This is a genomic window from Dermacoccus sp. SAI-028 (assembly GCF_004346775.1).
Classification (GTDB): Bacteria; Actinomycetota; Actinomycetes; order Actinomycetales; family Dermatophilaceae; genus Dermacoccus; species Dermacoccus nishinomiyaensis.
Genome location: NZ_SMFS01000001.1, coordinates 2640685 through 2868423, shown reverse-complemented (window position 1 = coordinate 2868423; position 227739 = coordinate 2640685). Strand labels below are relative to the sequence as shown.

Sequence of the window (227739 nt, the reverse complement as noted above, 5' to 3'; positions counted from 1 at the left end):
AACGCCTACAACATCTCCGAGACGGCCGGCACGTGCCCACTGCCGCACAAGGTCGCCGCCTACGACCCGGAGACGGGCGGCGCGGTGCGCGACGGGAACGGGCGGCTGCGTCAGGTCAAGGTCGGCGAGGCGGGCCTGCTGCTCGCCAAGGTGACGAAGGCCCAGCCGTTCGACGGGTACACCGACGACGACGCCACCGAGAAGAAGCTGCTGCGCGACGGTTTCAAGGACGGCGACTGCTGGTTCATCACCGGCGACCTCGTGCGCCGGCAGGGGCTCAACCACGTGGCGTTCGTCGATCGGCTCGGCGACACGTTCCGGTGGAGGGGCGAGAACGTCGCGACGACGGAGGTCGAGGCGGCCCTCGAGCGGCTGCCGTTCGTCGAGGACTGCGTCGTCTACGGCGTCGAGGTGCCCGGCTGCGACGGGCGAGCCGGCATGGCCGCCGTCGTGCTGCGCGAGGGCGAGCCCTTCGACGCCATGGCGGCCGTCGCGCTCAACGAACGCCTGCCGAAGTACGCGGTGCCACTGTTCGTGCGCGAGGTCGATTCGCTCGAGCACACCTCGACGTTCAAGTCGCGCAAGGTCGAACTGCGCGACGCCGGGTTCGCCGGCGTGGGTGACGACCGCGTGTGGGTGCTGACGCGTGACGGCTACGTGCCCTTCTACGAGAGCTACCCCGAAGACGTCGCAGCAGCGCGTCAGCCGTGAGGGGTTGAGCTTCGCCGTCGGCCGGCCATGAGGTTGTGCGGCAGCCGTGAGGGGTTGAGCTTCGCGTAGGCGTGGTTGTTCGGCGTGGTGGTTCAGCGTGTCGGGCGTCAGAACGATGCGGTGGCGAGCTTGACGGCGAACAGGCAGAAGGCCGTCCCCGCGGCGAGGTGTGCGCCGGCGACGACGCGCGGGCGTCCTGCGACGCGGTGGCCGAGCCGCGAACTGATGGCGATGACGGCCGCGAGGTAGGTGAGGCTGATGATCTGCATGATGACGGCGAGCACCCCGAAGTTGACCCACAGGTGCGGATCGCCCGGCGTCACGAACTGCACGAAGAACACGGCGAAGAACAGGATCGACTTGGGGTTGAGCATGCCCGTCGCGATCGAGAGGCGGAACGGGGACGTCGCGATGCCGGCGTCATCGGGGGCCGCGCCTGTGTCGATGGGGTTGAGCGAGTCGTCCGTGGCCTCGGCGCGCGTCAGCGCTCGATGTTCGCGCAGCAACTGCACCCCTCGGCGCAGCAGACCGAACCCGAGATAGACGAGGTAGGCGCCGCCGACGAGCGTCAGCGCGCGGAAGAACAGCGCCCCGCCCGTCAGCAGCGTGCCCGCGCCGGCGACGGCCGCGATCATGAGGATGCTGTCGCTGATGAACACACCGGCGGCGGCCTGCCAGCCGGCGCGTCGCGATACCTGCGCGGCGCTCGTCGCGACGAACAGCGAGTTCGGCCCGGGCAGCAGGATTGGTTGTGACAGCTTGGTCTGGCCCCGTTGTGACGGCTTGATCTGGCCCCGCGTGCGACTTGCCGGGGTGTTGACGGTCTGAACTGGCCCCACCCCTTCACGCTGGTCCCCATCACTGGGAACCAGTCGCGAGGGCAAGGGAGCCAAGATGGGGTCACGAGTGCAGCTGTACGCCGACATCCGCCATGACGCGCGAGTGGAGGGTCTGTCCATCCGCGAGCTCGCGCGCAAGCACGGGGTACATCGCCGCACCGTCCGCCAGGCACTCGCCGCTGCCGAACCCCCGCCCCGCAAGAGGCCGGTTCGTACGGCACCGCGTCTGGACCCGTACAAGCCGGCCATTGACGAGATGCTGCGCTATGACCTGACTGCGCCACGCAAGCAGCGTCATACCGCGACCAGGATCCTGGCCCGGCTACGCGACGAACACGGCGCCACGGACCTGTCGTACTCGACGGTGCGGGACTACGTGCGGGTCCGGCGCGCGCAGATCGATCTGGAGGCCGGGCGTCGGGTGGAGGCGATGGTGCCGCAGGACCACGCCCCCGGCGCGGAGGCCGAGGTCGACTTCGGCGAGGTCTACGTCATCCTCGACGGCGTCAAGACCAAGTGCCACATGTTCGTCTACCGCCTGTCCCACTCGGGCAAGGCCATCCACCGCGTCTACCCGACCGGCGGGCAGGAAGCCTTCCTCGAGGGACACATCGAGGCCTTCCACGCCCTGAGCGGCATCCCCACCCGACACATCCGCTACGACAACCTCACCTCCGCCGTCGTGCAGGTCATCCACGGCGGCGACCGGCTACGCGACGAGAACGAACGCTGGGTGCTGTTCCGCTCCCACTACGGCTTCGACGCGTTCTACTGCCAGCCAGGCATCGACGGCGCCCACGAGAAAGGTGGCGTCGAGGGCGAGGTCGGCTGGTTCCGCCGCAACCACCTCACCCCCATGCCCGAGGTCCCCAGCCTGGACGAACTCAACGACAAGATCCGTGCCTGGGAACACGATGACAACACCCGCCGCATCACCGGCCATGCGAACACGATCGGGCAGGACTACCACGCCGAACTCGACCACCTGGCGCCGTTGCCGGCCGAGGACTTTGACCCTGGCCTGATCCTCCACCCGCGCGTCGATCGCTCCGCCCTGATCACCGTCCGCATGGTCAAGTACTCCGTCCCCGCACACCTGATCGGGCAACGCGTCCGCGTCAGCCTGCGGGCCTCGTGCGTGGTCGTCTTCGAAGGTCGCACCATAGTGGCCACCCACCCACGCCTCGGCACCCGTGGGGTGACCCGGGTCGAGCTGGACCACTACCTAGAAGTCCTACGCCACAAGCCCGGTGCGTTCCCAGGCTCCACCGCCCTGGCCCAAGCCAGAGCGGCGGGGGCATTCACCGCAGCCCACGACGCGTTCTGGGCCGCAGCCCGCAAGACCAGCGGTGACGTCGCAGGCACCCAAGAACTCATCGACGTGCTCCTGCTCCACCGCTCCCTCCCCGCCGAGGCGGTGATCGCCGGCATCACCAGCGCCCTGTCGGTCGGCGCGATCAGCCCCGACGTCGTCGCCGTCGAAGCCCGCCGCCACGCCACCACCCACACACCCATCCCTACCACCCCGACCAGGCGGGGGACGGTCGTGAACTTGCCACCACGACGCCCCACCGACCCGCACCAGGTCATCGCGCACCTGCCCGAGGACACTCGACCCCTGCCCACCGTCACCGCCTACGACGAACTCCTGCGTCGTCGCCAACCCGACCCCGCCCCGGTCTCCGCCGAGGTCCACCATCACACCCAGACAGGAACCCCATGACCACCAGCTCCAGCAGCCGCCAGGGCGGTCTTCGCCCCCGTCACGGCCTCACCGAGCAAGCCGCCCAGGCCGCGATCGACCAGGCCTGCCGCCGGCTGCGACTGCCCACCATCCGCTCCGTCGTCGACGACGCCGTCGCGGCCGCCACCAAGGAACAACTCACCTACCAGGGCTTCCTCGCCGAACTCCTGCTGGCCGAGGTCGACGACCGCGACCGGCGCTCCACCCTGCGCCGCATCAAGAGCGCCGGCTTCCCCCGCGACAAGTGGCTCGCCGACTTCGACTTCACCGCGAACCCGAACATCAACCCCGCCACCATCAACGAGCTCGCCACCGGTGACTGGATCCGCCGCGGCGACCCGCTGTGCCTGATCGGGGACTCCGGCACCGGCAAATCCCACCTACTCATCGCGCTCGGCACCGCCGCCGCCGAACAGGGCTACCGCGTCCGCTACACCCTCGCCACCCGGCTCGTGAACGAGCTCGTCGAAGCCGCCGACGAGAAACAACTCACCAAGACCATCAACCGCTACGGCCGCGTCGACCTCCTCGTGATTGATGAGCTCGGCTACATGGAACTCGACCGGCGCGGCGCGGAGCTGTTGTTCCAGGTCCTCACCGAGCGGGAGGAGAAGAACGCCATCGCGATCGCGTCCAACCAGTCCTTCTCCGCCTGGACCGACACCTTCACCGACCCCCGCCTGTGCGCAGCGATCGTCGACCGTCTCACCTACAACGCCACCATCATCGAAACCGGCACCAACTCCTACCGCCTCGCCCACACCCACGCACGGCATCTGTGATGGGGTGAACAACGACCGGCTGGGCTCTTGGGGTCAACGGCGGCGACGAAGCCGCAAGGAATTGGTGATCACGCTGACCGAGCTGAGGGCCATGGCGGCTGCCGCGATGACGGGCGACAGGAGCCAGCCGAAGGCCGGGTAGAGGGCGCCAGCGGCCAGCGGGATGCCGACGACGTTGTACACGAACGCGAAGACCAGGTTCTGGCGGATGTTGCGCATCGTGTCGACCGACAGGTCGCGGGCCTTGACCAGGGCAGCGAGGTCGCCGCCGAGCAGGGTCACGTCGGCGCTCTCGATGGCCACGTCGGTGCCGGTGCCCATGGCCACACCCACATCGGCCGCGGCAAGGGCGGGGGCATCGTTGACGCCGTCGCCGGCCATGGCGACGGCGTGGCCCTGGGCCTGCAGTGCCTGCACGTGGCCGTGCTTCTGGTCGGGCAGGACGTCGGCGACGACCTGGTCGATGTGCAGCTCGTCGGCGATGGCCCGGGCAGTCGTGGCATTGTCGCCGGTGAGCATGACGACCTTCATCCGGCGCCGACGCAGGTCCTCGATCGCCCGCGCGGTGGTCGCCTTGAGCGGGTCAGCGATGGCCATCACACTGGCCGGCCGGCCGTCGACGGCCACGACGATCGCGGTCGCACCACGACGACGGTAGGCCTCCACCACGGCGTCCAGGCCATGGGTGTCGACCTGCTGGCTGCCCAGGAAGGCGGGGCTGCCGACGAGCACGCGCTGGCCGTCGACGGTGGCGCTGACACCGCCACCCGGGTGGGCGGCGAAGGCGCTGGCTGCCGGCACCGTGCGTCCCGTCTGGCGGGCAGCATCGACCACGGCCCTGGCGAGCGGGTGTTCGGAGCCGGCCTCCACAGCCGCGGCGAGCAGCAGTGCCTGCGCGTCGTCACGTCCGTCGACGCCCTGCTGGTCGACCAGGCTGGGGCGGCCCTGGGTGAGGGTGCCGGTCTTGTCGACGACGAGGGTGTCGACCTTCTGCAGTCGTTCGAGGGCCTCGGCGTTCTTGACCAGCACGCCCTCGCTGGCGCCGCGCCCCACCCCGACCATGATCGACATTGGCGTGGCCAGGCCCAGCGCGCACGGGCAGGCGATGATCAGCACGCTGACGGCGGCCACGATCGCGAACGGAAGCCGCGGCTGCGGGCCCATGGCCAGCCACAACCCGAAGGTGGCCAGGGCGACGGCGATCACGACCGGCACGAACACCGCCGAGATCTTGTCGACCAGTCCCTGGATCGGGGCGCGGGACCGCTGCGCCTGGGAGACCAGGTCGACGATCCGGGCCAGGGTCGAGTCAGCGCCCAGACCAGTGGCCTCCACCACCAGGCTGCCGCCCTGGGTGATCGTGCCGCCGATGACCCGGTCACCGGGGCTCTTGTCGACCGGTACCGGCTCGCCGGTGATCATCGACTCGTCCACATACGCGTGACCATCGACCACGGTGCCGTCGGCCGGCACCTTCTCGCCCGGCCGCACCCGGCACCGATCGCCCAGCTGCAGCTCGGCGGCCGGCACGTCGGTCTCGGTGCCGTCGGCCCCGATGCGGTGCGCGGTGGCCGGTGACAGGTCGAGTAGGGCGCGGATCGCGCCGGAGGTCTGGTCGCGGGCCCGCAGCTCGAGGACCTGGCCGAGCAGCACCAGGGTGATGATGACTGCCGCGGCCTCGAAGTAGGTGCCGACCCGGCCGTCCATCACCCGCATCCCGGATGGGAACAGCCCTGGCGCCAGCACCGCGACCACGCTGTACAGCCACGCGGCACCGACACCCAACGACACCAGGGTGAACATGTTCAGGTGACGGCTGACCACCGACTTCGCGCCGCGCACGAAGAACGGCCACCCAGCCCACCACACCACTGGCGTCGACAGGGCGAGCTCGAGCCACGGCGCGACGCTGCCGGGCAGCGCACGACCCAGCACCATGGGCACCATCACCATCGCCACCAGCGGCACGCTCAGCACCGCCGCCACCCGGAACCGGCGACGCATGTCGACGAGCTCCTGGTTCGGGCCTTCGTCGAGCTCGGCCAAGACCCGCTCCAGCGCCATGCCACAGATCGGGCAGTCACCGGGGCCATCGCTGCGGACCTCGGGGTGCATCGGGCAGGTCCAGTCCCCTGCAGCGACCGCACCGGCCACCACCGCCGGCTCGCCCATGGGGTGCTGGTGATCGGTCGGGTGGTCGTGGTGCTGGGCGGCCGGCGCGTCCCCGCCGCCGGCGGGTTGCAGGAACATCCCGCACTTGGGGCAGCGTCCCGGGTGGTCGCTGGTCACCTCGGGGTGCATGGAGCACGTGTAGTGGGTGGTGTGGTCGTGGGTGGCGGTGGCGGTCGGGTGGTTCATGGGGTGCTCCTCGAGACGGTACTGCCGGTGGATGGCGGGGCGGTGGTCAGTGCTGGGAGCCGTGATCCATCATGCGCATAATCAGCCATATCATGAGCATGCAGCCGATGGCGGGCACGAGGGCGGCCACGACACCGCCGGCGGCGAGGCTGGCACGTCCGGCCCACAGGTAGCCGACGACCACGAGCAGCATCGGGGCGCACATCAGCAGGTGCATCCAGTGGTGGGACTTGCCGTGCTGGTGGGCCGCGCCGTGCTGGTGGGTGGTGCTGCTGGGGTCCTCGTCGGTCATGGGGCCGGTCAGGGGCTGGCGGGGGTCCTCGCCGAAGGGACTGCTGCACGGATAGGTGACATGTTGGTCATGCGGCCTGGGTGGCCGCTGTGGTCATGATGGTCTCGTACTCGATGGGGGTCAACTTGCCGAGGCGGGCTTGGCGTCGTCGGCGGTGGTAAGTCCGTTCGGTCCAGGTGACGATGGCCAGCCTCAGCTGGTCGCGGGTGTCCCAGGTTCGGCGGTCCAGGACGTTCTTCTGCAGGAGTGCGAACCAGCTCTCCATGGCGGCGTTGTCCGCGCTCGAGCCGACTTGTCCCATGGATCCGAGCAGGTCGTGCCGGGACAGGGCGCGCAGGTACTTGCGGGACCGGAACTGGGACCCGCGGTCGCTGTGGACGATGCAGCCGGCCACGTCGACGCCCGCTCGGGCGCGGGTGTCCACGGCGTGTTCCAACGCCTGCACGGCCAGGCGGGCCTTCATCCGCGAGCTGATGGAGTACCCGAGGAGCCGGTTGGACCACACGTCCTTGACGGCGCACATGAACACCTTGCCCTCACGGGTGCGGTGCTCCGTGATGTCGGTCAGCCACAGCTGGTTCGGGCCGGTCGCGGTGAAGTCACGCTGGACGCGGTCATCGTGCGCCGGCGGGCCGGGCCGGCCCTTCTTCGCGCGCTTCTTCCCGAACACGCTCCACCACGCGTTGCTCGAACAGATCGCCCACGCGGTGCGGTCGCACATCTCCTGCCCGGCGTCGCGGGCCTCGTCAGCTAGGAGGCGGTACCCGAACTCCGGGTCGTCACGGTGTGCATCGAACAACGCGTTCGCGCGGTGCGCTTCCACCCAGTCGGCGTCGGTCACGGGGTTGGCCAGCCACCGGTAGTACGGCGCCCTGGCAAGTTTCAGGACCCGGCACGTCACCGTCACAGGCACCCTGATCGGGGCATCCTGGGCGGCCAGCTCACGGACGAGCGGGTACATCATTTTCCCGGCAGGTTCGCCTGCGAGAGGTACGCCGCAGCGCGGCGTAGCACCTCGTTCTCTTGCTCGAGCAACCGGATCCGACGGCGAGCCTCACGCAACTCACCAGAGTCGCTCACCGCGGCGGCGGGTTTGTTCCCGTCCTGCCGGTCAGCGATGGCGATCCAGTTCGTCAGGCAGGACTCCGAGATCCCGAAGTCCTTCGCGATCTCCTTCAACGTCGTCCCGGCCTCACGAGAGCGAGCGACCTCGATCACGTTCTGGCGGAACTCCTTGGGGTACGGCTTGGGCATGGTGCACATCCTCTCCTGCGGCACCGAACGGCACCACAGAGTCGATGTCACCTATCCGTGCAGCAGTCCCGAAGGAGCGGGGGGTCTGGTCGGGGCTGGTGTACATGGCGTGTCCTTGTCTGCTCGGGGAAGGGGTTTTCCTTCCACTTCCACGGTGACGGGGCGAGGTCAATGCGCCCCCGAGCTTTGGTGAAAGTCTGGTCAAGACCTGCAGACGGTGATGGTGCGGTTGTCGCAGGGGGCAGCCGCACCATCAGTGCAGGCTTGAGTGGCCGGCATCGGCCGGGGCATGTCAGTAGCGCAGGGTCGTCATCATGCCGAGTTCTGCGTGGTAGATGTTGTGGCAGTGCAGCATCCAGGTGCCGGGGTTGTCGGCCTGCAGGTCGGCCTCGACGGTCTCCATCGGGCGAATCAGGACGGTGTCCTTGCGCAGCCCGGCGCTGCCGGGCAGGGCCCAGGTGTGGCCGTGGATGTGCATGGGGTGGGCCATCATCGTCATGTTCGTCATCCGCAGCCGCACGCGTTGGCCGCGGCTCACGGCAAGTGGGGTGTCCTCGCCGAAGCGTTTGCCGTTGAGGCCCCACGCGTAGGGCTTCATCTGGCCGTTGAGTGCCACATCGAGGGTGATGTCGGGCTTGCGGTCGCGCAGTCGTGCGCTGTCGGCGGGCTTGAGCTGGGTGGTCAGCAGGGCCTTGCCGTCGAGTTCTGCGACGCGGGTGTCCGGGGTCGGTACGCTGCCGGAGCCGGTGCGCACGATGGCCCGGGCCGGGGTGCCCTTCTTGCCCTCGGGCGCGGCCTGCAGCACGAACACGCCGTCGCCCAGCGTGATGGTCGCATCCAGTCGTTCTCCCATCGCGAGGTAGACGGCGCTGGCCTCGGTGGCGGTCACGGGGAAACCGTCGGTGTGGGTGACGGTGAGTCGATGGCCCTGCAGGGCGAGCTTGAAGATGGTGTCGGAGGAGGCGTTGATGACGCGCAGTCGCACCTTCTGCCCGGGCTTGGCGGTCAGGGTTCGGGGTGCGGCGGGGACGCGGCCGTTGACGAGGTAATGGGGGTATGTAACGTCGCCGGCGTCGCCCAGGGGGGACATGCCGTGGTCCATGCCGCCCATGTCGTGGTTCATGCCGCTGGACACGGTGCCGTTCTGGGCCTTGAACGCGGCGAGGATATCGTCGGGAGAGGTGCCGACACCGTCGGTCCAGTCGTCCAGGGTGATGACCCATTCGTGGTCGTAGCGGCCGGGTTCGGCGGGGTCGTCGATGACTAGCGGCTCGTACAGGCCGCGGTCGATCTGCACCCCGGTGTGGGGGTGGAAGAAGTAGGTTCCCGGGTCGGGGGCGACGAACTGGTAGGTGAAGCTGCTGCCGGCCTCGATGGGTTGCTGGGTGACGCCGGGCACACCGTCGCTGGCATTGCGCAGGGCGATGCCGTGCCAGTGGACGGAGGTGCTGGTGGGCAGCTTGTTGTCGACGCGCACCTGCAGCAGGTCACCGGCGCGGGTCCGCAGGACGGGGGCGTCGAGGGTCTCGTCGTAGGCCCAGGTCCTGGCCGTGACGCCGCCCAGGTCGAGGGTGACCGGCCGGGGCGTGAGGACGTGGTTGACGGTCTTCGTGCCGGGGGCGGCGGCCAGCGGGGTCTGGCTTGGGATCGTCAGCGGGGAGTTCGGCGCGGCGGGTGCTGCGGCCGGGGTGTTCTTGGCGTCGCAGGCGCTCAAGGCCCCTGCCGCGGCCAGACCGAGACCGGTGAACAGGACGTGGCGGCGGGAAAGTGTGTTCATGTCCTCGAGCCTGTCGGGCGCGGATAAAGCCCCCGGCAAGGGTTGGTCAAGATCTGGTCAAGAAGTCACGGTGGGCAGTGCCAGCGCGAAGGTCGCGCCGTGGCCGGGGCCGTCGCTGTGGCCGGTCAGGTCGCCGCCGTGGGCGCGGGCGATGGCGCGGGAGATCGCCAGGCCGACACCGGTGCCGCCGTCGACATCGCGGGTGCGGGTGTCCTGGACACGGTAGAAGCGTTCGAAGACGTGGGTGAGGGCCTCGGTGGGGATGCCGACGCCGTTGTCGATGACGCGGACCACGGCCCGGTCGTGCTCGTGTCCCATCGTGACCTCGACCCGGTTGCCGGCCACCGTGTGTTGCAGGGCGTTGCGCAGCAGGTTGTCCAAGACCTGCCCGATGCGGGCGGCGTCCACGTCGACGCGCAGGCCGAGGACGCTCTGGGCGTGCAGCGTCACCCCGGCGGCGTCGTGGGCGTGGCGGGCTGCGGCGACGCTGGCCGTCACGACCTGCGCGAGGTCCTGGTGGCTCAGGGACAGCGGGATGCGGCCTTCCTCGGCACGCGACACCTCGGAGATGTCGGCGGCCAGGGCGGCAAGCCGCTGGTTCTGCCGCAGCAGGATCTCGACGGTTGCGGGGGTGAAGTCGACCACACCGTCCTGCAGTCCTTCGAGGGTGACCTGGGTGGCGGCCAGCGGGGTGCGCAGCTCATGGCCCAGGTCGGTGAGCATGCGTCGTCGGGTCTGCTCGGTGGAGGCGATCTGGCTGGCCATGTGGTTGAAGGCGTTGGCGACCTGGGCCAGCTCGGGGCTGGCCGAGGTCATCGTGACGGGTTGGTCGTAGTGTCTGGCGGCGACCTGTTGGGCGCCGTCCACGAGGGCTTCGACCCCCCGCGACAGGTTCCGGTTGAGGACGGTGGCGACCCCGAGGGCGGCGAGCATCGCGGTGCCCAGACCCACGGCCAGTGACACCAGGCCGGCGTCGTGGAAGGCCTGCTGCGCGTGCTCGACGACGTCGGGCTGGGCGTGGCCGGCTTCGTGCATGTGCATTCGGAACCATGCCGGGCCGACCAGCAGGGCCGTCAGCACCATGGTGGCGGCCATCGCCGCCACCACGGCCATCTGGGTCCACAGCAGTCGGCGTCCCCAATTGCCGCGCGGGTTGGGCGGCATCACTGCCCTCGGCCCATCCGGTAGCCGACGCCGCGCACCGTCTGCACGAACCGAGGCTGGGAGGGGTCGTCACCGAGCTTCTTGCGCAAGTGCGCGATGTGCACGTCGACCAAGTGGTCGTCGCCGACCCAGTCCTCGCCCCACACGGCGTCGGTGAGCTGGCGGCGGTTCAGCACCCGGCCGGGGTGTTCGGCCAAGGCCTGCAGCAGGTCGAACTCGGTACGGGTCAGCTCCACCGGTGAGGCGTCGAGCTCCACCCGACGAGACGACTGGTCCACGGTGAGGGCGCCGATGCGCAGGACCGAGGCCGTGGTGCCCGCACCGCCGGCGCGGGGGCGCCGCAACAGTACTTGGATGCGGGCCACCAGCTCGCGCGGGCTGAACGGTTTGGTCATGTAGTCGTCCGCGCCGACCGACAGCCCGATCAGCTTGTCGACCTCGTCGGCGCGGGCCGTGAGCATCAACACGTAGCAGTCGCTAAAGGTGCGCAGTTGGCGGCACACCTCCACCCCGTCCATGCCCGGCAGGCCCAGGTCCAGCACCACCACGTCGGGGGCCGTGGCCCGGACAAGGTCAAGCGCGACCAGCCCGTCGCCGCAGGTCTGGGCCGACATGCCGGCCCGCTCGAGGTAGTTCTTCACCGTGCCCGACAGAACCGGCTCGTCGTCGACGACCAGGACACTCGGCGCAACCGCAGCAGACGCGCTATTCATGACACCACCTCACCACGAACCCGGCCGGGGATCACTTCGACGGTGCGGCACTGGGCATCATCGTCGAGTGGTCCATGCCCGTCATGCCACCCATGTCGTGGTTCATGCCCGGCATGCTGACCATGTCGTGCTGCGTTGAGGCGGGTGCCGTCGGCGTGTAGCCCATGACGGCAGGGTCGAGCATGCCGAAGATCATCGCGACGTGGGCCACCACCAGGAACACGGCCACCATCGCCACGTGCAGGCGACGGCGCCCGGCCTCGCTGCGACCCAAGAGTCCGGCCTCCAGCAGGCTGATCACCAGTAGCGGCAGGCACCGGCCAGGTAGGAAAGGACAGCGATCACGTCCGCGGGGCCACGCCAGCCGCCGTGGACCGTCAGCGGAACCACGGCAGTGAGGAGCAGGTGCTGGCCGATGAACACCCACACCGGACCCGCCAGCAGCCCGGCCCAGTGACTCACCTTCGTCACCCATCCCGGCGCCGGCCGATCACCGCGACGAGCCAGCAGCATCACCAGCTCGGTGATCGCAAGGGTTTCGGCCAGCACCACCGGAAGTGCCATGAACAACAGGAGGTTCCACGGCTGCCGTACGGCCAGCAGTCCCATGTAATGGGTCATCGGCATCCCCTCCATGCCCGACCCCGAGGTCAAGTCAGGGGCGATCAGGGCCAAGGCGGCAGCTGCGAGAGTGCCGACACCCAGGGCAAACAGCGGCACTGTACGGGAGGAGTTCTCGTTCGAGGTCGTGGCCACAAGCCTCGAAGCCCCACATCGAGGCCCGGGCAAGGGAATGTGAAGATTCGGTCAAGCCGGTCTCCGGGTAGACATGGGGCCAGAACAGACCGTCACCATGGGGCCAATCGAAGTTGACAGAGCCACAGGATGATGAGCACCGCGCCGAGGGAGAACTGCGCGAGCTGGGCGAACGTCAGCGTCACGCGCGCTCGACGGACGCCTCACCCGCGCCGAGATCGCGGATGGCGGCGCGCTGCGCGAGGCGGTGCTCGCGACGGATCTGCGCGGCGCGGAAGCGGCGCTTCTCCTCCTCCGTCACCGGTTCGAGTGTCGGCACCTGACGCGGCCTGCCCGACTCGTCGACGCCGACCATGACGAGGAACGCCGTCGCGACGTGGACCGGGGGCGTGCGATCGTCCCACCGTGTCGTCTCGACGCGCGCGCCGACCTCCATCGACGAACGACCCGCCCAGTTGACCTGCGTCTTCACCGTCAGCACGTCACCGACGCGCACCGGGGCCAGGAACAGCATCTCGTCCATCGCGGCCGTGACGGCGGGGCCCTGCGCGAAGCGCGCCGAGACGGCGCCCGCGGCGTCGTCGACGAACTTCATGATGTTGCCACCATGGACGGTGCCGAGCAGGTTCGTGTGCTGGTTGCCCATGATCTGGCTGAGGACGAGTTGTGTGTCGGAGGGAGCGGTCATGACCGCCATTGTCTCGCAGGATCTCAGCGGTTCGTGACGAGCCCGGCGCCCTCGAGGTGGGTGAACTCGTTGAACGTCAGCAACCGAGGGCCGTGACGATCGATCGTGATGCGCGTGACGCCCGTGTTGACCGCCGCGAGGGTGAAGTGCTTCCACGCGTCGAGGCTGCCGCCGGCGGTGAGGTGAGCCGCCGTCCAGCACACCGGGCCGGCCGACGTCACGACGACGACGTGCTCGTGCGCGGCGTCGACGAGATCGTCGAGCGCCTCGTTCGTGCGCGAGGTGAACTGCTCGAAGCTCTCCGGGTACTCGTGGTCGTACTGGCCGCCACTCCAGCGATCGACGGCCTTCTCGAACGTCTCCTCGAACGCGATGCGCGGACGCAACGTACGCACCATGTCGGCCTTCAACACGAGCATGTTCTTGTACGCCGGTTTGTACGCTGTCAGGAGCGCGCGATGATCGAGCTCGTTCCAGCGCTCGTCGAGACCACGCGCCACGACGCGCGGGGCATGCGCGGCGATGATGGCGTCATCAGGCTGTTCATCGGGTTTCGGGTGAGGGGGCTTGCCTCTGGAGGGTTTTCTCGGCGCGTGTGTGGCGGCGTCCTGGGTGCTCTCCAGGTGTTGCGCTCGGTCTGTTTCTCGGTCGCTCGACGCCGGGGCGGGCGGCGTGGCCGGCGCCTCCGATTCGTCCGCGCGGGGGTGAGCGGGCGTCGTCACGTGTGTGGGTTCGGTGGCGGGGACGTCGTCGAGATGCCAGCCGGCGCCCGCGGCGATCTCGGCGAGAGTCTGACGGTGGCGCTTCATCGAACCACTGACGATGAGGCTCGGTGCGACGCCGTGCGCGGCGAAGTGCTTGCCGAGCAGATACGCCTGCTCGTGGCCCGTCTCGGAGAGGTTGTCGTAGTCGGACTTGCCGAAGGACGCCTGCCCGTGGCGCACGAGCCAGACCGAACGCGTTTCCATGGACCAATCTTGCCGCACCACGTGCTACCCGCGGGTAGCCTTTCGTCGTGCATTCCACGACCGCCCTCGAGGCCACCGTCACGACCACGAGCGGGCTCACGAGCCACGTCACCTTCATTCCCGTCGACGACCCGGCGGCGCCCGTCCTCGTCATCCGACCGGCGTTCGGGGCGCCCGCGTCGTACTACCGGCACCTGACGCAGGCGCTCGCCGAGGCGGGGCTCGCGAGCCTCGTCGTCGAGTACCCGGGGCGGGAGACGCGCGACGGAATCGGGCGCGAGACGACGTACGGCTACGACGCGCTCGCGACCGGGGTGCACGAGAGCGTCGTGACGCACGTGCGCGAGCTTCGGCCCGACGCCCCGGTCGTGCTGCTCGGGCACAGCCTCGGCGGGCACGTGTCGATCTTCGCGGCGGCGCTGCACCCGGATGGGCCGGCCGCGGTCGACGGCGTGATCCTCGCGGCGTCGGCAAGTCCCTACTGGCGGGGGTACGGGGCGCCCGGCAGGGTGCGCTCCTTCGCGGGGACAGCGCTGATGGCGACCGTCGCGCGCGCCGTCGGGTACTGGCCGGGCGACCGGCTGAAGTTCTGGGGGCGCCAATCGCGGGTGCTCGTGCAGGACTGGTCGCGGATGGCGCGTACCGGGCGCGTGCGTCCGTCGGGGGCTCAGATCGACTACGAGGCGGCGTTGGGGGCCTATGGCGGGCAGGTGCTCGCGATCTCACTGCCGAACGACTCGTTCGCACCCGTCGGCGGGCTCGAGCAGATGCTGCGCTGGGTGCCTAAGGCGCGCGTGACGCGCTGGCACTCGCCGGACGATCTCGGGCACATCCAGTGGGTGCGCCGCAACGCCGACGTCGTGCCCGTCATCGCTGCGTGGGTCGAAGAAAATATCGCGGCTCGGTGACGGGGTGCGTGATGGGTGTTGACGCCTGGCGGCGGGGGTAGTTGCACGAGTCATGTGCATCTGCACGTGGAATGTGCGGCACATTCCTCGTGCAGATGCGCAGAAGTCGTGCAGCTAAAAACTGCGATTGCGTCCGGTCGATGACGAAGCGTGCAGGTTCCAGATCCGACGAGCGACGTCGACGTACTGCTCGCGTGGGCCTGCGGTGGAGGGTGTCTCTGGTTCGGCGGCGCTCTCGCCATCGCTGTCGAAGCAGTGGACGAACGTCGCGTGGACGAGGGTGAGGACGTCGTCCGGGCTCGTGCACGCAGGCAGTCCCGAGGCGATGTACTCGGCCTCGGCGTTGAACTCGTCCGACGGCGCGCCGATCTCGGCGAGCCCGAGGAGGTTTGCGGCGTCGAGGATCTCGCTGATGCGGGGTGCCACCGTCGAGCCCAGCAGGCGCGCCGGGATGACGTGTGGCTCGCCCTGTTCGCGCGTGACGCGCCAGGCCACGCCACCGGGTTTCTCGGTGACGGCGTAGGTGGAGGTGCCGTACTCGGTGTCGCGGTGCCAGACGAGCGCAACGCCGTCATCGGCGGCATGGCCGTCGGGCAGGGCGCCGTCAGCGACCCACCGCCGGTACTTCTCGGCGCGGCCCAGTTCACCGAACAGGTGGGGGCACGCGCTGCCGGGGAGAAAGCCGAGGCCGTCATCGAGGGGTGCGAGTGGGCCGAACGAGTCGGTCGACGACGCCTCGAACCAGCAGTTCATGCCGGCGCTGATACCGGCCAGGACGGTGCCGTTCGCCGCGGCTTCGCGCAGGAGGTCGGGCAGGCCGTGCGTGCGCCAGATCGCGAGCAGGTTGGCCGTCGACCCACCGCCGACGTAGACGACGTCCTGGGTGAGGACGTGGCGGGGGTCGCAGGTCCAGTTGGCGTTCGCGGACTTGGTGAACAGCGACAGGACGCTCGTCTCGGTGCGCCCGGCGAAGGCTTGCTCGAACTTCGCGGCGTAGCCGAGGTCGTCGCCGCTGGCCGTGGGGACGAAGCAGACGCAGGGACGCTCGGCGCGCGTCAGCTCGAGGATGTGCTCGTCGATCGGCGTGACGGCGCCCTCCTGAGAGAAACCCCCGCCGCCGAGGGTGACGATCGTGCCGGTGAAGTTCGTCATCCCTCGATTGTCGCCGAGGCGATGCGTGGTGGCGACAGACTTTCAGTCGGTGGGGTTTGGTCTGCCGTCGGGTGTGGGTGTGGGTGCGGGGCGCCGGTCCGTCGTCGTGACTCGCCGTCATGGGTCGTGGAGCTCGTCGCTCTGGGCCCAGCTTCCGGCGTGGTTGAGGACGACGGTGAATGTGGACGAAAATCGCCGATGGGTACGAGAATCGCAGGTGAGCACACGCGTCGCCGGCGTGGATCGTGAGATGCCGGGGTGAATGCGACGGCTCGCACTCACCCCGGCATCTCACGCCCAGGCCCGACCGGCGTTCACGCGACGGGTAGGGCGCTCCCGTCATGAACGGAAAGCGCGGCGCGGCTCAGGCCGCAGCCTTCGCCGGAGCGTGCGAACCGTGCGGCGCCAGCGAGTTGGCCGGCTTCGTCAGGGGCTTCGGGGCCACCTTCGCGTGGTGCTTGCCGACCGGCTTGGCCTTCGGCAGCGCCTTGTTCGCGTCCTTGCCATGCGGCTTGGGTGCGGCCTTCGCGTGAGCAGGCTTGGGTGCAGTCTTGCCATGCTTCACCGTCGCCGGCTTGGGCTGCGGCTTGGCCTTCTCACCCGGCTTGCCGTGCTGCGCCGGGGCGGGCTTGCCGTGCGCCTTCGCCTTGCCCGGGTGCGCCGCCTTCGTGCTCGCGGTGCTGCTCTTCGAGTTGGACACGCTCGTCGTCGTGCTCGAGCTGTTGCCCGTCGAGCTGGACGCGCTCGACGCCTTCGTGCTCGTGGACGTCGTCGTGCCCGACGTGGCGCTCGTGCTCGGCGAGGTGCTCGTCGACGAGCTGGAGGTGCTCGTCGTGGGCGCGCTCGTCATGCTCGACCAGCAGCTGCTCGAGGCGGCCCAGGGCGACGTCCCGGCCTGGTTGTAGAGCTCGAGGGCGGCGGCGTCCTGCACCGACGCGGGCGCCGAGGCGGCCGTCGTGTAGCCGGCGGCGGCCGACAGGCCCTTCCACGTCGAGTTCAAGAACTGGTAGGCGCCCGAGGCGCCACTCGAGGCGTTGACGGCCTGGTAGTTGCCGCCGCTCTCACAGGACTTGATCTTGGCGAGCACCGATGACGCGGACGACGAGGACGTCGACGTCGCGGCGCTCGCGGTGGAGGCCAGGCCCGCACCGGCGACGCCGACGAGCGCGATTCCGCTCGCGAACGTCATGGCGCGTTTGCGCTTCTGCTTGGGTGCGGCGTCCGTGATGTCGTGCGAACGGATCGGGTCGGTGGTGGCGTCGAAGTGGGTCATGACTGTTCCTCTCGTCGGTCTGTTGACGTCATCCACCGTGCCGACGCTTCGTTGCGGGCGGCTGACGCGACTCTGACGGCGACGAAACGTTGTGAGCCTGCTGTGAGGCGTGCCGTCATCGCATCCTGTCGACGGGCGGCGGCTCTGATCGCTTGTGGTGCAACAGTTTTCGACAGAAGCACCGCGTCGCGGCGAGCCGCCGGGCGAGGGTCCGTCGGTGCCTCAGAGAGGGCGCGTGACGGCCGGTGTTCTTATCGAAATCAAAGGCGAGGTTCTTAGCGTCGCCGTCATGAAGGCACTCATCGTCGACGAATCCGGCCGCACGTCGGCACGTCTGCAGCCGGCGCTCGCGCAGGAGGGGTACGTCGTGCAGGCGGCCTCTCAGCGCGGCGAGGCGCTGTGGTTGGCGAGCGAGGCGGAACCCGACGTCATCGTCATCTGCAGCGCCCGACCCGGCACGCACGACGTCCCCGTCGTCACCGCCCTGCGCGGCGACGGCGAGCGCGCGCCGATCCTCGTCATGGCTCGCCGCGGCGAATCGGCCGACCTCGTCGACGTGCTCGACGCGGGCGCCGACGATGTCGTCACCTCACCCGTGCCGTTCGCCGAGGTCGCCGCGCGTCTGCGAGCTCTGACGCGCAGGGCCCCGCACCTCGTCGAGGACGAACTGCGCGTCGGGACCCTCCGTCTGGACCGCGCGGCGCGCGTCGCCGTCAGGACGCTCGACGACGCCGCCACGGGTGACGCCGGCATCGATCAGGCCAGCATCGGTGACGCCCTTGCCGAGCCGGGCGGGGCCACCACCCGCGACGTGGTGAGCGGCGCGCAAGGGGGTGATGTGGCGATCGACCTCACCGCCCGAGAGTACGCCGTCCTCGAACTGCTCATGCGCAACGCGGGGCACGTGGTGTCACGCGCGCGCATCGTCGACGACGTCTGGGGCGGGCTCGATGCGGCGACGTCGAACCTCGTCGACCAGGTCGTCAGCCATCTGCGGCGCAAGCTCGACCGCCCGTTCGGTCGCCACGACATCACGACGGTGCGTGGCGTCGGCTACCGCATCGTCGACTCAGCCGCTCAGCTCGACGGTGTCGTGCGACGCGCGTCCTGACGGGCCCCACCCCCGGCCTGCCCGGGCAGCACGACGCCCCCGTCAGGACAAATCCTGACGGGGGCGTCACCGGCACGACACATCGTGCCGCGAGGTCTTACGTGGCCCAGCAGCTGGAGCTGGCGGCCCAGGGGGAGGTGCCGGCCTGGTTGTACAACTCGAGGGCTGCGGCGTCCTGCACCGACGCGGGCGCGTACTTGGCCTTCGAGTAGCCCTTGGCCGCGGAGAGGCCCTGCCACGTCGTGTCGAGGAACTGGTAGGCGCCCGAGGCGGTCGACGACGGGTTCTGCGCCTGGTAGTTGTTCGAGCTCTCGCAGAACTTGATGGCGGCGAGCGTGCTCTGCGCGCCCGAGCCGTTCGCCGCGGAAGCGGTGCTCGCGAGGCCGGCTCCTGCGGTGCCGACGATGGCGACTGCGCCGGCCAGGGCGGCGGCGCGGTGACGGATGTTCATGGTCGAGTGCGACATGTGGCGTCTCCTCGGAAGGCGTGAGCGGGCACGAAGTGGTGTTGCTCCGTGCGGGTTCTTCACCTGTCTAATGACCGAGCCCCGGCCCGCCGCAAACGCGCGACGCCCGCCGAGCCGTGGCTCGACGGGCGTCACCCGGGAAAAGCGTTGCGTCAGCGCGATGCTCGGCGACGCATGACGAGCGTCACACCCGCCGCGGCGAACGCGAGCGCGGCAGCGCCCGCCAGCGCGCCGGTGTTCGACGACGGCGCGACGCGGTCGGTCTGGACGACGGGGCCGGCCGGCTTCGACAAGGCGTGGGACGTGCCCGGCTTGTGCGGCATGCCGCCCGGCACCTGCGGCATGCCGGACATGCCCATGAGCGTGGTGAACCAGGCGTCCCACTGTGCTTCGGACGCGTTGGCCGACGGCGGCTTCGGCAGGCCCAACATCGTGGCGACCTTGCCGGCCCACGCGTCGTACTCGGCGTCGGAGGCGTCCATCGCGGGCAGCGCCGGCAGGCCGAGCAGCTTCACGACGGCCTTGACGTACGTGTACGCCTGCTCGTCCGTGGCGTTCTCACCCGGGAAGGGCGGCAGGCCGAGGGTCTTCGACGCCTGCTGGAACCACGCCTCGATCTGCGCGTCCGTGGCGTTCTCGCCGGGGAACGGCGGCAGCTTGGCAGCCAGCTGCTCGATGGTGGCGGGCATCGTCGGCTTCGGGGCGGGCTGCTCGGCGAGGGCCGGAGCGGCGAACGAGACAGCGACGAGCGCGGTGCCGAAACCGGCGGCGACGCGGGAGGTGAGTGACACGTGAGTCACCTTTCGATGAAGGCCCGCGAGGCTCGGTCTCGAGCAGATCGGGCATGCACAGCCCATTATGAGCTACTTCACAGGGTGGCGGCGACTCGGCGAGCTGTGCGCTCAGCGGATACGCGAACTATCGCGCCCAGTCGCGACGGCAACGTGCGGGTTGGATGCTCCCGCGCGCTCACACGCCCGTCCGACGGAGCGTGCGAACCCGCACTCCCGTCGAGACAGGACGTGCGGGTTCGTCGAGGGGCAGAGGCGATCAACCGGCGCGGTAGGCGGCCCATTCGTCACGTGTCGGGACTGCGAGGACGCAGATGTTCTTCCACGTCGAGCCGAGCTGACGCCCGAATCGTCCCGTGTTGTACGGCAGGCCATAGCGTTCGCAGATCTCGCGCACCTTGGGGGCGACCTCGATGTAGCGGTTGCTCGGCAGGTCGGGGAAGAGGTGGTGCTCGATCTGGTGGCTGAGGTTGCCCGTCAGCGTGTGAAACGTGCGGGTGCCGGAGATGTTCGCCGAGCCGAGCATCTGCCGGATGTACCAGTCGCCGCGCGTCTCGCCGTCGATCATGCGTTCGTCGAAGGTGTCGACGCCGTCGGGGAAGTGACCGCAGAAGATGACGGCGTGCGCCCAGACGTTGCGCAGCGCGTTCGCCGCGACGGTGCCGCCGAGCGCGCGCAGCGCCGTCGAACGGAAGTTCGTCGGTCGTCCGAGGGCCTTGCCGACGAGCGCGCCGACGGTGGCCGCAGCGAGCGGCGTCGCGACGTAGTCCTTGGCGACCATCGCGATGGCCTTGTCGCGCAGCGCCGCGATGTCGGCCATGACGGCCTCTCGCGACTTGTACCCGGCCTTGTACTGATCCCACTCGATGTCGTAGCTCGCGATGCCCCATTCGAACATCGGCGCGAGCACGAGGTTGACGAGCGGGTTCGCGAGGTCGCGCGGCTTCCACGGCTGGTCGTCGCTGACGCGCAGGATGTTGTAGCCCACGTCGCGGTCCTTGCCGATGACGTTCGTCCACGTGTGGTGCAGGTCGTTGTGCGTGTGCTGCCAGCCGCGGGCGGGCGCGACGAAATCCCACTCCCACGTCGTCGAGTGGATGTCGGGGTCGCGCATCCAATCCCACTGCCCGTGCAGGACGTTGTGGCCGAGCTCCATGTTGTCGAGCACCTTGCCGAGCGCGATGAGGCCGACGCCGGCGCTCCACGCGATCTTCGAGCGGCTGCCGATCATGCAGACGCGGCCCGCGAGTTCCGTCGCACGCTGGATCTTCACCATGCGCTTGACGTACGCCGCGTCCTTCGCGCCGCGCTCGGCGAGCACCTCGTCACGGATCGCGTCGAGTTCGGCGCCGAGGCGTTCGACGTCGTCGTCACTGAGGTGCGCGGCCGTCGGCGGGCGCACGGCGAGGTGGCCGTGCGTCGGCAGGACGCCGGTGCGTTTGTCGGGCTTCGCGGCCGCGCGGGCCGTCTTCGAATCGGCGGCGCCGGGCTTGAGGGCGTTGAGGACGGATGTCATGAGCTGAACTCCTGGTCGGGTTCGTTCTCGCCGGATGGGGAAAGAGGACGTGAGGTGGCCGCGCGTCCGGTCAGCGCGGAGTGACGGGGCGTCGAGGGGCTGACGCCGCAGCGGGATCGTGCGCTCAGGGCGGGCGCGTCGGGTCGGCGGAATGCGCCGTGGGTGGTCATGGTGACGTCATCACTACTCACGCGTCGAGGTGGACCGGGCCCACGGCGGCGCTGATGCAGGTCTGGATGAGTTCGCCCTCGTCGGAGCACAGTTCGCCCGACGACAGATTGCGCACGGTGCCGCTGACGAGCGGCGTCAGGCAGGTACGGCAGATGCCCATGCGGCACCCGGACGGAAGCAGGACGCCTGCGTCCTCGCCGACCTCGAGCAGCGTCGTGTTGCCCTCGGCGTTCGCCTCCTTGTCGGACTTCTCGAACGTGACGACGCCGCCGCGCGCGTCGGGGTCGGCGAACAGGGTCGGGGCGAAGCGTTCGACGCTCAGCTCGTGCGGCAGATCCTCGCTGTGCCAGAGGCGTTCGGCGTCGTCGAGCATCTCCTGCGGCCCGCAGACGTACGTCTTGCGGCTGCGCCAGTCGGGGCAGAGCGTGTCGAGGTCATGGGTCGTCGCGAGATCGAGACGGCCTTCGTGCCCGGTGAAGCGGTGCACGAGCGTCAGGCTGTGGTGTGCGTCGTTCATCTGCGTGAGTTCGTCGAGGAACAGCGTCTCGTCGGAGTTGCGCGAGGAGTGGATGACGACGACGTCCGCGTCGCGCCGCTGCGGCAGCAGGGTGCGCAGCATCGACATGACGGGCGTGAGGCCGCTGCCCGCCGTCAGCATGAGCAGGGGGCGCGGGCCGGAGGGCAGGAGGAAGTCGCCCTGCGGCGGAGCGAGGAACAGCACGTCGCCGGGCTCGGTGTGGTGCACGAGGTGGCTCGAGACGCGCCCGACAGCGGTGACGGTGATCGCCGGGTCGTGGCCCTCGGCGGTGACGAGGGAGTACGAGCGCCAGTTGCGCACCCCGTCGATCTCGACGCCGATGCGCGCGTACTGGCCGGCCTTGTGCGCGTCCCACGTGCCACCGGGCGTGAACTCGATCGTCGCCGAGTTCGCCGTCTCATGGCGCACGGCGGTGACGACGCCGCGCAGCTGACGGCTCGAGACGAGCGGGTTGAACAGGCGCGCGAACTCCTGCGGCGGCGCCGGCGTCGTGAACACCTCGGCAGCGCGCCACGCGGCGCGCTTGAGCAGCGAGCCGCGGCGCGGGGTGCCTGACGAGCGGGCAGGGCGCGGTGGCAGAGCGGAGTTCACTCAGACATTGTGCCTCTCACAACTGACAAAAGCTTCCGCCGCCGGGGTGAGCAGCTCTGGGACCTTCGTCTCTGCGGACGAACTGGCGGGTTCGGTGGGGCAGCGGCGAGGGCGTGGCTGACGGGGTGCTCGGCGCTCGCCGACCCCGGCGCGATCTTGTGTCATCAACGCGTGAAATGGCGCGCGTTCATGACACAACATCCAGGAGGCTTGACGAGATGACGAACGTTCACCCTCGCAGATCGCGAAGTCATCCCCTCATGGCGCCATGCCACCGTCCTCGGTGATGGGATCGCCATCAGCGACATGACGTAAAGCGGTCTGTGGTGGGGGACCCTCGTCAACTACGCCAGGATCGGGAGGAGGCAGTCGACCTCGCCTTCACGTCGATAACTCTCGATCTGCGGACGGGACGAGTCGTGATCTGCCGAGCCGAAGAGGACGTCGAACGCCTCGCCGATGTGCCCGTAGACCTCCGGCGCTTCACCTCGTAGGCGCAGCCGAAGGTAGGCGCCACCCGGGATCGTCGTCTCGTCCAGACCCAGCGAATTTGCGGCGTCGCGATCCAACCGAATCGAGCACATGCGGTAGATGTGCGATCCGCCGTAGACGAGGCCCATCATGCGTCGTCCCCTCAGGGAGTCGAAGGCGTGCTCGAAGTCGGGCCACCCGGCTTGGATGCTCGGCAGGTCGAGGGGAACATCGCGGCTGAGCGCGGGAAGATCCTTGAGGTTGATGACATCGATCCTGCCCAAGGCGTGGCGTTCTGGGTAGTCGCTCATGCGCCAGGTCCAGCCAAGATTTTGGAAGGTTTTCAAGTGTTCGGAGCAGTCAGGCGACGCCGGCCCGCAGGGATGGGCCGTCGAGCTCGACGTGCTGTACGTGCTGGAGCCCAACCGCGACGGCACCCCGTACGGTGGTGACCGCCCCGCCGGCTGACCTGCGCGCCGTCAGCGACCGGTGCGAGCCCGCCACTCACGACGCGTCTCGCCCGGGCGCGGGGCGCTGTCGTCGTCGGAGGCGCTGACGGCGGTTGCTTCGGGCGTCTGGGGGGTCGCCGTACCGGAGGCCGGCGGTTGGTTCGGCGTCTCGGTCGACGCGCCAGGGACGTCGGTGCGTGCGGCACCGGAGGTGGGCGCTTGGTTCGCCGCGCGTGACGGCGCACCGGGCGCATCAGTCGCGTCGGGGGTGTCAGTGGTGTCAGCGCTCGCGGCATCAGCGTTCTGGGGGCGTCCGCTCTGAGAAACACCCATCGACTCGCCCGCTTCGTCGGCGCCGGGCTCGACCACGTCAGGCTCGGTGGGCAGTTCGCGTCGGGCGTCGAGGGCGTCCTCGGTGGAGGTTTCTTCGCGCGTGGAGGGCGTGGGGACCGGCTTCGGGCGCAACCCGGCCTCGGGGTCACCGCCCTTCCACGCTGCGTGCTCCTCGGTGGTGCGCACGACGCCGTCCTCGCCGAGGACGAGGCCGTCGGGCAGATCGGGGGCATCCATCGGCATGACGTCGTCGGGGGAGTGCGAGTGCGGGTCGCCGTCACGGAACGTCGGGCCGACGCGTTCGGCGGGGGAGTCGTACGCGGCCGACGGGTCGTCGAGACCGTGCGCCGGGAAACCGGCGAGCAGCTCGACCTGACCGACCGTCACCGACCCCGGTGCCGGCACGCCGTCGAGGGGGACGGGCGTGCACAGGTCGATCTCGCCGCACACCGTCGCGATGCGGGAGACGAGGAACTCGTGGCCCGTGACGGAGTTCGTGCGGATCTCGGCGAACTGGACGGTGCCGCTCAACGTCGCGAGAGGCAAATCGCTCGACGTGGCGGGCAGGAACGTCTCGATCTCCATCGGCGGCGGCCACGGCAGACCGAACTGCTTGACCTCGGCCGGCGGCTCACCTTCGACGCCGGGCATCGCACTGCGGGGCGAGTCGAAGAAATCCTCGACCGTCGCGAAGAACTCGGTGTCGACACCCATCGCGACGAGCGCGACGCGCCCCACCGCGGCCCAACCGACCGTGTACCGGTTGTTCGGCACGACCGTGAACGGGTCGAGCTCGAAACCCGAGACGTCCGTCAGCGTCACCTGCGCGAGACCGTTCTCGAGCGGCGTGATGCCGCGGTACGGAGTGCGCACCGGCGTGTCGAAACCAGGGCGCGCGTACTGCGCCGTGCGGTCGAGCAACAGCATCGCGCCACTCGAGTCGACCCAACGCGTCGTGCTCGACAACTCGTGCGCCGGCGCACCCTTGTCGCGCGCCAGGGCGGCCAGGGCAGCGGGGTCGGTAAAACCGATGCACGCGACAGTTGAACTCATGGGCGTAACGGTAGGCGAGCAGGTGGCCCCTCGCCACTCTCGCGGGGCGTTCGATCGCGTCGCGGCATGTGGTGGCGCGGTGCGGCCCGGCGCGGCACGCGGACGACGCGGTGCGCGGGTGGCATCGACGTCGGCCGGACCTGCGAGGCAGGCCTGCCATGCGGGCTGCGTCGAGATCGGCGTCAGGTCGGGCTTGTCGGGCCCGTCAAGACAGGACGGTTGAGGCGTGTTCCGCGGACGTGACGACGATGCCGTCCTCGTCGCTCCACAGATGGTCGCCGGGCGTGAACGTGGCGCCCCCGAACGTCACCGGAACGTCCTTCTCGCCCTTGCCGTCCTTCGCCGACTTGCGCGGGTTCGTGCCGAGAGCCTTGGTGCCGAGGTCGAGTTTCGCGACGGCGGCGCTGTCACGGATGGCGCCGTTGATGATGACGCCCTCCCACCCGTTCGCGACAGCGGCCTCGGCGATCATGTCGCCCATCAAGGCGCTCTCGACGTTGCCGTCGCCGTCCACGACGAGCACCTTGCCCGCGCCCGGCGAGTTGAGTGTCTCCTTGACGATCTGGTTGTCGCGGAAGCACTTGATCGTCACGATCGTGCCGTTGAACCGCGCGCGTCCGCCGTACTGAGTGAACTGGGTGGAGCACGAGTCGAGCGCGTCGCCGAGCTCGTCATAGAGGTCGGCGGTGGCGATGTCGGCCATGAGAGGCGTCCTTTCGTCGGGTTCGAAGGGCATGCAGGTCCACGCTATTTCGCGAGGACGCCCCATGGGGCGTCGCGGGCCGCGGATCAAGACGAGGCGCGGCGGTGACGGCCGGGGTCGGAGCGATGAAGGGTGAAGGTGGACGAAGATCGCAGAATCGGGATGCTGTCGGCGCGCGGGCGGCGCCGGCCGTTGGATGGGGTGGGGCTCGGGATCAGGTCGGATCGGGTCGGGTCACGTCAGCCCTGGGTGCGGCGCTCGCGGCGATAACGTCCCGGGGGCATGCCGACGAGGCGCGTGAACGTGCGGTTGAACGCGGCCTGGTCGGAGTAGCCACAGCGGTCGGCGATCTGCGCCAGCGTCAGCTCTTTGGCGGTGAGCATCTCGCGCGCGGCGTCGATGCGTGACGACAGGACCAGTTGGCGCGGCGACCGTCCGAACACGCGGCGCGAGCGTCGCTCCAGCGTGTCGACCGAGCATCCCGCGACGCGGGCGAGATCCTGCGACGTCACCGGCTGGTCGAGGTGCGCGTCGATGTAGGCGCGCACGGCGCCGAGCGACGTCATCGCCGGGTCGTCCTCGGCGGCCTCGCCGACGTCCTGCGACATGCTGGCGATGCCGACGACACGCCCCGCCTGGTCGCGCAGCGGCATCTTCGCCGTGATGTGCCAACGAAACGGCCCGCCCGAGGCGCGGATCAGCTCGAGCTCGTTGAACAGCGGCTTGCCGGACGACAGGACACGCGCGTCCTGCTCCTCGTAGCGCTCGGCGAGCTCCGGCACGAACAGTTCGGCCGCGCGACGCCCGACGACGTCACCGCGCGAGCGCTTGTTCGTGCGCTCGACGAACGTCGGGTTGACGGCGAGGTAGCGACCGTCCGCACCCTTGACGCAGAACATCGTGCCCGGCAGGTGATCGACCATTTCGAGGACGGCGGGTCCGAGCGCGCCACGTAGGGCGTCGAGCGTCGGTGCCGTCGTCATGAGGGAAGGGTAGCGGGCGTGTCGGCACCGCCAGGCCCACAGACCTCGCCAGCCCCACAGGTCCCTGGGTCTTCCCGTCCCGCCGGCGACACGAACCGTCACGACGAGCCGTTCTGGCCGATACCCGCGGCGAGGCTGCGGCAGGCGGGCAAGACTTTAGCGGTCAGGAGGGGTTTGACTGGTGGTATGAGCCAGATCACTGACGCACCCCGCACCCCGGGCGCCACCACCGTCGACACCACCCCGTCCGACGACGCTGCGACGTTCGCCGAACTGCACGAACTCGTCGAGGACGCCGTCGCCCTCGCGAACCGTTGGAGCGACGCGACCGAGGCCGGCCAGACGAAGGCCGAGAAGCGCACGAGCGACCAGCTCGGCGCGCTGCTGCGTGACGAGAAGGGCCTCGACCTCGCGGTGAAGTTCGTCGACCGCGTCGCGCGCCCCGAGGACAACACGGCCGCTGCGCGCGAGCTCGCGCGCCTGTCGTCGAACGAGGCGACCGGGTTCATGGGCAAGCTCGACGCGAAGCTGCTCGGCCTCGGTTCCCGCCTCGCGACGACGATGCCGCCCGTCGTCGTGCCCGCGGCGCGCACGCGTCTGCGTCAGCTCGTCGGCCACCTCGTCGTCGACGCGAGCGACCCGACGCTCGCGAAGCACCTCGCCAAGGCGCACGCCGACGGCTTCCGCCTCAACATCAATTTGCTCGGGGAGGCCGTCCTCGGTGAGGCCGAGGCCGCGCGTCGCACCGAGGAGACGCGCAAACTGCTCGCGCGCGACGACGTCGACTACGTCTCGATCAAGGTCAGCTGCCTCGTCTCGCAGATCTCGACGTGGGACGCCGAGGGCACCGTCGAGCGCGCCCTCGAGCGGCTGCGTCCGATCTACCGCGTCGCGAACGGCACGGCGAGCGACGCGTCGTCGCCATCGTCGAACACCGGTGACGCCAACGCCGACGCAGGCCAGCCGGGTGGGGGCGCCGCGAACGTCAACCGCGGCGACATCAAGAAGAAGTTCGTCAACCTCGACATGGAGGAGTACCGCGACCTCGACCTGACGATCGAGCTGTTCACGCGCCTGCTGTCGGAGCCGGAGTTCCACGACCTCGAGGCGGGCATCGTCCTGCAGGCCTACCTGCCGGACGCGGTGCCGGCGCTCGAGCGTCTCATCGCGTTCGCGAAGGAGCGCAAGGCCAACGGTGGCGCGGGCATCAAGGTGCGTCTCGTCAAGGGCGCGAACCTCGCGATGGAGCGCGTCGAGGCCGAACTGCACGACTGGAAGCAGGCGCCGTACACGTCGAAGGAGGACGTCGACGCGAACTACCTGCGCTTCATCGAGCGCGCGACGCGCCCCGACGCGATGGAGGTGTGCCGCCTCGGCGTCGCCTCGCACAACCTGTACGACGTCGCGATGGCGCACCTGCTCGCCGAGAAGCGTGGCGTGAGCGAGCACCTCGACGTCGAGATGCTGCAGGGCATGGCGCCGTCGCAGGCCCGCGCGGTGAAGGCCGACGTCGGCACCGTCCTGCTCTACACGCCCGTCGTGAAGCGCGAGGACTTCGACGTCGCCGTCTCCTACCTCATCCGTCGCCTCGAGGAGAACGCGGCGGAGCAGAACTTCCTGCACGCCATGTTCAGCCACGACGAGGGTGCGGCCGAGCGTCACAAGTACGTGCGTGACGGCCTCGTCGGCACCGGTGCGCTGTCGGCGATGCAGGACCAGGAGCGACGTTTCCGTGAGTCGATCGACGCGATCGCCTCGACGCCCGTCGGCCCGCGACGCTCGCCCGAGCGCGCGCCGATCGGCGACTTCTTCGAGAACACGCCCGACTCCGACCCGGCGCTGCCCGCGGTGCGCGAGTGGGCGCGTGAGGCCGTCACGCGTCAGCCGGCGCCGCTGACGTCGCCGCAGCTCACGTCGCGCGAGATGGTCGACGACGTCGTCGCGCGCGGCGTCGCGGCGCAGGCCGGGTGGGCCGGACGTTCCAACGCCGAGCGTGCCGCGCTGCTGCGTGAGGCGGCGCGGGAGATCGAGAAGCGTCGCGGTGATCTCGTCACCGTCGCGGCCGCCGAGGGGGGCAAGACGATCGACCAGGTCGACCCGGAGATCTCCGAGGCGATCGACTTCGCGCGCTACTACGCTGACCGCTGCGAAGAGTTGGTCACCGGAATGGCTTCTGACGGAGCACGATTCGAGCCTCACCGCCTCACGCTCGTCACTCCGCCGTGGAATTTCCCCGTCGCCATCCCGATCGGTTCGGTGCTCGCGGCGCTCGCGAGCGGATCGGCCGTCGTCATCAAGCCGGCACCGCAGACGGTCGGCTGCGTCGAGGTCGCGATGGAGGCCCTGTGGGCTGCGGGCATCCCGCGCGACGCCGCGCAGGTCGTCCGCGTCGAGGAGGACGACAACGGCCGCGCGCTCGTCGCGCACGACGACGTCGACACCGTCATCCTCACCGGCTCGATCGAGACGGGTCGCCTGTTCGCCGGGTGGCGCGCGCGTCACGCCGGTGGGCCGCGCGTGTTCGGTGAGACGAGCGGCAAGAACGCACTCGTCGTCACGCCCGCCGCCGACCTCGACCTCGCCGCCGCCGACCTCATGAAGTCGGCGTTCGGGCACGCCGGGCAGAAGTGCTCGGCTGCCTCGCTCGGCATCCTCGTCGGCTCGGTCGCGACGTCGAAGCGGTTCCGTGAGCAGCTCGTCGACGCCGTGAAGTCGCTGCGCGTCGGCTGGCCGAGCGACCTCGGCACGACGATGGGCCCAGTCATCGAGCCGCCGTCGGGCAAGCTGCTCAAGGCGCTGACGACGCTCGAACCGGGTGAGACGTGGCTCGTCGAGCCGAAGCAGCTCGACGACACCGGCCGCCTGTGGAGCCCCGGCCTCAAGGACGGCGTGAAGCCCGGCTCGTTCTTCCACATGACCGAGGTCTTCGGCCCCGTGCTCGGCCTCATGCACGCCGACACGCTCGAGGAGGCGCTCGAACTGCAGAACGCGACGCAGTTCGGCCTCACCGCTGGCATCCACAGCCTCGACGAGGACGAGGTCACGTACTGGCAGGAGCACGTCGAAGCGGGCAACTGTTACGTCAACCGTCACATCACGGGCGCGATCGTGCAGCGTCAGAGCTTCGGCGGGTGGAAGGAATCCGTCATTGGCCCCGGCGCGAAGGCGGGCGGGCCGAACTACGTCGCGCAGTTCGGCACGTGGGTGTCTGACGGCGTCGCGCGTCAGGGCGCGCCGATCATGCCGCGGGTGCGCGACCTGCTCGAGATCCTGTCGCCGCTGGCGCGAAACGAAGCCGACCGCGAGTGGCTGCATGCGTCGCTGCGTTCCGACGCGTTCGCGTGGCGCGAGGAGCTCGGCATCGAGGCCGACCCGTCGTCGCTGCGCGCCGAGTCGAACGTCTTCCGCTACCGCCCGCAGCCGCAGGTCGTCGTGCGCGCGGAGCTCGGCGAGACTTCGGCGGACGGCGACGTCGACGCCGTCGCGGACCGCACGCTCGCCGAGGTGGCGCGACTCGTACTCGGAGCGCACCTCGTCGGTTCGAGCGTGTACCTGTCGTGGGATGTCGCGCTGCAGCCGGCGCTGACGCGCCTGGCGGCGACGGGCGAGGGACGTCAGGCACTCGTCTGGCTGAACCGCATGGGGTCGGTCGAGAGCTCGGCGCAGTTCGTCACGTGGTGCCGTGAGGGCACGCGCGGCGGCGAGCCGCTGCGCATCCGCATGGTCGGCGCGGACGCCGACGGCGAGACGGCCGCCGCGCTCGCCTCAGCTCCCGGCGAGGACCAGGGCGCGAGCATCACGCCGCTGTTCGGCGAGGTGCTGTCGACGGGACGCCGGGAACTGCTGACGTTCCTGCGCGAGCAGGCCATCTCGCGGACACTGCACCGCTTCGGCCACGTCGCGCCGGAGCTGATGCGCTGACCGGTTGACGCCGAATCGGTGACCCACCGAGGTCTACTGCGTGACGAGCCGTCAGGGGGCGGCTCGTCACGCAGTTGGTTCGAGTTGAATGTGGACGAGATTCGCGAGTGTGGACGAAAATCGCAGGTGGGCGGGGCCTGAGTGAGTGGGTGGCGCCGGGGGTATCCAGGGCGTCAGGATGTGCGCAGGGTGCCGGCGACGAGGGCGACCGGGGCGGTGTCGAGCGCGGGCGAGCAGCCGATCGAGTCGGTGTCGACGCTCAACGTCCGGGCACCGCTGACGGGCACGCGGAGTGTTTTGGCCTGCTTGCCGCCGAGAGTGACGGTCTGCTTGGCGCTGCCGTCGACGCGGACGGTCACGGTCGTCGTACCTTCCGGCTGCATGTTCGTCCCCCCAGGCTGGGCGTCGGTGGCGCCGACGGTGAACGCCACCTCGTCGTAGCGACGATCGAGGGCGAACTGTGCCGCGGCGGTGCACGCCTGGCGGTCGGTGAGCAACGGCACGACGGCGTCGTCGTACGAAGATCCGCCGACGCGCACGCTCGCCGTGCGCGCCCCGCCCGACAGCGCGCCCGACAGGGGGACGTCTCGTGGCTGCGTCGAACGACTCGACGTCGACGATGACGGCGACGGAGCTGCGCTATGCGACGAGGAGGAGTCGCGCAGCAGCAGCCACGCGACGAGCGCGATGAGAGCGAGACCGGCGACGAGCGTCACCGCCAGCCAGACGCTGCGCCGGTGCTGCCCCCCGCTCGGAGTGTCGCTCGTCGCCGACGCTGTGCCCAGGTGATCGGCGGGATTCGCCCCACCCGGGCCGGCCACGCCACCCGCGCCGACCGCCCCACCTGCGGCCGCAGGCGCCGCCACCGCCGCGGCGGCGCCTGACATGGGCACGGGCGATCCGATGGGCGCGGCGCTTTCCGACGCCCCTGCGGCGACGATCCGTGACGTCCGCGGCGGTGCGCTGAGCACGGGCGCGGCGGGGGCGCCGGCGAACTGCGGCGCCATGGCCCACAGTCGCTGTGCCACGGCTGCGGCATCGTCCGGGCGTTCGTGCGGGTTCTTCGCGAGCAGCTCGGCGATGAGCACCCACAGGGCATCGGGGATGCCGTCGGGGCGCGTCGGCGCGTGATCGGCGTGCAGGCGCAGCAACGCGACGGGCGAGTCCGCGTGGAACAGCACCGCGCCGCACGCCATCTCGTACAGCGTGACGCCGAGCGCGTAGAGGTCCCCCGCGCGCCCGCTCGGTTGCCCGTCGCCGAGTTCGGGCGCGAGGTACTGCGGCGTGCCGATGACGTTCGCCGTCGCCACCTGCCCCGTCTGCGTGACGAGGGAGGCCACCCCGAAGTCGGCGAGCTTCGGCACGAGAGTGCCCAGCGCGTCGGTGGACGTCGGCGTCGATGCGGCGTCGGCGGGCAAGGCAGTCTCGGTCGTAGCCCTCGACATCGCAGCCCTCGACATCGCGTCAGGATCGTCGGCGAGCAGGACGTTCTCGGGCTTGAGGTCGCGGTGCAGCACACCCGCGCCGTGGACGGCGGCGAGGCCCTGTGCGATCTGGGCGCCGAGCGTCGCGACATCGTGCGGGGTCAGGTTGCCGCGCCGTTGCAGGAGGGCGCGCAGGGAGTCGCCGGCGACGTAGTCCATGACGATCGCGAGGCGCGGGCCCTCGACGACGAGGTCGTGCACGCGGATGACGTACGGGCTGCGCAGGCCGACGAGGAGGTTGCGTTCCTGCAGGAAGCGCGCGACGACGCCGGGGTCGTCGGCGAGTTCGGGGCGCAGCAGTTTGAAGGCCAGGGTGTGGCCGTCGACGTCATGCCCGACCCACACCTGCCCCATCGCGCCCGAGCCGATCTGCCGCTCGAGCGTGTAGCGGCTTCCCAGCTGCCAACTCTCGCTCACGCCGAGTTCCCTCCCTGCCTCGTTGGGACGATCCTATGGGCGCGCCGCCGCGTCTGGGGCTACTCTCGGGCACCAACCCCGACTTGCCCGCCGACCGGCGCGTGGCGTAGGAGAGATCATGGCCATCTTCGCTGTCACCTACACGTATTCCGACGACGTCGCCGCCCGCGACGCCCACCGCCCCGAGCACCGCACCTACCTCTCGCAGGTCGAGGGCATGCTGCTGTCCGGCCCCCTCGCCGAGCCCGACGGTGCGCTGCTCGTCATCGCCGCGCCCACGCGTGAGGATGTCGCCGAGCGCCTCGACCGCGACCCGTTCTTGCTCGAGGGCATCGTCGTCGAACGCACGATCCGCCCATACACGCCCGTCCTCGGCTCGCAGGCGCCGACGTTCGCCGAACACCTCGAACGATGACGGAGACGCCACGCGAGCCCGCACCTTACGGCACGTCCGGCACCTCGTTCGTCGACACCTCGCGCCTCGCCGAGAGGGCAGACATCGACGAATCGCCGGCGTCTGAGGGCGCATCGTCGAGCCACGCAAATGTGTCGCTGGCGAACGCGGACCTGCCGGAGCCGAAGCTGCCACCGATCACGAGCGTCGTCATCGACATCGGGGACGATCGCGTCGAGGTCTTCCACCGCGACAGCGGGCCTGATGATCAGCCCGACAACGCCTCGAGTGACGGGGGTGTCGACGTCCCGGGCGTGAACGCGTCGCTCGCCGGCGAGCAACGGGAGCGCGCCGCGGCTGACGCTGCGGCCGACCCTGGTGCCGCCGACGCTGAGCCCCACCCCGAAGCCGCGCCGACTGGTCGCCCGACGTATGTGCTCGTCCATGGTCTCGGCGGCAGCCTCGCCAACTGGGAGCCGTTGTGGCCGTTCCTCACCGAGCACGGTCGCGTGCTGGCGCTCGACCTCGCAGGGTTCGGTCGCACGAGTGGGTCGAACCGCTCGGCCGTCTCCGACAACGTCGATCTGCTCGCGGCGTACCTGCGTCAGCTCGGTCTGAGCGACGTCGTCCTCGTCGGCAACTCGATGGGCGGGATGATCGTCGCGATGATGACCGCGAAGCACCCTGAGCTCGTGTCGCGTCTCGTGCTCGTCGACCCCGTGCTGCCGCTGCACCCGCAGGATCGGCCGCACTGGTCGGTGCTCGTCACCTTCTCCCTCTACATGTGTCCACCCGCGGCGCGACGCGTCATCCCGCGTTACGCCGCGCGCCGCGGCATCGACCGCATGGGCGTCGAGGGCGTCCTGACGGTCGTCGCCGACCCGCATCGCGTGCCGAAGTGGGTGATGCGACGCTCCGTCGAGGAGGTCCGTGCTCTGGCAGAGAACCAGGACGCCGTGCCCGGGCTCGTGCGGGCCGCCAACTCGCTCGTCGTGGCTGCTGGAAGCCCGCGCTACCGTCGCGTGCTGAGCGAGTTGCGGGTGCCCGTCACGCTCGTGCACGGCGAGTGCGATCGCCTCGTGCCCGTCTCCGCGGCGCGTCGCATCGCCGCTCGTCACCCGGCCTGGACGTTCCTCGAAGGCCCCGGCCTCGGCCACGTGCCGATCTACGAGGCCGCGGGGTGGGTCGCACGCTGCATCGTGGGGGCGGCAGCGTCCTGACGAGCAAGACGGCCCGAGCCCGACGCCCGGCTCGGGCCGCCGATTGCCGGCGCCGTGCATGGTGTTTACCACCGCTCGCTCAGGATCGCCTCGCGCGCGCTGGTTCTGGTCGCTGGTGGATGGCACTGTGCGTGGCGGGTGTCACCGCGTGCTGACTGGCCGCCAAGGTCACGAATGTGTCACGGTGGAGTCGATCGTCCGTCATCGTGACCCACCCCGACCTTCCTGAGAGGACCCAGTGACCTTCACTCTTCGACCCGCCCGCACGCTGTCGGTGCTCGGTGCCTGCGCCGGTCTGACGCTCACGCTCGGTGCCTGCGGCAACAGCGGCGACGACCCGAGCGTGCAGGTCAGCCAGTCGAGTTCGGCCTCAGGCAAGCCCGGCGCGACACTTGCGCTGCGCAAGGCCTGCATCTCGTCGAACAGCCAGGTCGTCTCGGCGAACGCGGCGTGGAACGACGCCGTCGACTCTCATAAGGACGCCGACCTGCAGAAGGCGACGAAGACGATGGGTTCGCTCGCGGATTCGCTGCGCTCGGACGGGAAGCAGTCCGGTGATTCGTCGTTCAAGAAGAAGGCCGACGCAGCTGCGGCTCAGGTCGATGCGTTGAAGAAGGCGGAGAAGCCGGCGAAGACGGTCGACACGACGTCGTACAACAGCGCCGTCGAGGACCTCACGAGCTACTGCTCGACGATGTTCCCCCAGGCATCGAAGAGCGCCTGAGCAACGCCTCTTCGAGAGCGGCCCGCGCCGAGTCGCGGGCCGCTCTCGCTGCGTCGTAGGCCTTCTGCGCCGCCTCGACGCGGACTCGCAACCGCGCGATGCGGGCATCCATCTCGGCCAGCGCTGCCTTCTCGCGCTGCTCCTGCTCGGCCCGCCGCCTCTGGGCGCTCTCGCGCTCGGCGGCCCCACGTTCGGCTTTCTCCTGCTCGTCCTCATCCCGCCGGCCCTGGGTGTCGGCGACCTGCGGGGAGGCTCCATCCGCGGAGGAGGAAGCGGATGGGGCTGATGTCGCGGCCGCAGCACCGTGGATTCGGTCTTGGGCAGGCGTACCGCCGGCGACGAGTCGCAGCGCGGGGCGCGCAGGCGCGTCGCGGTGCGCGACGGCGTCGGTGAGGTCGACGTCGCCCCACCCGCTGTAGCTCAGTGGCCGCACGAGTGCGCGGGTCGCCACGGCGTCGGCTGCCTGCCGGTCCGCGATCGCCGCAAGCAGCGTGGCGTGCACGGCCTCGGCGAGCGAGCCGTTCAGGTCGTGCCGCGTGACGATCTGCTGCAGCAGTTCCTGCCGTCGGGCCGACAACTCCTTGAGCGTGGCCGCGTCGAGCGAGGTCTGCGCGGCACGCATCTGTTCGCCGAGGGCGAGGACGTCGCTGATGGCGCCGTCGTCGAGGTGGTTGACGGCCGCGGCCGCGGCGGTGGGCTTGCGGAGCGCGGCGATCTCACGGGCAGCATCGCGCTCACCGGCGGTACGTGCGGCTGCGGCGAGTTCCTTGCGCACCGCGACGAAGTCGGCCGGGTCGCCGCCGTAGAGCGTCGCGACGGCCTCGGCGACGGTGCCCACGTTCATGTCGGCGCTCATGCGGCCCGGCCGGGGGGTGTGCGTCGCACGAGGGCCTGCGGGTGCCCGGCGACGGCGATTCGTGCTGGGTTCATTGCTCCATTGTCCGTCGCCACCGATAGGGTATGCACAGCCTGGCGCCCGCCTGGCGCTCGTGGGGAGGTCTTTGGTGGTCGACGCAGCGGAACGCGCACCGATCGAGCGAGTGCTCGTTCTCGTGCCGACGTACGACGAGCGGGATAACCTGCCGGTCATCGTCGAGCGCATCCGGAGTGCCGTCCCCGACGCCGACATCCTCGTCCTCGACGACAACTCGCCCGACGGGACAGGGCAGCTCGCCGATGAGATGGCGGCGGCCGACGCCCACGTGCACGTCATGCACCGTCGCGGCAAGGAGGGCCTCGGCAAGGCCTACCTCGCCGGTTTCGCGTGGGGTCTGGAGCGCGGCTACGACGCGCTCGTCGAGATCGACGCGGACGGTTCGCACCCGGCCGAGGAACTGCCTGCGATGCTCGCGCTCGCGGCCGGCGCCGACCTCGTCATCGGCTCCCGCTGGATCAAGGGCGGCTCCGTCGTCAACTGGCCGAAGAACCGCGAGATCCTCAGCCGCGGCGCCAACGTCTACGTCCAGGCGATGCTCGGCACCCGAGTCCATGACGCGACGGCCGGGTTTCGCGTCTACCGCGCGACGCTGCTGCGCCAGATCGACCTCGCGAGCGTGACGTCAGCCGGTTACGGCTTCCAGATCGACCTGACGTGGCGCTCGATCCGGGCCGGGGCGCGCATCGTCGAGCACCCGATCCGATTCAGCGAGCGCGAACTCGGCACGTCGAAGATGTCGGGCAACATCATCAGCGAGGCGCTGCTCGCCGTCGCCGGCTGGGGTCTCGAACTGCGGCGCGAACAGGCCGGGCACCTCCTGTCGCGGGTGCGGGCGCGACGGTCCTAGCGTTCGAGGGTGATGTGGTCGGGCACCTCGTGTCCCGGGTGGGCGCACGGCGCTCAGCCCCCTGATCCCGCTCCTGCGCGTCAGGCTTTCGGATCCTCTGCGGCGGCGCCGAACACGATCGTCCGGTAGGCGACGAAGCGCAGGATGGTGCCGATTCCGATGCCGATGAGGGCGTGCACGTTCTCCCACAACGCGCCGCGGGCCCCCAGCACGTAGTGCGCGAACGCGACCCAGGCCGAGGTGGCGGCGAGTGCGACGCCGTTGACGGCGAAGAACAACACGACCTCGTGGTGCAGCGGACGGTTCTCGCGGTGACGGAACGTCCAGTACCGGTTGCCGACCCATGCGAACACGGTGGCCACGGCGCCCGAGATGATCTTCGCGGTCGTCACCTTGCCGTCGAGCGGGCCGGCGCGCAGCCAGTTGTACAGGCCCATGTCGATGAAGATGTTGAGCACGCCGATGATGCCGAACGTGCTGAGCTCGCGCCAGAACGCGGCGAGCGGGGACGACGCCGTAGTCGCCTGGTGCCCGGACGAGTCGGCCCCGAGCGATGACGCTCCGGCCGCGGGCGTCTCGTCGGGGCGCGCCGCTGCGGTCCGTGAGGTCATAACGTCCGATGCTACCCATTGCGCCTTCTGACGGGCTGAGAACGTCAGCACATCGGACGGCCGCGCAGCGCCTTTCGTCGTTCGTCGATGCGCCCGAAAACCCGTGAGTACAGTGATCGGCATCACATTGAACACTGGCGTTCGATACAGGCCGCGACGTGACGCGTCGTCCCGAGACCGTGCGTGCGACGAGACTTCGGAGGTGGGCATGGACGGGAAGAGTTTCGACGCGATCGTCGTGGGCGCGGGGCTGGCAGGTCTCGTGGCGGCGGCCGAACTGACGTCGCGGGGGCGCCGCGTCGTCGTCGTCGAGCAGGAGAATCGCGCCAATCTGGGCGCTCAGGCGCACTGGTCGTTCGGTGGGTTGTTCCTCGTCGACTCGCCCGAGCAGCGCCGCCTGCGGGTGCGCGACAGCCTCGAGCTCGCGTGGCAGGACTGGTGCGGCAGCGCCCAGTGGGACCGCCTCGAGGGTGAGGCGAACGCGTCCGGTGAGCCCCTCGGTGAGGACGTCTGGGGAAAGCGCTGGGCGCGCGCCTACGTCGAGTGGGCGGCCGGCGGCAAGCGGGAGTGGTTGCGCGAGAACGGAATCGAGCTCACGCCAATGGTCGGGTGGGCCGAGCGAGGCGACGGTCGCGCCGGGGGTCACGGCAACTCGGTGCCCCGCTTCCACATCGCGTGGGGCACCGGCACGGGCGTGAGCGGCCCCTTCGTCGAGAAGGCGCTCGATGCCGAGGCCCGGGGCCTGCTGACGTTCGCGCACCGTCATCGCGTCGACGAACTCATCGTCGAGACCCCTGCCGACGGTGGTGCTCGCGCCGTCACCGGCGTGCGCGGCAGCGTCCTCGCTCCCGACGACGCGGAGCGCGGTGTCGCGTCGAACCGCGACGTCGTCGGCGGGTTCGAGTTCACGGCGCCGTCGGTCATCGTCGCGAGCGGCGGCATCGGTGGCAACCACGACCTCGTGCGGCGCTGGTGGCCGGCGGATCTCGGCGAGGCGCCGCGTTCGATGCTGACGGGGGTGCCCGCCTACGTCGACGGGCGCATGCTCGAGATCGCCGCGGACGCGGGCGCGCGCCTCGTCAACCGTGATCGGATGTGGCACTACACCGAAGGCATCCGAAACTGGAACCCGGTGTGGCCGCAGCACGCCATCCGCATCCTGCCCGGTTTCGACACGCGCGGCACGCTGCGTCACCTGCGCAGCGACCCGGCGATCCGCGCGTACGACCACTCGTGGTTCATCGTCACCCAACCGATGCTGGAGAAGGAGTTCGCCCTCTCCGGCTCGGAGCAGAACCTCGACCTGACGTCCGGGAGCCGCCGCGAGGTCGTGCGGGCGCGGCTGGCGAAGGGTGCGCCGCGAGCGGTCGCCGACTTCGTCGAGCACGGCGAGGACTTCGTCGTCGCCGAGACGCTCGAAGAGCTCGTCGCGAAGATGAACGAGTTGACGGACGAGCCGCTGCTCGATGCGGCACACGTGCGTCGGCAGATCGAGGAGCGTGACGCGCAGGTCGACAACGCGTACGGCAAGGACGTGCAGGTCATGGCGATCCACAACGCGCGCCGCTACCTCGGCGACCGGCTGGCGCGCGTGTCGGCGCCGCACCGCGTGCTCGACGAGAGGCAGGGCCCGCTCGTCGGCATCAAGCTGCACGTGCTGACGCGCAAGAGTCTCGGCGGCATCCAGACCGACCTCGACTCGCGCGTGCTCGACGCTCGCGGCCGCGTCGTGCCGGGGCTGTTCGCCGCCGGTGAGGCCGCCGGCTTCGGTGGGGGAGGCGTCCACGGCTTCAACGCGCTCGAGGGCACGTTCCTCGGAGGATGCCTGTTCTCCGGGCGAGCGGCCGGGGTGGCCGCCTCCCGAGTGGCATGACGGACGACATAGCAATTCGTGATTGAATCCGCAGGCCGAAATACGAGACGACCATGAGGGGGTGGCTCGGTGGCGCAGCGGAAAATCACCCAGGCGCGTGCGCACGAGACGCGCTCTCGCATCCTGACGGGCGCCGCCGAGGCGTTCGCCGAGCACGGTTTCGCCGGCGCGACCATCGCCGACATCATGACGCGCTCGGGCGTGACGAAGCGCGCGCTGTACTTCCACTTCGACACGAAGGAAGAGGTCGCCGACGCCGTCCTCGCCGCGCACACGACGTGGCTGCGCGACGCCGTCGCCGCCCTGGCGGGCTCGCCGGTGCAACGCCTCGTCGACTACGGCTACCTCACCTGTGACGGGCTCGCCGACGACCCGATCTTCCAGGCGACGGCTCGGCTCGCGATCGAGCGCGAGACCTATGGCGCGGGGCATCCGGCGTCGTTCGGGGTGTGGCAGGAGACGACCCGCGACATGCTCGACGAGGTTGCCGCTGCGGGGTGCCTCAATGCCGGGGTCGACACGGGCGTCGTGGCGCGCATGCTCAGTGCGACCGTCCTCGGGCTGCACCTGTCAGCACGCGCGAGCGATCCGTCGTCGCGCCTGCACGCCGAGATCGAACAGTTCTGGACGCACGCCGGGGCGACCCTCGTGAGGCCCGAAGCGCTCGCCGGTGTGACGCTGCGTCGCGCCCGCCCCACCGCGTGACACTCTTGGGCCATGGAACAGCAGAAGGTGGCGTCGGCGCGTGAGGCCGTGCCGTATGGCGTGCGGGTGGCCGCGTGGTGGTCGGTGTGTTTGCTCGCCATCGCCGTCGGGGTGCTCGCGTTCTTCTGGGGCGTCACGCGTCTCGGCGTCGTCACCGTCTCCTTCGTCACCGGGGTGATGTTCGCGGCGCTCCTCGCTCCGATCGTGTCGTGGCTGGTGCGGCGCGGCGTGGGGCGCACGACATCCGCGGTCATCGCGTTCTTCGTCGGTGTCGGTTCGGCTGCGGGGCTGATCGCGTTCGTCGTGGCGCAGATCGACGACTCCAGCGGCGAGTTCGCCCGACAGCTGACGCTGGCCGAGCAGGGCGCGCGGCACTGGCTCGTCGACGGGCCGCTGAAGATCGACGAAACCTCCGCGAGCCGCTACACGACCGACCTCGGAACGACGCTGAGCAACCACACGGCCGACATCGTCGGCTGGGCGGCGGCGCACGTCGGCATCGTCACGGGCGGGCTGTCGGCGCTGCTGCTCACGCTGTTCTGCGCGTTGTTCCTGCTCGCCGACGACGGCTCCATCTGGCGTTGGATCGTGCGGCTGCTGCCGCGTGGCGCGCACAACCACGTCGACCTCGCGGGCGCGGCGGCGTGGCGCACCCTCGTCGTCTACATGCGCTCGCTCGTGCTGCTCGCCCTGCTCAACGCGGCGGCGATGCTGCCCGTGCTCTGGTTCGCGGACGTGCCCCTCGCCGTCCCGCTGACCGTCGTCATCTTCCTCGGCTCGCTCATCCCGCTCGTCGGGGTGCTGCTCGCCGCGGCGCTCATGTTCGCCATCGCGTTCGTCGGCAACGGGCTCGTCACCGCGCTCGTGCTCGTCGCGATCCTCACGGTGCTCGTGCAGCTGCTCGGCAACCTCGTCAACCCCCTCATCCTCGGACGGTTCGTCGACCTGCACCCCGTCGTCATCCTGATCGGCGTGAGCGCCGGCACGCTGCTCGGCGGGGCGTTCGGCGCGTTCACGGCCGTGCCGCTCATCGCCGTCGTCAACAACATGGTCAAGGTGATGCGCAGCTACCATCTCGAGGAACACGGCGACGAGGATCTCGACGCCGTCGACGAACGTCAGCTCGAACGCCGCGCCAAGGAGGCCATGTGAACGCCGAGCGTCCCGGAGCGCTGCGGATGGCCGCGCTGCGCGTCTACCGGATGCTGCCCGCCGGGCTCAGCCACCGCATCGTGCACGCCATGCAGCCGACGTTCAGCGCCGGCGCCGTCGCCATCATCGAGCACGACGGGCGCGTGCTCGCGCTGCGTCAGGCGCACCGCAGCGGATGGTCGCTGCCGGGCGGCCTCATCGACGCCGGCGAGCAACCGCAGGACGCCGTCGTGCGCGAGGTGCGTGAGGAGACGGGCCTCGACATCGAGCCGGGTAGCGTCATGGCCACTGATTTCGACCCGGAGATCCGGCACGTCGACGTCATCTTCCGCGTCGTGTGCGACGAGCGCCCCGAGGTCGAGGTGGCGAGCGAAGCCCTCGAATCCGGATGGTTCGCGCTCGACGAACTACCGCACCCCGACAAGTCGACGCGCCGCATCCAGCGCGCCGTGCGCCTCGCGCGGCAGCCATCGAGCGTGGGGCGTGTCGTCGGGCGCGGCGACTGAGGGTTCCGCCCTCCGCGCTTCTCAGCGCAGCAGCCCGGCGCGTCGTGCGAGTGCCACCGCTTCGGTGCGCGAGGTGGCGCCCAGTTTTTCGTTGATGTGCACGAGGTGCGTCTTGACGGTCGCCTCGGAGACGAAGAGGTGCTTCGCGATCTCCTTGTTCGTCGCGCCGCCGGCGACGGCGTCGAGCACGTCGAGTTCGCGGGCCGTCAGTGTCGGTGCGGGCGAGGACAACCGGTTGACGAGGCGCGCCGCGACGGCGGGCGCGAGCACCGTCTCGCCGCGTGAGGCGCGGTGCACGGCCTCGACGAGGTCGGCGGGCGGTGCGTCCTTGAGCAGGTAGCCGGACGCGCCGGCCTCGACGCCGCGCACGATGTCGGCGTCCGTGTCGTAGGTCGTGAGGATGAGGACGCGGGGCGCGTCGTCGCGGGCGCGGATGGCGTGCGTCGCCGCGACGCCGTCGAGGCGGGGCCCCATCTGCAGATCCATGAGGACCACGTCGGGGCGCACCCCCTGCTCGGCGAGGCGGTCGAGCACGCGCAGGGCCTCCTCGCCGCTGCCGGCCTCGTCGAGGACGTCGATGCCCGACGCGTCGAGCAGCGCTCGTAGGCCCGCGCGCACGACGGGATGGTCGTCGGTGAGGATGACGCTCGTCATCGGAGGCTGCTTTCCGTCGAGGGTGTCACGTGCGGTTCGACTCCGGCCGTCAGGGCAGGGGCGGGCTCGGTGTTCTCCTGCCTCACCGCCTTGTAGGGGCCGCTGGTGGGGGTGGTCGCGATGAGGGCGGCGCCCTCGCCGGGCTGGGATTCGATCTCGAGGTGGCCGCCGAGTGCGTCGAGGCGTTCCCGCATGGCGCGCAGGCCGAATCCGCTGCCGCCCAGGGGCGCGCATTCGACGTCGGCGTCGGTGAAACCCACGCCGTCGTCGATGACTTCGAGGCCGACCTCGTCGGGTCGGTAGCTGAGCGTCACGCCGACGCGCTGCGCTTTGCTGTGGGTCCGCACGTTGGCGAGGGCGCTCTGCGCGATGCGCAGCAGCGCGACATCGACTGGGGCCGGCAGTGGGCGCGGTTCGCCGTCGCAGGTCGTGTCGGCGCGGATGCCGGTGTGCTCCGTCAGGCGCGCGGTGAGGCGCTCGAGCGCGCCGGACAACGGCGCGTCGACGAGGTTGCTCGGCGTCAGGGCATGGACGACCTCGCGCGAGTCGGCGAGGCCCTGCGCGGCCGTCGACTCGATCTGCTCGAGCAGGCGCGCCATCTCGTCGCCGGCATGCGCGGCGCTGTCGTGGGTGGCCTGGGCGCTCGCGTGCTGGGTGCGGGCGTGCTGGTTACGGGCGAGGCCCGCGCGCGACAGCAGCACGATGCTGGAGAAGCCCTGCGCGAGGGTGTCGTGGATGTCGTGCGCGAGGCGCTCGCGCTCGGCGAGGACGCCGGCGCGGTGCTGGGCGAGGGCGAGCGTCTCCTGCGTCGCGAGCACGTCGTCCTGCGCGGCGACGAGCTGGGTGACGAGTTCGCGGCGGCGCGTGTTCTCCGCGCGCAGCTGGGCGTACACCCACGAGATGCCGAGCGCGACGATCATCCCCATGATCGGGCCGATGACGGTGCCGACGTTGCGTCCGTCGGGGCGCGAGACGAGGGCGGCGGCGCTCGCGACGAGGACGAGGGGCACGAGGGCGGCAGCGATGGGCCGGATCGCGACGTGCAGGACGAGGAAGTACAGCGCGAACGCCACCCACGCGAAGTCAGGCGCGATGGCGAGCGTCAGGCACCACGCGAGCGTCAGCGCGATGATCCACACCTGGCCGGTGTGCGAATCCTGGGCGGCGCGCAGCGACTGGGCGCGGCGCGCGCGGCGTTCGACGACGAGGCCGCTCAGGTAGACGCCGGTGAACACGACCGTCGCGGCGATGACGGCGAACGGCGAGGCGTCTCCGGCGAGCGCCCGGATCACCCCGACGACGAGCAGCACGACGAACAGGACGTGCATCGCGGCCTGCATGGTGCGGATGGTGCGTTCGGAGTCGGTGGTACTCATCACCGTCCATTTTGCCGCGTGGGTGCGTCGAACGCGCACGGACGTCAACCGAACGGTTGATGCGTTCTCCCACTGCCTGGGTGATGCGCGCAGGGGGTGAACCGCACTGGAATGGAGAAAACCTGGAGAACCTGTGCCGAAAGAAGAGGTTGATGTTCCTCGCAACTCGAGACCTTGCGTACGCCAAGGGGCGTTTCGCCCTCATCGGCGGCGTCATCGCCCTGATCACGCTGCTCGTCGTCATGCTGACCGGCCTCGCGGCCGGCCTCGCGAAGGAGAGCGTGTCGGCCATCGACACGTTGCCCTCGCACGGTGTCGACCAGATCGGCTTCTCGGCCCCCGCGAAGGGGCAGAAGGTCGGGTATGACAGCTCCCACGTCGAGGCGAAGGACATCGACAAGATCAAATCGGTCAAGGGCGTCACCGACGCCTCGCCGCTGACGATCACGCAGGGCCGCGCGAGTGTCTCCGGTGTGCCGTCGGCGGTCGCCGTCTTCGCCGTGCCGGACGGTTCGTTCGCCGCGCCGAAGGGGGTGAAGAACGGCTCCGTCGTCGTCGGCAAGACGATCACGAAGGACGCCGCGCTCAAGGCGGGCGAGTCGATCTCGTTCAACAACAAGAGCGTTCGCGTCGAGAAGCTGAGCGACGACGCGTCGTACCAGCACCAGCCCGTCGTGTGGATGACGGAGAACGACGCGAAGGCCGCCGGCCTGCTCGGCCAGGGCTCGGGCACCGTCGCGCTCGTCAAGACGGGCAGCGGGTTCTCGAAGGACGCGCTCACCTCGGCGACCGGCCTCGACGTGCAGGACCCGAAGACGTCGCTCAGCACGATCAGCGCCTACCAGGCCGAGAACGGCTCGCTGACGCTCATGCGCGTCATGCTCATGCTCGTCTCCGCCCTGGTCGTCGGCGCGTTCTTCACCGTCTGGACGATCCAGCGCACGCCCGACCTCGCCGTCCTCAAGGCGATGGGCGCGCACACCGGCTACCTCGTGCGTGACGCCATGGGTCAGGCCGCCATCCTGCTGCTCATCGGTGGCGGCCTCGGCACGATCGTCGCGACCGTCCTCGGCTACTTCGCGCAGGGCACGGTGCCGTTCGTCCTCAGCCTCACCACCACGCTCGTCCCGCTGGCGCTGCTGTTCGTCCTCGGTCTGCTCGGCGCGCTCGTCAGCGTGCGCCGCATCGTGACCGTCGACCCCAACACCGCACTGGGGGCCGCGCGATGAGCCTTCGTCGTCATGCACCCGTACCTCGTGTCGAAGGCCGCGCGATGAGCCTCGACGCCACCCTCGTCCCCACCACCGCGCCAGGAGCAGCCCGATGAGCCTCGACGTCAAGAACGCGACGCTGACCTTCCCCGACGGCGCCTCGGGGCGCATCACGGCCGTCAACGACGTGTCGTTGCACGTCGCCGCGGGCGAGTTCGCCGCGGTGACGGGCCCGTCGGGTTCCGGCAAGTCGTCGCTGCTCGCCGTCGCCGGCCTGCTGCAGACGCCCGACTCCGGCATCGTGACGATCGACGGCAAGGTCGTCTCGGGGCTCTCGCACAAGGACGCCGCAGCGGTGCGCCTGTCGTCGATCGGGTTCGTCTTCCAGCAGAGCAATCTCATCGCGTCGCTGACGTCCGTGGAGCAGCTCGAGATCGTTGCGCGCATCGCCGGGCGTCACGGCAAGGACACCGCATCGCGGGCCGAGGAACTGCTCGCCGCCGTCGGGTTGGAGAAGGTCTTCGACCGCCGCCCCGCAGCGCTCTCCGGCGGTCAGCGTCAGCGTGTCGGCATCGCCCGCGCGCTGATGAACGAGCCGAAGCTGCTGCTCGTCGACGAACCGACCGCGTCGCTCGACACCGAGCGCGGCACCGCCGTCGTCGAACTGCTCGGCAAGGTGACGCACGAACACCAGGCCGCGACCATCATGGTGACGCACGACCTGCACACCCTCGACGCCGTCGACTCGCTGCACGAGATGGTCGACGGTCGCCTGCGCACGCTCGAGGCGGCCCCGACGCAGGGTTGATGTCGGCGCCTCGTCGTAGTGCTGGCCTCGGCGCCTGATCGCCTCGACGGAGACGACGCGAGGAATCGGGCGTAGGCGAACATGACGCCGGCCGGATGCGACAAGCATCCGGCCGGCGTTCGTCGTCTCGTGGTTGCGGCGTCTCACGGTGGCGTCGTCTCGTGGCTGCGGCGTCTCACGGTGGCGTCGCCTCGTGGTTTCGGCGTCTCGACGGTAGGTGTGAGGTCGGCGAGTCGTTGGGGACGGGATTCGCAGATGGGGACGCGAATCGCGGTTGGGGACGGGAGTTCGAGCTGGCGCCTGTTCTCGCGCCGGCGTTGGTCAGGAGTTGACGTGAGCCAGCTGCGTCGTCGTGGCCGGCGCGTCATGCATCAGGGCGAGGCGTAGGCATCCGAGAGCGACGGGGATCTCGGCGGCGAGCGCCATGGCGACGGCGGTGGCGAGCGAACTTGTCGTGGTCGCGCTCGCGATGTCCGTGACGGCGTCGAGGACGAACAGCGTCGCGCCGACGAGCCCGATGAGCCGGGTGGCCGCGGCGCGTCGACTGGTGGCCAGAACGAGTGCGGTGAGGGCGAGGAGTTCGCTCACGTCGAGCCCCAACCACGCCGCGATGCTCGCAGGGTCGACGCGCTGCGCGTCCAGGCGCAGGTAGAGCACCGGGATCCAGGCTGCGAGGACGCCGCCTGCCACCGTCAGGACTCGTGTCACCGTCGTGTTCTCCACGTCCCCCACGTTCGCGCTCGCGTGTGGGTGGGTGATGTCGAGATCCTGTGCGTCGGCCATGAGCGCTCGCGGGCGATCTGGCGTGGTGTTGACGTCGCAATGTCGACGTGGTGCGGTGCCGCAGCGCGGGCGTGGGGGAGCACCGGGGGGAAGCCTGGCCGTGGGGCGGTGGCGCGAGGGGCCGTCAGAGGTGGCGGGCCGGACACGACGAAGGTGTGATCACCGTTGCGGGAGCTACTGCGTCCCGGGCGCCCACGGCGGGCGGGCGGTTCGCTAGGGTGGGCAGCGCGCGTCACCCAGGACGAGGAAGCCGGTGAGAATCCGGCACGGTCGCGCCACTGTGAACGGGATTTCCGTGAGTCAGGAACTCGGGGTGACGCCATCGAGCGGGACGCGTCATCCCGGGAAGGTGCACTCATGCATATCGCTGAGGGGTTCTTGCCCCCTGTTCACGCTGCCGCCTGGAGTGCGGTAGCGGCACCCTTCGTCATCCACGGAGCGCGCGAGATCAAGCGCACGATCGAGAAGCATCCGGAGTCGAAGCTGCTGCTCGGCGGAGTCGGGGCGTATTCGTTCGTGCTGTCGGCCATCAAGTTGCCGTCCGTCACCGGGAGTTCGTCGCATCCGACGGGCACCGGCGAGGGCGCCATCATCTTCCGCCCGCCTGTCATGGCGGCGCTGGGCACGATCGTGCTGCTGTTCCAGGCGCTGTTGCTCGCGCACGGCGGGCTGACGACGCTCGGCGCGAACGTCATGTCGATGGCAGTCGTCGGGCCGTGGGCCGGGTACGGCGTCTATCGGCTGATGCGTCGCGCGCCGCTGTCGATCGCCGTGTTCTGCGCCGTCGCCGTCTCCGACCTCATGACGTACGTGACGACGGCGACGCAGCTCGCCCTCGCCTTCCCCGACCGCGCGACGGGTTTCGTCGGCGCATGGTCGCGGTTTCTCGGGCTGTTCGCGGTGACGCAGATTCCGCTCGCCATCGTCGAGGGCCTCGTCGGTGTGCTGCTCATGAACGCGCTGCGCTCCTGGGCCGGCCCGGAGCTCGCCGGTCTGGGATTCGGACGCGATCGTGGGTTCGATGCGGGTGTCGCGGTCTCGGCCGACGTCGAGGCGAAGGAGGCGAGCCGTGCGTGACCGTCGACTGACGAACGTCCTCCTCGTCGTGCTCGCGGCGGCGATCTTCGTCCTGGCGCTCGTCATGGGCACGCGCAGTGGCGACTTCAGTGGCACGGACGCTGCGGCCACCGAGACCATCGAGAAGTCCGACCCCGACTACAAGCCGTGGTTCGAGCCGTTCTGGACGCAGCCCGGTGGCGAGGTCGAATCGGGGCTGTTCGCGATGCAGGCCGCGCTCGGTGCGGGCTTCCTCGGCTTCGTCCTCGGCACGTTCCGCGAGCGTCGCAAGAACCGCGACGCGGCGTCGGGTGTCGCGAGTGCGGGTAGCGGCGTTGCGTCACGTCGTCCTGCCCCGGGTGATGACGCTGCGACGGGTCTCGTCACGAACGCGCCCGACGGTTCGCGGATCGCCTGAGCGTGGCTCATCTCGCGATCGACGAGGCGGCGTGGAGCAGCGCGTGGCGCACGCACGCCGTCAGCGAGAAGGCTGCGCTGGCGCTCGGTCTTCTCGCCGTGGCGATGGTGGCGCGGGACGTACGCGTCGACCTGGCCGTCGTCGTCGTCGCGTTCGTCGCCGTCACGGTGGGTGCGCGCGTCGCGCCAGGGCTCGTGCTGCGTGTGTGGGCGCTGCCGGCGGTGTTCGTCGTCATCGGCCTCGTGGGCGTGCTCGTGTCGATCGGCCCCGCGCCCGATGACGCGCTGTGGCAGGCGGGGCCGTTCTCGATCGGGCGATCGTCGCTCGATCGAGCCGTTCTGACGGGGTCGCGTGCAGCGGCGGGGGCGGCTGCCGTCCTCGTGCTCGCGCTGACGACGCCGATGACGGACGTCCTCGGCGGGCTGCGGCGCGTCGGGGTGCCGGCGTTTCTCGTCGAGATCGCGGGCGTCGTGTATCGGATGATCTTCACGCTGCTCGACTCGGTCGGCACGATCCGGGAGAGTCAGACGGCGCGCCTCGGCTACGCGACGCGCCGCGCGGCGCTCGCGAGCACTGGGACGCTGCTCGCGGGGGTGCTCGTCCGGGCCTGGACGCGCGCCCAGCGCCTCGAAGCGGGGCTCGCCGGACGTGGATACACGGGCGACCTCATCGTCACGACGCCCGCGCGGCAGGCGTCGTGGCGGTCGCTGTGTGGTGTCGTGCTCGTCGTCAGCGCCCTCATGACGTGGGCGGTGATGTCGCGATGAACAGGTGGCTGCAGAACAGGCAAGCTGGGCCGAACGGCGTCGCTCGAGATAGTGAGTCACGTGTGGCTGAGCCCGGCGGCCGGGAGGCAACTGGTACCCGTGGGTTGGGTGTCAGGGATCTGCGCGTGGGGTATCGCGGTCGGGACGCCGTACTCGACGGCGTCGACCTCAACGTGCAGCCGGGGCGGCGGCTCGCGTTCGTCGGCGCGAACGGCGCAGGCAAGACGACGCTGTTGCGCGCCGTGGCCGGGTCGGTTGCGGCGACGTCAGGGGACGTCGTCGTCGACGGGGTGGCGTTGCAGCGTTCGCGGCGCGGGCTGGAGCGTCATCGACAGCTCGTGCAGCTCGTGCTTCAGGATCCGGCGGATCAGTTGTTCTCGGCGGACGTCTTCGCGGACGTCTCGTTCGGCCCGACCAACCTCGGGCTGCCGCCCGACGAGGTGCGGCGACGCGTCGAGGAGACGCTCGACGTCCTCGGGATCAGCGACCTCGCGGATCGGCCGGTTCATCAACTGTCGTTCGGGCAGCAGAAACGCGTGGCCATCGCGGGTGCCGTCGCGATGCGCCCCGCGTACTTGCTGCTCGACGAGCCGACGGCCGGTCTCGACCCGGCCGGCGTCGAGGCGCTGCTCGCGAGCCTCACGTCGCTCGAGGAACGCGGTACGACGATCGCCCTGTCGACGCATGACCTCGCGTTCGCGTGGGAGTGGGCCGACGACCTCGCGCTGCTGCACGACGGGCACCTGCGTCAGGACGCCGCGCATCGTGTGCTCAGCGACGAGCCCGCCCTGCATGCCGCGGCGCTGCGCGCTCCCTGGCAGGCGCAGATGTTGGCGCGCGCAGGCGTGAGGTGTGCCGGAGCGCAGACGTCGCGCGACGGGGGCGTCAACGAGGTCGTCGGCGGCGACGCGGGGCCCGGCGACGCCGGCGGCGAAGGTAATGGCGCTGGCCGACGTCCCGTTGGAGGTGGGATACCGCGTGCGGTCGACGAGGTCTACGACGCTGTGATCAGCGGCGGCTCTCAGTCGCCCAAGCGACCCACGCGGATGGAGTGACAGCCCAGAGGTACAGCGTTCGAGCCAGGGTGGCTGGGTGACGCACGGCTGGGCCCGCGGCCACGACGACCGTCGTCATCTCGGGTAGGGACACGCACCGGCCGGGCTAGCGGCGTGGGGCGATGCTCGCGGTGCGCCCGGGCTGAAACTAGCCGGCCGGCGCGCTCTCGGCTGGACGCGTGGCTTCGAGAGCCGCAGGTCCCGCAGCGAGTGGCCAAGCCGCGCGGTCGAGATCGACGGTGAAGCTCTGGTCGTCAGGATCGCGGGGGACGGCATCGTTCGGGTGGGTCAGCATCATCGGCCCCGAAGGCGATTGCCAGGTGCACACCCCGTCAGCGTTCATCTGCACGGCCCAACCACCGAACGTCTTCGCCCGGTGATGATGACGACACAACATCTGCAGATTCGCGGCACTCGTCTCCCCGCCGTCGGCGAAGGGGACGACGTGGTCGGCATCGCACCCCTCCGCGCGGCGCGAACACCAGGGGAACCGGCAGTGCACATCGCGACGCTCCACGAACGTGCGGATTGCCGTCGACAGACGATACTTCTGCGTGCTCGTGGCGATCGTCGTCCAGCGCTCGGCGTCCATGAGCTCCGTCGTGAACACCGCGCCCACCACGCGGGCCAGCTCCTCGACGACAGCGGCCACGATCGTCCCGACGCCCGGCACGCGGGCATCACCGAAGCCGTTCGTCGAGCTGTGTTCGCCCACCCCGCCTCGCAGGGGGACGCCATCGGCACCGCTGGGCGGCCCCACGCCACCGAAACCCTCCGATAAGCGAGCGGCATTCGGGCCGCCTGAGCCCGGACGGCGGGTCCACACGCCGCTCGCTTCGCGAGTGGAGTCGGGGCCACCTGAGCCGGAATGGCGGTTCCACACTCGCTCCGATGCGCGTGCGGCATCCGGCCACCCAGGCCCGGAACGGCCGCTCCAGACGCCATCCGCGTCGAGGACGCTGACGCGGCTCGCGCTCCCGTCGAGCGTTGGCCCGGAGGTGTGAGTAACCCGCTCCACCGCCTCCGCGCCACCGGCCACCGAGGGACGAGAGCGCACAACAGGCACCTGGAGGTGCAGAACCGGTGTGACGTGCACGTTGGCCAGCGCCAGCAGGACGAGAGCGTCCACGCGCAGCGCATTGATCGGTTCGCGCAGCGCGACGTCGAGTACGTGCGGGGCCGAGTCGCGAAGCTCCTGTGCGTGGGAGTGGATGGCGGCCTTGAGATCCGCCGCGTCGCGCGCGGGCAGGACCGCGCGCAGCTCCGTCAGGGTCGGGTGCTCGGGGTGTGGCGCGAACCAGACACCGAGCTGTGCCCTTATGTCGATCTCGTCCTCGTCTTCGGTCAACCCCAGGGCGTCGAGGACTCGCGTCGTGCGGTTGCTCGCCGCCGTGGAGCCCGCGGTGGCAGCCTTCGCGTGGATCAGGTGCGGCAACGCCACCGCGATCTGCGCGTCGTCGAGATGCGCCAGCACATCACTGATCTTGACCACCGAACTCATGCGCGCACGCCCGGCGCCGGCCTGCTCGAAGAGGGGACGCAGGCAGTGGCGGATGCGCTCGGCATCAGCGGCCATCGCTTCGGCGTGAGAACTGGACACGCCCAGGGCAGGGCCGAGCGCTGCCGCGGCGAACTCGCCGGGCGTCAGGGGGTAGTCGCGATCGTCCATCGACTCCCACTCGATGTCGTCACGCTCGCGATGGACGGTGTGGTGGCGTGCGGCGAGAGCGTGCATCGTCGCGTCCGCGGAGCGTGACACCCGCGACGCGGTGGCAGCAGCGCGCTCGAGCGAGACAGCGGCCTCCTCGAGCGCTGCGGCCCGCTCGTCGAGCGTCATGACGGGACGTTCGACGAAGGCGCCCTCGGCGTTGAGTGCCTCGTCGAAGAGGGCGTGACTCAGCGCCTCCCAGAGCTCGAACCGATCGAGAACCGGGAGGTTGCGTGCCTGCCGAAGCAGGGTGCGCGCGACCTCGTCCATGACTCCAGTTTAGTACATATGTTCGAACATGGCGAGTTGCGAGGCGAAGAGATGCCGTCATGGCGCGAGGCCTCGGGATCCGCACGTCCGGCCCGGCTCGTGCTACTTCACGGGGCTACGCCGCGCCTACTTCCCCCGCCAGCACGCGCCGAGCAGGACCACGTGGTACTTGAGGTGCGCAGCCTCGGTTGAGCCAACCGTCACGCCACGAACACGCAGAACGGATGCCCGGCGGGTTCGGTGAAGACGTAGAGGGCTTCATCGTCGTCATCGGAGCGGTCGAGCACCTGCGTCGCGCCGAGCGACACGGCGCGCTCCCGCTGCCGTTCGAGCGAGGCCACGGCCGGCACCGTCAGGTCGAGGTGCATCTGCATCGGCACGCGCCCCTCGGGCCACGTCGTGGGTTCGAGGTCCTCGTCGCGTTGAAACGCGAGCGCTCGGCGGCCGCCCGCGTGCGTCAGCACGAGCCAGTCGGCATCATCCGGGCCGTCACTCGGTAGCTCGTCCCGGCGCGATACGTCAGCCCGAGGAACTGCCGATAGAACTCCGCGAGGCGCCGCGGATCACGCGCGTCGAGGACGGTCTGCATCAGCTGGGGGCATCGCTCATGCGGCCACGGTAGACGGCGTCTCCCTCGCCGTCAGGGGCGAATCGCCGGCACGAACTGCAGGCCCACGGGCCGTCATACTGGCGGCATGACGCAGATTTCGGAGAAGGACGTCATCCTCGCCTACGTGCTGGCGAAGTTCGACGCGATCGTCACCATCGTGCGCGACATGGATGACGCGACGGCCAACGCGACGCTGCCCGTCGCCGGCTCGAACAGCCCCTACGCGCTGCTGACGCACTGCCTCGGGGCGATGCGTCGGTGGTCGAGCACCGTCAACCTGGGGGGCACCGTTCCGCGCGACCGCGACGCTGAGTTCACCGCCACCGGCCCCGTCTCGACGCTCGTCGAACGCGCCGCACGCGAACGTCAGGCCTTCATAGACGACGTCGCCGCCACCGACCTCGACGCGCTCCCGGTGGCCCCGCCGGCCGACCGAGTCGACGCCCCGGCGCGCTCGTATCAGGTCACCGACTGCCGCGCCGTGCTCCTGCACGTCGTCGAGGAGCTCGCGCAGCACCTTGGCCACCTCGAGATCACCCGCGACGTCCTGCTCGCGCGCGGCTGAGGCGCGGATCGAGACGCTGCGTGCCCATGAAGTCGGATTGACGGATCCATGTGCCACACAGCCCGGCAGACCGGCGGACTCACCCGACCGTGACCGGGTGCGCGCCGATATGGGACGTCAGCCCGGTTCGGCCGCCCCGGGGATCATCCCGTCATGCGGCGATGGCTTCGCGCAGGAAGTCGATGACGATCCGCGCCAAGGGCTCGGGCCTAGCGAGGTGGATGTCGTGTCCGCTCTCGGCGACGAGCGCGACCCGCGTTCCTGGCCGGCCAGCCATGCGTTCGTGCTCTTCGTTTGCGATGAAACTGTGCTGTGCGCGCACGATGAGCGTCGGACACGAAACCTGCTCCCAGTCCTCCCAGAACTGCTGCGCGTGGACTGCTTGGATGGCGCGCGCCAGGGCCACCGCATCGAAACGAGGTTCTCCCTGGTCGTCGACGAGCGTGCGAACCCATGCGATGACATCTGTCGTCGCTTCGGGTCCCTCACCCCCGACGCCGCCCTCGATGAGAACGAGTGCGGACACGAGCTGAGGGTGATGCGCCGCGACGAGCATGGCCGTGTGGGCGCCCATCGACTGACCGACGAGCACGCAGGGGGTGGCCGCGTGACGACGGATCTGCGACACGACATGCGCGACGTGTGCCTCGCGCGACAGATCCCCGGTCATTTCCGCAGCGGATCCGTGAGCCAGCTGATCAAAGGCGATGAATTCCCAGGCAGGCGGGAGCGACCGCGCGAATTCATCCCACTCGTCTGAGGTGCTGGCAAGGCCGTGGAGAGCCACGAGGGGAAGCATTCCTGCAGGCTATCTGCCCTGCGGGGGGTCATCAGCGCCACCTTCACGCCGTCGGGTCCTCAGAGCCGAGCCACGGTGATGTTCACGACGACGGCCGGACGAGGCACAATGCTCGTCCGGCCGTCGGTTTCGTCCGTGCTGTGGCGATGTGGGTCGCGCGTGGTCGAAGAATTCTCTAGGCGGTTTCGCCTCCGCGGTGACGTCGTGATGAGGGTGTTCAAAGCTGGTTAGTTGCTGGCGCGCGGGGTTCTCAGGGTAGGGCGAGCGTGAGGAAGAGGAAGCTGAGGAATTGCCGTTTGTCGCCTGGGGGCAGCAGTTCGCTGGGGGTGTCGGGGTGCACCTTGGGTTCAGTCAGGCTGATAAAGGTGAAGCCCGCGTCGATGAACGCATTGAGGACATCCTGCAAGGGCCGGTGCCAGTAGGTCAGCACGGTAGTGGTCTGGCCGAACGCATAGTCCTCGGAGTACTGGGTGAGTGCGAAGTAGTCCTGGTCTCGGTGCAGGGCGGCAAAGAGGAAGGGGTGAAGCAGGCTGACGATCAGCCGCCCGCCCGGGCGTAGAACGCGACGCAGTTCGCCGAGCGTGGGTCTCCAGTTTTCGACGTAGTGCAGCGCAAGAGAACACGTGATCAGGTCGAACTCGTTGTCCCCATAGGGCAGCGGGGCAGCGAGATCGGCCACCCGTATGTCGGCGCATTCACCCAGCCTGTCGCGGGCGATGGCGATCATCGCGGGGCTGACATCGAAGCCACTTACGGTTGCGCCACGATCGCGCAGCTCTTTCGTCAAGGGTCCGTGGCCGCAGCCGGCGTCCAGCACTCGAAGCCCCTCAACATCACCGGCCAGGCGTAGCACCTCGGGGCGTTCGTACCACTTGTTGAACAGGCCATTCTCGTTCTCCTCGACATAAGCGGGGGCGAACGCGTCGTAGTCGGCGGTATCCATCATCGATTTTCCTCCTGGCGGGCGTACACGCGGAACATTTCGTCCTCGGGAGCGGCCAAGAGCATGCCGTAGTAGCCGCGCCGGTTGGGATGTGCCACTGCCTGGTTGCGACGGTCCCGGGATCGCTCGCTCCACTTGTCCAGAACGGCGCTGAGCTCGGCGCGCATCTCGACCAACTCCTGATCATCAAGCCAAACTGCGAAGTCTTGGCTGATTGAGCAGGGCGATGAGCTACCGGAGGGATCGAGCTCGGCGCCGTCGCCAACCTGAGCCTGGATTGCCCGATGCAGGGCGACCACGTGCCCCTCCGCGACCCGTCGAAGCGTGTCCACCGCCGCTTCACCCCCGGTCTGCGCCCGCAGCGCCGCCAGGTCGATATGAAACCCGCGCTCGGAGGTCGGCCGCCACCACCGCTCGCGACGGTCGCCCGTGTGGTCCGGGTCGGGCTCGATCAACTCATATCGGGCCAGCTGGCGCAGGTGGAAACTGACGGAGTTGGCTGGCTCGTCGAGCAAGTCCGCAAGATCCTTCACCCGAGCTGTGCCACGGCGCGCCAACTCGCCGAGCAGCCTCATTCGAAGTGGGTGCGTGATAGCCGCGACGGCTTTGGGATCCGTGATGTGTGTAGCCTCATCGCGCCCTGGCGTGGCGTTCATAGCCGCAAGCCTGCCACCGACCGGCTAGAAGCGCAAGAATTATTGCGCGATGTTTGTCGTCTATTTGGTGAGCCGCCAGACACCAGGGCCAAGCCGTATTCGCGCGCCAATCCGAGGGGTGCATCTCCAACGAAGGTTCTAGCCATAGCCGGAGGAGGCTGGCCGATCCGTGCCGAGCCGCGGTGATGTTCACGACGACGGCCGGGCGAGCAACAATGCTCGTCCGGCCGTCGGCTCAGCGCAGAATTAGTGCACGCTCAGTGCTCCCCGCCACCCGTCGGGCCGCGGTCGGTGAAGAACTCCGTCACCTTGGCCTTGGCGAAACCGAACGCGTGGGCGGGCTTCACCTTGCCGGGCACCGACACCTCGTCGGGGTTCGTCACGACTTCGACGAGCCACGGCTCCGGTGACGAAACGGCCTCGCGCAGAACCGATTTCAACTCGGCCGGGTCCTCGACGCGCCGCGAGCGCAAACCCATCGCGGCGGCGACGTCGGCGAAGTTCGGGTTGTCGAGCGCCGTGCCGTACTCGGGCAGCCCGACCTGTTCCTGCTCGAGCTTCACCATCCCGAGCTTGCTGTTGTTGAACACGACGAACGTCGCCGGCAGGCCGTACGTGACGGCGGTGCGCAGGTCGCCGACGAGCATCATGAGGCCGCCGTCACCGCACAGTGCGACGACGGGGCGACGACGATCGAGCGCCTGCGCGCCGAGCGCCATCGGCATGGCGTTCGCCATCGAGCCCAGGGTTGTACGAGCCGATGAGACGGCGCTCTCCGCGCATCGGCAGCAGCCGCGACAGCCACACCGTCGACATGCCCGTGTCGGAGGTGAAGATCGTGTTCGTCGGGCACACCTCGTCGAGCGCGAGCGCGACGGCCTCCGGACGCACCTTCTCTTCCGGGTTGTCGCCGAGCGAGCGCACCTTGCCGAGCAGCGACTCGTCGAACGAGGGGTCGGCGAGCTTGCGCTGATCGTCCATCCACTCCGCGTACTTCGACTGCGCCTTCTCGAGGTGCTCGCGCCCTGACGCCGGCTCGAGCATCGGCAGCAGCGCCCGCAGACTCTCGCGCGCACCACCGACGAGCGCGATGTCGACGGGCGTGCGGCGTCCGATGTGCTGCGTGCGCGTGTCGAGCTGGATGACCTTCTTGCCCTCCGGATACCACTCGCGGTACGGAAAGTCGGTGCCGATCATGAACAGCACGTCGCACTCGTCCATCGCGCCGACGGCCGCCGGGTTGCCGATGAGCCCGCTCTGGCCGACCTCGTACGGGTTCTCGTGCTCGAGCCCCTCCTTCGCCTTGAGGGTCAGCACCGTCGGCGCGGCGAGCTTCTCGGCGAGCGCGAGCACCTCCTCTCGCGCCTCACGCGCACCGCGACCGACGAGCAGCGTCACCTTCTCGGCATCCCGCAGCGCGGCGGCGGCCCCGTCGAGCGAATCCGCAGCCGGTGACGACGGCAGCGGCGGCGGCGCGAACCGCGGCGTCCGCGTGCCGTGCGGCAGCTTCAACCCGCTGATGTCGCCCGGCAGGTTGAGCACCGCGACGCCCTGGTGTGCGACGGCGGCTTCCAGCAGCTGAGGCATCTGGTTGGCGCTCGTCACCGTCGCGGTGAAGACGGCGACGTCACTGAACAACGCGTCGTTGTCGACCTCCTGGAAGAAACTCGTGCCGATCTCCTCCGTCGGCACCTGCCCACAGACCGCGAGCACCGGCGCGCGTGCGACTTCTTCGCGTCGTACAGGCCGTTGAGCAGGTGGATCGCGCCGGGCCCGACGGTGCCCATGCACACCGCGAGACGCCCCGTCAGCTGCGCCTGCGCGGATGCGGCGAACGCGCCCGCCTCCTCGTGGCGCACACCGACCCACTCGATGCGGTCCTCACGCCGGATGGCGTCGACCACGGGGTTGAGCGCGTCACCGACCACACCCCAGAACTCGCTGACGCCGTACTCGGCGAGCGCTTCGACGATCATCTCGGCGATCGTCATCTCGGATCCGATGTTCATGCTTCTCCTCGCTCGGCGGGCGTGATCACTTCTGGACGGGCGTGGGGAACGAATGCGGGTCGGCCTCGGCCCACGCGCGCGCCCTCGACGTCATCATCGTCGTCGCCTCCTCGACGTCATCATCGTCGTCGCCTCCTCGACGGTGGCCTCCTGATGCTCGCCATGATCGATCCTTCGAGAGGCAATGACGTTTCGTCGTCATCCTGGCAGGTCAGGTCCAGCAGCACCATGCCCCTCAGCACATTCACGGCCGACTCGGGCGGCGCGTCAGCGGCTCCCGCGAGGACGTCGACAGGGTGACGACAGGGCGCCGTCATGGTGACGACATGGTGATGCCATCGACACGTTCGGGCGATATGTACGAGAAATCGCAAAACGTGTACATGTCAGGGTGCTCAGGCGCGTACGCTCGTCCTCATGTGGACCGGCCCCGACGTTCCGTACCAGGATCTGCCGCCTCTTCCTCCCTCGACGCAGGTCGAGACGCCGGCGGTGCTCAAGGAGGTCATCGCCGCCAGTCGAGCCCTCGCCGCCCTGGATCAAGCGGTCCGGCGCCTGCCGGACCCGACGATGCTCGTTCACCTGCTCCCGGTTCTCGAGGCGCAGGCCTCGAGCGAGATCGAGAACGTCGTGACCACGAACGACGAGCTGTTCCGCGCTGCCGCGGACATGCCGGACACCAGGACGTCCCCGGCGGTCAAGGAGGCCCTGCGCTACCGCCGTGCCCTGTGGGTCGGGTTCGACTCGCTGCAGACGCGCCCCCTGACGTCAGGAACAGCACTCGAGATCTGCAGCGAGCTGCAGGGCCGAACCGCCACTCTGCGCAATCAACCGGGGACCTATATCGGCAACCCCGTCAACCGTGAACGCATCTACACGCCGCCCGAGGGTGCAGACGTCATCGCCGAGCATCTGTCCGGGTGGGAACGCTTCCTGCACGCCGACTCGGGGTTCGACCCGCTCGTCGTGATGGCGATGCAGCACTACCAGTTCGAGGCGATCCACCCGTTCTTCGACGGCAACGGACGCACCGGTCGCGTGATCAACCTCCTGCTCCTCGTCGAGAAGGGGCTGCTCGAGCAGCCGGTGCTGTACCTGTCGGGCCACATCGTTCGTACGAAGGACGAGTACTACTCCCGCCTCCGCGCCGTCACCGCCCAGGATGACTGGCAGGGCTGGATCCTCTACATGGTGGGTGCGGTCGGCGCCACCGCTCGATGGACGCTCTCGCTCGTCGAGGTCATCGAAGGGCTGCGCCGGGAAGCGGAGGACGCGATCCGCCGGCATCTCCCGGCGCAGGCACCCGCGTCAGACCTCGCGCGGGTGCTGTTCGCGCAGCCGTACGTCCGCATCGAGGCGATCGTCGACGCAGGCTTGGCCAAGCGTCAAACCGCTTCGAAGTGGCTCTCCGTCCTGGCGCAGCACGATGTTCTCGAGCGCCAGCAACTCGGACGCAGCGTCGTCTACCTCAATCGCGCGCTCCTCGACACGCTGGCCGAGGCAACCGATCGCTGATCCGCCGACGTCGGAGCCTTCGCGGTGACGACATGGTGATGCCATCGACACGTTCGGGCGATGTGTACGAGAAGCCGCAAAACGTGTACATGTCCGGCTCATCGCACTCACCGCGTGGGGTGGGTGCGGGACGTGGGGAGCACCGCGTCGGCTGTCGCGACGACACCGCTACGGGCGCGGCGCGGTGCCGTGCCCCCCGACGTCGAGTAGGTCGTCGACGCTCGCGGCGATGGTCGTCGCGTCGACGAGCTGCGTCGAGACGGGCGGCAGGTCGTGGATGAGGCGCGCGAGGCGTGACGCCATCGCGTTGGCGTCGAGGTGAGCGAGCGGATCGTGCGTCCAGCACGCCGCGAGGGTCACGTACGTGGCCGAACCGAGGCTCGCCTCGAGCTCGCTCCACGACCCGAGCACGCGCGGCAGGTCGCGCTGTGCGATCTGCAGGACGTGCGCGGCCTCGAGCTGCTCGAAGACGAGGTCGCGCCGCGCGCTGACGCCCCGCTCGGAGTTGTGCTCACCGTCGGCCAGGAGCAGCAGCACCCGCTCGAGGGCGCGCAGGGCGCGACGGAACTGACGACGCACGAGCAGCACGGGCAGACGACGCCCGAACGCCCACAGCACGAACAGGCAGATGACGCACGACAGGGCCGTCTCGAAGATGCGATCGAGCATCAACTCACCGATCGGCTTGTGCGCCGTGCCCGCCGACGCCACGAGCAGCGCCATCGGCGTGATGAACATCGAGCCCAGCGCATAGTTGCGCACGACCGTCCACTGCAGCAGGTACACGCACATCAGCGCGACGACGATGACCCACCAGCCGCTCGGATGCGTGAGGCTGACGAGGAAGAACAACCCCACCCCGACGACCGTGCCGACGAAGCGGTGCGCGGCGCGATGCGTCAGTGTCAACCGGTCGCCGCCGAGGGAGATGAGCAGCGCCGTCGTCATGACCGCCCAGTACGGATGCGTGACGCCGAGTGCGTATGCGAGCACGCACGTGAGCAGCACCGCGAGCGCTGCGCGCCGCGCGATCAGCGCAGGCAAGGACGAGCGCGACAACCCCCAGCGCAGCAGGTAGCGCCGCGGTGGGCGTCCGAGGTAGCGCGCCTGCGCCATGACGGGGACGGCGATCACGGCCCCGGGCAGTCGCGTCGCGGCGGTGCGCTGGACGACTTCGATGTGCAACCGGCGCAGGCGCTTCGTCAGCTCGCGCCAGTGCGGGTCGGGGTGACGGCGGCCTGTCGCCGCGCTCAACGCCCACGCCGCGGAGAAGATCGACGCGTACGCCGTGTCCCGCAGGCGGCCCGTCTCGACGAAATCGCCGTCCGGGTCTGACTCGAAGTACGCGTCACACGCCTCCTGCGCCTCGTCGACGGCTTGATCCTCCGGTTCGTGACGCTGCGGGTACTGCAGCGCGAGGCTCAGCACGCTCGACATCACGGCGCCACAGCCTGCTGCCAGCAGGAACCGGCTGCCGGGCACGCCGACCGTAGGCAGATACGTGCCGATGGCCGGGCCGATCGTCAGAAAGACAGGGCCAGGCGGGTCGCCGACGAGCGCGTGGTACAGAAGCACACTGACGCCGGCGATCGCCGTCAGCGCGACCGTCGTGAGCACCGCATGTCCTGCGACGCTCACCCCGATCGTCAACGCCGCGACGTACGCGAGCGTCATGCACGCGAGGATGGTGACGCGGTGACGCCACGTCCGCTTGACGCTGACGGTGCACAAGAACGTGCCCGTCAACCCGAGCAGACCGAGCTGTGGGCCGAGGACGAACGACAACGCCAGCACCGTCAGCGTCACGCACGTCGTGATGTGTGCCGCCGTCTTCCAGCGCCCCGGCGCGGGCTTGACCTCGACGAACGTCTGCAGCTCGTCCGCGAGGCGCGCCTTCGTCACCCCGCGACGACGGGCAGCGCGACGCACCTGCGGCGGCGCGAGCATCATCGTGAGGCGGGGCATGCCTCTATTGTGAACCTGGCCACCGACAACCCCGGAAACCTGGGCCTTTCGCCTCCACATGCACACGGGTGCTCGTCGCCGCGGCAGTGGCATGGCGTCGTGTTCATGAATTCAGGGACAGAACATGAGAGTCAAGGAACCCGCGGCAGCGGGCACGAAACCGCGCGCCTATGCGGTGCGTTGCCGGTGGCTGCCGTGGAGCCCCCGGGCTCACCGGTGGGCCGGGCAGCTCCTCAGTGCATCCCCCGGCGGTGATGACCTGATCTCGGCGGTGATCTTCGCCATCGTGCTCGTCCCGCTCATCGTCGTCCTGGTCTACCTCATCGGCGAGCTGGCTCTGCTGTTGCTCCTGGTTCCGCTGCTGGCATTGACCCGTTTCGTGTTTCGTTGCCCCTGGGCCGTCTGTGTGAGTCGACGTGGCCGGGTGCTTCACGAGGAGCGGTGCCCCACGTTCAGCGCCGCCCGAGCGCGTCGGGGCGACCTCGCACAGGCGGTGCGAACCGGCACCTGGCGCGAGCTACCGCGTCAGCACTGAGGCGCGCGCGACGAAGCACCTCGACGTCAACCCCGCGCCAGGCGCTCCCACCTCGCGATCCATGTGGACCGCGCACGACGTCAGCCGCGAGCCAGCCGCTCCTCGACGTAGTCGAGCCAGCGCAGCTCGGCCTCGTCGGCGAAGATGAGCGATTCGAGGACGAGCTCGTCGGGCGTCGGAGCGCTCGGCGCGCCCGGTGTGCGGCGCGGTTTCGACCGGTTGAGCTCGCGTAGGTGCCGCATCGTCGCGGTGCGTTGCGTCGAGACGAGCGCACGCACGTCGACCCCTGGCATCGTGACGGCGAGCGCCAACTTGATGGCGAGTTCGTTGCGTGGCGTCACGTCGCGCGGGACGGCCTGGGCCCACCACGAATCCACTTCACCGCGCCCCGTCTCGGTGAGGCGATACGGAATGCGGCCCTCGTCGTCGGCCGCGCCCGCGCCCTCGACGAGGCCGTCGCGCTCGAGGCGCCCGAGCGTCGTGTAGACCTGGCCGATGTTGAGGGGCCACTGCCCGCCCGTGCGCGCCTCGAACTCGGAGCGTAGCTGCGCGCCGTACATCTCCTGCGACGCGAGCAGCGCGAGCAGGCCGTTACGAACGCTCACGTCAGCCCCCTTCGCGTCGTCGCGGTGAACGATGAACGTTCAACGGTACGACGCGGCGCGCCCACCCGCCGAACCCGCCGAACCCGCCGAACCCGGCGCGAGTCGTGCATGACGCTCACCGCTCGCGCCTCGTCAGCACCGGCTTGCGGCGTGCGAACAGCATCGACACGAGCGCTGCGACGAGTGGCACCGCGATGAGCATGATCGCGAGCGACCACCATGGGATCGCGTACGTGCCGCCGCTGAGCTGGTGCGTCCGCTCGTCCATCATGTGGTTCGTCGAGGCCCGCGCCAGGATGAGCCCCGGCGCGATGCCGACGGCGATGCCGATGAGCGCACCGATGACGCCGATCGCCGCCGCGTGCGCGCCGACGATGCGTCGCCGCATCCCCGTGGGCGCCCCGACGGTCGCGAGCGTCGCGGCATCGGCCTGCGATTCGGCGTCGTTGAGCAGCGTCGACACGATCGTCGTGAGCAGGACGACGAACGCGAGCGCCGCCGTCATGATGCCGAGGATGACGAGGATCGGGCTCGAGTAGCCCCGCTCCACCATCAACGGCATGTCGATCGGGGAGGCGGCCTTGAGCTGACCTTCGAGCTTCTTGCTCACCCCACCCTCGGGCGCGACGGTGATCGCCGCGAGATGGGCCGTCATGTGATGCTTCGCGAGCGTTTCGCGCGTCGCGATGAGCGAGTTCGGCGTCGAACCAGCGAGCTTGAACGCGGCGTCGAACGACACGGGGCGTGCCGGCACCGTCAGGGGCGAGCAGGATGCGACGGTCGCCTCCGGCAGCTCGGCGTTCTTCCACTGCACCGCGGCCAGCGTGACCTTGCCGTCGGTGATCGTCGTGGCGCTCGACTGGGGGCCCCATCCCGCCACGCCCAGGCTGTCGTTCGTCGATGGCCCGACGTGGAGGAACTCACCTCGCTTCAGAGCATCTCGCGTCGCGGCATCGAGGCCCATGAGCTTCATGCCGGCGTCGTCGACGCCGAGCACGCTGACGGCCGCGGCGGCGGCGTCCTGACCGGAGCCCTTCGCCGGGCACTTCCCTGCGAGATAGCGGGGCATGAAGTCTCCGGCGCCCACTGTCCACGCACCCGCGGCGCCGGGGACGATCTTGCGGATCGCCGCGATGGCTGTGTTGTCGTCCGCCTCACTGGTCCGCGAGCCGGGAGAGCTCGAGACGAACGCCGCCTCACCCATCGGCATCGACGGGGTGTACGTCTTGGCGAGGTACGCGTCCTCGCTCGCGCCGTAGACGCTGACGCCCGTGCACACGGCGACGGTGGCGAGCACCGCGCCGATCGACGCCGTCGCCCGCGTGCGCTGACGGCTGACCTCACGCACCGCGAGGCGCGGCGTCAGGGGCAGGTGACCGGCGAGCTTGCCGGCCACCATGAGCACGTACGGCACCGCGAGCACCGCGCCGCCGAAGAACAGCGGCACGCCGATGTACGCAAGGGCGGTCTGCCCCTCCTCACTCATCGACGACCCGTCGCCCCCTCGCTGCGTCGCGAAGAACAGGCACAGCGTGCCGGCCGCGACGGCGATGACGCCGATCGTCGGCAGTCGACGCTTGACGACACGCGCCGACACCTGCCCGCGCAGGGCCTGCAGAAGGTTGGTACGACCCGCAGCCCGCGCGGGCACCCACGCGGCGATGAGCGCGGCGAGCGTCGAGACGACGACGAGGCCGACGATCCAGCTGAATCGGATGTCGGTGGGCGCGTCGAGGGTCGTCACCTGCCGGCAGGCGATCTTCGCGGCGACGACACCGAGCGCGGTGCCGAGGACGGCACTGACGAGCGCGGTCAGCGCACCGAGGATCATCGCGTTGGCCAGGACGATGCGGCGCAGGACGGCGCGGGTGCCGCCGTTCGCCGCGACGAGCCCGAGGCTGCGACGCTGACGCGTCGCGCCGGCCGCGAACGCCGGGCCGGCGAGCAGTGCCGTCACGGCGACGAAGGCCATCGTCGCGACGGCGATGGCGAAGGCCATGCTCGAATCGCCCGTCGTATTCACGTCATAGGCGCTCGCCTGCGCGGACACGTTGTCGCGGGTCGTCAGGTCGAGGCCGAATCGGTGCCACTGCTCGACGTCAGCGGCCGAGAACGTGCGCGTGTCGTCGAGGAGGAACCCCGGTGACGAGCTCGGCTTGTACCCCGTCGGCACCGGCCCGACGGCGGCGACATCCGCGAACGGCGTCGTCACGGTGCCGACGATGGTGACGTGCACCGTCTTGCTGTCGGACGGGTTTCCGGAGTCAGAGCGCGCCTGCATCGGCCCCTCGGTCGGCAACCCCATGTTCTTGCCGTACTCGGTGACGGCGACCTCACCCGGCTTCGACGGCAGGCGCCCCGAGACGAGAGTGGCCTTGCGTGCGAGCAGGGGCGAGGTGGCGTCGGTCAGCATGACGGTGCCCCACGTCGACGTGAACCCACCCGACGTCGTCTCCTGTGTGGCGGCGAACACGAAACCTTCCTGGTGGGCCTCGAGCGCGGCAACGCCCGCCTGATCGCTCACCTCCGCAGCCGTCGGAGGCTTCGATGTCGTGACGGCGCGTCCGGCTGCCGGCATCGGTACGCCCGGTTTCTCGGCGGACACCGTGACGAGGCCACCGAGCCCTTCCACGGCGCGGGCGCGTTCTTCGTCAGGGCTGATCTCGAACGTCGAGATGAAGGCGAGCATCGTCGCCAGCGCCATGACGGGCAGCAGGATGAGCAGCGCAGCGAGCGCCGAGCGGCCCTTGTAACGCATGATGTCGCGCCACGCGAGGCGCAGCGGCAGCCGCCATCCGGCGAGGGGGGAGGCCATCTCAACGACCCTCTGCGCGCGAGGCGTCCGACGCCGATGAGTTGCGCGACCCACGACTGGCAGGTGCGGACAGGTGCGAGATCGCCGGACGCGACGCGCGCGTCGCGCCGGCCGTCCGCACCGCCATGACGAGCGCAACGGCGATGATGCCGACGAGCAGGACGACGAGCGCCGGCGTCGACAGGAACACGCCCTCGAGCGCCGGCCCGTGCGTCGCATCGAGCCACGATTCGGCCGGTTTCGTCGTCACGTGCGACGGGGGCGAGCCCTGCACCCACGTGTGCACGCTGACGACGGCGAGCTCCTGCACCCGCGACAGGTGGTCGGACGCGGTGATCATGCCCGGCCCTCCGTCGTTGCTGCTGTCACACTCGTCGCACCGTGCGAGCGGGTGACGGCGCTCTCCCCGAACGGCTCGGGTTCGTCGCCGACGATGCCGACGACGGCGCCGTCACGCAGGTTGACGATGCGGTCGGCCCACGACGCGTGCCGCGAGTCGTGCGTGACGAGCAGGACGGCGGCGCCCGCGTCGCAGCGCTGACGCAGCACCATGAGCACCTCCTCACCCGTGACTGAGTCGAGCGCGCCCGTCGGTTCGTCGGCGAGCACGACGCGGCGCTCGCCGACGAGGGAGCGCGCGATCGCGACGCGCTGCTGCTGGCCGCCCGACATCTCCTCGGGGTAGCGGTCGGCGAGGTCGGCCAGGCCGACGGCGTCGAGCGCCTCGAGGCCGGCCGCGCGGGCGGCGCGCAGGCCCATGCCGTCGAGTTCGAGGGGGAGCGAGGCGTTCTCGACCGCCGTCAGCGCCGGGACGAGGTTGAGGTCCTGGAAGACGAACCCGACGCTGCGTCGGCGCAGACTCGCCATCTCCTTCTGGCCGACGCCGACGATGCTCGCACCGCCGATGCGCACATCGCCGCTCGTCGGCGCGTCGAGGCCCCCGGCCATGTTGAGCAACGTCGACTTGCCCGAACCGCTCGGGCCCATCACGGCCACGAGTTCGCCCGGGTACAGCGCGAGGCTGATGTCCTTCAACGCGTGCACGTCACCCGCGGGTGAGGGGTGCACCTTGCTCACGCCGTCGAGCTCGAGGGCTGGTTGCGTCATCGTTCATTTCCCTTCGTGAGGCCTGACGTGCGCCGCCGACGATGTGTCGACGGCGCACGTCACGCTCCCGTTCCCTTACCGCATACGCAGTATGCATACCCGGTATTCACATGTATACCGGGTATGTGGGTGCTGTGGGGGAATGACGCGCCGGTGGGTGTGTCGGGCGTGTCGGGTGAGGCGCGCCGCGCGGCATGTGCCGGGGGTGTCGTAGCACGTCGAGGCTTGGGGCCGGCGGGCGACGGGGCGTCGGGGTGCGCCATGACCGTGCCGCAGATGGTGCGAAACCACGCGCAGCGCGCCGAACGTCGCGCGCGTTTCGAGGCGGAAGCCCAGCTCGCTGAGCGTCTGAGCAAGGCCCGTACACCCCGCCAGAAGCGACGCGAGCTCGCCCGCGTGAATGGCGAGGCGAAGCGCGCACGCAGCGGCGATCAAGAAGGCGGCACAGTGGGCCGGCGTGAGTGATCGTCAGGCGCAGCGATGGGCCAAGACTGCCGATCGCGACGGCAACCCTATGCCGCTCGCGAAAGCCTCACCGGTCGTAGAGAAGCGCCGCACCGCCGTGCAGCGTGGCATGGGAGGTGCGCGGAAAGTCCAGGCGGACCGCATGGCAGCGATGCGCCATTTCACCATCCCAGGCACGGTGAAGGTCGAGATCGACACGGGCGGTAAAGGGCTCTTCACAGATGAGGGTGTAGTTGAGGTCTGAATCCGCCGGACTCGAGCAGGGATCTGGCGATGTAGTTGGTCAGGTTGCGGAAGCCCAGGGCCGAGCCGCGCAGGTGCTCCAGGCGTCCGTTGATCGCCTCTGTGGGGCCATTGCTGGTGCCAGGCCGCTCGAAGTAGGCCAGCACGTCGGTGGCGCGAGCCTTCAGGGTCCGACCGAGCTTGCGCAACTCGTCCAGCCCGGCGGGGACGTCTTGGCTGACGGCGTCGATGAGCGCCTCCATCGCCGCGCGGCCGAGGGATCGGTCCTTCTCGCGGTAGGCCGCGATCATCCGCTGGTAGATCCCCCAGGTCGCCTCGACGGGCACGTGCTCCTCGAGCACGAACAGCTCCTGCAGGCGGGTCTGCTGCTTGTCGGTGAGCAGGCCCGCGCCGGTGTGCAACGTTCTACGCGCACGGTAGAGCGGGTCGTCTTTGCGGCCGCGGTGCCCGTGCAGTTCCTGCTGGACTCGGCGTCGGCACTGGTCGAGGGCATCACCGGCAAGGCGCACGACGTGGAAGGGATCCATCACCGCAGCCGCGTCGGGCAGTTCCTCGGCGGTGGCGCTCTTGAACCCGGTGAAGCCATCCATCGCGACGACTTCGATGGCCTCACGCCATGCCTGAGGGCGAGCGGCGAGCCACTCCTTGAAGACTCGCTTGGAGCGGCCCTCGACCATGTCCAGCAGTCGTGCTGGGCCGCTGCGGTCGCGGATCGGGGTCAGGTCGATGATCACGGTCACGTATTTGTCGCCTTTGCGTGTGTGCCGCCAGACGTGCTCGTCGACGCCGAGCACGCGGACGCCGTCGAAGCGGTTCGGGTCCTCGATCAGGACGCGTGTGCCCTGGGCCAGGACGGCATCGTTGGCGGTGTTCCACGCAACCCCGAGCCCCTCAGCGACCCGCGCGACCGTCAGGTGTGCGATGACGATGCCCTCCAGCGCCCACGCCAGCCCTCGCCGGGAGAGCTTCGCGCGTGGCTCGGCCGCCAAAGACGTGTCTTGGCGCCACACGTGGCCGCAGCCGGTGCACCGGTAGCGGCGGACCGTGACCTCCAACGTCGTCGGACGCCACCCCAACGGCTCGTGGGCCAGCCGGCGGACAACCGTGCCGCGCGCGGTTCCTTCACAGCCACAGCGTCGGCACCAGCGGTCGGGTTCGACGACTCGACAGGCCAGGACCGCACCGGCGGGCTCGAGGCGCTGACCGGTGGCCTCAAGGCCGAGCTCATTCAAGCGGCAGAACATGGTCAGGTCAGGGTCGGTGAAGGTAGCGTCAGGCACGTCGAGGTCTTCCAGATGGGCAGTGTGAGAACTTCCATCATCGGAAGGCCTCGACGCCTACCCGGGCAGCGCCACGCCGTTCGATCCTTGACTACGCGCTACACCCTCATCTGTGAAGAGCCCGGTAAAGCATCGTCGATCGAAGACCGTACGCACATCACGACGACCGTCCCTCTCGACGCGTCTGAGATGGAGACCGTGGCCGCGTGCATCGAAGCGCAGGAGTACGAGGAAGCCGCAGCGACCTTCAACGCCGCGCTGATCGATGCGTGGATGGGCGGCACGAGCCCGGTGAACATGAAGATCTTGCACTGGACCCCGGTTGAGCCGGAGTGAGAAAACAGTGGAGGGGTAAGGCAGAAAACCTGCCTTACCCCTCCACTGTTACGTCAGACCTCTAATTGGGTGAGATCATCGATCGGCAGGCGAATGAGGCTCAGAACTTCGGCTGAATACCCAGATTGTTTCATCGGGTCATCTTCAATCCAGGCGGTCGCTTCTTCTGATGTTGCATGGGCTGAAGCAATCGCTGGCGATTCGTTCAGGTCTCCAGCAGCCCAAATGTACAGATTATTCTCAATCCGAGCTGCACCGGCTAGGTCCAAGTCTTCCCATGAGACTCTTGTCCTAAGATTTTTGTTGCTATCAAGGATCTTCAGAAGCTCGTCTTCCGACGTGAGTGCGACCTTGGCTGAGCCGTCTACGAAGACTGCGATCATGCCTACATCGTGCGCTTCAGTTGAGCAACCTTCGTGTAGGACCGCGCGTAGTAGGTCTTGTTTTTCCAAACGATCGTACCGAGCGTGGAACCAATAAACGTGGTGTTCGTGGTTCCCTTGCAGGTCTTCACCACGTTCTTCTGCTCGAGCTTTGCGATATTGCGACCACCTGACATCGTTGTGCCGCCGGCCTTCTTCCACCACGCATACCACTTGTAGTGAATCTCTTCAGCGTGAGTGATAGATGTTACGGGCGTGGTGCATGTCGTGATAGGCTTATTACCCGCAGCCTTGTAGTCATATTCCTTCCGCAGGTAAACTGCACCGGGGTTTAGCGTGCAAGGCCCATAGTTGGGTGTTGTAAAACGTACCGATGCGCCCTTTCCACATTGGTAGTCATTGAGCTTTTTGATTGCTTCTTCCTGACTGCTCGCCTGGATGAAGGGCGTTGCCTTCGCCTCGCCACCCTTGAGGAACTGGTCAAGGCACTCTGCGTCGCTAGAGCGGTCGGTTGAGCTCTGAGCTGCGGGCACGGGCTTCTCAGCCGCCAGGGCTGTCGGCGTCACAAGAGACACGCCGAAGACGAGGGCAGGCTTGTTGCTGCGATGCGCATACGTGTTGACATGACAACCGCTCTCACTAGGTCAATTCTTCGGGCTTTCGCAGCATACCTAGGTCAGGGGCTGGGGAAGGGGGAAACGGGCTCTTCACGAATGAGGGTGTAGCGCGGGTCTGAACCCTCCGGCTTCGAGCAGCGACCGAGCGATGTAGTGGGTGAGGTTGCGGAAGCCGAGGGCGGAGCCGCGGAGGTGTTCGAGTCGCCCGTTGATGGCCTCGGTCGGGCCGTTGCTGGTGCCGGGGCGGTCGAAGAACGCGAGGATGTCGCCCGCCCGCTGCTTCATGGTCCGGCCGAGCTTGCGGACCTCGACGAGCACCGCGGGAACGCCGCTGCTGATCGCAGCGATCACCTCCTGCATCATCGCCTTCGCTTTCTTCTTGTCGGGCTCCCGGTAGGCCGCGACGATGCGCTGGTAGATGCCCCAGGTCGCCTCGACCTCGACGTGCTCCTCGCTCGCGAACACTGCGTCCAGGCGTGCCCGCTGCCGGTCGGTGAGCAGGCTAGCCCCGGTATGCAGGGTGCGGCGGGCTTTGTAGAGCGGGTCGCCCTTGAGCCCGCGGTGACCGGTGGTGTCTTGCTGGACCCGACGCCGGCAGACATCCAGCGCGTCGCCGGCGAGGCGGACCACGTGGAACGGGTCCATGACGGGGACGGCGTCGGGGAGTTCCTCGGCGGCAGCGGTCTTGAACCCGGCGAAGCCGTCCATCGCGACCACCTCGATCCGCTTCGCCCAGTCCGCAGGGCGGGCGGCGAGCCACTGCTTGAACACCGCCTTGGAGCGGCCCTCGACCATGTCCAGCAGCCTCGCCGGCCCGGTCTTGTTCCTCGCGGGCGTGAGGTCGATGATCACGGTGACGTACTTGTCGCCCAGCCTCGTGTGTCGCCAGACGTGCTCGTCGACACCGATCGTGGTGACCCCGTCGAACCGGGCGGGGTCGTCGATCAGGCGCCGCTTGCCTTCCGCGAGGACGGCGGTGTTCGCGGCACTCCAGGACACCCCGAGACCTGCGGCGACGCGGGTGACGGTGAGGTGGTCGATGACGATGCCCCGCAGCGCCCACTCCAGGCCGCCGCGGGAGATCTTCGCACGCGGCGCCGCTGCCCGCGTCATGTCCTGCCGCCACGTGCGCCGGCAGTGTCCGCACCGGTACCGGCGCACCCGCACCAGCAGGGTCGTCGGCCGGTGCCCGAACGGCTCGTGCGCCAGTCGACGCGTGACCGTGTCCCGCGGCACGCCCTCGACACCGCACTTCCGACACCACGGGTCGTCCCCGACGACGCGGCATTCGATCGTGGCCCGATCCGGCTCGATCAGCTGGCCGACGGCGACGAGGCCGAGCTCGTCGAGGCGGCAGAACGTGGTCAGGTCAGGGGTCGCGAAAGTAGGGTGGAGCACGTCGAGGTCTTTCGGGATGGCGAGCGTGAAGAACTTCCATCATCCGGGAGACCTCGACCCCTACCCGGCCACCGACGCGCTCAACCGACTACACCCTCGTTCGTGAAGAGCCGGGAAACGCGGCGGGGAGATTTGAAGGGGGGGCCTTGAATCGACGGGTGACGGGGCGTCGGGTGTGGAGGTCAGCGAGGGGAGGAGGAAGGCGTCGACGCATGCCCCACGGGGTTCCGCATGCGCAGGTCAGGGCTGAAACCCTGTCATGCGGGATCGCAGCTCCCAGAGGTGCGCCGGGCCGGCGCACCCCGCACCCGGCCGCCCAGTCACTCCGCTTACCCCGTTGCAGAGCGTGCCGCGCTCAGAGCGTGAGCAGCACCTTGCCGATGTGACCCGACGCGGCGAGTTCGCGGTGCGCGTCCGCTGCCTGCGCGAGCGGGTAGGTGGCGTGGACGATAGGCCGCACGGCGCCCGATTCGACGAGCGGCCACACCGTGTCGCGCACCTCGCGCACGATCGCGGCCTTCTCCGCGAGCGGACGCGAACGCAGCGACGTCGCCGTCACCTGGGCGCGCTTGGCGAGCAGTTTCGCGAGGTCGAGCTCGGCCTTGGCCCCGCCCTGCATGCCGATGATGACGAGCCGGCCGTTGGGCGCGAGAGCGTCGATGTTGCGGCTCAGGTACTTGGCGCCCACGACATCGAGGATGACGTTGGCGCCACCCTCTGCCGCGACGGCGTCGACGAAGTCCTCCTCGCGGTAGTTGATGAGGATCTGTGCGCCGAGCGCCTTGCATGCGGCGAGCTTTTCGGCCGAACCGGCGGTGACGGCGACGCGCGCGCCGAGCGCCGTCGCCAACTGGATCGCCATCGTGCCGATGCCGCTGCTGCCGCCGTGCACGAGCAGCAGTTCACCGGGCTGCAGGTCAGCGGTGAAGACGACGTTCGACCACACCGTCGCGGCCACCTCCGGCAACGCGGCGGCCGTCATGAGATCGACGCCGCGCGGCACGGGCAGCACCTGGCCGACGCGGACGTTGACGTACTCGGCGTAGCCGCCGCCCGCAAGCAGCGCGCACACCTCGTCACCGACGCGCCAGCCGACGACGTCGGGCCCGAGCGCGTCGATCGTGCCGGAGACTTCGAGGCCGAGGACGTCGGATTCTCCGGCAGGCGGCGGATAGTGCCCCTGACGCTGCAGCAGGTCCGCCCGATTGACACCCGCGGCGGCGACCTTGATGCGTATCGAGTCGCCCTCGGGCGCGGGCAGATCGGGCACCTCGGCAAGGGTCATGACGTTCTCGTCACCGAATTCGGACAGCATGATCGCCTTCATTCCTCGACCCTACGACGCGCCCCGCGCACGATGAAACGCCAGATCGTCGACGGTGTCGACGTCGCGGGCGTCGCCCGGGTCGACGGGGGTCTCAGCGAGAGCGAGGGATGCAAGCAACGCACGCATCGACGCGCTGGCAGGGTTCCCGATCGCCTCGCAGGCCGCGGCCAGGGCATCGGCGCGATACACCGCGAGAAGCGGCTGACGACGGCCATCGACGACGGCGACCGCTCCGTCGAGGCAGGACGTGCTGGTCGCCCGCATCGTCAACGCCGCGTCGAGGAGGCCGGGGAGGGCATGGCCGCCCCGGGGCGTGTCGCCGGCGACGAGGGCTATCCACTCGCCGGTGCTGACGTCGAGCGCCCGCGCCAGGGCAGCGACCGGGCCGCCCAGGGGCGGATCCTCCTGCACCCAGGTGACCTGCTCGCGACGGATCGCGCGCGGCGGACCGACGACGATGACGGGCCATGATGTCGGGAGCGAGGCCAGCGTCGAATCGAGCACGCTGCGGGCGCCGAGCGATACGTCCAGCTTGTCGTCCTGAGCGCCGCCGAAGCGCCGCGACGTGCCGCCGGCGAGCACGACGGCCGTGACGGACAGGTTCAGATCGGGCCGTTCGTCGCCTGCGCTGCCCCTGCCCGCCCGCCGGCCTGCCGGTTCTGCGGCGGCGCCACTCAGCCACGAATCGGTGCCGTTGGGTCGGGAGGCGTGCTCGTCGAAAGGCTCGTGCGAGGTCATGGGTCCATCGTCGTGGACGCGAGCGGGCGGTGGGTGCGACACGACGTCATCGCGCCGTCGCAGGTGGGTGATCCCGGCGAGGAGGCGTTCAGGTCAGCTGCGCGGCAGGCGACGCGCGCTGTCGACGAGCTGGCGGGCGCTCGCGTCGAAACCGTCGTAACTGCGAGCTGCGCGGGCCGTCATCGTCATGCCGATCATCGAGCTCGTGAGCAGGCTCGCGTACTCGCGCGCTGCGGCAGTGGTGACGCTGCAGTCGGTCAGGGCCTTCGCGAGGCCACCCTTGAACGCGTCGAACGCTTCACGGCAGCGTTCGAGCTGCGTCGGGTTCTCGGCAGCTACGGTGACCGCGCCGACGGCCGAGCCGGCCTCGAACTTCGTCTCGTCGAGGTAGGTCCGCAGGCGGCCGAGCAGTTCGCTGACGACTTGTTCAGGCGAACGACGTTCGACCGACGCCACGACGTCGAGCCACTGCTGGGCGTTGAGGTCGATGGCGGCGAGAACGAGTTCCTGCTTGCCGCCGGGGAAGTGGTGATAGATCGAGCCGCGCGGTGTCTGCGTCGCCTGCGTCACCTCTGCGAACGAGGTGGCCTGCAGGCCACGGCGGGCGAGCAGGTCGAGGGCACCGGAGATCATGCGATCTCTGACGGGCGACGGCATCGGAGCTCCTTCAGGCAGGTTCAGGGTTTGCAGAAAACCCATGTTGCACAGGAGGGAACCCACGTTCGCTCCTTGAACACTTTATACACCGTCTGTGCTCTTTTTGTTCTGCGGGCGTGCTTCGCCTGGCACTGGCGGCCGATAACTAGGACGATGCAAGCGGGCGAGGGTGAAGAGTTCACGCGTTCGTGTAGAGAATTTTACCCGTTCGGTGGGAGTGTGTGCTCCCCCACAGGTGTGGGTTGCGTGCTGCCTGGTTGTTCAGCGCTGCCATCGTAGCTGGACATGTGGCCAAGTGTGGTGGAGTTGCTACAGCCACAAGAATATTGCGTCGCAACTCCGGTCGATGATGCTGGCGGTGCGTCGTCTTGGGTACGGCAGGTGGTGGGTCGCAGGTGCGGCCGGTGTGGCGTCAGCGACGCGTCGAGGGTGGGTCAAGTGCGTGTCGCGTGTGCGTCATGTGGCGGTGGGACTCCGTCGCGGCACGCGGGCTCGCTTCGCTCGCGCGCATGGCGCTCCTCCCAAATCCCCCGTGCTCATTCAGAGATGCGGAAGACCCCCTCCGGGGCGACTTCGTCGCTGATCCCGGAGGGGGTCTTCCGCATCTCTGGCGGTGGCGGTGGGATTTGAACCCACGGTGGAGTTACCCCCACACACGCTTTCGAGGCGTGCTCCTTAGGCCGCTCGGACACGCCACCGGTAAGAACATTACAACAGCGATGCGTCGGAGCAAAAACGAGATGAACGAACCGTCACTTGCACACCGGCGACGGCGACGGCGACGCAGGCGCCGCAGCGATCGTCGGGAACGACGAACCGACGACGACATCCACACTGTTGCCGTCACGCCCGTCCTGCACGAGCTTCGCGCCCGGCACCAACGTCGCGACATACCGCTTCGCCAGCGCCGCGCCGTCAGGGCCGAAACGCACCTCGCCGACACCGTCCTCGCTGTGTTGATACGGGTCGTTGCCGACGACACCCATCCTGAACCCGTGCGTGCGCAACGCCTCCGCAGCCGTTGCCGCCGCACCCTTCGACCCGCTCGCGTTGTAGACGTTGAGCGTGAACGATGCGCTCTCCGGCGGCGCCGAGCTCACCGTCCCGTTCGGACATGGGCCGCTCTGCTTGCTCGGCGACGAGATGAACGTCGCCGCGAACACGATCGCGCCGAGCACGAGCAGCGCGCAGAAGACGAGGATGGCGATGGAACGGCGCTCGCGACGCTTGCGCGCCCGAGCGAGACCGTTGTCGCGGACATAACTCATAGGGACAAGACCCTTGCGTGGAAGGTGGCGCGCGACTGCAAGGCGGCCCGCAAGGCGCGATGCAGACCGTCCTCCAAGTACAACTCGTTCTCGTACGCGACGACATGCGCGAAGATGTCGCCGTAGAACGTCGAATCCTCCGACAATAGCGCCGACAGATCGAGCGTCGTACGAGTCGTCGTCAGATCCGCCAGACGCACCACCCGAGGCGTCACCGGCGACCAGTCCTTGGGCGTGACGAGGCCATGGTCGGGGTAGGGGCGCGAATCGCCCACGGCCTTGAAGATCACGGCCCTATTTTATGTGCCGACAGTGCTGGGCGCGCACGCGCCGGGCGGATACGCTCACGACGTGACCGAAAAGAATCAGCTCGAAGCCATCCGCAGCGGATACGCCTTCGACGGCGCCTCCCTCGAGCTCGGCGCAGCCGTCGAGGACAACACCGCCAAGCCCGACGTGCAGGTGCGCCTGCCGCTGTCGATGATGAACCGCCACGGCCTCATCGCCGGCGCCACCGGAACGGGCAAGACCAAGACGCTGCAGCTCATGGCCGAGCAGCTCGCCACCAACGGCGTGCCCGTCTTCATGGCCGACATCAAGGGCGACCTGTCCGGTCTCGCCGAACCGGGTGAGTCGAACGACAAGGTCGCCGCCCGCGCGAAGGACGTCGGGCAGGCGTGGGAGGGCAAGGGCTTCGACGTCGAATACCTCAGCCTCGGCGGCGAGGGCAAGGGTGTGCCTGTGCGTGCCACCGTCACCTCGTTCGGCCCGACGCTGCTGTCGAAGGTGCTGGGGCTCAACGCAACCCAGGAATCCAGCCTCGGCCTCATCTTCCACTACGCCGACGCCAACGGGCTCGCCCTGCTCGACCTCAAGGACCTGCGCGCCGTCATCACGCACCTGACGTCCGACGAGGGCAAGGCCGACCTCAAGAACCTCGGCGGGCTCAGCTCCGCGACGGCCGGCGTCATCCTGCGCAACCTCATCGCGTTCGCCGATGGCGGCGCCGAGGTGTTCTTCGGCGAACCCGAGTTCGCCACGTCCGACCTCATGCGCACCGGCGCCGACGGGCGCGGCATCATCACCTGCCTCGAACTGCCGAGCGTGGCCGAGAAGCCCGCACTGTTCTCGACGTTCCTCATGTGGATGCTCGCCGACCTCTTCCAGGAACTGCCCGAAGCGGGCGACCTCGACAAGCCGAAGCTCGTGTTCTTCTTCGACGAGGCGCATCTGCTGTTCGACGAGTCGAGCAAGGCGTTCGTCGACCAGATCGAGCAGACCGTCCGCCTCATCCGCTCCAAGGGCGTCGGCGTCTTCTTCGTCACCCAGACGCCCAAGGACGTGCCGTCCGGCGTCCTCGGCCAGCTCGGCAACCGCGTCCAGCACGCGCTGCGCGCCTTCACGCCCGACGACCAGAAGGCGCTCACCGCGACCGTGCGCACCTTCCCCAAGAGCGGCTACGACCTCGAAGAGCTGCTGACGACGCTCGGCACCGGCGAAGCGATCGTCACCGTGCTGTCGGAGACCGGCGCCCCGACGCCCGTCGCCTGGACGCGCATGCTCGCACCGACGTCGAAGATGGGCCCGGCCTCACCCGAGACGATGGACCGCATCGTGTCGTCGTCGCCGCTCGCACCCAAGTACTCCGAAGCGATCGACCGCGAATCGGCCTACGAGAAACTGCAGGGACGCCTGACGCCCGACACAGCGGGTGCGGGGAACGACGCGGACGCGACGCAGAACCCACCCGCTCCCGAAGCGCCCCACGCGCCCGCCAAGAAGGAGAAGGAAGAACCCGGCATGGTCAGCCAGGTCGTCCACTCCTCCGCCTTCAAGTCGTTCATGCGCTCCGCCGGCACCCAGATCGGCCGCGAGATCACCCGCAGCCTCTTCGGCACCGCCCGCCGACGCTGACGATCGGCGCACCAGGGACGCGCGCACCCACGGCACACGAGGGACGCCCGACCAGGGCGTCCCTCGTGTGACTTCCACCTGCCAGAGCTTGTTTCCCTCAGCAGCCGCCCGACGCTGACGGCGACGCATTCGGCGACGCCGTCGCCTGCGACAAGGGCACGACCTTGCCGTTCGTCGGCCACTTCGAACCCAGATACAGGCGCACGGTCGAACCCTTGATGTCGACAGCGCCCTTCGTCTGCGTGTCCTGCAGCAACCGCGAACCGGGGATACTCATCTGCAGGCGCTGCGCGTCGGGCAGGCCCTCCTCGTCGTACACGATGACGGCGGAGTCGTTCGGATAGTACGCCTTGTCGTTCGCCTCGGCGTCCGCGTGGAAACCCTGTTTGCCGAGCCGACCGGCGACGTCCGCCGCGAGGCCCGGCATGAACGTCGTGTTGAGGACGGTGACGGAGACGTCCTTCACCGCGCGCGGCGGGCGCGGCGTCAGCGAGAACTTGTTGCCGATGACGATGTCGATCGTCGGATCCGTGCGCTCGTCCTGATACAGGTTTGCGTGGGGGATCTGCTTGGCGACGTTGAGCGCGATCGTGCGGCCGTTCTTGCCGTACCGGATCTCGGCGAACTTGGGGGTCGGACGATCGTCGCTCAATGGGTCGTTCTTGACGTCCAGCGTGTGCATGCCGCGCCAGCCGAGCTGCTTCGCGACGGTGGCACCCTCACCGCTGCGGTCGCTCGCGTTGTAGACGTTGGCGTAGATGCTCGACCACGCGACCGTGCGTGACGGCGACGGGTTGCCGGGTGGGCACGTCGGCGCAGCCTGCTTCGGCTTGTCGCTCGAGCACCCCGTCAACGCACCTGCGGCAACGACGAAAACCGCTGCAGTGCTGGCGGTTCGGCGCATCATCACGATCCTTTCGACCCGGCTCGCACGACGACGAACCACCCCCGGAAGTGCCCAGTGTACGGCGGGCCGCGCACCCACGCCGACGGCGACCGTCCCTCGGCGCGCAGACACGACGATGCCCCGCCGGGCGAACCCGGCGGGGCATCGATCACGTGTGGCGGAGGATATGGGATTTGAACCCATGAGGGGTTTCATCCCCAACACGATTTCCAATCGTGCGCACTAGGCCACTATGCGAATCCTCCGCCGAGAACTGTACTGCACCGCGGCGCATGCGCCCAAGTCGGGCGGTGCAAGCAGCGTCGAGGGAACAGCCGGGGAACGACGGGTGCGCAGGGGCTCGTCGGTGCGGGCTGTCACCATGGGGGCGTGACGCACGACAACACGAGCCCCGACGACACCCGCGCAGCCCGTGTGCGCTGGAGCGACCTGCCGCTCGCGGCCAAGCTCATGCTCGTCAGCATCGTGTTCGACTTCATCGGCACCGGCCTCATCATGCCGTTCGGCGTCACCTACCTGCACGAGGTGCGCCACCTCAGCCTGCAGGTGACGGGCATCCTGCTGGCCCTGCCCGCGATCGTCGGGTTGCTCGCCGTCGGCCCCGGCGGTGTCGTCATCGACCGTGTCGGTGCGCGTCGCGTCGTCATCACGGCCGTCGGGCTCGAGATCGCCGGGCAACTGCTCATGGCCGGGGCGCACGACGTCGGGCGGGCCGCACTGGCATTGACGCTCTCCGGAATCGCGACGGGGGTGATCTTCCCGGCCGTGCAGGCTGTGGTCGCGAGCGTCATGCCGTCGGACCAACGGCAGTTCTTCTTCGGTCTCAACTTCACACTGCTCAACCTGGGCATGGGCATCGGCGGGGTGCTCGGCGGGGCCATCGTCGACGTGACGCGGCCGTCGACGTTCGAGCTCGTGTACGTCATCGACGCCGCGACGTTCCTCGTCCCACTCGCGCTGTACCTGGGTCCGCTGCGACACCACGGCGGACGCGTCGAGCACCCCTCGAGCCCTGACGGCGACGCGCCGCGCGGCGGTTACGCGCAGGTGCTACGCGAGCCGACGATGCGGCTGCTCGTGCTGCTCGGATTCATCACGGCCTTCATCGGCTACGCGCAGTTCGGAGTCGGATTCCAGGCCTTCGCCCGCAGCGTCGCGCACGTCTCGACGCAGGTGCTCGGCTGGGCGTACGCGGCGAACACGGCCGTCATCGTCGTCGTGCAGATCCTCGTGCTGCGGCTCGTCTCCGGCAGGCGGCGCACGCGCGCGCTGCTGCTCATGTGTGGCCTGTGGTCGCTGTCGTGGGCCGTGCTCGGCCTCGCGGGCTGGTCGGGGGAGCGCTCCGCGACGATGGCCGGCGTCCTCGTCTGCGCGTCGGCGGCGATCTTCGGCGTCGGCGAGACGTTCCTGCAGCCGACGCTGCCCGCCATGGTCAACGACCTCGCCCCGGACGCCCTGCGCGGGCGCTACAACTCGGCCTCCGCGGGAGCCTTCCACCTGGCCGAGATCGTCGGCCCGCCGTTCGCGGGCCTGCTCATCGGGCACGCCCTGGCCGGCTGGTACACGCTCGCGCTCGTCCTCGGATGCGTGGGCGCGGCCGCCGTCACCCTCGCCGTCGAACGGCGCCTCAGCCCCGCCGTCAACGGGCTCGGCGCGCCGCGCGAACCCGACGTCGCGGGCGAGCTGGCCCTCGAGGTGCAGCGCGCCAAGCTGAGCGGAGAGTAGGTGCGTGAAAACCCCTTCGGTGATGAGCGGCGGCTCGTAGCCTGACGCCATGCCCCGACGCGTCGCCCGTCACGCCGCGCCGCTCGGCGACGGACGCGTCGTGTGGCTGTTCGGCGACACGCGTCGCGCGACCGGCCGCGGGGCGACCATGGTGTCGAACTCGATGCTCATCAGCACGCGGGGGTGCTTCGCGCAGGTGCTGACGGGCGTCGCCGTCATCCCCGATCCCGGTGTTGCGGGCGAGCGGTTGGCGGCGTGGCCGACCTGCGTCATCAGCCTTGATCGCGGTCGATGGAGCGAGCTTTTCGTCTGCACCAACACGATCAGGCGGCACGGCGGGTTCTGGGGGTTCACGCTGCTCGGCACGTCGGTGACGCGCTTCGTCGTGCCGGAGGGCGGGGCGGCGCGCCGCCTCGAGACCGTCGCGCTGAGCGCAGACGACGACACGCTCGACCACATGACGTGGGGGACGGCGAGCGTCGCCGATGACGGGTGGATCGTCGTGTAGGGCACCCGTGCGCCGACGGGCGGCTTCGGACGCGAGGTGTACGTCGCGCGCACGCGTCCGGAGGACATCGAGAACATGGCGCTGCGTCAGTACCGCGGCGCGACGGGCCGGGGCCCCCGACGTCAGATGACGCCCGGGACGCGGCTGGGGCCCTGTGAGACGTGAGCGCCCCCCGCGTACCTGGAAGAGCTCTCCTACCCTTGCTGCATTCCTGCCCTGGGGGAGTTCGGAGAGGTACCACCACGCGGGGGGCTTGGCATGAGTCTACCGGGGAGGCTGCGAGGGCGGTAATCGTGGGGTGGTCGGCGCTCCGGGCGGCCCTGGACGGGTGGTCGGACGAGGCGTGATCGGCCTGTTCGTAGGGCGTTCTCCGCGGAATCTCGGGGTTGTCGGTGCGCGCCACTAGTGTTGCTCGCATGACAACGGCCCTGTACCGCCGCTACCGCCCCGAGACGTTCGCCGACGTCATCGGCCAAGAGCACGTCACCGAACCCCTCATGCAGGCGCTGCGGACGGGGCGCGTCAATCACGCGTACCTGTTCAGTGGTCCGCGCGGGTGTGGCAAGACGACGTCGGCGCGCATCCTCGCGCGTTGCCTCAACTGCGAGCAGGGCCCGACGCCGACGCCGTGCGGGGTGTGCGACTCGTGCGTGGCGCTCGCTCGTGGCGGTGCCGGCAGCGTCGACGTCATCGAGATCGACGCGGCCTCGCACGGTGGTGTCGACGACGCGCGTGACTTGCGTGAGCGCGCGTCGTTCGGCCCGGCGAGCAGCCGCTACAAGATCTACATCATCGACGAGGCGCACATGGTGACGCCGCAGGGCTTCAACGCGCTGCTCAAGATCGTCGAGGAGCCGCCGGAGCACGTGAAGTTCGTGTTCGCGACGACAGAACCGGAGAAGGTCATCGGCACGATCCGCTCGCGCACGCACCACTACCCGTTCCGCCTCGTGCCGCCGAAGAAGCTGAGCGACTACATGGAGACGCTGCTCGACGCCGAGGGCGTCGCGTACGAGCCGGGCGTGCTGTCGTTCGTCACGCGCGCGGGTGGGGGTTCGGTGCGTGACTCGCTGTCGGTGCTCGACCAGCTCATCGCCGGGTCGGGGCCCGAGGGGCTGACGTACGCCGGCGCCGCGAGCCTGCTCGGCTTCACCGATGACGAACTGCTCGACGGCATCATCGAGGCGTTCGCGGCCGGTGACTCGGCGGCGGTCTTCCGGCAGATCGACCGCGTCGTCGAATCGGGCGCCGACCCGCGACGGTTCGTCGAGGATCTGCTCGAGCGTCTACGCGACCTCATCGTCGTCGCGGCCGTGGCCGAGGGTGCGGGCGCCGTGCTGCGCTCGGTGCCGGAGGACCAGCTGGAGCGCATGCGCTCGCAGGCGGCCTCGTTCGGTGCTGGGGCGCTGTCGCGCGCGGCGGACGTCATCAATGCCGGCCTGACGGAGATGACGGGCGCGACGTCGCCGCGCCTGCAGCTCGAACTCATGTGCGCGCGCGTGCTGCTGCCCGGCATCGCGGGTCTCGACGGGTATGCGGCGCGACTCGACCGGATGGAACGTCGCCTAGACATGGGCGAACTGCCGCCTCGTGCTGCCGCGGGGCCGGTGCCACATGCGCCGGCGATGCCTCCCGCCGGTGCGTCGGCGCCGACGCAGGGCGGGGTCGGCGCGAGCGCCGGCGCGGCCTCTGGGGTGGGTGCGAGTGCTGACGGGGCAGGACGCTCGGGCGGTTCCGCCGAGGACGCCGCATCGGCGACGGCGGGTGTGACAGGGGCGGCGGGCGCTCCTCAGCCGGCAACGACACCGAGATGGCAGAGCCCGAATGCCGGTGCAGCGCAGGAGAACTCGTCGACCGGTGACGATCTGTCTCGCGCGCCGGGTGCCGGGGCGGGGGGTGGTCGTGCTGACACCGCCGGCGTTGAGGGCGGGGATGGTCGCGCGGGTCAGTCGGGTGCCTCTCGCCCGGCAGGTCACGGCGAGGCCGCACCCGAGCAGGGTCAGCGGGCCGCTGCGGCCGCGCGCGACGACGCGCGGGTCGAGCAGCCGCAGAGCGTCACGGGAGGCGTGAGCGAGGCCGAGCGAGAGCGCGCGCAGCGTGATTTCGATGCGACGCAGCAGTCCGGCGGCGCGTCGTCGCCGCAGCAGGGTTCCGGCGAGCGCGAGAGCGGTCAGCCGGCGCGCGGAGGCATGAGCACAGACGACATCCGTCGGGCGTGGCCCGACGTGCTCGACCGCATCTTCCGCATCAAGCGCGTCACGTGGACGCTGCTCAGTCAGAACGCTCAGGTGGCCGAGTTCGACGGGCGCCGGTTGATCCTGGGCGCGACGAGCGAGGGCCTCGCCGGCACGATGAGTCGCGGGCAGCACATGGAGGTCGTGCGTCAGGCGCTCATCGAGGCGATCGGCGTCGACGTCGCCGTCGAAGCCCGCGCCATGACGGCCGGTGCCGCGGCGCCGTCGGGTCAGGGCGGGGGTCATCAGGGGGCGGCCAACGCTGCGCAGCCGCGCCAGACGTGGTCGTCGCCGAACGGGTCGCCCGCGGGTAAGGTGCCGAACGCGCAGCAGTCTGCGCGGGGATGGTCGTCGCCGAACGCTGCCCCCTCGGGGGCGCAGGGTTCGTCCCGACCCCAGGGGGATGGCGGGCAGTCTGGCGCATCGGATGGCGGGTCGTGGGGTGACGAGCCCGCGCCGCATGACGCGCCGCCCGACGACAGGTCGCAGTTCGACGAGATGGCGCAGTTCAGCGCGTCGATCGATCCTTCGTCGTCCGCCGGTGGGGCGGCTGACGGGCGTGTGAACGTGCCAGCAGGCTCTCACCGTGGCGAGGGTGTTGACGCTCGCCGCCAGGGCAGCCCGGGCCATGATGGTGGTTCGCGTGGTGCGACGCAGGATGCGTCCGGCCAGAACGCGTGGGGCGATCCCGCCTCGGGAGGAGCGCGCTCCGCTGCGCCGCAGCAGGGTCGTCAGGGCCAGGGACGCCCCGGTGGGTGGCGCGATCGCACCGGTTGGAACGGGGCGCAGGGCGGCCATGCCCGCGTCGATCCGGCGCGGGCCGGCGACCCCGCCGAGGGCGTCGCGCCGCGTGAGGCTGATTCGCCGCGCCAGGACGCAGGCCTCGCGGCTGCCGCCGCGCAGAGCAGCGCGTGGGGTTCGGATTCGCGCGGCGACTGGGGCGCGCAGGCCGGCCCGGCGCCGTCATGGGCGAACGACGACGCGTCTCCCAGCATGCGCGGAGCCGGCCACGGTTCTGCGGACGAATCCTCGCGGAACCAGGGATCGGCCAACGGCGCCTCGAACAGGGGCGACGCGTCCGGTGGCGTCGCGAGGGTGGGCGCGAATCCTTCGGGGCGCTCGGCCGAGGCATCGCCGGCTGACAACGGCGGCCCGAGCAGCGGCGTCGGTGCCAGTGGTGTCGACGACAGTGCGGGTGCGCCCTTGAGCGCGGGGGAGCCCATTCCTGACTGGATGGAGGACGAGCCCGAGACCGACGTCGAGGCCGTCTACGATCCGCTGCCGCCTCGTTCGGGCGAGAGCGATCGAGCCGGTGCTCGCGAGCGCGCCGGCGATGGGCAGGCCGAGGCGGCCCACGACTCGGCGGCGGCGGGCAGCGTTGCGCCTGCGCCGCAGCCGACGCAGGGCGCCGTCGACGACGGGCGCGCGCTGACGCCGCGTCAGCGCGCCGAGAAGGCGGCGCGGGAGGCCGCGCAGCGTCAGGAGGATGCCGAGCGGGGCGGGCGCGGCCGCTTCGATGATGCGTCGGCGAGCGTCGACGACGAGGACATCGAGAACTCGGACGCCGTCGGGCTGCCGATCATCAAGTCGGTACTGGGCGGCACGGTCATCAAGGAAGAAGGCCCTGACGCGAACTGACCTGACGCGGGCTGACGAAAGTCGTGGCAGCGCTGCGTGGCGCGACCGTGACGGATGCCAGGCCTTGGCCCGGGTTCTACCGGGCCGTAGGGCACGGGCCGGCTCGCGGGGCGCGTCAGCACAAGCGGGATGCGACGGCGACATGCCAGCAAGAGCGGGACGCGACAAAGACGCGGCAGTGAGAGCGGGCCGCACAGCAGACGCGTCAGCAAGAACCAGTCACGCGGGAGACGTCAGCAAGAGCGGGGCGCGATGGAGAGTGGGCGAGTGAGAAGAATGATGGGACGCATGGGACGAGCAGGGTTCGCCTTCAGGATCGACACGGCGTTGGCGCCGCATGAGGCGTGGCGGCGCGTCGTCGACGTGTCGGCGCACGGCGAGGTCGTACCGTTCACCACGGGTCGCGGGCCGGCTCCCGAGGACGCAGTCGTCGGGTCGCGCTACGTCGCGCGGACACGGCTCGGGCCGCTTGGCTTCGACGACGTCATGGTCGTCCGGGAGATAGAAGCCGGCCGGCGCGTCGTGTTCGAGAAGGTCGGTCGCCTCCTCGGCGGTGTCGTGACGGTCGAGATCACCCCGGTGCGCCGGGCCGCCGGGCCCGACCGGGCAGACGGCGAGCGCGGCCTCGACGGTGGTGCACAGGTCGCCTGGGCACAGAGCATCACGCTGCCGTGGGTGCCGGGTCGCCTTCGCCCCGCCGCCGCTTTCGTCACCCGCGTGGCGGCACCCGCTATCGGCGCAGGCTATCGCCGGGTGGTGACGAAGCTGCTCGATCCGCACCGCTGACCTACGCCCCGCGCGCTCGATTGGGGTTGTCACCGGTGACGCGTAGGCTTGCCGATCGTGTATGAAGGCGTGGTTCAAGACCTCATCGACGAGCTCGGTCGGCTGCCCGGTGTCGGGCCGAAGTCGGCGCAGCGCATCGCGTTCCACCTGCTCGAGGCGGATGCCGATGACGTTCAGCGTCTCGCGGAGGTGCTGCTCAAGGTCAAGGAGACAGTGCACTTCTGCGAGGTGTGCTTCAACGTCGCCGAGACGAACCTGTGTCGTGTGTGCGCCGACCCGCAGCGCAACCCGGCGCTCATCTGCATCGTCGAGGAGAGCAAGGACGTCGTCGCGATCGAACGCACCCGCGAGTTCCGCGGGCGCTACCACGTGCTCGGCGGTGCGTTGAACCCGATCGAGGGCGTCGGCCCGGGCGACCTGCACATCACCGAGCTCATGGCGCGCCTCAGCGACACGTCGCTCGAGGAGATCATCATCGCGACCAACCCGAACCACACGGGTGAGGCGACGGCGAGCTACCTCGCGCGCCTCATCGGACCGATGGGCGTGACGGTGAGCCGCCTCGCATCCGGCCTGCCTGTCGGCGGCGATCTCGAATACGCCGACGAGGTGACGCTCGGCCGTGCCTTCGAGGGCCGCCGCGTCCTCGTGTTCTGACGCCCCGTGATGTGACGCATCCTTCGTCGCGGGCGTGCCGCCTCGACGAACATGAGTTCGGCCCGACGAATACGAGCGAAATGGTCGAACACGAGCGGCAGATCGCTCAGGTTCGACCATTCCGCTCGTACGGGCCGACAGCTGGTCATATGGCGCCCGTCGCGGCCGCAGAACCAGTATCTGAGCGCTCAGCGAGCCTGCAGGGCGCAGTGCCTAGACTCGCCGTGACCGACCGAAGTCGACCCCCGGAGCAACACCGTGAGCCTGATCGTCCAGAAGTACGGCGGTTCGTCCCTCGCCGACGCCGACAGCATCAAGCGTGTCGCGCGACGCATCGTCGACACGAAGAAGGCGGGCAACAGCGTCGTCGTCGTGGTCTCCGCGATGGGCGACACGACGGACGAGCTGCTCGACCTCGCCGCGCAGGTCAGCCCCGCGCCGCAGGCGCGCGAGATGGACATGCTGCTGACGGCGGGGGAGCGCATGTCGATGGCGCTCGTCTCCATGGCCATCGCGAACCTCGGCCATTCGGCGCGCAGCTACACCGGCAGCCAGGCGGGCGTCATCACCGACGAGGTGCACGGCAGGGCGAAGATCATCGACGTGACGCCCGGCCGCATCCAGCGGGCCGTCGACGAGGGGCACATCGTCATCGTCGCCGGGTTCCAGGGCGTCAGCCAGAGCACGAACGAGATCACGACGCTCGGACGCGGCGGTTCGGACACGACGGCCGTCGCGCTCGCCGCCGCCATCAAGGCCGACGTGTGCGAGATCTACACCGACGTCGATGGCATCTTCACCGCCGACCCGCGCATCGTGCCGAAGGCCCACAAGATCGACCGAATCACCAACGAGGAGATGCAGGAGATGGCGGCACAGGGCGCGAAGGTGCTCATGCTGCGCTGCGTCGAGTACGCCCGCCGATTCGACCTCCCCATCCACGTGCGTAGCTCCTTCAGCCACCACGAGGGCACCTGGGTCGTCAACGACAAAGAAGGAGACACCGTGGAAGACCCGATCATCGCCGGCGTCGCGCACGACCGCAGCGAAGGAAAGATCACGATCGTCGGCATCCCCGACTCACCCGGGCGCGCAGCCGCCGTCTTCCGCGCCGTCGCGGGCGCGGGCCTCAACGTCGACATGATCGTCCAGAACGTCTCCGCCGGCGAGGACAAGCGCACCGACATCTCCTTCACCGTGCCGAAGGACGAAGCGCCCAAGGGTGTCGCCGTCCTCAACGCGATGAAGGACGAACTCGGCTTCGACCGACTCCACTACGACGACACGATCGGCAAGCTGTCGCTCGTCGGCTCCGGCATGCGCTCCAACCCGGGCATCTCGGCGACGCTGTTCCAGGCGCTCGCCGACGCCGGCATCAACATCGAGATGATCTCGACGTCCGAGATCCGCGTCTCGGTCGTGACGAGCAGCGACGAACTCGACGAAGCCGTCCGCCTCGTCCACACCGCATTCGGGCTCGACGCCGACGGCGAGGCCGTCGTCTACGCCGGCACCGGCCGCTGACGGGCAACGTCTGCAATCGCGGAACGGCATCCGGTGCTGACGACGCGACGCCATCATCACAGCGGGGACGCTCGACGTCTGGCCGCGCGAAAGGAACGTCACCCATGAACAAGGAACTGAATCTCGGCGTCGTCGGCGCGACCGGCCAGGTCGGCCGCGTCGTCCTGCAACTGCTCGAGGAGCGGAACTTCCCGATCAAGAGCCTGCGGCTGTTCGCGTCGGCGCGCAGTGCGGGCAAGACGCTGACGTTCAAGGGCGTCGACTACACCCTCGAGGACGCGGCGACCGCTGACCCGAGCGGCCTCGACGTCGCGATCTTCTCCGCGGGCGGCGACACGTCGAAGGCGCTCGCACCGAAGTTCGCGGCGGCGGGCGTCACCGTCATCGACAACTCCTCGGCGTGGCGACGCGACCCCGAGGTGCCGCTCATCGTCAGTGAGGTCAACGGCGAGCAGATCGCGAACACGCCCAAGGGCATCATCGCCAACCCGAACTGCACGACGATGGCCGCGATGCCGGTGCTCAAGCCGCTGCACGACGCCGCGGGGCTGATGCGTCTCGTCGTCTCGACGTACCAGGCCGTCTCCGGATCGGGCGTCGCCGGGGTGGCCGAACTCGCCGGGCAGATCCGCAAGGCCGCCGAGGCCGACATGGAGAAGATGGCGCTCGACGGCGAGGCCGTCGACCTCGGCGCGCCGAACAAGTACGTCGCGCCGATCGCGTTCAACGTGCTCGCCATGGCCGGTTCGATCGTCGACGACGGCACGAACGAGACGGACGAGGAGCAGAAGCTGCGCAACGAATCGCGCAAGATCCTCGACCTGCCCGAGCTCGCCGTGTCCGGCACGTGCGTGCGCGTGCCGGTGTTCAGCGGTCACTCGCTCAGCGTCAACGCAGAGTTCGAGCGCGCCATCACGCCCGAGGAAGCCCGCGACCTGCTCGCCGACGCCCCCGGCGTCGAACTCGCCGACGTGCCGATGCCGCGCGTCGCCGCAGGCAAGGACCCGAGCTACGTCGGACGCATCCGCCAGGACGCCTCCGTCGCCGACGGCAAGGGTCTCGCGCTGTTCATCAGCAACGACAACCTGCGCAAGGGCGCGGCGCTCAACACGGTGCAGATCGCCGAACTCATCGCTGCCGCCGGCTGACCCCCGCCCCAACGGCGATTCCTGTCCCCATCGGCGAATCTCGCCCCCATCTGCGATTTTCGGTCACATGCAACGTGGGTTGGGTGGGGCGGTCAGGCGGGACGTGAAGCCACAGGTGATGGGGCGAGAAGTGCGCCAGGCGTTGGGCCCACGGGATCGAACGGTGCAGACGGCGGGTGCGATCTCGCCCAATCATGTGAGTTTCCAATCGATCTGGCGTCAACCGGGCAGGCGGACGGGTTCGTCGTCAGTGACGGCGCCTATGCTCGGAACGTGACTGCGAACCAGCCCGAACGGCCCGTCCTCGCCGTCGTCGGCCCCACGGGGCTCGTCGGCCAGGCGGTGATCGACGTCCTCGCGACGCGCGCGGACGCGTGGGACGACGTGCGTCTCTTCGGCTCCGACCGATCTGTCGGACGCAGGATGCTGTTCGGCGTCGACGAAATCGAGGTCGAACCCCTCGACAGTGAGAGCTTCGCCGGCGTCGACGTCGCCATCTTCGCGACGCCCGCAGACGTGTCGGCGAAGTGGGCGCCGTTCGCGACGGCGTCCGACTGCCTCGTCGTCGACACCTCCGCCGCGTTCCGTGATGACGACGACGTCCCACTCGTCGTGCCCGAGGTCAACGCGGCTGCGGCGTTCGAGCACCCCCGCGGCATCGTCGCGATGCCGTCGGGCCCCGCGATCGTCATGCTTCCCGTCCTCGCGACGCTGCACGAGCACTGGAGCCTCACGCACGTGACGGCGACGTCGATGCAGGCCGTCACCGGCGCGGGCAAGCGGGGCGCGGAGCGTCTCTATGAAGAGGTATCGGCGCTCACCGGCCACCCGCGCATCGGCCAGATGCCCGGTGACGTCCGCCGCTACGTCGCCGATCTGCCCGACGACTCACCGTTTCCGGCCCCGATCGTCAGCAACGTCGTGCCCTGGGTGGGTGAGCACGTCGGCGGCGGCTGGTCGAGCGAGGAGAACGACATCGCGCACGAACTGCGTGACGTGCTCGCGCTGCCGCAGCTGCGCGTCGCCGTCACGTGCGTGCAGGTGCCGATCGTCACGACGCACATGTCGACGCTGCACGTGAGCTTCGACAAGAAGGTCAAGCCCGACGACGCGCGCCGCGCCATCGTCGAGGGCGCGAACGGCGCGATCGTCATGCCCGACGAAAACGGCACCGACTGGCCGACGCCCGCCGACGCCGTTGGCACCGACCCCGTGTGGGTCGGGCGCGTGCGTCAGGTCGAGAGCAACCCGCACACGCTCGACTTCATCGTGTGCGGCGACAACATCCGCAAGGGCGCCGCGCTCAACGCCCTGCAGATCGCCGAGATGCTCGTCGGGGTCGGGCGCTACGCGCAAGCGTGAGGCCGGTCGCGTCGACGGCGTCGAGTTGCCGACCGAGCCGACGCATGAGCCACCAGCGCCGAATCCAGAAGACGGCATTGACGGTGAGGAAGGCGGCCGCGAGCCAGTCCCACCACGAACGACGGCCATCGACGACGTCCAAGCAGCGCATCAGGGCAAGGCCGGTGAAGGCCAACGCACCCATCGCTCGCGCCCAGGGCAACTGCGCGACGCGGGCGCGTTGGATGTCGCGGTCGTGCGGGTCGTCGAGCATACGGCCGGCGCCGGTGGCGGCGTCGATGCGGCGCTTCTCGGGCGCAGGCATCAGCTCCAGTTCGTTGAGGAGCTTCGATCTCTCCAGCTCGCCCAGCACGCGTCGCGTCATGCCGCGATTCTTGCAGTTCTTCGACGGCGCCGGTGGCCGCGTGAGGGGCGCCGCGCGAGGCCGGCTGGAAGTGGGGCGCCGATAGGCCCCCCGCGGGCGGTCTGCACCATCGATGCATAACGGTGAGTTAGGCGCCATAAAATAGGAGATTGTTGAATGGGGGCGTAATCTCGACTCTCGTGAAGACGCCCAACCGTGACCGTTTCGGGGTGCTGCGAGCCCGAAGCGTCCTCGTCGCGATCCTCAGCTTCGTCGCAGCCCTTCTCCTGGGTGGCCTGACGATGACCACCGCCGCCGCGCAGCAGGCCCCTGCCGTCACGAAGGCCGACGACAAGCTGCCGGACACGATCAAGGTCGGCACCGAGGGCGTCTACGCTCCGTTCTCGTTCCACCAGGGGGGCAAGCTCACTGGCTACGACGTCGACTACTTCCGCGAGGTCGGCAAGCGGCTGGGGGTCAAGGTCGAGTTCGTCGAGACGCAGTGGGATTCGATGTTCGCCGCCCTCGACTCGGGCCGTATCGACGTCATCGCCAACCAGGTCGGCGCCAACGCTGAGCGTCGCGCCAAGTACGACCTGACAAAGCCGTACGTCGAGAGCCACGGCGTCGTCGTCGTCAGGGATGGCTCGTCGATCAAGAACCTCGCCGACATCAAGGGCAAGAAGTCGGCGCAGAACATCACGTCCGACTGGGCAGGCGTCGCGAAGAAGGCGGGGGCGAACGTCGTCTCCGTCGACGGCATGGACAAAGCTGTCGAACTGCTCTCACAGGGGCGCGTCGACACCTTCGTCAACGATGAACTCGCCGTCAAGTACTACCTCGCGACGCACGAGAACTCAGGGCTCAAGATCGCGAGCCGCACGAGCGACACCAGCCAAGAGGTCTTCCCGACGAAGAAGGGAAGCAAGCTCGCGCCCGCGATCAACACCGCCATCGATGAGATGAACGCCGACGGCACGAGCAAGAAGCTCTACGCCCAGTACTTCGAGACGGAGGCAAAGGGCACGAGCGTCACCGACACGATCAAGAACAACATCGGCCCGATGCTCGTGGCGACGCTCAAGGGCACGATTCCGCTGACGGCGGCGTCGTTCGCCATCGGCCTCGTCCTCGCCCTGGGCGTCGCGCTGGCACGCATGAGCGCCAACGCGGCCCTGTCCTGGCCGGCGCGCATCTTCATCTCGATCTTCCGAGGCACACCGCTGCTCGTGCAGCTCGCCATCATCTTCTTCGGCATGCCGCAGCTCGGGATCAAACTCAGCCCATGGCCGTCGGCCATCATCGCGTTCTCACTCAACGTCGCGGCGTACTCCGCGGAGATCATCCGCGCCGCCATCCTGTCCGTGCCGAAGGGGCAGTGGGAGGCCGCGGAGACGATCGGCATGAACCGGGCGACGGCGCTACGGCGCATCATCCTGCCGCAGGCGTTGCGTGTCGCCGTCCCGCCCCTGTCGAACACGCTCATCTCCCTCGTCAAGGACACGTCGCTCGCCTCGACCATCCTCGTCACCGAGATGTTCCGCCAGGCTCAGATCGCCGCCGCACCCTCGGGTGACTTCCTCGAGCTGTACGGTGTCGCCGCCGCGATCTACTGGGCTCTGTGCTTCATCCTCTCCCTCGTCCAGGGCAGGCTCGAAAACCGACTCGGAAGGCACGTCGCACGATGACTCCTCACGGTTCCACACCCGCCCGCCCCGGGGACGCTCGTTCCGCGGACGCCGCGTCGACCTCGACCACGGACGCCCTCGTCGACGTCCGTGGTCTGACGAAGTCGTTCGGCTCGCTCGAGGTGCTTCGCGGCGTCGACTTCACCGTCCCGTCGGGGTCGGTGACGGTGCTGCTCGGCCCGTCGGGTTCGGGCAAGACGACGGTGCTGCGTTCGCTCAATGCGCTCGACCTGCCTGAGGCGGGCGTCGTCCGCATCGGGGACGCCGAGGTCGACTACGTCGACGTCCCGCGCGGGCGTGACGGCCGCGCGAAGGGTGACGCTGCCAAACGTGTCGGTGCGCTGCGGGCGAAGACGGGGATGGTGTTCCAGCAGCACAACCTGTTTCCGCACAAGAGCGTGCTCGAGAACGTCACCGAAGGCCCGATCGTCGTGCAGGGCGTCGCGAAGGCCGACGCCGACGCGCGGGGGCATGAGCTTCTCGCGAAGGTGGGTCTCGACGACCAGGCCGACAAGTACCCCTACCAACTCTCGGGTGGGCAGCAGCAGCGCGTCGGCATCGCACGCGCTCTGGCCCTCGCACCCGAGCTGCTGCTCTTCGATGAGCCGACGTCAGCGCTCGACCCCGAACTCGTCGGGGGAGTGCTGAGCGTCATGCGCGAACTCGCCGACGAGGGCCGCACGATGATCGTCGTCACCCACGAGATCGCGTTTGCGCGTGACGTCGCTGATCAGGTGCTGTTCATGGACGGCGGCGTCATCGTCGAACGCGGCGAGCCGTCACAGGTCATCGACCACCCGCGCGAGGCGCGCACCCAGGCGTTCTTGAAGCGCATCCTCGACCCGCTGAGCTGAGTCGTGATCGCGGACGCGCGATACTGATCAGGTGCTGATCAGCGAACGTCTGTGGATCATGAGCTTGGACGATCGAGGACTGCCCAGGGTCACCGGGGCACAGGTGTGCGTCACGGCTGGGTTGATGCTCGATCTGCGGTCCGCGGGCCTGATCGAGTGGACGGGCGACCGGATCCGCCGAACCGCCGAGGTTGCGCCCGAGGGCCTGCTGGGATGGGCGGCGAACCGTCTGGACGAGGTGCGCGGGCCGACACTGGCGCGCTTCGTCATCGACGCGCTCTACCCGGGTGCGTGGGAACACGTCGGTATGAGCCTCGTGGACCAGGGGACGGCGAGGATGACGCGGCACGGGCTCCGCCGCAAGCCGCGATTCTCGTTCACGACGACGCCTCTACGGCGTGAGATTGTCGATGCGTCACGCGCGTTGCTCTTCGACGACGCCGCCACGCACGATGACGACGCCGTCCTCGCGGTGCCGGGCGCGGCAGGAATCGGGGACGAGTTGCTGTCCCGGTCGCCGTTCACGGACGAATCCGTGGCTGTCGCTTTCGCCGACCGCGAGCCCGGATCACTGCAACGGCGGGTCGACGAGGCGATCTCCTTCGCCCTCGTGCCCTTCTACGCGAGCGGCTATTACTCGACCGGTGCCAACCCGGGGTGACGTGCGAGCGGACTTCCCGCACGCCGGTCCGACGAGCTACGGCTGATTCGGCTGGTGGAGCCTGGGCCGTGAGCCCGCGACGTACCCCGCACGTGAGTGGCTCACGTGCGGTCCTGGAGGCGCAGAGCGCGCACGGCCTCCTCACCTCGGACGACGTCCCCGTGAGCGTAGGCATCATCGCCTTCAGTGATGTCGCGCTTCGCGTCCTCGTCGGTGAGCGTTGCCAGGGTCTCGGCTTGGTCGACGTGCTCTGAGTGGTCGAGACGCGGCGGCCCGTCATCAGGCGGCGGCTGATGTGCGACGAGAGTCAGGCATGCCACGAGGTAGTCATTCAGACTGGCATGCCACGAGGTAGTCATTCAGACTGACCCCCGCGGCGTCGGCCTGATGTTCCAATGACCGCAACACGTCATCCGAGATGCCGTCGATCGTCAGGGTCACCATGCCGCCAGGCTAGCAAGGCGCAGGTTTCGTAGGACGCTCCCCGCCGTGGTCGCGAAGGAAGCCGCCGTCGTCTCGGAGGCTCCGAGGATCGACTCAGCGGAACGCCGACTGACCCGTCAGGGCATTGCCGAGGACGAGTTGGTGCACCTCGCTCGTGCCCTCGTAGGTCATGACCGACTCGAGGTTTCCGGCGTGACGGATGGGGGAGTACTCCGTCGAGATGCCGTTGGCGCCGAGGATCGTGCGGCACTCGCGCGCGATGGCGATGGCCTCGCGGCAGTTGTTGAGCTTGCCGAGGCTGATCTGCTCGGGGCTCACGCCCGCGCCGTCCTTGAGGCGCCCCAGGTGCAGCGCGAGGAGCATGCCCTTGGAGACCTCGAGCGTCATGTCGGCGAGCTTGCCCTGCGTCAGCTGGTAGCCGCTGAGCGGTTTGCCGAACACCTGGCGGGTCGCGGCGTAGTCGAGCGCTGTCTCGAGCGAATCGCGGGCGGCGCCCATCGCGCCGAAGACGATGCCGAAGCGCGCCTCCGACAGGCACGACAATGGCCCCTTGAGCCCGCGCACCTCGGGGAAGACGGCATCAGCGGGCAGACGGACGTCGGTCAGCGACAGCTCCGCCGTCACCGACGCACGCAGCGACATCTTCTTCGTGATCTCGCGCGCCTCGAAACCGGCGGTGTCCGTCGGCACGACGAAGCCGCGGATCTTGTCGTCGGTCTGCGCCCAGACGACGGCGACGTCGGCGATCGTGCCGTTCGTGATCCACATCTTCGTGCCGTTGAGCACCCAGTCGTCGCCGTCGCGCTTGGCGTGGGTGCGCATGCCGGCCGGGTCGGAACCGAAGTCGGGCTCGGTCAGGCCGAAGCATCCGACGGCGTCTCCCGCCGCCATCCGCGGCAGCCACTCGGTCTTCTGCTCCTCGCTGCCCCAACGCCAGATCGCGAACATCGCGAGGCTTCCCTGCACGCTGACGAGCGAACGTATACCCGAATCGGCAGCTTCGAGCTCGTGACACGCCATGCCGTACGCGGTCGCCGACGAACCGGCGCACCCGTAGCCGTCGAGGTGCATGCCGAGCAGCCCGAGCTCGCCGAGCCCCTTCGCGAGCTCACGCGCCGGGACGCTCGCCTCGTCATACCAGGTCGGCAGATTCGGACGCACGTGGTCGTCGCAGAAGCGTCGGACGAGGGCCTGGACGTCGCGCTCGTCGTCGCTCAGGAGCCCGTCGATCGCGACCAGACGGTTGAGTTCAGGGTTGCGGGAGAAATCACTCACGCCACCATCGTGCCTCACGCGGTGAGCGCCGGCCCCGTGTGCACCTGTGCGATCTGCGTCCCCATCCGCGATTCTTGGTCAGATTCGTCGGCGGCCCGGCGCTCGTCAGGCGACGTGGCGAAACGCCGCGACGAGGCTCGTCGCGGCGCGGTCGATGTCGGCGGATGTCGTGGCGCGCCCGAGCGTCAGGCGAATCGCGCCGAGCGAGACGCCGTCGTCACACCCCATGGCGACGAGTGTCGTTGCGGGGGAGTCGATTCCGGCGTGACACGCGCTGCCGGTGGACGCTTCGACGTCAGGCGCTGCCTCCAGCACCTCGCGCCCGAGGCGCCCCGGCAGGGAGATCATCAGCGTGTTCGGCAGACAGTTCTGCGCGGGGCTGAGGCGAACGAGGCCGGGCACGGCCGTCGAGAGGCGGAGCCACAGCTCGTCACGCAGGCTCATCATGCGCAAGGCATCGTCGGCGAGGCGCGAGAGTGCGAGCTGCGCGGCCCGCCCGAGGCCGACGATGCCGGCGACGTTCTCCGTCCCCGGACGCAGCCCGCGCTCCTGGCCCGCGCCGACGACGAGGGGCTCGATCGGTGTGCCACGCCTGACGTACAGCGCGCCGACGGCCTTGGGGGCGTACAGCTTGTGGCCGGCGAGGCTGAGCAGATCGACGCCGAGGTCGTCGACGTCGACGCCGATCTTCCCGACGGCCTGCGCCGCGTCGGTGTGGACGAGACCGCCCGCCGCGTGCACGCTCGCGGCGAACTCACGGACGGGTTGAATCGCCCCGGTCTCGTTCTGCGCGAGGATGATCGAGCCAAAGGCCACATGGTCGCGCGGCATGGGTGCGAGGTCGACGTGGCCGGCTCGCGTCACCGGCAGCGTCACGACGTCCCAGCCGTCGCGCGCGAGAAGCGCCATGGGCGCCGACGTCGCCGGGTGCTCCACGGCCGACGTCACGACGGTCGAACTCACGTCGGCCGCGGGCGACGCGCCAGCGCGGCGAAGCGCCGCCGTCACGCCGCGGATGGCGAGGTTGTTCGCCTCCGTGCCGCCGGAGGTGAACGTCACCTCGTCCGCCGACGCACCGATGAGCGCAGCGACGTGCTCGCGCGCATCGTCGACGGCACGGCGGGCCAGGCGCCCGGCCGGGGTCGCGCTCGACGGGTTGCCGCAGTGCTCGGTGAGATACGGCCACATCGCCCCGGCGACCTCCGGCGCGACGGGCGTCGTGCCGTTGTGATCGAGGTAGACGGGGCGGGCGTCGTCAGGCCGAGAACTCATGCTGACGATCCTGCCGCGACGCAGGGGCGCATCCAACTCGCGGTGCTGGTGCGGCCGTCAGGGGGCCTCACACGAGCCGAAAGTGGACGGAAATCGCGGATGTGACGGAGATTCGCGAAGGGGGACGGGATTCGCAGATGGGGACGAGAATCGCCAATGTGGACGGAAAGCGCAGAGGTGGCAGGCGGGTCGGACGGTCGCCGCACGGGGGCATGGTGGTCGGATCGGGCCTCGAGTGCCGTCGCATCTGCCATCCTCGACGTCATGCGCATCGCCGTCATGCAGGACAAGGCCGTCGTCGGTGACGTCGACGCCAACCTCGCCATCACCGACCGTCGCGCGGGTGAAGCTGCCGCGCGCCGTGCTGACGTCCTCGTCACCCCCGAACTCTTCGTCACCGGCTACGCCCCGAAGCGGTTGCACACCGTCGACCCCACCCAGCAGATCGACATCGCGGGCGCCCTCGCCGCCACCGCGGCGCGTCACGGTATCGCCGTCCTCGCGAGCTATCCCGAGGTCGCGACGGCCGACGCTCCCGCCGCCCGGGGTGGCGTCGCGCCCGGTGAGACTGCTCGACACATCGCCGCCACGCTGTTCGACACCGACGGCCGCCCGATCCTGCATTACCGCAAGGTCAACCTGTTCGACGACGACGAAGCCGCCGCCTTCAGCTCCGGAACAGACGCCCCCACCACCGTCGAACTCGCCGGGATGCGGGTGAGCGTCATCATCTGCTTCGACGTCGAATACCCCGAGATGACGCGCGCCGCGGCGCTCGCGGGCGCCGACGTCATCCTCGTCCCGACCGCGCTCACCGCAGGGGTCGACGACGTCCCCCAGGTGCTCGTGCGGGCTCGTGCCCTCGAGAACGGCGTCGGCCTCGCCTATGCGAACCACGTCGGCGTCGAGGACGGGCTCACGTTCGGCGGCGGCAGCGTCATCGTCGGGCCTGACGGCGGCCTCCTCGCCCAGGGCGGCGACGGCGCCGAACTCCTCGTCGCCGACATCACCCGCGACGATGTCGCCGCAGCCCGTGACGCCGTCCCCTACCTGGCCAAGCTGCGCCGCGACACCTACGCGTCCTGGCGCTGACGTCAGCCACAGCCCCTCGGCGTGCCCGCGCCGGCGAGCAAGAACGAGCGGCATGACTGACCACGAGCGGCAGACCACTCGCATCCAGCCAGAACGCTCGTCTTCACCTCTCGCCACGTCGAAGCACATGCGTTTCCCAACACGAAACAACTCGGCGATGTGTGACATCGTGGTCTGGCCCACAGACCCCTTCGAGAGGTGCCCCGTGTCCTCATCGCTCGACGAGCAGGCGCGTTCGAGACTCCCGTTCGGCGCCCAGCTCCTGCGGCGCAAGCCGATCGGGCTGACGCTCGCGCAGGCCGAGGCGACCTCCGCCGGGCGCAGCCTGCACCGCAGTTTCGGTGTCCTGCAGCTGACGATGATCTCGGTCGGGGCGACGCTCGGCACCGGCATCCTCGTCGTCCTCGGTGAGACGGTGCCCGAGGCTGGCCCGGCGATCTGGATCTCGTTCGTCATCGCCGGCGTCGCCGCGCTGCTGTCGGCGTTCTCCTACGCCGAGATGGCGGGCCTCGTGCCCGTCGCCGGGTCGAGCTACAGCTACACCTACGCGACGATGGGTGAGGGCCTCGCGTGGGTGTGCGGGTGGTGTCTCGTCCTCGAGTACGCGGTGAGCGTCGCGGCCGTCGCCGTCGGGGCGGGGCAGTACGTCAACGAGACACTCGACTCGTTCGGCCTGGGCCTGCCCGAGGCCGTCGCGAACCCACCCGGGGCGGGCGGCGTCGTCAACGTCCCCGCAGCCCTCGTCGTCCTGCTCGCGACGGCCCTGCTCGCACGCGGCGCGCGGGAGAGTGCGCGCGTCAACACGATCATCGTCGTGCTGAAGATCGCCATCCTCGTCTTCTTCTGCGCGGTCGCGTTCACCGCGTTCAAGGCGGGCAACTTCGCACCGCTGGCCCCGATGGGTGCCGCGGGCGTCTCCGCCGCCGCGAGCACCGTGTTCTTCTCGTACATCGGTTTCGACGCCGCATCCACGGCCGGTGAGGAGGCGCGCGATCCGAAGCGGGATCTGCCGCGCTCGATCCTGCTGTCCATGATCATCGTGACGGTGCTGTACGTCGCGGTCGCCGTCGCCGCCATCGGAGCCCGCGAGTGGCACTGGTTCGACGGGCGCGAGGCGCCGCTCGTGCAGATCATGCGTGAGATCACGGGGGCCTCGTGGGTCGCGTTCATCTTCGCGGTGACGTCGGTGCTCGCCATCTTCAGCGTCGTGCTGACGGTGCTGTTCGGCCAGATCCGCATCCTGTTGTCGATGTCGCGCGACGGCCTCGTGCCGCGCGTCTTCGGCGTCATCTCCCCGCAGACGGCCACGCCGGTGCGCAGCACCCTGATCGTCGGCGGCGTCGTCGCGGTGACGGCGGGCCTCATCCCGCTCGGTGAGTTGGCCGACGCGACGAGCATCGGCACGCTGTTCGCGTTCGCCCTCGTCAACGTCGCCGTCATCTATCTGCGCGTGCGCAACCCGAAGCTGCCGCGCGCATTCACGGTGCCGCTGTACCCGCTGCTGCCGGCCGCCGGCGCGCTCATCTGTCTCTACCTCATGGCCAACCTCAGTTCCTCGACGTGGGTCGTGTTCGGCGTGTGGATGGCCGTCGGCGTCGCCGTCTACCTCGGCTACGGCCGCCGTCACTCCCGCCTCGCCACGCTCGACCAGGCGACCTATGAGCGTCACCTCGAGGACGACCTCGACCCCGACCATCCACTCCGAGAAGGAGACACCCCGCGATGACCGCTGTCACCGAGTTCCCGCACGATCGCGACGAGCACGCGGGCGATGCGCCCGTCACGATGCTCAACCCCGACTTCCCGTTCAGCTACGACGAATACCTCGCCCACCCCGAGGGTCTCGGCAGCGTGCCGGAGGAGATGTACGGCACCGAGGTCGCCGTCGTCGGCGCCGGCCTGTCAGGCCTCATCACCGCGTACGAGCTGATGAAGCTGGGCCTCAAGCCCGTCGTCCACGAGGCCGACCGCATCGGTGGCCGGTTGCGCACCGACAGTTTCAGCGCCGCCCCGGACGTCGTCGCCGACCTCGGTGGCATGCGTTTTCCCGTCTCCGGCCGCGCGCTCTACCACTACATCGACGCGATGGGCCTCGAGACGGAGGCGTTCCCGAACCCGCTGTCGGACGTCACGCCGAGCACCGTCATCGAGCTCGGCGGCGAGGCGCACTACGCGCGCACGCCCGACGAACTGCCGCAGTTCTTCCGCGACGTCGCGGACGCGTGGAAGGCCGCCGTCGACGACGGCGCGCGCTTCACCGAGATGCAGGACGCCATCCGCGCTCGTGACACGAAGCGCATCAAGCAGATCTGGAACGAGCTCGTGCCGACGATGGACGAGCAGACGTTCTACGGCTTCATCGCCGCCTCCGAATCGTTCAAGAAGGCCGGTTTCGCGGCGCGTGAGGCGTTCGGTCAGGTCGGTTTCGGCACGGGTGGCTGGGACACGGACTTCCCGAACTCCATCCTCGAGATCCTGCGCGTCGTCTACACCGACGCCGACGATCAGCACCGCCGCATCCTCGGCGGAGCGCAGAAGTTGCCCGAGGCGTTGTGGTCGCACGCGCCCGAGAAGCTCGCCCATTGGCCGGCCGGCACCACCCTGGCGAGCCTGCACGACGGGGCGCCGCGCGGCGCCGTCGCCGCCATCCGGCGTCATGAGAGCCGCGACCTCGAGGTCACCGAGCGATGGGGGCGCAAGGCGAAGTACCCGGCGCTCGTCACGACGTGCCAGTCGTGGTTGCTGTCGACGCGCATCACGACCGAGGAGGCGCTGTTCAGCCCGCAGATGTGGATGGCGATCGAGCGCAGCCACTACATGAGCAGTTCGAAGACGTTCGTCATGGTCGATCGCCCGTTCTGGAAGGACATCGACCCCGCCACGGGCCGTGACGTCATGTCGATGACCCTCACCGACCGCCTCAACCGCGCCACCTACCTGCTCGACGACGGCCCGGACCGGCCCGCCGTCATCCTGCTGTCGTACACGTGGAACGACGACGCGCTCAAGTGGCTCGCGCTCGATGCCGACGAGCGCGTCGAGCTCATGCTGCACTCGCTCGCCCAGATCTACCCGGACGTCGACATCGCGAGCCACATCATCGGTCAGCCAATCACCGTCTCGTGGGAATCCGATCCCAACTTCATGGGCGCGTTCAAGGCCAACCTGCCGGGGCACTACCGGTATCAGCAGCGGCTGTTCACCCACTTCGCCCAGGACGAGCTGCCGGAGCACCAGCGCGGCATCTTCCTCGCCGGCGACGACATCTCGTGGACGGCCGGTTGGGCCGAGGGCGCCGTCCAGACCGGCCTCAACGCGGTGTGGGGTGTGGTCCGTCACCTCGGCGGAAGTTCGTCTCCGGAAAACCCCGGGCCAGGGGAGCTGCTCGGCGAGTACGGCCCCATCGCCCTGGACTGACGGCGAAAAAGGACTCTGACGGCTTTTCTGGGGAGAGCGGTGAGATCCGGCGTAGGGTTTACCGCAATACAACCAAGAGGGAGCCGGCGTGAAGTCACTACCAGTGCAAGGGGTGCGTGAGAACGTCGCCATCGGCGCCCGGTTGCGCAACGCCCGGCTGGCGCGCCGCTACACCCTCGAGCAGGCCGCGCAGCTCGCCGGCATGACGAAGGGGTTTCTCAGCCGCGTCGAACGCGACCTCACGTCGCCGTCCGTCGCCTCTCTCGTGACGCTGTGCCAGGTGCTGCAGATCGAGGTCGGCTCGCTCTTCGAGGCACCCCGCACGTCGCTCATCAAGCTTGCCGACGCGCCGGTCGTCGACATGGGCGGCACGGGCATCGACGAGCGCCTCGTCACGGGTCGTCAGGAACGTTCCGTGCAGATGCTGCGCGCCGTCATCCAACCCGGCGGGGACGGTGAGGCCGAACCGTACGCCATCGACTGCGAGCTCGAGATCTGGCACGTCGTCTCCGGCGCGCTCGACGTGACGCTGCACGACGCCACGCACCGACTCGAGGCCGGCGACACCCTCACCTTCCCCGGCCGCGAACCACACACCTGGCGCAACGCCGCCGACGGCGAGAGCGTCGTCATCTTCACCCTCATCCCCGTCGCGCGTTGACGGGGCTCAGGGCACCTGCACGTGGTTGTCACCCTCGACGCACTCGATGATGAGGGTGCCACCGACGGCTTCGAGGTAGCTGCGGATGCTGCGCGCGCTCAATATCAAGAGTGATCGCTCGCAAGGTTCACACCCGGGTTGAGGGTCCCATTCGGGTCGAAGACGCGCCGCAGTTCGCGCTGGATGCGCGTGTTCGTCTCGCCGAGCTCGACGGGCAGCATGCTCGCCTTGAGGCGCCCGATGCCGTGCTCACCGGTGATGGTGCCGCCGAGATCGAGGCCGAGCTGCATGATCTCCTCGAACGCGGCGTAAGCGCGACGCTTCTCGTCCACGGCCTCGGGAGTGTCGCCGGGGGAGTAGAGCACGGCGGGGTGCATGTTGCCGTCGCCGAGGTGGCCGGCCGTCGCGACGCGTACGCGGTGCTTCTTGCCGAGCGCCCGCACGCCGTCGACGAGTTCGCCGGTGCGTCGCAGAGGCACGCAGACGTCGTCGACGAGGTCGCGGCCCATCGCCTCGAACGCGTTGCCGACGAGGCGCCGCGCAGCGGTGAACTGCAGTGACTCCGCGACGGATTCGGCGACGAACACCTCCGCGCCGGCCTCCTCGGCGAGGCGCGAGAACGCCGCGAACTCGACGTCCTGACGTGTGGCGTCGTCACACCCGACGATGAGCATGCCGTCGACGGACTCGTCGAAGCCGAGATCGGCCATGCGCTGCACCGCGGCGAGCGTCGGGCCGTCCATGAACTCCAGCATCGACGGGCGCCCGCCGGCCTCGAGGTAGGTTGCCGCCACCTCGCACGCACGCGACGCCGAGTCGAACAGTGCGACGGCGACCAGTTCGTCGTCAGGCGCCGGGACGAGAGCGAGCGTCACCTCCGTGACGACACCGAGCGTGCCCTCCGACCCGACGATGAGGCCCGTGAGGTCGTACCCCGCGACGCCCTTCGCCGTCGGAGTGCCGGTGCGCATGACGCTGCCGTCGGCGAGCACGACCTCGAGCGCACGCACGAACTTCTTCGTCACCCCGTACTTGACGCAGCACAGGCCCCCGGCGTTCGTCGCGACGTTGCCGCCGATCGAGGAGATGCGCCACGAGCCCGGGTCCGGGGGATAGAACAGGCCCTGCTCACGCACAGCGTCCGACAGATCGCCGTTCAGCACACCCGGTTCGACGACGGCGATGCGCTCGGCAGGGTTGATGGTCTTGATCGCGTTCATACGGGAGACATCGAGCACGACGCACCCGTCGATCGCGTTCGCGCCACCCGACAGCCCGGTGCCCGCACCCCGCGTGATGACGGGCACGCCACGCTCGTTCGCCCACCGCAGCGTCGCGACGACGTCGTCACGGCACGTCGCGCGCACGAGCGCGATCGCCGCACCCACCTCTTCGACGGGGGATCGGTCACGGCTCGCGGCGTCGACGACGTCGGGGTCGGTGACGAGCGTGCCGCTCAGCTGCGCGGCGAGGGCGTCGAGGTCGTCCGCGTTCGGGACGGCTGGTGCCGTGGCCGCGGAAGCCTCGTCGGGGGTGGGCTGCTCGCGCTGATCGGGGGTGCTCATGCGGTCTCCTCGTGAGGTGGGCGGTCTTCGGGGCGCGATGGGGCGCGTCGTGACTCAGCAGGGACGCCGATGCCGCCGTCCGCTCCAGCGTGCGAGCGGACGGCGGCATCGTCAAGCCGAGGCGGGCAGGTGCCTCAGCGTGCGGTGGGCGTAGCGTCGAGTTCGACGTCGGCGGGGCGGTGGACGCGGGCGTCCCACTCGGCGCGCACCGCGTCGTCCGTCTTCGGCGTCGCGAGGGAAGCGACGACGAACGTGACGAGCGAGGCGATGAGGCCGTAGTAGATCGGCTCATTGGCGAGGATGCCGCTCAGGGTGTCGCCGAGCTTGTTCGCCTGGTAGACCATCCCGGCCACGGTGACGAGCGTGCCGACGAGCATCGAGATCGCGGCGCCCGTGCCGTTGGCGCGTTTCCACACGAAACCGCCGAGGATGGCGACGAGCAGGCCGCCGACGAGGATGTCGTACGCCACCGTCAGCGACGCGACGACGAGGTCGCCGCCGTTGTCGAGGCGCGCCATGAGGATCGAGATGAGCACCGTCAGCACGCCGAGGCCGAGGACGAACGCGCGGTTCTCGCGGATGTTCTTCTCACTGTGCGGGTCGGACGCATCATCGTTCGCGGCGTGCGAGCCTGTGCTCTTCAGGGCGTCGTGGTCGCTGTAGGCGTCGACGGCGACGTCGTCGACCGCGCGGGCACGGCCCGTCAGGAACGGGACGACGTCGTTGCGGGCCACCGTCGCGCACGCGATGAGCGCGCCGGACGCCGTCGACATCATCGCCGCGACGGCGGCGGCGAGCACGAGACCGCCGATGCCGACGGGCAGGATCTTGTCGGCGACCTCGGCGTAGACGTCGTTCTTCGCCTTGATGCCGTCGCCGAGGACGGCGTGCGCGCCCATGCCGATGATCGCGCCGGCCGCGCCGTAGAGGATGCAGTAGACACCGGCCATGGTGCCGCCGAGACGCGCTACCTTCGGGGTGCGCGCGGTGAAGACGCGCTGCCAGATGTCCTGGCCGATGAGCATGCCGAACATGTAGACGACGAACCACGTGATGATCGTCTGCGTGTCGGCGCCGACCTTGCCGCCGGCGATGGCGAAGTAGTCGTCGCCCAGGCGCTCGCGGATGCCGGAGAAGCCGTCGGCCTTGACGAGCACGAACGGCAGCATGAGCGCAAAGATGCCGATCGTCTTGATGATGAACTGCACCTGGTCGGCCAGGGTGATCGACCACATGCCGCCGATGACGGAGTACACGAGCACGACGGCGCCGCCGATGGCGATGCAGATCCAGCTGTCGAGGCCCGTCAGCACGTGCAGGACGGTGGCGTACGCGCCGGTCGAGGTGACGACGAGGAACATCGTGTAGAGCATCATGACGATGCTGGACGCGCCCGCGGCGCTCTTGCTGCCGTAGCGCAGTTTCAGCATGTCGCTGACGGTGTAGACGCGCAGCTTCGAGATGGTGCCGGCGAACAGCAGCGACAGCAGGAGCACGCCGACGCCGATGGCGACGACGAGCCACATGCCCGACAACCCCATCTTGTAGCCGAGGCCGACCCCGCCGACCGTGGAGGCGCCACCGAGGACGACGGCCGCCATCGTGCCGGTGTAGAGGAAGGTGCCGAGGCGGCGGCCGGCGACGAGGTAGTCGCTCGAGTTCTGGGTGCGCGAGCGGCCCCAGAACCCGAAGCCGAGCATGGCGACGAGGTAGAGGACGACGATCACGAGGTTGAGGTCCACGAGGGCCTCCTTGGATCCGGGTGGCATGGCTCTGGCATGAGTCCACGGTGAACCGTATGAATATACGAGATCGACTCGTGACAAACGAGAGATTCGCATCGGTAAACACGTCCGTTAATCTGATCGTGACCTGATGAGTGGCCGTTCGACGGCTCGACGGGGTGCTCGCACCGGGCGTGCGCACGCCTCGTCGGAAGAGGAAGAGGACGAGATGGATCACCCCCGCATCGAGGCCGGCGGCAACGTCGGGCCCGTCAATGCCGCCCTCACGCCGCGGTACGCCGGCCTCGGCACGTTCGCGCGCCTGCCGCGCATCGAGGACGTCTCGAAGGCCGACGTCGCCGTCGTCGGCATGCCGTTCGACACCGGCGTCTCCTACCGCCCCGGTGCGCGTTTCGGCGCGACGCACGTGCGCGAGAGCTCGCGTCTGCTGCGCCCGTTCAACCCGGCGCAGTCCGTGTCGCCGTTCGCGCAGATGCAGATTGCCGATGCCGGTGACATCGCGCTCAACCCCTTCGACATCGAGTCGGCGCTGAAGGAAGCGGAGGAGGGTGCACGTCAGTTCGTCGACGAGGGCACCTCGCTCATCACGATCGGCGGCGACCACACCCTCGCCCTGCCGCTGCTGCGCGCGCACGCGAAGAAGCACGGCCCCGTCGCGCTGCTGCACTTCGACGCGCACCTCGACACGTGGGACACCTACTTCGGCGCCGAGTACACGCACGGCACGCCGTTCCGCCGCGCGTTCGAGGAGGGCCTCATCGACTCCTCCGGCGTCTGCCACGTCGGCACGCGCGGCCCGCTGTACGGCACCCAGGACCTCGAGGACGACGCGCGCTTCGGCTTCGGTGTCGTGACGAGCAACGACGTCATGCGCATGGGCGTCGACGAGGTCGTCGGGTTCCTGCGCGAGCGCGTAGGCGACCGTCCGCTGTACGTCTCGCTCGACATCGACGTGCTCGACCCCGCGCACGCGCCGGGCACCGGCACCCCCGAGCCGGGCGGTCTGACGTCGCGTGAGCTGCTCGAGATCCTGCGCGGCCTGCGCGGCACGAACCTCATCGGCGCCGACGTCGTCGAGGTCGCACCGCCTTACGACCACGCCGAGCTGACGGGCCTGGCCGCCGCCAACGTCGTCTACGAGTACATGTCGCTGCTCGCGCTCGGTGCGGACGCCGCGCCCGGCGGGCCCGCGTACGGCGAGTCCGGCACGGTGTACGGGGCCCAGCGGTGAGCGAGCAGATCCGTCACCCCGAGCCCGAAGCCGTCGCGCCGACGGGCGAGGGCGAGAAGATCCGCAACGGTGGCGACCTCGTCGTCGAGACGCTCGAAGCGCTCGGCACGACGACGGTGTTCGGCATTCCCGGTCAGCATGCGCTGGGCCTGTTCGACGCGCTGCGCCGCTCGGGGCTGCACTTCATGAGCTCGCGCGTCGAGAACAACGCAGCCTTCGCGGCCGACGGCTACTCGCGCGTCTCAGGCAAGCCGGCTGCGCTGTTCCTGTCGACCGGGCCGGGTGCCCTGACGGCGCTGCCCGGGCTGCAGGAGGCGTACGCGACGAGCGTGCCGATGGTCGTCGTCGCCTCGCAGGTGCCCGTCTCGGGCCTCGGCGGCGCGCGTCGCGGCATGCTGCACCAGCTCGACGAGCAGCGCCGCGCCGCCATCGACGTGACGAAGTCGCAGCGCACGGTGACGCACCACGCCGCCATCCCGACGGCCATCGAGTCGGCGTGGGTCGAGGCGATGACGTATCCGCGCGGGCCCGTGTGGGTCGAGGTGCCGCAGGACGTGCTGCTCGCGAAGACGGAGATCCCGCCGATCCGCACGGCCGTCTCGGCGCCGACGCCGGAGGGGCCGCGCCCCGAACTCGTCTGGGCTGCAGTGAAGTTGCTCGCGGGCGCGAAGCGCCCTGCCATCGTCGCCGGTGGTGGCGTGCGCCGCGCCGGCGCCGAGAGGGCGCTACTCGCCCTGGCGGAGAAGCTCGACGCACCCGTCGTCTGCTCGCCGGGTGGCAACTCGGGTTTTCCGGTCGATCACCCGTTGTCGATGGGGTCGTGGGTCGAGGACCGCGCCGTCACCGACCTCCTCGCGGACGCCGACGTCCTGCTCGCGGTCGGCACCTCGCTCGGCGAGGTGACGTCGAACTACTTCACGCTGAAGCCGGCAGGCAAGCTCATCCACGTCGACGCCGAGCCGCGCGTGCTCGAGTCGAACCACCCCGCGCTCGGCATCGCGTGCGACGCGAAGGCGGCGCTCGATGCGTTCGTCGCGGCGTTCCCGGCAGAGGCGCCCGCGGGGCGCGCGTCGGGAGCCGAGCGTGCTGCCGAAGTGCGCAAGGCGATCGTCGCCCGGCTCGACGGTCAGGATCTCGCCCACGAGCGCGCGTTCATGGACGCCATCCGCGCCGGCATCCCCGACGAGGTGCCGACGTTCTGGGACATGACGATCGCCGCCTACTGGGCCTGGAACTGCTGGGACGGCCGCTCCGGCGGCTTCCACTCGGGTCAGGGCGCCGGCGGGCTCGGGTTCGCGTTCCCGGCCGCGCTCGGCGGCGCCGTCGCGCTCGCGGAGAAGCGCGGCGCGAAGCTGACGGACGTCGACGCGGCGTTCTCCGTCGGCGGGCACGAGCGCGTCGTCGCCGTCGCTGGTGACGGCTCGTCGATGTACTCGATCGCCGAACTCGCGACGGCCGTGCAACACGGCATCCCCGTCACGTGGCTCATCGTCGACGACGGCGGCTACGGCATCCTGCGCGAGTACATGGAGGCGACGTTCGGCCAGGCGACGCACACCGAACTGGCACGACCAGACTTCGTCGCCTTGGCGGAGTCGTTCGGTGTCGAGGCTCAAGAGGTGGCTGTGGGTGACGAGGTCGGCTACGGCGAGTTGACGGACGCCCTGCGCGCGACGTTCGCCGCCGATGTCAACGGCCCGCGCGTCATCGTCGTCAAGACCCACCTCGAGATGTTCGCGATGAGCTGACCCCTCTGCGATTCCTGTCCCCTTCTGCGATTTTCGTCCACCTTCACGAAGGTGAACGAAAATCGCAGATGAGGACGTAGATCGCCGTTGGGTACGGGATGGCGAGAGTGAGGGGGGCGGCGGCTTCGCGGTGTGGCCGGGGACTCTCAGGGCGTGCCGGGGGCGCGCGGCGCGCCGTGGGGTGAGGGCGTCGGCGGTTCCTTGTAGGCGTCGATGAACGTCGCGAACGAGCTGGCGAGACGTTCGCGTTCGCCGGCGGGCAGAGCGGTGAGGGCGTCGTCGACGCGGTCGAGGTGACGTCCGACGCTGCGCTCGTAGAGCGCCGCGCCGTCGTCGCTCGCCTCGAAGAGCCAAGCGTGAGACCCGGATTCGCGGAATCGCCGGACGACGCCGGCCCGCACCGCAGCGTTGACCTGACGGTTCGCCGTCGACTGCTCGAGCTCAAGTTCGCACGCGATCTGCTTGAGCGTGCGCGGCGGGCCGTCGCCCGTCAGCAGCCACAGCAGGCGGCCCTCGGCGATGCGCAACTCGCTCGCCTGCTCCTCGGCGCGGCGCATGATGTCGACGCGAGAGAGCAGGCGCGCCATGGTGCGGGCACGGTCGCGGTTGCCGTCGTCGGCAGCGGTGTCGATGTCGCTCGCCACGTCTGCCGCCATCCCGTCACCCCGCTTGTTGCTTCGTACAACTAAATGTAATCTCCTCGGGTAGGTATGTAATTTACACAAACGGAGTGGTCACTTGTCCTCACCCACCGCGCCGACCGGGGCCGCCCCCGCGATGCGCTTCTCCCCGATGACGGTCGTCGCCGTCCTCTGCATCGGCAGCCTCAGCGGCGCGCTCATGCAGTCCCTCGTCATCCCGATCCAGCGCGAACTGCCGGAGCTGCTGCACACGTCCGCGAGCAACGCCTCCTGGGCGGTGACGGCGACGCTGCTCGCCGGCGCCGTGACGATGCCCGTCACCGGCCGCCTCGCCGACATGTACGGCAAGAAGCGAGTCCTGCTCGTATCGGCGACGCTGCTCGTCCTCGGTTCGGTCGTCGCGGCGCTGTCGAGCACCCTCGCGCCGTTCCTCGTCGGCCGCGCGCTGCAGGGCATGGCGATGGGCTACATCCCGGTCGCCATCAGTCTCGTGCGCGAGGTCGCTCCGCCCGCGCGTGCGACGGGCGCCGTCGCCGCCGTCAGCGCGACGCTCGGTGTCGGTGGTGCGCTCGGTCTGCCGATCGCAGCGTGGATCGCGCAGGACTACTCGTGGCACGACCTGTTCTGGCTGTCCGCGGTGCTCGCCGCCGTCGTCGTCGTGCTGACGGCGTTCGTCGTGCCGCACATCCACGACGAGCACCCGGCGCACATCGACCCTGTCGGCATCATCGGTCTCGCCGTGGGTCTGGTCTCGGCGCTCGTCGGTGTCTCGAAGGGCTCCGAATGGGGGTGGGGCAGTGGGCGCACGATCGGCAGCATCGTCGCCGGTGTCATCGTGCTGCTCGTCTGGGGCGCGTACGAGCTGCGTCACCACGATCCGCTCGTCGACCTGCGCACCATGGCGCGCCGCCCGGTGTTGTTCACGAACCTCGCGGCCGTGCTCGTCGGATTCGGCATGATGGCGCAGTCCATCATCGTGCCGCAGCTGCTCGAGATGCCCGAGGCCACCGGGTACGGTCTCGGCCAGTCGATCCTGCACGCCGGGCTGTGGATGGCTCCCGCGGGCCTCATGATGATGGCGTTCGCGCCCGTCTCGAGCGCGCTCATCACGCACCGCGGTGCGCGGGTGACGCTCGCCACCGGTGCGCTCGTCATCAGCATCGGCTACGTCATCGCGCTGTTCCTCATGAACGCGCCGTGGCAGCTCATGGTCGCCTCGTGCGTCGCGTCGGCGGGTGTCGGCATCGGTTACGCCGCGATGCCGACGCTCATCCTCGACAACGTGCCGATGCACGAGGCCGGCGCCAGCGTCGGCGTCAACGGCCTGATGCGTTCGGTCGGCACGACCGTCGCCGGCGCCGTCATGGCCGCCGTGCTGACGAGCCGCACGACCGTCCTCGCGCCGGGGACGCCCGCCATCCCGACGGAGGGCGCGTTCAAGGTGTGCTTCATCATCGGGGCCTGCGCCGCCGTCGCGGGCGCCGCCATCGCGATGCTCGTCCCGCGACGTGTGCGCCCCGACGCCGAGGCCCAGCCGGCCGGCGTCGACCTCGCACCGGAGGGCGCCGTCGTCGCGGGCTGAACCCGTCGCTCACGGTGAGCTCGAACGTCGCCCGCGAAGGTGTCAGATCTGACGCGTTCGCGGGCGACGTTCGTCATGAATGGCTGACGTCGGATGCAGTACCCCGATGGCGCGACATGTCGCGTAAGTCGGGATGCTGTGACGCAAGAACGCCCCACTCGTGCGACGTGACGCACGAGTGGGGCGTTCTTAGGCCCAATGGTCAGGTGGACGTACTTCGTCAGCCCGCGATCACTTCGGCGGTCCGACGCGCGCCCGAAGGGGCCGGGGCACATCCTCGCTTCGCTGCGGTGCACCCCGCCCCTTCGAGCTTCGTCAGCCCGCGATCACTTCGGCGGTCCGACGCGCGCCCGAAGGGGCCGGGGCACATCCTCGCTTCGCTGCGGTGCACCCCGCCCCTTCGAGCTTCGTCAGCCCGCGATCACTTCGGCGGTCCGACGCGCGCCCGAAGGGGCCGGGGCACATCCTCGCTTCGCTGCGGTGCACCCCGCCCCTTCGAGCTTCGTCAGCCCGCGATGCGGATCATCCGCTTGTTGCAGAACTCGTCGAACCCGTACGTGCCGAGCTCGCGCCCGAAACCGGAACGCTTGACGCCACCGAACGGCAGCTCCGACGAAGAACCGGGGGCCTCGTTGATCGACACCATGCCCGACTCGAGCCGATCGGCCACGCGCAGCGCGGCGTCGACGTCAGACGAGTGCACCGACGCGCCGAGACCGAACAGCGTGTCGTTCGCGATGCGCACGGCCTCGTCCTCGTCGGCCGCCTTGTACATGACGGCGACGGGGCCGAAGATCTCCTCGCTCCACGCGCGCATCTGCGGCGTGACGCCGGCGAGCACCGTCGGCGTGACGTACGCGCCCGGACCGTCAGGACGCTTGCCACCGACGACCACCTCGGCGCCCGCGTCGACGGCGTCGTCGATCTGCGCCTGGATACCCTTCGCGGCGGCCTCCGTCACGAGCGGGCCGATGTTCGTCGACTCGTCGTGCGGGTCGCCCATCTTCAACCCGGCGACGGCCTCGGCGAACTTCGGCACGAACTTGTCGTACGTCTCGTCGCCGATGAGGATGAACCGCTTCGCCGCGTTGCACGCCTGACCCGAGTTCTCGAAGCGGCCGAGGATGCCGTCCTCGACAGCCTTGTCGATGTCGGCGTCCGGCAGCACGACGAACGGGTCGCTGCCGCCGAGCTCGAGCACGGCCTTCTTCAGGTTGCGCCCTGCACGCTCACCGACGGCCGAACCGGCGCGCTCCGAACCCGTCAGCGACACGCCCTGCACGCGCGGGTCGTCGATGAGCATCGCGATCTGCTCATTCGTCGCGTAGAGGTTCTGATAGACATCCTTCGGCACCCCGGCGGCGTGGTAGATCTCCTCGATCACCTTCGCCGAACGCGGGCACTGCGGCGCGTGCTTGAGCAGGATGACGTTGCCGAGCAGCAGGTTCGGCGCCGCGAAACGCGCGACCTGGTAATACGGGTAGTTCCACGGCATGACGCCGACGATGACGCCGACGGGCTCCTTGCGCATGTACGCGCGCCCGTCACGCTCGCCCAGGTCGAGCTCCTCGTCGGCAAGCACCTCCGGCGCGTGCCTCGCGTTGTACGCGTGGATGTCGCCCGAGAGCCACACCTCACCCGTCGCGTCGCCGTGGGGCTTGCCCATCTCGTCACCGATGATGCGCGCCAGTTCCTCCTGACGCGAGTCGTACTCGGCCGCGACGCGCTCGATGATCGCGATCTTCTCCTCGAGCGGCACCTTGCGCCAGCGCTCGCGGGCGGCGTAGGCGCGCTCGAGGGCGGCCATTACCTCATCGTCGGTCGCGGTGGGGAAGGTCTCCTCGACCTCACCCGTCGCCGGGTTCGTCACCGTGTAGATGGCTTCACTCATCACATGTCCCTTCGTCGCAGGCGCTCAGAGCGCCATGCCCACGTACTTGGTCTCGAGGTACTCGTCGATGCCCTGGAAGCCGCCCTCGCGGCCGAACCCGGAGGCCTTGACCCCGCCGAACGGCGCGGCCGGGTTCGAGATGACGCCGACGTTGACGCCGACCATGCCGTACTCGAGCTTCTCGGCGACCCGCAGCGCCCGCGAGTAGTCCTTCGAGAAGAAGTACGCGGCGAGGCCGTACTCCGTCGAGTTCGCGCGGGCGATGACGTCGTCCTCGTCGGTGAACGTCTGGATCGCGGCGACCGGGCCGAAGATCTCCTCGCGCACGATGTCGTCGTCACCGGGCACGTTCGTCAGGACGGTGGGGGCGACGAAGTTGCCCTCGCTCGGCACCTGCTCGTCGCCGCACACCTTCGTGGCGCCCGCGGCGACGGCACCGTCGATGAGTCGCTGGACGTTCTTCACGGCCTTGCCGGTGATGAGCGGGCCGACGGTGACGCCCTCGTCCATGCCGTTGCCGACCGTCATCGCCTTCATCTTCGCGGCGAACTTCTCGCCGAACTCCGCGGCGACCGACTCGTGCACATACAGACGGTTCGCGGCCGTGCAGGCCTCACCGATGTTGCGCATCTTCGCCGCCATCGCGCCCTCGACGGCCGCGTCGACGTCAGCGTCCTCGAAGACCATGAAGGGCGCGTTGCCACCGAGCTCCATCGACACGCGCAGCAACTGCTCGGCCGACTGCTCGACGAGCTTGCGGCCGACAGCCGTCGAGCCGGTGAACGTCAGCTTGCGAGCTCGCGGGTCGCGAATGAGCGGCTCCATGACGCCGCCCGAATCGCTCGTCGTGACGACGTTGACGACACCCTTCGGGACGCCGACCTCCTCGAGGAGCGCGACGAGGGCGAGCATCGTCAGCGGCGTCTCGGCGGCGGGCTTGATGACCATCGTGCAACCGGCCGCGAGCGCCGGACCGATCTTGCGCGTGCCCATGGCGAGCGGGAAGTTCCACGGCGTGATCATGAGGCACGGGCCGACGGGCTGCTTCATCGTCAGCAGTCGCGATCCGCCCGCGGGGGCGGGCAGGTACGTGCCGTTGATGCGCACGGCCTCCTCCGCGAACCAGCGGAAGTACTCGGCGCCATAGGCGACCTCTCCCTTGGCCTCGGCGAAGGGCTTGCCCATCTCGAGGGTCATGAGCGCCGCGAAGTCGTCGGTGCGCTCGATGAGCAGCTCGAACGCCTTGCGCAGCAGTTCGGAACGCTCACGCGGTGTGGTGGCCGCCCAGCTCGCCTGCGCGGCGTGCGCGGCGGCGAGGGCTGCGTCGCCGTCAGCGGGGGAGGCGTCGGCGACGCGCGCGAGGACCTCGCCGGTCGCGGGGTTCGTCACCTCGAGCGTCTTGCCGCCCTCCGCGTCGCGCCATGCGCCGTCGACGAACAGCTGCTTCGGCACGTCGTTGATCAGAGCCTTCGTGTCCATGTGTCTTTCCTATCCCAGATTCGTGGTGTACCGGCGAGTACGGCGGGTGCAGCTGTGGAAGCGGCTGTGCCGGATCGCCCGGGGCGGGGCGATCCGACACAGCCTGTGGATGGTCGTGCTCGCTCAGGCGCTCAGGCAGTCGCGGAGTCGAACGCTTCGGCGATGATGTCGAGGCCCTCGCGCAGCAGGTCGTCACCGATGACGAGCGGCGGCAGGAAGCGCAGGACGTTGCCGTACGTGCCGGCCGTCAGCGTGACGACGCCCTGAGCGTTCGCGGCGGCCGCGATCTTCTTCGTCAGGTCGGCGTCGGGCTCCTTCGTGCCGGCCTTGACGATCTCGACGGCCATCATGCCGCCGCGTCCGCGGATGTCGCCGACGACGTCGTGCGTGTCGGCGATCTGGCCGAGGCGCTCGCGGAAGATCGCCTCGATCTCCTTGGCGCGCGCGGGCAGGTTCTCCGACTCCATCGTCTCGATCGCGCCGAGGGCGCCCGCGCAGGCGACGGGGTTGCCGCCGTAGGTGCCGCCGAGGCCGCCTGCGTGGACGGCGTCCATGATCTCGGCGCGGCCCGTCACGGCCGCGAGCGGCAGGCCGCCCGCGATGCCCTTGGCGGTCGTGATGAGGTCGGGCACGACGCCTTCGGCGTCGCACGCGAACCAGTCGCCGGTGCGGCAGAAACCGCTCTGCACCTCGTCGGCGATGAAGACGATGCCGTTCTCGCGGCACCAGTCGGCGACCTTCTTCAGCCAGCCGGCGGGCGGCACGATGAACCCGCCCTCACCCTGGATGGGCTCGATGATGACGGCCGCGACGTTCTGCTCGCCGATCTGCGCGTGCACGGCGCTCGTGAACGCCTCGAAGGCGTCGGCAGTGATCGTGTCGGCGTTGCCGACCCAGCGGTACGGGTACGCCATCGGCATGCGGTAGACGTCGCCCGCGAACGGCCCGAAGCCCTGCTTGTACGGCATGTTCTTCGCCGTGAGCGCCATCGTCAGGTTCGTGCGGCCGTGGTAGGCGTGGTCGAAGGCGACGACGGCCTGACGGCCCGTGTGGACGCGCGCGATCTTGACGGCGTTCTCGACGGCCTCGGCGCCCGAGTTGAACAGCGCCGAACGCTTCTCGTGGTCACCGGGTGTCAGCTCGTTGAGCTTCTCGCAGACGGCCGTGTACTCCTCGTACGGCGTCACCATGAAGCAGGTGTGCGTGAAGTCGTCGAGCTGGTTCTTGGCCTTCTCGACGACCTTCGGCGCCGAGTTGCCGACGCTCGTCACGGCGATGCCGGAGCCGAAGTCGATGAGCTGGTTGCCGTCGACGTCGACGAGGATGCCGCCGCCCGCACGCTCGACGTAGACAGGCAGGCCGATGCCGACGCCCGCGGAGACCGCGCCCTTCGTCCGCTGGTGCAGTTCCTGGCTCTTCGGGCCGGGGATGGCGGTGACGAGCTTGCGCTCCTGAGGGACGGACGTCATGGCCGTGTCCTTTCGTCGTGCGGGATCGAACCGAGGTGCGAGTGATCAGGGTCGGTCAGTGTTCTCCCTCACTCTGAGGCTTGGCGCCTATGCTGTCCAATATCAATTTTCGATGATTGGTATGCATGTTGGGAATAGGCCGCTGATGGGCTCTGGCCGGCCGCCGAGGGCGGTGAAAGTGACCGTAGATCGCCGATGTGGACGTAGATCGCAGAAGGGGACGGTATGGAGTTGAGGGCGGTCGAGTGCTTCGTCGCCGTGGCCGACGCCGGGACGGTGACGGCCGGCGCGGCGCGACTCGGCGTGGGGCAACCCGCCGTCACGCGTCAGATCCAGCAGTTGGAGCGGCAGCTGCGCATCCGCCTGTTCGATCGTGAGGACGGGCGGCTGCGCCTCACCTCCGCCGGCATCGACGTGCTGCCCGTCGCGCGTCGACTGCTGCGCCAGGCCGACGCCGTGAGTGACGCGGCCCGCGGCGTCGCAGCCGGCCGTCTGCAGCGGGTTCGTCTCGTCAGCCCCGGCACGACCCGCGACGACGTCCTCGCCCCCTGGCTCGCGACGTGGTCCGCCGACGCGCCGCTGCCGAGCATCGCCGAAGCGTCCGTCGACGACGTCTACGACACGTTGCGTCGCGGAGCCGACCTCGCCGTGGCGCCGCTCGCACCACCCCCGGCGTTGGGCAGCCGCGTCGTCGCGCGCCTGCCGCTGTGGGCGTGCGTCGCGCCGACCCATCCGTGGGCGCAGCGCGATGCCGTCCACCTCGACGAGCTCGCGGGTGCTGACCTGCTCCTGCTCGAACGCAGCTTCTCGGCGCGCCGCGTGCTCGACGCAGCCCTCGACGCAGAGCAGCTCGGCGTCGAACCCCGCGCGGAGTTCGCCTCACCCGTCGTCGCCCAGGCCGTCGCGGCCAGCGGGCGCGGCGTCTGCGTCCTCACCGACGACCCCCGCTTCGGCCTCGTGCCCCTCACGATCCGCGACGCTGACGGCGACGCTCTCGGCATCCGCCTCCACGCCGCGTGGGATCGTCGCCATCACGCCGCTGACGCGCTCGAACGGCTCGCGCAGGATCTGTCGCGGTTCACGCGACGGAGGTATGCCTGACGAGTCGTGTCGTGGTCAGGCCTTCGAGGCCTTCTGCACGAGGCTGATGTAGACGGGCATCGCTGCGAGGGTGGGGTGGACGCCGTCGATGAAGTACTCGGGGTGGTCCTTGGAGGCGCCGTACCAGTCGACGAGGTGCACCCACGGCCGGCCCTTCGCCGCCTCGCGGATCGCATGCAGCGCCTGCTTCTGGGTGCCCAGCGTGGTCTTCGGCAGCACGAGCACGACGCGTTCGTCCTTCAACGCGTCGAGGGTCTTGGCGAGCATCTCCTGCGGTACGACACCGTTGTCGCCGGTGTGGATCAGGACGACGTCGCTCCTGATCGTCCCCGCCTTCGCAGCCGCCATGACCTGCTCGAGCACCGCGTTCGCCTGCTGGCTCTTCGCGGCGTGGTTGTCGACCGTGCGGTAGGCGTGCGGGAGCTGGTTGAGCGCGACGGACGCGGGGACGGAGTCGCCCCAGACGCTGATGCTCATCTGCTTCGTGGCGCGGGTGTCGAGCCCGGCCACGGGGGTGTTGCTCGACGACGACGGGCTCGCCGAGGTCGACGGCGCCCCGGGGTGCCCCGGCGTCGGCGGGGCGGACGGCGCCGGGGTGGGCGTGGCGTCGATCCCGGGCGCGGGTGCCGTCGTCTCGGTCGACCCCTGACGGTGCGCGACGATCTGTGTCGCCGTGACGATGAGCGCTGCCGCGAGTGCGAGACTCGCGACCATGGCGCCGACACGGCGGTCGACGACAGCGCCCCGCGCGCGACGCAGGCAGGCGCGCACCCCGGCGCGGCGCACGGGCATCTCGACGTAGCGGTAGCTCAGTTCGGCGAGCACGAACGTCGCGATGCTCAACCCGATCGCGGGCAGCAGCCACGACGACTCCATCGCGTCGGTGACGAACGGCAGCGTCACGAGCGGCCAGTGCCACAGGTACAGCCCGTACGAGCGGTCGCCGACGTAGCGCAGCGGGCGCCACGACAACGCGCGGGTGAGCGGGCCGTCATGGACGACGACCCACACGAGCGCCGCCACGACGAGTGAGAAGGCGAGGAAACCGCCCCAGCGGTAGAAACCCATCGAGAGGAAGTCGAGCTGCGTCATCACGACGATGACGGCGACGAGCGCGGCGACGCCGGCGGCCGTCATGCGGGTCGTCGCCGGGGCGAATGTGAGGCGCGAGCGGAACCCCCGCCCGTCGAGCAGCAGTGCGAGGGCGGCGCCGACGAGCAGGCCCATGACGTGTGTGTCCGTGCCGAAGTAGACGCGCGTGGGGTCGTCGGCCCAGCGGCCGCTCGAGGCGAAGGCGCCGACACTCATCGCGATGCTCGAGGTGAGCGCCCCACCGATGGTCACGGCGAGCAGGACGTGACGCCGCTTTCGTGTGGCGCGAACGGCGAGGAGCACCCCCGCCACCACGAGCGGCCACAGCAGGTAGAACTGCTCCTCGATCGCGAGCGACCACAGGTGTTCGAGGAACCACCACGAACCGAAGTCGCCGTACTGCCGCCCGCCGTACACGTACCACCAGTTCGACGTGTACGTCAGCGCCGCCGCCGCATCGCGCAGTTGCTGCGCGAGGCCGGACGGATGGAAACACGCCGTGACGAGCGTCGTCACGGCGAGCAGGAGCAGTGCGGCGGGCGCGAGGCGTCGCACGCGAGCGGCCCAGAACGCCTTCAGATCGATGCTGCGCAGCGGCCAGCGCGACCACAACTGGCTCGTGATGAGGTAGCCCGACAGCACGAAGAAGATGTCGACGCCCAGGAAACCGCCGCTGAACCCGGGCACCCGGAAATGGAACGCCATGACGGCCAGCACCGCCAGTGCGCGCACGCCGTCGAGGGCAGGCAGCCGGCCGCGCCGCGGAGTCGCGACGGTCGCTCGCGCGGCGTCGGAGGCTGGTTGCACGGCGTCGGAGGACGACGGGGCGCTCGTGTCGGCCGATGTGGTGGGGCCTGTGATGGCGTCAGTGCGAGCGGCGTCCGAGGACGGGGCGCTCGTGTCGGTCGACGTGGTGGGGTCTGTCGTGGCGTCCATCGCGTCGGTGACCACTGACGTCGCGTTGCTCGCCGCGGATTCGCGAGCCGGCGGGGCCAACCGTTCCGCGTGGTGGGGTGCCTGACGCGGGGGTTTCGCGAGCATGTCCGTGGGGCGTCTCCGAGGCCGAGAGCTCGCCTCGCGGGCCGCTCGGTTCGTGCGGTCGACCGACTGCCCGACGGTCGTGCGGGAGGCCGCCGCTGTCGCCGGCGTCTCGACGACGTCCCTCGATGGCTCGACGCGCAACGTGTCCGCGTCGTTCTTGACGCGCGCGCTCGGGGACGCTTCCCGAGATGCGGGAGAGGACGTTGCGGGAGCGTTCGCTGATCGCGGCGGGGACGTCAGCGGGTCGGCGCTGAACAGCCAGCCGGGCAGGTCATCGCTCGATGAGGGCACGCCGCCACGACCTGCGTTCCGGTCGCGACTGCCTGCCGCGCTCCCGCTCCGGCCTGCAGTCTCGGCGCCGTCGCGACGAGCCGTGCCGCGACCGCGAGGCGTGCGTGGCCCGTCGTGGTCCGTGCCCACGATTGTTCCCCCTGGCGTTCGTTCCTCCCTGACCCTTGATGGTATCACCTGGCCACCCTGATGGACGTGGCGACGCGGCCACGATGACGTAGCTCACGAACGGGCCGCCAGGGCGTCGGTGACGACGGTGCCCCGACGATTAGCGCCGACGCGCCGCGGCATGTAAGGTTTGGTGTCGCTGCCGATCGCATCGGTGGCGCACGACGAGAGTCGCGGGGTGTGGCGCAGCTTGGTAGCGCGCGTCGTTCGGGACGACGAGGTCGCAGGTTCAAATCCTGTCACCCCGACCAGCGTCAGCAAGGCCCTCATCGGTTCGCCGATGGGGGCCTTCGCCGTACCCGTCCGAATGCGGGCCCAGCCGTGTGCGTCGTGGCCGCAGTGCGCAGTTGCCCGATCCCGCGGCGACGCGAGCGCGTTCGAAACCGCCGCCGAGGCGAGTTCACCGCCCTCCCAGCCGACGCGCGCACAATGCCCGCTGTGAACGAACTGCATGCCTCGTCATGGCTGACCGACTGGCGACCGGGCTCATGGGGCACCCTCCTCGTCGCAGTCGTGACGATCGGCTACGTCGCCCCCTGGATCCGCGCACGCCGTCGCGGACGAGCTGACGTCTCGTGGCTCGCGTGGTTCCTGACGTTCGGCGCCGGCGCGCTCGCCTACACGCTGTGCGGGCCTGTCGAGGTGTGGTCGACGCGCCTCATGTGGGTGTTCGCGCTGCAGGTCGCGCTGCTCGTCGCCGTCATCCCGACCGGCTTCGCGCTCGCGCGCCCCGTCGACGTCATCGAGGGCGCGGCGGGGTCGACGGCGCTGCGCCGGATGCTCGGCGGGCGCCTCGGACGGGCGCTCATGTACCCGTTCGTCAGCTCGATCCTCGCGATGGTGAGCGTCATCGTCGTCTTCTTCACGCCCTACGGGCAGGCCGCGCTCGACTCGACGCCGATGCGCATCGTGCTCACCGTGCACCTTCTCGTCGTCGGCGTCACCGTCGTGCTGCCCCTGCTCGCCGGCGATCTGCTGCCCGCGTGGGCCGGGCCCGGCGTGCGCGTCCTGCTCGCCTGCGTCGACGGCCTGTTTGACGCGATCCCCGGCATCCTCGTCATGACGCACCACGATCTGCTCATGCCGCACTTCCCCGGCTTCGCAGCGTCCGCCTCCACCTACCGCGGCGACATGTCCGCCTCGCTCGATCAGAAGTTCGCCGGGGGAGCGCTGCTCGCCGTCGCCGAGAGTGTCGGGCTGCCCCTGCTCGCAGCCGTCTTCATCGAATGGATGCGAGCCGATCGCGCGAGCGCCCTCCGCGCCGACGCCGAACTCGACGCCCAGTACGGCGACGGCCCCGGCACGACGACGCCATGGTGGATCACCGCGGCACCCACCACGTCCGAGGGCAGCGCCGACGCGACCCTCACCGCCTCCGAGGGCCTTGCCGACGTCCCACCCGATCGGACGTCAACACCCTCGAGGTGACGCACACCACGATTCGGAGCGTTTTCCCAGCGGCTCACGGGCAATTCCCCAGATGAGTCCTTTCCCTTCTTCTATGGGGTTGAACGGGACGTGGCTGCCGATCGTGCTCGGCTGCGCCGCGGCACTCGTTCTCGTCGTCATCGTCCGGGGAGGCTCGTGGGGGGCGCAAGCCGTGGATGCAGGCGCTGTCGCGCCTCGGCCTGACGGCACTGTTCACCACGCTCGCGCTCGTCGGTGCCCTGTCAACAACGAGTAGGCGTTCTACACGAGTTGGGGTGACCTGCTCGGCGACTCGCCTGCGGACACGCCGCGTCACTACGGCGCGCCCACGCCGGCGCCCGCCCTGGATCAGCAGGCCCCTCCGCGAGTGCCACCCCGACGGCGCCGACGACGCCGCACGCCCTGCCCGCGCTGCCGCAGCCGGGTCAGCGCCTGCAGAAGTGCGAGATCCCGGGCCCGAAGAACGCCGACGGGCGCCCCACCGCGTCGCGCAAGGTGTACGTCCAGCTGCCGGTGGGGTACGACCAACACTCCGCGACGCGTCACCCCGTCATCGTCGCGATGCACGGATTGCCGGGAAGCCCAGAGACGTACAGCAAGCTCGACCACCTCTACACGCGTCGACAGGGCTGTCAGCGACCGCCGCATCGCCGCGCCCATCGTCGTCGTGCCGCAACTCAACCGCACCCTCGACGACGACACGGAGTGCATCGACGACCCGCACGGCCTGCAGACCGAGACGTGGCTCGCCTCCACGCTGCCGACGTGGGTGAAACACACCTTCGCCGTCGCGCCCGGGCGCGGGTCGTGGGCGACGTGGGGGTACTCCCTCGGCGGATGGTGCGCCTCGATGCTGACGATGAAGCACCCCGCGACGTTCGGCGCCGCCGTCGCCTACCAGGGCTACTTCCGTCCGCAGTTCGACGGCCACCCGCCGTTTCCCCCAACTCGCCGCAGGCGCGCAGCTACGACCTCATCGCCCTGGAGAAAGCCAACCCGGTGCCCGTGTCGCTGTGGCTGTTCGCCTCCGACGCCGACAAGGTGAGCTACCCCTCCGTCAAGGAGTTCCTCACCGTGGTGAAGCGGCCCACCGACGTCACGGCGCGCATCGCGCAGGGCGGCGGCCACCGCCTGTCGGTGTGGACGCGCAAGATCCCGCGCTCGTTCGACTGGCTCGTCGAGGTGCAGCCCGGTTTCGCACCGCGCCCCTGAACGCCGGGGCAGCGACGCAGGGGAAGAGCCTGACGTAAAGAACGCGTCAAGACGCGACAAGGCGACCTCAAGACGAGCGGTGCGCCGCCGGGGCGGTTGCACGCTCGATCCATGATCGAAATCGTCATCGCGGGCATCATCGCCCTCGCACTGCTGGGGTACCTGCTGTACGCCCTCATCCGGCCCGAGAAGTTCTGAGGGCCGCGCACATGAACGTCACTCTTCAGGCGATCTGCATGATCGCCACCATCGCGCTGCTGCTGGCGTTCGTCCACGTGCCGCTCGGCACCTGGATGTACCGCTGCTTCACGGATGAGAATGACTGGGCGCCGGAGCGCCTCATCTACCGGGCCGTCGGCGTCGACCCGCGCGTCGAGCAGGGCTGGCGCACGTACGCCGTCGCCAGCGTCATGTTCGGCGTCGCGTCCGTCGTGCTGCTGTTCGCGCTCATCATGGCGCAGGGCGTCCTGCCCTGGGGCCTGGGGCGCAGCCAGGACTGGCACACGGCCTTCAACACGGCCGTGTCGTTCACGACGAACACGAACTGGCAGAGCTACGGCGGTGAGTCGGGCGCCGGGTACACCGTCCAGATGGCCGGCCTGAACGTGCAGAACTTCGTCTCCGCCGCGACGGGCATGGCCGTCGCCGTCGCCCTGTGCCGCGCGATCGCGCGCAGCAACGCCGCGACGATCGGCAACTTCTGGGTCGACCTCGTGCGCAGCTGCACCCGCATCCTGCTGCCCATCGCGTTCGTCGGCGCGCTCGTGCTCGTCGCGGGCGGCGTCATCCAGAACCTCAGCAGCCCGCACGACGTGACGACGCTCGTCGGCGGCAGCCAGACGATCCAGGGCGGCCCCGTCGCCTCCCAGGAGGTCATCAAGCTGCTCGGCACGAACGGTGGCGGTTTCTTCAACGCGAACTCGGCGCACCCGTTCGAGAACCCGAACGCGTGGACGAACCTGTTCGAGATCCTCCTCGTGCTCGCGATCCCCTTCTCGTTGCCGTGGATGTACGGCCTCATGGTCGGCGACCGCCGTCAGGGCGCGGTGTTCACGACGGCCATGGGCGCCCTGTTCACCCTGAGCGCCGGCCTCGGCATCTGGGCCGAGTCCAGCGGTGCGCTCGGCTCGATGGAAGGCAAGGAGCAACGCTTCGGCATCGTCGGATCGGTGCTGTTCGGCACCGCGACGACGGGCACCTCGACCGGTGGCGTCAACATGATGCACGACTCGATGAGCCCCCTCGGCGGCGGCCTCATGATGCTCAACATGATGCTCGGTGAGGTCTCGCCCGGCGGCGTCGGCACCGGCCTGTACAACATCATCATCTTCGCGCTGCTCACCGTCTTCATCGCCGGCCTCATGGTCGGACGCACGCCCGAACTGCTCGGCAAGGCCATCGGCCGACGCGAGATCACGTACTCGGCGCTCGCCGTCGTCGTCATGCCCGCGCTCGTGCTGATGTTCACCGCCGCCGGTGTCGTGCTGCCGGTCGCGAAGGACGCCCTGCTCAACCACGGCCCGCACGGCCTGAGCGAGATGATGTACGCCTACACGTCGGCGTCGAACAACAACGGTTCCGCCTTCGCGGGCCTGGCGGCCGACCAGCCGTACCTCAACCTCACGCTCGCGGCGTGCATGTTCCTCGGACGCTTCCTGCCCATCGTGCTCGTGCTCGCCGTCGCCGGCGCGCTCGTCTCGCAGCAGCGGCGCCCCGCCACGGCCGGCACGATGCCGACCCGCGGGCCCGTCTTCACCAGTCTGCTCGTCGGCATCATCGTCATCGTCGCCGGGCTGACCTTCTTCCCCTCACTCGCTCTCGGCCCGATCGCGGAGGCCCTCTCGTGAACGCATCACTCCCCCTTACGGCCCTCGAATCGGCGCCGGACGCCCTGCGCAAGCTCGACCCGCGCCACCTCGTGCGCACCCCCGTCATCTTCGTCGTCTGGGTGGGCTCGGTGCTCACGACGGTGCTGTCGATCATCCACCCGTCGGTGTTCTCGATCTCCGTCACGATCTGGTTGTGGCTGACGATCCTGTTCGCCAACCTCGCCGAGGCCATCGCTGAAGGGCGCGGCAAGGCGCAGGCCGACACCCTGCGTCAGACCCGCGTCGACTCCATCGCCCGCCGCCTCATGCCGCACGGCGGCGAGGAGCGCGTGCCCGGCACCGAACTGCGCGTCGGCGACCGCGTCGTCGTCGAGGCCGGCGAGGTCATCCCCGGTGACGGCGACGTCGTCGACGGTGTCGCGACGGTCGACGAGTCGGCCATCACCGGTGAGTCGGCGCCCGTCATCCGCGAATCGGGTGGCGATCGCTGCGCCGTCACCGGCGGTACGACGGTGCTGTCGGACCGCATCGTCGTCGAGATCACGAGCAAGCCCGGTGAGACGTTCATCGACCGCATGATCGCGCTCGTCGAGGGCGCCGAACGGCAGAAGACGCCGAACGAGATCGCCCTCGGCATCCTGCTGACGACGCTGACAATCATCTTCGTCCTCGCCGTCATGGCGATCTGGCCGATGGCGAGCTACTCGGGCCACGACATGTCGCTCGTCGTCCTCGTCGCGCTGCTCGTCTGCCTCATCCCGACGACGATCGGTGCGCTGCTGTCCGCCATCGGCATCGCCGGCATGGATCGCCTCGTGCAGCACAACGTGCTCGCGATGTCGGGGCGCGCCGTCGAGGCCGCAGGTGACGTCTCGACGCTGCTGCTCGACAAGACCGGCACGATCACCTACGGCAACCGCCGCGCCGGTGACGTCGTCCCCGTCGAGGGTGTCTCGCGCGCGGATCTCGTCCGCGCCGCTTGCCTGTCGTCGCTCGCCGACGAGACGCCCGAAGGCCGGTCGATCGTCGAATACGCTGCGGCAGAAGGGTTCACGGCGACCGAGATCGCGGACGTCGTCACCGTTCCGTTCACCGCGCAGACCCGCATGTCCGGTATCGACCTGCCCGACGGCAGCGCCATCCGCAAGGGCGCCGGCTCGGCCGTCGCCGCGTGGGTGCACGAGCTGGGCGGCCACATGGCGCACGACATCGACGCTCGTGTCGAGGCGATCAGCCAGGCCGGCGGCACGCCACTCGTCGTCGCCGAGCGTGACGCCGACGGCACCGCCCGGATGCTCGGCGTCATCCACCTCAAGGACGTCGTCAAGCCCGGCATGGCCGAGCGTTTCGCGCAGATGCGCGAGATGGGCATCCGCACCGTCATGATCACGGGCGACAACCCGCTGACGGCCGCCGCGATCGCGAAGGAGGCGGGGGTCGACGACTTCCTCGCCGAGGCGACGCCCGAGGACAAGATGCGCCTCATCAAGGCCGAGCAGGAAGGCGGACGTCTCGTCGCGATGACCGGTGACGGCACGAACGACGCGCCCGCCCTCGCGCAGGCCGACGTCGGCGTGGCGATGAACACAGGCACGTCGGCGGCGAAGGAGGCCGGCAACATGGTCGACCTCGACTCCAACCCGACGAAGCTCATCGACGTCGTCGCCATCGGCAAGCAGCTGCTCATCACCCGCGGAGCGCTGACGACGTTCTCGATCGCCAACGACGTCGCGAAGTACTTCGCGATCATCCCCGCGATGTTCGTCGTCATCTTCCCGGGCCTGAGCAAGCTCAACATGATGCATCTGCACAGCCCCGAGTCGGCGATGCTGTCGGCGGTCATCTTCAACGCCCTCGTCATCGTCGCGCTCATCCCGCTCTCGCTCAAGGGCGTGGCGTACCGCTCGCTCGGTGCCGCCGCGATGCTGCGCCGCAACCTGCTCGTCTACGGCGTCGGCGGCGTCATCGCGCCCTTCGTGGGCATCAAGCTCATCGACCTCGTCCTGTCCGTCACCCCGGGAGTGAAGTGACATGTTCGTTCTTCGTCAGGGTTGGGCCGCGCTTCGTGCGCTCCTCGTCCTCACCGTCGTCCTCGGCATCGCCTACCCGTTGCTCGTCACGGGCGTGGCGCGGGCGATGCCGGCCCGGGCGGACGGCTCGATCGTCCGCGCCGAGGGTCGCGAGGTGGGTTCCAGTCTCATCGGCCAACCCACGAGCGACGCGAAGTGGTTCGCGGCGCGCCCGTCCGCCGTCGAGGCCCCCGGCGCCGAGAGCGGCGGCTCGAACCTCGGCCAGAACGCCGACGAGCAGAAGAAGGCGATCACCGAGCGTCGTGCGGCGCTGACGAAGGCCAACCCGAACGCGACGGGCCCGATCCCGGACGACGCCCTCACCGCGAGCGGCAGCGGCGTCGACCCGGACATCAGCGTCGCCTATGCCCGCTGGCAGGCACCGCGGATCGCCGCGGCCCGCGGGATGAGCGTCGCCGACGTCGAGAAGGTCATCGACGCCCACATCGAGAAGCCGGCCCTGGGCTACCTCGGCGCCGAACGGGTCAACGTGCTCGACCTCAACATCGCACTCGCGCAACGCGCTGCTCGCTGAGCGGGCGGAAACCGCGACGGCAGAAGAAGATGGACGCATGACACGAGGCACGTTGCGCATCTACCTCGGTGCGGCCCCCGGCGTCGGCAAGACCATGGCGATGCTCGCCGAGGGCCGACGCCGGGCCGGGCGGGGAACGGACGTCGTCGTCGGTTTCTGCGAGACCCACGGGCGCACGGCGACGGCCGTCGCGCTCGAGGGCCTCGAGGTCATGCCGCGACTGCGGCGCGAGTACCGGGGCGCGACGCTCGAGGAGATGGACCTCGACGCCGTGCTCCGGCGCGCGCCGCAGGTCGCGCTCGTCGACGAACTCGCGCACACCAACGTGCCGGGCGGCCGCCACGAGAAGCGGTGGCAGGACGTCGAGGACCTGCTCGCGGCGGGCATCGACGTCGTCTCCACCGTCAACATCCAGCACCTCGAATCGCTCAACGACGCGGCGTTCGCCATCACCGGCGTGCTGCAGCGCGAGACGGTGCCGGATGTCGTCGTCCGGCGCGCCGAGCAGGTCGAACTCATCGACATGGCGCCCGAGGCACTGCGTCGGCGGATGGCGCACGGCAACGTCTACAAGCCGGAGAAGGTCGACGCGGCGCTCGCCAACTACTTCCGCCAGGGCAACCTGACGGCCCTGCGCGAGCTCGCGCTGCTGTGGCTCGCCGACCGCGTCGAGGAGAGCCTGACGGCCTACCGCAGCGACCATGACATCGTCGGTACGTGGCCGACACGTCACCGTGTCGTCGTCGCCCTCTCCGGTGGGCGCGAGGGCGCGACGCTGCTGCGCCGCGCCGCCCGCATTGCCGCGCGCGGCAGCGGCGGCGAGATGCACGCCGTCTTCGTCGTGCGCGACGACGGCCTGCGCACCGCCGAGGCCGACGTCGTCAGCGGCCTGCGACGCCTCACCGAAGAGCTCGGCGGGACGTTCCACACCGTCAGCGGGCCCGACGCGGCCGAGGCCGTCCTGCACTACGCGCGCGGCGTCAACGCCGACCAGATCGTCGTCGGCCTCAGCCGGCGCTCGCGGGCCCAGGCGATGCTGCGTCCCGGCACGGGCGAGCGCATCATCGCGGGTTCGGGCGAGGACATCGACGTCCACGTCGTCACCCACGAGCTCGCGCACGTGGGCTCGTCACCGACCGAACGCGAGGGGTTGTCGACGCGCCGGGTGCGGCTCGGCTTCCTCACCTCGGTGACCGCCCCGGCGCTGCTGAGCGCCCTGCTCGTGCCGCTGCGCTCCGGTGTCGGGCTGCCGCTCATCGTGCAGCTGTACCTGCTGCTCACCGTGGTCGTCGCGCTCATCGGCGGGATGGCGCCCGCGATCACGGCCGGTGTGCTGTCGTCCCTGCTCATCAACTGGTTCTTCACCCCGCCCATCGGCACGCTGACGATCTCCGACCCACAGAACGTCGTCGCGCTCGTGCTCTTCGTCGTCATCGGCGCCGCCGTCTCGCTCGTCGTCCACGCGAGCGCCCGCCGGGCCGCCGACGTCAGCGCCTCGCACCAGGAGGCGACGGCGCTCGCCGAACTCAGCCACACGATGCTGTCCTCCGCCGACCAGCTCGCGCTGCTGCTCACGCGCTCGCTCGAGATGTTCGACCAGGACGCGGCGGCCGTCGTGCGCACCCGCGGGCCGGGTCGCAGCGTCATCGCCTCGACGGACGGCTACAGCGACGTCGCCGCGCAGGCGCTGCCGCGCGAGAAGACGACGGTCGAGCGCATCGACGACGAGCACGACCTCGTCCTCGTGGGGCGCCCCGTCCCCGCCGAGCGGCAGCGGCTGCTGGGGGCGTACGCGATGCACGCGGCGGCCGTGCTGCACCGTCGAGCGCTGCTCGACCTCGCCGAGTCGGCCGACACCCTCGTGCGCGACAACAAGGCGCGCACCGCGCTGCTGTCCGCCGTCTCCCACGATTTGCGCACGCCCCTGGCCGGCATCAAGGCCGCCGTCGGCAGCCTGCGCAGCGACGAGGTGACGTTCTCGCCGGAGGACCAGGCGGAACTGCTCGAAGCCGTCGAGACGTCGGCCGATCGGCTCGATGCGCTCATCGGCAACCTGCTCGACGCCTCACGGCTGCAGACCGGCGCGCTCGTCGCGAACCCGCGCGAGATCGACCTCGCCGAGGTCGTCACACCCGCGGTGCGCGCCCTCGAGACACCCGATCGCGTCACCTGGCACCTCGACGACGCCGCGCGCCACGTCGTCGCCGACCCCGGCCTGCTCGACCGCGTCCTCGCGAACGTCCTCGAGAACGCCCTGCGTCACGGCGGCAGCGACGGCGTTGTCGTGACGACGAGTGCGCTCGGCCCGCGCGTCGAACTACGCGTCGCCGACCACGGCCCGGGCATCCCCGACGAGGCGCGCGAAGAGATATTCCGGCCCTTCCAGCGCTACGGCGACGCACCCGCGGGTGACGGCATCGGGCTCGGTCTCGCCGTCGCGCGCGGCCTGACGGAGGCGATGGGCGGCATGCTGGAGGCGGAGACCACTCCCGGTGGAGGTGTCACGATGGTCATCGTCCTGCCGGCCGTGGCGAACGCAGCGGGTGCGACGAGCGAGGCCGAGCCCGGCGCTGAATCGGAACCCGAGTCGGCGCCCGAGGCCCGGCCCCAGGACGCTGAGGCCGACCAGCCGGTCGATACCCGGTTCGCAGACGCAACCACGCGCGGTGAGTCATGAGTGAACGAGTGCTCGTCGTCGACGACGACCCGACGATCGCGCGGACGCTGCGCATCAACCTCAAGGCGCGCGGCTTGGACGTCGAGACCGTCGGGTGCGGCCTCGATGCCCTCAGCACGTGCGCAGACGCGATGCCCGACCTCGTCGTCCTCGACCTCGGCCTGCCCGACCTCGACGGCGTCGACGTGCTGCGCCAACTGCGTCAGAGCTCGAGCGTGCCTGTCATCGTGCTGTCGGCTCGTCAGGAAGCCGATGACAAGGTCGAGGCGCTCGACGAGGGTGCCGACGACTACGTGACGAAACCGTTCGGCATCGAGGAGCTCATGGCGCGCGTGCGGGCCGCGCTGCGGCGAGGCGGCGCCGAACCGTCCGGCCCGGCGCCCGTCGTCACCGCGGACTTCTCGCTCGACTTCACGACGTACGAGGCGAGCGGGCCGACGGGGGCCGTCCACCTCACGCCGACGGAGTGGCGCCTGCTCGCCGAACTCGCGCGCCACCGCGGGCGCGTCGTGCCGCACGAACAACTGCTGCGCGCCGTGTGGGGGCCGCAGTACGGGCGCGAGTCGAACTACCTGCGCGTCTACTGCGGGCAGCTGCGTCGCAAGCTCGAACCCGAACCGTCCCTCCCGCGCTGGATCGTCACCGAACCCGGCATCGGCTACGTGCTGCGCTGACGCGCCGCGCAGGGCTCGTCAGTGCGCCTTCGCCGTCAGCGTGATGAGTGTCGCCTCGGGACGGCAGGCGAAGCGCACGGGCGTGTACTTGTTGTGTCCGAGCCCGGCGGAGACGTGCAGCCACGCCGCGTCGTCGGGCGCGGCGGACGACGGCAGCGCGGTGCGGCGCCGTTCGCGCGCCGTAGCCTCCGAGCGCGAGACCGAGTCGTTGTGCACGCGGTGGGCGTCGAGGACGTCGAAGCGCTCGCCGATCTCGGCGGCGGAGTCGAGGGGCGAGCCGTCCGTTGCGAGCGCACCCGGCCCGATCGGCACGGCCTGCGTCGAGTCGACGCCGGACGCGCCGGGCCACCAGCGCGAGACGCCCTTGACGCGCGAGGTGTCGAGGTCGCAGTTCGTCACGAGCGCGCCGTGGAACGGCACGCACAGCTGCCCGCCGTGCGTGTGACCGGCGATGACGGCGTCCGCGCCGTCGGCCGTCATCGCGTCGAGCACGCGCGTGTACGGCGCGTGGACGACGCCGATCGTCGCGGCCACCTCACCTCGGCGCGACGCGGCCTCACCGGCGACCTGCGCGTAGTCGTCGTACTCGAGGTGCGGGTCGTCGACGCCGAGAAGCTCCAGCGCCACGCCGTCAGCCCCCACCCGCACCCGCTCGCGTCGATGCGTGAGGTCGAGCCAGCCGCCCGCGGTGAAACCGTCACGCAACTGGGCGATGTCGAACTCACCCGTCTGCATCGCCGCGCCCTTGGCATGCGAGTCGTCGAAGTAGCGCAGGGGGTTCTTGAGCTTGGGGTAGAAGTAGTCGTTCGAACCGAAGACGAACGCGCCGGGAAGCTCCATGAGCGGCCCCATCGCGCGCAGCGCAGCGGGGATGGCGTGCTCGTCGCTGAGGTTGTCGCCGGTGTTGATGACGAAGTCGGGTTCGAGCCGCGCGAGCTGACGCACCCACTGGATGCGTCGTTCCTGACGCGGCACGATGTGCAGGTCGCTGACGTGCAGCACCCGCAGCGGCGCCGTCCCGGGGGCGAGCACCGGCATCTCGACGCGGCGCAGCGCGTACCAGTTGCGCTCGATGAGCGAGGCCCAGGCCAGCGCCGCCGTACCGCCGGCGGCCGTGCCTGCAGCGGCCAGCGACAGCGCGCGGGGGAGGGGGCGGGCGGGGAAACTCATGCGGGGATTCTCGCACCGGGGTGGAAGAATGACCGCATGAACGCAACCGGCGCCACCACCTTGAAGGCCACTCTCCACACCGACCTGACCGACGCGATCCGCGAGCGCGATCAGGTGCGTAGCGCGACGTTGCGCATGGTCCTGACGGCCGTGTCGAACGCCGAGGTCGCAGGCAAGGAGCACCGTGAGTTGAGCGATGACGAGGTGCTCGCCGTCATCGTCAAGGAGGCGAAGAAGCGCCGCGAGGCGGCTGACGCCTACGTCGGCGCCGGGCGCACCGAGCTCGCCGAGAAGGAGAACGCGGAACTCGCCTGCCTCGAGGGGTACCTGCCGAAGCAGCTGAGCGACGACGAGATTGACGCGATCGTCGCCGAGGCCGTCAGCGCCACGGGCGCATCCGGCATGAAAGACATGGGCAAGGTGATGGGCGTCGTCAAGCCCAAGATCGGCGAGCAGGCAGAGGGTGGGCGCGTCGCGGCGGCCGTCAAGAAGGCGCTCGCGGGCTGATCACTTGCTGCGGGCTCAGGTGCCCGAATGGCGGTGAGGGCCGTGCCGACCCCAGCGGTCGGCACGGCCCTCAGCGTTCGTGCACGTCTCAGCTCTCGCGGCGGATGCCTGCGGCGGCCTCGTCGGCGCGCGCCATCTTGAACAGGGTCGCCCACGACTTGACGTCCGGACGGCGACGCAGCAGCGCGCGGCGCTCACGCTCCGTCATGCCGCCCCAGACGCCGTACTCGGTGCGGTTGTCGAGCGCGTCGGCGAGGCATTCGGCGACGACGGGGCAGCGCTGACAGATCGTCTTCGCCGACTGCTGCGCAGCCCCCTTGGCGAACAGTTCGTCAGGTGCCGCCGCGGCGCACTGGGCGCGGGCGGCCCAGTTGTCGTCCCAGACGGGCGTCTGCATCTCTTCTTCGGCCATGATCGTCATCGGTGCCCTCCCCTTGTTGGTGCGGATGACGGTGTGGCGTGCGCCACATACAAAGGTTGCTATACGCACAGTAGGCGTGGTTACTGGTGAGTTTCCATGGGGATTGAGTACCAAAAACGTTAGTACACGCGGTCGGCGCGGGGCGCGCCGAACCACGCCTCGAAGGCTTTGACAGGCTGCCCCGATACGCTGAGCGGCATGCGTGGAAAGTCTCCTGGCGCCGATGCGTCGGCCAAGAAGCAAGCCCGGAAGAAATCTGACGGTGGCCGTCAGCGTTCTGCGATGGGCTCGGTTCTCAGCCTCCTCGGCGCGTTCGTCGCCACCTCGATGGCGCTGGGCCTGCTCTTCGCGGGCCTGCTCATCCCCGCCACGGGCCTCGCGGGCGCGAGCGTCAAGGGTGGCGTCAAGGAGTTCGACGACATGTCGGGCACGCTCACCGAAAACGCGTTGAGCCAGCAGTCGAAGATCCTGGCGAAGGACGGCTCCGTCATCGCCACCCCGTATGACGAGAACCGCATCGTGGTGCCGTCGTCGGCCATCCCGAAGGTGATGAAGGACGCGCAGGTCGCCATCGAGGACGAGCGCTTCTACGACCACGGCGCGCTCGACCAGCGCGGCATCCTGCGCGCTGTCGCCGCGAACCTCGTCTCCTCGAGCACGCAGGGCGCCTCGACGCTGACGCAGCAGTACGTCAAGGTCGCCGCGCAGCGCGCCGCGATCGAGAGCGGCGACAAGGAGGAGGCGAAGAAGGCCGTCGCGCAGCACGGCACCGACGCCTATGTCCGCAAGATCAAGCAGCTCAAGATGGCGGTCGAGCTGGAGAAGACGCACACGAAGGATCAGATCCTCACGAGCTACCTCAACCTCGTCTTCTTCGGTGACGGCACGTACGGCATCGAGGCCGCTTCCCAGCACTACTTCGGCCATCCGGCGAAGGATCTGACGCTGCCCGAGGCCGCCACGCTCGCGGGCGTCGTCAACCTGCCTGGTTCGACCGACCCGGTGCACAACCCCAAGGCTGCGGTGAAGCGCCGCAACATCGTGCTCGAGAAGATGATCAAGCAGGGGCGCGTGAGCAAGGCCGACGGTGAGAAGGCCATCGCCAGCCCGCTGCAGACTCACGTGACGAACATCGCCGGTGGCGGTGGCGGTGGCTGCCAGGGCAGCAAGTACCCGTACTTCTGCGACTATGTCACCGACTGGGTCGCCGACCAGCCCGCGCTCGGCGCGAACCGCAAGGAGCGCCTCGCCAAGCTGAAGACCGGCGGCCTGACGATCCAGACCTCGCTCGACCCGAAGAAGATGTCGGCCCTCGACTCGAACCTCAAGAAGCGCGTTCCCGTCGGCAACGGCGCGGACGTGCAGGCAGCGGGCGTCATCATCGAACCCGGCACGGGTCTCGTCCAGGCCATGTCGCAGAACGCCAAGTACGACGTCGCCGGATCGAACCACTTCTCGACGTCCGTCGACTGGGTCCGCTCGGGCTTCCCCATCGGTTCGACGGCGAAGATCTTCGCCATCGTCGAGGCGATGCGTCAGGGCCGCGCCGTCGACTCGACGGTGAACGTTCCCGCCATGAACGGCACGAAGGACGGGCGCCCGGTCTACAACTTCACGTCGAAGACGTTCCCCGGCCAGTGCGGTCAGGGTGCCGGCAACTGGTCCGTCGGAAACGACCACCCGGTGCCGTCCGGCCCGATGAGCCTGAGCAAGGCCACCGCCGAATCGGTCAACACCGCCTTCGGAGCCCTCGTGGCGTCGCTGGGGCCGTGCAAGGTGCGGGACACCTTCAAACTCATGGGTGTTCAGGCCCGTGACCTCAAGACGGGCGGGTGGCGCGACATCCGGCGCGACCCCTCGTCGATCGTGCTCGGCTCCGACTCGTCCTCGCCGATGATGATGGCCAACGCGTTCGCCACCGTCGCGGCGGACGGCAAGTACTGCGCACCCCGCCCCGTCGTCTCGATCAAGCAGGCGAACGGCAAGCCGGTGGCGCTCAAGGTCGAGCCGTGCAAGCAGGTCATCAGCCAGCAGGAGGCTCGCGGAACGGCGGAGATCTTCACCCACGTATTCGACAGCGACGGCACCGCCTCCGATGCCAAGCTGGCCGACGGGCGGGAAGCTTTCGGCAAGACCGGTACGGTCGACGGATCCCTGCACACGTGGTTCGTCGGCTCGACGAAGCAGCTCTCCACGGCCGTCTGGGTGGGTCGCGGTTTCGACAACAAGAACCCGATCAAGAACGTCTCCATCGGGGGCAAGCACATCGGCACCTTTTTGTACGGCGGCGACATCGCGGCGCCGGTGTGGAAGGCGACGATGGACACGATCTCGAAGGGCATGCCCAAGGCGAAGCTCGCCGAACCCGACAAGGCGACCAAGCAGGGCGACGAGGTGAGTGTCCCCGACGTCAAGGGCAAGAGCGAGGCGGACGCGAAGTCGACACTCGAGAAGGCCGGTTTCCTCGTCACCGTGTCGAAGCAGAACTCCGGTGACGTCTCCGGCGGCCAGGCGTTCAAGACCGACCCTGCGGCCGGCCAGAAGCTCGGCAAGGGCAAGAAGATCACGCTGTACGTCAAGCCCTGATCGTCAGGTGCTGGGCGCCGACTGACGCAGGCTCGCGAGGCCCACCCCGTCCTGGGGTGGGCCTCGCGCCGTCATGGGGTGGGGTCTGCCTCGGGCCGCTTCGACCGCGATGGCGGTGGGTGGCTCTAGGGTGGAGGCATGCAGAAATGGGAATACTTCACCGCGCCGATCATGGTCCACGCCACGCAGCAGATCCTCAACAACTTCGGTGAGGACGGCTGGGAGCTCGTGCAGATCGTGCCCGGCCCCGACGGCAACGGTCTCGTCGGCTACTTCAAGCGCCCCAAGGCCTGAGCGATGAGCGCGATCGAGAAGCGTCTCGCGGAGCTCGGGTTCGAACTGCCCGAGGTCGCAGCGCCCGTCGCCGCATACGTCCCGGCGGTTCGTGACGGCGACCGCGTACACACCTCCGGCCAGTTGCCCATGGTCGCCGGCAAGCTGCCGCTGACGGGCAAGGTCGGTGCCGAGGTCAGCGCCGAGCAGGCCAGCGAGCTCGCTCGTACGTGTGCGCTCAACGCGCTCGCGGCGATCAAGAGCGTCATCGGCGACCTCGATCGCGTGACGCGCGTCGTCAAGGTCGTCGGGTTCGTCGCCAGCGACCCGTCGTTCACGGCCCAGCCGGGCGTCGTCAACGGCGCCTCGCACCTGCTCGGCGATGTCTTCGGCGACGCCGGCGTGCACGCGCGCTCGGCCGTCGGCGTGGCCGTCCTGCCCCTCGACGCACCGGTCGAGGTCGAGATCACCGTCGCCGTTCGCGACTGAGGGGCCCCGTGACCACGTCGTCGCAGGTGCGCGAGTTCCCGATCGGGCCGTTCCGCGAGTCGGCCATGCGCTGGCTCGACGCCGTCGGCCGGGGCGAGCAGGGCGACGAGGCGGCGCCCTCGCAGGCGGCCACCGTCATGCTCGTGCGCGGTGAACCGCTTGAGGTCTTCGTGATCGAGCGCGCCTCGACGATGGACTTCGCGCCGTCGACGTGGGTGTTTCCCGGTGGGCGGGTCGACGCAGCCGATGAGGACGTCGTGAAGGCCGGGTTGCTCGACGGTTTCGACGCCGGGGACGCGGGGCGCGACCTCGGGATCGACGCCGACGCGGTAGGCGCCGTCGTCGTGTGCGCCCTGCGGGAGTTGTTCGAGGAGGCGGGCGTGCTGCTCGTCGACACGAACGTACGCGGGAACGCAGTCGGCGACGGAGCCGACGCTGGGCTCGCAGCTGAGACAGATGGCCCAGCCGAGGCTGCGGGGCCTGACGTCGAGCTACGCACGCGCCTCGAGGCGCACGAGGTGACGTTCGTCGACGTGCTCGCCGGGCGGCGACTGCGCGCCGACCTCGTCGCGGCCGTCGACCGCTGGATCACCCCGCCGTTCGAGAAGCGACGCTTCGACACGTGGTTCTTCACGGCGTTGCTGCCGGAGGGCGCCGTCGCCGATGCCGTCTCGCGTGAGTCGCAGCGTGGCCGCTGGGTGCGCCCGCGGGAGATGCTCGACGAGATGGCGGCCGGGCACGTCCGGCTCCTGCCGCCGACCCGCACCGGTCTGGAGCGGCTGACGCGCGCCGTGAGCGCGTCCGAGGCCCTGACGCAGGCGCGAGCTGCAGCGTTCGAACCGACCCGTCCCGAACCGCTCATGGGCCCCGACGGCCCGTACCTGCGAGCCCGTATCAACCTCTGAGGGAGCACCTTCCGTGACCGACCAGGCGACCACGCATCCACTGCCCCCTGGCGTGCTTCACGTGCGCTGCGACAACCCGAGCGCAATGACGCTGAGTGGCACGAACAGCTATGTCATCACGCGAGCTGACGGCGTTGCCGACGGCGGCGAGCGCGCGCTCGTCATCGACCCGGGGCCGGACGAGCACGGGCACGTCGGTGCAGTCGTCGACGCGGTGCGCGGCGTGAGTAACGTCGACGTCCTGCTCACGCATCATCATGACGATCACGAGGGCGGCGCGGCGAGGCTCGTCGAGCTGCTGTCCGAGGCAGGGGGCTCGGCGCGCGTCTGGGGCGGCGACCAGGGTATCCCGCTCGTCGACGGGCAGATCTTCGACGACGTCCAGGTCGTCTTCGCGCCCGGTCATACTGCGGATTCGGTCGGGTATGTGCTCGAACGCGACGGCGATGTCGTGCTGTTCAGCGGCGACACGCTGCTCGGCGGCAGCAGTTCATTCATCGCCTACCCCGACGGCGACCTCACCGACTACCTCGTGACGCTCGACGTGCTCGAAGCGGCCCTCGAGGCAACCCCCGGCGCCGTGCTGGCACCCGGGCACGGCGACGTCGGCGGCGACGCCCTCGCCGTCATCGACGCATACCGGCATCACCGCGACGAGCGGCTCGACGAGGTGCTGGCCGCGCTCGCCCAGGCACCGTCCGACGCTGATGACGCCGCGCGCGTCGACGCCGTCATCGACGGTGTGTACGGCGGCGTCGACGCGGCCCTGCGCCCCGCCGTCGAAGCCGTCGTCGCGGCGCAGTTGGCGCATCTGACGCGTATTGGCGAAGTCTGAATCAAGCACTGACGGACGTCGAAGGCCGCCCCACCGATTCGGTGGGGCGGCCTTCGACGCGTGGGGGAGCCTCAGCGAGCGCGTCGCTGCAGACGCTCGACGTCGAGCAGCGTGACGGCGCGTGCCTCGAGCTTGAGCCAGCCGCGTCCGGCGAAGTCGGCGAGGGCCTTGTTGACCGTCTCGCGCGAGGCACCGACGAGTTGCGCCAGCTCCTCCTGCGTCAGGTCGTGTGCGACGAGGACTCCACCGTCGACCTGACGGCCGAAGCGGCTCGCCAGGTCGAGCAGCGCCTTGGCGACGCGGCCGGGAACGTCGGTGAAGACGAGGTCGCCGAGCGCCTCGTTGGTGCGGCGCAGGCGGCGCGCGATCGAACCGAGCAGCTTGACGGCGACCTCGGGGCGCGTCGAGACGAACTCGGTGAGCTCGGCGTGCCCGAGCCCGACGAGGTCGGTGCCGGCGACGGCGGTCGCCGTCGTCGTGCGGGCGCCCGGGTCGAAGAGGCTGAGCTCACCGAACATCTCGCCGGGGCCGAGTACGGCGAGCAGGTTCTCGCGGCCGTCGGGGGAGCGGCGGCCGAGCTTCACCTTGCCGGAGGTGATGACGTAGAGCCGATCGCCGGGCTCGCCCTCCTCGAACAGCACGTCACCACGTTCGATGCGCGCACGCGACATGCGCTGAAGAAGAGCCTGCGCATCCTCGTCGCTCAGCGCAGCGAAGAGGGGGGCCTGACGCACAACATCGATGTCCACCTCTCCATCCTGCCACGTTTCGCGTGACGGGCCGCACAGCACAGCTGTTTACTGCTGGGCGACGTGATGTGACGGCCCCCACCCACGGGCCGTCGGAGGGGGTTGTCAGCGCTGCGTTCTAGGGTGTGAGCATGAGTTCTTCCCCGTCCGTTCCGGCCGGCGACGCTGGCCCGGCGGCCTCCTCGTCAGGGCCCTCGACGTCGCCCGCGCGCAGGATGCCGCGTCGTGCTGCCGCGCGCCCCGAGACGCACACGGCGCTCGTGCGACAGGCGCGTCGCATCTACCGCACGCTCATCGCCCAGTACCCGTACGCGCGAGCCGAACTCGACTTCGAGTCGCCGCTCGAACTGCTCGTCGCCACCGTCATCTCGGCGCAGACCACCGACGTCGGCGTCAACAAGGTGACGCCGGTGCTGTTCGCGCGCTACCCCGACGCCGCGGCGCTCGCGGGCGCCGATCCGGCCGAGATGGAGGAGATCCTGCGTCCGACGGGGTTCTACCGGGCCAAGACGCGCGCCGTCATCAAGCTGAGCCAGGACATCGTCGAGCGCTTCGACGGTGAGGTGCCCGGCCGGCTCGACGACCTCGTGACCCTGCCCGGCGTCGGCCGCAAGACGGCGAACGTCGTGCTCGGCAACGCGTTCGGCGTGCCCGGCATCACCGTCGACACGCACTTCGGGCGGCTCGCGCGCCGGTTCGGGTGGACGACGTCCGAAGACCCCGTCAAGGTCGAGGCCGAGGTAGGTGCGCTGTTCCCGAAGAAGGACTGGACGATGCTCAGCCACGTCGTCATCTTCCACGGCCGGCGCATCTGCCACGCCCGCCGCCCGGCTTGTGGGGTCTGCCCGGTGGCGCAGTGGTGCCCGTCGTTCGGCGAGGGGGAGATCGACGCCGATGCAGCCCGCAAGCTGCTCAAGTACGAACTGGCCGTGCCGAAGGGCGGTGAGGCCCTCGTCGGCCTCCTCGTCGACGGCGCTGAACCCGACGCCTCGTTCTCGACCGGGCATCGGGGCACTCCGACCGTCCCGCGGCACTCGGGGCTCGCGTGATGACGGACGCGTCCGAGGCGCCGGCTTGGTTGCATCGTGTCCACGAGCTCGGCTCGTCGGACCGGCTGCGCGGTGCCTGGCCGTCGCCGGAGCCCGGGGCCCGTGAGTCGGCCGTCCTCATCCTCTTCGGGCCGACGGACGGCGCGATGGCGGGGCTCGAGTCGCTCGACGAGCAGGGCGGGGGCGTCGATGTCGTCCTCACCCAGCGCGCGGATGCGATGCGCACGCATGCGGGGCAGGTCTCGTTTCCCGGCGGGGGAGTCGAGCACGACGACGCGGACGCCGTCGCCACGGCGCTGCGTGAGGCGCACGAGGAGATCGGTCTGTCGCCGGCGGGCGTCGAGGTGCTCGGAGCGCTGGCACCCGTCGCGCTGACGGTGACGAACTTCGCCGTCACGCCGGTGCTGGCGTGGTGGCAGCAGCCGTCGCCGGTCGCCGCGCTCGACCCGATCGAGGTGGCACACGTCGCGCGGGTGCGCGTCAGCGACCTCGTCGATCCGGCCAATCGCCACACCGCGACGCATCCGCGCGGTTTCGCCGGGCCGGCGTTCACCGTCGACGGGCTGTACGTGTGGGGTTTCACAGCGTTCCTGCTCGACGCCGTGCTCACCGCTGCGGGGCTCACCCGCGCCTGGAACACCGGCGACCGCCGTCAGGTGCCGCAGCGGTTCCTGCGCTGACGTCGGCTGTCGCCTGGAGCGGTGGCGTTCCTGGGGGCGTCCAGATCGTGCGGGTATGACGAAGGCGGCCCCCCGCATGGGGAGCCGCCTTCGTCGAGCGTCCGACGCGAGCGTCAGACGTGGTGGATCACTTGGCGGGCTTGATGGCCGCGACCGTCGCCTGCGCGTTCTCGATCGTCTTCTCGGGCTTGCCCTTGATCTTCTTGAGGGCCTTGATGCCGATGAGCGCGAGCACCGCGGCGACGACGGCGAGGATGCCGGCGACGATGAGGAATCCGGCCCACGGGTTCCAGCCGAAGATGTTCGACAGGCCGTAGGCGAGGGACGTCAGCAGGAAGCCGAGCATGAAGAGTGCAAGGACGCCCGCCGCAGCGAGCATCCCGCCGCCCTTGCCGGCCTTCTGCGCATCCGCCTTGATCTCGACCTTCGCGAGGTCGATCTCACCCTTGACGATGTTCTGCAGGTCGGTGGTGGCGTCCGAGACGAGCTGACCCAGCGTGCGCTCGGTGCCTCGCGTGGTGTTGAGAGCCATGGGGTTTTCTCCTGTCAGCAGGCACTCGCTCGAGCTCGAGTGAGGTGGCCTGGCGCGTCAGACAATTCGTACTTGCCCCACAGACTACCGATTCGTGGGGTTTCGCGCCCACCGGGCCACAGGATGAGGCGTGTCGGTGGGCTGCGGGCGGGTCAGGCCGTGCTGGGGCGCTGGTAGACGTCGGGGATGCCGTCGTGGTTGTCGTCCCGCTCTTCCTCCTCGGCGAGCTGGGCGTAGACGCGGTTGCGTCGTGCCAGCACGATGCTGGCGAGCGCAGCCGACAGCAGGCTGCCGAGCAGGACGCCGATCTTGACGTGGTCGTCGGCGGAACTGCCTGATCCGAACGCGAGTTCACCGATGAGCAGGCTGACGGTGAAGCCGATGCCGCCGAGCAGGCTGAGGCCGAAGACGTCGCTCCACGTGAGGTTGTCGTCGAGTTCGGCGCGTGTGAACTTGCTGACGAGGAACGTGCTGCCGAAGATGCCGACCGCCTTGCCGAGCACGAGCCCGGCGATGACGCCGATCGTCACGGCGTCCGTCAGCGTGTCGGTGATGCTCGTGCCGACGACGGTGACGCCCGTCGAGAAGAACGCGAAGACGGGCACCGCGAAACCGGCGGAGTAGGGGTGCAGGCGCTGCTCCATGCGGTCGGCGATCGCGCGCTTGCCCTTGACCGGCACGAGCAGGCCGAGGACGACACCGGCGATCGTCGCGTGAATGCCCGAGTTGAGCACGCACACCCACGCGGCGATGGCCAGCACTCCGAGGACGACGGGGTTCTTGAGGCCCCGCTGAACGGCGACGCCGAAGAGCGCGATCGGCACGATGGCCACGACGAGCCACGTCAGCGAGAAGCCGTGGCTGTAGAAGATCGCGATGATCGTGATGGCGATGAGGTCGTCGACGACCGCGAGGGTGAGCAGGAACGAACGCAACGCCGTCGGCAGGTGCGAGCCGATGACGGCGAGCACCGCCAGCGCGAACGCGATGTCGGTGGCCGTCGGGATCGCCCACCCCTGCGCGCCGTCGCCACCGGCATTGATGGCGGCGTAGATGAGAGCGGGGACGGCGACGCCGCACACGGCCGCGATGACGGGAACCGCCGCAGCCGAGGGGTTCTTGAGATCGCCGACGACGAACTCGTGCTTGAGCTCGAGGCCGACGACGAAGAAGAACAGTGCGAGCAGACCGTCGGCCGCCCAGTGCGCGACGGACATGTTGAGCCCGAGGAAGTGCGGGCCGATGTGCGCGTCGCGCAGCACCTCATAGCTGTGGCTCCACGGCGAGTTCGCCCACGTCAGCGCAGCCACGGCAGCCATGAGCAGCAGGACCCCACCGATGGTCTCCGTCTGGAGCAGTTCCTTGACGCGCCTCGCCTCGGGCCACGTGCCGCGGGTGAACATTCGCTTGGCCATGCGACCTGCCGTCGCGACGGGGGCTTGGTGCGCGTAGGTCTTGAAGTCCTCGAACTCCGGCGGCTCGTCACTCATCGGAGGGAGGGGGTTCTTGTTGCCGGGCATGGGCGGCTCCTCGGGGGTAGCGCTGAGCAGGGGCACCCGGTGGCTCGTGAGCACTCCTCGGGCGGCCGACCAGACTTCCCGGCACACCAATTGCTGAGAATTCTACGGGAGTTCGCCCCACGTCCGATCCGACGTCCGGTGCGCGGGACGCCCCTGCCCCCGTCCAACTGGCCCCACCACGCGATGGCGGGTAACTCAACGCCGGCAGGCAAGTGCCCGCCTACCTGTGAGTTACCCGTCATCGTGAGCCGGTGAGCCGGTGAGCCGGGGTGCCGGAGGCGAAGAGCTACTTCTTCAACCCCGCCTGGATCTGAGCCATGACGCTCGGGTCGGCCAACGTCGTGGCGTCACCGGCTTCACGGCCCTCGGCGACATCCTTGAGCAGGCGTCGCATGATCTTGCCCGAACGCGTCTTCGGCAATTCGTCGACGACGAGCACCTGTCGCGGCTTCGCGATCGGCCCGATCTGACGACCGACGTGCGTGCGCAGCTCCTGGACGAGCTCTTCGCGGGCTGCGTCTTCGGCGTAGTTCTCCCGCGATTCTTCGCGCAGGATGACGAACGCGCAGACGGCCTGGCCGGTCGTCTCGTCCGCGGCGCCGACGACGGCGGCCTCCGCGACCGTGTCGTGGCTGACGAGCGCCGACTCGATCTCGGAGGTCGACAGGCGGTGACCGGATACGTTCATGACGTCGTCGACGCGGCCGAGCACCCAGATGTTGCCGTCCTCGTCGCGCTTCGCGCCGTCACCGGCGAAGTACATGTCGGGGAAGCGCGACCAGTACGTGTCCTCGTAGCGCTGACGGTCGCCCCAGATGCCGCGCAGCATCGACGGCCACGGGTCGCGGATGACGAGGTAGCCGCTCTCGCCGTTCGGCACGCTCTTGCCCTCTTCGTCGACGACGTCGGCGGTGATGCCGGGCACGGGTGCCTGCGCCGAACCGGGCACGAGCGCCGTGACGCCGGGCAGCGGCGACATCATGATCGCGCCAGTCTCCGTCTGCCACCACGTGTCGACGATCGGGGCCTCACCCGCGCCGATGACGTCACGGAACCACATCCACGCCTCAGCGTTGATCGGCTCGCCGACCGAGCCGAGCACCCGGATGCTCGACAGGTCGTACTCCTGCGGGATCTCCTCGCCCCACTTCATGCAGGTGCGGATCGCCGTCGGCGCCGTGTAGAAGATCGACACCTTCTTGTCGGCGATGATCTCCCACCAGCGACCCTGATGCGGGGTGTCGGGCGTGCCCTCGTACATGACCTGCGTCGCGCCGTTCGCGAGCGGGCCGTATGTGATGTAGCTGTGGCCGGTGATCCAGCCGACGTCGGCGGTGCACCAGTAGACGTCCGTGTCGGGGTGGACGTCGTGGACGACGGCGTTCGTGTACGCCGCCTGCGTCAGGTAGCCGCCCGAGGTGTGGAAGATGCCCTTCGGCTTCCCCGTCGTGCCCGAGGTGTAGAGGATGAACAGCGGGTGCTCCGCATCGAAGTTCTCGACCTCGACGACGGGTTCGGCGGCCTCGAGCGCCTCGTCCCACCACATGTCCTTGTCACCCATCGTGACGTCCTCGCCGGTGCGCTTGACGACGAGTACGCGCTGCACGCTCGTCTCCCCGCTGACGGCCTCGTCGACGGCCGGCTTGAGCGCGCTCGGCTTGCCGCGGCGATAGCCGCCGTCAGCGGTGATGACGACCTTCGCCTCACCGTCGGCGATGCGGGTGCGCAGCGCGTCCGCCGAGAAGCCGCCGAAGACGACGGAGTGGACGGCGCCGATGCGCGCGCACGCGAGCATCGAGATGACGGCCTCGGGGATCATCGGCAGGTAGATCGCGACGCGGTCACCCGCTTCGACGCCGGCGGCGCGCAGAGCTCCGGCGGCGCGCTGCACGCGCTCGGTGAGGTCGGCGTACGTGATGGCCTGCTCGTCGCCCGGCTCGCCGACGAAGTGGATGGCAACGCGCTCGCCGTTGCCCGCCTCGACATGGCGGTCGGCGCAGTTGTAGGCGACGTTGAGCTCACCTCCGACGAACCATTTCGCGACGGGCGCGTCGGACCAGTCGAGGACCTCGTCGAAGTCCTTGCTCCAGGTGAGGCGCTCGCGGGCCTGCTTCGCCCAGAACGCGAGGCGGTCGGCGCCGGCCTCTTCGTACAGCGACGCCTGGCCCACGGCCTGGGCCGTGAAGGCCTCGCTCGGGTGGAAGGGGCCGGGCGTGGGGTCGGGGGTTTCGCTCATGGCGGGCGCTCCTTGCTTCGTCTCGGACACTCCGGCGTCGGCCGCCGAGCTGGCGGGCGCCGGGCCTGCTCGCGCTCGGATCGGGGGAGGCCCCGGATCGTCGGCGCGATGAGGTGTGGATCACAGGCGTCAACCCTTTTCTATCGCATCGCCCGGGTGGCGCGTCGAGGGCGGTTCGCATACTGACGGGTAGCAAACGTGGGGCGCTGAGTACGCTTGCGCCATGACTGCGACCGTCGACGCCGTGCGTGCCCTTGCCGACCTGCCCGAGGTGGGCGAGAGTGTCGATCGTGCCCGTGAAGCCTGCACCGAACTGCGCTGGCACAACGCGTTGCGACGGCGCATCCCGCAGGCCGCCGCCGAGTCGCGTGTGCGCGGGGCGCGGGCCAGCGCCGCGCTGGACGGCGCCGAGGTCTCCGTCGACGTCGTGCGTGAGTTGGTCGTCGGGCTGACGTCGTGGCCCGAGGAGCCCGACCCGCTCGAGCGGGCGCTGCGCGGCGCGGTGCAAGCCACCGCCGAGACGGAGCATGCCCGAGACCTCGTGCTGACGTCCCCCGCTCAGGCCCTCGCACGCCTCCACGTCGCCGTAGCGGGGTCTTCGGCGGGTGTCGATCTGCCGCCCGACGCCGTAGGACGCCCCCGTCGCGATGACGAGGTGTGCGCCGAACTCGTCGAGGTCGGAGCGCCCGTGCCGGCACTGGAACTTCCCGCGCGGCTCGGAGGGCTCTACGAACTCGTCGCGTGCCATGACAAGGCACCGGTGGCGGTGGTCGCCGCCCTCGCTCATGCCGAGATCGCGACGATGCGCCCCTTCGTGCGCGGGAACGCGATCGTGGCGCGAGGTTTCGAGCGGGCCCTCGTGCAGGCCGCCGGGCTCGACCCGACGGGAGTCTGCGTGCCCGAGGTCGGCCACCTGCGCGAGGCGAGCGCGGGATACGTCGGGGCGCTCGCGGCGTATGCGACCGGCTCCGCGGACGGGGTTCGCCTGTGGCTGACGTTCTGCGTCGGCTCGTACGAGCGGGGCGCGCGTGAAGGCATGCGCATCGCGGACGCGGTCCTCGCCGGGCGGCTCGGCGGATTGTAAGCAATTGCCACCCACTTCAGGGTGGAGTCTTGGCGTAATGTGGGTGAAGTCTCAGTAAATCAACAGGTTCCGGCTTGGATTAGCGTGCCCACCGTGACATATTGAAGCAGTGCGCTCCCCTCGGGTCGAGCGCTGGCGTGCATGCCGCACCCCCAAGGGTATGCACGCATAGACAGCCCCCGTCGTCCCCCCGACGGGGGCTGTCGCTGTTCCTGGCCGGTGGGTGCGGCGGGGGCTGGAATTCGGCGGGCCCCGACGGAGGCGCTGAGGCCGCGACGGGCGGGTGCGTCATCCACAGGGTGTGACGGCTACGGCCGGTTTTTGCCCTCGCCTGCAGGCTGATCCACAGGTTCGGCTCTCGCGACCTTGGCCCGGGCTGGTGCCGGCCGTGACGGTGGAGCCATGAACGCATGGGACGACGCGGGGGCGAGATTCGAACTCCCCGGGCGGCATCGAAGCCGCAGTGAAGAGCAGTCCGCCGAGTCGGCGCGAGGCGACGGAGCGCGTGATGCCTGGCCGGATGGCGAGGTGTTCGCCGACGACGTCGATGATCTGGCCGGTTCGGGCGGTGGCATCGTCGGCGTCGGGGATGGGGCCCTCGAGGCCCCGCTCGTGCGTGGACGTCGCATCGCGGTGATGTGCCCCGATTCGAGCATCGACGGTGCGTGCTTCGGGGCTGCGCTCGCGGGGTATCTGGCGAAGGTCGCGGCGGCCAGCGGCTCGTCGAGACCGCCGGTGGCCCTCGTCGACGGTCAACCCGGAACGGGTGGGCTCGACGTGCTGCTCGACCTCGAGACGACGCCCGGTGCGCGCTGGCCGGCCCTGCGTGGCGCGGGATCCCACATCGACGGTGAGCGGCTGCTCGCCGCCCTGCCGCAGCGCGACGGGGTGGCGGTGCTCAGCCACACCGCCTCTCCCGCCGTCGTCGACGAGGAGTCGAGGCGCGCGACGCACGAGGCGCTCGCCCACGTCGCGGGGGACGTCGTGCACTGCCTGGCCGCGCATCCGCTGCCACGCCCGGGGGAGTTCGACGTCATCGTGCTGCTCGTGCGCGGCACGCTCGCGTCGACGGCTGCAGCGCAGCACACGGTGCGAGCGCTCACGGAGCTCGCGCTGGACGAGCCGGGCGGCTCGAGCATCGCGCCGGTCGCGCTCGTCGCGCTCGAGACGCCGGTGCGTACGCGCTCCGTGCTCGCCGAATCGCTCGGTGCCCCGCTTGTCGCGGCCGGCCCGACGCGGTGGCGCATGAGCGCCCACTGCCCGGCCGACCTGCTCGCGGGCCGATGGCCGGGGCAGCGTGAGACGACGATGACCCGCCTCGTGCGCGACGTGTCGATGTTCGTCGCGCGCCTCGAACGGGAGCCGTCATGGGCGTAGCCGAAGGCATGTGGAAGGAGATCCACGCCGGGCGTGCACCGAGCGCGCGCTCGCTCGAATCGCTCGTGAAGCTCGACGCGCCGGTGTTCGGGCAGGAGCAGCGCGTCGCACTCGAGGCGCGCCTCGACGCCGATGTCCTCGGCGCCGGGCCGCTGCGTGAAGCGCTCGAACTCCCCGGGGTGAGCGACGTGCTCGTCAACGGCACCCGGGGTGTCTGGGTCGATCGCGGATGCGGCGTCGAACGGATCGCGCTCGACCTGGGCGGCGAGGAAGACGTGCGGCGACTCGCCGTGCGCCTCGCTGCCGCAGCGGGCCGGCGCCTCGACGACGCGAGCCCCTACGTCGACGCCGTCCTGCCCGGCGGGGTGCGACTGCATGCGGTGCTGCCGCCGCTCGTCGACCACGGCGCACACCTGAGCCTGCGTGTGCCGGGCGGCTTGCGAATCGGTCTCGGCGACCTCGTCGCCCGCGGCGCGATGGACGACGAGGTGGCCGCGCTGCTGCTCGCCCTCGTGCGGGCCAAGGTGTCCTTCGTCATCAGCGGTGGCACCGGAACGGGCAAGACCACGCTGCTCGCGGCGCTGCTGCGTCACGTGCCCCACGACGAACGCCTTCTCGTCGTCGAGGACGTACGGGAGCTCGCCGTCGAACACCCGCACGTGGTGCGACTCGAGGCGCGCTCCCCGAACGTCGAGGGGGTCGGCGAAGTGCCGCTGGCCGCGCTCGTGCGGCAATCCCTGCGCATGCGGCCCGATCGGATCGTCGTCGGCGAGGTGCGTGGCGCCGAGGTGCGTGAGCTCATGACGGCGCTCAACACGGGCCACGAGGGTGGGTGCGGCACCGTTCATGCCAACGCGGCGGCCGACGTGCCCGCGCGTTTCGAAGCGCTCGGCGCGCTGGCCGGCATGAGCCCCGAAGCAGTGCGCACACAGCTGCGGCCGGCGATCAGCGTCGTCATCCACGTCGAACGCGTCGACGGGATGCGCCGCGTCGCGAGCGTCGGGGTGATGGGGGGCGACCATCACGGCTTGCGGGTCGAGGCAGCCTGGCAGCGCGGTGTGCGCGCGGGTGCCTGGCCCGCTCTGTGCGACCTGGCAGGTGTGCGATGAACGTCATGACCTTGGCGCTCGCCGCTGCCGTCGCCGTCATCGCTTGGCCGGCTCGGGTGCAGGCTCTTCCGCGGGAGGACCGGCGGCCGGTGCGAGGGGTGCGGCGCCTGAGCAGCAGCGATCCCGAGGCCGAATGCCTGCAGCTCGTGGACGCTCTCGTCACGGTGCTGCGCGCCGGGTCGGCCGTCACGCCGGCCCTCATCATGGCGCTCGATGGTGTGGGGGCCACCTCGGCGGGTGGGAGCGCGACGAGTGCCGGGTGGCAGCGGCTGCGCCTCGAAGCGGTGCGCGACGGTGATGTCGTGCAGGTCTGGCGCGACCTCGGACGCTTGTGGCGCAGCGCCGCGTTCGAGGAGGTCGCCGCGGCCTGGCAGCTGTCGGCGCGGCACGGATGCCCACTCGCCGACGCGATGGAGGGTGCCGCCCGCAGTGTGCGAGCACGGCGCTCGCATCGTGCGTGCGTGGACGGTGCGACGGCGGGTGCGAAGGCAAGCACGTCGGTGCTGCTGGGCCTGCCGGTGCTCGGGGTGGGCCTCGGGATGCTGCTGGGCGTCGACATGCTCGGTTGCTACAGCGGCTTCTCCGGGCTGGTGACGCTGTGGCCCGGGATTGCGCTCATGTTCGTCGGGGCGCGGTGGTCGCGTCGCATGACGGCGTCCGCGCTCAAGGCACCGACCGAGGCGGCGACGTCATGACGGTGTGGGTGCTGGTGGCGGCGAGCGCCGCTGCGATGGCGTTGTGGCCGAGTTCGACGCGGGCCGAGCGGCCCGTCCTCGTCACGAGCGACGAGAGCGACACGGCGGATCATCCGTTGGCGGTCGCCTCCTCCATCGATCTGCTCGCCCTCGCACTGGAAGGCGGGGCGCCCGCCGTCGTCGCGCTCGAGGCCGTGGGAGCGGCGCAGCGGGGAGGGCCGTCGACGGAGACGGCGTTTCGGGATGCCGGCGGGCTCGAGCTGCCGAACAGCGCAGGCTCGCCGGGGAACGCGGCCGGTGGCGTCAGTACGGTCAGCCGCGTCGCGGCGGCGCTGCGCTGGGGCGTGGACGAACGTAGCGCTTGGGCGCTCGCGCCGCCCGTCTGGCGTCCCGTCGCGACAGCCTTCGAACTGGCCGGACGTTGCGGCGCGGCGCCGAGCTCGCTGCTGCGTCAGGCGGCCGACGACCTGCGTCGCTCCGAGGCCGAACGTGTCACGCAAGCGGGCGCGAAGGCCGGCGTGCGCATCGTCCTGCCGCTCGGCTTGTGTTTTCTGCCCGCCTTCATCCTCATCGCCATCGTTCCGCTCGTGCTCGGGCTCGTGAAACTGCCCGCCTGAGCGCCCACACACTCCGTCGCCGCCGGCGCCGGGACGTCCACTCCGGACGACAACCGCACCACCTTCAAGGAGACAACCATGATCGCCACCACCCGCCGTACCCGTGACGAGCTGCTGCGCCGCTGGCGCGCCGCGAGCGAAGCCGCCGAGCACGGCATGTCGACCGCCGAGTACGCCGTCGGCACCATCGCCGCCGTCGCGTTCGCCGCTGTGCTCATCGCCATCGTCAAGTCCGACACCGTCCGATCCGCGCTCGAGGGCATCTTCTCCTCGGCACTGTCGACGCGCTGACGGCGAGGGCGACGATGACCACGCGGGCGACGGCGCTGGGGGTGGCGAGGGCGACCTCGTCGCGGGCGACGCTCACGGCGACGAGTGCTCCATCGACTCGAACGGCTCGGCCTGCGGCCGGTCGGGCGTCGACGAAGCCTGCGTCCGCGACCATGGGATGCAATCTGCCCACATGGTTGCGCCGTCGTTGGTTGGTCGACGAATCAGGCATGGCTACAGCGGAATTCGCCGTTGCGCTGCCCGCCGTTGTTGTCGTCGTCTCGCTCGTCGTCGCCCTCACGCAGTTGTTGTTGACCCATCATCGGACGTGGAACGCCGCCTCCGTCGCCGCCCGTTCGGCCGCCAGGGGTGACGGCGACGACGCCGTACGTCGCGCCGTCGCCGCGACGGGCGTGCCGGCGACGTTGAGCGTCGCTCGCGACGGCGGGTGGGTGACGGTCTCGCTCGTCGCCCGCCCGCCGTCGCCCCTCGGCTGGGTGCTGCCCGATGTCACGGCCCGTGCGGTGGCCGCTCAGGAAGAGGGCCCATGATCTGGCGATCCCGACAGCCGCGTCTACCCCAGCACGGGTCGACGCGTTCGTCGCAGCCGTCCCATCTGTGGCGCCAGCTGCCGCGCGCGTGTCGACGGACGTGGTCGCGGTCGTCCGCGCAAACACAAACACCGACACCGGCAAGGTCACGGACACCTGATCCGCGCGCACCTCGGACTCCGAGCGAGCGTGGTGGTGCGAGCGTCGTCATGGTGGGCGTCGTCGGGATGCTCGTCGCGCTGTTCGCGGGTGTCGCGACGTATGCGCGCATCGCCGTCGACGCCGAGCGCGTGAGGCTCGCGGCGGATCACGCGGCGCTGGCGGGTGCGTCCGTCGTGCTCGGCGCAGCGCGCCTGCCGGCAGGGGACGCCTGCGCGGCCGCCGGGCACAGTGCTCGCCTCAACGACGCGACGCTCGCGAGCTGCACCGAGCTGTCGACGGGGGTGCAGGTGACGGCACGTCGGGCCTCGGCCCTCGGGCACGAGGTGACAGCGACCGCCCGCGCCGGCGCGCCCGAAGACCACTCGGCCAGACAGACGTCAGCACCCCCGTCGCCGGTGTCAGGGCCGCACTCGACGGGTCGACAACCGGCCTCAGCCGCCCTCGAGGCGACGCGAGTCGTCGTCAGGCGCGTCGGCGAGGACGCACTCGAGCAGTGTGAGGGCGCCGGCCTTGTCGAGCGGGGAGTTGCCGTTGCCGCACTTGGGCGACTGGATGCAGGCCGGACAGCCGTGTTCGCAGCCACAGGAGACGATGGCGTCCTGCGTGGCGCGCAGCCACGTCGCCGCCCGTTCGTAGGCGCGCTCGGCAAAACCCGAGCCGCCGGGCAGGGCGTCGTAGACGACGACGGTGGGCATGTCCGTGTCGGGGTGCAGCGCGGTCGAGACGCCACCGACGTCCCACCGGTCACCCTGCGCGACGAGCGAGATCAGCCCGATCGAGCAGTGCTCGGCCGCGTGCAGAGCCCCGGGCGCGCTCTCTGGTGTCACGCCGGCGTCGAGCAGGTGCTCCTCGGGAACCGTCCACCACACACCCTTCGTCATGAGAGTGCGCTCGGGCAGATCGAGCGGGTGCTCACCGATGACCTCGCCCGAGGGCAGCCGTCGCAGAAAGCTCGTCACCTGCGTGCGCACCCGAATGGTGCCGTAGTGGACGCCGACGGCACCCCATGTCTGCGACCGACCCTCCTCGAGGATGTCGAACGAGCTGACGGAGCGAGCCGCCGTCGACCACCCCGGGTTGCCGCGCACGACGTGCGCACTGCCGTCGTCGAGGTCGAGGGACGTCACGACGAACGTGCGCCCTTGATGGACGTACACCGCGCCCGGGAAGACGCTCGAGTGGGCGCGCTCCCCGTCGACCGTGCCGAGCACGGCCCCGGTGCGCGACTCGACGATGCGCACGTCACTGCCGCCGTCGCCCCGCAACGAGACGTGGTCGCCGGGCCGGTCGTCGCGCGCCCAGTACCAGCCGCTCGGACGCCGACGCAGGACGCGCTGGGCGACGAGCGCCTCGACGAGCGGCCACATGTCCGCGCCGAAGAGAGCCTCGTCGGCGGCCGTCAGGGGCAGTTCGGCAGCGGCGCTCGCGAGCTGCGGCCCGAGCACGTACGGGTTGCTCGGATCGACGACGGTCGCCTCGACCGGGCGGTCGAAGAACACATCGGGATGATGGACGAGATAGGTGTCGAGCGGATCGTCGGCGGCGACGAAGACGGCGAGCGCGTCACGCCCCGAGCGCCCCGCCCGCCCGCTCTGCTGATGCAGCGACGCGACCGTCCCCGGCCACCCGGCGAGCAGGACGGCGTCGAGGCCGCTGACGTCGATGCCGAGCTCGAGCGCGCTCGTGGCGGCCACCCCGGCGAGGGTGCCGTCGCGCAGCCCGCATTCGACGGTGCGGCGTTCCTCGGGCAGGTAACCCCCGCGATAGGCAGCGACGAGGTCGGGGTCGAACCCGTGGTTCCACAGGCGGTTTCGCGCCATGTCGGCCATCACCTCGACACCCACACGCGAGCGCGCGAACGCGAGCGTCTGCACGCCGCGCCCGACCAGTTCGCCGAACAAGTCGGCCGTTTCGGCGACGGCACTACGACGCCCGAGGTCTTCGACTGTGAGGCCATCGTCCGCGCCGCCTTCCTGGGCGGCGCCACGATCCTGGGCAGAGCCAGGAGCAGCCTGGGCCGCGTCGCCATCCCGCGCGGCGTCGCCATCCTCGTCGCTCATCGCATCTGTGGCTGCCGCCACGGCCTCACCCATGGCCTCTGCCGCGCCCGGGGGCGGGCCGGGCTCCCACAGCGCGAACGTCAGGGCTGGGCTCGGCGAGCCGTCGTCGGTGACGGCGTCGACGTCGAGGCCTGTCAGAGCGCGGGCGTGTGCGGCGGGTTCACCGGAGGTCGCGGAGGCGAGCACGAACGTCGGGTGACTGCCGTAGCGCGCGGCGACACGGCGCAGACGTCGGATGACGCCGGCCGTGTGGGCGCCGAACACGCCGCGATAGACATGGCACTCGTCGATGACGACGAGGCGCAGCGAGCGCCAGAAGATCGACCAGCGTTCGTGAGCGGGCAGCATCGAGTGGTGGAGCAGATCCGGGTTGGTCAGGATGATGCCGGCGTGGTCGCGGATCCAGCGTCGCTCGTCCGGGGGAGTGTCACCGTCGAGCGTCGCGATGCGCGCACCCGGGATGGCGAGGGCGTCGAGGCGCGCGCGTTGGTCGGCGGCGAGCGCCTTCGTGGGCGAGAGGTAGAGCGTCGTGGCTCCGCGGATCGCCGCGAGCGCGCTGACGGGCGGGTCGCCGGGGCGGCGCGCGAAGTCGGCGCCGTCGACGGCAGCCGTCAGCATCGGCACCTGGTAGGCGAGCGACTTGCCCGAGGCGGTTCCGGTCGCGACGACGACGTGGCGGCGCTCGAACACGGCGTCGAGTGCGGTTCGTTGATGCGACCACAGGTGGTGGATTCCCTTGCCCTCGAACGCAGCTCGAACCGCAGGCGCCACCGCGTCGGGCCACTCGGCGAGCGAGGCCTCACGGGCGGGGCGCGTGCGCACGTGGGTGACACCACCGGTGCCGGCGTCACGCAGCGCGTCGAGCCATTGCTCGGGGCCCGCACCGTCAGTGCGCGTGACCGCAGAACTCATGCGCACCCTCCACCCTGGATGTCACCTCGAAGGAGATGAATGTGAAATCAACTTGCATTGACTTTTCGGCTTCCTGTGACAAAACTGAATTCCCAGAGAGCAGGCCTCGCCTGCGCCAGGATGAACCGTCGAGCAGCAGGAGCCCGGGCCGCGTGGAACTCAGAGTGAACCTTCGCCGGGACGACGGCATCGCCGTCATCGCCTTCGCCGGGGAGGTCGACGTGTACACCGCCCCCGTTCTGCGGGACGCCATTTCGAAGGTGCTCGCCGCCGGTGACAAGGCGATGGTCGTCGACATGAGCGAGGTCAGCTTCCTCGATTCGACCGGCCTCGGTGTGCTCGTGGGCCGCCTCAAGGCCGTTCGGATGCTCGAGGGGGTCATGCGGGTCGTCATCACCAATCCCCGGGTGCTCCGCAACTTCCAGATCACCGGCCTCGAGAAGATCTTCACCATCGATTCCACCGCCGCTGACGCCGTCGCGGCGGTCAAGGCGGGCGCCTGACGCTCCGCCGGCGCGCGCCGGTCCTCATGGGGTCGGCGGCGTGCACCAGGTCAACGCCATACTGGGGTCATGTCTTCCCCGGCCCCTCACGTCGACGATTCCACGCGCGATCAGCTCGTCGCTCTGCGCGCTGACCTCGCTGCGGCGCCCTACACCGTCGAGGCGGTCGCCGACGTCCTCGGCCCGAGTGCGTCGGCCGCGCTGCACCGCGAACAGCCGACGGCTGCTCGCCGCATCCTGGCCGACGACGACAGTCCTGTCGCGACGATGGTGGCACTGTTCACGCTCGGTGGGCGCATGAGTCCGGCGCGGATCGAGGCGGCCTTCCCCGCCGCGGGGGTCGACGGTCTCACGGCGCTCGGGCTGCTCGCCGACGACGACACCCTCGAGCAGATGCGCGGAGACGGGGACGACCGCATTCTCGTCGCTACGTGCGACCTGCGCCCGTACGGCGACGAGACGTCGTCATGGTGGCTGGCATCGGATCTCTCGGAGATCGCGACGGGCCAGGTGCTCGAACCCGATCATGTGCTCGGCATCGGTGGCGCGTCGACGACCCTCGCAAGATGGACCCCGCGACGCACCGTCCGCAGCGCCCTCGACCTCGGCACCGGCTGCGGTGTTCAGGCCGCGCACCTCGCGGGCCACGTCGAGCACATCGTCGCCTCGGACCTCGCGACACGCGCGCTCGCCTTCGTCTGCTTCAACGCCGCCCTCAACGATCTCGACGTCGAGGTGCTCGCCGGTTCGATGCTCGAACCGGTCGCCGGCCGCCGATTCGACCTCATCGTGAGCAACCCGCCGTTCGTCATCACGCCGCGTCGCCCCGGCATGCCCGAGTACGAGTACCGCGACGGCGGTGCGGTGGGTGACGCCGTCGTGCGCAACCTGGTTCGCGACGTCGGCGCCCACCTCGAACCCGGTGGTGTCGCACAGTTCCTCGGCAACTGGGAGATGCGCGACGGCGAGACGTTCGAAGACGTCTGGGAGCGATGGCTCGACGGCGTCGACCTCGATGCGCTCGTGGTGCAGCGCGAGGTGCAGGATCCGTGTGAATACGCCGAACTGTGGGCGCGTGACGGTGGCGCGCCCGTCGGGTCGCCCGAGTACGACGCCATGTACTCGGCCTGGCTCGACGACTTCGCGGCGCGCGGCGTCGAGCGCATCGGCTTCGGCATCATCACGCTCCAGAGGCCGGCCGAACCCCGTCCCCGGTTCACCGATCTGCTCGACGAGCGCGGCTCTGTCGCCGCCGCCATGGGCCCGACGATCGACGCAGGTCTCGCCGCGCGGGCGTGGATGGCGCGTGTCGGAGACGACGCGGTGCTCGACTCGTTCTGGCAGGCCGCGCCGGACGTCACGGAGGAGCGTCACACGAAGCCCGGAGCGAGCGACCCGAGCGTCATCATGATCCGTCAGGGCGGCGGGTTCGGCATGTCGATCCAGGCCGACACCGTGCTCGCCGCGTTCCTGTCGGTCTGCGACGGATCGATGACGGCGCGCACGGCGCTGGAGGCCATCGCAACGCTCGTCGACGTGCCCGCTGACGACGCCGTCCGCGGCACGCTGCCGCTGCTGAAGCGCCTCGTCGCCAACGGTTTCCTCACCCGCGTCGAGCGCTGAGCACCTCTGCGATCCCTGTACCCTTCTGCGCTTTTCGTCCACATTCGAATGTGGACGAAAAGCGCAGAAGGGTACGTAGATCGCAGTTGAGTACGGCCGGGGCGTCAGGCCAGCTGCCAGCTGCGCTTGCTCAGGCCGTACCAGAAGCCGTCGACGGTGGTCTGCGCTGACGCCGACGCCGCTCCGTCCGGGTTGGCGGCGCCGAGCGCGACGTAGAGCGGTGCCCAGTGCTCGGTGCGCGGGTGCGCCTCATGGGCGGCGGGGGCCTTCGTCATGAAGTCGAACAGCGCGTCGAGGTCGCCGCTCGCCATCGTCTCGGCGGCCCAGTGGTCGAACTCCGACGACGGCGCTGGCGGGGCGTCGTCAGCGTCACCACTCGGACGGAACCACCGCAGGTTGTGGGTCGTGAACCCGGAACCGATGATGAGCGTCCCCGCGTCGCGCAGCGGCGCGAGCTTGCGGCCCAGCTCGAACAGCTCGACGGGGTCGAGCGTCGGCATCGACATCTGCAGGACGGGCACGTCGGCGTCGGGGAACATCTCGACGAGGGGGACGTACGCGCCGTGGTCGAGACCGCGTGATGGGTCCTGGTGCACGGGCCGCTCGGGTGTGCCGACGAGGCGGGCCACCGATTCGGCGAGTTCGGGCGCGGCGGGCGCGTCGTACGTCACCTCGTAGTACTTCTGCGGGAATCCCCAGAAGTCGTAGGTGAGCCCGGCGCCGCTCGTCGACGACACAGTGACGGGCGCATTCTCCCAGTGCGCCGAGACCATGAGGATCTGCTTCGGCTTGGGCAGTTCCTTGCCCCAGGCGGCCAGTTCGGCGGTCCAGGTCGCATCGTCCGCGAGGGGCGGCGCGCCGTGGCTGAGATAGGCGACGGGGAGTCGGTCGTCGGTGGCCTGTGTCGAGGTGCTCATACTGACGAAACTAGTTGACGTATCAACTTTATTCCAGTGGGTCCTCGAGTAGCCGGAACACCGCTCTCGGCCGTCCTCGACATTCCGCTCCGCCCTCGGGCGTCGGTGCAGGGCAGCGCTGTGGGTGCGGGGCCGGGGCGGCGTCACGCGGCCGGACCCGTCACGTCTGGGTCGCGGTGACCCTCCCGCGTCGCGACGGAGGTGCTCCCGCTGCCCCACGACCGGCTGTCGGTCCCGTCGGGTACGGTCTAGACGACCGCACGCGAAGGCGACGACGAATCCGTGGCCCGTGCGCGAACCGAAGGAGCACCCCAGTGGCGTCAGGCAAGAAACTCGTCATCGTCGAATCGCCCTCGAAGGGCAACAAGATCGCGTCTTATCTGGGCAGCGACTACGTCGTCGATGCCAGCGTCGGGCACATCCGTGACCTGCCGACGCCGAGCGAGATGCCCGCCGACATGAAGAAGGGCCCGTACGGCAAGTTCGCCGTCGACGTCGACAATGGTTTCGCGCCGTACTACGTCGTCGACGCGAACAAGAAGAAGAAGGTCGCCGAGCTCAAGCGCGCTCTGAAGGACGCCGACGAGCTCTACCTCGCCACCGATGAGGACCGCGAGGGCGAGGCCATCGCGTGGCACCTGCTCGAGACGCTGAAGCCGAAGGTGCCGGTCAAGCGCATGGTCTTCCACGAGGTGACGAAGGAAGCCATCCAGCGCGCCGTCAACGACACGCGCGAGCTCGACATGCAGATGGTCAACGCGCAGGAGACGCGCCGCATCCTCGACCGTCTCTACGGCTACGAGGTGTCGCCGGTGCTGTGGCGCAAGGTGCGTGCGGGCCTGTCGGCCGGGCGTGTGCAGTCGGTCGCGACGCGCATGGTCGTCGAGCGTGAGCGGGAGCGCATGGCGTTCCGCGCCGCGTCGTACTGGGACGTCGAGGGCGAGTTCGAGGCGAAGTCGAGCCAAGCGTTCACCGCCAAGCTGACGGGCGTCGACGGCGAGCGGGTCGCCTCCGGCCGCGACTTCGGCGACGACGGGCGCCTCAAGAGCTCGGGCGTGCGCCACCTCGACGGTGCGGCGGCCGAGAAGATCGCTGAGGCGACGCGAGCCGGCCACGCCGAGGTCAGTGCCGTCAGCGAGAAGCCGTACTCGCGCAAGCCGAGCGCGCCGTTCATCACCTCGACGCTGCAGCAGGAGGCCAGCCGCAAGCTGCGTCTGGGCTCGAAGGACACGATGCGCGTCGCGCAGCGCCTGTACGAGAACGGCTACATCACGTACATGCGTACCGACTCGGTCGCCCTGTCCGAGCAGGCCATCAGCGCCGCGCGTCAGCAGGCGCGCGACCTGTACGGCGCCGAATACGTGCCGGACGCTCCCCGCCGTTACGCGGGCAAGTCGAAGAACGCGCAGGAGGCGCACGAGGCGATCCGCCCGGCCGGTGATCGCTTCCGCACGCCCGCCCAGGTCGCCGGTGAGCTGCGCGGCACCGAGTTCGCGTTGTACGAGCTGATCTGGAAGCGCACCGTCGCCTCGCAGATGGCGGACGCGAAGGGTTCGACGGCGTCGGTGAAGGTCGCCGTCGGGGTCGAGAGTTCGGGTATCGCCAAGCGCGCCGAGTACTCGGCGAGCGGCACCGTCATCACGTTCCGTGGTTTTCTCGCCGCCTACGAGGAGGGCCGCGACGCCGATCGTTACTCGAACGATGACGGCGAGCGTCGCCTGCCCAAGCTGTCCGAGGGTGTCGGCCTCGACGTGCTGCGCGCCGAGGCGTTGGGGCACGAGACGTCGCCGCCCGCGCGTTACACCGAGGCGACGCTGACGAAGGCACTCGAGGAGCGCGGCATCGGCCGCCCGTCGACGTACGCCGCGACGGTCGGCACGATCCAGGATCGCGGGTACGTGCGAACGCGCGGCAGCGCGCTCATCCCGACATGGCTCGCGTTCGCGGTGACGAACCTGCTCGAGACGCACTTCCCCAGCCTCGTCGACTACGACTTCACCGCCTCGATGGAGGAGGGGCTCGACCGCATCGCCGCCGGTGACGAGGAGCGCGCGGCCTGGCTCACGCGCTTCTACTTCGGCGACGAGGGTGAGTCGGCCGAGGGCCTCAAGCAACTCGTCGACGACCTCGGCGACATCGACGCACGCGAGATCTCCACCATTCCGATCGGCGAGGGTCTCGTCGTGCGCGTCGGGCGGTACGGGCCGTACGTCGAGGAGGAGGTGCCGAACGGCATCGACCCGGCGACGGGTGAGGTCAAGGAGGGCTTCGACCCCGAGAAGGTCGGCGAGAAGCCGCGGCGCGCGTCGATCACGGACGACATCGCGCCCGACGAGATGACGCCTGCGAAGATCCGCGAGCTGCTCGACGCCTCCGACGACGACGGCCGCGTCCTCGGCACCGACCCCGAGTCGGGCCACGAGATCGTCGCCAAGTCGGGACGCTACGGCCCGTACGTCACCGAGGTGCTGCCGGAGGTGACGCCTGCCGACGGTGAGAAGCCGAAGAAGAAGGCGGCGAAGCCGAAGCCGCGCACGGCGTCGCTGTTCAAGGACATGGATCTCGCGACGATCGAGCTCGACACCGCCCTCAAGCTGTTGTCGCTGCCGCGCGTCGTCGGCGTCGTCGAAGAGAAGGCGACGGCCGAAGACGGCACGGAGACGACGAAGCAGGTCGAGATCACCGCGCAGAACGGGCGCTACGGGCCGTACCTGAAGAAGGGCACCGACTCGCGCTCGCTCGAGAACGAGGCGCAGCTGTTCACGATCACGCTCGAGGAGGCCGAGGCGATCTACGCCCAGCCGAAGCAACGTGGCCGCGCCGCCGCGAAGCCGCCGCTCAAGGAGTTCGGCGCCGACCCGACGTCCGGCAAGCCCGTCGTCGTCAAGGACGGCCGCTTCGGCGAGTACGTCACCGACGGCGAGACCAACGCGACGCTGCGCAAGGACGACGACGTCGAGACACTGACGGCCGAGCGGGCCTACGAGCTGCTCGCCGAGAAACGCGCCAAGGGCCCCTCGACGCGCAAGAAGGCCGCCAAGAAGTCGACGAAGAAGGCTGCGACGAAGAAGACCGCCGCCAAGAAGACGACGACGAAGAAGACCGCTGCGAAAAAGACGACGGCCAAGAAGGCCTGACGACTCGCAGCAGCGTCATGACACCCCGGTTCGAGTGTTGCTCGAGCTGGGGCATCGTCTGTCAGCGGATGAACGCGTCGAACGCGGCGATGCTCGCGTCGCATGCGGCGGCGTCCCCGTCAGGGGTGGCGAGGTCGGTGAAGAGGTGGCCTTCGCCGGGTACGACGACGTCGTCGAACGGCGCGCCCGAGGCGGTGACGGCGTCGCGCAGCGCGGTGACGTCGGGTTCGCTGATGAACGGGTCGACAGCATGGCGATGCACCTGGACGGGGACGCCGTTCCATGTTCCGTCGCGCGGCGCCTCGACGTTGTGCAGGAGCACAGCGGCACGCGCGTCGGGCCGCTTCGCCGCGAATGCCTGAGCGAAGAACGCGCCGAGCGAGAAACCGGCGAGGACGGCGTCGGCGGGCGCGTCGTCGAGTGCCGTGCGCGCACGATCCATGAGGGCGCGAACGCCCACGGCGTCGCGGTGGGCGAGCCCGTCGTCGGTCGAGACGAACACGTGCCCGTCGTAGTAGTCGGGGGTGACGACGACGTGGCCGAGCCCGCGCAGGGCGTCAGCGAAGTCGAGGACGGCCGTGCGCAGGCCGAGCGCTGAGTGGAACAGGACGATGTGAGCCATGGTCCCAGTGTCGTTCTTGAACGTGTTCAAAACATGCGAGGATGGGTGAGAGATGCGGCGCCGATGGGCGCGGCAGGACGACCGGGAGAGACATCGTGGCGAAGATGCTCGGCGCAGGAATGACGGGGGCGGGCGCGTCGAGCGCCGGCTCGCTTTCGGGGTCGCGAACGTCCGTGTGGCACACGGGCGGGCGGGCCGCCGTCATCGGTGTGGGGTCTGTGGCGGCGGGTTTCGTCGTCTCGTCGGTCGCTGTCGCCGTCGCCTGGGTCCGCGGCCCTGCCGATGCCTACTCGCCCGCAAACTGGCTGAGTGACGCCGGGCTGGCGCTGGCGCTGCCGTGCGCCGTCATTGCGTGGGGCCTCGCGGCGTGGTCGTTGCACCTGACACGGGGGCTCACGATGGGGGCGCGGCAGTTCTCGCTCGTGCTGTGGGGCGCGGCGACGCCGTGCGTCTACGGCTTTCTCGCGATGCTCTCGTTCGGTGTGTTCGGTGGCGACTGGGCCGGTGGCGGGCTCTTCTGGTCGGCGACGACCCTGATCGGCTTCTGCATCTGGTTCGTCACGTTGACGCCGATGTTCATCATGCTCATCGCACGGCCTCTGCTCTCGCGCGACCCGGCGACGGTGCCAGACTTGCCCGGGGCCGCTGCGGTGAACGGTCGCGACGAGCGCGACGAGGACATCGAAACCGGGATGATTGGCGCGCGCGCCTGCCTGCGAGAGGTCTTTCGGCGCGAACCTTGACCCTGACGTGACGTGAGGCGATGGAGTGAGGTCATGACCGACGAACTGACGGTGGGGCAGGTGGCGGCACGTTTCGGCGTCACCGTCCGCACGCTGCATCACTACGACGCGATCGGGCTCGTGCGTCCGAGCGAACGTGGCTGGAACGGATACCGGCTGTACACGCCGGCGGACGTGCAACGCCTCGCTCGGGTCGTGCTGCTACGGCGCCTCGAGATGCCGCTCGCGGACATCGCCGAGGCGCTCGACGAACCGGCCGTGCTGGCGGCACTCCTCGTCGAGCACAGGGAAGCGGTCATGGCCAGGCGCGACGAGCTCGATGCGCTGGTCGACGCGATCGACACCGCACTCACATCGGAGGCAACCATGAGCAAATATCAGATCAGCAGCGCCGAGATGAAGGAGATCTTCGGCACCGGTTACGACGAGGCGTACGACGTCGAGGCGCAACAGCGTTGGGGTGGGACGGAGGAATTCGCAGAATCCCGGCGCCGCGCCAAGAGCTACGACAAGGCGACCTGGCATCGCATCAAGGCCGAGTCGGACGAGGTGTTGGCGGCATTCGCCACGGCGATGCGTGACGGCGCGGCACCCGGCAGCGCGCAGGCCGACGCCGCAGTTCAGGCGCACCGCGACCAGATCGAACGCTGGTTCAATCCGGTGCCTCTGCCGATGCTCCGGGGGATGGGCGCCATGTACAGCACCGACCCACGCTTCGCGCAGACCTACGACGACGTCGAGCCCGGCCTTGCCGCGTACGTCACGGAGGTGATCGCCGCCTACTGTGACAGCCGGGGCTGACGGTCGACACGCGTCCCTCTCGCCGGGGCCGTGCTGCCGGCGGGCGTGGACCGCTGCCCGACTTTTGTGCATCTGCACGAGGAATGTGCCGCATATTCCTCGTGCAGATGCGCAAAAGTCGCGCAGCTGGCAGGCGGCGCTTGTCGCGACCCCGTACGGTGGCCCAGCGACGCTCCCCAGCAGGCGATTTCTGCGAGTTTCCGGGGTTGTCGGACGCACTGGGTAGGGTGAGCGCCATGCCCGACGACCTGCGCCTCGACGTCGAAACGCTGCGCGCCTCGAGTGACGTCATCAGCGACGCCACGACCGACGCCGTCGCAGATGTCGACGCCAACACCAAGGGCGCACCAAGTGTCAGCACCGCAGCCGGCGACGAGGTCGCGGCCGACGTTGCCGCGCACGGGCTGTTCGTCACGTTCGAAGGTGGTGACGGCGCGGGCAAGACGACGCAGATCGAGCGTGCCGCTGCGTGGCTGCGTGAACTGGGCCGTGAGGTCGTCATCACGCGTGAACCGGGCGGTACCCCGCTGGGCGTGGAGATCAGGCGGCTCCTGCTCCATGGCGACGACGTCGCGTCGCGCGCCGAGGCCCTGCTCTACGCCGCCGACCGGGCGCACCACGTCGAGACGCTCGTGCGACCGGCCCTCGCGCGCGGTGCGGTAGTGCTGCAGGATCGCTACATCGACTCCTCGATCGCCTACCAGGGCGCCGGTCGTGCGCTGGCCGCCGACGACGTCGAGTCCATCTCACGCTGGGCGACGCGCGGGCTGACGCCGGACGTCACGGTGCTCATCGACGTCTCGCCCGAGGTCGCGCGCGAACGTCGCGGCGCGCGCGGTGCCGAAGACAGGCTCGAACGTGAGGCCGACGACTTCCACACCCGCGTGCGCGAGCACTTCCTCTGCCTCGCCGCGCGCGACGAGGCGCGCTACCTCGTCCTCGACGCGGGTCGCTCGCGCGACGACCTCACCGCCGCCGTCCGCACACGACTCGAACAGCTCCTCAAGAGCGGCACGACGCGCGCATCAGGCGGCCCCTCATGAGTGACGTCGCGACGACCCGCCGGGTGCCGGGCGTCGGCGAGGGCGTATGGCGTGATCTCGTCGGTCAACAGGAGGCGGTGCGCACGTTGAGCGAGGCCGTCGGCGACGCCCGTCGCATGACGCATGCGTGGCTCATCACCGGCCCGCCCGGCTCGGGCCGTTCCAACGCGGCTCGCTCGTTCGCTGCCGCGCTCGAGTGCCCGCAGGGCGGGTGCGGGGAGTGTCGCGAGTGCCGGACGACGATCGACGGCTCCCACGCCGACGTGCAGATCGTCTCGACGAGCGGCCTCACGATCCAGGTGCGCGAAGCGCGCGATCTGGCGTTGCAGGCGCAGTCGTCGCCGACGGTCGGGCGCTGGCGCGTCATCGTCATCGAGGACGCCGACCGTCTCACCGAACGCGCCGCCGACGCGCTGCTCAAGGCGCTCGAAGAACCCGTCCCGCGCACCGTGTGGCTGCTGTGCGCGCCGAGCGTCGAGGACGTCATCGTGACGATCCGCAGCCGTTCACGCCACGTCCGCCTGCGCATCCCGCCGCCCGACGACGTCGCCGAACTGCTCGTGCGCCGCGACGGCGTCGACCCCGCCATGGCGGCGTACGCGGCACGCGCGGCGCAGTCGCACATCGGCATCGCGCGGCGCCTGGCGCGTGACGAGGGGGCGCGCATCCGGCGGCGCGAGACGATCCTGCTCGCGCTGCGTATCCGCGGGCTCGGCGACGCCATGAAGGCGGCAGCTGATCTCGCCTCGATCGCCGAGGACGAGTCGGGCGCATCGTCGGGGGAGCGCAACGCCGCCGAGAAGGCCAAGCTGATGGAGCAGCTCGGCGCCGACCCGAGCGCGCGCACGCAGCCGCCGCACGTGCGCTCGGCGATCAACCAGCTCGAGAAGGAGCAGAAGACGCGGGCGACGCGTTTCGGTCGTGACGTCATCGACCGCGCCCTCGTCGATCTCGCCTCGATATATCGCGACGCGCTCGTGGTGCGCTGGGGCGATCCGGTGCCGCTCGTGAACGCCGACATCGTCGACGACGTCGGCCGGCTCGCGCGCGCGTTCACCCCCGAAGGGCTGCTGCTCGCGCTCGACGCCATCAGCACCGCGCGTGAGCGCATCGCCGCCAACGTCCCCCCGCTGCTGGCCCTCGAAGCCATGTGCATCTCGCTCGAACTGCCCTCATGAGGCAGCCGGATAGGAGTCGCCCCGTGAAGCACATCGCGCGCTCGCGCCTGACGCAGGTGGCCGCGCTCGCGGCTGCGTCGATGCTCGCCGTCGGTGGGTGCAGCACGTCGTCTCCCACCTCGTCGGCGTCGTCGGACCCATCGGGCGGCGGCGCTGCGTCCGCCTCGTCGGCCGCGGGAACGGCCGCGACCGGTCCGCTCAGTGCGTTCTACACGCAGCAGCTCGACTGGAAGAGCTGCGACGATGGCGAGTGCGCGAAGCTGCGCGTGCCCATCGACTACGCGAAGCCGAGCGGCCCGAGCATCGAGGTCGCCGTCAACCGCATGAAGGCGACAGGGACGAAGAAAGGCTCACTCGTCGTCAACCCCGGCGGCCCCGGTGGCTCGGGCGTCGACTATGCCGCGGCGGCCGACCAGATCGTCAGCAGGTCGGTGCGCGACAGCTACGACATTGTCGGGTTCGACCCGCGCGGTGTGCAGCGTTCGGCCGCGATCACGTGCGTCGACGACGCGACGCTCGATCAGTTCATGGGTTCCGACCCCTCACCCGACGACAAGAGCGAGCAGAACGCGCTGCTGGCCGGCGACAAGAAGCTCGCCGACGCGTGCAAGAAGAACGCCGGCCCGCTGCTCGGCCACGTCAGCACCGAGGAGGTCGCGAAGGACATGGACGTCCTGCGCGCGGCTCTCGGCGAGCAGAAGTTGAACTTCCTCGGCAAGTCGTACGGCACGATGCTCGGCGCGACGTACGCCGACCTGTTCGCGAAGAACGTCGGGCGCATGGTGCTCGACGGCGTCCTGCCGCCCGATCTGACGATGCAGCAGATCAACGAGGGGCAGGCGACCGGCTTCGAGAAGGCGCTCGACGCCTACCTCGCCGATTGCGTCTCGGGCGGCAAGTGCCCGCTCGGGTCCGACGCCGCGTCCGCGAAGAAGAAGCTGCAGACCTGGCTCGCCGGCCTCGACGCCAAACCCATCAAGGCGAGCGGCGACAAGCGGCTCAGCACCCTGACGGAGGGCTGGGCGATCAACGGAATCGCCGCGTCGCTCTACGACCAGGCGAAGTGGGGTGAGCTGACGCAGGCGCTGCGCAGCGCACTCGGTGGTGACGGCACGCAGCTGCTCAACGCGGGCAAGAGCTACGCCGAGCGCAACGACGACGGCACGTACCAGAGCAACATGATGCAGGTGCTCAACGCCGTGACGTGCCTCGATCGGCCCGCGCCGACCGGCGGCGTGGCCGAGTACGAGAAGGACGCGGAGGCGTTCTCGAAGAAGGCGCCGACGTGGGGCAGGCAGATGGCGTGGGCCGGCGCGGTGTGCGCCGACTGGCCGGTCAAGACCACGGGCAGACCGCACGAGGTGAAGGCGGCCGGGTCGGCGCCGATCGTCGTCCTCGGCACGACCCGTGACCCCGCGACGCCGTACGAGTGGAGCGAACGCCTCGCCGGTGAACTGCAGAACAGCCGTTTCATCAGCTACGACGGTGACGGCCACACCGCCTACGGGCGCGGCTCCCAGTGCGTCGACAATGCCGTCGACCACTACCTCGTCGACGGCTCCGATCCTGCGAAGAAGACCACCTGCTGAATCGGGCTGACGGCGCGTCCTACGCCGGGCGCACCGAGCCGCCGTAGGCGCCCAACCATGGGGAGGCGCCGCGGCTGCTGGGGTTGGTGCCCCCTGGGGCAGCGAGCGGGCGGGATTGGCGCCCCCCGCGCCGCTCGTGTAAAGTTTTGCCTCGCTGCCGGAGATATCCGATCAGCGGTTGCCGCTTTAGCTCAGTCGGCCAGAGCGTCTCACTCGTAATGAGAAGGTCGTCGGTTCGATTCCGACAAGCGGCTCCGAAGAAAGGCCCCCGAAGATTCGGGGGCCTTTCGCGTGCCCGGGCCGGCCGGCGATCCAGCCCGCCCACGAGAAGCACCGGTACAGCGGCGAGCGCCACGTCGGCCGTCGCAGGTCAGTGCTCGAAGTCGTCGTCGCGGAACTCGCCGTCGGGGCGCACGTCGTTGCGGGCGAGGTCGTTCTCACGACCGCGGAGTTCGACGCGGCGGATCTTGCCCGAGATCGTCTTGGGCAGCTCGGCGAACTCGAGTCGGCGCACACGCTGCCAGGGCGCGAGTCGCTCGCGGGCGAAGGCGAAGATGCTCTCGGCAGTCGCCGCATCCGGCGAACTGCCTTCGACGAGAACGAGATACGCCTTCGGGACGGCGAGTCGCACGGCGTCGGGGGCGGGCACGATCGCCGCTTCGGCGACGGCAGGGTGCTCGATGAGCACCGACTCCAGCTCGAACGGGCTGATCTTGTAGTCGCTCGCCTTGAACACGTCGTCGGTGCGCCCGATGTAGCTGATGTACCCCTCGTCGTCGATCGCGGCGACGTCGCCCGTGTGGTAGAAACCGCCCGCCATCGCGTCGGTGTTGCGGGCCTCGTCGCCGAGGTAACCCGTCATGAGTGGCAGGGGGTGGGCGGCGAGGTCGAGGCAGATCTCGCCCTCACCGGCGCCGTCGAGCCGTTCGCCGCTCAGCGGATCGACGATGACGACGGGCACGCCCGGCAGCGGGCGTCCCATCGACCCGGGCTTCACCGCCGAGCCGGGCGTGTTGCCGACGGCGGCCGTCATCTCCGTCTGGCCGTAGCCGTCGCGGATCGTCAGGTCCCACGCCCGTTCGATCTGCGTGATGACCTCCGGATTGAGCGGTTCACCCGCGCCGATCAGTTCGCGCAGCGCGCCGCGCCCACCGGTCAGGTCGGCGTTGATGAGCATGCGCCACACCGTCGGCGGCGCACAGAACGTGGTCACCTCGCGGGCGCGCAGTTGCTGCAGCAGGGCGGCGGGGGAGAAGCGCGTGTAGTTGTAGACGAAGATCGTCGCCTCGGCGATCCACGGCGCGAAGAAGCACGACCATGCGTGCTTCGCCCATCCCGGGCTCGAGATGTTGAGATGGACGTCACCGGGGCGCAGACCGAGCCAGTACATCGTCGACAGGTGACCGATCGGGTAGGAGGCCTGCGTGTGCTCGACGAGCTTGGGGCGACTCGTCGTGCCGGAGGTGAAGTAGTACAGCAGCGGATCGCCCGGCGCGGTGCCCGGGTGCTCGGTGGGCGGGACGTCGCCGACGCGGCGATACGCCCCGTGCAGGTCGGACCACCCGTCCGCCGCGCCGACGCTGAGCCGCGTGTACTCGCCCGGCACGCCCGAGAACTTGTCGACGTCGCCCGCGTTGGCGACGACGTGCCGCACCCCGCCGCGCGCGATGCGGTCGCGCAGATCGGCGGGCCCGACGGCCGTCGTCGTCGGCATGATGATCGCGCCGAGCTTCATGACGGCGAGCATGAGATCCCACAGTTCGATCTGGTTGCCGAGCATGAGGACGACAGGGTCACCGCGCCTCACGCCCTGCTCTGCGAGCCACGTGGCGACGGCGTCGGAGCGGCGCGCCATCTCGTCGTACGTCACTTCGAGCGACGAACTGTCCTCCTCGACGATGACGATGGCTGTGCGGTGGTTGCCGCGCGCGACGGTGTCGAACCAGTCGATCGCCCAGTTGAAGCGGTCGCCGACATCGGGCCACGTGAACGTCGCCACAGCGTCGTCATGGCGTCCGCGCAGCTCGAGGAGTGAGTCGCGCGCGGCGCGGTAGGCCTCGGTGGGGGAGAGGTTGGAGGCGGTGGTCGTCATGGGACGACATTGCCAAATGCGAGCCCGGTTACTGCGTGGTACGTGTGAAGTGGGTCACGTTCACAGCCACCCGTTCTCCTGCGCGATGCGCACGGCATCGGCGCGGGTGCGTCCGCTCGTCTTGCCGATGGCTGACGACAGGTGGTTGCGCACCGTGCCCTCCGACAGGAACACGGCGCGGGCGATATCGGCCACGGTGCCGCCGGCTGCGGCGGCGCGCAGGACGTCGAGTTCGCGTGCCGTCAGCGGTGATTCGCCGAACACGAGACTGTCGGCGGCGAGCTGCGGGTCGACGACACGCAGGCCCGCGTGGACGCGGCGCACGGCGTCGGCGAGTTGCGTCGCCGGGGTGTCCTTGACGACGAACCCCTGCACCCCCGCCTGCATCGCGCGCCGCAGGAAGCCGGGCCGACCGAACGTCGTGACGATGAGGATCTTCACCGCGGGCAGCGCCTGACGCAGCGCGGCGCTCGCCTCGAGGCCGTCCATGCCGGGCATCTCGACGTCCATGAGGACGACGTCCGGCGCGTGCTCGCGGCACGCGTCGAGCACCTCGTCACCCCGCCCGACCTCGGCGACGACCTCGAGGTCGCTCTCCAGATCGAGCAGTGCCGCGAGCGCGCCACGCACCATCGCCTGATCGTCAGCGATGAGAAGTCGGATCGTCATGGTCGGCCTTTCGTCGTCGTTCCCCGCAGGGCGAATCCACCTGCGTAGGCGCGCCTCACTCGACGCCCCGTCGCTCGGCAGCTGCGCCGTCGTCGGTGCCCGAGGCCGGCGCATCACGCGTCAACACGTCCAGCGTGAACCCGTCGTCGCTGCGCGTCTCGACGACGGCACCGACGGCCGCGGCGCGTTCGCGCAGACCCGTGAGCCCGTTACCGTCGCCGGCGTTCGCAGCAGCGCCACGACCGTCGTCGCGCACACTCAGACGCGTCGGGGAGAGAGCGATCGTCACGTGCGAGGCGCCCGCGTGGCGGATGACGTTCGTCGTCGCCTCGCGCACGGCCCAGGCGAACAGTTCACGCAGGTCGGGGGAGACGTCGTCGACGTGGCGGGGCAGGTCGACGGCGATACCGGCGTCGGCGAATGCCCTTCTCGCCCGGGCGAGTTCGCCCGACAGCGACATCTCGCGATACCCCGAGACGGTCGTGCGCACGTCGGCCAATGCCCCGCGCGCCAGCTGCTCGAGCTCCGCGATCTGCGTCTTCGCCTTCTCGGGATCGACGTCGACGAGCTTGCCCGCGAGCTCCGCCTTCATCGTGATGACGGTGAGCGAATGACCGAGGATGTCGTGCAGATCGCGCGCCATCCGGTTGCGCTCGTCCTGCACGCGCAGCAGCGCTGCATCCTCGCGGGCCGCTTCCGCGTCGCGTGTGCGTTCGGCCGAGAACGCGCCGAGCCCGGAGGCCAGCCCCGACGCCACGGCCGCGAACAGCAGGCCCGGCTGCAGCGACGAACCGGTGAGCGCGTGGCTGAGCGACGCCGTCGCCGTGACGACGCTGAGCGCGAGCGCCGCGCCGAGCAGCGGCGTCATCCCGAGCATGAAGATGACGAGCGAATACGGCAACAGTGCGAAGGCGTCCTGGCCGATGAGGGGCGCTGCGCTCAGCATGCAGGCGGCGACGACGAGCGCCGACGTCGCGACGACGGCCTGCGTCGAGCGGGTGCGCGGGGTGCCGCTCCAGAGCCGACGCATCGTCGCCGCGATGACGGGGACATAGACGGCCGCGCCCGCAAGCAGCAGCAGGGCGCCGGCGGTGCGGCGGCCGCCGTCGGCGATGTTCTCCGTGACGGGTTGCACGAGGAAGATCAGCCAGAACACGACCCAGAACCAGGCGAGCATGCCGCGGGTGCGCGCGCGCCGGGCGCCGACGTTGCGGGTGCGGGCCTGCTCTCGAGGCCAGGCCAGGGCGGGTCGTCGCGGGCTCACGTGGCCCAACCTATCCGGGTCGCACGGGCCTGGTGGCGGATCGTGCACGCCGCCGTGCTGGCCGGCAGAGTCTCGATCCGGCACCGGGCGTCGGGGTACGCGTTGCTCACACGCGCGCCGTGTCGCGACGGAAGCTCCAGGCGGCGCCACCGATGAACAGCAGGCCCCACGCGACGAGGTTGAGCGCCCACACGAGGTGGAAGCTGCCGTGACCGCCCGACGTCGTGAGCGACAGCGGCCACTGGGCGAGCTTGCCGATGCCGTACATCGGCGTGAACTGGGCGAAGTGATCGAACGTCGAGCCGTCCTTGATCGGGAAGAAGATGCCGCCGAGCATCGACATGATGGCCATGAGCCCACCGAGCATCTGCATGACGGAATCACTCGGCAGCAGGTATCCGAGCAGCAACCCGAGCGCCGCGAACACGAGCGAACCCGCGACGATGACGGCGCCCGCCTCGAGCCACGACAGCACGTCGGCGTGCGCCTTGCCCGAACCGAGACCGGCCGCGAACGTCACGCTGACGGCGATGAGCGCCATGACGATCGCGGCGATCATCTTTATGACGATGTACGCGACCGGTTGCAGAGGCGTCAGGCGCAACTGCCGGGACCACCCCGCCGCGCGCTCGATCGAGACGCTCGCGCCGGCGCTGGTGGCCGCCATGATCGCGCCGTACAGCGCCATGTTCACCATGAGATAAGCGTTGACGTTCGCGACCACACCGTTGCCGATCACCTGATCGCCCTCGGAGATCGAACTCGCGACGAAGACGAACATCGCGATGGGGAAGATGAGCGTGAAGATCAAGCTGCGCCTGTTGCGCAGCACCCGCCTCAGCTCCAGGCCCATGACGCGGGCGTTGAGGCCGCTGCCTCGCGGCGCTCGACGCTCCGACGGGTCGAGGGGCGCGCCGTCGAGACGCGGGGTGAAGGTGCTCGTCGTGGTGGACATGGCAGACCTGCTTTCGAGAGGGGCGCTCGTCCTCTGCGTGCAAATGCACCCGGGTGCATCTGCACGCAGAGAACAGGGTGCCGACGTGGTCGGGATGGGGAGCGAGAGGTGAAGTGAGGAAGCGCGAGAGAGGGTGAGAACCCGAAGGGGTGAGGGGGAAAGGCCGTCAGCGGGACACGGTGGCGCCCGCTTCGGACGGCGAGGTCAGCTCGACGAAGGCGTCCTCGATGCCGCGCGAGGTGATGTCGAGGCTGTGCGCCGTTGTGCGCGTGAGGAGTTCGCGTGCGACGGCGTCGCTGTCACTCGTGTGGACGACGATCTGGTCGCCGTGGACGTCGACGCCCGAGACGCCCTCGATCGCCTCGACGAGGGCGATGTCCGCGTCGGGCCAGGTCGCGCTCACGCGTCGGCCACCGCCCGCTGCGCGGATGTCGCTGCTCGAGCCGTCGGCGACGATCTCGCCGTCCCGCATGACGACGACGCGGTCGGCCCACGCGTCGGCCTCCTCGAGGTAGTGGGTGGCGAACAGGATCGTTCGGCCGCGCGCGGCGTCGGCATGGATGGCCTCCCAGAAGGCCCGGCGGGCGTTGACGTCCATGCCTGTCGTCGGTTCGTCGAGCACGATGAGCGCGGGGTCGGGCACGAGCGCCATCGCGAACCGCACGCGCTGCTGTTCGCCCCCGGAGCACTTGCCGAGGCGCCGGTCGGCGAGGTCGGTGATGCCGGCGGTGGCGAGGACGTCGTCGACGGGCCGGGCGTCGGGGAACAAGGCGGCGACGTACTCGACGCTCTCGCGCACCGTCAGATCCTTGAGCAGTCCGCCGGTCTGCATGACGGCGGCGACGAGGCCACGCGCGACGGCCGCGTGCGGCGTCATGCCGAAGACGGTGACGTTGCCCGTCGTCGGTTCGCTCAGGCCGAGGATCATGTCGATCGTCGTCGTCTTGCCCGCGCCGTTGGGGCCGAGGAACGCGACGACCTCGCCGGGCGCGATCTCGAGGTCGACCCCACGGACGGCCTCGACGCGCCCGTGCTTGCCGGGGAAGGTCTTCGTCACGCCGGTGAGGGTGATGGCTGCGTTGTTCATGCCTCCAGCCTCGTCGCGGTGGGCGGAGCGGGCCTCGGGCGGACGTCACGACCGCGCCATGACAAGTGTCACGAGTCGACGCTGCGGCGGCGGCCGGCCGTCAGTATCGGCGGTTCAGGGGTCACGCTTCACCGCGAGATCGCGCGTGACAGAGTGAAGGCATGCCCAGTCCGCCGACGAAACCGACGCGTAGCCCTGTGACGAAGGCGGGCGCGGGCACCGCTGTCGGCTGGATGAGTGTCGCCGCCGTCATCACGATCCTCGTGACGCGCGGCTACCTGCTCGCGACGGGTTACCCGCAGGTTGGCGGCGAGATCTTCCACATCGCACACGCCGTGTGGGGCGGGTTGCTGCTCATGATCGCGTTGACGGTCGTGCTGTCCCTGGCCAATCGGTGGGCGACGGCGTTCGCCTCGATCGCGGGTGGCATCGGCATCGGGTTGTTCGTCGACGAGATCGGCAAGTTCATCACGAAGGACAACGACTACTTCTTCCCTCTCGCCGCGCCCCTGTGCTACGCGATTCTCGCGGCGCTCGGGGTGGCCGCGATGCGGGTGGGTTCGCAACGGCCGCCCCACGCTCGCAATCACCTCTACGCCGCGCTCGAACTCATGAAACCGGCGGCTGACGGGCCGCTCACGCGCAGCCAGGTCGAGACGATCGAGGGTCACCTCGACGCCGTCAGGCGCGACGAGCCGACGGGGCAGGAGCGCGCCATCGCCGAGGGGCTGGCGCAGGCTCTCGACGTGGCGCGAAGCCAGGCCGTCCCCGATGACGAGCGTCGCGTCGGGCGGATGATGGAGCGTCTCGACGCGGTCGAGGAGCGGCTGCTGCCGCCGAGCCGTCAGCGCAAGCTGAGCCGTCTCGCGCTGGGCGTGCTCGCTGTCGTCGGTGTCTTCGCCGGTCCGGGCGTGTTCGTCTACTCGCTGTGGCAGGCCTACGGTCCGGACGCCGTCAGCGGCCACAACAGTCTCCTCGGCGACCACCCGGGCAAGGTCGCGTGGACGGCCGCGAGCGTCGCCGCGCTCATCGGCACCGTCGCCGCGTTCTTCGCCTGGCGAGCGGTGAAACGACTCGGTGACGACAGCAGCAGCCTCGCCGACGGCGCCCGCTGGGGCATCGCGGCGCTGTTGCTCATGCTCGGCGGCGTCAATCTGCTCAACGCCTACTTCAACCAGTTCCTCGTCTTCATCAATGCCTGCCTCGAGGCAGGCGTCGTCGGGCTGCTCGCCCGCGTGAAGAGCCGCGCCGACAAAGCCGCGAAGACGTTGGGGCACGACCACTCCTGACGGCGGCCGAACTCCGTGGTCGCGCGCTTGCACGCACGAACAGAGACGGTTGGACGCACTTGCCCGACACGCCCGCGGGCTGACGGTGTCAGCCCCGTGACGGCTCGCGTTCGCCGACCGGCTGGCGCGCGAACCACGCCGCGAGGATGGCGCCCGAGACGTTGTGCCACACCGAGAACACTGCCGACGGCAGCGCGGCCAGCGGCGAGAAGTGCACCTTGGCCAGCGTCGCGGCGAGGCCGGAGTTCTGCATGCCGACCTCGAACGCGAGCGCGCGGCGCGCCTTCACGTCGAGCCCGGCGAACCGGGCCGCGATGTAGCCGAGCAGCAGCCCGAAACCGTTGTGCAGCACGACGGCGAGGAAGACGATGCCGCCGACCTTCGCGAGCTTTCCGGCGCTGCCGGCCACGACGATCGCGACGATCCACGCGATGACGAACGCGCTGATCCACGGCAGCGCGGGCGCGATGGCGCGTACGCCCTTGTCACGGATGATGAGCCTGACGACGACGCCGAGCACGATCGGCACGAGCACCGTCTTGACGATGTCGACCATCATCGACCCCGCATCGACGTGCAGGTACGACCCGGCGAGGAACGCCGTCAGCAGGGGTGTGACGACGGGAGCGACGAGCGTCGAGACCGTCGCGACGGAGACGCCGAGGGCGACGTCTCCCTTCGACAGGAACGTCATGACGTTCGACGCCGTCCCGCTCGGCGCGCAGCCGACGAGAATGAGCCCGACGGCGAGCTCGGGGGAGAGGTTGAGTGCGTGCGCGATGATCCAGCCCGCTCCCGGCATGATGACGTAGTGCGCGGCCAGCCCGATGAGCACGGCCCACGGGCGGCGCAGGACGGCGGCGAAATCGCGCGGCGTCAGCGTCAGCCCCATCGTGAACATGACGACGCCGAGCAGGTACGGCACCCACGACGCGTGTGACGTGAACGTCGACGGGCTGTTGTACCCCCACAACCCGGCGATGACGACGACGATCGGCAGCACCGTCACCGCGATCATGGCGGCGCGACGCTGCGCGGGCGTCTCGACGGCGTCGGCGCCGCTCGTCGAGTGGGTGGTCGCTGAGTCGGTGGTCACCGAGTCGGTGGTCGCGGGAGTGGGGTGCTGCTCGTTCGTCACATTCGTCAGAGTAGAGGCGGGCGCCGACAGCAGTTGGCGATGTTCACGCAGCGGGTCCAGCCGTGCCGACGGTGCGAGGTGGGAGGTGCGCGAAAAGCGTTGCCGCCGGGGCCCGCTCAGAGCATCGTGGCTGCGGCGGGGTCGCTCGCATGCGTAGAAGCGACGCCGGGCAACATCGAGAACCGAACTAAACTGGCGTCACCATGACGTCCCACACCGCCGCGCCCGTTGACACGCCCACCTCGAAACTTGTCGCCCCGCTCGGTGGGCGACGCGCCTGGGCGATCTGGACCGCGGCGGTGAGCGTCTACGTCCTCGCCGTGTTCCACCGCACGTCGCTCGGCGTCGCGGGCATCCTCGCGGCGCAGCGCTTCGGGATCTCGAGCGGACAACTCGCGACGTTCGCGATGGTGCAGTTGCTCGTCTACGCCGTCATGCAGGTGCCCGTCGGCGCGATGCTCGACCAGTTCGGTTCGAAGAAGCTGCTGGCCGCCGGAACGCTGACGATGACGCTCGGGCAGGCGTGGTTCGCGTTCGCGTCGACGTTCGCGCAGGGCATCTGCGCGCGCGTCCTCGTCGGCATGGGCGACGCGATGATCTTCGTGTGCGTCCTGCGCATCGCGGCGTTGTGGTTTCCGGTGCGACGCGCGCCGATGGTCACGCAGATCACCGGGTTCGCCGGCCAGCTCGGCTCACTCCTCGCGGCAGGCCCACTCGCCGTCAGCCTGCACAGCCTGGGGTGGCGCACGACGTACCTCGGCGCGGCGGCGTTCGGCGTCGTCCTCGGCGTCGTCATGTGGTTCGTCGTCATCGACTCGCCGACGCACGACGAGCGCCGCGACTCGATCCGCCTGCGCGCCGTCGGGCAGACACTCGCGCAGGTGTGGCGCGAGCCCGGCACGAAGCTCGGCCTGTGGGCGCACTTCACCGCGCAGTTCTCGATGAATGTGTTCATGCTGCTGTGGGGTTTCCCGTTCCTGACGAAGGGGCAGGGCCTGTCCGAGGGTGCCGCCAGCACGCTGCTCAGCATCATGGTCGTGACGATCATCGTCACGAGCCCACTCATGGGCACGTTCACCGCCCGCTTCCCGCACCGACGCTCCGTCGCCGTGTTCGCCGTCGTTCTCACCGTCATCACGCTGTGGACGATCGTGCTGCTGTGGCCCGGCCGTGCACCGTTGTGGTTGCTCGTGCTCCTGTGCATCGCAATGGCGTTCGGCGGACCAGGCTCGATGGTCGGCTTCGACGTCGCCCGCTCGTTCAACCCCGCCGCACGCATCGGCAGCGCCAACGGCATCGTCAACGTCGGCGGCTACGTCGCGTCCGTGACGTGCATCGTCCTCATCGGCCTCGTGCTCGACCACGTCGCCCCCGGCGGCCCGGCGACGTACGACGTCGAGGCGTTCCGCAAGGCGATGAGTGTGCAGTACCTCGTGTGGGCACTGGGCCTGGCGATGATGTGGCACTACCGCCGCCGCACCCACGACGTCGTCCTCGCCGACGACGACTACGCGCACCTGCGAGCGGGCGTCTCCCGCCGCCGCACCGAGCGCGCCGGGGCGGCCGAACACCGAGGTGCTACCCGCGCGTAAGCCCCTCCGCCGTCGCGAGCCTGTGCCAGGGTGGCGGAATGAACGAGTTGAGCAAGGGAGCCAACGCGCCCCTCGGCGGCACCCGCCTCGCCATCACGGTCGTCGGCACCCAGCCGGGCACGGTCGACCTCATGGTGCTGCAACTGACCGCAGACGGGGTCGTGCGCACCGACGACGACTTCGTCTTCTACAACCAGCCCCGCTCACCCGAGGGCGCGGTGCGTCTCGATGGTGGTGACATCACCGTCGACCTGTCCGCGCTCCCGCCGCAGATCGAACGTCTCGCCGTCGCCGTCGCGATGGATGACGCGGCGCCGGGCTCGCTCGCCTCGTCCCCGCAGCTCGCCGTCACGATCGACGCGCACGGTGAGCAGTACGCCGTCACCGCAACCGGATTCACGAGCGAGCGCGCGGCGGTGCTCGTCGAGATCTACCTGCGAGGCGGCGCCTGGAAGGTGCGCAACGTCTCCGCAGGATGGGACGGCGGGCTGCCCGCGCTCCTGCGCGAGCACGGCGTGAGCGTCGAGAACGACACGCCTCAGACGCCCCTCGCGGCCGCCTCGACAGCTGGACCGCTCCCCGCCACGCCTCCTGTGGCTGCGCCTCCTGTTGCTGCGCCGCCTGCCGCTGCGCCGATGCCGTCGTCGAGCGGCCCGGTCGATCTCGGCAAACGCACGGGGGCGATCAGCCTGACGAAGGGGCAGCGTGTCTCGATCGAGAAGTCGCCCGTCATCACGGCTCGCATCGAGTGGCCGGCCGCCACCGACTACGACGTCTTCGCTCTCGTGCGCTACGCCGACGGCCACGACGAGACGGTCGCGACGTTCGGGACCAAGGAGCAGCCCCATGCCACGCAGCGCTCCTCGGACGGCGCCGTCACGCATCTCGGCGACGTCGGACGAGCACGGACGGCACGCACCGGTGGGGGACTGTTCGGCCGCAAGAAGCAGAGCCCGCCTGCGCCGATGACGAGTGAGACGATCGAGATCCGTCTCAACCCGAAGGTCGTGGCGGTGCTGCCCGTCGTGTACTCGGCGCAATCGAACGGCACGGGGTCGTTTCGCCGCTACCAGGTGTCCATGTCGATCGACAACGGCGCCGGCACGAGTGTCCGCATCGACGCGAGCAACGCGAGCGATCACGACAACATCTACACCTGCGTTCCGGGGATCGTCGTCAACAGCCCCGACGGGGTGATCGTCGACTCGCTCGAGTTGTACTCCGCGCCGACCTCGGAACTGCGCCCCGTCCTCGACGACCACCTCACCGTGCACATGGACGCCGGGGGGCTCAACCTCTACAAGTGAGAGTGGAGCGCTCGCTCAGCTGGGCGACACGTCGAGTCAGCTCGCGGGGGTGGCGTCGCACTTGCTGCCAAGCTGCGTCATCGCAGCCTTGACACGGCCGTAGGCGTCGGCGTTCTTCGTCGGCGTCGCGAGTTCGATGACGTGCCCGGCGAGGTTGACGTGCGTCGGCTGGTAGGTGAGCTGCTGCGTCACCTTGCCGTCGTCACCCTTCGTCAGCTTCACGTCGACGATCATGCCGTCCTGCGTCGACGGTTTGAGGCTCGAATTGACGCTCGGACCCTGGTTGCTCAGGAAGTTGCCCATGCCGTAGACGACGTACTTGCCGTTGATCTTCTCGCACGACTGCGGCACGTGGACATGCGTGCCGAGGATCGTGTCGACGTCGTCGCTCGCGAGCAGTTTCGCTGCGAGTTCGCGTTGCTCGGTGGAGGCCGGGATGCTGTACTCCTTGCCCCAGTGCATGCTGAGGACGACGACGTCCGCGCCCGCAGCCTTCGCCTTCTTCGCGTCGGCCAGGATGCCCTCGGCCTTGACGACGGGGAACTGCCAATACTTGAGCCAGGGCCATTCGGGCGGCACGACGGTGTTCGAGGCGTCCGCGTTTCCGGTCGTGTACGAGTACGCGAGCTGCGCGACCTTGACGCCCTTGACGTCGTACATCACGGCGCTCTGGCCGGTGCTCGGCGTCGGCGTCGGGCCCTGGTTCTTCAGACCCGCGTCGTCGAGCGATTTCTTCGTCTCGCCGACGCCCTGGATGCCGCGGTCGATGACGTGGTTGCCGACGCGGTCACAGCCGTCGAACCCGGCACGCTTCAACGATCCGGCGACCTCGTGCGGGACATTGAAGCTGAGCGTCGCGGGGATGGAAAGGTTCGTGTTCGTCGTCGACAGCGGCGTCTCCATGTGGCAGATCGCGAGATCGAGCGCACTGATCGGCTTGGTGACGTTGGCGAACATCGGGTCGAAGTCGTAGCCCTTCGCGCCCTTCGCCGCCGCATTGTGCGCGGCGTCGTCGCGCACGGGCACGTGGACGAGGATGTCGCCCGAACCACCGATGTCGATGCTCTTGCCGGCCGCGAGGCCCGGCGCGTTCGACGAGCCGGGTTGCGCCGACGACGCGCCCGAGGCGCCCTGAGAACCGCTGGCCCCTGACGCCTTGGACGACCCGGCGCCTGACGACCCGCTGCTCTTCGATCCGTCGTCGTTCGATGAGCATGCCGCCGCGCTCAACGTCATGGCCACCGCGAGCATTGTCGCGGCCTTCCGCATGCCGTGGTTCCTCGCCCCCTGGTTCATGTGCCAACGATAGACGGGGTATTGACCGCCGCAGCAGCAATTGAAGGCGTTCCGGTGACGCAGCACTCTCGTGCCCCCGCAGGTCGCGCAGACCCGCCTGCGCCCCTGCGATTCATGTCCACATCGGCGATCTACGTCCACATTCGCGCAGGTTGGTTGACGCTGCCGAAACCACGTCGGATCTCATCTCGCATCGTCAACCCTGCCCAAGAGCCAGAACACGCCGCAGCCCCCGTCCGAACTCGGACGGGGGCTGCGGCGTCGCTGAGCGTGACGCTCAGGGGTGGGTCACTTCGTCGGCTTCTCGGCCTGGGAGTCGCCGGGTGCCTTGTCGATGGAGCGCTCGGTCTCGTGGGCGTCGTGGCCCGGCATCGCCCAGCGCGCCGTCGTCATGCCCTCGGCCTTGGCGCGCTCGAGCGCTTCCTCGACGGTCTTCTGCGCGGCCGCGGCGTCGACCCAGTGCGAACCCTCTTCGACGGACTTGCCCGGCTCGAGCGCCTTGTACGTCTCGAAGAAGTGCGACATCTCCTTGAGCGTGAAGTCGGAGACGTCCTTGATGTCCGTCACGTGGTCCTGACGCGGGTCGCCCGCGGGGATGCACAGGATCTTGTCGTCGCCGCCGGCCTCGTCGACCATGCGGAAGACACCGATGGCGCGGGCGCGCACGACGCAGCCGGGGAACGTCGGCTCGTCGATGAGCAGCAGCGCGTCCAGCGGGTCGCCGTCCTCACCGAGGGTGTCCTCGATGTAGCCGTAGTCGGCCGGGTAGTGCATCGCGGTGAACAGGATGCGGTCGAGGCGGATGCGGCCCGTCTCGTGGTCGACCTCGTACTTGTTGCGTGTGCCGCGCGGGATCTCGATGGTGACGTCGAACTCCATGGTTCGTGCCCTCCGGATAGCTGGTGTAATGGTCGTTCCTTAGTGTTCCGTACCGGGGCGCGGATGAAAAACTCGTCATCGACGTGCGATGGCGCGGCAGCAGGACGCGATTAAGGTGGTGCCCCGATGAAGAAGCGGACGTGGGCCGTCAGCGGTGCGCTCGTGGCGGCGCTCGCGGGGTACGGCGCGCTCGATGCGTACGACGTGGTGCCCGGCGTCCTGACGCTCGCGCCGACGAACACCCCCAAGGCCGTGACGGTCGAGGGCAAGACGTATGAGCCGTTGCAGAAGGCCGCGTCGGCGTCGTTGCCGTCGGCGAGCGTCGGGGCCGCGCCGAGCGCGAACGAGGTGAAGAAGTCGGTCGAGGCGTCGCTGAAGAACCCGTGGTTCGGTTCGCCGACGGCGGTGACGGTACGCGATGCGTCGACGGGAACTGTTCTCTACGAACACGATTCGAGCAAGGCGACGACGCCGGCGTCGGTGACGAAGCTCGCGAGTGCCTTCGCGATCGCCCATAGCGAACTCGACCTCGACAAGGGGCTGACGACGCGGGCGACGCTCGAGGGCAGCACCCTCGAGCTCGTCGCCGGCGGTGACATGACCCTCGCCGAGGGGGTGGGCGATGCGACGAAGGTCGCCGGCCGCGCAGGCCTCGGCGACCTCGCGGCGCAGAGCGCGGCGGCGCTGAAGAAGCAGGGCGTCACGAAGGTCACCGTCGACACGAACACCTCCTACGCGCCCGGGCCGAACAAGGCGAAGGGGTGGGAGGACGCGCTGTTCGGCTACGGTTTCACGGCGCGCATCACGACCTTGGCGCTCGCCTCCGAGCGCGCCGACAACCGCACCCCGGCCGTCGCCGACCCGACGAAGGACGCCGCGCAGGCATTCGTCAAGGAGCTCGGCAAGCGCGGTATCACGGCGACGTACGGCAAGAACGTGACGAAGCCGGCGGCGGGGCAGCAGCTCGGGTCGGTGACGTCGGCGCCGGTGCTCGACCTGCTCGGGCTCGCCTTGCAGGATTCGGACAACTCGATGGTTGAGTCCCTCGCCCGTCAGGCTGCGGCGCTCGACGGCGTGCACGGCGATTCGGCCGCGGGGGGCACGTGGGTGACGTCGGTGCTCAAGCGTGAGGGCGTCGACGTCAGCGGCGTCAAGCTCGTCGACACGAGCGGTTTGTCGTCGGGCACGACGCTGCCGGTGCGGGTGCTCGGCGACGTGCTGACGCGCGCATCGACGGGCAAGGATGCGACGTATGCGCGCGTCATCGAGCGGTTGCCGGTCTCGGCGTGGAACGGTACCCTGCACGATCGATACATGCGCGCCGAGTCGCAGGACGGCGCCGGTCTCGTGCGGGCGAAGACCGGGTCGTTGCCTGACGCGTCATCGCTGGCGGGCCTGGCGACGACGAAGAGCGGCCACCCCCTTGTGTTCGCGGTGACGACGAACGGCACGTTCTCCGACGGCGCCATCGGCGCCAAGACGGCCGTTGATCACCTCGTCACCGAGTTGACGAAGCTGCCCTGAACTCAGCACGTGTTGACGCTCGGCAGCATGCGTTGTCGAATCGCCGGCTGTCGCGTCGCCGCTCATGTTGACCGTGGATTCAGGCTGCCAGAACGGACGCACCGCTCAGGCGCTTCGGCGCAGTTCGTGCTCGACGGCTCGGCGGCTCGGCGGATTCAAGCCGAGACCGACCGATCGTCAGCTCGAGCGGCGCTCCTGACCTCTTCGAGCAGCTCGGGTGGGAAGCGGACCGGAACGGGTGTGCTCAGCCGTTCCCTTCCGCCGACGAGGCGCGCCTTGGGGCTGCTGGTTGGCTGCGTCGGCATAGAAGTCGTATTCCTGCTGCGCGCTCATGGGTTCAGACGTCATGACGGTCCTTCCGGTAGGTCGCGGCCAACGCTGACGAGGCGACGTAGCACCCGATGGGGCGGCACCTCGACGGGTCGCCCGAACGAGATGGCGCCAGCGCCACCATGGGCGCCTCTCCGGTCACCTCGGCCATCATCGGCGCCGCCCTCGGCATCGGTCGCCAAGCCGCGCAGCAGTGCTTCGCCTCATAGGCGACGACCCTGACGCTCACAGTGACTTCGGCGGGGATCGTGCTCGCCGTTGGCCGCTGTTCTTGCTGCCACGGTGCAACAGCTCTCACCGAACAACCTCGACGTAGAGGTGCTCGTGACGGCGACGGACGTCGCCTCTCTACGGGATCTCACGCCCTACCGCTGGCCCGTCGACTGACCTCGGTGCGCGAACCGTTTTGGGCGTCACGCGATGGAGTCCGTCGAGGTGGCGGGCTCACATCGGCGACCTCGACTCCCGTCCGCTGCTCAGCTGGTTCCCGTTCGAGCAGATCGAGGAAGAAGCCACCGTCTCGCAGATCGTCGGGCGTCTGAAGTTCATCGACGGCGACGGTCCCGGCCTGCTCCGTCTCGAAGCCGAACTCGGCGCCCGCCCCGTCAAGACGACGGAGGTCTGAGCGTGCCGCCCCGTCGTGGGCTCTCGGACTCGACGCCGGGCGATTCGCGACCGTCAAGGGGCTGTCAGCGCCGCGCGGTAGCGTGAGCAGCATGGGTGAACCGAGCTACATCGACTGGCGTTTCGCCGCGACGACGGGCAAGAAACTGCATCGCGGCGGCCCGCGCCTCAGTGCCGCCGAAGCGAGCGACGCCGTCGCCGAACTGCGTGACGCCGCCTGCCGCGCCCACGATCCAGTCGCGCAGACGGCGCAGCTCGTCACGCCCGACGACATCGGCGCGGTGCGCGTCGTCGACCGCAGCGCGTGGGTCGACGTCAACATCGCCTCCCTCGACGGCATGATCGCGCCCGTCGTCGACAAGATCACCGCCAAACGCGCCGCCGGGCCGGTCGCGCGCGCCATCACCGCCAAGGTGAGCGGGGGAGAGATCGGCGGGCTCATGGCGTTCATGTCGAGCAAGGTGCTCGGTCAGTACGACATCGCACCCGGCGGCACGCCGTCGCTGCTGCTCGTGGCGCCCAACATCGTCCAGGTCGAACGCGAACTCGACGTCGACCCGCACGACTTCCGCCTCTGGGTGTGCCTGCACGAAGAGGCGCACCGCGTGCAGTTCACCGCCGTGCCCTGGCTACGCGAGCACGTCGTCAGCGCCGCCCGAGACCTGCTCGTCGACATGGCGCCGACGCCCGAGGAGATGGCGACGCGCGTCGGCGAGATCGCCAAACGTGTGCCCGAGGCGTTCAAGGAGGGCTCGATGGGGCTGAGCGACATCTTCGCCACCCCCGAACAACGCACGCGCATGGCCGACCTCGCCGCCGTCATGTCCCTGCTCGAAGGCCACGCCGACGTCGTCATGGACGACGTAGGCCCGCAGATCGTGCCGAGCGTCGAGACGATCCGCGCCCGCTTCGGCGACCGCCGCGCCGGTCTCGGCAACATCGACAAGCTGCTGCGACGCCTCATGGGCCTCGAGGCCAAGATGCGCCAGTACCGTGACGGCGCAGCGTTCGTGCGCGGCGTGCAGGAAAAGGTGGGAATCGACGGTTTCAACGCCGTCTGGGCCGCCCCCGAGAACCTGCCGACGCCCGCCGAGATCCAGCGCCCTCAGCTGTGGGTCGAACGCATCCACGGGTCGCTGTTCCGATGAGTGGCCCGCACCCCAGCGTCGCTCTGACGCGCCTCGCCGTCCGCACCGCGCTGCAGCGCACGTTCTCGAGTGATGCCGCGGGTGAGCGGCGCGTCGTCGCCGGCGTCAGCGGGGGAGCCGACTCCATGGCGCTCGCCGCGGCCCTCGCGTTCGAGGCGCCGAAGCAGGGCGTCGCGGTCGACGTCGTCATCGTCGACCACGGGCTGCAGGCGGGCTCGGCGGACGTCGCCGAACGCGCGCGCCGCGCCTGCGTCGACCAGCTCGGCTTCGCGGACGACGACGTGCGCACCGTCGCCGTCATCGTCGACGCCGACGCGCCGGAAGGGCTCGAAGCGGCCGCCCGCGCGGCCCGTCGTCGAGCGCTGTTCGACGTCGCGGACGCAGTGGGCGCGGCGCGCGCCGTACTCGCGCACACGGCCGACGACCAGGCCGAACAGGTGCTGCTCGGCCTCATGCGCGGCAGCGGCACCCGAGCGCTCGCCGGCATGCGCGCCGACCGTGCGCGCCTGCTGCGACCGTTCCTGCTCGGCCCCGAGATCGTGCCAGGTGGGCCGGTGCGGCGCGTCGACACCGAGCTCGCCTGCGAAGCGCTCGGCCTCGAACCATGGCACGACCCGCACAACGACGACCCGGCCTTCAGCCGGGTGCGCGCGCGCCACACCCTCGCGGCACTCGAACGTGAACTCGCGGCACCGACACTGCGCCGCAGCCTGTTCCGCACGGCAGCGGCCGCCGGCCGCGACGCCGACCTGCTCGACCGCCTCACCGACGAGGCGCTCGCGCGCTCCGCGGGCACCGATGACTCGCGCGCCTGGCCAGCGACGTGGAGCGTCGTAGCGCTGGCCGGGCTCGACCCGGCGCTGCGCATCCGCGCGCTGCGCCGCCTCCTCGTCCTGCACGGCGCCCGCGACGCCGAACTGTCGAGCGGGCACCTGTTCGACGTCGAACGGCTGCTCGTCGCCTGGTCGGGGCAGGGGCCGATCGACGTCCCGGGTAGCGTTGAGGTTCGACGCGTCGGGGGCGAGATGACCATCAGCCCACGCCGCAAGGGAGAATGACGTGGACGGCCGCCCGCGAGCACGCGCGGTGGCGAGCGCCGGCAAGACCGGCAGAGACGACGAGGAGCCGGTGATGGACTCTTCCCAGATGGGAAACGACCTCGAGAACGTGTTGTTCACCGAGGCACAGATTCACGCGAAGCTCGAAGAGCTCGCTGCGCAGATCTGGCGTGACTACGAGGGCAAGGACGTGCTGCTCGTCGGTGTGCTCAAGGGCGCAATCCTCGTCATGGCCGACCTCATGCGAGCGCTGCCGGGCTCGGTGCCGATGGACTGGATGGCCGTCAGTTCCTACGGCTCGGGGACGAAGAGCTCCGGCGTCGTGCGCATCCTCAAGGATCTCGACGCCGACATCTCCGGCCGCCACGTCCTCATCGTCGAGGACATCATCGACTCCGGCCTGACGCTGAGCTGGATCCGCAGCAACCTCGAGTCGCGCAACCCCGCGTCGGTCGAGATCTGCACGCTGCTGCGCAAGCCGGAGGCTGCGAAGGTCGAGATCGACTGCAAGTACGTCGGATTCGACATCCCCAACTCCTTCGTCGTCGGCTACGGGCTCGACTTCGACGAGAAGTTCCGCAACCTGCGCGACATCGGCACGCTCGCGCCGCACGTGTACTCCTGATCGAGCGTCCTCGCGGCGCTGACGCCGGCGTCGCCACCGGCCGCGCGGGACGACGCACGGTTGCGCTGTGCGCGAACCCGCGGCGCAGCGGCGCGTTCAGTGGGTCACACTGTCCTATCGAGACGCATCTGCTGTCGTCGCGCGCAGGGAGCGGGAACATCGCCGCCGCGCCGCGCGTTGGCGGTTTGTTGACTGGCACTTCTTCGATGAGAGGGTCGGGGCTCGCCCCGCAAACAGATGAACGCTAAGAAAATCATGCGCACGCCGGGCCTGTACGTGGTCCTCGCGCTCGCCGTGGCGCTGCTGTTCTACATGTTCAGCAACATCGGCGGGTATTCGCGCATCGACACCTCGCAGGCCATTTCCCTCATCAACGCCGAAAAGGTCGAGAGTGCGAAGGTCACGCCCGACAGCGTCAGTCTGACGCTGAAGGACAAGCAGGACATCGGCAAGCTCAAGGACGTCAAGCGCGTCGAGGCCGACTACGTCGACGCGCGCGGCAAGCAGGTCGTCGACTCCCTGAGCGCGCACACGCCCCCGAAGGGATACACGGACGACCCGCAGCGTCAGGGCATCTTCGTCACCCTGCTGATGAACATCCTGCCGATCCTGCTGCTCGTCGGTCTGTTCTGGTTCCTCATGAGCCAGGCCCAGGGCGGCGGTTCGAAGGTCATGCAGTTCGGCAAGTCGAAGGCGAAGCTGCACAGCAAGGACATGCCGACGACGAAGTTCAGCGACGTCGCGGGCGCCGACGAGGCAGTCGAGGAACTCAAGGAGATCAAGGACTTCCTCGCCGACCCCGAGAAGTACGAGAAGATCGGCGCCAAGATCCCCAAGGGCGTGCTGCTGTACGGCCCGCCCGGCACGGGTAAGACGCTGCTCGCACGCGCCGTCGCCGGCGAGGCGAACGTGCCGTTCTACACGATCTCAGGTTCTGACTTCGTCGAGATGTTCGTCGGTGTTGGTGCGAGCCGTGTGCGTGACCTGTTCGCGCAGGCCAAGGAGAACAGCCCCGCCATCATCTTCGTCGACGAGATCGACGCCGTCGGCCGCCACCGCGGCGCCGGCCTGGGCGGAGGCCACGACGAGCGTGAGCAGACGCTCAACCAGCTCCTCGTCGAGATGGACGGCTTCGACGACCGCACGCGCGTCATCCTGATCGCGGCGACCAACCGCCCCGACATCCTCGATCCGGCACTGCTGCGTCCCGGCCGTTTCGACCGTCAGATCGCGGTGGAGGCGCCCGACATGGGCGGCCGCCACCACATCCTGCAGGTGCACGCCCAGGGCAAGCCGATGGCGAAGGACGTCGACCTCATGTCGGTCGCGCGCCGCACACCGGGCTTCTCCGGCGCCGAGCTCGAGAACGTGCTCAACGAGGCTGCGCTGCTCACCGCGCGCACCAACGGCACGATCATCACGAACGAGGCCCTCGACGAGGCGATCGACCGCGTCATGGCCGGCCCGCAGAAGAAGTCGCGCCCGATGAGCGCGAAGGAGCGCAAGGTCACCGCGTACCACGAGGGTGGCCACGCCCTCGTCGCCGCCGCGATGAACAACACCGACCCGGTCAGCAAGATCACGATCCTGCCGCGCGGGCGCGCGCTGGGCTACACGATGGTGCTGCCGACCGACGACAAGTACTCGACGACGCGCAACGAACTGCTCGACCAGCTCGCGTACGCCCTCGGCGGCCGTGTCGCCGAAGAGATGGTGTTCCACGACCCGAGCACCGGTGCGAGCAACGACATCGAGAAGGCCACCGACATCGCCCGCAAGATGGTGACGCAGTTCGGCATGAGCGAGAACGTCGGCGCCGTGCACCTCGGCAACTCCGGCGGCGAGGTCTTCCTCGGCCGCGACATGGGCGGCAACAACCGCGAGTACTCCGAGCAGGTCGCCGCGATGGTCGACATCGAGGTCCGCAAGCTCATCGAGGGCGCACACGACGAGGCCTGGCGCGCGCTCAACAACAACCGCGACATCCTCGACGCCCTCGTGCTCGAACTGCTCGAGAAGGAGACCCTCGACGCGCCGCGCCTGGCTGAGATCTTCTCCGCCGTGCGCAAGGAGCCGGTGCGTGAGGTGTGGCTCTCGAGCGAACAGCGCCACGTCAGCACGCGCGGCCCGGTCATGACGCCCGCCGAACAGCGCGCTATCGACCTCGGCAAGAACCCGCACGCCGACGAGCGTCCCGACGGCGAGATCAGCCTCTACCCGCCGCAGCCGCCGGCCGGCCCTGGCCTGCAGGGCCCCAGCGACGTCGGGCCTGGCCTGGGTGACTGAGCGCCGTGGCTGAGACGCACGACGTGGTCGGCGCCGAGGTCGACCTTGCGCGCCTCGAAGCGGCCGTCCGCGAGATCCTGCTCGCGGTCGGGGAGAACCCCGACCGCGAGGGGCTCGTCGAGACGCCCGCCCGCGTGGCACGCGCCTACGCGGAGATCTTCGCGGGCCTGCGACAGAACCCCGAGGACGTGCTCGTCAAGACGTTCGACGTCGACCACGAAGAGCTCATCCTCGTGCGCGACATCGAGGTCTACTCGACGTGTGAGCATCACCTGGTGCCGTTCCACGGCGTCGCGCACGTCGGGTACATCCCGTCCACGTCCGGCCGGGTGACGGGGCTGAGCAAGCTCGCGCGGCTCGTCGACGTGTTCGCGAAGCGCCCGCAGGTTCAGGAGCGGCTGACGACACAGATCGCCGACGCGCTCGTCGAACACCTCGACGCGCAGGGCGTCATCGTCGTCATCGAAGCCGAGCACCTGTGCATGTCGATGCGTGGCATCCGCAAGCCGGGCGCGCGCACGATCACCTCGGCCGTCCGCGGCCAACTGCGCAACCCCGCGACCCGCGCCGAGGCGATGAGCCTCGTCATGGGCAAGTGACGCACTCGTCGGAGGAACGCATGAGTGAGATGCGCACGGATCGTTCGTCTCCAGGTGATTCGAACGGTAATGCGCTCGACGGTTCGTCGCCGCGTGCGGATGGACCGGTGCGGCGTCCGCTCGTCATGGCAGTCGTCAACGTCACGCCCGACTCGTTCAGCGACGGCGGACGCTGGTTCGACGCGGCCGCCGCGGTCGAGCACGGCCTGCAGCTGGTGGCGCAGGGCGCCGACATCCTCGACGTCGGCGGCGAGTCGACCCGTCCGGGAGCCCAGCGTCCCAGCGCTGACGAGGAGGCCCGACGCGTCATCCCCGTCGTGCGTGAACTGGCCGCCGCGGGTGCGCGCGTGAGTGTCGACACGATGCGCGCGAGTGTCGCCGAGGCCGCCGTCGCTGCCGGAGCGGACATCATCAACGACGTCAGCGGCGCGCTCGCCGACCCAGCGATGCGCGACGTCGCCTCCGCGAGTGACGCGACGTTCGTCGCGATGCACTGGCGCGGGCACTCCGTCGACATGCAGCAGCACACCGCGTACGACGACATCGTCACGGATGTGTGTCGCGAGCTGGCCGAGTCCGTGGCCGCGCTGCGGGAGGCCGGCGTCCGCGACGGCAGGCTCGTCGTCGACCCCGGCTTCGGGTTCGCGAAGACGGCCGAGCAGAACTGGGAACTGCTCGCGCGCATGGGCGAGTTCGACGTCGACGGGCTGCCGGTGCTGTGGGGCACGTCGCGCAAGAGTTTTCTCGGCGTCGCAGGGCGGACGCCGCAGCTCATCGCGGACGGCGCGTCCGTCCCGCCCGCCGCGCGCGACGCCGCGACGGCCGCGACCAGCGTCCTCGCCGCCCAGCACGACGCATGGGCGGTGCGCGTGCACGATGTGCCGTCGACGCTCGCAGCGCTCGACGTCGTCGCCGCGGCGCGCGGGGCCGTGGCGCCCCGGTCGGCCGGGGAGCGAGTGGGCGGAGGCATGCCCCGATGAGTGACCGCATCACCCTCACCGGCCTCGCCGTGACGGCGTGCCATGGCGTGCTCGACTTCGAGAAGCGCATCCCCCAGCCGTTCGTGCTCGACATCAGCCTCGAGGCCGACCTGGGCCCCGCGGGCCGCAGCGACGATCTCGAGGCGTCGCTGTCGTACGCCGACGTCGCCGCGCGCGCCGTCGAGGTGTGCTCCGGCGAGCCGGTCGATCTCATCGAGACGCTCGCCGAGCGCGTCGCCGACGCTTGCCTCGCGTGGGAGATCGTCGAGGCGGTCGACGTCACCGTCCACAAGCCGCACGCTCCCGCAGGTGTCGCGTTCACTCCGTCGACCGGGGTGTTGGCAGGCCCGTCGGTGAGCGTTCGCCGCGAGCAGCGCCGCCGCGTCGTCATCGCGATGGGCACGAACCTCGGACGGCGGGTCGCGACGTTGCGCGCGGCGCTCGACTCGCTGCGGGCGCTCGAGGGGTTCGAGGTGACCCAGGTGTCGCCCCTCGTCGAGACCGACCCCGTCGGGGGCGTCGCGCAGCCCGACTACCTCAACGCCGTCGTGGTCGGCGTCACCCGCCTCGCGCCGGGGCATCTCATCCGCGAGCTGCATCGCATCGAAGCCGATCACGGCCGCGTCCGCGGTGAGCGCTGGGGCGCGCGCACCCTCGACCTCGACGTCGTGACGCTCGGCGAGGCCGGTCGCGAGGACGAGATCGTGCTCGCCGACGAGCGCGACGGGGTGCAGGCCGGCGCGGCGGACGCGTCATGGTCGCCCCTCGCCCTGCCGCACCCGCGGGCTCATGAGCGCGCGTTCGTGCTCGTCCCGTGGGCCCAGGCGGCGCCGTGGATGGCGGTGCGCACCCCTGACGGCGTCCTGCCGCTGCTCGACGCCGTGCAGCGCGTCGATGCGTCCGGGGTGCGCCGCGGCCCGTCGTGGGACGACGACGACCACATCGACCTCAAGGAAGGCCTGACATGAAGCCCGTCCGACCGGTCACCGCCGTCGTCGCGGGGCTGCTCGTCGCGCTCATCAGCGGCGGCCTCCTGCAGCTGATGCGCAACAGTGGGCGCGCCGTGCCGCAGCACTCGTGGTGGGAGGTGCTCGTCGTCCTCGCGGCGTGCGGGCTGCTCGTCGCAGGCGGATGGCGCATCCGCGACGAGGTGCGCGCCCGCACGAAGGCGAAGAAGGAAGCGGACGCCGCGCGCCGCGCCGGGTCCGACGAGAGCGAGATCCGCGCGGCCGCCGCAGCCGTCGTCCAGGGGCGCGAGACGGTGGCGCCCGACACGGCCCGACGTATCGTCGTGCTCTCGCAGACGGCCGCCATCGGTGGCGGCATCCTCGCCGGATGGTATGCGGGGCAGGCCGTCACCCAGCTCGCGCGCCTCAGCGTGCCGTCCGTCCGTTCGGCCGTGCTGCTGCTCGGGGTGCTCGTCATCAGCTCTGTCGTGCTCAGCGTGCTGGGGTTCCTCGTGCAGCGCTGGTGCACGATTCCCGACGACGAACGCTGACGCGCAAGCCCGCTCCCTTGCAGGCTGGATCGGTGGACGGCTGCACGCGTCGACCGTGAACCGCGCAGGTGGTCAAGAGTTCGCGGCCGCTTCACAGCCGGCCGCATGACGATGGGGCCCGTTCGTGGTGAACGGGCCCCATCGTCATGCGGGGCGCGGGTGCTGAGGCCCGCCGGCTGGCGTCAGTTCTCTCGACGTCCGGCGAACGCCGCGCCACCGATGGCGACGACACCCGCCGCAGCGAGGCCGATGCCGGCGAGGTTCATCGAGTCGTGACCGACGTAGTCGGTCTCGACCTTCGGGCCCTGACCGCCGCCCGTCGTGTGCGACGGCGACGGCATCGCCGTGGAGCTGGCCGTGCTCGTGGACGGCGCCGTCGGGCTGGTGCTCGTCGTGGGGCTCGTCGACGTGGTGGTCGAGCTCGACGACGTCGGGCTGGTCGAGGTGGACGTCGACGTCGACGTGCTCGTCGACGGGGCAGCATTACCGACCTTGATCGTCGCGATCGTCGTGTTGGCGCCCGCTGCCGGTGCGCAGCTGATGTTGAGGATGAAGCCCGAATCCGTCGTCTGGTTCGAGGTGAAGCTGCCGGCCTTGACATCGACCGTGCCCGCCGCAGCCGGGGCCGTCTCTGCCTGGCCGGTGCCCTCCGCGTTCGTCACGACGCCGCCGCTCGCGGGCACCGAGACCTGGGGGATCGTCAGGTCGACAGAGCGGGCGGTGCCGCCGAACGTGTACGCCGCTGCCGCCGTACCCCTGATGGTCTTCACGCCGAGGCCACGCAGTTGGTCTGCGGCGTCCTTGCCCGTCGTCACCTTCGCCGTGATCTTCGGGGCGGGGATCGCCGCGCCCGGTGCCACATTGGTGGGCACAGCTGCGGTCATCGTCACGGTCCACGGGTCCGTGAAGGTTCGCTCGAGGCCCTGGTTCGTCAATTGGCACTTGTAGTTGATGGACGAGGTCGCAGCGGACGCAGTGCTCGCCGTGGTGGCCATGCCGATGAGGGCAGCTCCGCCGACGAGGCTGAGGGCGCCAACCGATGCAAGACCGCGGCGGGTGCGAGAGGCGGGGCGAACTGAGTGCTTGCTCATGGAAAACAACTCCTGAGGGTCGAAACAGGGGGTCGACGGGCGCAGGCCCTACCTGAGCGTAACCCCATGTGACGTGACACACATCGCTTTTGCAGCAGCCCACCTACGGAATCGTAGGTTTTCTCGGTGCGCGAGACGAGGGCCGCGCGATCCGGCGTGGCTCGGACGAACGATGGGGCGGTGTCGCTGCCTGGCGCTAAGGCCGGGCCCGTACCGTGCGCAAGGGCTGCATCTACTTGTCGATATCTGATTGATAAATGAGACCCACCTCGCTGCGCCAAGGCCGGCATGCTCCGCAAGCTCCGACGTCGGCCTCAGCTCCGCTCGGCGGGACTCATTTGTCTATGTCCCCGACCACAAAGAACATCGACCCCAGGATCGCCACCATGTCGGCCAAGAGTTGCCCCCTCATCACCTCGCCGAGGCACGCCATGTTGTTGAACGACGCCGAACGCAACTTCAACCGCCACGGCGTCTTCTCACCCCGCGACACGATGTAATACCCGTTGAAACCGAGCGGGTTCTCCGTCGCCACATACCCATCGCCCTCAGGCACCTTCAGCACCTTCGGCAACTTCACGTTCACCGGCCCCGGCGGCAAGCTCTGCAACACCTCGATGCAGGCGTCCGCGAGATCGAGCGACACATGCGTCTGATCGAGCAACACCTCGAGACGAGCCAGCGAATCACCCTCGGAGCGCGTGATGACGCGCCCCGGCCCGCCCGGAGCGAACAGCTCACCGTAGGCGAGATATGGGTCGTCGCGGCGCAGGTCGACGTCGACGCCCGACGCGCGCGCGATCGGCCCGGTGATGCCGTACTGCTCGACCATCTCGCGAGAGACGACGCCAACGCCCTTCGTCCGCGCATTCAAGATCGGATTGCCGACGATGAAGCTCTCGATCTCCGGCATGCGTGAACGCACGAGAGAAACGGCCGCCGCGGCGCGATCGAGCCACCCGGCCGGAATGTCGTCGCGCAGGCCGCCGACGCGGTTGAACATGTAATGCAGGCGGCCGCCCGCGATTTCCTCCATGACGCCCTGTAGCTCTTCGCGCTCACGGAACACGTAGAACATCGGCGTGATGGCGCCCAATTCGAGTGGATACGAACCGAGGAACATGAGGTGATTGAGCACGCGATTCAACTCGGAGAGCAGCGTCCGCGTCCACGTCGCGCGCTCAGGCACCTCCATGCCCAGCATCTTCTCGACGGCGAGGGCCACGCCGATCTCACTGCTGAACGCCGACAGCCAGTCGTGACGGTTCGCGAGCACGAGGATCTGACGGTAGTCGCGCACCTCGAACAACTTCTCGGCGCCGCGGTGCATGTACCCGACGATCGGCTCGCACTTCGTGATGCGCTCACCGTCGAGCGTGATGCGTAGGCGCAGCACGCCATGCGTCGCCGGATGCTGCGGGCCGATGTTGAGCACCATGTCCGACGTCGCGAGCCCACCCGCGCCCATGCCGACGGTGAGTTCACGCGGGGACGACGCAGGAGACGACATGCCCCCAGTTTGCCAAACGCGACGACGCCCGCCGCGGCGCCGCGCCCTGATGGAGTGGGGCACGTGGGCGGCGAGGCGTGACGACGTGGCAGACGACGACGTGGCGAGGTGACCTGGGGGCCGTGGTGGCCGAGTTGCGGCTGAGGACTGACGTTGCGAGTAGCGCCGGGGCCATCACGGCGCGGGCGTGCGCCACGCGCCGGTATATCGGGGTGGTGGGGAGCCTCGGGCGCGCGCGTGCGGTGCGGTGCGCGAACGTCGGGTGGGGGCTGAAACTCCACCATGCGGGCTTTCGGCTCTCAGCGCGGTCCTTCAGGGCTGTGATCCCGCATGGCGGCGTTTCGGCTCCGAGGTGCGCAACCCCGGTGGGTTGCGCACCTCGTGTCGATGCCGGGCCGAGGCGACAGCGTCGTGGCGGCCGTAGGCCCTCAGCGGCTCAGCGCGTGACGCACTCTTCGTCGCGCGTGGGGCGGACGTCGTCGAGCCAGCGTTCGATCTCGGCGTCGTGCTCGGCCGCGACGACGGGGCCGAAGCTCTCCGCGTGACGCGACTCGTCGAGACGCACGAGCACGACACCGCCGACGATGAACGCGCCGCCGACGACCTGGACGAGCGTCGGGGCCTCGCCGACGAACATCCACGCGAAGGCGACGGCGAACAGCACCTCGAGCAGCGAGATGAACGACGCGACCGTCGTGCCGAGGGCGCGGGCGGCGTAGATGCCCGTCGCGTAGGCGAGGGCCGCAGCGATGAGCGCGAGGCCGAGCACCGGCACCCAGAACGGCATCTGCGAACCGGCGAACGTGACGTCGGCGGTGCTGACCGAGACCGGCTGCACGCCGAGTGCGCACATCGCGAGCAGGATGACGGCGCCGACGCTCATGCCGCCACCGGCGAGTGCGATCGGGGGCAGCTCCGACTCCTCGTCGCCCGCGATGACGAAGTACACCGTCAGGCACAGCGCGGCGCCCAGCGCCCACGCGATGCCGATGGGGTCGACGCTGAAACCGTTGAACACGTCGAGCACGAACAGCAGCCCGACGATGGCCGCAGCCGTCCCGGCGATCGTCAAGCGCCGCGGCGTGCGGCCGTAGCGCGCCCACGCCCAGCCGACGAGCAGCATCGGCGCGAGGTACTCGATGAGCAGTGCGACACCGACGCTGACGTGCGTGACGGCGTTGAAGTAGAACAGCTGGCAGCCGGCGACGCCGAAGATGCCGTAGAGCACGATCGGCTTGATGTTGTCGCGCAGCACGTGCCAGCGCCCACTCAGCGCCATCGCCGTCGGGATGGCGAGCGCGAGCGCTGCGATGCTGATGCGGGCCGCGACGGCCGTGACGGGCGTCCACCCGGAGCCGAGCAGTGCCTTCGCGAACGAACCGGATGTGCCGAACGCCGCACACGAGACAATGGCGATGATGAGGCCCATGCTCGTGTGGGACATCGCGCCGGATCGGCCCGCGCGCCTGCGGGTGGCGACGGGGATGGGCTCGATGTCGTGTGCGATCTGGCTGGGAGCCATGGGGGAACACCTCCAACTCTCGCGTAAGTGGTCAAAACCAGGAACACCGGTTACGTTAGACCTGGAAGAGGTCAGGAGTCAAAATGCCCTTTGGTCATGACACGGAGGACGGTCTGCTGTCCGTCGCCGCGCTCGTCAACACCGCCACGCCCGACGACACCCTCACCGAGATCGCCGACCTCGACGCCTTCGTCGAGTCCTGGGGGTACACCGGCACGCACGAGCGCACGCACGCCGAACTCGACGAGGTGCGCGCCCTGCGCCCCCGATTCCTCGAGGCGTGGTCACTGTCGCGCGACGAACTCGTCGCGTTCGTCAACGAGGTGATGCTGCAGTACCGTGCGCTGCCGCAACTCGTGCGTCACGACGAGTGGGATTACCACCTGCACGCGACGCCGTCCGACGCGCCACTGGCGAGCCGCATGGCGGTCGACGCCGTCATGGCGTTCGTCGACGTCATCCGCGCCGACGAACTCGACCGCCTCAAGATGTGCGCCGGTGACTGCGGGGGAGTGCTCGTCGACCTGTCGAAGAACCGCTCCCGCCGCTACTGCGATCGCGGGTGCGGAAACCGCGCCAACGTCGCCGCCTATCGCGCGCGCAAGGCGGCCGAATCGGTGTCCTGACGCTCGGCTCCGTTCGACTCCCCCTCGCCGGACGCGGCCAGGTGGCGCGTCTCGAGGCTGATCGTGCCAGGCGGGGGCGACAACCCGGCACGACGGGCGTTTGCGGGTGGTCGAGGGTGGCGGCGGCCGCGTCAGCCGATCGTGCGCGTGAACCACGCGAAGGCTCCGAGGCCACCCGGATGCGTGGCCGTCGCGAGCGCCGAGCGGGCCGCGAGGCGAGCGAGGTAGACGGGTGGGTCGCTCGAGGCGAGGGCGAGCGGAACGGGTTCCAGGGCCAGCTCGCCGAACAGTTCGAGCAGTACGTCGCGCTGGGTGCGCACGTCGTCGGCATCGAGGGAATCGAGCGCGACGTGCGCCGTCACGTCGCACGAACCGTCGGGAACGGGCGCGCACTCGCTGCCGTCACGGAAGCCGGTGAGGGTGCCGAACGGCGGCCGCGTACCGCTCGTGGACGCGTAGTCGATTCCGACCACGACGCTGCCAGCCGCGGCATGACGCGTCACCTCCGCGACGAGCGCCGCCCAGGCCGCATCACGCGTCATGCCGATCTCGACGCGCTCGCCGGGTTCGCGACGGGTGGCGTTATCGCGGCCATCGGCCGGAGGTAGGGCGTCGTCAGGCACGGGGTGGGGCGGTGGATCGTCGGGGGCATCGATCGTGGGCTGGGCCGCCGACGAATGTGGACGAAGATCGCCGACGTGGACAGGCATCGCCGTTGGGGCATGACGGGCGGCCCACCGGGCGGCGTCGGGAGGGAGTGGGGCACCTAGCGTCTCGTCCCCGTCGAGCGTGACGAGTACCTCGCGCAGGACACCGTCGTCGTCAGCCTCCGCGATGTCGCACGGCACGACGTCGAGCCACTCGTGCGCGACGACGAACGCCCGACGACCTGCGATGACGTCGAGCGACGGAATCGACGCCCCTCCCGCAGAACGCACCCAGGCGATGCGGCTGCTGAGTTCGGGCGGACGCTCGACGACGTCAACGCCCACGAGGTCGACGTCATCGACGAACCGGCTGATGGTGGCCAGCAGTTCGCCACGGCCGCAGGCGAAGTCGACGACAACGTCCGCGTCGATGCGTTCGGCCATGGCGACGATCGCCTGCGCGAGCACCTCATCGACGCCGGGAATGCCCTGCGCGCTCGTCGCAAAATGGCCCCCGGGGCCCTCGTCACGTCGATAGAAACCGTCACGGCCGTAGAGCGCGGCCTGCCAGGCGTCGCGCCACGGCACCGCGTGGCTCACCGGCATGTCGGAGTTCTCGAACTGCTGCGTCACGTCGCGACTCTACGTCGCGCCCACGCGTCGACCGCCCATGTGCCGACCATGACAGCGGCAGAATGGGGCCATGCCCTTCCTCTCGCTCGACGCCGACCTGCCGCCGGCGCGACGCGTCATCATCGCGGGGCCGTCGGGCAGCGGCAAGACGACGGCGTGTGCGCTCGTCAGCGATCGGATCGGGGTGCCGCATCATGAGATAGACGCGCTGTTCCACGGCCCCGGGTGGCAACCGCGCCCGCAGTTTCATGACGACGTCGCGCGGTTCGTCGCGACCGAGGCGTGGGTCACCGAGTGGCAATACAGCGAGGTGCGTGGCCTGCTCGCCGAGCGCGCCGAACTGCTCATCTGGCTCGATCTGCCGCGCGGCACCGTGACGCGGCAGGTCGTCAGCCGGACGCTGCGGCGACGTCTGTTTCGCCAAGAACTGTGGAACGGGAACACCGAAGGCCCTCTGCGCACCTTCTTCACCGACCCCGAGCACATCGTGCGCTGGTCGTGGCAGGGCCACGCGCGCTACCGGGGGCTCATCGGCGACGTCGCAGCTCGACGACCTCAGCTGCCGATCGTCCGCGTTTGTTCGCGACGTGAGCTGACGCATCTGATCGAGCGACTGCCCCGCGCCTGAGCGCCGGCAGCGCATCGAAACGAGTCGCCCGCACTGACGGCCCGACGTGCGACGCCGCGTCCCGTCGAGCGGCCCGAAACGCACGCATCGAGCGCCGGGCGCCCCCGTCGAGTGACCAACGCGCATCCCTCACCGAGCACACGGCCCCGCAGTGATTCGAGGACCTCGCGGACGGGAGTAGCGTTGGGCGGGTGACTTTCGAGCAGCCGACCCCGCTCCCGGGTGCGCCGAGCCTGCGCGTCGGCGTCATCGGTGCGGGGCGAGTCGGTGCGGTGCTGGGGGCGGCGTTGCGCAAGGCGGGGCATGACGTCGTCGCCGTCAGCGGTGTGTCCGAGGCGAGCCGCGAGAGGGCTGAGGCGCTGCTGCCCGGAGTCCCCGTCCAGCAGCCGGCCGGCGTCGCAGCGGCCGCCGATCTCGTCCTGCTCACCGTGCCCGACGACGAACTCGCCGCTCTGGTCCACGGCCTCGACTTCCCCGGCACACTCGGCCCACGCATCGTCGTCCACACGAGCGGCGCGCAGGGCATCGGCGTGCTCGCGCCCGTCGTCGAGGCCGGCGGGGTGCCGCTCGCGATCCACCCGGCGATGACGTTCAGCGGCACCGCGGTCGACCTGACGCGCCTCGCCGGCTGCCCGTTCGCCGTCACGGCGATGCCCGACCACCGCATGGTCGCCGACGCGCTCGTGCTCGACATGGGCGGCGAGCCGTTCACCGTCGACGAGGCCGATCGCACGCAGTACCACGCGGCGCTCGCGCACGGCTCGAACCACCTCGTCACCCTCGTCGCGCAGGCCGGCGAGCTGCTGCGCCGCATCGACGTCGACGACCCGGGCCGCCTGCTGCGCCCGCTGCTCGAGGCCGCGCTCGACAACGCCCTCGAACGCGGCGACAAGGCGCTGACGGGCCCCGTCGCGCGCGGCGACGCGGGCACGTTGACGCGTCACCTCGACATGCTCGAGGCGCTCGCCCACACTGGTGTGGCACTCGACATTCCCCCGACCTACCGCGCGCTCGCGCTCGCGACCGCGCAACGCAGCTCGGCGCGCGGCGCTCTCACCCCGATGCAGATCGACGCCGTCCTCACCGCGCTCGAGGGGCGCGGCGGGCCACCAGACCAGGGCGGGGTGGGCCCCGAGCCCCCGACGCCCTGATCCGTCCGCTCCGATCGTTCCTCCACAATCTCCGACACCCACCCCGTCAGGTTCGAGCCCCGTCCCTGACCACGCCACCGGGAGCCACGCATGACCGCACCTGTCGTCACCCACGCCCGCACCGAGTTCGCCGACGCCCGCGGCCGCCTCGGCGGCAGCGTCGGCGTCGTCATGACGATGGGGGCCCTGCACGAGGGGCATGCGACGCTGATCCGTCGCGCGCGCGAGGAGAACGACGCCGTCGTCGTCACGATCTTCCTCAACCCGCTGCAGTTCGCGGCGGGGGAGGACCTGTCGCGCTACCCCCGCACGCTGCAGCGCGACCTGGAGATCTGCGAGCGCGAGGGCGCCAACCTCGTGTTTGCTCCGAGCCCTGACGTCGTCTACCCCGACGGTGAGCCGGGCGTGCGCGTCTCGGCGGGCCCGCTGGGCGGCGTCCTCGAAGGTGCGTCGCGCCCCGGCCACTTCGACGGGATGCTGACGGTCGTCAACAAGCTGCTCAACATCGTGCACCCGACGCGCGCCTACTACGGCCAGAAGGACGCGCAGCAGTTGCTGCTCATCAAGCGCATGGTGCGTGACCTCGACATGTCCGTCGAGATCGTCGGCGTACCGACCGTCCGCGAGTCCGACGGGCTCGCCCTCAGCAGCCGCAACGCCTATCTGAGCGACGCCGACCGTGAGGTCGCGCTGTGCCTGTCGAAGGCCCTCCAGGCCGGTGAGGCCGCTCGTAACTCCGGCCCTGCCGCTGTACGGCGCGCTGCGCGGGACGTCCTCGTGCGCGAACCGCTGGCCCTCGTCGACTACCTCGTGCTCGTCGACCCGGTCACGTTGGAGCAGGTGCCCGAGTACTTCCGCGGGGAGGCGCTGCTCGCCGTCGCGGCCAAGGTCGGCACGACCCGGTTGATCGACAACGTCCCCCTCGTCGTCGGCGGTCGCGAGGCCTGAACCGCGGCCTCGTAGACTGAACACCTGGAGCGGCCCGGCGACGCGGCTGCACGTGAAAGGAAGTGGAGCCCGTGGACAGCCTGTGGCCGGCCATCGAGACGCTCATTCCGTCGATCGGAATTCTCGGCCTGTTCTACCTCATCCTGCGTCACATCATGGAGGGCGACCGGCGTGAACGCGTCGCGCAGGCGCAATGGGAGCGCGAACACGACCTGACGAAGGGTGCCGTCGCGCCCGGCGAGGAGGAGGCGCGTCTGCAGAATGCGCACCTGCCGAAGGCTGCACCCGGAACGATGAGTTCTCGCGCGACGACGCCCCCGGAATGATCGCCCCCATTCCAGTCGCGTGAATTGCGTCTGAAAAAATACTCGGGGAAAGAGCGAAATCGGTTGCCGGGTTTCGCTCTTTCGCTTATCGGACGGTAATGTCGGGTTCGTCGCCTCGCCCCTGCGAGGCAGAATCATTCGCACTTCGAAAGGAGCCGATCATGGCTCAGCGCATCCATGTCACGCTGGAAGACGACATCGACGGCTCGGACGCGAGCGAGACCATCCAGTTCGCCCTCGACGGTGTGAACTACGAGATCGACCTGTCCGACGAGAACGCCGCCAAGCTGCGTGATTCTCTCGCCACCTGGGTCGGTCACGCTCGTCGGGTCGGCGGTCGTAAGCAGCAGTCGAAGGCGTCCTCCACGCGCGGCGGTGGTCGTTCCGACCTCAATGCCATTCGTGACTGGGGCCGCGCGAACGGCTGGACGGTCAGTGACCGAGGCCGCGTCTCGGCCGACCTCATGAAGGCCTACGACGCCGCCACGAAGAACTGACGTTCGCCACGGCGCGAAGAACTTCCAGAGAGGCCCTGTGCTTTCCGTGTGGAAAGTGCAGGGTCCTTCTGTCGTGTCGGCTCGACGCGCTTGCGTGCTCTTGTCTCGTTGTTTGATTCGTTCAGCGGAGCAGGGCGTCCATCGGGTCGGGCCGGTCGAGTCGTTCGTCGAGCACGTCGTGGAGGTCGAGCTGCCGCAGGGAGCCGGGCTTGGTGCGGGCCGTCTCGATCTCGTCCCACGTTCGCGGCGTGGCGACGAACGGCCGGTTGCGGCCACGCAGCGACCATGGGGTGATGGTCGTCTTGGCCGCGAGGTTCTGCGACCAGTCGATGAACACCTTGCCGGGGCGTAGTGATTTCGTCATCTTCGCGGTGATGAGTTCGGGGCGCATCTCGGTGAGCTTCTCCGCGAGGGTGCGGGCGAACTCGCGAATGTCGTCACTCGAATGGGTGCCGTCGAGGCGTGCGTAGATCTGCATTCCTTTGCTGCCCGAGGTGACAGGAACGCTGGGCCAGCCCAGAGAACCGAGCAGTTCGCGCAGCATGACGGCGACCGCGGCGCATTCGTCGAGCCCCGCGGGAGCGCCCGGGTCGAGGTCGAGAACGATGCGGTCAGGATTTTCGCGTTCGCCATCCCGCCAGCGCCACTGGGGAGTGTGGAATTCGAGGGAGGCGAGGTTCGCGAAATAGCTGAGAGCGGCGACGGAATCGACGAACGGGTAGGTGACCTTGTCGATCTCTTCGCGTTCGATCCAGTGCGGTGCGCCCGATGGGGTGTTCTTCTCGAAGAACTCGAGTTTTCCGACACCATGCGGAAAACGCAGCCGGGTGACTGGCCGGTCTTTCGTCTGCGCGAGAATTCGCGGTGCCACGCTCGCGTAATAGTGCAGTACCTCACCCTTCGTCGTCTCCGTCGCGGGGTACAGGATCTTGTCGAGATTCGTCAGGCGCAGCGTCCGCCCGTCGACCTCGACGACGGTGGGGCTCACCTCGGGGCTCATGCGTCGTCCTCACGTGCGGCGATGTCGAGGCGCAGCCCGGTGTATGCGGGCTGACGCAGCCGCCCGCCGGAGCTGCGCCCCAGGTGGGTGACGTCGACGAGGATCTCGGGGCGCACCCAGTGGGTGCCGACGGCGTCCTCCGCGGCGAGAGCATCGCGCGGCACGGCCGGCTCGGGCGCCGGCGTCAGCCACTCGAGCAGCGCGCGCCCGGCCGCGGCCGAGAATCCGGTGCCGACGCGTCCGCGATAGACGAGCTCGCCGTCGGCCCATTCGCCGACGAGGATCGCGCCCAGCGCGCCGACGGTGCCGTCGACCGGTCGCCAACCGAGGACGACGAACGTCTCGCGGGTGCGGTGGACGCTCTTGAGCCAGTCCTCGCTGCGCACGCCCGGGCGATACGGTGAATCGACGCGCTTGCTGACGACGCCCTCGAGGCCGGCGTCACGGGTCGCGGCGAGCAGCGCGTCGCCGTCGTCATGCGCGGGCGGCACCTGGATCGCGGAGGCCGTGGCGCTCGATCCGTGATCGGCCGAGCCGTCGATCCCCGCGCCGTCGAGCAGTTCACGACGCGCGCTCCACGGCAGGGTGATGACGTCGTGCCCGGCGGCGCGCAGCACGTCGAACGTCATGAGCTGCACAGGAGTTCGTGCGAGGGCCGCGGCTTCGTCGGGGCTGGCGGCGCGCATGCGTGAGCGTCCGCCGCCGGGGGCGAGTCGGTGCATGACGGCGCGGAAGTCGGGCCGCCCGTTCGTCAGGGCGACGAGCTCGCCGTCGAGGACGAGGTCGTCGAAGTCGCGCAGGCGTGAACCGGTGATCTCGGGGAAGCGCGCGGAGCAGTCGGCGCCGGAGCGCGTCGCGATCGTCACCTCACCGCCGCGGACGGTGACGATGGCGCGGATGCCGTCCCACTTCACCTCGTGGCGCCACGCGGGCCCGCACGGCACGTGAGGTGTCGGTGTCGCGAGCATCGGGCGCATAGGCTCACCCTAGATGTGACACCGCACGAGCGAGAAGGGCGCGAAGGGCATGCGAGCGATCTGGAAGGGTGCCGTCAGTTTCGGCCTCGTCAACGTGCCGGTACGCGTGTACTCGGCGACGGAGAATCACGACGTGCAGTTCCGTCAGGTGCACGAGAAGGACGGCGGACGCATCAAGTACCAGCGTGTCTGCTCGATCGACGGCGAGCAGGTCGCCTACAGCGACATCGCGAAGGGGTACGAGACGCCCGAGGGGCAGATGGTCGTGCTGACGGACGCAGACCTTGCCGACCTGCCGCTCGTCACGAGCAAGGAGATCGCCGTCGACCGGTTCGTGCCGGCCGAGCAGATCAGCCCGCTCGTGCTCGACAAGGTCTACTACCTCGAGCCCGACAAGGCGGCACTCAAGCCGTACGCCCTGCTGCGTAGCGCGCTCGAGGAGAGCGGGCGCGTCGCCGTCGTCACGGTGTCGTTGCGCACGCGCGTGACGGTGGCCGTCCTGCGCGTCGAGGGCAAGGCCATCGTCCTGCAGACGTTGCTGTGGCCCGACGAGGTGCGCGAGCCCGACTTCGCCGTCCTCGAGGCGAAGGCGGAGGTGACGGATTCGGAGCAGGCGATGGCGGCGATGCTCGTCGAGTCGTTGTCGGGTGACTTCGACCCCGAGGCGTACGAGGACACCTACGAGCAGGCCGTGCGCGAGGTCGTCGAGGCCAAGCTCGCGGGCGGCGAGGTCAAGGAACCCGAAGACAAGCCGGAGGAGAGCGCCGAGGTCGTCGACCTGCTCGCCGCCCTGCAGGCCAGCGTCGACCGGGCCAAGAAAGCACGCGGCGAAGCAGCGAGCTGACGCGCTCAGCCGCGTTGGGCGCCGTGTGATACTCGGACGATGATGGCGAACCCCGACGCGCCCGACGTCTACGACGCTTCGTTCGAGCAGCAGATCGGGGTGTTCATCGACCAGCACCGTGCCATGATCGCTGCGTCCCTCGACGGGTTGAGCGAGGCCGAGGCCCGACGTCGGCTCGTCCCGTCGACGACGACGCTGCTCGGCCTGGTGAAGCACGCGACGTTCGTCGAACGGGTCTGGTTCGAGGAGGCCCGTACAGGGCGCAGCCGTGCAGAACTCGGCCTGCAGCCCGGGCCCGACGAGTCGTTCGACCTGACGGACGCCGACACGTCGGCGTCTGTGCTCGACGTTTTCGCTCGCGCCTGCGAACGATCGCGACGCGCCGTGGACGGGGTGGGCGGAGACACCATCTGGTCAGGAAACCGGCGCGGCCCGTTGAGCGTTCGCTGGATCCTGCTCCACGTGCTTCGCGAGCATGCCCAGCACTGCGGGCACGCCGACATCCTGCGCGAACAGGTCCTCATGGAACGTAGCCGCTCGAGGTGATCGCCTCGGCGCCCCGGCTGTTGGCGGCGCCGGCCATGTCGATCGGCGCGGAACGCCCCAGCGGGGCAGGTGTCAGCGGATGACGCGGACGACGCGGTTCGTCAGCAGGTCGTGGGCCGCACGTCTGACGAGCGCGTTGGCATCCGGGTGCTCGCCGAGGGTGGCGGTGCAGACGTCGACGAGGTCAGCCAGCGAGCGGGGGCCGTCGAGCAGCGTCAGGTGGATGACGGCGCCGAGACCGTGCAGGTGCGCGGGCGTCGAGCCGATGAGCGTCAGCACCTCGAGCGCGTCCTCGTCGACGAGGGCGTCGACGAAGGGTGCGAGCGTCAGAACGGTGTCGTTGGTCAGGGCCTCGGCGCTGTCCGCAGGGCTCGCGACGGGATCCTCGCGCGTGGCGAAGGCGCGATCATCGTCGCCATCGCCGGCCGTGACGTCGGCATCCAGCGTCGCCGACGCGAGCGGCAGGTAGGGGTCGACGTCGGGCTGCTGCGTCCACCACGTGCCGGGCACGTGACGCCAGAACGGCTCCTGCGGCGCCAGCGTGAACACGTCGCGCAAGAGGGGGAGCGTGTCGGCGATCTCGCGATAACGCAGACGTTGGACGCCGCCGCCGGCGAAGGCTATCCGGGCGAGCAGGTCGAGGCAACCGTCGATCTGCGGCATCGCCGACGACTGCGGCAGGATGAGCGTCAACGCCTCGAACAGCGGCATCTCGCTCAGCTCGGCCTCGCCGGGCTCGTGAGTGCCGGCGCTGTTGTCGTCCTCGGCATCGATACGGTCGGGCGCGGCGCGCGTGGCGTCAGCTTCCGCATCGCCGCCGTTGACGCTCTCGTCAGGGCGGGCGTCGTCACGAATGCGGTCGAGCAGGACGAGCGGCCCGAGCCGCAACGCGCCGTCACGAGGCGGCGCCATGTCGAGGTCGTCGGGGCAGTGCTGCGTCTTGACGCCGGAGACACCCGGGTTGACGAGCACCGACAGCGGCTTGGGGTAGGGCATGACGTCGCGGCGGTCGTTGAAGATGAGCGTCTCGTCGGTGACGTAGCCGTAGCCGTGCGTGCAGTAGTGCTGCGTCGCCGTCGTCTTGCCGGTGCCCGACGCTGCGAACAGGCCGGCAACGACGCCCGTGTCGGGGTCGCAGACTCCACCGGCGTGGAGCATGACAAACTCGCCCGCACGCGCCGAGATGGCGCGGCCGGTGAGCGTCGTCGTCAGCGTGTAGTCGCCGGTGTCTGAGCCGCTGCCGGGGGCGTCATCGATTCGATCGACGGTGATCGTCTTTGCGATGTCGACCGGCTCGACCTCAGCCGTCCCGGCTGCTCGCAAGCCTGCGGCGCTCTCGCTGCCGACCGAACTGCCACCCCGACCCACCCGATGTGGCGCTCTCGGCAAGGGCGCGATCTTGCGCTGTGACGGCGCGTCCGGGCGGCACCAGTGCCACTGACGCGCGACGGCGTCACGACGCTCGGGCTGCACGTTCACCGCGAAGTCGAGGCCGAAGACGCGAAGCTCGAGGGGGCCGTCAGTCACGTGTCCAGCCTATCCGTGACGACCGTCATGGGTGGGGCAGACCCACGAGGGCATGCGCCCCTGCCGACCGGGATCGGGGCGCGAGGTTCCGCCCTGGGCGAACGCAGCAGCCAAACGCGCCCGGAGCGGAACACGGCGGGCACACGCGGCGTTGGCACCTTCGAAGACCGGTGGTGGATGCGGCGTCACGCTGACGTCGTCACCCGCCCCGGCTAGCATCGTGTGAGATCTCGGCATCGAGGAGATGACATGTTCGAACGGTTCACCGACCGCGCCCGTCGGGTCGTGGTGCTCGCGCAAGAAGAAGCGCGCATGCTCAACCACAACTACATCGGCACGGAGCACATCCTCCTGGGCCTCATCCACGAAGGGGAGGGCGTCGCCGCGAAGGCGCTCGAATCCCTGGGTATCTCGCTGGACGCCGTCCGCGAGCAGGTTCAGGAGATCATCGGCCAGGGGCAGCAGACGCAGTCCGGCCACATTCCCTTCACGCCGCGCGCGAAGAAGGTTCTCGAGCTGTCCCTGCGCGAGGGGCTGCAGCTCGGTCACAGCTACATCGGCACCGAGCACATCCTGCTCGGCCTGATCCGCGAGGGTGAGGGCGTCGCCGCGCAGGTGCTCGTCAAGCTCGGCGCAGACCTGTCGACGGTGCGCACCACCGTCATCCAGCTCCTGTCCGGATACCAGGGCAAGGGCGAGCCGCAGGCCGCGGGCGTCGGCGCGTCGTCGTCGGGTGGCCCCGCCGAGGGCACCCCGGCCGGTTCGACGGTGCTCGACCAGTTCGGTCGCAACCTCACGCAGGCTGCCCGTGAGGGCAAGCTCGACCCGGTCATCGGGCGTGAGAAGGAGATCGAGCGCGTCATGCAGGTGCTGTCGCGCCGTACCAAGAACAACCCGGTGCTCATCGGTGAGCCCGGCGTCGGCAAGACGGCCGTCGTCGAGGGTCTTGCCGCTGACATCGTCGCGGGTGACGTGCCCGAGACGCTCAAGGACAAGCACCTCTACACCCTCGACCTGGGCTCGCTCGTCGCCGGTTCGCGCTACCGCGGTGACTTCGAGGAGCGCCTCAAGAAGGTGCTCAAGGAGATCCGCACGCGTGGCGACATCATCCTGTTCATCGACGAGATCCACAGCCTCGTCGGTGCCGGTGCGGCCGAGGGTGCCATCGACGCTGCCTCGATCCTGAAGCCGATGTTGGCTCGTGGCGAGCTGCAGACGATCGGTGCGACGACGCTCGATGAGTACCGCAAGCACATCGAGAAGGACGCGGCGCTCGAGCGCCGGTTCCAGCCGATCCAGGTCAACGAGCCGACGATCCCGCAGGCCATCGAGATCCTCAAGGGTCTGCGCGACCGCTATGAGGCGCACCACCGCGTCACGATCACGGACGCCGCGCTCGTCGGGGCCGTCAACATGGCCGACCGGTACATCACCGACCGCTTCCTGCCGGACAAGGCGATCGACCTCATCGATGAGGCGGGCGCGCGTCTGCGGATCCGTCGCATGACGGCTCCGCCGGAGCTGCGCGAGTTCGACGAGAAGATCGCTCACGTGCGTCGTGAGAAGGAATCGGCCATCGACAGCCAGGACTTCGAGAAGGCCGCTGCCCTGCGTGACGACGAGCGCAAGCTCGTCGAGGAGAAGGAGGCCAAGGAGAAGGAGTGGAAGGCCGGCGACGTCGATCTCGCCGCCGTCCTCGACGAGGAGCTCGTCGCAGAGGTTCTCGCCGCGTCGACCGGTATCCCCGTGTTCAAGCTGACGGAGGAGGAGTCCTCGCGTCTGCTGCGCATGGAGGACGAGCTGCACAAGCGCGTCATCGGCAACGACGACGCCATCAAGGCGCTGTCGCAGGCCATCCGACGCACGCGTGCGGGCCTCAAGGACCCGCGCCGTCCCGGTGGTTCGTTCATCTTCGCCGGCCCGACGGGTGTCGGCAAGACGGAGCTCGCCAAGTCGCTCGCCGAGTTCCTCTTCGGTGACGAGGACGCGCTCATCACGCTCGACATGTCCGAGTACGCGGAGAAGCACACCGTCTCGCGTCTGTTCGGTTCGCCCCCCGGCTACGTCGGCTACGAAGAGGGTGGCCAGCTGACGGAGAAGGTGCGTCGCAAGCCGTTCTCGGTCGTGCTGTTCGACGAGGTGGAGAAGGCTCACGCCGACATCTTCAACTCGCTGCTGCAGATCCTGGAGGACGGCCGCCTGACCGACAGCCAGGGCCGCGTCGTCGACTTCAAGAACACCGTCATCATCATGACGACGAACCTCGGCACGCGCGACATCGCGAAGGGCGTCTCCCTCGGCTTCGCCGCGGGCAACGACCAGCGCAGCAACTACGACCGGATGAAGGCGAAGGTCGGCGAGGAGCTCAAGCAGCACTTCCGTCCCGAGTTCCTCAACCGTGTCGACGACACGATCGTGTTCCCGCAGCTGTCGCAGGCCGAGATCGTCGAGATCGTCGACCTCATGGTCGCGAAGCTCGACGAGCGCCTCAAGGATCAGGACATGGCGATCGAGCTCACGCAGGGCGCGAAGGATCTGCTCGCAAAGCGCGGGTACGACCCGGCTCTCGGTGCACGTCCGCTGCGTCGCACGATCCAGCGCGAGATCGAGGACCAGCTGTCCGAGAAGATCCTCTTCGGCGAGATCTCGAAGGGCGACCTCGTGCTCGTCGACGTCGAGGGCGAAGGCAAGGAGGCGACGTTCACGTTCTCCGGCACGCCGATCTCGCTGTCGAAGCACACGCGGGCGTCTGACAAGGTCGACACCGACATGAAGGGCGCGACGCCGAGCAGTGACGACCTGTCGGGTCCGATCGACTTCGGTGGCGCCGTCGGCGGTGGTCCCGGTGGCGGCGAAGGCGCTGCCGCGGTCTGATCGACGTTCCGACCGTGTCTGATGCGCGGTGACCTGTGCGGTGCGGCCCGCCTCCCTGGGGGGAGGCGGGCCGCACCGTCGTGTTCTCGTCGGGTGGGCTTGACGGGGTTCGTCAGCTGGGACGCGCGGCTGCGGCCCCGAAGCGAGTGCCTAGGGTGGAGTGCATGAGTTCCGTCGTGCTTCGCCGTGCCCGCGCCGCCGATGTGCGAGGCATCCGACGGCTCGTGACGCCGTACGTGGAGTCGAAGGCGATCGTCGACAAACCGGCCGTCAGCTACTACGAGAACCTGAGCGAGTTCATCGTCGCCGAGCTCGACGACGACATCGTCGGATGCGGTGCGCTGCACGTCATGTGGGAGGACGTCGCGGAGGTGCGAACGCTCGCCGTGTCCGGCGACGTCCGCGGCCACGGCGTCGGAGGGCGCCTGCTCGACGCCCTCATCCACCAGGCGCGTATCATCGGCGTCGACCGCGTGTTCTGCCTGACGTTCGAGACCGCCTTCTTCGCGCGCCACGGGTTCGTCGAGATCGAAGGCATCCCGATCGAGCGAACCGTCTACGACGAACTGCTGCAGTCGTACGACGAAGGTGTCGCCGAATTCCTCGACCTCGACCGCGTCAAGCCCAACACCCTCGGCAACACGCGCATGCTGCTGACGCTCTGACGCTCGGAAGAGCGCGGTTGAGCAAAACGTTTGTTGTCCATTCGTCAGCCGATGCAGAGGTGCATGCATGGGTTCGACGACTACTGTGAGCCGGTTGGCCGTTCTTGGACGAGTGGCCGCGCCTCATTGACCACCCATCAGGGAAGGGCCATCGCACATGGTTCACCTTCTTGCAGCGGACGCGACCGGGCCGATCTCCCACGCGTCGTCCGGGCAACTCACCCTCGCGGCGCTCGCCGGCATCGCCGTCGTCGTCCTCGCGATCAGCGCGTTCAAGCTCCACCCGTTCCTCGGCCTCATCCTCGGCAGCGCGGCGCTCGCCGCCGTCGCCCAGGTGCCAGGCAAGCCCGCCGTCGACAGCTTCACGACCGGTTTCGGCAAGACCGCCGGCTCCGTCGGTCTGCTCGTCGCCCTCGGTGCGATGATCGGTCAGCTGCTCGCCGACTCCGGCGGCGGCAACGCGATCGTCGACAAGCTCGTCGGCGGCGTCAAGGCCGCCGCACTGCCGTGGATGATGGCGCTCGTCGCCGCGATCATCGGCCTGCCGATGTTCTTCGAGATCGGCGTCGTCCTGCTCATCCCGATCGTCCTGTCGGTCGCGCGCCGCACGAAGCAGCCGGTGCTGCTCATCGGCATCCCGGCCCTCGCCGGCCTGTCGGTGCTCCACGGTTTCGTGCCGCCGCACCCCGGCCCCGTCGCCGCGATCGAGGCCGTCCACGCCAACACCGGCCGCACCCTGCTGTTCGGCATCATCGCCGCCATCCCGACGCTCATCGTCGCCGGCCCGCTGCTCGGGCGCCTCGTCGCGCGTCTCGTGCCCGTCGATGCTCCTGCGGCGCTCGCTGCCGACGGCTCGGTCCGCGACGCGGGTTCGGGCGCGCATGGCGGTGGCGAGCACGACGGCGCCACCGCCGTCGACGCGAAGAACGACACGACGCCCACGCGTCGCCCGTCGTTCGGTGCAGCGATCACGTGCATCCTGCTGCCCGTCGTCCTCATGCTCATCTCGGCCATCGCCGAGATCGCCGGCATGAAGAAGGGCACGGCGCTGTCCGTCATCGAGTTCCTCGGCAACCCGCCGGTCGCGCTGTTCATCTCGACCATGGTCGCGATGATCCTGCTCGGCGAGGGCGCCGGCCTGTCGATCGCGAAGACGAACGGCATCATGAGCGCGGGCCTGCCCGCCGTCGCCGGCATCATCCTCATCGTCGCCGCCGGCGGTGGCTTCAAGACGCTCCTCGTCGACGCGGGCGTCGGCAACGTCATCAAGGACTGGGCAGACGGCAGCAACTTCTCTCCGCTGCTGCTCGCGTGGCTCGTCGCCGTCGGTATCCGTCTCACGACGGGTTCGGCGACGGTCGCGACGATCACCGCCGCCGGCATCGTCGCGCCCCTGGTCGCCCACCTCGACGCCAACCAGCTCTCCCTCGTCGTGCTCGCGATCGGCGCCGGCTCGCTGTTCTTCAGCCACGTCAACGACGCCGGGTTCTGGCTCGTCAAGGAGTACTTCGGCCTCAGCGTCGTGCAGACCCTCAAGTCGTGGTCGCTCATGGAGACGGTCATCTCCGTCGTCGGCTTCGCCTGCGTCTGGATCCTGCACCTCATCGTCTGAGACGCAGGGCGCTCGCACTCACCGAACCCCCTTGCGCGCAGATGCACCCGGGTGCATCTGCGCGCAAGGGGGTTCGTCGTCCAGGGGCACCGATGTCCACGAACGGGCCGGTGGCCAGAGCCAGTTCTCGGGTGAAGAATCGAACGTTAGGGTGAAAGGCATGAGCACACAACCGCAGCCCCAGTTCGTCATCGTCATGGGCGTCTCGGGCTCGGGCAAGACGACCGTCGCGACGGGTCTGGCCGACGCCATGGGGTGGACGTACGTCGAGGGCGACGACCTGCACCCGCAGGCCAACGTCGAGAAGATGCGCGCCGGCATCCCGCTGACGGACGAGGACCGCTGGCCGTGGCTGACGAAGATCGGCGAGTGGATCGACGAGCACGAGAGCCTCGGCAAGAGCGCCGTCATCACATGCAGTGCGCTCAAGCGCAGCTACCGTGAGCTGCTCCGCGAGGGGCGCCCGACGGTGTCGTTCTGCCACGTCGACGTCTCGCGCGAGCAGCTCGAACAGCGTCTCGCCGAGCGCAAGGGTCACTACATGCCGGCGTCCCTGCTGCAGAGCCAGCTCGACACGCTCGAGCCGCTGCAGGCTGACGAGCCGGGCACCACCGTCGAGGCGAAGGGCGGGCAGGAAGCGGTTCTCGCCGAGGTGATGGAATCGCTCCACCTCCACGCGCCGGCCAACCCCGAGGCTGCGTACGTCAAGCCGACCGACGCCGGGCCACACGCCGATCACGCAAGCTGACGCTTCACTGACCGACCGAGGATGTTGCCCGGGTTCCGGGGCGCCCGCGCCCCGAAACCCGGGCAACATCGTCGTCTGAGGGGGTGGCTCAGCGGCGGCCGGGCAGCGCGAACAGCTCGTCGTCGAGGGGGTCGACGAGACCGTCCTCGATGAGCGATGAGAGGCAGCGCTCGCGCTGGGCGTCGTCGTCCCAGGCCTCGTCGAGGCGGGCGCGTTCGACGGGGCCGTGCGCCTCGCGCAGCACCGCGAGCAGCTTGCCGCGCACCATCCGATCGGTGCCGGCCCAGGCCTGCCCACGCCGGGCGGGGCCGTCGTAGACGGGCGCGCCCGCGAGCTGCCAGGCGCAGGCGTCGATGATCGGGCAGGTGCCGCAGGCGGGGGCCTTCGCGGTGCACACGACCGCTCCGAACTCCATCGACGCGGCGTTCCACAGCACGTGATCGTCCTGCGGCAGCAGCAGCGCGGCGAGTCGGCGTTCTGCGGCGCTCAGGTTGGGTCGGGGGAACTCGATGCCGGTCACCGTACGCGCCTCGACGCGTCGGATGTTCGTGTCGATGACGGTGACGCGCTCACCGAACGCGAACGACGCGACGGCCGCTGCCGTGTACTCGCCGACGCCGGGCAGCGCGAGCAGGTCGTCGTGCGTCGACGGCACCTCGCCGCCGTGCCGTTCGACCATCGTGACGGCGGCGTCGTGCAGCCGCAGGGCACGACGCGGGTAGCCGAGGCGGCCCCAGTGGCGGACGGCCTCGCCTGGCGCGGCGGCCGCCAGGTCCGACGGGGTGGGCCAGCGCTCGAGCCATTCCTGCCAGATCGGAGCCACGCGCGCGACGGGCGTCTGCTGGCTCATGACCTCGGACAGGAAGATGCCCCACGGTGTCGTGTCGGGGGAGCGCCATGGCAGCGGGCGCGCGGCATCGAGGAACCAGGCGTTGAGACGTGCGACGAGGTCGTCGCGCTGTGCCTCCGGAAGCAGCGTGCTCACACGTAGCGTTCGAGGATGCTGCTCTCGGCGAGGCGCGAGAGCCCTTCGCGCACGGCGCGGGCGCGCGATTCGCCGACGCCGTCGACGGTGAGCAGGTCGTCGAAGTCCGCGGCGAGCAGGGCCTGCAGGCTGCCGAAATGGTCGACGAGTCGGTCGATGATTGCGCCGGGCAGGCGCGGCACCTTCGACAGCAACCGGTAGCCGCGCGGAGTGACGAGGGCGTCGAGCGCGTCACCCGCGACGGCGAAGCCGACCGCGCGCGCGTTGGCGCTGATGTCGATGAGGTCGTCGTTGCTCAGCGAGGCGAGGTTCGCGTCGGCCTGTTCGAGCGTGTAGCCGTCGCGTGAGGATTCCAGGTAGTCACGGATGAGGAGTTCACGGTCGTTGCCGAGGGCGCCGATGAGTTCCTGCAGCTGCAGGTCGATGAGGCGTCCGTCGGTGCCGAGTTCGACGACGTAGGAGGAGATCTCCTCGCTGATGCGCCGCACCATCTCGAGGCGCTGCAGCACCTGGGCGACGTCACGCACCGTCACCAAGTCTTCGATCTCGAGAGCGGAGAGGGAGCCAGTGACCTCGTCGAGGCGCTTCTTGTACCGCTCGAGCGTCTGCAGCGCCTGCCCGGCGCGCGACAGGATCGCGGGCGAGCCCTCGAGCACGTGACGCATGCCGCCGACGTACACGGCGATGATCTGCATCGACTGGCTGACGGAGATGACGGGGAAACCGGTCTGCTTCGCGACACGTTCGGCCGTGCGGTGACGGGTGCCGGACTCGCGCGTCTCGATGCTCGAATCGGGGACGAACTGGATCGCCGCACCGATGATCTTCTCCAGGCCGGAGCTGACGACGATGCCGCCGTCCATCTTCGCGAGTTCGCGCAGGCGCGTCGCGGAGAAGTCGATGTTGATCGGGAAGCCGCCCGTCGAGATCTTGTCGACGACGTCGTCGTGCCCGACGACGATGAGCGCTCCGGTGCGCCCGCGCAGGATGCGTTCGAGAGCGTCGCGCAGTTCGGTGCCGGGAGCGATGGCGGCGAGGGTCTCCCAGAGCAGGGCCTCGTTGGATCGCTCAGTCACACTTGCCTCTTTTGCCATGACCCACCTGCTCGTCTCGTTCCTCACCCACCGTGAACTCTACTGACTGCGGGTGCGGGCGAGCACGCGCCGACATCACATCGTGACGTGGCGGCGCGCACCCACCCGCTCAGGCGTCGCGATGTCTGCTGATCAGACCGTCCAGAGCCCATAGGACTCACCGAGGTTGCGGATCTTCTGCGCTCGTGCCAGGCGCGGCGCGTAGCTGCCGTCGCGTGTACCGCCGCCGTGCTCGTGCGAGTCGAGCAGTTCGGCGGCCCACTCGATCTCAGAGTGGCTGGGGGACAGGCCACGGTTGATCGGGTCGGTCTGGTCGATGCGCAGCGTCAGCTTGCCCGTCATGCCCATGTTCTGGGTGACCTTGCACGCCTCGAGCAGCTCGTCCTCGGAGTCGGTGAGGGTCGGGCCGTCGATCGGGCCGGGCAGCTGGCCGACGCGGGAGGCGACGACGAGCTTGGAGCGCGCATAAGCGAGCGCCATCGGGTCGGCGCCCGCGCCGGTGTCGCGGCGGAAGTCGCCGACACCGAACGCGAGGCGGAAGGTGCCCGGGGCGGACGCGATCGACGTTGCGTTCTCGATGCCGAGGGCCGACTCGACGAGCGCGAGGACGGGGGTTCCCGGGTTGAGGCGCATCGCCGTCAGCGTGACGTGCTCGGGCTTCTCCGTCTTCGCCAGCATGACGCCGCGCAGGCCGGGGATGCCGTGGAGGGCGTTGAGGTCGTCCTCCCAGAACTCGGTGTTGATGTCGTTGATGCGCACCCAACCGGTCGCGCCGTCCTCGAGGGCCTTGACGACGTTGTCGCGCGCCGTGGACTTGTCGGCGGCAGGCGCGGCATCCTCGATGTCGAAGATGACGGAATCGGCCTCGGAGGCGAGGGCCGCGTCGAAGAGTTCAGGCTTCATGGCGCTCGCGAGCAGCCAGCTACGGGACAGCTGCGCGGGCAGAGCGGCAGCGCGGGCGTTACGTCCGGAAAACACGTCTGGTTCATCCTCAGGTCGTCGTCGTACTCGGCGCAGCCATGCGGCGCGCTCGATGCCTCTGGCACCTTAGTGCCGGGTTTGGGTTACTTCGCAGTACCGATCGCGGCCTGTGATGGTGGCCACACGTGGTGAGGGGTTGTCTTCCAGGTTAGGGAAACCGTGGCCGGGGTGGGTGGATGGATCACGTCGTGGTCGGTGGGGGTGCTGATGGTCGCCTGGGATGTCTCGGGCGTGGTGGCGGGTGTGCTGATGGTCGCCTGGGATGTCTCGGGCGTGGTGGCGGGGCGGCTGCGTCACGTGGGTGAGGATGAGTCAGTCGTGAGTGACTCGTCGGGACGTAAGTGACTCAACTGGCCGGTGGGAATCCGGGCCCCGGGGCATCGCTGACCGGGCCGCTCAATCACCTGATGCCGTTCCGACGGCACGCATCGCCGAGCCGAGGTCGGCGCACTCGGCGATGCGCATGCCCGGGGGGGCCTTCTCGGTGCCGAGCGACCCGGCAGGAATGATGGCCTTGTCGAACCCGATGCGCGCCGCCTCGGTGAGACGTCGCGCCACACCGCTGACGGCGCGGATGTCTCCCGAAAGTCCCACCTCGCCGACGGCGATGAGCCCCGCCGGAAGCGGTTTCTCCTGCGCCGAACTGAGCAGGGACAACGCGACGGCGAGGTCGGACGCCGGTTCGCTCAGCTTCGCGCCCCCGACCGTCGAGACGTAGCAGTCGGCACGGCTGACGGGGGCACCCGCGCGGCGTTCGAGGACGGCGAGGATCATGGCGGTCCTCGAGGAGTCGACCCCTGACGTCGTGCGGCGCGGCGAACCACCTGCCGACGGCGCGACGAGCGCCTGTACCTCCGTCACGAGTGGTCGGCGACCCTCGAGCGTCACCGTGACGCACGTACCCGCGACGGGCTTGTCGCGCGAGGTGAGGAACAGTGAGCTCGGGTCCGACAGACCCTGGATGCCGCCGTCGGACAGGTCGAAGCAACCGACCTCGTCGGTCGGCCCGTAGCGGTTCTTGACCGCGCGTACGAGCCGCAGACGCGAGTGACGTTCGCCCTCGAAGGTGATGACGACGTCGACGAGGTGCTCCAACAGACGGGGGCCGGCGATCGAACCGTCCTTCGTCACGTGCCCGACGAGCACCGTCGAGATGTTGCGGGCTTTCGCCACCTGGATGATGGCGGCCGCGACCTCGCGCACCTGCGAGACGTTGCCGGCCGAACCGTCGACCTCGGCGCTCGCGATCGTCTGCACGGAGTCGATGACGAGGAACGTCGGTTGGACCGCATCGATGTGCGCGAGCACGGTGGCGAGGTCGGTCTCGCTCGCGAGGTAGAGCGTGTCGGCGACGGCGTCCGTGCGGTCGGCGCGCAGACGCACCTGCGCCGCGGATTCCTCGCCGCTGACGTAGAGCACCTTCGTGTCAGCGCGTGCCGCGCGCGCGGCGACGTCGAGCAGCAGCGTCGACTTGCCGATGCCCGGCTCTCCCGCGACGAGCATGACGGCGCCCGGTACGAGGCCACCACCGAGGACGCGGTCGAACTCGCCGACCCCCGTCGTCGTGATGGAGGCTTTCGTCGCGTCGACCTCGCGGATCGGCTTCGCCGGGTTGGCGACCTTCGACGCCGCCTGCGTGCGCACGGCGACGGGCCCGCCGACCTCCTCGACGGTGCCCCACGCCTGACACTCACCACATCGCCCGACCCACTTGACCGTCTGCCACCCACACTCGGTGCAGCGGTACGTCGTTCGCTTCGAAGCCTTGCTCGCCATGGTCGAAACCCTAGACGTGAGCGCCGACAACCCCGGGATAGCGGGTAATCGTGCGCTCAGCCGCCCTCGGGAGCGTCCTTCGCCCCCTCAGCCACGGCCGTCGCGATGTTGTGTCATCAACGCGTGAAAACGGCGCGCGCTCATGACGCAAGATCGGCGAAAATCGAGGGATGACGGCACCCGGCCAGGTCAGCACTCGGTGTCGCGGGTCAGGCGGCGCGCCATCTCGTCGGTAGCCGCACCCCACCCTGTCGGATCGTCGCCGGCCGGAACCATGAGCAGCGACCACCACAGCGTCAGAAGGGGCCACCATCTCGACTCGTCCTCCGACAGTGCTCTGACGTCCTCATAGCCATCCTTGAAGGCTCGATGCACAGCGGGAGAGACCGGTTCCCAGCCGTGAAAGAGCGTGCCGAGCATGACGGCGGATCGCGCGAGTTCACCGACGGGGGAGTCGAAGCGCAACTCTTCGAAGTCGAGCACGGCCGTGATCTCACCGTCCCGCGTCAGGATGTTTGCCGACCGGTAGTCGCCGTGGACGAGATGTGCGGGCGGCTGGGCATCCGACACGTTCGCCAGCATGCGCACGAGAAGTCTCACCGCGTCAGCCGGCAGATGCTGCAGATCACCTGCAGCCCAGGCCTCGATGGATTCCTTCGACGAGAGGGCGGGCGTTCGTGGCCGCGGGAAATCAGCGGCGTCGTGGTAAGCGGCAAGGTCGGCGTGGAGTCGAGCCAGTGTGGCGCCTGCCTCACGGACGAGCTGCAGATCCCCGACGTCGAGGTGCTGGCCGGGCGCGACCCGCTGCACGCTGAGTGAGATGCCGTCGAGCTCGAGCTGAGTGCGGCCGTCCAGTGCGGCGACAGGTGCGGAGACAGGGTGCCCGCGATCGCCGAGCCATGTCGTCAGCCGCGCCGTGGCGGCCAGCCGCGCGAAGCGATCCGGCACCACGGACCACTTTGCGATGAACGGTTCGCCATCGCACGTGACCCACGCGAGAGCGTTGCCGTCACTGAGGATGATGCGGTCGCAGGCGTCAGGTGCCAGCGAGTACCGAGAAGAAAGCGCGCCCGCGACCCAGTTTGCCGCGGCACCTGCGGAGTCGAAGCCGAACCGTTCCGCGAGAACGACAGGCGGGTCGGCATCTTCCCAGAGCATCTCCACGGCCGGTTCAAGAGTCACCCCGGCAGTGCACCATGCCGCAGCTCGTCACGACGCCAGTTTGCTCACGACGTACTGGTTGAGGCTGACATTCTGTTGGGCCGGCTCCCGCGCCAGTCGACGGTGAAGCTCCTGCGGCAGTCAGACGTTGAACTTTCCCGAGTACGTCCGCCGCGAAAAAGGCAGCGGCGGTTCTTCACCCGACGCGCGCATGTCGGTCAGGACGTCGTCCACCAAGGTGGCGATGCCGGTGAGCGCAGCCGTCTGGGAGTCGGCCGGCCATGAGAGCGAGGGGAACTCGGCGCAGGTGGCGACGAACGCGCCATCAACCGATGACCAGACCACGCGGTAGTCGTACTCGGCGGCAGAGGGGGCGGTGGCGTTCACGGCACAGTGCTCCTCTGGGGCTTGACGGCGGCGTCGAGGGCTCGCTTCGCCCGTCGCCGCATCCCAATGTTTCCACGGTCACGGTATTGAACGCCAAGGGGTGTGAGCGGGCCATGCCTGCCGCCCCACCGAGCAGGGCATCCTCATGCACGACAGTGCGTCAGCGGCCCTGGGCCTCCAGCGTCGCGGGATGCACGTACAACGGCAGCAGGTCGCGTCCGGCAGGGGTGACGGCCAGCGCGGCAGCCGCTGCGAGGTGCGCCTCGCAGTACGTGACGAGCACGTCGTAGGCGGCCTGGCCCATGAGCTCGACCAATTCGGGTCGCTGCGAGACGTAGACCGGCTCGGCTCCCACGTGCGCCTCGGAGTTGCCCGAGCAGTACCAGTCGAGGTCGTGGCCGCCCGAACCCCATCCGCGACGGTCGTACTCGGCGATCGTCGTCTCGAGATACTCCTCACCGTCGGGCAGCGTCACGCGACGATACGAACGTCGGATCGGCAACTGCCAGCACACCTCGGGCTTGAGCGACCACGGCTCGACGCCCGTCGCCCACGCCTTCTGATGCAGCGCGCAACCCAGGCCGGGGCCGGCCGTCCTCACGTCGTCCGAACCCTCCACCGACGAGGTGACGTCACCGAATCCCGGCCGGTTCAAGAAGATGCAGGCACCCTCGACGACGCGCGTCTTGCGGTCGCCGTCCTCGTCGACCTCGACCCAGCCGTCAGCCGAGTGGCCCTCGTCGTAGAACTGCCATTCGTCGCGCGTCAACGTCTTCATGACCGACGCGGTGTGCGCCTCGTCCTCGTCGCCGGTGAAGTGCGCGCCGAGCACGCAGCATCCCAGGTCGGGCTTCGACGCATCGATGCCGCAGCATTCGTCGCCGAACGTGCACGTCCAGTTCGACGTCAACCACGTGAGGTCGCAGCGGTAGCGCTCGACGGCGTCCGCCTCGCTCGCCGGGTCGTCGAACTCGACCCAGGTGCGCGGTATCTCGAGATCGCATTCAGCCACGCCCGCGATGATAGGTGCTCGCCGCCCGGCGCGGGTATCGTCGAGGTTCCGCCGCAGACACCCGCGACGCCGACAGGGGAGGCCACGCATGACCTCGCGCACGAGCCTCGCTGCCGGCACCCTCGCACTCTCCCTGCTGACCGGGTGCAGCGCCCTCACGACGCGCAGCGCCTCGAACCCCACCTCGAGTTCGACGACGAGCCCCGCCACCACGCCCGCGGCCCGGATGGCGCAGAGCGGCATCGCCGAGAAGGCCGGGGCTACGCCGCGCACGCAGTCGAAGGGTGGCGCGATGATCGTCGCCGGTGCGCACGCCGTCATCCCCTCCGGCATCGTGACGGCGAGTGAGCGCGCCGTCTCCGCCGTGCGCGGCCTCGACCGTCACGCCTCTGCGAACCCGTTGCTCGTCGTCGTGCCGCGCGACGACGCCGACTTCAAGAAGTACACGGGCACCGAGCCGGGCAGCCAGCTCGCGAGCACGGTGACGCGCGGCGGCACGTTGCCGTTCGTCGTCGTCGCGCCGTGGACGGTGCGTCACGCGAACGACGTGACGGCCCGCGAGACGCTCGCACACGAGGCGTTCCACGCCCTCACGCTCGAGAAGCTGCGCGAGACGCGGCCGCTGTGGCTGCTCGAGGGGTGGGCCGAGTACGTCGGCCAGAAGCTCGTCCCGCAGGCGCCGCACAAGCGCACCGACATCCGTCCGCATCTGCCGAGCGACGAGGAACTGCGCGGCGCGAACGCCGCCGACGCGTACTACGTGGCGTTCACGTTCGCGCGTTTCCTGCGCGACACGTACGGCAACGGCGCCGTCATGGCGTTCTACACCGACGCCGTCACGACGACGACCGACATCGAGACCCTCGCGCAGCGGCACTTCCACAAGGGCCTCACCCAGCTGGAGACCGACTACGACGCCTGGTACCCCACGTTCCGCTGAGCCGGATACCCTGCGACCATGCGCCTCGGAGTCATCGACGTCGGTTCCAACACCGTGCACCTGCTCGTCGTCGATGCGCACCCCGGCGCCCAGCCGTTGCCCGCGATGTCGCACAAGCGCGTGCTGCGCCTGTCCGAACACGTCACCGCCGACGGCCTCATCGACGCATCCGGTATCGCCGATCTGACGCAGTTCGTCGGCGAATGCGTGACGATCGCCGAAGACGCCGGCATCCGCGAACTCATGTCGTTCGTGACGTCCGCGGTGCGCGAGGCGCCCAACGGTCAGGCCGTCCTCGATCATGTGCGTGAGCACACCGGCCAGGAGCTGCGCGTGCTGACGGGCGAGGAGGAGGCGCGCGTGACGTTCCTCGCCGCGCGCCGCTGGTTCGGCTGGTCGAGCGGGCGCCTGTTCGGCATCGACATCGGCGGCGGCTCGCTCGAACTCGCGACGGGTATCGACGAGACGCCCGACACCGCCGTCAGTCTGCCGCTGGGGGCCGGGCGCCTCACGCGTGAGCTGGCGGGCGATCCGCCGTCCGCGGAAGATCTGCGCGCCCTGCGCACGCGCGTGCGCGCCGAGATCGCCGGCGTCGCACGGGATCTGACGCGCTGGGGCACACCTGATCGCACCGTGGGCACGAGCAAGACGATCCGTTCCCTCGCGCGCCTGACGGGGGCCGCGCCGTCGAGTGACGGCCCGTTCGCGCCGCGCTCGCTCGCCCGCGCAGGCCTTAGCGACCTCGTCCCCCGACTCGCGGCGATGACGGCGACCGAACGCGCGCAGCTGCCCGGCGTCAGCGTCGAACGCAGCGCGCAGGTGCTCGCCGGTGCCGTCGTCATCGAGGCGACGATGGATCTGTTCGACGTCGACTCCCTCGACGTGTGCCCCTGGGCGTTGCGCGAGGGGCTCATCCTGCGCCGATTGGACGCGCTGGCGTGAGCATCCGCGTCGGTCTGTCCACCGCGTCGTGCTACCCGTTGAGCACGGCGGCGGCCTTCCGCATCGCAGCCGAACTCGGCTACGACGGCGTCGAGGTCATGGTCTGGACCGAACCGGCGAGCCAGGACGCGCGGGCCCTGCACGAGCTGTCCGAACGTCACGGCGTGCCGATCCTGTCGATCCACGCCCCGACGCTGTTGCTCACGCAACGCGTCATGGGCAACGAGCCGTGGGGCAAGATCGACCGTTCCGTCGACCTGGCGCGCGACGTGGGAGCCGGCACGGTCGTCCTGCACCCGCCGTTCCGGTGGCAGAAGGAGTACGCGACGGGGTTCGTCGACGGCGTCGCGCAACGCGAGGCCCGCCACCCGGAGATCAAGCTCGCCGTCGAGAACATGTTCCCGTGGCGCGCTCGCGGACGCGAGGTGCAGGCGTACCTGCCCCATTGGGATCTGCGGCGCAACCACTACGCGCACACGACGCTCGACCTGTCGCACACGGCGACGTCCGGCAGCGACGCCATCGCCGTTGCCGAAGAACTCGGCGATCGCCTCAGCCACATGCACCTCGCCGACGGGCTCGGCTCCTACAAGGACGAGCACCTCGTTCCGGGGCGCGGCACGCAGCCGTGCGCGCAGATGCTCGAGATGCTCGCGCGTGACGGATTCGGCGGGGCCGTCGTCGTCGAGGTCGGCACGCGACGCCTGTCCGACGAAGACCGGCTCGTCGACCTCGCCGAGGCGCTCGCGTTCGCGCGGATGCACCTCGCGATCGGGGCCGGACGCATCAGTTCGCCGTTCTGACGAACCCGCCCCGTGCGGAGCCGCGAGACGGTGTGCTGACGCACGGGTGGGCCACGTAGGCTGGGTCGAAACGTCGACGAAGGAGGTGGCGCCGATGCCGAAGTACTCGTTCGGTCCGCGTCTGCCCGCAGCCACGTCGAAGGTCGTCTCGGCGGCGTCGCGTGGGCCGATCGCGCGCGCCGCGGCGAAGTCGCTCGTCGCCGGTGAGAGCATCGACGACGCCATCCGCGTCACCGACGAACTCACGAGCGCAGCAGCCGGCACTACCGCTGAAAGCCCCGACGAACAATCCCGTATCTCGTGGCGCCCGCTGCTCGTGCCGCCGGCGAGCACGGACGACCTGCTCACCGTCCAGGCCGACACGATCGGCGCAGTGAGCGCGCTCGCCGCGAGCGGCGCGCCGTCACCGGATCTGACGATCGACGTCGGCACGTTCGGCGTCTTCGCCGATGACGTCTCGGGCGGCGTCCTCATCAACAGTCTGCGCGAGGTCGGGCAGGCCGCGCGCAACGCGGGGGTGACGCTGACGCTCACCGTCACCGACCCCCTCTACATCCAGGCCGTCTACGTGCTCGGCGACGAACTGCGCCAGGATTTTCCGGAGACCGGCATCGTGCTGCCCACCCGCCTGCGCGGCGCGTCCGACGACCTGAGCGACCTCGCCACGAACGGGCGTCGCGTGCGTCTGACGACGGAACGCCTCGACGCCGCGCTCGGCATGACATCGGCGCGCGAGAGCGGCAACGCGTTCGTCGACATCACGAAGGCGCTGCTCGACGCGCAGGCCGTCACGGCTTTCGACACCGACGACGCGCTGCTGCTCGACATCGCCGCCTCCCTCGTGCGCCGCCACGACGCGCAGGGCGCCGAGGTCGTCACCCCGCTCGGCATCACGGCCTCGACCCACCACGATGACGCCTTCGCGCGCCGCGTCGTCGTCCCGTACGGCCCGATGTGGTCGACATACGTCGCGAGCGCGCTCGCGGGGCGGCCGTCGTTGGCACTGACGCTGCCCAACCCCGTTCGACGCAGGAGATGACATGACGAAGTCCGCCCGCCGCATCGCGTTCATCGGCACCGGCAACATGAACGAGGCCGTCATGGCCGGCGCTCTCGCAGGCGGTTTCGACGCGGATGACGTCGTCGCCACGTCGCGTCGCGTCGAGCGTGGCACGCAGTTGCGCGAGAAGTACGGCGTCGCGACGATGACGTCGAACCCCGGCGCCGTCGCGGGCGCCGAGACGGTCGTGCTCGGCGTGAAGCCGTACCAGCTCGACGACGTGCTCGAGGAGATCGGCTCGCATCTCGCGGACGGCGCCGTCGTCGTCAGCCTCGCCGTGGGGCGATCGACCATCTCGCTCGAGGAGCACCTGCCCGACGGCGCCGCGGTCGTGCGCGTCATGCCGAACACTCCCGCGATGGTCGGGGCGGGCATGCACGCGGTGACGCCCGGCGCACACTGCGACGACGACCAACTGGCGCGCGCGAAGACGCTCCTCGCCGCGTCGGGCGATGTCATCACGGTCGCCGAGAAGGACCACGACGCCGTGACGGCGGTCTCCGGCAGCGGCCCGGCGTACCTGTTCTACCTCGCCGACGCGATGATCGAGGCGGGCGTCCTGCTCGGCCTGCAGCGCGATGTCGCGCACCGGCTCGCCGTTCAGACGATCGTCGGCGCGGGCACGATGCTCGCGGAGTCGGGGGAGTCGCCCGTCCAGCTGCGAGAGAAGGTCTCGAGCCCCGGCGGCACCACGATCACGGCGCTCGCCGAACTCGACCAGCGGGCCGTGCGCGCGGCGATGGTGGCGGCGATGAAGGCCTGCCACGACAAGTCTGCGTCGATGGGTTGAGCTCGTAGGGCTCGATCGGCGGGAAGAACCAGCAGGGAAGAATCAACACGGCTGAATCAGTGGGGCGTGTCGTTCGTGCGACGCTTCGGCGCTTCCTCGACTCGCTTCCGTCCGCCCCTCGATCGCTCGTTCACCCGATGTTCACCCATCCAAGAACGTTGACGGGCAAGCAGATTGCGCGCCTCATCGCGGCCGCTGCTCCCGGCATCCGGCGCACGGCACCCCCAGCGCCCATCGGCTCAGCCAAACGTGGTTCGATATGCGTATGACTGCGTTGACTGTACGAACCCTTGGCGAAGACGACTGGCAGATCTACCGCGACGTTCGCCTGAGCGCTCTGGAGGAGTCGCCCGAGGCCTTCGCGGCGTCGTCGTCCGCCGAGAAGCAGCTCGACGAGAGCGCGTGGCGTCGACGCATGGCGCGTGCGCGCCGCATCCTCGCGACCGACGAGAACGGCGACAAGGTCGGCGTCGTCTCGCTGCGCAGCGATGTGCGTGACGACGAGGAGTCGCCGTACGGCGAGCTGTTCGGCCTGTGGGTCACACCCGACGCGCGTGGCACGGGCGTCGCCGTCGCGCTGCTCGAAGCTGTTCTCGAGCAGGCGCGCAAGGAGAGCCTGGGCGCCGTCATCTACTGGGTCGGCACCGACAACGCGCGTGGTGTGGCGTTCGCGTCGAGCCGCGGTTTCCTGCCGACCGAGCACCGTCGTCCGATGAACCCGAACTCGTCCGACACCGAGTCCGAGGAAGAGGCTGCGTTCGTCTACCCGCTCGGTGCCGACGAGACCTCCATCCCGAGCGACGTCCTCGACGCGCGTCACTGACGTCATGCCCCACCCGACCCTCGTCATCTGGGACGCCGCGCTGACGCGGTACGACTTCGGTGAGGGTCACCCGATGAACCCTCTGCGGCTCGCGCTGACTGCGCGCCTCGCGGAGGGTCTCGGCGTTCTGGGGCATGTCGACGTCGAGGCGCCACGCCTGCCAGACGGAAGCGACGAGTTCCTCCTCAGCGTCCACTCGCGCGCGTACGTCGACGCTGTCATGGCCGCATCGGCGAACCCGGCGGACGCCGATACGTCGTTCGGTCTGGGCACGGAGGACGACCCGGCGTTCGTCGGCATGCACGACGTCTCCGCGCTCATCGCGGCCGGTACGCTGCGCGCCGTCCAGGCCGTGCACACCGGTGAGTACGAGCACGCAGTCAACTTCACCGGCGGCCTGCACCACGCGATGCCCGTCGCGGCGAGCGGTTTCTGCATCTACAACGACGCGGCGATCGGCATCCAGTGGTTGCTCGATCAGGGCGTCGAGCGCGTCGCGTACGTCGACATCGACGTCCACCACGGCGACGGCGTCGAGAAGACGTTCTGGAACGACCCGCGCGTGCTGACGATCTCGATCCACGAGTCGGGCACCGTGCTGTTCCCCGGCACCGGCTTCGCCCGCGACTGCGGCGGGCCCGAGGCCGAGGGCATGGCCGTCAACGTGTCGCTGCCGCCCGGCACCGGCGACGCCGAGTGGCTGCGCGCGCTGCACGCCGTCGTCCACCCTGTCGTGACGGCCTTCGCGCCGCAGGTGCTCGTCACCCAGCACGGTTGCGACTCGCACTACTCCGACCCGCTCGCGCACATGGTGCTGACGGTCGACGCGCAGAAGATGGCGCATCAGTCGCTGCACCAGCTCGCGCACGATGTGTGCGACGGGCGCTGGGTCGCGCTCGGCGGCGGCGGGTACGAGCTCGTCGACGTCGTCCCGCGCTCGTGGACGCACCTGACGGCCATCGCCGCCGATCACCCGATCCCGCTCGAGACGCCGACGCCGGACGAGTGGCGCCGCCACGTCGAGGCCATCACGGGGCGCACGGCGCCGACGAAGATGGGTGACGGTGTCGCCGAGAACGACGACGTGTGGTTCCAGTCGTGGGCCTCCGGCATGCATCCCGAGTCGCAGGTCGACCAGGCCGTCATGGCGACACGCGAAGCCGTCTTCCCGCATCATGGCCTGGACGTCTGGTTCGACTGACGTCCACCTTGCCCGGCAGTGACGACCCGTGGGCGATGGGCGCGAGCGCCACGACGGGACGTCGAAGCACTCGCCGGTGAACGGCGCGTCACCCCCACGAGTCGCGCAGCAAAACAGCAGACGATACGATGGCTCAGATATTCCCGTGGCCGACCCACCTCGCGGTGGGGCAGGAACGCACCGGCGAATGTCGGCACGGGCATCGCCAAGGACAACAGGTAAGGAACGGTTCACTCATGGGCTCCGTCATCAAGAAGCGCCGCAAGCGCATGGCCAAGAAGAAGCACCGCAAGCTGCTTCGCAAGACGCGTCACCAGCGTCGCAACAAGAAGTGACCTGATCACTCTTGACGCTCCAGGCCCCTGCCGCCCCGCGGCAGGGGCCTGTTGCATGCTCGGGGCATGCTCCTAGGCTGATGCGATGAACGTCTCCCCGCTGCGACGCGCTCTCGGACACACCCCCGATGATGCTGTGAGAAGAATCACCCTCATCACCAAGCCCGGCTGCCACCTGTGCGACGACGCGCGCGCCGTCGTCGAGAAGGTCGCCGCCGAGACGGGCGCCGAGGTGGAGGAGATCGACATGCTCGAGCACCCCGATCTCGTGGCGAGGTATGCCGAGCAGATCCCCGTCACGCTGGTCGACGGCAAGCAGCACGACTACTGGCGCGTCGACGAGGATCGGCTGCGCCGCGCCGTCACGGGCGGGCGCAGGCGGAGGTAGGGACCAAGGTCCCGTCGCGTCCAAATGGCACTCATTCCGCGTCATCACGCGGACGTGAACGACGTCACGCCACTTTGTGCCTCGGTGCACAAGGTCTAAGCTCGGGGGGTCCCGCGAACGCCTGTGCGGGCGTTTGGTATACGCGCCCCGCACCGCGAAGTGAGCGCGTGAGCCCCGAGGAAAGGCCGTAGCTGCCGTGAGCACCGAGCACGTAGAGCGCCGGGAGATTCCCGACGCCACCGTGAATCGGCTACCGGTGTATCTACGCGTGCTCAACGAGCGCGCCGCGGTGGGGCAGGAGCGAATCTCCTCCGAGGCGCTCGCCGAGCAGGCCGGGGTCTCCTCCGCCAAGCTGCGCAAGGATCTGTCGGCCCTCGGCTCGTACGGCGTGCGCGGTGTCGGCTACGACATCGTCACCCTCGCCGACCACGTCGCCGGCGCTCTTGGCCTCGAGCGCGAGTGGTCCGTCGCCATCGTCGGCATGGGCAACCTCGGGCGTGCGCTCGCGACGTACGGCGGCATCGGCGTCAAGGGCTTCGACATCAAGTGGCTCATCGACGACGACCCGCGCGTCGTCGGCACGGACGTCGGCGGCCGCGTCATCGTCCCGTTCGAGGCGCTGCGACCCGAGCCGGGCGAGGGCGTCATCGGCATCATCGCGACGCCCGCCACCGCGGCGCAGCAGGTCGCCGACCGCCTCGTCGTCGCCGGCGTGCGCAGCATCCTCAACTTCGCCCCCACCGTCCTGACCGTGCCCGCCGACGTGCAGGTGCGCGGCGTCGACATGGCGGGCGAACTCCAGATCCTCGCGTTCCGTGAGCAGCACTCACGCCTCGCCCGCTCTCGCACCACGAAGGAGCTCCTGGCATGAGCGTCATCGTCCTCGGCCTGTCCCACCGCTCGGCGCCACTCGCCGTGCTGGAGCGCGCCTCTCTCGACCCCGCAGGTCAGCAGGCGCTGCTCGAGCGGCTGCTCGCGGGGGAGAACGTCGACGAGCCGATCGTGCTGTCGACGTGCAACCGCGTCGAGGTGTACGCCGATGCGACGACGTTCCACGGCGCCGTCACCGAGATCGGTGAGGCGCTCGCTGCCGCGACGGGTGTCGGCCTCGGCGAGCTGCGTGAACACCTCTACGTCCACTTCGACGAACGCGCCGTCGCGCACCTGTTCAACGTCGCCGCCGGCCTCGACTCACTCGCGGTGGGGGAGAGCCAGATCCTCGCCCAGCTGCGCGAGAGCCTGCGTGAGGGGCAGCGCTCCGGGCGCATCGGCCCCGTCATGTCGCGCCTCGTGCAGCAGGCGCTGCGCGTCGGCAAGCGCGTGCACTCCGAGACGGGCATCGACACCGTCAGCCGCTCCCTCGTCGAGCGCGCCCTCGACCTGTCGGGCAACATGCTCGGCGACCTGACGGGTGTGCGCGCCGTCGTCGTCGGGGCGGGCGCGATGAGCTCCCTCGCCACCCACACGCTCGTGCGTCACGGTCTTGGCGAGGTGACGGTCGTCAACCGCACGTTCGACGCCGCCCGCCGCCTCGCCGACGCCGCCGGCTGCGCCGCGCGCCCCATCGACGAACTGCCTGACGCCCTCGCCGCGGCCGACCTCGTCGTGTCGTGCACCGGCGCCGTTGGCCACGTCATCGACGCGACGCTCGCGGCTCGCGCGAATCCTGAAGGGCGCCCCCAGGTCTACGTCGACCTCGCGCTGCCGCGCGACGTCGCCGACGAGGTCTCCTGCGTGCGCGGCGTCGCCGTGCTCGGCCTCGGCGACCTCGGCCCGCAGGTCGAGGGCGAGCCCGGCGCGGAGGCGGAGATCAAGGCCGTCCAGGATCTCGTGACGAGCGAGGTCGCCGCCTACGTCGTCGCGCGCCGCGCCGAGCGCGTCGCCCCGACCGTCGCGGCGCTGCGCGCCAACGCCGCCGACATCGTCGCCGCCGAGTTGAGCCGCCTCGACAGCCGCGTCGACCTCGACGAGACGACTCGCGCGCAGGTGCAGCTGACGGTGCACCGCGTCGTCGAGAAACTCCTGCACACGCCCACGGTGCGGGTGAAAGAACTTGCCAGCCAGGGTGGTGCTGTCGGTGAGAGTGATTACGCCGCAGTGCTTTCCGCCCTCTTCGACCTCGACCCCGCGCAGACGCGCGTCGTCACGGTCCCCCCGGAGATGCCATGAACAGCCAAGCAGCCGACGCCGCGCCGATCCGCCTGGGCACCCGACGCAGCCACCTCGCGATGACGCAGTCGACGTGGGTGGCCGAACAGTTGCGCGCGCACGGCCACGCCGTCGAGATCGTCGAGATCACGACCGAGGGCGACGTCAACCGCGCCTCGCTCGCGCAGATGGGCGGCACGGGCGTGTTCGCCGCCGCCATCCGCCGCGCACTGCTCGACGGTGAGGTCGACATGGCCGTGCACTCGCTCAAGGACCTGCCCGTCGCGCCCGAACCGGGCCTCCTGATCGCCGGCATCCCCGTCCGCGAGGACCCGCGCGACACCCTCATCGCTCGTGACGGCCTGACGCTCGGCGAACTGCCTGCGGGCGCCGTCGTCGGCACCGGCTCGCCGCGACGTGCCGCGCAGTTGCAGGCGCTCGGGCTCGGCTTCGAGATCCGCGACATCCGCGGCAACATCGACACGCGCATGGGCTACGTGACGAGCGGAGAACTCGACGGCGTCATCCTGGCGCGCGCCGGGCTGGCGCGCGTCGAACGCACCGGCGCCATCAGCGAGACGATCGACCCGCTGCAGATGCTGCCCGCCCCCGGCCAGGGCGCGCTCGGGCTCGAATGCCGCGAGGGTGACGCACGCGTCATCGCCGCGCTCGCGCAGCTCGACGACGCCGACACGCGCGCCGCCGTCACCGCCGAGCGCGCCGTGCTCGGCGCCCTCGAAGCCGGTTGCGCGGCACCCGTCGGCGCGCTCGCGGAGATCGTCGAAGAGCCCGACGGCTCGCTCGAGATCTCACTGCGCGCCTTCGTCGGTGCGCCCGACGGTTCGTTCGAGCTGCGCCGCAGCGACGTCGGCTCCTACGACAACCCGGCCGCCGTCGGGGAGGCGCTCGCCCGCACGCTGCTCGACGACGGCGCGGGCGCAGTGATCCCGCCGCGCGAGGCACCGAATCCCACGACGAGCACGAAGGAGGCAGGCGCATGAGCACCGACCAGCACCACGCGAGGGTGGCCTTCGTCGGCGCGGGCCCGGGCGACCCGGGCCTGTTGACGATGCGCGCCGCGCGCCTCATCGAGAACGCGGACGCGGTGATCTTCGACCAGATCTGCGGTGAGCGCTTCGTCGCGCCGTTCGTGCGCGACGAGGTCGAACTCGTCGACGCCGGCTACGGCGACGCGGGCGCGCAGCTCACCACCGCGAGCCGCGCGAAGCTCGTCGTCAAGACTGCGAAATCCGTTGCAGCGCAGCATGATGACGCCGACAGCTCGGCTCGAGGTGGCGAGCAGCCGCTCGTCGTGCGCCTCATGGACGGCGACCCGTCGACGTTCCACGGCCTCGCCGAAGAAGCGCTCGCGTGCTCCAAGGCGGGCATCGACTTCGAGATCGTCCCGGGCGTCTCGGCCGTATCCGCGGTGCCCGCGTACGCGGGCGTGCCGCTGACGGACGCGAAGGCGCGCACCGTCCACGTCGTCACCGCCGGCGACCCGAAGATCGACTGGGCGCGTTCGATCGACGCGTGCATCACCGTCGTCGTGCTCGGCCAGGCCGACGCGCTCAAGACGTCGCTGTGCGAATTGCGCGAGGCCGGCCGACGGGGCAACACGCCCGTCGCGCTGACGGAGAACGGCACGACGATCACGCAGTCGACGGTGACGACGACGCTGGACGAGGTGCCCGCCGTGCTCAGGCGAGCCTCGTTCGACGGGCCCGTCATGGCGATCGTCGGCTCGACCGTCGCCCACCGCGACCTGCTGTCGTGGTGGGAGAACAAGCCGCTGTTCGGCTGGAACGTGCTCGTGCCGCGCACGAAGGAGCAATCGGGTTCGATGATCGAGCGTCTCGCGACGCACGGTGCGACGAGCACCGTCGTGCCGACGATCAGCGTCGAACCGCCGCGCACGCCGCAGCAGATGGAGAAGGCCGTCAAGGGCCTCGTCACGGGGCGCTACGAGTGGGTCGGATTCACGTCCGTCAACGCCGTGCGCGCCGTGCGCGAGAAGTTCGCCGAGTTCGGGCTCGACGTGCGCGCGTTCGCGGGCGTCAAGATCGCCGCCGTCGGCGGGGTGACGGCGAACGCGCTGCGCGAGTGGGGCCTCGAGGCCGACCTGACGCCGTCGGGTGAGCAGTCGGCACAGGGTCTGCTCGAGGTGTGGCCCGACTACGACGAGGATCTCGACCCGATCAACCGAGTCTTCCTGCCGCGCGCCGACATCGCGACGGACACACTCGTCGCGGGCCTGGAGGAGATGGGCTGGGAGGTCGACGACGTCACCGCGTACCGCACGGTGCGCGCGGCCCCGCCCGCGCCGGAGGTGCGTGAGGCGATCAAGTCGGGCAAGTTCGACGCCGTGTGCTTCACGTCGAGTTCGACGGTGCGCAACCTCGTTGGCATCGCCGGCAAGCCGCACACGTCGACCGTCGTCGCGTGCATCGGCCCGGCGACGGCTAAGACCGCCGAAGAGCACGGGCTGCGTGTCGACGTCGTCGCGCCCGAGGCGTCGGCGGCGTCCCTCGTCGACGCTCTCGCTGGCTACGGCCGGTCGCTGGCCCACGAGGCCGCGGAGTCTGGGGAGAAGGTACGCCGCCCGAGCGATCGACGCGGGGCGGCCCGACGAAAGGTGAAGGCCTGATGGGTAGCTACGATCTGACGCACCGTCCGCGGCGGCTGCGCACGACGCCGGTGATGCGCGACATGGTCGCCGAGACGGTCGTCTCGCCGTCCGACCTCATCCTGCCGGTGTTCGTGCGCGAGAACACTTCGGAGAACACGCCGATCGCGTCGATGCCGGGCGTCGTGCAGCACACGCTCGACTCGCTCGTCGCGGAGGCGAAGCGCGCGCGTGACGCCGGCATCGCAGGCGTCATGTTGTTCGGCGTGCCGGAGTCGAAGGACGCCGTGGGTTCGGGCGCGCTCGATCCTGACGGCATCCTCAACGTCGGGCTGCGTGCCGTGCGTGACGCCGTGGGTGACGACCTGCTCGTCATGGGTGATCTGTGCCTCGACGAGTTCACCGACCATGGTCACTGCGGGGTTCTCGACGACGCGGGTCGGGTCGACAACGACGCGACGCTCGACGTGTACGCGCAGATGGCGGTGGCGCAGGCGCAGGCCGGTGCGCATGTGCTCGCGCCGAGCGGCATGATGGACGGCCAGATCGGTGTCATCCGTGCGGCGCTCGATCTGTCGGGGCACGACGACGTCGCCGTCATGGCGTACTCGGCGAAGTACGCGTCGGCGGCGTACGGCCCGTTCCGTGAGGCCGTGCAGAGTTCGTTGCAGGGTGATCGCGCGACGTATCAGCAGGATCCGCGCAACCGCACCGAGTCGTTGCGTGAGGCGATGCTCGACGAGGAGCAGGGCGCCGACATTCTCATGGTGAAGCCCGCGCTGCCGTACCTGGACGTGTTGTCGGACGTCGCGGCTGCCGCGACGGTGCCGGTCGCGGCGTATCAGGTGTCGGGTGAGATGGCGA

The 227739-nt window shown here is 69.6% G+C and carries 209 protein-coding genes, 4 tRNA genes, 1 other RNA gene, 4 pseudogenes and 1 riboswitch (2 of these 219 cut by a window edge); of the genes and pseudogenes, 122 read left to right on the top strand and 96 right to left on the bottom strand.

Annotation, left to right across the window (positions count from 1 at the left end; translation table 11 throughout):
- Positions 1-711, top strand: the end of a protein-coding gene (locus EDC82_RS13070) for a long-chain-acyl-CoA synthetase (RefSeq protein WP_131941792.1). 1095 nt of this gene lie to the left of the window's left edge; the window shows 711 of its 1806 coding nt (coding positions 1096-1806); its start codon lies off the left edge, out of view; its stop codon occupies positions 709-711.
- A 107-nt stretch (positions 712-818) separates the two neighbouring features.
- On the opposite strand, the gene EDC82_RS13065 is transcribed toward EDC82_RS13070, so the two are convergent.
- Positions 819-1550, bottom strand: coding sequence for a LysE family transporter (locus tag EDC82_RS13065; protein WP_160126256.1), 732 nt, complete (start codon positions 1548-1550; stop codon positions 819-821).
- A gap of 55 nt (positions 1551-1605) precedes the next feature.
- Between EDC82_RS13065 and istA the strand changes: the two genes are divergently transcribed.
- Together istA and istB are read left to right on the top strand one after the other, a co-directional pair.
- Positions 1606-3273 carry an IS21 family transposase gene (istA, locus tag EDC82_RS13060; protein WP_131941788.1) on the top strand — a complete coding sequence of 556 codons (1668 nt, stop codon included), beginning with the start codon at positions 1606-1608 and terminating at the stop codon, positions 3271-3273.
- Positions 3270-4076 carry an IS21-like element helper ATPase IstB gene (gene istB, locus EDC82_RS13055; protein ID WP_131941786.1) on the top strand — a complete coding sequence of 269 codons (807 nt, stop codon included), beginning with the start codon at positions 3270-3272 and terminating at the stop codon, positions 4074-4076. Before istA ends, istB begins: the two co-directional genes overlap by 4 nt.
- Positions 4077-4109: 33 nt before the next feature.
- Here the strand turns inward: istB and EDC82_RS13050 are convergent, their stop codons facing one another.
- The 9 genes and pseudogenes from EDC82_RS13050 to EDC82_RS13010 form a co-directional block, all read right to left on the bottom strand.
- Entirely contained in the window at positions 4110-6434 is a 2325-nt protein-coding gene (locus EDC82_RS13050; RefSeq protein ID WP_131941785.1) for a copper-translocating P-type ATPase, read from the bottom strand.
- Positions 6435-6480: 46 nt separating this feature from the next.
- On the bottom strand, positions 6481-6726 hold the full coding sequence (locus tag EDC82_RS13045; RefSeq protein WP_131941783.1) for a hypothetical protein: 246 nt from the start codon (positions 6724-6726) through the stop codon (positions 6481-6483).
- A gap of 67 nt (positions 6727-6793) precedes the next feature.
- Positions 6794-7980, bottom strand: a protein-coding gene (locus EDC82_RS13040) for an IS3 family transposase (RefSeq protein ID WP_131940674.1) whose coding sequence is annotated in 2 segments (ribosomal slippage) — positions 6794-7693 and positions 7696-7980 — 1185 coding nt in all. Because the reading frame shifts where the segments join, the coding sequence is not laid out codon by codon here.
- Positions 7981-8272: 292 nt separating this feature from the next.
- A complete protein-coding gene (locus EDC82_RS13035; protein ID WP_006945529.1) occupies positions 8273-9757 on the bottom strand; it encodes a multicopper oxidase family protein in 1485 nt (494 codons plus the stop codon).
- A gap of 57 nt (positions 9758-9814) precedes the next feature.
- Positions 9815-10852, bottom strand: a complete 1038-nt coding sequence (locus EDC82_RS13030) for a cell wall metabolism sensor histidine kinase WalK (protein WP_235006231.1) — start codon at positions 10850-10852, stop codon at positions 9815-9817.
- Between the two features lie 68 nt (positions 10853-10920).
- A complete protein-coding gene (locus EDC82_RS13025; RefSeq protein WP_006945505.1) occupies positions 10921-11634 on the bottom strand; it encodes a response regulator transcription factor in 714 nt (237 codons plus the stop codon).
- A gap of 31 nt (positions 11635-11665) precedes the next feature.
- Positions 11666-12243 (bottom strand): annotated as a pseudogene (locus EDC82_RS15315) (DUF6803 family protein).
- Positions 12244-12571: 328 nt separating this feature from the next.
- Entirely contained in the window at positions 12572-13078 is a 507-nt protein-coding gene (locus EDC82_RS13015; RefSeq protein WP_006945484.1) for an acyl-CoA thioesterase, read from the bottom strand.
- Positions 13079-13101: 23 nt separating this feature from the next.
- Positions 13102-14046 carry a histidine phosphatase family protein gene (locus EDC82_RS13010; RefSeq protein ID WP_006945532.1) on the bottom strand — a complete coding sequence of 315 codons (945 nt, stop codon included), beginning with the start codon at positions 14044-14046 and terminating at the stop codon, positions 13102-13104.
- Positions 14047-14093: 47 nt separating this feature from the next.
- Here EDC82_RS13010 and EDC82_RS13005 point away from each other — a divergent pair, with 47 nt between their 5' ends.
- Positions 14094-14954 (top strand): alpha/beta fold hydrolase, encoded by an 861-nt coding sequence (locus tag EDC82_RS13005; protein ID WP_006945519.1) that lies wholly within the window; start codon positions 14094-14096, stop codon positions 14952-14954.
- A gap of 114 nt (positions 14955-15068) precedes the next feature.
- Here the strand turns inward: EDC82_RS13005 and EDC82_RS13000 are convergent, their stop codons facing one another.
- Both EDC82_RS13000 and EDC82_RS14755 read right to left on the bottom strand, forming a co-directional pair.
- A complete protein-coding gene (locus tag EDC82_RS13000; protein WP_082740505.1) occupies positions 15069-16106 on the bottom strand; it encodes a peptidase E in 1038 nt (345 codons plus the stop codon).
- Between the two features lie 364 nt (positions 16107-16470).
- A complete protein-coding gene (locus EDC82_RS14755; protein WP_235006229.1) occupies positions 16471-17379 on the bottom strand; it encodes a transglycosylase family protein in 909 nt (302 codons plus the stop codon).
- 289 nt (positions 17380-17668) lie between these two features.
- On the opposite strand from EDC82_RS14755, the gene EDC82_RS12990 reads away from it, so the two are divergent.
- Positions 17669-18490 carry a response regulator transcription factor gene (locus EDC82_RS12990; protein ID WP_131941781.1) on the top strand — a complete coding sequence of 274 codons (822 nt, stop codon included), beginning with the start codon at positions 17669-17671 and terminating at the stop codon, positions 18488-18490.
- 97 nt (positions 18491-18587) lie between these two features.
- On the opposite strand, the gene EDC82_RS15155 is transcribed toward EDC82_RS12990, so the two are convergent.
- The 8 genes from EDC82_RS15155 to EDC82_RS12950 form a co-directional block, all read right to left on the bottom strand.
- Entirely contained in the window at positions 18588-18956 is a 369-nt protein-coding gene (locus tag EDC82_RS15155; RefSeq protein WP_131941779.1) for a transglycosylase family protein, read from the bottom strand.
- A gap of 152 nt (positions 18957-19108) precedes the next feature.
- Entirely contained in the window at positions 19109-19747 is a 639-nt protein-coding gene (locus EDC82_RS12980) for a hypothetical protein (protein ID WP_131941777.1), read from the bottom strand.
- A gap of 259 nt (positions 19748-20006) precedes the next feature.
- Positions 20007-21263, bottom strand: a complete 1257-nt coding sequence (locus tag EDC82_RS12975; protein ID WP_006945549.1) for an acyl-CoA desaturase — start codon at positions 21261-21263, stop codon at positions 20007-20009.
- 187 nt (positions 21264-21450) lie between these two features.
- Entirely contained in the window at positions 21451-22563 is a 1113-nt protein-coding gene (locus EDC82_RS12970) for a ferredoxin reductase (RefSeq protein ID WP_131941775.1), read from the bottom strand.
- A 344-nt stretch (positions 22564-22907) separates the two neighbouring features.
- Complete coding sequence (locus tag EDC82_RS12965; protein WP_006945528.1) at positions 22908-23345, bottom strand: hypothetical protein; 438 nt, start codon at positions 23343-23345, stop codon at positions 22908-22910.
- 168 nt (positions 23346-23513) lie between these two features.
- Entirely contained in the window at positions 23514-24869 is a 1356-nt protein-coding gene (locus EDC82_RS12960) for a hypothetical protein (protein WP_131941773.1), read from the bottom strand.
- A 205-nt stretch (positions 24870-25074) separates the two neighbouring features.
- Complete coding sequence (gene rraA / locus EDC82_RS12955; protein WP_006945540.1) at positions 25075-25572, bottom strand: ribonuclease E activity regulator RraA; 498 nt, start codon at positions 25570-25572, stop codon at positions 25075-25077.
- 239 nt (positions 25573-25811) lie between these two features.
- Entirely contained in the window at positions 25812-26555 is a 744-nt protein-coding gene (locus EDC82_RS12950; RefSeq protein WP_131941771.1) for an AraC family transcriptional regulator, read from the bottom strand.
- A gap of 186 nt (positions 26556-26741) precedes the next feature.
- Here EDC82_RS12950 and EDC82_RS12945 point away from each other — a divergent pair, with 186 nt between their 5' ends.
- Positions 26742-30476: a bifunctional proline dehydrogenase/L-glutamate gamma-semialdehyde dehydrogenase gene (locus tag EDC82_RS12945; RefSeq protein WP_131941769.1), complete on the top strand. Its 3735-nt coding sequence runs from the start codon at positions 26742-26744 to the stop codon at positions 30474-30476.
- A 173-nt stretch (positions 30477-30649) separates the two neighbouring features.
- On the opposite strand, the gene EDC82_RS12940 is transcribed toward EDC82_RS12945, so the two are convergent.
- Complete coding sequence (locus EDC82_RS12940) at positions 30650-32377, bottom strand: serine/threonine-protein kinase (RefSeq protein ID WP_131941767.1); 1728 nt, start codon at positions 32375-32377, stop codon at positions 30650-30652.
- 118 nt (positions 32378-32495) lie between these two features.
- Here EDC82_RS12940 and EDC82_RS12935 point away from each other — a divergent pair, with 118 nt between their 5' ends.
- From EDC82_RS12935 to EDC82_RS12925, 3 genes are all read left to right on the top strand, one after another.
- Positions 32496-32792: a YciI family protein gene (locus EDC82_RS12935; protein WP_038569695.1), complete on the top strand. Its 297-nt coding sequence runs from the start codon at positions 32496-32498 to the stop codon at positions 32790-32792.
- Positions 32789-33991 (top strand): alpha/beta fold hydrolase, encoded by a 1203-nt coding sequence (locus tag EDC82_RS12930; RefSeq protein ID WP_131941765.1) that lies wholly within the window; start codon positions 32789-32791, stop codon positions 33989-33991. The genes EDC82_RS12935 and EDC82_RS12930 overlap by 4 nt, the downstream gene beginning before the upstream one ends.
- 238 nt (positions 33992-34229) lie before the next feature.
- Positions 34230-34715: a hypothetical protein gene (locus EDC82_RS12925; protein ID WP_006943448.1), complete on the top strand. Its 486-nt coding sequence runs from the start codon at positions 34230-34232 to the stop codon at positions 34713-34715.
- Here EDC82_RS12925 and EDC82_RS12920 read toward each other — a convergent pair.
- Positions 34666-35559 (bottom strand): hypothetical protein, encoded by an 894-nt coding sequence (locus EDC82_RS12920; RefSeq protein ID WP_131941763.1) that lies wholly within the window; start codon positions 35557-35559, stop codon positions 34666-34668. The genes EDC82_RS12925 and EDC82_RS12920 overlap by 50 nt on opposite strands.
- Before the next feature lie 160 nt (positions 35560-35719).
- On the opposite strand from EDC82_RS12920, the gene EDC82_RS12915 reads away from it, so the two are divergent.
- Positions 35720-36499 carry a polyprenol monophosphomannose synthase gene (locus EDC82_RS12915; protein ID WP_131941761.1) on the top strand — a complete coding sequence of 260 codons (780 nt, stop codon included), beginning with the start codon at positions 35720-35722 and terminating at the stop codon, positions 36497-36499.
- Between the two features lie 80 nt (positions 36500-36579).
- Here the strand turns inward: EDC82_RS12915 and EDC82_RS12910 are convergent, their stop codons facing one another.
- Positions 36580-37110, bottom strand: a complete 531-nt coding sequence (locus EDC82_RS12910; RefSeq protein ID WP_006943451.1) for a GtrA family protein — start codon at positions 37108-37110, stop codon at positions 36580-36582.
- A gap of 208 nt (positions 37111-37318) precedes the next feature.
- Between EDC82_RS12910 and EDC82_RS12905 the strand changes: the two genes are divergently transcribed.
- The 4 genes from EDC82_RS12905 to EDC82_RS12890 all read left to right on the top strand — a co-directional run bounded on the left by EDC82_RS12905 (position 37319) and on the right by EDC82_RS12890 (position 41346).
- Positions 37319-38983 carry an FAD-binding dehydrogenase gene (locus EDC82_RS12905; RefSeq protein ID WP_131941759.1) on the top strand — a complete coding sequence of 555 codons (1665 nt, stop codon included), beginning with the start codon at positions 37319-37321 and terminating at the stop codon, positions 38981-38983.
- 69 nt (positions 38984-39052) lie between these two features.
- On the top strand, positions 39053-39688 hold the full coding sequence (locus tag EDC82_RS12900; protein ID WP_131941757.1) for a ScbR family autoregulator-binding transcription factor: 636 nt from the start codon (positions 39053-39055) through the stop codon (positions 39686-39688).
- A gap of 12 nt (positions 39689-39700) precedes the next feature.
- Complete coding sequence (locus EDC82_RS12895) at positions 39701-40840, top strand: AI-2E family transporter (RefSeq protein WP_131941755.1); 1140 nt, start codon at positions 39701-39703, stop codon at positions 40838-40840.
- Positions 40837-41346, top strand: a complete 510-nt coding sequence (locus EDC82_RS12890) for an NUDIX domain-containing protein (RefSeq protein ID WP_006943456.1) — start codon at positions 40837-40839, stop codon at positions 41344-41346. Before EDC82_RS12895 ends, EDC82_RS12890 begins: the two co-directional genes overlap by 4 nt.
- 21 nt (positions 41347-41367) lie before the next feature.
- Here EDC82_RS12890 and EDC82_RS12885 read toward each other — a convergent pair whose 3' ends face one another.
- Both EDC82_RS12885 and EDC82_RS12880 read right to left on the bottom strand, forming a co-directional pair.
- Positions 41368-42000 (bottom strand): response regulator transcription factor, encoded by a 633-nt coding sequence (locus tag EDC82_RS12885; protein WP_131941753.1) that lies wholly within the window; start codon positions 41998-42000, stop codon positions 41368-41370.
- Positions 41997-43376 (bottom strand): sensor histidine kinase, encoded by a 1380-nt coding sequence (locus tag EDC82_RS12880; RefSeq protein ID WP_131941751.1) that lies wholly within the window; start codon positions 43374-43376, stop codon positions 41997-41999. Before EDC82_RS12880 ends, EDC82_RS12885 begins: the two co-directional genes overlap by 4 nt.
- A 152-nt stretch (positions 43377-43528) precedes the next feature.
- Here EDC82_RS12880 and EDC82_RS12875 point away from each other — a divergent pair, with 152 nt between their 5' ends.
- Both EDC82_RS12875 and EDC82_RS12870 read left to right on the top strand, forming a co-directional pair.
- Positions 43529-44605: an FtsX-like permease family protein gene (locus EDC82_RS12875; protein WP_160126254.1), complete on the top strand. Its 1077-nt coding sequence runs from the start codon at positions 43529-43531 to the stop codon at positions 44603-44605.
- Positions 44606-44699: 94 nt separating this feature from the next.
- Positions 44700-45395: an ABC transporter ATP-binding protein gene (locus tag EDC82_RS12870; RefSeq protein ID WP_131941747.1), complete on the top strand. Its 696-nt coding sequence runs from the start codon at positions 44700-44702 to the stop codon at positions 45393-45395.
- A gap of 321 nt (positions 45396-45716) precedes the next feature.
- On the opposite strand, the gene EDC82_RS12865 is transcribed toward EDC82_RS12870, so the two are convergent.
- Entirely contained in the window at positions 45717-46178 is a 462-nt protein-coding gene (locus EDC82_RS12865) for a hypothetical protein (protein WP_062256296.1), read from the bottom strand.
- A gap of 241 nt (positions 46179-46419) precedes the next feature.
- Positions 46420-46488: riboswitch (cobalamin riboswitch) on the top strand.
- A 47-nt stretch (positions 46489-46535) separates the two neighbouring features.
- Between EDC82_RS12865 and EDC82_RS12860 the strand changes: the two genes are divergently transcribed.
- From EDC82_RS12860 to EDC82_RS12845, 4 genes are all read left to right on the top strand, one after another.
- Positions 46536-47255 carry an energy-coupling factor ABC transporter permease gene (locus EDC82_RS12860; RefSeq protein WP_006947566.1) on the top strand — a complete coding sequence of 240 codons (720 nt, stop codon included), beginning with the start codon at positions 46536-46538 and terminating at the stop codon, positions 47253-47255.
- Positions 47248-47652, top strand: a complete 405-nt coding sequence (locus EDC82_RS12855; protein ID WP_062256201.1) for an energy-coupling factor ABC transporter substrate-binding protein — start codon at positions 47248-47250, stop codon at positions 47650-47652. The genes EDC82_RS12860 and EDC82_RS12855 overlap by 8 nt, the downstream gene beginning before the upstream one ends.
- Before the next feature lie 2 nt (positions 47653-47654).
- The gene (gene cbiQ / locus EDC82_RS12850) at positions 47655-48419 is read left to right on the top strand and encodes a cobalt ECF transporter T component CbiQ (protein WP_062256198.1); all 765 of its coding nucleotides are present in this window, start codon (positions 47655-47657) and stop codon (positions 48417-48419) included.
- Positions 48420-48544: 125 nt separating this feature from the next.
- Entirely contained in the window at positions 48545-49474 is a 930-nt protein-coding gene (locus EDC82_RS12845) for an energy-coupling factor ABC transporter ATP-binding protein (protein WP_231729368.1), read from the top strand.
- A gap of 148 nt (positions 49475-49622) precedes the next feature.
- Here EDC82_RS12845 and EDC82_RS12840 read toward each other — a convergent pair whose 3' ends face one another.
- The 3 genes from EDC82_RS12840 to EDC82_RS15310 all read right to left on the bottom strand — a co-directional run bounded on the left by EDC82_RS12840 (position 49623) and on the right by EDC82_RS15310 (position 52041).
- The gene (locus EDC82_RS12840; protein ID WP_062256197.1) at positions 49623-51452 is read right to left on the bottom strand and encodes an HNH endonuclease signature motif containing protein; all 1830 of its coding nucleotides are present in this window, start codon (positions 51450-51452) and stop codon (positions 49623-49625) included.
- A gap of 200 nt (positions 51453-51652) precedes the next feature.
- Positions 51653-51916: a VOC family protein gene (locus EDC82_RS12835; RefSeq protein WP_006947573.1), complete on the bottom strand. Its 264-nt coding sequence runs from the start codon at positions 51914-51916 to the stop codon at positions 51653-51655.
- A complete protein-coding gene (locus EDC82_RS15310; RefSeq protein WP_369815051.1) occupies positions 51910-52041 on the bottom strand; it encodes a VOC family protein in 132 nt (43 codons plus the stop codon). The genes EDC82_RS12835 and EDC82_RS15310 overlap by 7 nt, the downstream gene beginning before the upstream one ends.
- A 106-nt stretch (positions 52042-52147) precedes the next feature.
- Between EDC82_RS15310 and EDC82_RS12830 the strand changes: the two genes are divergently transcribed.
- Positions 52148-52627: a DUF664 domain-containing protein gene (locus tag EDC82_RS12830; protein WP_006947583.1), complete on the top strand. Its 480-nt coding sequence runs from the start codon at positions 52148-52150 to the stop codon at positions 52625-52627.
- 151 nt (positions 52628-52778) lie between these two features.
- On the opposite strand, the gene EDC82_RS12825 is transcribed toward EDC82_RS12830, so the two are convergent.
- The 6 genes from EDC82_RS12825 to EDC82_RS15050 all read right to left on the bottom strand — a co-directional run bounded on the left by EDC82_RS12825 (position 52779) and on the right by EDC82_RS15050 (position 57034).
- Positions 52779-53414 carry an alpha/beta fold hydrolase gene (locus EDC82_RS12825; protein ID WP_160126253.1) on the bottom strand — a complete coding sequence of 212 codons (636 nt, stop codon included), beginning with the start codon at positions 53412-53414 and terminating at the stop codon, positions 52779-52781.
- A gap of 262 nt (positions 53415-53676) precedes the next feature.
- Complete coding sequence (locus EDC82_RS12820) at positions 53677-54372, bottom strand: methyltransferase domain-containing protein (RefSeq protein ID WP_312294783.1); 696 nt, start codon at positions 54370-54372, stop codon at positions 53677-53679.
- Positions 54369-55025, bottom strand: a complete 657-nt coding sequence (locus EDC82_RS12815) for a helix-turn-helix domain-containing protein (protein ID WP_082740477.1) — start codon at positions 55023-55025, stop codon at positions 54369-54371. Before EDC82_RS12815 ends, EDC82_RS12820 begins: the two co-directional genes overlap by 4 nt.
- A 257-nt stretch (positions 55026-55282) precedes the next feature.
- Positions 55283-55762: a thiamine pyrophosphate-dependent enzyme gene (locus EDC82_RS15060; RefSeq protein ID WP_231729367.1), complete on the bottom strand. Its 480-nt coding sequence runs from the start codon at positions 55760-55762 to the stop codon at positions 55283-55285.
- A complete protein-coding gene (locus EDC82_RS15055; RefSeq protein ID WP_253184183.1) occupies positions 55686-56717 on the bottom strand; it encodes a hypothetical protein in 1032 nt (343 codons plus the stop codon). Before EDC82_RS15055 ends, EDC82_RS15060 begins: the two co-directional genes overlap by 77 nt.
- Positions 56627-57034, bottom strand: coding sequence for a thiamine pyrophosphate-binding protein (locus tag EDC82_RS15050; protein ID WP_240742565.1), 408 nt, complete (start codon positions 57032-57034; stop codon positions 56627-56629). Before EDC82_RS15050 ends, EDC82_RS15055 begins: the two co-directional genes overlap by 91 nt.
- Positions 57035-57451: 417 nt before the next feature.
- On the opposite strand from EDC82_RS15050, the gene EDC82_RS12805 reads away from it, so the two are divergent.
- On the top strand, positions 57452-58549 hold the full coding sequence (locus tag EDC82_RS12805; RefSeq protein WP_062256193.1) for a Fic family protein: 1098 nt from the start codon (positions 57452-57454) through the stop codon (positions 58547-58549).
- A gap of 168 nt (positions 58550-58717) precedes the next feature.
- Here EDC82_RS12805 and EDC82_RS12800 read toward each other — a convergent pair whose 3' ends face one another.
- Complete coding sequence (locus tag EDC82_RS12800; protein ID WP_062256191.1) at positions 58718-60514, bottom strand: FUSC family protein; 1797 nt, start codon at positions 60512-60514, stop codon at positions 58718-58720.
- A gap of 124 nt (positions 60515-60638) precedes the next feature.
- On the opposite strand from EDC82_RS12800, the gene EDC82_RS12795 reads away from it, so the two are divergent.
- The gene (locus EDC82_RS12795; protein WP_131941745.1) at positions 60639-61049 is read left to right on the top strand and encodes a hypothetical protein; all 411 of its coding nucleotides are present in this window, start codon (positions 60639-60641) and stop codon (positions 61047-61049) included.
- An 80-nt stretch (positions 61050-61129) separates the two neighbouring features.
- Here EDC82_RS12795 and EDC82_RS12790 read toward each other — a convergent pair whose 3' ends face one another.
- The 4 genes from EDC82_RS12790 to EDC82_RS12775 form a co-directional block, all read right to left on the bottom strand.
- Positions 61130-61654 (bottom strand): PadR family transcriptional regulator, encoded by a 525-nt coding sequence (locus EDC82_RS12790; protein ID WP_062256187.1) that lies wholly within the window; start codon positions 61652-61654, stop codon positions 61130-61132.
- Positions 61655-61769: 115 nt separating this feature from the next.
- Positions 61770-64469 (bottom strand): FtsX-like permease family protein, encoded by a 2700-nt coding sequence (locus EDC82_RS12785; RefSeq protein WP_062256185.1) that lies wholly within the window; start codon positions 64467-64469, stop codon positions 61770-61772.
- 1 nt (position 64470) lies between these two features.
- Positions 64471-64809: a hypothetical protein gene (locus EDC82_RS12780; RefSeq protein WP_062256184.1), complete on the bottom strand. Its 339-nt coding sequence runs from the start codon at positions 64807-64809 to the stop codon at positions 64471-64473.
- Positions 64806-65576 carry an ABC transporter ATP-binding protein gene (locus tag EDC82_RS12775; protein ID WP_062256182.1) on the bottom strand — a complete coding sequence of 257 codons (771 nt, stop codon included), beginning with the start codon at positions 65574-65576 and terminating at the stop codon, positions 64806-64808. Before EDC82_RS12775 ends, EDC82_RS12780 begins: the two co-directional genes overlap by 4 nt.
- A 261-nt stretch (positions 65577-65837) precedes the next feature.
- On the opposite strand from EDC82_RS12775, the gene EDC82_RS12770 reads away from it, so the two are divergent.
- Positions 65838-66041 carry a hypothetical protein gene (locus EDC82_RS12770; RefSeq protein WP_006943496.1) on the top strand — a complete coding sequence of 68 codons (204 nt, stop codon included), beginning with the start codon at positions 65838-65840 and terminating at the stop codon, positions 66039-66041.
- On the top strand, positions 66034-66285 hold the full coding sequence (locus tag EDC82_RS12765; RefSeq protein WP_131941743.1) for a hypothetical protein: 252 nt from the start codon (positions 66034-66036) through the stop codon (positions 66283-66285). The genes EDC82_RS12770 and EDC82_RS12765 overlap by 8 nt, the downstream gene beginning before the upstream one ends.
- On the opposite strand, the gene EDC82_RS12760 is transcribed toward EDC82_RS12765, so the two are convergent.
- Positions 66257-67564: an ISL3 family transposase gene (locus EDC82_RS12760; RefSeq protein ID WP_083604063.1), complete on the bottom strand. Its 1308-nt coding sequence runs from the start codon at positions 67562-67564 to the stop codon at positions 66257-66259. The two genes, EDC82_RS12765 and EDC82_RS12760, sit on opposite strands and share 29 nt — an antisense overlap.
- A 189-nt stretch (positions 67565-67753) precedes the next feature.
- Here EDC82_RS12760 and EDC82_RS15045 point away from each other — a divergent pair, with 189 nt between their 5' ends.
- Complete coding sequence (locus EDC82_RS15045; protein ID WP_191870482.1) at positions 67754-67900, top strand: hypothetical protein; 147 nt, start codon at positions 67754-67756, stop codon at positions 67898-67900.
- 53 nt (positions 67901-67953) lie between these two features.
- Here EDC82_RS15045 and EDC82_RS12755 read toward each other — a convergent pair whose 3' ends face one another.
- The 9 genes from EDC82_RS12755 to EDC82_RS12715 all read right to left on the bottom strand — a co-directional run bounded on the left by EDC82_RS12755 (position 67954) and on the right by EDC82_RS12715 (position 74578).
- Positions 67954-68283 (bottom strand): hypothetical protein, encoded by a 330-nt coding sequence (locus EDC82_RS12755; protein ID WP_131941650.1) that lies wholly within the window; start codon positions 68281-68283, stop codon positions 67954-67956.
- Positions 68284-68285: 2 nt separating this feature from the next.
- Complete coding sequence (locus tag EDC82_RS12750) at positions 68286-68858, bottom strand: hypothetical protein (protein ID WP_131941652.1); 573 nt, start codon at positions 68856-68858, stop codon at positions 68286-68288.
- Positions 68859-68990: 132 nt separating this feature from the next.
- Entirely contained in the window at positions 68991-70298 is a 1308-nt protein-coding gene (locus EDC82_RS12745) for an ISL3 family transposase (protein ID WP_006943264.1), read from the bottom strand.
- Between the two features lie 355 nt (positions 70299-70653).
- Complete coding sequence (locus EDC82_RS12740) at positions 70654-71625, bottom strand: NAD(P)H-quinone oxidoreductase (RefSeq protein ID WP_006945316.1); 972 nt, start codon at positions 71623-71625, stop codon at positions 70654-70656.
- 9 nt (positions 71626-71634) lie between these two features.
- On the bottom strand, positions 71635-72363 hold the full coding sequence (locus EDC82_RS12735; protein ID WP_006945317.1) for a molybdenum cofactor guanylyltransferase: 729 nt from the start codon (positions 72361-72363) through the stop codon (positions 71635-71637).
- 93 nt (positions 72364-72456) lie between these two features.
- Positions 72457-73020: a TetR/AcrR family transcriptional regulator gene (locus EDC82_RS12730; protein ID WP_160126252.1), complete on the bottom strand. Its 564-nt coding sequence runs from the start codon at positions 73018-73020 to the stop codon at positions 72457-72459.
- A gap of 608 nt (positions 73021-73628) precedes the next feature.
- Positions 73629-73718, bottom strand: a tRNA-Ser gene (locus tag EDC82_RS12725).
- A gap of 54 nt (positions 73719-73772) precedes the next feature.
- On the bottom strand, positions 73773-74288 hold the full coding sequence (locus EDC82_RS12720) for a LytR C-terminal domain-containing protein (protein ID WP_062257000.1): 516 nt from the start codon (positions 74286-74288) through the stop codon (positions 73773-73775).
- Positions 74285-74578, bottom strand: coding sequence for a hypothetical protein (locus tag EDC82_RS12715; protein WP_006945312.1), 294 nt, complete (start codon positions 74576-74578; stop codon positions 74285-74287). The genes EDC82_RS12720 and EDC82_RS12715 overlap by 4 nt, the downstream gene beginning before the upstream one ends.
- Before the next feature lie 61 nt (positions 74579-74639).
- On the opposite strand from EDC82_RS12715, the gene EDC82_RS12710 reads away from it, so the two are divergent.
- The gene (locus EDC82_RS12710; protein ID WP_040014646.1) at positions 74640-76202 is read left to right on the top strand and encodes a helicase HerA-like domain-containing protein; all 1563 of its coding nucleotides are present in this window, start codon (positions 74640-74642) and stop codon (positions 76200-76202) included.
- A 97-nt stretch (positions 76203-76299) separates the two neighbouring features.
- On the opposite strand, the gene EDC82_RS12705 is transcribed toward EDC82_RS12710, so the two are convergent.
- Together EDC82_RS12705 and EDC82_RS12700 are read right to left on the bottom strand one after the other, a co-directional pair.
- Entirely contained in the window at positions 76300-77109 is an 810-nt protein-coding gene (locus tag EDC82_RS12705; protein WP_040014643.1) for a LytR C-terminal domain-containing protein, read from the bottom strand.
- 155 nt (positions 77110-77264) lie between these two features.
- Positions 77265-77354 (bottom strand) — tRNA-Ser (locus EDC82_RS12700).
- A 124-nt stretch (positions 77355-77478) separates the two neighbouring features.
- On the opposite strand from EDC82_RS12700, the gene EDC82_RS12695 reads away from it, so the two are divergent.
- Together EDC82_RS12695 and EDC82_RS12690 are read left to right on the top strand one after the other, a co-directional pair.
- Positions 77479-78834 carry an MFS transporter gene (locus EDC82_RS12695; RefSeq protein WP_131941739.1) on the top strand — a complete coding sequence of 452 codons (1356 nt, stop codon included), beginning with the start codon at positions 77479-77481 and terminating at the stop codon, positions 78832-78834.
- Between the two features lie 49 nt (positions 78835-78883).
- Entirely contained in the window at positions 78884-79342 is a 459-nt protein-coding gene (locus EDC82_RS12690; protein ID WP_131941737.1) for a hypothetical protein, read from the top strand.
- A 161-nt stretch (positions 79343-79503) separates the two neighbouring features.
- On the opposite strand, the gene ffs is transcribed toward EDC82_RS12690, so the two are convergent.
- Positions 79504-79598: signal recognition particle sRNA small type (ffs, locus tag EDC82_RS12685), an RNA gene on the bottom strand.
- 160 nt (positions 79599-79758) lie between these two features.
- Between ffs and EDC82_RS12680 the strand changes: the two genes are divergently transcribed.
- From EDC82_RS12680 to EDC82_RS12655, 6 genes are all read left to right on the top strand, one after another.
- Positions 79759-83214, top strand: a complete 3456-nt coding sequence (locus EDC82_RS12680) for a DNA polymerase III subunit gamma and tau (RefSeq protein ID WP_235006227.1) — start codon at positions 79759-79761, stop codon at positions 83212-83214.
- 288 nt (positions 83215-83502) lie between these two features.
- Entirely contained in the window at positions 83503-84000 is a 498-nt protein-coding gene (locus EDC82_RS12675; protein ID WP_131941735.1) for a hypothetical protein, read from the top strand.
- A gap of 57 nt (positions 84001-84057) precedes the next feature.
- Complete coding sequence (gene recR, locus EDC82_RS12670; protein ID WP_038571803.1) at positions 84058-84657, top strand: recombination mediator RecR; 600 nt, start codon at positions 84058-84060, stop codon at positions 84655-84657.
- Positions 84658-84915: 258 nt separating this feature from the next.
- On the top strand, positions 84916-86181 hold the full coding sequence (locus EDC82_RS12665; RefSeq protein ID WP_006947193.1) for an aspartate kinase: 1266 nt from the start codon (positions 84916-84918) through the stop codon (positions 86179-86181).
- Positions 86182-86285: 104 nt separating this feature from the next.
- Positions 86286-87329: an aspartate-semialdehyde dehydrogenase gene (locus EDC82_RS12660; protein ID WP_006947191.1), complete on the top strand. Its 1044-nt coding sequence runs from the start codon at positions 86286-86288 to the stop codon at positions 87327-87329.
- 273 nt (positions 87330-87602) lie between these two features.
- Positions 87603-88691: an aspartate-semialdehyde dehydrogenase gene (locus EDC82_RS12655; protein ID WP_006947187.1), complete on the top strand. Its 1089-nt coding sequence runs from the start codon at positions 87603-87605 to the stop codon at positions 88689-88691.
- On the opposite strand, the gene EDC82_RS12650 is transcribed toward EDC82_RS12655, so the two are convergent.
- Positions 88633-89055, bottom strand: coding sequence for a hypothetical protein (locus EDC82_RS12650; RefSeq protein WP_131941733.1), 423 nt, complete (start codon positions 89053-89055; stop codon positions 88633-88635). The two genes, EDC82_RS12655 and EDC82_RS12650, sit on opposite strands and share 59 nt — an antisense overlap.
- 281 nt (positions 89056-89336) lie before the next feature.
- On the opposite strand from EDC82_RS12650, the pseudogene EDC82_RS15040 reads away from it, so the two are divergent.
- The 4 genes and pseudogenes from EDC82_RS15040 to EDC82_RS12635 all read left to right on the top strand — a co-directional run.
- Positions 89337-90032, top strand: a pseudogene (locus EDC82_RS15040) (transporter substrate-binding domain-containing protein); the annotation flags it as partial.
- A gap of 66 nt (positions 90033-90098) precedes the next feature.
- A complete protein-coding gene (locus EDC82_RS15035; RefSeq protein WP_050786614.1) occupies positions 90099-90722 on the top strand; it encodes an amino acid ABC transporter permease in 624 nt (207 codons plus the stop codon).
- Entirely contained in the window at positions 90719-91576 is an 858-nt protein-coding gene (locus EDC82_RS12640; protein ID WP_231729418.1) for an amino acid ABC transporter ATP-binding protein, read from the top strand. The genes EDC82_RS15035 and EDC82_RS12640 overlap by 4 nt, the downstream gene beginning before the upstream one ends.
- Before the next feature lie 31 nt (positions 91577-91607).
- Complete coding sequence (locus tag EDC82_RS12635; protein ID WP_062256985.1) at positions 91608-92237, top strand: GPP34 family phosphoprotein; 630 nt, start codon at positions 91608-91610, stop codon at positions 92235-92237.
- A 101-nt stretch (positions 92238-92338) separates the two neighbouring features.
- Here the strand turns inward: EDC82_RS12635 and EDC82_RS12630 are convergent, their stop codons facing one another.
- From EDC82_RS12630 to EDC82_RS12620, 3 genes are all read right to left on the bottom strand, one after another.
- Positions 92339-92557 carry a hypothetical protein gene (locus EDC82_RS12630; protein WP_062256984.1) on the bottom strand — a complete coding sequence of 73 codons (219 nt, stop codon included), beginning with the start codon at positions 92555-92557 and terminating at the stop codon, positions 92339-92341.
- 217 nt (positions 92558-92774) lie between these two features.
- On the bottom strand, positions 92775-93956 hold the full coding sequence (locus EDC82_RS12625; RefSeq protein WP_062256982.1) for an acyl-CoA dehydrogenase family protein: 1182 nt from the start codon (positions 93954-93956) through the stop codon (positions 92775-92777).
- 105 nt (positions 93957-94061) lie between these two features.
- The gene (locus EDC82_RS12620; RefSeq protein WP_062256980.1) at positions 94062-95228 is read right to left on the bottom strand and encodes a cysteine desulfurase family protein; all 1167 of its coding nucleotides are present in this window, start codon (positions 95226-95228) and stop codon (positions 94062-94064) included.
- 264 nt (positions 95229-95492) lie between these two features.
- Between EDC82_RS12620 and EDC82_RS12615 the strand changes: the two genes are divergently transcribed.
- The 4 genes from EDC82_RS12615 (at position 95493) to EDC82_RS12600 (ending at position 100398) form a co-directional block, all read left to right on the top strand.
- Entirely contained in the window at positions 95493-96320 is an 828-nt protein-coding gene (locus EDC82_RS12615; protein ID WP_131941729.1) for a nitrilase-related carbon-nitrogen hydrolase, read from the top strand.
- Between the two features lie 205 nt (positions 96321-96525).
- Complete coding sequence (locus tag EDC82_RS12610; RefSeq protein ID WP_062256978.1) at positions 96526-98046, top strand: APC family permease; 1521 nt, start codon at positions 96526-96528, stop codon at positions 98044-98046.
- Positions 98043-99737 (top strand): NAD(P)/FAD-dependent oxidoreductase, encoded by a 1695-nt coding sequence (locus tag EDC82_RS12605; RefSeq protein ID WP_062256976.1) that lies wholly within the window; start codon positions 98043-98045, stop codon positions 99735-99737. The genes EDC82_RS12610 and EDC82_RS12605 overlap by 4 nt, the downstream gene beginning before the upstream one ends.
- An 88-nt stretch (positions 99738-99825) precedes the next feature.
- Entirely contained in the window at positions 99826-100398 is a 573-nt protein-coding gene (locus EDC82_RS12600; protein ID WP_115296922.1) for a helix-turn-helix domain-containing protein, read from the top strand.
- Between the two features lie 104 nt (positions 100399-100502).
- On the opposite strand, the gene EDC82_RS12595 is transcribed toward EDC82_RS12600, so the two are convergent.
- Together EDC82_RS12595 and EDC82_RS12590 are read right to left on the bottom strand one after the other, a co-directional pair.
- Complete coding sequence (locus EDC82_RS12595) at positions 100503-101963, bottom strand: FAD-binding oxidoreductase (RefSeq protein WP_006947188.1); 1461 nt, start codon at positions 101961-101963, stop codon at positions 100503-100505.
- 134 nt (positions 101964-102097) lie between these two features.
- Complete coding sequence (locus EDC82_RS12590) at positions 102098-103732, bottom strand: sodium:solute symporter (protein WP_050786612.1); 1635 nt, start codon at positions 103730-103732, stop codon at positions 102098-102100.
- A 184-nt stretch (positions 103733-103916) separates the two neighbouring features.
- Between EDC82_RS12590 and speB the strand changes: the two genes are divergently transcribed.
- Both speB and EDC82_RS12580 read left to right on the top strand, forming a co-directional pair.
- A complete protein-coding gene (gene speB / locus EDC82_RS12585) occupies positions 103917-104939 on the top strand; it encodes an agmatinase (RefSeq protein ID WP_006947199.1) in 1023 nt (340 codons plus the stop codon).
- Complete coding sequence (locus tag EDC82_RS12580; protein WP_082740595.1) at positions 104936-106687, top strand: thiamine pyrophosphate-binding protein; 1752 nt, start codon at positions 104936-104938, stop codon at positions 106685-106687. Before speB ends, EDC82_RS12580 begins: the two co-directional genes overlap by 4 nt.
- 146 nt (positions 106688-106833) lie before the next feature.
- Here EDC82_RS12580 and EDC82_RS12575 read toward each other — a convergent pair whose 3' ends face one another.
- Positions 106834-107343, bottom strand: a complete 510-nt coding sequence (locus EDC82_RS12575; protein WP_160126251.1) for a MarR family winged helix-turn-helix transcriptional regulator — start codon at positions 107341-107343, stop codon at positions 106834-106836.
- 82 nt (positions 107344-107425) lie between these two features.
- Between EDC82_RS12575 and EDC82_RS12570 the strand changes: the two genes are divergently transcribed.
- Complete coding sequence (locus EDC82_RS12570; protein ID WP_235006225.1) at positions 107426-108910, top strand: MFS transporter; 1485 nt, start codon at positions 107426-107428, stop codon at positions 108908-108910.
- A gap of 505 nt (positions 108911-109415) precedes the next feature.
- On the opposite strand, the gene EDC82_RS12565 is transcribed toward EDC82_RS12570, so the two are convergent.
- From EDC82_RS12565 to gabT, 3 genes are all read right to left on the bottom strand, one after another.
- A complete protein-coding gene (locus EDC82_RS12565; RefSeq protein ID WP_040014345.1) occupies positions 109416-110801 on the bottom strand; it encodes an NAD-dependent succinate-semialdehyde dehydrogenase in 1386 nt (461 codons plus the stop codon).
- 24 nt (positions 110802-110825) lie between these two features.
- Complete coding sequence (locus tag EDC82_RS12560; RefSeq protein ID WP_006943997.1) at positions 110826-112280, bottom strand: NAD-dependent succinate-semialdehyde dehydrogenase; 1455 nt, start codon at positions 112278-112280, stop codon at positions 110826-110828.
- Between the two features lie 131 nt (positions 112281-112411).
- Entirely contained in the window at positions 112412-113749 is a 1338-nt protein-coding gene (gene gabT / locus EDC82_RS12555; RefSeq protein ID WP_074040905.1) for a 4-aminobutyrate--2-oxoglutarate transaminase, read from the bottom strand.
- Between the two features lie 225 nt (positions 113750-113974).
- Here gabT and EDC82_RS12550 point away from each other — a divergent pair, with 225 nt between their 5' ends.
- Positions 113975-114850 (top strand): LysR family transcriptional regulator, encoded by an 876-nt coding sequence (locus EDC82_RS12550; RefSeq protein WP_038569601.1) that lies wholly within the window; start codon positions 113975-113977, stop codon positions 114848-114850.
- A 15-nt stretch (positions 114851-114865) separates the two neighbouring features.
- On the opposite strand, the gene EDC82_RS12545 is transcribed toward EDC82_RS12550, so the two are convergent.
- Positions 114866-116878, bottom strand: a complete 2013-nt coding sequence (locus EDC82_RS12545; RefSeq protein ID WP_160126250.1) for an acyltransferase family protein — start codon at positions 116876-116878, stop codon at positions 114866-114868.
- A 738-nt stretch (positions 116879-117616) separates the two neighbouring features.
- Between EDC82_RS12545 and EDC82_RS12540 the strand changes: the two genes are divergently transcribed.
- The 10 genes from EDC82_RS12540 to EDC82_RS12500 all read left to right on the top strand — a co-directional run bounded on the left by EDC82_RS12540 (position 117617) and on the right by EDC82_RS12500 (position 127866).
- Positions 117617-117693 (top strand) — tRNA-Pro (locus EDC82_RS12540).
- Positions 117694-117880: 187 nt separating this feature from the next.
- On the top strand, positions 117881-118870 hold the full coding sequence (locus tag EDC82_RS12535) for a cytochrome c oxidase assembly protein (RefSeq protein ID WP_160126249.1): 990 nt from the start codon (positions 117881-117883) through the stop codon (positions 118868-118870).
- Between the two features lie 367 nt (positions 118871-119237).
- Positions 119238-119915, top strand: a complete 678-nt coding sequence (locus EDC82_RS15305) for an alpha/beta hydrolase-fold protein (protein WP_160126248.1) — start codon at positions 119238-119240, stop codon at positions 119913-119915.
- The gene (locus tag EDC82_RS15300) at positions 119870-120082 is read left to right on the top strand and encodes a hypothetical protein (RefSeq protein ID WP_040014341.1); all 213 of its coding nucleotides are present in this window, start codon (positions 119870-119872) and stop codon (positions 120080-120082) included. The genes EDC82_RS15305 and EDC82_RS15300 overlap by 46 nt, the downstream gene beginning before the upstream one ends.
- 96 nt (positions 120083-120178) lie before the next feature.
- The gene (gene kdpF, locus EDC82_RS12525) at positions 120179-120280 is read left to right on the top strand and encodes a K(+)-transporting ATPase subunit F (protein WP_197079011.1); all 102 of its coding nucleotides are present in this window, start codon (positions 120179-120181) and stop codon (positions 120278-120280) included.
- Positions 120281-120291: 11 nt separating this feature from the next.
- Complete coding sequence (kdpA, locus tag EDC82_RS12520) at positions 120292-121929, top strand: potassium-transporting ATPase subunit KdpA (RefSeq protein WP_006943959.1); 1638 nt, start codon at positions 120292-120294, stop codon at positions 121927-121929.
- On the top strand, positions 121926-123941 hold the full coding sequence (kdpB, locus tag EDC82_RS12515) for a potassium-transporting ATPase subunit KdpB (RefSeq protein WP_131941723.1): 2016 nt from the start codon (positions 121926-121928) through the stop codon (positions 123939-123941). The genes kdpA and kdpB overlap by 4 nt, the downstream gene beginning before the upstream one ends.
- A gap of 1 nt (position 123942) precedes the next feature.
- Positions 123943-124515, top strand: coding sequence for a potassium-transporting ATPase subunit KdpC (gene kdpC, locus EDC82_RS12510; protein ID WP_131941721.1), 573 nt, complete (start codon positions 123943-123945; stop codon positions 124513-124515).
- A gap of 37 nt (positions 124516-124552) precedes the next feature.
- Positions 124553-127192 carry an ATP-binding protein gene (locus EDC82_RS12505; RefSeq protein ID WP_062256084.1) on the top strand — a complete coding sequence of 880 codons (2640 nt, stop codon included), beginning with the start codon at positions 124553-124555 and terminating at the stop codon, positions 127190-127192.
- Positions 127189-127866, top strand: a complete 678-nt coding sequence (locus EDC82_RS12500) for a response regulator (RefSeq protein ID WP_006943998.1) — start codon at positions 127189-127191, stop codon at positions 127864-127866. Before EDC82_RS12505 ends, EDC82_RS12500 begins: the two co-directional genes overlap by 4 nt.
- Positions 127867-127884: 18 nt before the next feature.
- Here the strand turns inward: EDC82_RS12500 and EDC82_RS12495 are convergent, their stop codons facing one another.
- Positions 127885-129036, bottom strand: coding sequence for a metallophosphoesterase (locus EDC82_RS12495; RefSeq protein ID WP_006943988.1), 1152 nt, complete (start codon positions 129034-129036; stop codon positions 127885-127887).
- A 36-nt stretch (positions 129037-129072) separates the two neighbouring features.
- On the opposite strand from EDC82_RS12495, the gene EDC82_RS12490 reads away from it, so the two are divergent.
- Positions 129073-129543, top strand: coding sequence for a GatB/YqeY domain-containing protein (locus EDC82_RS12490; RefSeq protein WP_006943945.1), 471 nt, complete (start codon positions 129073-129075; stop codon positions 129541-129543).
- A gap of 88 nt (positions 129544-129631) precedes the next feature.
- Here EDC82_RS12490 and EDC82_RS12485 read toward each other — a convergent pair whose 3' ends face one another.
- Entirely contained in the window at positions 129632-129964 is a 333-nt protein-coding gene (locus EDC82_RS12485; RefSeq protein ID WP_006943975.1) for a WhiB family transcriptional regulator, read from the bottom strand.
- Positions 129965-130162: 198 nt separating this feature from the next.
- On the opposite strand from EDC82_RS12485, the gene EDC82_RS12480 reads away from it, so the two are divergent.
- From EDC82_RS12480 to EDC82_RS12460, 5 genes are all read left to right on the top strand, one after another.
- Complete coding sequence (locus tag EDC82_RS12480; protein WP_006943977.1) at positions 130163-132550, top strand: transglycosylase domain-containing protein; 2388 nt, start codon at positions 130163-130165, stop codon at positions 132548-132550.
- Positions 132551-132688: 138 nt separating this feature from the next.
- Complete coding sequence (locus tag EDC82_RS12475) at positions 132689-132844, top strand: DUF4177 domain-containing protein (protein WP_006943980.1); 156 nt, start codon at positions 132689-132691, stop codon at positions 132842-132844.
- A gap of 3 nt (positions 132845-132847) precedes the next feature.
- On the top strand, positions 132848-133312 hold the full coding sequence (locus EDC82_RS12470; RefSeq protein WP_006944011.1) for a RidA family protein: 465 nt from the start codon (positions 132848-132850) through the stop codon (positions 133310-133312).
- 8 nt (positions 133313-133320) lie between these two features.
- Complete coding sequence (locus EDC82_RS12465) at positions 133321-134217, top strand: NUDIX domain-containing protein (protein WP_006943946.1); 897 nt, start codon at positions 133321-133323, stop codon at positions 134215-134217.
- 13 nt (positions 134218-134230) lie between these two features.
- On the top strand, positions 134231-135052 hold the full coding sequence (locus tag EDC82_RS12460) for an MBL fold metallo-hydrolase (protein WP_006943960.1): 822 nt from the start codon (positions 134231-134233) through the stop codon (positions 135050-135052).
- Positions 135053-135123: 71 nt separating this feature from the next.
- On the opposite strand, the gene EDC82_RS12455 is transcribed toward EDC82_RS12460, so the two are convergent.
- Positions 135124-135801 carry a Crp/Fnr family transcriptional regulator gene (locus EDC82_RS12455; RefSeq protein WP_006943962.1) on the bottom strand — a complete coding sequence of 226 codons (678 nt, stop codon included), beginning with the start codon at positions 135799-135801 and terminating at the stop codon, positions 135124-135126.
- 215 nt (positions 135802-136016) lie between these two features.
- Here EDC82_RS12455 and nth point away from each other — a divergent pair, with 215 nt between their 5' ends.
- Both nth and EDC82_RS12445 read left to right on the top strand, forming a co-directional pair.
- Positions 136017-136850 (top strand): endonuclease III, encoded by an 834-nt coding sequence (gene nth / locus EDC82_RS12450; RefSeq protein WP_006943929.1) that lies wholly within the window; start codon positions 136017-136019, stop codon positions 136848-136850.
- Positions 136850-137530, top strand: coding sequence for a CoA pyrophosphatase (locus EDC82_RS12445; RefSeq protein ID WP_040014339.1), 681 nt, complete (start codon positions 136850-136852; stop codon positions 137528-137530). The genes nth and EDC82_RS12445 overlap by 1 nt, the downstream gene beginning before the upstream one ends.
- A 127-nt stretch (positions 137531-137657) precedes the next feature.
- On the opposite strand, the gene EDC82_RS12440 is transcribed toward EDC82_RS12445, so the two are convergent.
- From EDC82_RS12440 to acs, 3 genes are all read right to left on the bottom strand, one after another.
- Positions 137658-138062, bottom strand: a complete 405-nt coding sequence (locus EDC82_RS12440) for a phage holin family protein (RefSeq protein ID WP_006943992.1) — start codon at positions 138060-138062, stop codon at positions 137658-137660.
- 152 nt (positions 138063-138214) lie between these two features.
- Complete coding sequence (gene nhaA / locus EDC82_RS12435) at positions 138215-139582, bottom strand: Na+/H+ antiporter NhaA (protein WP_131941719.1); 1368 nt, start codon at positions 139580-139582, stop codon at positions 138215-138217.
- Positions 139583-139868: 286 nt separating this feature from the next.
- A complete protein-coding gene (gene acs, locus EDC82_RS12430; protein WP_131941717.1) occupies positions 139869-141818 on the bottom strand; it encodes an acetate--CoA ligase in 1950 nt (649 codons plus the stop codon).
- A gap of 223 nt (positions 141819-142041) precedes the next feature.
- Here acs and EDC82_RS12425 point away from each other — a divergent pair, with 223 nt between their 5' ends.
- From EDC82_RS12425 to EDC82_RS15295, 8 genes and pseudogenes are all read left to right on the top strand, one after another.
- Positions 142042-142902 (top strand): hypothetical protein, encoded by an 861-nt coding sequence (locus tag EDC82_RS12425; protein WP_006944034.1) that lies wholly within the window; start codon positions 142042-142044, stop codon positions 142900-142902.
- A 402-nt stretch (positions 142903-143304) separates the two neighbouring features.
- Positions 143305-144279 carry a hypothetical protein gene (locus EDC82_RS12420; RefSeq protein WP_006943999.1) on the top strand — a complete coding sequence of 325 codons (975 nt, stop codon included), beginning with the start codon at positions 143305-143307 and terminating at the stop codon, positions 144277-144279.
- The gene (locus tag EDC82_RS12415; RefSeq protein ID WP_231729428.1) at positions 144270-145388 is read left to right on the top strand and encodes a TadA family conjugal transfer-associated ATPase; all 1119 of its coding nucleotides are present in this window, start codon (positions 144270-144272) and stop codon (positions 145386-145388) included. The genes EDC82_RS12420 and EDC82_RS12415 overlap by 10 nt, the downstream gene beginning before the upstream one ends.
- A complete protein-coding gene (locus EDC82_RS14620) occupies positions 145385-146083 on the top strand; it encodes a type II secretion system F family protein (protein ID WP_006944015.1) in 699 nt (232 codons plus the stop codon). The genes EDC82_RS12415 and EDC82_RS14620 overlap by 4 nt, the downstream gene beginning before the upstream one ends.
- Positions 146080-146700, top strand: coding sequence for a type II secretion system F family protein (locus EDC82_RS12410; RefSeq protein WP_006943927.1), 621 nt, complete (start codon positions 146080-146082; stop codon positions 146698-146700). The genes EDC82_RS14620 and EDC82_RS12410 overlap by 4 nt, the downstream gene beginning before the upstream one ends.
- Before the next feature lie 78 nt (positions 146701-146778).
- Positions 146779-146991, top strand: coding sequence for a DUF4244 domain-containing protein (locus tag EDC82_RS12405; RefSeq protein ID WP_006943941.1), 213 nt, complete (start codon positions 146779-146781; stop codon positions 146989-146991).
- 209 nt (positions 146992-147200) lie between these two features.
- Complete coding sequence (locus tag EDC82_RS14615) at positions 147201-147521, top strand: TadE family type IV pilus minor pilin (protein WP_038569562.1); 321 nt, start codon at positions 147201-147203, stop codon at positions 147519-147521.
- Positions 147518-148021: pseudogene (locus tag EDC82_RS15295) on the top strand (Rv3654c family TadE-like protein); the annotation flags it as partial. The gene EDC82_RS14615 and the pseudogene EDC82_RS15295, both read left to right, overlap by 4 nt.
- Before the next feature lie 93 nt (positions 148022-148114).
- Here EDC82_RS15295 and EDC82_RS12390 read toward each other — a convergent pair.
- The gene (locus EDC82_RS12390) at positions 148115-150655 is read right to left on the bottom strand and encodes a DEAD/DEAH box helicase (RefSeq protein ID WP_131941713.1); all 2541 of its coding nucleotides are present in this window, start codon (positions 150653-150655) and stop codon (positions 148115-148117) included.
- Between the two features lie 152 nt (positions 150656-150807).
- On the opposite strand from EDC82_RS12390, the gene EDC82_RS12385 reads away from it, so the two are divergent.
- Together EDC82_RS12385 and EDC82_RS12380 are read left to right on the top strand one after the other, a co-directional pair.
- Complete coding sequence (locus EDC82_RS12385; RefSeq protein WP_038569554.1) at positions 150808-151158, top strand: STAS domain-containing protein; 351 nt, start codon at positions 150808-150810, stop codon at positions 151156-151158.
- A 69-nt stretch (positions 151159-151227) separates the two neighbouring features.
- The gene (locus EDC82_RS12380) at positions 151228-152781 is read left to right on the top strand and encodes a class I SAM-dependent methyltransferase (protein WP_062256413.1); all 1554 of its coding nucleotides are present in this window, start codon (positions 151228-151230) and stop codon (positions 152779-152781) included.
- A gap of 104 nt (positions 152782-152885) precedes the next feature.
- Here the strand turns inward: EDC82_RS12380 and EDC82_RS12375 are convergent, their stop codons facing one another.
- The gene (locus tag EDC82_RS12375) at positions 152886-153698 is read right to left on the bottom strand and encodes a dioxygenase (RefSeq protein WP_062256051.1); all 813 of its coding nucleotides are present in this window, start codon (positions 153696-153698) and stop codon (positions 152886-152888) included.
- Between the two features lie 314 nt (positions 153699-154012).
- Between EDC82_RS12375 and topA the strand changes: the two genes are divergently transcribed.
- Entirely contained in the window at positions 154013-156835 is a 2823-nt protein-coding gene (gene topA, locus EDC82_RS12370) for a type I DNA topoisomerase (protein ID WP_074040161.1), read from the top strand.
- Between the two features lie 61 nt (positions 156836-156896).
- Here the strand turns inward: topA and EDC82_RS12365 are convergent, their stop codons facing one another.
- Positions 156897-157457 carry a dienelactone hydrolase family protein gene (locus tag EDC82_RS12365; RefSeq protein ID WP_131941711.1) on the bottom strand — a complete coding sequence of 187 codons (561 nt, stop codon included), beginning with the start codon at positions 157455-157457 and terminating at the stop codon, positions 156897-156899.
- Positions 157458-157552: 95 nt separating this feature from the next.
- Between EDC82_RS12365 and EDC82_RS12360 the strand changes: the two genes are divergently transcribed.
- The 6 genes from EDC82_RS12360 (at position 157553) to EDC82_RS12335 (ending at position 163065) form a co-directional block, all read left to right on the top strand.
- On the top strand, positions 157553-158200 hold the full coding sequence (locus tag EDC82_RS12360; protein ID WP_062256046.1) for a hypothetical protein: 648 nt from the start codon (positions 157553-157555) through the stop codon (positions 158198-158200).
- Between the two features lie 33 nt (positions 158201-158233).
- Complete coding sequence (locus tag EDC82_RS12355) at positions 158234-159001, top strand: MerR family transcriptional regulator (protein WP_062256044.1); 768 nt, start codon at positions 158234-158236, stop codon at positions 158999-159001.
- Positions 159002-159237: 236 nt separating this feature from the next.
- On the top strand, positions 159238-160044 hold the full coding sequence (gene tmk / locus EDC82_RS12350) for a dTMP kinase (protein ID WP_082740423.1): 807 nt from the start codon (positions 159238-159240) through the stop codon (positions 160042-160044).
- The gene (locus tag EDC82_RS12345) at positions 160041-161222 is read left to right on the top strand and encodes a DNA polymerase III subunit delta' (protein ID WP_074040169.1); all 1182 of its coding nucleotides are present in this window, start codon (positions 160041-160043) and stop codon (positions 161220-161222) included. Before tmk ends, EDC82_RS12345 begins: the two co-directional genes overlap by 4 nt.
- 23 nt (positions 161223-161245) lie before the next feature.
- Positions 161246-162811 (top strand): alpha/beta hydrolase, encoded by a 1566-nt coding sequence (locus EDC82_RS12340; RefSeq protein ID WP_083603862.1) that lies wholly within the window; start codon positions 161246-161248, stop codon positions 162809-162811.
- 180 nt (positions 162812-162991) lie between these two features.
- Positions 162992-163065, top strand: a tRNA-Thr gene (locus EDC82_RS12335).
- A gap of 116 nt (positions 163066-163181) precedes the next feature.
- Here the strand turns inward: EDC82_RS12335 and EDC82_RS12330 are convergent.
- The 5 genes from EDC82_RS12330 to EDC82_RS12310 all read right to left on the bottom strand — a co-directional run bounded on the left by EDC82_RS12330 (position 163182) and on the right by EDC82_RS12310 (position 168878).
- The gene (locus tag EDC82_RS12330; RefSeq protein WP_131941709.1) at positions 163182-164903 is read right to left on the bottom strand and encodes an AMP-binding protein; all 1722 of its coding nucleotides are present in this window, start codon (positions 164901-164903) and stop codon (positions 163182-163184) included.
- A gap of 60 nt (positions 164904-164963) precedes the next feature.
- On the bottom strand, positions 164964-165572 hold the full coding sequence (locus EDC82_RS12325; protein ID WP_062256035.1) for a response regulator transcription factor: 609 nt from the start codon (positions 165570-165572) through the stop codon (positions 164964-164966).
- Positions 165573-165627: 55 nt separating this feature from the next.
- Positions 165628-166836 (bottom strand): sensor histidine kinase, encoded by a 1209-nt coding sequence (locus EDC82_RS12320; protein WP_200829302.1) that lies wholly within the window; start codon positions 166834-166836, stop codon positions 165628-165630.
- A 106-nt stretch (positions 166837-166942) separates the two neighbouring features.
- Positions 166943-167791, bottom strand: coding sequence for an ABC transporter permease (locus tag EDC82_RS12315; RefSeq protein WP_131941707.1), 849 nt, complete (start codon positions 167789-167791; stop codon positions 166943-166945).
- A 166-nt stretch (positions 167792-167957) separates the two neighbouring features.
- Complete coding sequence (locus EDC82_RS12310) at positions 167958-168878, bottom strand: ABC transporter ATP-binding protein (protein ID WP_131941705.1); 921 nt, start codon at positions 168876-168878, stop codon at positions 167958-167960.
- A gap of 161 nt (positions 168879-169039) precedes the next feature.
- On the opposite strand from EDC82_RS12310, the gene EDC82_RS12305 reads away from it, so the two are divergent.
- Complete coding sequence (locus EDC82_RS12305) at positions 169040-170167, top strand: hypothetical protein (RefSeq protein ID WP_131941703.1); 1128 nt, start codon at positions 169040-169042, stop codon at positions 170165-170167.
- An 88-nt stretch (positions 170168-170255) separates the two neighbouring features.
- On the opposite strand, the gene EDC82_RS12300 is transcribed toward EDC82_RS12305, so the two are convergent.
- Positions 170256-171185, bottom strand: a complete 930-nt coding sequence (locus EDC82_RS12300; protein ID WP_235006308.1) for a bile acid:sodium symporter family protein — start codon at positions 171183-171185, stop codon at positions 170256-170258.
- Between the two features lie 323 nt (positions 171186-171508).
- Between EDC82_RS12300 and EDC82_RS12295 the strand changes: the two genes are divergently transcribed.
- Together EDC82_RS12295 and EDC82_RS12290 are read left to right on the top strand one after the other, a co-directional pair.
- Positions 171509-172897: a nitrate/nitrite transporter gene (locus EDC82_RS12295; RefSeq protein WP_131941699.1), complete on the top strand. Its 1389-nt coding sequence runs from the start codon at positions 171509-171511 to the stop codon at positions 172895-172897.
- A 38-nt stretch (positions 172898-172935) separates the two neighbouring features.
- Positions 172936-174204 carry a TerD family protein gene (locus EDC82_RS12290; RefSeq protein ID WP_131941697.1) on the top strand — a complete coding sequence of 423 codons (1269 nt, stop codon included), beginning with the start codon at positions 172936-172938 and terminating at the stop codon, positions 174202-174204.
- A gap of 36 nt (positions 174205-174240) precedes the next feature.
- Here EDC82_RS12290 and EDC82_RS12285 read toward each other — a convergent pair whose 3' ends face one another.
- A complete protein-coding gene (locus EDC82_RS12285) occupies positions 174241-175440 on the bottom strand; it encodes a CapA family protein (RefSeq protein ID WP_235006306.1) in 1200 nt (399 codons plus the stop codon).
- Positions 175441-175788: 348 nt separating this feature from the next.
- The gene (locus tag EDC82_RS12280) at positions 175789-176379 is read right to left on the bottom strand and encodes an inorganic diphosphatase (protein WP_006943947.1); all 591 of its coding nucleotides are present in this window, start codon (positions 176377-176379) and stop codon (positions 175789-175791) included.
- A gap of 126 nt (positions 176380-176505) precedes the next feature.
- Here EDC82_RS12280 and dacB point away from each other — a divergent pair, with 126 nt between their 5' ends.
- The 10 genes and pseudogenes from dacB (at position 176506) to EDC82_RS12225 (ending at position 187051) form a co-directional block, all read left to right on the top strand.
- The gene (gene dacB, locus EDC82_RS12275) at positions 176506-177903 is read left to right on the top strand and encodes a D-alanyl-D-alanine carboxypeptidase/D-alanyl-D-alanine-endopeptidase (RefSeq protein ID WP_131941693.1); all 1398 of its coding nucleotides are present in this window, start codon (positions 176506-176508) and stop codon (positions 177901-177903) included.
- Positions 177904-178684: 781 nt separating this feature from the next.
- Positions 178685-178858: pseudogene (locus tag EDC82_RS12265) on the top strand (ferritin); the annotation flags it as partial.
- Positions 178859-178949: 91 nt separating this feature from the next.
- On the top strand, positions 178950-180005 hold the full coding sequence (locus EDC82_RS12260; RefSeq protein ID WP_062256020.1) for a zinc-dependent metalloprotease: 1056 nt from the start codon (positions 178950-178952) through the stop codon (positions 180003-180005).
- On the top strand, positions 180002-181063 hold the full coding sequence (gene tilS, locus EDC82_RS12255) for a tRNA lysidine(34) synthetase TilS (protein ID WP_062256018.1): 1062 nt from the start codon (positions 180002-180004) through the stop codon (positions 181061-181063). The genes EDC82_RS12260 and tilS overlap by 4 nt, the downstream gene beginning before the upstream one ends.
- 73 nt (positions 181064-181136) lie before the next feature.
- The gene (hpt, locus tag EDC82_RS12250; protein WP_038571717.1) at positions 181137-181688 is read left to right on the top strand and encodes a hypoxanthine phosphoribosyltransferase; all 552 of its coding nucleotides are present in this window, start codon (positions 181137-181139) and stop codon (positions 181686-181688) included.
- Positions 181689-181925: 237 nt separating this feature from the next.
- The gene (gene ftsH / locus EDC82_RS12245) at positions 181926-183974 is read left to right on the top strand and encodes an ATP-dependent zinc metalloprotease FtsH (protein ID WP_074040178.1); all 2049 of its coding nucleotides are present in this window, start codon (positions 181926-181928) and stop codon (positions 183972-183974) included.
- Between the two features lie 5 nt (positions 183975-183979).
- Complete coding sequence (folE, locus tag EDC82_RS12240; protein WP_006944026.1) at positions 183980-184573, top strand: GTP cyclohydrolase I FolE; 594 nt, start codon at positions 183980-183982, stop codon at positions 184571-184573.
- Positions 184574-184602: 29 nt separating this feature from the next.
- The gene (folP, locus tag EDC82_RS12235; RefSeq protein WP_370448852.1) at positions 184603-185553 is read left to right on the top strand and encodes a dihydropteroate synthase; all 951 of its coding nucleotides are present in this window, start codon (positions 184603-184605) and stop codon (positions 185551-185553) included.
- On the top strand, positions 185550-186521 hold the full coding sequence (gene folK, locus EDC82_RS12230) for a 2-amino-4-hydroxy-6-hydroxymethyldihydropteridine diphosphokinase (RefSeq protein WP_131941689.1): 972 nt from the start codon (positions 185550-185552) through the stop codon (positions 186519-186521). Before folP ends, folK begins: the two co-directional genes overlap by 4 nt.
- Entirely contained in the window at positions 186518-187051 is a 534-nt protein-coding gene (locus EDC82_RS12225; protein WP_115296956.1) for a DUF3180 domain-containing protein, read from the top strand. Before folK ends, EDC82_RS12225 begins: the two co-directional genes overlap by 4 nt.
- Before the next feature lie 182 nt (positions 187052-187233).
- On the opposite strand, the gene EDC82_RS14610 is transcribed toward EDC82_RS12225, so the two are convergent.
- The 3 genes from EDC82_RS14610 to EDC82_RS12210 all read right to left on the bottom strand — a co-directional run bounded on the left by EDC82_RS14610 (position 187234) and on the right by EDC82_RS12210 (position 191174).
- Complete coding sequence (locus tag EDC82_RS14610; protein WP_156444878.1) at positions 187234-188142, bottom strand: DUF6801 domain-containing protein; 909 nt, start codon at positions 188140-188142, stop codon at positions 187234-187236.
- Between the two features lie 334 nt (positions 188143-188476).
- Positions 188477-189652: an NADH-quinone oxidoreductase subunit D gene (locus EDC82_RS12215; RefSeq protein ID WP_062256011.1), complete on the bottom strand. Its 1176-nt coding sequence runs from the start codon at positions 189650-189652 to the stop codon at positions 188477-188479.
- 436 nt (positions 189653-190088) lie between these two features.
- A complete protein-coding gene (locus EDC82_RS12210) occupies positions 190089-191174 on the bottom strand; it encodes a DMT family transporter (protein WP_006943939.1) in 1086 nt (361 codons plus the stop codon).
- An 83-nt stretch (positions 191175-191257) separates the two neighbouring features.
- Between EDC82_RS12210 and EDC82_RS12205 the strand changes: the two genes are divergently transcribed.
- On the top strand, positions 191258-191800 hold the full coding sequence (locus tag EDC82_RS12205) for a CGNR zinc finger domain-containing protein (RefSeq protein WP_006943974.1): 543 nt from the start codon (positions 191258-191260) through the stop codon (positions 191798-191800).
- A gap of 131 nt (positions 191801-191931) precedes the next feature.
- Here EDC82_RS12205 and EDC82_RS14750 read toward each other — a convergent pair whose 3' ends face one another.
- Positions 191932-193080 (bottom strand): SAM-dependent methyltransferase, encoded by a 1149-nt coding sequence (locus EDC82_RS14750; protein WP_062256009.1) that lies wholly within the window; start codon positions 193078-193080, stop codon positions 191932-191934.
- A 70-nt stretch (positions 193081-193150) separates the two neighbouring features.
- On the opposite strand from EDC82_RS14750, the gene EDC82_RS12195 reads away from it, so the two are divergent.
- From EDC82_RS12195 to EDC82_RS12175, 5 genes are all read left to right on the top strand, one after another.
- The gene (locus tag EDC82_RS12195; protein ID WP_006943968.1) at positions 193151-193708 is read left to right on the top strand and encodes a hypothetical protein; all 558 of its coding nucleotides are present in this window, start codon (positions 193151-193153) and stop codon (positions 193706-193708) included.
- 191 nt (positions 193709-193899) lie between these two features.
- Positions 193900-194859, top strand: a complete 960-nt coding sequence (locus tag EDC82_RS12190; protein ID WP_006943972.1) for a Rossmann-like and DUF2520 domain-containing protein — start codon at positions 193900-193902, stop codon at positions 194857-194859.
- Between the two features lie 90 nt (positions 194860-194949).
- On the top strand, positions 194950-195807 hold the full coding sequence (gene panC / locus EDC82_RS12185) for a pantoate--beta-alanine ligase (protein WP_006943928.1): 858 nt from the start codon (positions 194950-194952) through the stop codon (positions 195805-195807).
- A 71-nt stretch (positions 195808-195878) separates the two neighbouring features.
- Positions 195879-196133: a hypothetical protein gene (locus EDC82_RS12180; RefSeq protein ID WP_038569485.1), complete on the top strand. Its 255-nt coding sequence runs from the start codon at positions 195879-195881 to the stop codon at positions 196131-196133.
- Positions 196134-196294: 161 nt separating this feature from the next.
- Positions 196295-196630, top strand: coding sequence for an Lsr2 family protein (locus tag EDC82_RS12175; protein WP_006943971.1), 336 nt, complete (start codon positions 196295-196297; stop codon positions 196628-196630).
- Positions 196631-196751: 121 nt separating this feature from the next.
- Here the strand turns inward: EDC82_RS12175 and ligD (EDC82_RS12170) are convergent, their stop codons facing one another.
- Positions 196752-197630, bottom strand: a complete 879-nt coding sequence (ligD, locus tag EDC82_RS12170) for a non-homologous end-joining DNA ligase (protein WP_131941687.1) — start codon at positions 197628-197630, stop codon at positions 196752-196754.
- A complete protein-coding gene (ligD, locus tag EDC82_RS12165) occupies positions 197627-198607 on the bottom strand; it encodes a non-homologous end-joining DNA ligase (RefSeq protein WP_131941685.1) in 981 nt (326 codons plus the stop codon). Before ligD (EDC82_RS12165) ends, ligD (EDC82_RS12170) begins: the two co-directional genes overlap by 4 nt.
- A 49-nt stretch (positions 198608-198656) precedes the next feature.
- Here ligD (EDC82_RS12165) and EDC82_RS12160 point away from each other — a divergent pair, with 49 nt between their 5' ends.
- Together EDC82_RS12160 and EDC82_RS12155 are read left to right on the top strand one after the other, a co-directional pair.
- A complete protein-coding gene (locus tag EDC82_RS12160; protein ID WP_006944046.1) occupies positions 198657-199451 on the top strand; it encodes a Ku protein in 795 nt (264 codons plus the stop codon).
- Between the two features lie 39 nt (positions 199452-199490).
- The gene (locus tag EDC82_RS12155; RefSeq protein WP_082740416.1) at positions 199491-199997 is read left to right on the top strand and encodes a DinB family protein; all 507 of its coding nucleotides are present in this window, start codon (positions 199491-199493) and stop codon (positions 199995-199997) included.
- A gap of 72 nt (positions 199998-200069) precedes the next feature.
- Here EDC82_RS12155 and EDC82_RS12150 read toward each other — a convergent pair whose 3' ends face one another.
- Positions 200070-201524: a hypothetical protein gene (locus tag EDC82_RS12150; protein WP_131941683.1), complete on the bottom strand. Its 1455-nt coding sequence runs from the start codon at positions 201522-201524 to the stop codon at positions 200070-200072.
- Between the two features lie 249 nt (positions 201525-201773).
- Between EDC82_RS12150 and EDC82_RS12145 the strand changes: the two genes are divergently transcribed.
- The 4 genes from EDC82_RS12145 (at position 201774) to EDC82_RS12130 (ending at position 207423) form a co-directional block, all read left to right on the top strand.
- Positions 201774-204398, top strand: coding sequence for an ATP-dependent Clp protease ATP-binding subunit (locus tag EDC82_RS12145; RefSeq protein ID WP_131941681.1), 2625 nt, complete (start codon positions 201774-201776; stop codon positions 204396-204398).
- Between the two features lie 164 nt (positions 204399-204562).
- Positions 204563-205063 carry an amino-acid N-acetyltransferase gene (locus tag EDC82_RS12140; RefSeq protein ID WP_038569464.1) on the top strand — a complete coding sequence of 167 codons (501 nt, stop codon included), beginning with the start codon at positions 204563-204565 and terminating at the stop codon, positions 205061-205063.
- A gap of 157 nt (positions 205064-205220) precedes the next feature.
- Positions 205221-206675: a GntP family permease gene (locus tag EDC82_RS12135; protein WP_115296963.1), complete on the top strand. Its 1455-nt coding sequence runs from the start codon at positions 205221-205223 to the stop codon at positions 206673-206675.
- Positions 206676-206835: 160 nt separating this feature from the next.
- Positions 206836-207423, top strand: coding sequence for a gluconokinase (locus EDC82_RS12130; RefSeq protein WP_131941679.1), 588 nt, complete (start codon positions 206836-206838; stop codon positions 207421-207423).
- A gap of 88 nt (positions 207424-207511) precedes the next feature.
- On the opposite strand, the gene EDC82_RS12125 is transcribed toward EDC82_RS12130, so the two are convergent.
- From EDC82_RS12125 to EDC82_RS12115, 3 genes are all read right to left on the bottom strand, one after another.
- Positions 207512-208408: an A/G-specific adenine glycosylase gene (locus tag EDC82_RS12125; protein ID WP_131941677.1), complete on the bottom strand. Its 897-nt coding sequence runs from the start codon at positions 208406-208408 to the stop codon at positions 207512-207514.
- The gene (disA, locus tag EDC82_RS12120; protein ID WP_186318523.1) at positions 208405-209502 is read right to left on the bottom strand and encodes a DNA integrity scanning diadenylate cyclase DisA; all 1098 of its coding nucleotides are present in this window, start codon (positions 209500-209502) and stop codon (positions 208405-208407) included. Before disA ends, EDC82_RS12125 begins: the two co-directional genes overlap by 4 nt.
- A gap of 132 nt (positions 209503-209634) precedes the next feature.
- Positions 209635-210480: a CoA ester lyase gene (locus tag EDC82_RS12115; RefSeq protein ID WP_131941673.1), complete on the bottom strand. Its 846-nt coding sequence runs from the start codon at positions 210478-210480 to the stop codon at positions 209635-209637.
- Between the two features lie 171 nt (positions 210481-210651).
- Here EDC82_RS12115 and EDC82_RS14605 point away from each other — a divergent pair, with 171 nt between their 5' ends.
- On the top strand, positions 210652-210828 hold the full coding sequence (locus EDC82_RS14605; protein ID WP_160126246.1) for a hypothetical protein: 177 nt from the start codon (positions 210652-210654) through the stop codon (positions 210826-210828).
- A gap of 51 nt (positions 210829-210879) precedes the next feature.
- Here the strand turns inward: EDC82_RS14605 and radA are convergent, their stop codons facing one another.
- From radA to EDC82_RS12095, 5 genes are all read right to left on the bottom strand, one after another.
- Positions 210880-212259, bottom strand: coding sequence for a DNA repair protein RadA (radA, locus tag EDC82_RS12110; protein WP_131941671.1), 1380 nt, complete (start codon positions 212257-212259; stop codon positions 210880-210882).
- A gap of 189 nt (positions 212260-212448) precedes the next feature.
- Positions 212449-213441: a phosphotransferase enzyme family protein gene (locus EDC82_RS12105; RefSeq protein ID WP_006943978.1), complete on the bottom strand. Its 993-nt coding sequence runs from the start codon at positions 213439-213441 to the stop codon at positions 212449-212451.
- A gap of 27 nt (positions 213442-213468) precedes the next feature.
- The gene (locus EDC82_RS15025; RefSeq protein WP_255569631.1) at positions 213469-213561 is read right to left on the bottom strand and encodes a toxin-antitoxin system HicB family antitoxin; all 93 of its coding nucleotides are present in this window, start codon (positions 213559-213561) and stop codon (positions 213469-213471) included.
- Positions 213562-213807: a hypothetical protein gene (locus EDC82_RS12100; protein WP_006943984.1), complete on the bottom strand. Its 246-nt coding sequence runs from the start codon at positions 213805-213807 to the stop codon at positions 213562-213564.
- A 160-nt stretch (positions 213808-213967) separates the two neighbouring features.
- On the bottom strand, positions 213968-214819 hold the full coding sequence (locus EDC82_RS12095; protein WP_006944013.1) for a hypothetical protein: 852 nt from the start codon (positions 214817-214819) through the stop codon (positions 213968-213970).
- A gap of 88 nt (positions 214820-214907) precedes the next feature.
- Between EDC82_RS12095 and EDC82_RS12090 the strand changes: the two genes are divergently transcribed.
- From EDC82_RS12090 to hemB, 14 genes are all read left to right on the top strand, one after another.
- Entirely contained in the window at positions 214908-215759 is an 852-nt protein-coding gene (locus tag EDC82_RS12090) for a hypothetical protein (protein WP_131941669.1), read from the top strand.
- Between the two features lie 18 nt (positions 215760-215777).
- Positions 215778-216701 (top strand): Ppx/GppA phosphatase family protein, encoded by a 924-nt coding sequence (locus EDC82_RS12085; protein ID WP_131941667.1) that lies wholly within the window; start codon positions 215778-215780, stop codon positions 216699-216701.
- Positions 216698-217504 carry a sugar phosphate isomerase/epimerase gene (locus EDC82_RS12080; protein WP_131941665.1) on the top strand — a complete coding sequence of 269 codons (807 nt, stop codon included), beginning with the start codon at positions 216698-216700 and terminating at the stop codon, positions 217502-217504. Before EDC82_RS12085 ends, EDC82_RS12080 begins: the two co-directional genes overlap by 4 nt.
- A gap of 94 nt (positions 217505-217598) precedes the next feature.
- On the top strand, positions 217599-218543 hold the full coding sequence (locus EDC82_RS12075; protein WP_131941663.1) for a hypothetical protein: 945 nt from the start codon (positions 217599-217601) through the stop codon (positions 218541-218543).
- 1 nt (position 218544) lies between these two features.
- Positions 218545-219354 carry a pyrroline-5-carboxylate reductase gene (proC, locus tag EDC82_RS12070; RefSeq protein WP_131941661.1) on the top strand — a complete coding sequence of 270 codons (810 nt, stop codon included), beginning with the start codon at positions 218545-218547 and terminating at the stop codon, positions 219352-219354.
- Positions 219355-219619: 265 nt separating this feature from the next.
- Positions 219620-220177 (top strand): GNAT family N-acetyltransferase, encoded by a 558-nt coding sequence (locus tag EDC82_RS12065; protein ID WP_038569450.1) that lies wholly within the window; start codon positions 219620-219622, stop codon positions 220175-220177.
- 4 nt (positions 220178-220181) lie between these two features.
- The gene (locus EDC82_RS12060) at positions 220182-221378 is read left to right on the top strand and encodes an acetoin utilization protein AcuC (protein ID WP_074040214.1); all 1197 of its coding nucleotides are present in this window, start codon (positions 220182-220184) and stop codon (positions 221376-221378) included.
- 236 nt (positions 221379-221614) lie between these two features.
- Positions 221615-221713: a 30S ribosomal protein bS22 gene (locus EDC82_RS12055; protein ID WP_003792170.1), complete on the top strand. Its 99-nt coding sequence runs from the start codon at positions 221615-221617 to the stop codon at positions 221711-221713.
- Between the two features lie 85 nt (positions 221714-221798).
- Positions 221799-222101, top strand: a complete 303-nt coding sequence (locus EDC82_RS12050; RefSeq protein WP_074040216.1) for a glutaredoxin family protein — start codon at positions 221799-221801, stop codon at positions 222099-222101.
- Positions 222102-222297: 196 nt separating this feature from the next.
- Positions 222298-222972: a redox-sensing transcriptional repressor Rex gene (locus EDC82_RS12045; RefSeq protein ID WP_006943965.1), complete on the top strand. Its 675-nt coding sequence runs from the start codon at positions 222298-222300 to the stop codon at positions 222970-222972.
- Positions 222969-224270 (top strand): glutamyl-tRNA reductase, encoded by a 1302-nt coding sequence (locus EDC82_RS12040; RefSeq protein WP_038569444.1) that lies wholly within the window; start codon positions 222969-222971, stop codon positions 224268-224270. The genes EDC82_RS12045 and EDC82_RS12040 overlap by 4 nt, the downstream gene beginning before the upstream one ends.
- Positions 224267-225250 (top strand): hydroxymethylbilane synthase, encoded by a 984-nt coding sequence (hemC, locus tag EDC82_RS12035; RefSeq protein ID WP_074040218.1) that lies wholly within the window; start codon positions 224267-224269, stop codon positions 225248-225250. Before EDC82_RS12040 ends, hemC begins: the two co-directional genes overlap by 4 nt.
- Positions 225247-226896, top strand: a complete 1650-nt coding sequence (locus EDC82_RS12030; RefSeq protein WP_074040219.1) for a bifunctional uroporphyrinogen-III C-methyltransferase/uroporphyrinogen-III synthase — start codon at positions 225247-225249, stop codon at positions 226894-226896. The genes hemC and EDC82_RS12030 overlap by 4 nt, the downstream gene beginning before the upstream one ends.
- On the top strand, positions 226896-227739 hold the 5' portion of the coding sequence (gene hemB / locus EDC82_RS12025) for a porphobilinogen synthase (RefSeq protein ID WP_074040221.1). 122 nt of this gene lie beyond the right edge of the window; only the first 844 of its 966 coding nucleotides appear in the window; it begins with the start codon at positions 226896-226898; its stop codon lies beyond the right edge, outside the window. The genes EDC82_RS12030 and hemB overlap by 1 nt, the downstream gene beginning before the upstream one ends.

What these genes read in the sequence shown, in the direction of transcription:
- EDC82_RS12560 (WP_006943997.1), bottom strand. Translation starts at nt 112,280, where the DNA reads ATGGACACGAAGGCTCTGATCAACGACGTGCCGAAGCAGCTGTTCGTC.
- tmk (WP_082740423.1), top strand. Translation starts at nt 159,238, where the DNA reads ATGCCCGACGACCTGCGCCTCGACGTCGAAACGCTGCGCGCCTCGAGT.
- EDC82_RS12055 (WP_003792170.1), top strand. Translation starts at nt 221,615, where the DNA reads ATGGGCTCCGTCATCAAGAAGCGCCGCAAGCGCATGGCCAAGAAGAAG.
- EDC82_RS12910 (WP_006943451.1), bottom strand. Translation starts at nt 37,110, where the DNA reads ATGACCTCACGGACCGCAGCGGCGCGCCCCGACGAGACGCCCGCGGCC.
- EDC82_RS12875 (WP_160126254.1), top strand. Translation starts at nt 43,529, where the DNA reads ATGTTCCTCGCAACTCGAGACCTTGCGTACGCCAAGGGGCGTTTCGCC.
- tilS (WP_062256018.1), top strand. Translation starts at nt 180,002, where the DNA reads ATGAGTGGCCCGCACCCCAGCGTCGCTCTGACGCGCCTCGCCGTCCGC.
- ligD (WP_131941685.1), bottom strand. Translation starts at nt 198,607, where the DNA reads ATGCGCCCGATGCTCGCGACACCGACACCTCACGTGCCGTGCGGGCCC.
- dacB (WP_131941693.1), top strand. Translation starts at nt 176,506, where the DNA reads ATGAAGAAGCGGACGTGGGCCGTCAGCGGTGCGCTCGTGGCGGCGCTC.
- EDC82_RS12390 (WP_131941713.1), bottom strand. Translation starts at nt 150,655, where the DNA reads ATGAGTTCTGCGGTCACGCGCACTGACGGTGCGGGCCCCGAGCAATGG.
- EDC82_RS12130 (WP_131941679.1), top strand. Translation starts at nt 206,836, where the DNA reads ATGAGCACACAACCGCAGCCCCAGTTCGTCATCGTCATGGGCGTCTCG.
- EDC82_RS14610 (WP_156444878.1), bottom strand. Translation starts at nt 188,142, where the DNA reads ATGAGCAAGCACTCAGTTCGCCCCGCCTCTCGCACCCGCCGCGGTCTT.
- EDC82_RS13025 (WP_006945505.1), bottom strand. Translation starts at nt 11,634, where the DNA reads ATGAATAGCGCGTCTGCTGCGGTTGCGCCGAGTGTCCTGGTCGTCGAC.
- EDC82_RS12690 (WP_131941737.1), top strand. Translation starts at nt 78,884, where the DNA reads ATGCCCCGACGCGTCGCCCGTCACGCCGCGCCGCTCGGCGACGGACGC.
- EDC82_RS15310 (WP_369815051.1), bottom strand. Translation starts at nt 52,041, where the DNA reads ATGCAGACCGTCCTCGACGCGCGTGATCCGCGGCGCCTCGCGGAGTTC.
- EDC82_RS12880 (WP_131941751.1), bottom strand. Translation starts at nt 43,376, where the DNA reads ATGAGTACCACCGACTCCGAACGCACCATCCGCACCATGCAGGCCGCG.
- EDC82_RS12550 (WP_038569601.1), top strand. Translation starts at nt 113,975, where the DNA reads ATGGAGTTGAGGGCGGTCGAGTGCTTCGTCGCCGTGGCCGACGCCGGG.
- EDC82_RS15060 (WP_231729367.1), bottom strand. Translation starts at nt 55,762, where the DNA reads ATGGCGAACGCCATGCCGATGGCGCTCGGCGCGCAGGCGCTCGATCGT.
- EDC82_RS12780 (WP_062256184.1), bottom strand. Translation starts at nt 64,809, where the DNA reads ATGATCACCGCGTCCGACCACCTGTCGCGGGTGCAGGAGCTCGCCGTC.
- EDC82_RS12330 (WP_131941709.1), bottom strand. Translation starts at nt 164,903, where the DNA reads ATGACGACCACCGCCTCCAACCTCTCCCCCACCGAGGCCTACCGCGCC.
- EDC82_RS12420 (WP_006943999.1), top strand. Translation starts at nt 143,305, where the DNA reads ATGAACGCATGGGACGACGCGGGGGCGAGATTCGAACTCCCCGGGCGG.
- EDC82_RS13010 (WP_006945532.1), bottom strand. Translation starts at nt 14,046, where the DNA reads ATGGAAACGCGTTCGGTCTGGCTCGTGCGCCACGGGCAGGCGTCCTTC.
- EDC82_RS12650 (WP_131941733.1), bottom strand. Translation starts at nt 89,055, where the DNA reads ATGACGCGACGCGTGCTGGGCGAGCTGGAGAGATCGAAGCTCCTCAAC.
- EDC82_RS12990 (WP_131941781.1), top strand. Translation starts at nt 17,669, where the DNA reads ATGAAGGCACTCATCGTCGACGAATCCGGCCGCACGTCGGCACGTCTG.
- EDC82_RS12500 (WP_006943998.1), top strand. Translation starts at nt 127,189, where the DNA reads ATGAGTGAACGAGTGCTCGTCGTCGACGACGACCCGACGATCGCGCGG.
- EDC82_RS12865 (WP_062256296.1), bottom strand. Translation starts at nt 46,178, where the DNA reads ATGGCCGACGCACAGGATCTCGACATCACCCACCCACACGCGAGCGCG.
- EDC82_RS12195 (WP_006943968.1), top strand. Translation starts at nt 193,151, where the DNA reads ATGCCCTTCCTCTCGCTCGACGCCGACCTGCCGCCGGCGCGACGCGTC.
- EDC82_RS12085 (WP_131941667.1), top strand. Translation starts at nt 215,778, where the DNA reads ATGCGCCTCGGAGTCATCGACGTCGGTTCCAACACCGTGCACCTGCTC.
- EDC82_RS13000 (WP_082740505.1), bottom strand. Translation starts at nt 16,106, where the DNA reads ATGACGAACTTCACCGGCACGATCGTCACCCTCGGCGGCGGGGGTTTC.
- EDC82_RS12785 (WP_062256185.1), bottom strand. Translation starts at nt 64,469, where the DNA reads ATGGCCTCCCCCCTCGCCGGATGGCGGCTGCCGCTGCGCCTCGCGTGG.
- hemC (WP_074040218.1), top strand. Translation starts at nt 224,267, where the DNA reads ATGAACAGCCAAGCAGCCGACGCCGCGCCGATCCGCCTGGGCACCCGA.
- speB (WP_006947199.1), top strand. Translation starts at nt 103,917, where the DNA reads ATGGATCACCCCCGCATCGAGGCCGGCGGCAACGTCGGGCCCGTCAAT.
- EDC82_RS13050 (WP_131941785.1), bottom strand. Translation starts at nt 6,434, where the DNA reads ATGAACCACCCGACCGCCACCGCCACCCACGACCACACCACCCACTAC.
- EDC82_RS13035 (WP_006945529.1), bottom strand. Translation starts at nt 9,757, where the DNA reads ATGAACACACTTTCCCGCCGCCACGTCCTGTTCACCGGTCTCGGTCTG.
- EDC82_RS12640 (WP_231729418.1), top strand. Translation starts at nt 90,719, where the DNA reads ATGACTCCTCACGGTTCCACACCCGCCCGCCCCGGGGACGCTCGTTCC.
- EDC82_RS12305 (WP_131941703.1), top strand. Translation starts at nt 169,040, where the DNA reads ATGCCCAGTCCGCCGACGAAACCGACGCGTAGCCCTGTGACGAAGGCG.
- EDC82_RS12730 (WP_160126252.1), bottom strand. Translation starts at nt 73,020, where the DNA reads ATGCCGTCGCCCGTCAGAGATCGCATGATCTCCGGTGCCCTCGACCTG.
- EDC82_RS12145 (WP_131941681.1), top strand. Translation starts at nt 201,774, where the DNA reads ATGTTCGAACGGTTCACCGACCGCGCCCGTCGGGTCGTGGTGCTCGCG.
- EDC82_RS12140 (WP_038569464.1), top strand. Translation starts at nt 204,563, where the DNA reads ATGAGTTCCGTCGTGCTTCGCCGTGCCCGCGCCGCCGATGTGCGAGGC.
- EDC82_RS12605 (WP_062256976.1), top strand. Translation starts at nt 98,043, where the DNA reads ATGACCGCTGTCACCGAGTTCCCGCACGATCGCGACGAGCACGCGGGC.
- EDC82_RS12965 (WP_006945528.1), bottom strand. Translation starts at nt 23,345, where the DNA reads ATGAGCGACTACCCAGAACGCCACGCCTTGGGCAGGATCGATGTCATC.
- EDC82_RS12205 (WP_006943974.1), top strand. Translation starts at nt 191,258, where the DNA reads ATGCCCTTTGGTCATGACACGGAGGACGGTCTGCTGTCCGTCGCCGCG.
- EDC82_RS12210 (WP_006943939.1), bottom strand. Translation starts at nt 191,174, where the DNA reads ATGGCTCCCAGCCAGATCGCACACGACATCGAGCCCATCCCCGTCGCC.
- EDC82_RS12885 (WP_131941753.1), bottom strand. Translation starts at nt 42,000, where the DNA reads ATGACGAGCGTCATCCTCACCGACGACCATCCCGTCGTGCGCGCGGGC.
- EDC82_RS12325 (WP_062256035.1), bottom strand. Translation starts at nt 165,572, where the DNA reads ATGACGATCCGACTTCTCATCGCTGACGATCAGGCGATGGTGCGTGGC.
- EDC82_RS12805 (WP_062256193.1), top strand. Translation starts at nt 57,452, where the DNA reads ATGTGGACCGGCCCCGACGTTCCGTACCAGGATCTGCCGCCTCTTCCT.
- EDC82_RS12135 (WP_115296963.1), top strand. Translation starts at nt 205,221, where the DNA reads ATGGTTCACCTTCTTGCAGCGGACGCGACCGGGCCGATCTCCCACGCG.
- EDC82_RS15050 (WP_240742565.1), bottom strand. Translation starts at nt 57,034, where the DNA reads ATGAACATCGGATCCGAGATGACGATCGCCGAGATGATCGTCGAAGCG.
- EDC82_RS12975 (WP_006945549.1), bottom strand. Translation starts at nt 21,263, where the DNA reads ATGACATCCGTCCTCAACGCCCTCAAGCCCGGCGCCGCCGATTCGAAG.
- EDC82_RS12380 (WP_062256413.1), top strand. Translation starts at nt 151,228, where the DNA reads ATGTCTTCCCCGGCCCCTCACGTCGACGATTCCACGCGCGATCAGCTC.
- EDC82_RS12545 (WP_160126250.1), bottom strand. Translation starts at nt 116,878, where the DNA reads ATGGACGCCACGACAGACCCCACCACGTCGACCGACACGAGCGCCCCG.
- EDC82_RS12705 (WP_040014643.1), bottom strand. Translation starts at nt 77,109, where the DNA reads ATGATGCGCCGAACCGCCAGCACTGCAGCGGTTTTCGTCGTTGCCGCA.
- EDC82_RS12815 (WP_082740477.1), bottom strand. Translation starts at nt 55,025, where the DNA reads ATGAACGCCACGCCAGGGCGCGATGAGGCTACACACATCACGGATCCC.
- panC (WP_006943928.1), top strand. Translation starts at nt 194,950, where the DNA reads ATGACCGCACCTGTCGTCACCCACGCCCGCACCGAGTTCGCCGACGCC.
- EDC82_RS12945 (WP_131941769.1), top strand. Translation starts at nt 26,742, where the DNA reads ATGAGCCAGATCACTGACGCACCCCGCACCCCGGGCGCCACCACCGTC.
- EDC82_RS12740 (WP_006945316.1), bottom strand. Translation starts at nt 71,625, where the DNA reads ATGAAGGCGATCATGCTGTCCGAATTCGGTGACGAGAACGTCATGACC.
- disA (WP_186318523.1), bottom strand. Translation starts at nt 209,502, where the DNA reads ATGGCAAAAGAGGCAAGTGTGACTGAGCGATCCAACGAGGCCCTGCTC.
- folK (WP_131941689.1), top strand. Translation starts at nt 185,550, where the DNA reads ATGAGTGACCGCATCACCCTCACCGGCCTCGCCGTGACGGCGTGCCAT.
- EDC82_RS12155 (WP_082740416.1), top strand. Translation starts at nt 199,491, where the DNA reads ATGATGGCGAACCCCGACGCGCCCGACGTCTACGACGCTTCGTTCGAG.
- EDC82_RS12280 (WP_006943947.1), bottom strand. Translation starts at nt 176,379, where the DNA reads ATGGAGTTCGACGTCACCATCGAGATCCCGCGCGGCACACGCAACAAG.
- EDC82_RS12495 (WP_006943988.1), bottom strand. Translation starts at nt 129,036, where the DNA reads ATGAGTTTCCCCGCCCGCCCCCTCCCCCGCGCGCTGTCGCTGGCCGCT.
- ligD (WP_131941687.1), bottom strand. Translation starts at nt 197,630, where the DNA reads ATGAGCCCCGAGGTGAGCCCCACCGTCGTCGAGGTCGACGGGCGGACG.
- istB (WP_131941786.1), top strand. Translation starts at nt 3,270, where the DNA reads ATGACCACCAGCTCCAGCAGCCGCCAGGGCGGTCTTCGCCCCCGTCAC.
- gabT (WP_074040905.1), bottom strand. Translation starts at nt 113,749, where the DNA reads ATGACGTCCGTCCCTCAGGAGCGCAAGCTCGTCACCGCCATCCCCGGC.
- EDC82_RS14755 (WP_235006229.1), bottom strand. Translation starts at nt 17,379, where the DNA reads ATGACCCACTTCGACGCCACCACCGACCCGATCCGTTCGCACGACATC.
- EDC82_RS12425 (WP_006944034.1), top strand. Translation starts at nt 142,042, where the DNA reads ATGACTGCGACCGTCGACGCCGTGCGTGCCCTTGCCGACCTGCCCGAG.
- EDC82_RS12720 (WP_062257000.1), bottom strand. Translation starts at nt 74,288, where the DNA reads ATGAGTTATGTCCGCGACAACGGTCTCGCTCGGGCGCGCAAGCGTCGC.
- EDC82_RS12565 (WP_040014345.1), bottom strand. Translation starts at nt 110,801, where the DNA reads ATGAGTGAAGCCATCTACACGGTGACGAACCCGGCGACGGGTGAGGTC.
- EDC82_RS12480 (WP_006943977.1), top strand. Translation starts at nt 130,163, where the DNA reads ATGCGTGGAAAGTCTCCTGGCGCCGATGCGTCGGCCAAGAAGCAAGCC.
- EDC82_RS12615 (WP_131941729.1), top strand. Translation starts at nt 95,493, where the DNA reads ATGCGCATCGCCGTCATGCAGGACAAGGCCGTCGTCGGTGACGTCGAC.
- acs (WP_131941717.1), bottom strand. Translation starts at nt 141,818, where the DNA reads ATGAGCGAAACCCCCGACCCCACGCCCGGCCCCTTCCACCCGAGCGAG.
- nth (WP_006943929.1), top strand. Translation starts at nt 136,017, where the DNA reads ATGCCGCGTCGTGCTGCCGCGCGCCCCGAGACGCACACGGCGCTCGTG.
- EDC82_RS12405 (WP_006943941.1), top strand. Translation starts at nt 146,779, where the DNA reads ATGATCGCCACCACCCGCCGTACCCGTGACGAGCTGCTGCGCCGCTGG.
- EDC82_RS12840 (WP_062256197.1), bottom strand. Translation starts at nt 51,452, where the DNA reads ATGGACGAGGTCGCGCGCACCCTGCTTCGGCAGGCACGCAACCTCCCG.
- EDC82_RS12375 (WP_062256051.1), bottom strand. Translation starts at nt 153,698, where the DNA reads ATGAGCACCTCGACACAGGCCACCGACGACCGACTCCCCGTCGCCTAT.
- EDC82_RS12060 (WP_074040214.1), top strand. Translation starts at nt 220,182, where the DNA reads ATGCCCCACCCGACCCTCGTCATCTGGGACGCCGCGCTGACGCGGTAC.
- EDC82_RS12935 (WP_038569695.1), top strand. Translation starts at nt 32,496, where the DNA reads ATGGCCATCTTCGCTGTCACCTACACGTATTCCGACGACGTCGCCGCC.
- EDC82_RS12960 (WP_131941773.1), bottom strand. Translation starts at nt 24,869, where the DNA reads ATGAGTTCAACTGTCGCGTGCATCGGTTTTACCGACCCCGCTGCCCTG.
- EDC82_RS12575 (WP_160126251.1), bottom strand. Translation starts at nt 107,343, where the DNA reads ATGGCGGCAGACGTGGCGAGCGACATCGACACCGCTGCCGACGACGGC.
- EDC82_RS12735 (WP_006945317.1), bottom strand. Translation starts at nt 72,363, where the DNA reads ATGACCTCGCACGAGCCTTTCGACGAGCACGCCTCCCGACCCAACGGC.
- EDC82_RS12895 (WP_131941755.1), top strand. Translation starts at nt 39,701, where the DNA reads ATGGAACAGCAGAAGGTGGCGTCGGCGCGTGAGGCCGTGCCGTATGGC.
- kdpC (WP_131941721.1), top strand. Translation starts at nt 123,943, where the DNA reads ATGTTCGTTCTTCGTCAGGGTTGGGCCGCGCTTCGTGCGCTCCTCGTC.
- istA (WP_131941788.1), top strand. Translation starts at nt 1,606, where the DNA reads ATGGGGTCACGAGTGCAGCTGTACGCCGACATCCGCCATGACGCGCGA.
- EDC82_RS12050 (WP_074040216.1), top strand. Translation starts at nt 221,799, where the DNA reads ATGAACGTCTCCCCGCTGCGACGCGCTCTCGGACACACCCCCGATGAT.
- rraA (WP_006945540.1), bottom strand. Translation starts at nt 25,572, where the DNA reads ATGGCCGACATCGCCACCGCCGACCTCTATGACGAGCTCGGCGACGCG.
- EDC82_RS12485 (WP_006943975.1), bottom strand. Translation starts at nt 129,964, where the DNA reads ATGACGATCATGGCCGAAGAAGAGATGCAGACGCCCGTCTGGGACGAC.
- EDC82_RS12215 (WP_062256011.1), bottom strand. Translation starts at nt 189,652, where the DNA reads ATGTCGTCTCCTGCGTCGTCCCCGCGTGAACTCACCGTCGGCATGGGC.
- EDC82_RS12345 (WP_074040169.1), top strand. Translation starts at nt 160,041, where the DNA reads ATGAGTGACGTCGCGACGACCCGCCGGGTGCCGGGCGTCGGCGAGGGC.
- kdpA (WP_006943959.1), top strand. Translation starts at nt 120,292, where the DNA reads ATGAACGTCACTCTTCAGGCGATCTGCATGATCGCCACCATCGCGCTG.
- EDC82_RS12660 (WP_006947191.1), top strand. Translation starts at nt 86,286, where the DNA reads ATGAACAAGGAACTGAATCTCGGCGTCGTCGGCGCGACCGGCCAGGTC.
- proC (WP_131941661.1), top strand. Translation starts at nt 218,545, where the DNA reads ATGACGAAGTCCGCCCGCCGCATCGCGTTCATCGGCACCGGCAACATG.
- EDC82_RS12260 (WP_062256020.1), top strand. Translation starts at nt 178,950, where the DNA reads ATGGGTGAACCGAGCTACATCGACTGGCGTTTCGCCGCGACGACGGGC.
- EDC82_RS12160 (WP_006944046.1), top strand. Translation starts at nt 198,657, where the DNA reads ATGCGAGCGATCTGGAAGGGTGCCGTCAGTTTCGGCCTCGTCAACGTG.
- EDC82_RS12295 (WP_131941699.1), top strand. Translation starts at nt 171,509, where the DNA reads ATGACGTCCCACACCGCCGCGCCCGTTGACACGCCCACCTCGAAACTT.
- EDC82_RS12285 (WP_235006306.1), bottom strand. Translation starts at nt 175,440, where the DNA reads ATGACGTTGAGCGCGGCGGCATGCTCATCGAACGACGACGGATCGAAG.
- EDC82_RS12680 (WP_235006227.1), top strand. Translation starts at nt 79,759, where the DNA reads ATGACAACGGCCCTGTACCGCCGCTACCGCCCCGAGACGTTCGCCGAC.
- EDC82_RS12445 (WP_040014339.1), top strand. Translation starts at nt 136,850, where the DNA reads ATGACGGACGCGTCCGAGGCGCCGGCTTGGTTGCATCGTGTCCACGAG.
- EDC82_RS12820 (WP_312294783.1), bottom strand. Translation starts at nt 54,372, where the DNA reads ATGATGGATACCGCCGACTACGACGCGTTCGCCCCCGCTTATGTCGAG.
- EDC82_RS12355 (WP_062256044.1), top strand. Translation starts at nt 158,234, where the DNA reads ATGACCGACGAACTGACGGTGGGGCAGGTGGCGGCACGTTTCGGCGTC.
- EDC82_RS12490 (WP_006943945.1), top strand. Translation starts at nt 129,073, where the DNA reads ATGAACGCAACCGGCGCCACCACCTTGAAGGCCACTCTCCACACCGAC.
- EDC82_RS12620 (WP_062256980.1), bottom strand. Translation starts at nt 95,228, where the DNA reads ATGAGTTCTCGGCCTGACGACGCCCGCCCCGTCTACCTCGATCACAAC.
- nhaA (WP_131941719.1), bottom strand. Translation starts at nt 139,582, where the DNA reads ATGCCCGGCAACAAGAACCCCCTCCCTCCGATGAGTGACGAGCCGCCG.
- EDC82_RS12030 (WP_074040219.1), top strand. Translation starts at nt 225,247, where the DNA reads ATGAGCACCGACCAGCACCACGCGAGGGTGGCCTTCGTCGGCGCGGGC.
- EDC82_RS12675 (WP_131941735.1), top strand. Translation starts at nt 83,503, where the DNA reads ATGGGACGAGCAGGGTTCGCCTTCAGGATCGACACGGCGTTGGCGCCG.
- EDC82_RS12475 (WP_006943980.1), top strand. Translation starts at nt 132,689, where the DNA reads ATGCAGAAATGGGAATACTTCACCGCGCCGATCATGGTCCACGCCACG.
- EDC82_RS12470 (WP_006944011.1), top strand. Translation starts at nt 132,848, where the DNA reads ATGAGCGCGATCGAGAAGCGTCTCGCGGAGCTCGGGTTCGAACTGCCC.
- EDC82_RS12950 (WP_131941771.1), bottom strand. Translation starts at nt 26,555, where the DNA reads ATGACGACGGCACCGACGCTCGACGCCCTACGTGGCGCGCTCGGACCC.
- EDC82_RS12410 (WP_006943927.1), top strand. Translation starts at nt 146,080, where the DNA reads ATGACGGTGTGGGTGCTGGTGGCGGCGAGCGCCGCTGCGATGGCGTTG.
- EDC82_RS15035 (WP_050786614.1), top strand. Translation starts at nt 90,099, where the DNA reads ATGCTCGTGGCGACGCTCAAGGGCACGATTCCGCTGACGGCGGCGTCG.
- EDC82_RS12775 (WP_062256182.1), bottom strand. Translation starts at nt 65,576, where the DNA reads ATGACGCAACCAGCCCTCGAGCTCGACGGCGTGAGCAAGGTGCACCCC.
- EDC82_RS12920 (WP_131941763.1), bottom strand. Translation starts at nt 35,559, where the DNA reads ATGAACGTGGGCACCGTCGCCGAGGCCGTCGCGACGCTCTACGGCGGC.
- EDC82_RS12175 (WP_006943971.1), top strand. Translation starts at nt 196,295, where the DNA reads ATGGCTCAGCGCATCCATGTCACGCTGGAAGACGACATCGACGGCTCG.
- EDC82_RS12065 (WP_038569450.1), top strand. Translation starts at nt 219,620, where the DNA reads ATGACTGCGTTGACTGTACGAACCCTTGGCGAAGACGACTGGCAGATC.
- EDC82_RS14620 (WP_006944015.1), top strand. Translation starts at nt 145,385, where the DNA reads ATGAACGTCATGACCTTGGCGCTCGCCGCTGCCGTCGCCGTCATCGCT.
- EDC82_RS13030 (WP_235006231.1), bottom strand. Translation starts at nt 10,852, where the DNA reads ATGGCCGCCACCATGGTGCTGACGGCCCTGCTGGTCGGCCCGGCATGG.
- EDC82_RS12755 (WP_131941650.1), bottom strand. Translation starts at nt 68,283, where the DNA reads ATGATCGCAGTCTTCGTAGACGGCTCAGCCAAGGTCGCACTCACGTCG.
- EDC82_RS12860 (WP_006947566.1), top strand. Translation starts at nt 46,536, where the DNA reads ATGCATATCGCTGAGGGGTTCTTGCCCCCTGTTCACGCTGCCGCCTGG.
- EDC82_RS14615 (WP_038569562.1), top strand. Translation starts at nt 147,201, where the DNA reads ATGGCTACAGCGGAATTCGCCGTTGCGCTGCCCGCCGTTGTTGTCGTC.
- EDC82_RS12415 (WP_231729428.1), top strand. Translation starts at nt 144,270, where the DNA reads ATGGGCGTAGCCGAAGGCATGTGGAAGGAGATCCACGCCGGGCGTGCA.
- EDC82_RS12090 (WP_131941669.1), top strand. Translation starts at nt 214,908, where the DNA reads ATGACCTCGCGCACGAGCCTCGCTGCCGGCACCCTCGCACTCTCCCTG.
- EDC82_RS12440 (WP_006943992.1), bottom strand. Translation starts at nt 138,062, where the DNA reads ATGGCTCTCAACACCACGCGAGGCACCGAGCGCACGCTGGGTCAGCTC.
- EDC82_RS12365 (WP_131941711.1), bottom strand. Translation starts at nt 157,457, where the DNA reads ATGGCTCACATCGTCCTGTTCCACTCAGCGCTCGGCCTGCGCACGGCC.
- EDC82_RS12800 (WP_062256191.1), bottom strand. Translation starts at nt 60,514, where the DNA reads ATGCCCCGCCTCACGATGATGCTCGCGCCGCCGCAGGTGCGTCGCGCT.
- EDC82_RS12795 (WP_131941745.1), top strand. Translation starts at nt 60,639, where the DNA reads ATGAGAGTCAAGGAACCCGCGGCAGCGGGCACGAAACCGCGCGCCTAT.
- EDC82_RS12225 (WP_115296956.1), top strand. Translation starts at nt 186,518, where the DNA reads ATGAAGCCCGTCCGACCGGTCACCGCCGTCGTCGCGGGGCTGCTCGTC.
- EDC82_RS12300 (WP_235006308.1), bottom strand. Translation starts at nt 171,185, where the DNA reads ATGATCGCGGTGACGGTGCTGCCGATCGTCGTCGTCATCGCCGGGTTG.
- hpt (WP_038571717.1), top strand. Translation starts at nt 181,137, where the DNA reads ATGGACTCTTCCCAGATGGGAAACGACCTCGAGAACGTGTTGTTCACC.
- EDC82_RS12315 (WP_131941707.1), bottom strand. Translation starts at nt 167,791, where the DNA reads ATGTCCACCACGACGAGCACCTTCACCCCGCGTCTCGACGGCGCGCCC.
- EDC82_RS12905 (WP_131941759.1), top strand. Translation starts at nt 37,319, where the DNA reads ATGGACGGGAAGAGTTTCGACGCGATCGTCGTGGGCGCGGGGCTGGCA.
- EDC82_RS13045 (WP_131941783.1), bottom strand. Translation starts at nt 6,726, where the DNA reads ATGACCGACGAGGACCCCAGCAGCACCACCCACCAGCACGGCGCGGCC.
- EDC82_RS12075 (WP_131941663.1), top strand. Translation starts at nt 217,599, where the DNA reads ATGCCGAAGTACTCGTTCGGTCCGCGTCTGCCCGCAGCCACGTCGAAG.
- EDC82_RS13015 (WP_006945484.1), bottom strand. Translation starts at nt 13,078, where the DNA reads ATGACCGCTCCCTCCGACACACAACTCGTCCTCAGCCAGATCATGGGC.
- EDC82_RS12870 (WP_131941747.1), top strand. Translation starts at nt 44,700, where the DNA reads ATGAGCCTCGACGTCAAGAACGCGACGCTGACCTTCCCCGACGGCGCC.
- EDC82_RS15045 (WP_191870482.1), top strand. Translation starts at nt 67,754, where the DNA reads ATGGAGACCGTGGCCGCGTGCATCGAAGCGCAGGAGTACGAGGAAGCC.
- EDC82_RS12040 (WP_038569444.1), top strand. Translation starts at nt 222,969, where the DNA reads ATGAGCGTCATCGTCCTCGGCCTGTCCCACCGCTCGGCGCCACTCGCC.
- radA (WP_131941671.1), bottom strand. Translation starts at nt 212,259, where the DNA reads ATGGCGAGCAAGGCTTCGAAGCGAACGACGTACCGCTGCACCGAGTGT.
- EDC82_RS12290 (WP_131941697.1), top strand. Translation starts at nt 172,936, where the DNA reads ATGAACGAGTTGAGCAAGGGAGCCAACGCGCCCCTCGGCGGCACCCGC.
- EDC82_RS12930 (WP_131941765.1), top strand. Translation starts at nt 32,789, where the DNA reads ATGACGGAGACGCCACGCGAGCCCGCACCTTACGGCACGTCCGGCACC.
- EDC82_RS12310 (WP_131941705.1), bottom strand. Translation starts at nt 168,878, where the DNA reads ATGAACAACGCAGCCATCACCCTCACCGGCGTGACGAAGACCTTCCCC.
- ftsH (WP_074040178.1), top strand. Translation starts at nt 181,926, where the DNA reads ATGAACGCTAAGAAAATCATGCGCACGCCGGGCCTGTACGTGGTCCTC.
- EDC82_RS12505 (WP_062256084.1), top strand. Translation starts at nt 124,553, where the DNA reads ATGACACGAGGCACGTTGCGCATCTACCTCGGTGCGGCCCCCGGCGTC.
- EDC82_RS12770 (WP_006943496.1), top strand. Translation starts at nt 65,838, where the DNA reads ATGACCGTGCCGCAGATGGTGCGAAACCACGCGCAGCGCGCCGAACGT.
- EDC82_RS12590 (WP_050786612.1), bottom strand. Translation starts at nt 103,732, where the DNA reads ATGCCACCCGGATCCAAGGAGGCCCTCGTGGACCTCAACCTCGTGATC.
- EDC82_RS15155 (WP_131941779.1), bottom strand. Translation starts at nt 18,956, where the DNA reads ATGTCGCACTCGACCATGAACATCCGTCACCGCGCCGCCGCCCTGGCC.
- folP (WP_370448852.1), top strand. Translation starts at nt 184,603, where the DNA reads ATGCGCACGGATCGTTCGTCTCCAGGTGATTCGAACGGTAATGCGCTC.
- EDC82_RS12595 (WP_006947188.1), bottom strand. Translation starts at nt 101,963, where the DNA reads ATGAGCACCCCCGATCAGCGCGAGCAGCCCACCCCCGACGAGGCTTCC.
- EDC82_RS12830 (WP_006947583.1), top strand. Translation starts at nt 52,148, where the DNA reads ATGACGCAGATTTCGGAGAAGGACGTCATCCTCGCCTACGTGCTGGCG.